Source organism: Actinomadura fulvescens (assembly GCF_039533225.1).
Lineage (GTDB): Bacteria > Actinomycetota > Actinomycetes > Streptosporangiales > Streptosporangiaceae > Spirillospora > Spirillospora fulvescens.
Genome location: NZ_BAAATD010000005.1, coordinates 160418 through 387136 on the forward strand (window position 1 = coordinate 160418; position 226719 = coordinate 387136).

217 protein-coding genes and 3 tRNA genes (2 of these 220 only partly in view) are annotated in these 226719 nt (G+C 70.4%); 91 read left to right on the forward strand and 129 right to left on the reverse strand.

Annotated features, from left to right (window positions below; genetic code table 11):
• Window positions 1-152 carry the 3' portion of a hypothetical protein gene (locus tag ABD333_RS19775; RefSeq protein WP_344542909.1) on the forward strand. It extends 40 nt beyond the left edge of the window, so only the last 152 of its 192 coding nucleotides appear in the window; the start codon falls outside the window, past its left edge; the stop codon is at window positions 150-152.
• A 106-nt stretch (window positions 153-258) separates the two neighbouring features.
• Window positions 259-1497, forward strand: a complete 1239-nt coding sequence (lhgO, locus tag ABD333_RS19780) for an L-2-hydroxyglutarate oxidase (RefSeq protein ID WP_344543737.1) — start codon at window positions 259-261, stop codon at window positions 1495-1497.
• A gap of 64 nt (window positions 1498-1561) precedes the next feature.
• Here lhgO and ABD333_RS19785 read toward each other — a convergent pair whose 3' ends face one another.
• Genes ABD333_RS19785 through ABD333_RS19800 form a run of 4 tightly spaced genes read right to left on the reverse strand, consistent with a single transcriptional unit; the run spans window position 1562 to window position 4207 of the window.
• Window positions 1562-2164, reverse strand: coding sequence for a class I SAM-dependent methyltransferase (locus ABD333_RS19785; RefSeq protein ID WP_344542911.1), 603 nt, complete (start codon window positions 2162-2164; stop codon window positions 1562-1564).
• Entirely contained in the window at window positions 2154-3089 is a 936-nt protein-coding gene (locus ABD333_RS19790; RefSeq protein WP_344542913.1) for an NAD(P)/FAD-dependent oxidoreductase, read from the reverse strand. The genes ABD333_RS19785 and ABD333_RS19790 overlap by 11 nt, the downstream gene beginning before the upstream one ends.
• Window positions 3090-3148: 59 nt before the next feature.
• Window positions 3149-3604 (reverse strand): hypothetical protein, encoded by a 456-nt coding sequence (locus tag ABD333_RS19795; protein ID WP_344542915.1) that lies wholly within the window; start codon window positions 3602-3604, stop codon window positions 3149-3151.
• Window positions 3605-3610: 6 nt separating this feature from the next.
• Window positions 3611-4207 carry a hypothetical protein gene (locus ABD333_RS19800; protein WP_344542917.1) on the reverse strand — a complete coding sequence of 199 codons (597 nt, stop codon included), beginning with the start codon at window positions 4205-4207 and terminating at the stop codon, window positions 3611-3613.
• Between the two features lie 64 nt (window positions 4208-4271).
• On the opposite strand from ABD333_RS19800, the gene ABD333_RS19805 reads away from it, so the two are divergent.
• Both ABD333_RS19805 and ABD333_RS19810 read left to right on the forward strand, forming a co-directional pair.
• A complete protein-coding gene (locus tag ABD333_RS19805) occupies window positions 4272-4838 on the forward strand; it encodes a dihydrofolate reductase family protein (RefSeq protein ID WP_344542919.1) in 567 nt (188 codons plus the stop codon).
• 413 nt (window positions 4839-5251) lie between these two features.
• Window positions 5252-6016, forward strand: coding sequence for a trypsin-like peptidase domain-containing protein (locus ABD333_RS19810; RefSeq protein WP_344542921.1), 765 nt, complete (start codon window positions 5252-5254; stop codon window positions 6014-6016).
• A 39-nt stretch (window positions 6017-6055) separates the two neighbouring features.
• Here the strand turns inward: ABD333_RS19810 and ABD333_RS19815 are convergent, their stop codons facing one another.
• From ABD333_RS19815 to ABD333_RS19845, 7 genes are all read right to left on the reverse strand, one after another.
• Window positions 6056-6343 (reverse strand): hypothetical protein, encoded by a 288-nt coding sequence (locus ABD333_RS19815; RefSeq protein ID WP_344542923.1) that lies wholly within the window; start codon window positions 6341-6343, stop codon window positions 6056-6058.
• Between the two features lie 105 nt (window positions 6344-6448).
• Window positions 6449-7363, reverse strand: coding sequence for an RpnC/YadD family protein (locus ABD333_RS19820; RefSeq protein ID WP_344542925.1), 915 nt, complete (start codon window positions 7361-7363; stop codon window positions 6449-6451).
• Between the two features lie 62 nt (window positions 7364-7425).
• On the reverse strand, window positions 7426-8880 hold the full coding sequence (locus ABD333_RS19825; protein ID WP_344542927.1) for a carboxylesterase/lipase family protein: 1455 nt from the start codon (window positions 8878-8880) through the stop codon (window positions 7426-7428).
• Between the two features lie 69 nt (window positions 8881-8949).
• A complete protein-coding gene (locus tag ABD333_RS19830; protein WP_344542929.1) occupies window positions 8950-10107 on the reverse strand; it encodes a N(5)-(carboxyethyl)ornithine synthase in 1158 nt (385 codons plus the stop codon).
• Complete coding sequence (locus ABD333_RS19835; protein WP_344542931.1) at window positions 10104-10520, reverse strand: STAS domain-containing protein; 417 nt, start codon at window positions 10518-10520, stop codon at window positions 10104-10106. The genes ABD333_RS19830 and ABD333_RS19835 overlap by 4 nt, the downstream gene beginning before the upstream one ends.
• A 277-nt stretch (window positions 10521-10797) precedes the next feature.
• Window positions 10798-10872: transfer RNA gene (locus ABD333_RS19840), tRNA-Met, on the reverse strand.
• A 72-nt stretch (window positions 10873-10944) separates the two neighbouring features.
• The gene (locus ABD333_RS19845) at window positions 10945-11538 is read right to left on the reverse strand and encodes a DUF2867 domain-containing protein (RefSeq protein WP_344542933.1); all 594 of its coding nucleotides are present in this window, start codon (window positions 11536-11538) and stop codon (window positions 10945-10947) included.
• Between the two features lie 93 nt (window positions 11539-11631).
• On the opposite strand from ABD333_RS19845, the gene ABD333_RS19850 reads away from it, so the two are divergent.
• Entirely contained in the window at window positions 11632-12108 is a 477-nt protein-coding gene (locus ABD333_RS19850) for a hypothetical protein (RefSeq protein ID WP_344542935.1), read from the forward strand.
• 6 nt (window positions 12109-12114) lie between these two features.
• On the opposite strand, the gene ABD333_RS19855 is transcribed toward ABD333_RS19850, so the two are convergent.
• Window positions 12115-12720 carry a TetR/AcrR family transcriptional regulator gene (locus tag ABD333_RS19855; RefSeq protein WP_344542937.1) on the reverse strand — a complete coding sequence of 202 codons (606 nt, stop codon included), beginning with the start codon at window positions 12718-12720 and terminating at the stop codon, window positions 12115-12117.
• Between the two features lie 89 nt (window positions 12721-12809).
• On the opposite strand from ABD333_RS19855, the gene ABD333_RS19860 reads away from it, so the two are divergent.
• Window positions 12810-13649: an oxygenase MpaB family protein gene (locus tag ABD333_RS19860; RefSeq protein WP_344542939.1), complete on the forward strand. Its 840-nt coding sequence runs from the start codon at window positions 12810-12812 to the stop codon at window positions 13647-13649.
• 26 nt (window positions 13650-13675) lie between these two features.
• On the opposite strand, the gene ABD333_RS19865 is transcribed toward ABD333_RS19860, so the two are convergent.
• The 4 genes from ABD333_RS19865 to ABD333_RS19880 all read right to left on the reverse strand — a co-directional run bounded on the left by ABD333_RS19865 (window position 13676) and on the right by ABD333_RS19880 (window position 20573).
• Window positions 13676-14473, reverse strand: coding sequence for an SDR family oxidoreductase (locus ABD333_RS19865; RefSeq protein WP_344542940.1), 798 nt, complete (start codon window positions 14471-14473; stop codon window positions 13676-13678).
• A complete protein-coding gene (locus tag ABD333_RS19870) occupies window positions 14470-15822 on the reverse strand; it encodes a cytochrome P450 (RefSeq protein ID WP_344542942.1) in 1353 nt (450 codons plus the stop codon). Before ABD333_RS19870 ends, ABD333_RS19865 begins: the two co-directional genes overlap by 4 nt.
• 92 nt (window positions 15823-15914) lie before the next feature.
• Window positions 15915-18881 (reverse strand): AMP-binding protein, encoded by a 2967-nt coding sequence (locus tag ABD333_RS19875; RefSeq protein WP_344542945.1) that lies wholly within the window; start codon window positions 18879-18881, stop codon window positions 15915-15917.
• A gap of 42 nt (window positions 18882-18923) precedes the next feature.
• Complete coding sequence (locus tag ABD333_RS19880; RefSeq protein WP_344542947.1) at window positions 18924-20573, reverse strand: AMP-binding protein; 1650 nt, start codon at window positions 20571-20573, stop codon at window positions 18924-18926.
• A 159-nt stretch (window positions 20574-20732) separates the two neighbouring features.
• On the opposite strand from ABD333_RS19880, the gene ABD333_RS19885 reads away from it, so the two are divergent.
• The gene (locus ABD333_RS19885) at window positions 20733-21680 is read left to right on the forward strand and encodes an alpha/beta hydrolase (protein WP_344542949.1); all 948 of its coding nucleotides are present in this window, start codon (window positions 20733-20735) and stop codon (window positions 21678-21680) included.
• Here the strand turns inward: ABD333_RS19885 and ABD333_RS19890 are convergent.
• From ABD333_RS19890 to ABD333_RS19900, 3 genes are all read right to left on the reverse strand, one after another.
• A complete protein-coding gene (locus ABD333_RS19890) occupies window positions 21658-22011 on the reverse strand; it encodes a DUF3054 domain-containing protein (protein WP_344542951.1) in 354 nt (117 codons plus the stop codon). The genes ABD333_RS19885 and ABD333_RS19890 overlap by 23 nt on opposite strands.
• Before the next feature lie 794 nt (window positions 22012-22805).
• Window positions 22806-22879, reverse strand: a tRNA-Met gene (locus ABD333_RS19895).
• Window positions 22857-23525: a TetR/AcrR family transcriptional regulator gene (locus ABD333_RS19900; RefSeq protein WP_344542953.1), complete on the reverse strand. Its 669-nt coding sequence runs from the start codon at window positions 23523-23525 to the stop codon at window positions 22857-22859. The genes ABD333_RS19895 and ABD333_RS19900 overlap by 23 nt, the downstream gene beginning before the upstream one ends.
• Window positions 23526-23567: 42 nt before the next feature.
• Between ABD333_RS19900 and ABD333_RS19905 the strand changes: the two genes are divergently transcribed.
• The gene (locus ABD333_RS19905) at window positions 23568-24755 is read left to right on the forward strand and encodes a cytochrome P450 (RefSeq protein ID WP_344542955.1); all 1188 of its coding nucleotides are present in this window, start codon (window positions 23568-23570) and stop codon (window positions 24753-24755) included.
• Here the strand turns inward: ABD333_RS19905 and mreB are convergent.
• Entirely contained in the window at window positions 24752-25801 is a 1050-nt protein-coding gene (mreB, locus tag ABD333_RS19910; protein WP_344542957.1) for a rod shape-determining protein, read from the reverse strand. The genes ABD333_RS19905 and mreB overlap by 4 nt on opposite strands.
• Window positions 25802-25873: 72 nt before the next feature.
• On the reverse strand, window positions 25874-27085 hold the full coding sequence (locus tag ABD333_RS19915) for an MFS transporter (protein WP_344542959.1): 1212 nt from the start codon (window positions 27083-27085) through the stop codon (window positions 25874-25876).
• A 61-nt stretch (window positions 27086-27146) separates the two neighbouring features.
• Here ABD333_RS19915 and ABD333_RS19920 point away from each other — a divergent pair, with 61 nt between their 5' ends.
• Window positions 27147-27785, forward strand: coding sequence for a GntR family transcriptional regulator (locus ABD333_RS19920; RefSeq protein WP_344542961.1), 639 nt, complete (start codon window positions 27147-27149; stop codon window positions 27783-27785).
• Window positions 27786-28091: 306 nt separating this feature from the next.
• On the opposite strand, the gene ABD333_RS19925 is transcribed toward ABD333_RS19920, so the two are convergent.
• The 4 genes from ABD333_RS19925 to ABD333_RS19940 all read right to left on the reverse strand — a co-directional run bounded on the left by ABD333_RS19925 (window position 28092) and on the right by ABD333_RS19940 (window position 30366).
• Window positions 28092-28165 (reverse strand) — tRNA-Met (locus tag ABD333_RS19925).
• A 46-nt stretch (window positions 28166-28211) separates the two neighbouring features.
• On the reverse strand, window positions 28212-29273 hold the full coding sequence (locus ABD333_RS19930) for a YlbL family protein (RefSeq protein ID WP_344542963.1): 1062 nt from the start codon (window positions 29271-29273) through the stop codon (window positions 28212-28214).
• 27 nt (window positions 29274-29300) lie between these two features.
• Window positions 29301-29744: a molybdenum cofactor biosynthesis protein MoaE gene (locus ABD333_RS19935; RefSeq protein ID WP_344542965.1), complete on the reverse strand. Its 444-nt coding sequence runs from the start codon at window positions 29742-29744 to the stop codon at window positions 29301-29303.
• A gap of 91 nt (window positions 29745-29835) precedes the next feature.
• Window positions 29836-30366: a PPA1309 family protein gene (locus ABD333_RS19940; RefSeq protein ID WP_344542967.1), complete on the reverse strand. Its 531-nt coding sequence runs from the start codon at window positions 30364-30366 to the stop codon at window positions 29836-29838.
• A gap of 117 nt (window positions 30367-30483) precedes the next feature.
• Here ABD333_RS19940 and ABD333_RS19945 point away from each other — a divergent pair, with 117 nt between their 5' ends.
• Window positions 30484-33411, forward strand: coding sequence for a UPF0182 family membrane protein (locus ABD333_RS19945; protein ID WP_344542969.1), 2928 nt, complete (start codon window positions 30484-30486; stop codon window positions 33409-33411).
• Window positions 33412-33493: 82 nt separating this feature from the next.
• Here the strand turns inward: ABD333_RS19945 and ABD333_RS19950 are convergent, their stop codons facing one another.
• Window positions 33494-34591 (reverse strand): NAD-dependent epimerase/dehydratase family protein, encoded by a 1098-nt coding sequence (locus ABD333_RS19950; RefSeq protein WP_344542971.1) that lies wholly within the window; start codon window positions 34589-34591, stop codon window positions 33494-33496.
• A gap of 86 nt (window positions 34592-34677) precedes the next feature.
• Between ABD333_RS19950 and ABD333_RS19955 the strand changes: the two genes are divergently transcribed.
• Together ABD333_RS19955 and ABD333_RS19960 are read left to right on the forward strand one after the other, a co-directional pair.
• Window positions 34678-36063, forward strand: coding sequence for a zinc-dependent metalloprotease (locus ABD333_RS19955; RefSeq protein WP_344542973.1), 1386 nt, complete (start codon window positions 34678-34680; stop codon window positions 36061-36063).
• Between the two features lie 169 nt (window positions 36064-36232).
• Complete coding sequence (locus tag ABD333_RS19960; protein WP_344542975.1) at window positions 36233-36763, forward strand: NUDIX hydrolase; 531 nt, start codon at window positions 36233-36235, stop codon at window positions 36761-36763.
• Window positions 36764-36792: 29 nt separating this feature from the next.
• On the opposite strand, the gene ABD333_RS19965 is transcribed toward ABD333_RS19960, so the two are convergent.
• Both ABD333_RS19965 and ABD333_RS19970 read right to left on the reverse strand, forming a co-directional pair.
• Window positions 36793-37413, reverse strand: coding sequence for a hypothetical protein (locus ABD333_RS19965; protein ID WP_344542977.1), 621 nt, complete (start codon window positions 37411-37413; stop codon window positions 36793-36795).
• Complete coding sequence (locus ABD333_RS19970) at window positions 37410-37913, reverse strand: M48 metallopeptidase family protein (RefSeq protein WP_344543739.1); 504 nt, start codon at window positions 37911-37913, stop codon at window positions 37410-37412. The genes ABD333_RS19965 and ABD333_RS19970 overlap by 4 nt, the downstream gene beginning before the upstream one ends.
• 380 nt (window positions 37914-38293) lie before the next feature.
• Between ABD333_RS19970 and ABD333_RS19975 the strand changes: the two genes are divergently transcribed.
• Entirely contained in the window at window positions 38294-38599 is a 306-nt protein-coding gene (locus tag ABD333_RS19975; protein ID WP_344542979.1) for a hypothetical protein, read from the forward strand.
• 76 nt (window positions 38600-38675) lie between these two features.
• On the opposite strand, the gene ABD333_RS19980 is transcribed toward ABD333_RS19975, so the two are convergent.
• The gene (locus tag ABD333_RS19980) at window positions 38676-39464 is read right to left on the reverse strand and encodes an enoyl-CoA hydratase/isomerase family protein (RefSeq protein WP_344542981.1); all 789 of its coding nucleotides are present in this window, start codon (window positions 39462-39464) and stop codon (window positions 38676-38678) included.
• Between the two features lie 143 nt (window positions 39465-39607).
• On the opposite strand from ABD333_RS19980, the gene ABD333_RS19985 reads away from it, so the two are divergent.
• On the forward strand, window positions 39608-40975 hold the full coding sequence (locus ABD333_RS19985; protein ID WP_344542983.1) for an ABC1 kinase family protein: 1368 nt from the start codon (window positions 39608-39610) through the stop codon (window positions 40973-40975).
• 453 nt (window positions 40976-41428) lie between these two features.
• On the opposite strand, the gene ABD333_RS19990 is transcribed toward ABD333_RS19985, so the two are convergent.
• The 3 genes from ABD333_RS19990 to ABD333_RS20000 all read right to left on the reverse strand — a co-directional run bounded on the left by ABD333_RS19990 (window position 41429) and on the right by ABD333_RS20000 (window position 42467).
• Entirely contained in the window at window positions 41429-41590 is a 162-nt protein-coding gene (locus tag ABD333_RS19990; protein WP_344542985.1) for a hypothetical protein, read from the reverse strand.
• A 97-nt stretch (window positions 41591-41687) separates the two neighbouring features.
• On the reverse strand, window positions 41688-41966 hold the full coding sequence (locus ABD333_RS19995; RefSeq protein WP_151566282.1) for a WhiB family transcriptional regulator: 279 nt from the start codon (window positions 41964-41966) through the stop codon (window positions 41688-41690).
• Between the two features lie 120 nt (window positions 41967-42086).
• Window positions 42087-42467 (reverse strand): hypothetical protein, encoded by a 381-nt coding sequence (locus tag ABD333_RS20000; RefSeq protein WP_344542987.1) that lies wholly within the window; start codon window positions 42465-42467, stop codon window positions 42087-42089.
• 285 nt (window positions 42468-42752) lie between these two features.
• Between ABD333_RS20000 and ABD333_RS20005 the strand changes: the two genes are divergently transcribed.
• Window positions 42753-43904, forward strand: coding sequence for a hypothetical protein (locus ABD333_RS20005; protein ID WP_344542989.1), 1152 nt, complete (start codon window positions 42753-42755; stop codon window positions 43902-43904).
• Here the strand turns inward: ABD333_RS20005 and ABD333_RS20010 are convergent.
• Window positions 43898-44506 carry an FMN reductase gene (locus ABD333_RS20010; RefSeq protein ID WP_344542991.1) on the reverse strand — a complete coding sequence of 203 codons (609 nt, stop codon included), beginning with the start codon at window positions 44504-44506 and terminating at the stop codon, window positions 43898-43900. The two genes, ABD333_RS20005 and ABD333_RS20010, sit on opposite strands and share 7 nt — an antisense overlap.
• Entirely contained in the window at window positions 44503-45603 is a 1101-nt protein-coding gene (locus ABD333_RS20015; RefSeq protein ID WP_344542993.1) for an LLM class flavin-dependent oxidoreductase, read from the reverse strand. Before ABD333_RS20015 ends, ABD333_RS20010 begins: the two co-directional genes overlap by 4 nt.
• Window positions 45604-45820: 217 nt before the next feature.
• Between ABD333_RS20015 and ABD333_RS20020 the strand changes: the two genes are divergently transcribed.
• From ABD333_RS20020 to ABD333_RS20035, 4 genes are all read left to right on the forward strand, one after another.
• Window positions 45821-46363, forward strand: coding sequence for a thioredoxin family protein (locus ABD333_RS20020; RefSeq protein WP_344542995.1), 543 nt, complete (start codon window positions 45821-45823; stop codon window positions 46361-46363).
• Window positions 46360-46818 carry a hypothetical protein gene (locus tag ABD333_RS20025; RefSeq protein WP_344542997.1) on the forward strand — a complete coding sequence of 153 codons (459 nt, stop codon included), beginning with the start codon at window positions 46360-46362 and terminating at the stop codon, window positions 46816-46818. The genes ABD333_RS20020 and ABD333_RS20025 overlap by 4 nt, the downstream gene beginning before the upstream one ends.
• Before the next feature lie 130 nt (window positions 46819-46948).
• Complete coding sequence (locus ABD333_RS20030; RefSeq protein WP_344542999.1) at window positions 46949-47302, forward strand: YciI family protein; 354 nt, start codon at window positions 46949-46951, stop codon at window positions 47300-47302.
• Window positions 47303-47342: 40 nt separating this feature from the next.
• Complete coding sequence (locus ABD333_RS20035) at window positions 47343-48569, forward strand: RNA polymerase sigma factor (protein WP_344543001.1); 1227 nt, start codon at window positions 47343-47345, stop codon at window positions 48567-48569.
• Here the strand turns inward: ABD333_RS20035 and ABD333_RS20040 are convergent.
• Window positions 48561-50306, reverse strand: coding sequence for a serine/threonine-protein kinase (locus ABD333_RS20040; RefSeq protein WP_344543003.1), 1746 nt, complete (start codon window positions 50304-50306; stop codon window positions 48561-48563). The genes ABD333_RS20035 and ABD333_RS20040 overlap by 9 nt on opposite strands.
• A gap of 186 nt (window positions 50307-50492) precedes the next feature.
• On the opposite strand from ABD333_RS20040, the gene ABD333_RS20045 reads away from it, so the two are divergent.
• Entirely contained in the window at window positions 50493-51059 is a 567-nt protein-coding gene (locus ABD333_RS20045) for a dihydrofolate reductase family protein (protein ID WP_344543005.1), read from the forward strand.
• 4 nt (window positions 51060-51063) lie between these two features.
• Here the strand turns inward: ABD333_RS20045 and ABD333_RS20050 are convergent, their stop codons facing one another.
• The 5 genes from ABD333_RS20050 to ABD333_RS20070 form a co-directional block, all read right to left on the reverse strand.
• Complete coding sequence (locus tag ABD333_RS20050; RefSeq protein ID WP_344543007.1) at window positions 51064-54258, reverse strand: AfsR/SARP family transcriptional regulator; 3195 nt, start codon at window positions 54256-54258, stop codon at window positions 51064-51066.
• Window positions 54259-54293: 35 nt separating this feature from the next.
• Window positions 54294-54674: a hypothetical protein gene (locus ABD333_RS20055; protein WP_344543009.1), complete on the reverse strand. Its 381-nt coding sequence runs from the start codon at window positions 54672-54674 to the stop codon at window positions 54294-54296.
• Between the two features lie 65 nt (window positions 54675-54739).
• On the reverse strand, window positions 54740-55570 hold the full coding sequence (locus ABD333_RS20060) for a dienelactone hydrolase family protein (RefSeq protein ID WP_344543741.1): 831 nt from the start codon (window positions 55568-55570) through the stop codon (window positions 54740-54742).
• Window positions 55571-55849: 279 nt separating this feature from the next.
• Window positions 55850-56719, reverse strand: coding sequence for an acyl-CoA thioesterase II (gene tesB, locus ABD333_RS20065; protein ID WP_344543011.1), 870 nt, complete (start codon window positions 56717-56719; stop codon window positions 55850-55852).
• Window positions 56720-56780: 61 nt separating this feature from the next.
• Window positions 56781-58853: an ATP-dependent DNA helicase UvrD2 gene (locus tag ABD333_RS20070; protein WP_344543013.1), complete on the reverse strand. Its 2073-nt coding sequence runs from the start codon at window positions 58851-58853 to the stop codon at window positions 56781-56783.
• A 138-nt stretch (window positions 58854-58991) separates the two neighbouring features.
• Here ABD333_RS20070 and ABD333_RS20075 point away from each other — a divergent pair, with 138 nt between their 5' ends.
• Window positions 58992-59279: a mycoredoxin gene (locus tag ABD333_RS20075; RefSeq protein WP_344543015.1), complete on the forward strand. Its 288-nt coding sequence runs from the start codon at window positions 58992-58994 to the stop codon at window positions 59277-59279.
• 84 nt (window positions 59280-59363) lie between these two features.
• Here ABD333_RS20075 and nudC read toward each other — a convergent pair whose 3' ends face one another.
• Both nudC and ABD333_RS20085 read right to left on the reverse strand, forming a co-directional pair.
• On the reverse strand, window positions 59364-60272 hold the full coding sequence (gene nudC, locus ABD333_RS20080; protein ID WP_344543017.1) for an NAD(+) diphosphatase: 909 nt from the start codon (window positions 60270-60272) through the stop codon (window positions 59364-59366).
• 25 nt (window positions 60273-60297) lie between these two features.
• Complete coding sequence (locus ABD333_RS20085) at window positions 60298-61686, reverse strand: dipeptidase (protein WP_344543019.1); 1389 nt, start codon at window positions 61684-61686, stop codon at window positions 60298-60300.
• A 75-nt stretch (window positions 61687-61761) separates the two neighbouring features.
• Here ABD333_RS20085 and ABD333_RS20090 point away from each other — a divergent pair, with 75 nt between their 5' ends.
• The gene (locus ABD333_RS20090) at window positions 61762-62064 is read left to right on the forward strand and encodes a DUF4031 domain-containing protein (protein ID WP_344543021.1); all 303 of its coding nucleotides are present in this window, start codon (window positions 61762-61764) and stop codon (window positions 62062-62064) included.
• On the opposite strand, the gene ABD333_RS20095 is transcribed toward ABD333_RS20090, so the two are convergent.
• A complete protein-coding gene (locus ABD333_RS20095) occupies window positions 62045-62653 on the reverse strand; it encodes an HD domain-containing protein (RefSeq protein ID WP_344543023.1) in 609 nt (202 codons plus the stop codon). The genes ABD333_RS20090 and ABD333_RS20095 overlap by 20 nt on opposite strands.
• A 137-nt stretch (window positions 62654-62790) precedes the next feature.
• Between ABD333_RS20095 and ABD333_RS20100 the strand changes: the two genes are divergently transcribed.
• The 4 genes from ABD333_RS20100 to ABD333_RS20115 all read left to right on the forward strand — a co-directional run bounded on the left by ABD333_RS20100 (window position 62791) and on the right by ABD333_RS20115 (window position 68880).
• The gene (locus ABD333_RS20100; RefSeq protein WP_344543025.1) at window positions 62791-63975 is read left to right on the forward strand and encodes an ATP-grasp domain-containing protein; all 1185 of its coding nucleotides are present in this window, start codon (window positions 62791-62793) and stop codon (window positions 63973-63975) included.
• Window positions 63972-65555: an IucA/IucC family protein gene (locus tag ABD333_RS20105; RefSeq protein WP_344543027.1), complete on the forward strand. Its 1584-nt coding sequence runs from the start codon at window positions 63972-63974 to the stop codon at window positions 65553-65555. Before ABD333_RS20100 ends, ABD333_RS20105 begins: the two co-directional genes overlap by 4 nt.
• Window positions 65546-67192, forward strand: coding sequence for an IucA/IucC family protein (locus ABD333_RS20110; protein WP_344543029.1), 1647 nt, complete (start codon window positions 65546-65548; stop codon window positions 67190-67192). Before ABD333_RS20105 ends, ABD333_RS20110 begins: the two co-directional genes overlap by 10 nt.
• 89 nt (window positions 67193-67281) lie before the next feature.
• The gene (locus ABD333_RS20115) at window positions 67282-68880 is read left to right on the forward strand and encodes an AMP-binding protein (protein WP_344543031.1); all 1599 of its coding nucleotides are present in this window, start codon (window positions 67282-67284) and stop codon (window positions 68878-68880) included.
• 28 nt (window positions 68881-68908) lie between these two features.
• On the opposite strand, the gene ABD333_RS20120 is transcribed toward ABD333_RS20115, so the two are convergent.
• The 11 genes from ABD333_RS20120 to ABD333_RS20170 form a co-directional block, all read right to left on the reverse strand.
• A complete protein-coding gene (locus tag ABD333_RS20120; RefSeq protein WP_344543033.1) occupies window positions 68909-69298 on the reverse strand; it encodes a hypothetical protein in 390 nt (129 codons plus the stop codon).
• Between the two features lie 54 nt (window positions 69299-69352).
• The gene (locus tag ABD333_RS20125; protein WP_344543035.1) at window positions 69353-70138 is read right to left on the reverse strand and encodes a class I SAM-dependent methyltransferase; all 786 of its coding nucleotides are present in this window, start codon (window positions 70136-70138) and stop codon (window positions 69353-69355) included.
• Window positions 70139-70227: 89 nt separating this feature from the next.
• Window positions 70228-73614, reverse strand: a complete 3387-nt coding sequence (locus ABD333_RS20130) for an ATP-dependent helicase (protein WP_344543037.1) — start codon at window positions 73612-73614, stop codon at window positions 70228-70230.
• The gene (locus ABD333_RS20135; protein ID WP_344543743.1) at window positions 73611-76742 is read right to left on the reverse strand and encodes an ATP-dependent helicase; all 3132 of its coding nucleotides are present in this window, start codon (window positions 76740-76742) and stop codon (window positions 73611-73613) included. The genes ABD333_RS20130 and ABD333_RS20135 overlap by 4 nt, the downstream gene beginning before the upstream one ends.
• Window positions 76743-76924: 182 nt before the next feature.
• Window positions 76925-77230, reverse strand: coding sequence for an MGMT family protein (locus ABD333_RS20140; protein ID WP_344543039.1), 306 nt, complete (start codon window positions 77228-77230; stop codon window positions 76925-76927).
• A complete protein-coding gene (locus ABD333_RS20145; RefSeq protein ID WP_344543041.1) occupies window positions 77214-78332 on the reverse strand; it encodes a S8 family peptidase in 1119 nt (372 codons plus the stop codon). Before ABD333_RS20145 ends, ABD333_RS20140 begins: the two co-directional genes overlap by 17 nt.
• A gap of 36 nt (window positions 78333-78368) precedes the next feature.
• Window positions 78369-79112 carry a hypothetical protein gene (locus ABD333_RS20150; RefSeq protein ID WP_344543043.1) on the reverse strand — a complete coding sequence of 248 codons (744 nt, stop codon included), beginning with the start codon at window positions 79110-79112 and terminating at the stop codon, window positions 78369-78371.
• 30 nt (window positions 79113-79142) lie between these two features.
• Window positions 79143-80336, reverse strand: a complete 1194-nt coding sequence (locus ABD333_RS20155; RefSeq protein ID WP_344543045.1) for a S8 family serine peptidase — start codon at window positions 80334-80336, stop codon at window positions 79143-79145.
• Complete coding sequence (locus tag ABD333_RS20160; protein ID WP_344543047.1) at window positions 80330-81103, reverse strand: hypothetical protein; 774 nt, start codon at window positions 81101-81103, stop codon at window positions 80330-80332. Before ABD333_RS20160 ends, ABD333_RS20155 begins: the two co-directional genes overlap by 7 nt.
• A gap of 26 nt (window positions 81104-81129) precedes the next feature.
• Window positions 81130-82455 carry a S8 family peptidase gene (locus ABD333_RS20165; RefSeq protein WP_344543049.1) on the reverse strand — a complete coding sequence of 442 codons (1326 nt, stop codon included), beginning with the start codon at window positions 82453-82455 and terminating at the stop codon, window positions 81130-81132.
• Window positions 82455-83282: a hypothetical protein gene (locus ABD333_RS20170; protein WP_344543051.1), complete on the reverse strand. Its 828-nt coding sequence runs from the start codon at window positions 83280-83282 to the stop codon at window positions 82455-82457. Before ABD333_RS20170 ends, ABD333_RS20165 begins: the two co-directional genes overlap by 1 nt.
• 207 nt (window positions 83283-83489) lie before the next feature.
• Here ABD333_RS20170 and moeZ point away from each other — a divergent pair, with 207 nt between their 5' ends.
• Window positions 83490-84671: an adenylyltransferase/sulfurtransferase MoeZ gene (moeZ, locus tag ABD333_RS20175; protein ID WP_344543053.1), complete on the forward strand. Its 1182-nt coding sequence runs from the start codon at window positions 83490-83492 to the stop codon at window positions 84669-84671.
• On the opposite strand, the gene ABD333_RS20180 is transcribed toward moeZ, so the two are convergent.
• Together ABD333_RS20180 and ABD333_RS20185 are read right to left on the reverse strand one after the other, a co-directional pair.
• Complete coding sequence (locus tag ABD333_RS20180; protein WP_344543055.1) at window positions 84637-85296, reverse strand: response regulator; 660 nt, start codon at window positions 85294-85296, stop codon at window positions 84637-84639. The two genes, moeZ and ABD333_RS20180, sit on opposite strands and share 35 nt — an antisense overlap.
• Complete coding sequence (locus ABD333_RS20185; protein ID WP_344543057.1) at window positions 85293-86636, reverse strand: sensor histidine kinase; 1344 nt, start codon at window positions 86634-86636, stop codon at window positions 85293-85295. The genes ABD333_RS20180 and ABD333_RS20185 overlap by 4 nt, the downstream gene beginning before the upstream one ends.
• Window positions 86637-86765: 129 nt before the next feature.
• Here ABD333_RS20185 and ABD333_RS20190 point away from each other — a divergent pair, with 129 nt between their 5' ends.
• Window positions 86766-87173, forward strand: a complete 408-nt coding sequence (locus ABD333_RS20190; protein WP_344543059.1) for a hypothetical protein — start codon at window positions 86766-86768, stop codon at window positions 87171-87173.
• A gap of 7 nt (window positions 87174-87180) precedes the next feature.
• On the opposite strand, the gene ABD333_RS20195 is transcribed toward ABD333_RS20190, so the two are convergent.
• Window positions 87181-87897 carry a TetR/AcrR family transcriptional regulator gene (locus ABD333_RS20195; protein WP_344543061.1) on the reverse strand — a complete coding sequence of 239 codons (717 nt, stop codon included), beginning with the start codon at window positions 87895-87897 and terminating at the stop codon, window positions 87181-87183.
• A 159-nt stretch (window positions 87898-88056) separates the two neighbouring features.
• Here ABD333_RS20195 and ABD333_RS20200 point away from each other — a divergent pair, with 159 nt between their 5' ends.
• The 7 genes from ABD333_RS20200 (at window position 88057) to ABD333_RS20230 (ending at window position 94739) form a co-directional block, all read left to right on the forward strand.
• The gene (locus ABD333_RS20200) at window positions 88057-90210 is read left to right on the forward strand and encodes an MMPL family transporter (protein ID WP_344543063.1); all 2154 of its coding nucleotides are present in this window, start codon (window positions 88057-88059) and stop codon (window positions 90208-90210) included.
• Between the two features lie 96 nt (window positions 90211-90306).
• Window positions 90307-91002 carry a nucleotidyltransferase domain-containing protein gene (locus tag ABD333_RS20205; protein ID WP_344543065.1) on the forward strand — a complete coding sequence of 232 codons (696 nt, stop codon included), beginning with the start codon at window positions 90307-90309 and terminating at the stop codon, window positions 91000-91002.
• A 265-nt stretch (window positions 91003-91267) separates the two neighbouring features.
• Window positions 91268-92146 (forward strand): helix-turn-helix domain-containing protein, encoded by an 879-nt coding sequence (locus ABD333_RS20210; protein WP_344543067.1) that lies wholly within the window; start codon window positions 91268-91270, stop codon window positions 92144-92146.
• A complete protein-coding gene (locus ABD333_RS20215; protein WP_344543068.1) occupies window positions 92143-92340 on the forward strand; it encodes a DUF397 domain-containing protein in 198 nt (65 codons plus the stop codon). The genes ABD333_RS20210 and ABD333_RS20215 overlap by 4 nt, the downstream gene beginning before the upstream one ends.
• Window positions 92341-92655: 315 nt before the next feature.
• Window positions 92656-93264: an ATP-binding protein gene (locus ABD333_RS20220; protein WP_344543070.1), complete on the forward strand. Its 609-nt coding sequence runs from the start codon at window positions 92656-92658 to the stop codon at window positions 93262-93264.
• 55 nt (window positions 93265-93319) lie between these two features.
• Window positions 93320-94099 carry an SGNH/GDSL hydrolase family protein gene (locus ABD333_RS20225; RefSeq protein WP_344543072.1) on the forward strand — a complete coding sequence of 260 codons (780 nt, stop codon included), beginning with the start codon at window positions 93320-93322 and terminating at the stop codon, window positions 94097-94099.
• A gap of 130 nt (window positions 94100-94229) precedes the next feature.
• A complete protein-coding gene (locus ABD333_RS20230; RefSeq protein ID WP_344543074.1) occupies window positions 94230-94739 on the forward strand; it encodes a superoxide dismutase family protein in 510 nt (169 codons plus the stop codon).
• A gap of 80 nt (window positions 94740-94819) precedes the next feature.
• Here the strand turns inward: ABD333_RS20230 and ku are convergent, their stop codons facing one another.
• Entirely contained in the window at window positions 94820-95749 is a 930-nt protein-coding gene (ku, locus tag ABD333_RS20235; RefSeq protein WP_344543076.1) for a non-homologous end joining protein Ku, read from the reverse strand.
• Window positions 95750-95863: 114 nt separating this feature from the next.
• Here ku and ligD (ABD333_RS20240) point away from each other — a divergent pair, with 114 nt between their 5' ends.
• The 7 genes from ligD (ABD333_RS20240) to ABD333_RS20270 all read left to right on the forward strand — a co-directional run bounded on the left by ligD (ABD333_RS20240) (window position 95864) and on the right by ABD333_RS20270 (window position 101105).
• A complete protein-coding gene (gene ligD / locus ABD333_RS20240) occupies window positions 95864-96838 on the forward strand; it encodes a non-homologous end-joining DNA ligase (protein WP_344543078.1) in 975 nt (324 codons plus the stop codon).
• On the forward strand, window positions 96828-97727 hold the full coding sequence (ligD, locus tag ABD333_RS20245; protein ID WP_344543080.1) for a non-homologous end-joining DNA ligase: 900 nt from the start codon (window positions 96828-96830) through the stop codon (window positions 97725-97727). Before ligD (ABD333_RS20240) ends, ligD (ABD333_RS20245) begins: the two co-directional genes overlap by 11 nt.
• Window positions 97728-97852: 125 nt before the next feature.
• Window positions 97853-99196: a dihydrolipoyl dehydrogenase family protein gene (locus ABD333_RS20250; protein ID WP_344543082.1), complete on the forward strand. Its 1344-nt coding sequence runs from the start codon at window positions 97853-97855 to the stop codon at window positions 99194-99196.
• A gap of 32 nt (window positions 99197-99228) precedes the next feature.
• On the forward strand, window positions 99229-99435 hold the full coding sequence (locus tag ABD333_RS20255) for a hypothetical protein (protein ID WP_344543084.1): 207 nt from the start codon (window positions 99229-99231) through the stop codon (window positions 99433-99435).
• 124 nt (window positions 99436-99559) lie between these two features.
• A complete protein-coding gene (locus tag ABD333_RS20260) occupies window positions 99560-100177 on the forward strand; it encodes a TetR/AcrR family transcriptional regulator (RefSeq protein ID WP_344543085.1) in 618 nt (205 codons plus the stop codon).
• Window positions 100178-100480: 303 nt separating this feature from the next.
• Window positions 100481-100717: a DUF3107 domain-containing protein gene (locus tag ABD333_RS20265; protein ID WP_344543087.1), complete on the forward strand. Its 237-nt coding sequence runs from the start codon at window positions 100481-100483 to the stop codon at window positions 100715-100717.
• A 103-nt stretch (window positions 100718-100820) separates the two neighbouring features.
• The gene (locus ABD333_RS20270; RefSeq protein WP_344543089.1) at window positions 100821-101105 is read left to right on the forward strand and encodes a GlsB/YeaQ/YmgE family stress response membrane protein; all 285 of its coding nucleotides are present in this window, start codon (window positions 100821-100823) and stop codon (window positions 101103-101105) included.
• Between the two features lie 52 nt (window positions 101106-101157).
• Here ABD333_RS20270 and ABD333_RS20275 read toward each other — a convergent pair whose 3' ends face one another.
• Both ABD333_RS20275 and ABD333_RS20280 read right to left on the reverse strand, forming a co-directional pair.
• Complete coding sequence (locus ABD333_RS20275; protein WP_344543091.1) at window positions 101158-102876, reverse strand: serine/threonine-protein kinase; 1719 nt, start codon at window positions 102874-102876, stop codon at window positions 101158-101160.
• Window positions 102873-103682: a hypothetical protein gene (locus ABD333_RS20280; protein ID WP_344543093.1), complete on the reverse strand. Its 810-nt coding sequence runs from the start codon at window positions 103680-103682 to the stop codon at window positions 102873-102875. Before ABD333_RS20280 ends, ABD333_RS20275 begins: the two co-directional genes overlap by 4 nt.
• A gap of 469 nt (window positions 103683-104151) precedes the next feature.
• Between ABD333_RS20280 and ABD333_RS20285 the strand changes: the two genes are divergently transcribed.
• Entirely contained in the window at window positions 104152-105693 is a 1542-nt protein-coding gene (locus tag ABD333_RS20285; RefSeq protein WP_344543095.1) for a DEAD/DEAH box helicase, read from the forward strand.
• 96 nt (window positions 105694-105789) lie between these two features.
• Here the strand turns inward: ABD333_RS20285 and ABD333_RS20290 are convergent, their stop codons facing one another.
• Together ABD333_RS20290 and ABD333_RS20295 are read right to left on the reverse strand one after the other, a co-directional pair.
• Complete coding sequence (locus tag ABD333_RS20290; RefSeq protein WP_344543097.1) at window positions 105790-106698, reverse strand: oxygenase MpaB family protein; 909 nt, start codon at window positions 106696-106698, stop codon at window positions 105790-105792.
• Between the two features lie 111 nt (window positions 106699-106809).
• The gene (locus tag ABD333_RS20295; protein ID WP_344543099.1) at window positions 106810-107691 is read right to left on the reverse strand and encodes an alpha/beta fold hydrolase; all 882 of its coding nucleotides are present in this window, start codon (window positions 107689-107691) and stop codon (window positions 106810-106812) included.
• Window positions 107692-107842: 151 nt separating this feature from the next.
• On the opposite strand from ABD333_RS20295, the gene ABD333_RS20300 reads away from it, so the two are divergent.
• Window positions 107843-108523 (forward strand): glycerophosphodiester phosphodiesterase, encoded by a 681-nt coding sequence (locus ABD333_RS20300; protein WP_344543101.1) that lies wholly within the window; start codon window positions 107843-107845, stop codon window positions 108521-108523.
• A gap of 30 nt (window positions 108524-108553) precedes the next feature.
• Here ABD333_RS20300 and ABD333_RS20305 read toward each other — a convergent pair whose 3' ends face one another.
• From ABD333_RS20305 to ABD333_RS20325, 5 genes are all read right to left on the reverse strand, one after another.
• Complete coding sequence (locus ABD333_RS20305; protein ID WP_344543103.1) at window positions 108554-110632, reverse strand: phosphocholine-specific phospholipase C; 2079 nt, start codon at window positions 110630-110632, stop codon at window positions 108554-108556.
• Window positions 110633-110729: 97 nt separating this feature from the next.
• The gene (locus ABD333_RS20310; RefSeq protein ID WP_344543104.1) at window positions 110730-111626 is read right to left on the reverse strand and encodes a RecB family exonuclease; all 897 of its coding nucleotides are present in this window, start codon (window positions 111624-111626) and stop codon (window positions 110730-110732) included.
• Window positions 111627-111691: 65 nt separating this feature from the next.
• A complete protein-coding gene (locus tag ABD333_RS20315; protein ID WP_344543106.1) occupies window positions 111692-112402 on the reverse strand; it encodes an MBL fold metallo-hydrolase in 711 nt (236 codons plus the stop codon).
• A 10-nt stretch (window positions 112403-112412) separates the two neighbouring features.
• Window positions 112413-113267 (reverse strand): PHP domain-containing protein, encoded by an 855-nt coding sequence (locus tag ABD333_RS20320; protein WP_344543107.1) that lies wholly within the window; start codon window positions 113265-113267, stop codon window positions 112413-112415.
• Between the two features lie 25 nt (window positions 113268-113292).
• Complete coding sequence (locus tag ABD333_RS20325; protein ID WP_344543108.1) at window positions 113293-113946, reverse strand: DUF6758 family protein; 654 nt, start codon at window positions 113944-113946, stop codon at window positions 113293-113295.
• Window positions 113947-114026: 80 nt separating this feature from the next.
• Here ABD333_RS20325 and ABD333_RS20330 point away from each other — a divergent pair, with 80 nt between their 5' ends.
• Entirely contained in the window at window positions 114027-114452 is a 426-nt protein-coding gene (locus ABD333_RS20330; RefSeq protein WP_344543110.1) for an NUDIX hydrolase, read from the forward strand.
• A 16-nt stretch (window positions 114453-114468) separates the two neighbouring features.
• Here the strand turns inward: ABD333_RS20330 and ABD333_RS20335 are convergent, their stop codons facing one another.
• Complete coding sequence (locus ABD333_RS20335; protein ID WP_344543112.1) at window positions 114469-115728, reverse strand: CPBP family glutamic-type intramembrane protease; 1260 nt, start codon at window positions 115726-115728, stop codon at window positions 114469-114471.
• Between the two features lie 73 nt (window positions 115729-115801).
• Window positions 115802-116740 carry an HpcH/HpaI aldolase/citrate lyase family protein gene (locus tag ABD333_RS20340; protein ID WP_344543114.1) on the reverse strand — a complete coding sequence of 313 codons (939 nt, stop codon included), beginning with the start codon at window positions 116738-116740 and terminating at the stop codon, window positions 115802-115804.
• A gap of 49 nt (window positions 116741-116789) precedes the next feature.
• Between ABD333_RS20340 and ABD333_RS20345 the strand changes: the two genes are divergently transcribed.
• Window positions 116790-117296 carry a hypothetical protein gene (locus ABD333_RS20345; protein ID WP_344543115.1) on the forward strand — a complete coding sequence of 169 codons (507 nt, stop codon included), beginning with the start codon at window positions 116790-116792 and terminating at the stop codon, window positions 117294-117296.
• 31 nt (window positions 117297-117327) lie between these two features.
• Here the strand turns inward: ABD333_RS20345 and ABD333_RS20350 are convergent, their stop codons facing one another.
• On the reverse strand, window positions 117328-118227 hold the full coding sequence (locus tag ABD333_RS20350) for an RNA polymerase sigma-70 factor (protein WP_344543117.1): 900 nt from the start codon (window positions 118225-118227) through the stop codon (window positions 117328-117330).
• Window positions 118228-118240: 13 nt separating this feature from the next.
• Entirely contained in the window at window positions 118241-118822 is a 582-nt protein-coding gene (locus ABD333_RS20355) for a carboxymuconolactone decarboxylase family protein (protein ID WP_344543118.1), read from the reverse strand.
• 161 nt (window positions 118823-118983) lie between these two features.
• Between ABD333_RS20355 and ABD333_RS20360 the strand changes: the two genes are divergently transcribed.
• Entirely contained in the window at window positions 118984-120402 is a 1419-nt protein-coding gene (locus ABD333_RS20360) for a magnesium transporter MgtE N-terminal domain-containing protein (protein WP_344543120.1), read from the forward strand.
• Window positions 120399-120887 (forward strand): DUF1003 domain-containing protein, encoded by a 489-nt coding sequence (locus ABD333_RS20365; RefSeq protein WP_344543122.1) that lies wholly within the window; start codon window positions 120399-120401, stop codon window positions 120885-120887. Before ABD333_RS20360 ends, ABD333_RS20365 begins: the two co-directional genes overlap by 4 nt.
• Here ABD333_RS20365 and ABD333_RS20370 read toward each other — a convergent pair.
• Window positions 120884-121357: a MarR family winged helix-turn-helix transcriptional regulator gene (locus tag ABD333_RS20370; RefSeq protein WP_344543123.1), complete on the reverse strand. Its 474-nt coding sequence runs from the start codon at window positions 121355-121357 to the stop codon at window positions 120884-120886. The two genes, ABD333_RS20365 and ABD333_RS20370, sit on opposite strands and share 4 nt — an antisense overlap.
• 136 nt (window positions 121358-121493) lie before the next feature.
• On the opposite strand from ABD333_RS20370, the gene ABD333_RS20375 reads away from it, so the two are divergent.
• The gene (locus ABD333_RS20375; RefSeq protein WP_344543125.1) at window positions 121494-122636 is read left to right on the forward strand and encodes an Mrp/NBP35 family ATP-binding protein; all 1143 of its coding nucleotides are present in this window, start codon (window positions 121494-121496) and stop codon (window positions 122634-122636) included.
• 163 nt (window positions 122637-122799) lie between these two features.
• Here ABD333_RS20375 and ABD333_RS20380 read toward each other — a convergent pair whose 3' ends face one another.
• The 6 genes from ABD333_RS20380 to sigE form a co-directional block, all read right to left on the reverse strand.
• On the reverse strand, window positions 122800-123003 hold the full coding sequence (locus ABD333_RS20380) for a hypothetical protein (protein WP_344543126.1): 204 nt from the start codon (window positions 123001-123003) through the stop codon (window positions 122800-122802).
• Window positions 123004-123042: 39 nt separating this feature from the next.
• A complete protein-coding gene (locus ABD333_RS20385) occupies window positions 123043-123393 on the reverse strand; it encodes a sec-independent translocase (protein ID WP_344543128.1) in 351 nt (116 codons plus the stop codon).
• A gap of 86 nt (window positions 123394-123479) precedes the next feature.
• A complete protein-coding gene (locus ABD333_RS20390) occupies window positions 123480-125189 on the reverse strand; it encodes a S1C family serine protease (protein WP_344543130.1) in 1710 nt (569 codons plus the stop codon).
• Between the two features lie 76 nt (window positions 125190-125265).
• Window positions 125266-126435: a sigma-E factor regulatory protein RseB domain-containing protein gene (locus ABD333_RS20395; protein ID WP_344543132.1), complete on the reverse strand. Its 1170-nt coding sequence runs from the start codon at window positions 126433-126435 to the stop codon at window positions 125266-125268.
• A complete protein-coding gene (locus ABD333_RS20400; protein WP_344543134.1) occupies window positions 126432-127184 on the reverse strand; it encodes an anti-sigma factor family protein in 753 nt (250 codons plus the stop codon). The genes ABD333_RS20395 and ABD333_RS20400 overlap by 4 nt, the downstream gene beginning before the upstream one ends.
• Window positions 127185-127260: 76 nt before the next feature.
• A complete protein-coding gene (gene sigE / locus ABD333_RS20405; protein WP_344543136.1) occupies window positions 127261-127893 on the reverse strand; it encodes an RNA polymerase sigma factor SigE in 633 nt (210 codons plus the stop codon).
• Window positions 127894-128104: 211 nt separating this feature from the next.
• Between sigE and ABD333_RS20410 the strand changes: the two genes are divergently transcribed.
• Together ABD333_RS20410 and ABD333_RS20415 are read left to right on the forward strand one after the other, a co-directional pair.
• Window positions 128105-128710, forward strand: coding sequence for an O-methyltransferase (locus ABD333_RS20410; RefSeq protein ID WP_344543137.1), 606 nt, complete (start codon window positions 128105-128107; stop codon window positions 128708-128710).
• Between the two features lie 16 nt (window positions 128711-128726).
• Window positions 128727-129437, forward strand: a complete 711-nt coding sequence (locus ABD333_RS20415) for a hypothetical protein (RefSeq protein WP_344543139.1) — start codon at window positions 128727-128729, stop codon at window positions 129435-129437.
• Window positions 129438-129498: 61 nt separating this feature from the next.
• Here ABD333_RS20415 and ABD333_RS20420 read toward each other — a convergent pair whose 3' ends face one another.
• From ABD333_RS20420 to ABD333_RS20430, 3 genes are all read right to left on the reverse strand, one after another.
• Window positions 129499-130008, reverse strand: a complete 510-nt coding sequence (locus ABD333_RS20420) for an anthrone oxygenase family protein (RefSeq protein ID WP_344543141.1) — start codon at window positions 130006-130008, stop codon at window positions 129499-129501.
• Between the two features lie 115 nt (window positions 130009-130123).
• Window positions 130124-131590: a leucyl aminopeptidase gene (locus ABD333_RS20425; protein ID WP_344543143.1), complete on the reverse strand. Its 1467-nt coding sequence runs from the start codon at window positions 131588-131590 to the stop codon at window positions 130124-130126.
• 96 nt (window positions 131591-131686) lie between these two features.
• Window positions 131687-131854 carry a DUF3117 domain-containing protein gene (locus ABD333_RS20430; protein WP_151568744.1) on the reverse strand — a complete coding sequence of 56 codons (168 nt, stop codon included), beginning with the start codon at window positions 131852-131854 and terminating at the stop codon, window positions 131687-131689.
• A gap of 156 nt (window positions 131855-132010) precedes the next feature.
• Between ABD333_RS20430 and ABD333_RS20435 the strand changes: the two genes are divergently transcribed.
• Window positions 132011-132808 carry a PaaX family transcriptional regulator gene (locus ABD333_RS20435; protein WP_344543147.1) on the forward strand — a complete coding sequence of 266 codons (798 nt, stop codon included), beginning with the start codon at window positions 132011-132013 and terminating at the stop codon, window positions 132806-132808.
• Entirely contained in the window at window positions 132801-133586 is a 786-nt protein-coding gene (locus ABD333_RS20440; protein WP_344543149.1) for an enoyl-CoA hydratase-related protein, read from the forward strand. The genes ABD333_RS20435 and ABD333_RS20440 overlap by 8 nt, the downstream gene beginning before the upstream one ends.
• A gap of 184 nt (window positions 133587-133770) precedes the next feature.
• Here the strand turns inward: ABD333_RS20440 and ABD333_RS20445 are convergent, their stop codons facing one another.
• The 9 genes from ABD333_RS20445 to ABD333_RS20485 form a co-directional block, all read right to left on the reverse strand.
• Window positions 133771-134448 (reverse strand): response regulator transcription factor, encoded by a 678-nt coding sequence (locus tag ABD333_RS20445; protein WP_344543151.1) that lies wholly within the window; start codon window positions 134446-134448, stop codon window positions 133771-133773.
• A complete protein-coding gene (locus ABD333_RS20450; protein WP_344543153.1) occupies window positions 134436-135674 on the reverse strand; it encodes a sensor histidine kinase in 1239 nt (412 codons plus the stop codon). The genes ABD333_RS20445 and ABD333_RS20450 overlap by 13 nt, the downstream gene beginning before the upstream one ends.
• On the reverse strand, window positions 135671-136789 hold the full coding sequence (locus ABD333_RS20455; RefSeq protein WP_344543155.1) for a glycosyltransferase family 4 protein: 1119 nt from the start codon (window positions 136787-136789) through the stop codon (window positions 135671-135673). The genes ABD333_RS20450 and ABD333_RS20455 overlap by 4 nt, the downstream gene beginning before the upstream one ends.
• Window positions 136774-137865 carry a glycosyltransferase 87 family protein gene (locus ABD333_RS20460; protein ID WP_344543157.1) on the reverse strand — a complete coding sequence of 364 codons (1092 nt, stop codon included), beginning with the start codon at window positions 137863-137865 and terminating at the stop codon, window positions 136774-136776. The genes ABD333_RS20455 and ABD333_RS20460 overlap by 16 nt, the downstream gene beginning before the upstream one ends.
• A 143-nt stretch (window positions 137866-138008) precedes the next feature.
• Window positions 138009-138584, reverse strand: coding sequence for a DNA-3-methyladenine glycosylase I (locus tag ABD333_RS20465; protein ID WP_344543159.1), 576 nt, complete (start codon window positions 138582-138584; stop codon window positions 138009-138011).
• A complete protein-coding gene (locus ABD333_RS20470) occupies window positions 138581-139015 on the reverse strand; it encodes an SRPBCC family protein (RefSeq protein ID WP_344543161.1) in 435 nt (144 codons plus the stop codon). The genes ABD333_RS20465 and ABD333_RS20470 overlap by 4 nt, the downstream gene beginning before the upstream one ends.
• Before the next feature lie 1419 nt (window positions 139016-140434).
• Window positions 140435-141730 carry an alkaline phosphatase PhoX gene (locus tag ABD333_RS20475; RefSeq protein WP_344543163.1) on the reverse strand — a complete coding sequence of 432 codons (1296 nt, stop codon included), beginning with the start codon at window positions 141728-141730 and terminating at the stop codon, window positions 140435-140437.
• 103 nt (window positions 141731-141833) lie between these two features.
• On the reverse strand, window positions 141834-142424 hold the full coding sequence (locus ABD333_RS20480; protein WP_344543165.1) for an LOG family protein: 591 nt from the start codon (window positions 142422-142424) through the stop codon (window positions 141834-141836).
• Window positions 142424-143230: an LOG family protein gene (locus tag ABD333_RS20485; protein WP_344543167.1), complete on the reverse strand. Its 807-nt coding sequence runs from the start codon at window positions 143228-143230 to the stop codon at window positions 142424-142426. Before ABD333_RS20485 ends, ABD333_RS20480 begins: the two co-directional genes overlap by 1 nt.
• Window positions 143231-143284: 54 nt before the next feature.
• Between ABD333_RS20485 and ABD333_RS20490 the strand changes: the two genes are divergently transcribed.
• Together ABD333_RS20490 and ABD333_RS20495 are read left to right on the forward strand one after the other, a co-directional pair.
• The gene (locus tag ABD333_RS20490; RefSeq protein ID WP_344543169.1) at window positions 143285-143908 is read left to right on the forward strand and encodes a hypothetical protein; all 624 of its coding nucleotides are present in this window, start codon (window positions 143285-143287) and stop codon (window positions 143906-143908) included.
• Window positions 143909-143911: 3 nt separating this feature from the next.
• Entirely contained in the window at window positions 143912-146080 is a 2169-nt protein-coding gene (locus ABD333_RS20495) for a bifunctional polysaccharide deacetylase/glycosyltransferase family 2 protein (protein WP_344543170.1), read from the forward strand.
• A 115-nt stretch (window positions 146081-146195) separates the two neighbouring features.
• Here ABD333_RS20495 and ABD333_RS20500 read toward each other — a convergent pair whose 3' ends face one another.
• Complete coding sequence (locus ABD333_RS20500; protein WP_344543172.1) at window positions 146196-147644, reverse strand: MFS transporter; 1449 nt, start codon at window positions 147642-147644, stop codon at window positions 146196-146198.
• Between the two features lie 100 nt (window positions 147645-147744).
• Here ABD333_RS20500 and ABD333_RS20505 point away from each other — a divergent pair, with 100 nt between their 5' ends.
• The gene (locus ABD333_RS20505) at window positions 147745-148434 is read left to right on the forward strand and encodes a TetR/AcrR family transcriptional regulator (RefSeq protein ID WP_344543174.1); all 690 of its coding nucleotides are present in this window, start codon (window positions 147745-147747) and stop codon (window positions 148432-148434) included.
• 46 nt (window positions 148435-148480) lie between these two features.
• On the opposite strand, the gene dapE is transcribed toward ABD333_RS20505, so the two are convergent.
• Together dapE and ABD333_RS20515 are read right to left on the reverse strand one after the other, a co-directional pair.
• Complete coding sequence (gene dapE, locus ABD333_RS20510) at window positions 148481-149539, reverse strand: succinyl-diaminopimelate desuccinylase (protein WP_344543176.1); 1059 nt, start codon at window positions 149537-149539, stop codon at window positions 148481-148483.
• A 25-nt stretch (window positions 149540-149564) separates the two neighbouring features.
• Entirely contained in the window at window positions 149565-150401 is an 837-nt protein-coding gene (locus ABD333_RS20515; protein ID WP_344543178.1) for a 2,3,4,5-tetrahydropyridine-2,6-dicarboxylate N-succinyltransferase, read from the reverse strand.
• Between the two features lie 44 nt (window positions 150402-150445).
• On the opposite strand from ABD333_RS20515, the gene ABD333_RS20520 reads away from it, so the two are divergent.
• Window positions 150446-151324 (forward strand): hypothetical protein, encoded by an 879-nt coding sequence (locus ABD333_RS20520; RefSeq protein WP_344543180.1) that lies wholly within the window; start codon window positions 150446-150448, stop codon window positions 151322-151324.
• A 40-nt stretch (window positions 151325-151364) separates the two neighbouring features.
• Here the strand turns inward: ABD333_RS20520 and ABD333_RS20525 are convergent, their stop codons facing one another.
• Entirely contained in the window at window positions 151365-152216 is an 852-nt protein-coding gene (locus tag ABD333_RS20525) for an SCO6745 family protein (protein ID WP_344543182.1), read from the reverse strand.
• Window positions 152217-152330: 114 nt separating this feature from the next.
• On the opposite strand from ABD333_RS20525, the gene ABD333_RS20530 reads away from it, so the two are divergent.
• Together ABD333_RS20530 and ABD333_RS20535 are read left to right on the forward strand one after the other, a co-directional pair.
• Complete coding sequence (locus ABD333_RS20530; protein ID WP_344543184.1) at window positions 152331-153122, forward strand: MerR family transcriptional regulator; 792 nt, start codon at window positions 152331-152333, stop codon at window positions 153120-153122.
• Entirely contained in the window at window positions 153119-153970 is an 852-nt protein-coding gene (locus ABD333_RS20535) for a hypothetical protein (RefSeq protein ID WP_344543186.1), read from the forward strand. Before ABD333_RS20530 ends, ABD333_RS20535 begins: the two co-directional genes overlap by 4 nt.
• Window positions 153971-153972: 2 nt before the next feature.
• Here the strand turns inward: ABD333_RS20535 and ABD333_RS20540 are convergent, their stop codons facing one another.
• The gene (locus ABD333_RS20540) at window positions 153973-154551 is read right to left on the reverse strand and encodes a DM13 domain-containing protein (RefSeq protein ID WP_344543188.1); all 579 of its coding nucleotides are present in this window, start codon (window positions 154549-154551) and stop codon (window positions 153973-153975) included.
• 164 nt (window positions 154552-154715) lie between these two features.
• Between ABD333_RS20540 and ABD333_RS20545 the strand changes: the two genes are divergently transcribed.
• Both ABD333_RS20545 and ABD333_RS20550 read left to right on the forward strand, forming a co-directional pair.
• Window positions 154716-155372, forward strand: a complete 657-nt coding sequence (locus ABD333_RS20545) for a TetR/AcrR family transcriptional regulator (protein ID WP_344543190.1) — start codon at window positions 154716-154718, stop codon at window positions 155370-155372.
• A 146-nt stretch (window positions 155373-155518) separates the two neighbouring features.
• Window positions 155519-155803: a DivIVA domain-containing protein gene (locus tag ABD333_RS20550; protein WP_410555920.1), complete on the forward strand. Its 285-nt coding sequence runs from the start codon at window positions 155519-155521 to the stop codon at window positions 155801-155803.
• Here the strand turns inward: ABD333_RS20550 and ABD333_RS20555 are convergent, their stop codons facing one another.
• The 4 genes from ABD333_RS20555 to ABD333_RS20570 all read right to left on the reverse strand — a co-directional run bounded on the left by ABD333_RS20555 (window position 155804) and on the right by ABD333_RS20570 (window position 161045).
• Window positions 155804-156901 carry a hypothetical protein gene (locus ABD333_RS20555; RefSeq protein WP_344543192.1) on the reverse strand — a complete coding sequence of 366 codons (1098 nt, stop codon included), beginning with the start codon at window positions 156899-156901 and terminating at the stop codon, window positions 155804-155806.
• Between the two features lie 138 nt (window positions 156902-157039).
• Complete coding sequence (locus tag ABD333_RS20560) at window positions 157040-157852, reverse strand: hypothetical protein (protein ID WP_344543194.1); 813 nt, start codon at window positions 157850-157852, stop codon at window positions 157040-157042.
• A 107-nt stretch (window positions 157853-157959) separates the two neighbouring features.
• Entirely contained in the window at window positions 157960-159234 is a 1275-nt protein-coding gene (locus ABD333_RS20565) for an alpha/beta hydrolase (protein WP_344543196.1), read from the reverse strand.
• 245 nt (window positions 159235-159479) lie between these two features.
• Window positions 159480-161045: an MFS transporter gene (locus tag ABD333_RS20570; protein ID WP_344543197.1), complete on the reverse strand. Its 1566-nt coding sequence runs from the start codon at window positions 161043-161045 to the stop codon at window positions 159480-159482.
• Between the two features lie 91 nt (window positions 161046-161136).
• On the opposite strand from ABD333_RS20570, the gene ABD333_RS20575 reads away from it, so the two are divergent.
• The gene (locus ABD333_RS20575; protein ID WP_344543199.1) at window positions 161137-163926 is read left to right on the forward strand and encodes an AfsR/SARP family transcriptional regulator; all 2790 of its coding nucleotides are present in this window, start codon (window positions 161137-161139) and stop codon (window positions 163924-163926) included.
• Between the two features lie 158 nt (window positions 163927-164084).
• Here the strand turns inward: ABD333_RS20575 and ABD333_RS20580 are convergent, their stop codons facing one another.
• Window positions 164085-164396 (reverse strand): UBP-type zinc finger domain-containing protein, encoded by a 312-nt coding sequence (locus ABD333_RS20580; protein ID WP_344543200.1) that lies wholly within the window; start codon window positions 164394-164396, stop codon window positions 164085-164087.
• 196 nt (window positions 164397-164592) lie between these two features.
• Here ABD333_RS20580 and ABD333_RS20585 point away from each other — a divergent pair, with 196 nt between their 5' ends.
• From ABD333_RS20585 to ABD333_RS20610, 6 genes are all read left to right on the forward strand, one after another.
• Window positions 164593-165510, forward strand: a complete 918-nt coding sequence (locus ABD333_RS20585) for a LysR family transcriptional regulator (RefSeq protein ID WP_344543202.1) — start codon at window positions 164593-164595, stop codon at window positions 165508-165510.
• Window positions 165511-165822: 312 nt separating this feature from the next.
• Entirely contained in the window at window positions 165823-166140 is a 318-nt protein-coding gene (locus ABD333_RS20590; protein WP_344543203.1) for a LapA family protein, read from the forward strand.
• An 85-nt stretch (window positions 166141-166225) separates the two neighbouring features.
• Complete coding sequence (locus ABD333_RS20595; protein ID WP_344543205.1) at window positions 166226-167194, forward strand: YihY/virulence factor BrkB family protein; 969 nt, start codon at window positions 166226-166228, stop codon at window positions 167192-167194.
• Between the two features lie 136 nt (window positions 167195-167330).
• Complete coding sequence (locus ABD333_RS20600) at window positions 167331-167906, forward strand: hypothetical protein (RefSeq protein WP_344543207.1); 576 nt, start codon at window positions 167331-167333, stop codon at window positions 167904-167906.
• A gap of 205 nt (window positions 167907-168111) precedes the next feature.
• Complete coding sequence (locus ABD333_RS20605) at window positions 168112-169101, forward strand: lysylphosphatidylglycerol synthase transmembrane domain-containing protein (RefSeq protein WP_344543208.1); 990 nt, start codon at window positions 168112-168114, stop codon at window positions 169099-169101.
• A complete protein-coding gene (locus tag ABD333_RS20610) occupies window positions 169091-169579 on the forward strand; it encodes a DUF6328 family protein (protein ID WP_344543210.1) in 489 nt (162 codons plus the stop codon). Before ABD333_RS20605 ends, ABD333_RS20610 begins: the two co-directional genes overlap by 11 nt.
• 27 nt (window positions 169580-169606) lie before the next feature.
• Here the strand turns inward: ABD333_RS20610 and ABD333_RS20615 are convergent, their stop codons facing one another.
• The 4 genes from ABD333_RS20615 to ABD333_RS20630 all read right to left on the reverse strand — a co-directional run bounded on the left by ABD333_RS20615 (window position 169607) and on the right by ABD333_RS20630 (window position 173052).
• A complete protein-coding gene (locus tag ABD333_RS20615; protein ID WP_344543212.1) occupies window positions 169607-170668 on the reverse strand; it encodes a fatty acid desaturase family protein in 1062 nt (353 codons plus the stop codon).
• Window positions 170669-171253: 585 nt separating this feature from the next.
• Window positions 171254-171559: a hypothetical protein gene (locus tag ABD333_RS20620; protein WP_344543213.1), complete on the reverse strand. Its 306-nt coding sequence runs from the start codon at window positions 171557-171559 to the stop codon at window positions 171254-171256.
• Entirely contained in the window at window positions 171556-171723 is a 168-nt protein-coding gene (locus ABD333_RS20625) for a hypothetical protein (protein ID WP_344543215.1), read from the reverse strand. Before ABD333_RS20625 ends, ABD333_RS20620 begins: the two co-directional genes overlap by 4 nt.
• A gap of 186 nt (window positions 171724-171909) precedes the next feature.
• Window positions 171910-173052: an acyl-CoA dehydrogenase family protein gene (locus tag ABD333_RS20630; protein WP_344543216.1), complete on the reverse strand. Its 1143-nt coding sequence runs from the start codon at window positions 173050-173052 to the stop codon at window positions 171910-171912.
• 74 nt (window positions 173053-173126) lie between these two features.
• Between ABD333_RS20630 and ABD333_RS20635 the strand changes: the two genes are divergently transcribed.
• Window positions 173127-173828 carry a MerR family transcriptional regulator gene (locus tag ABD333_RS20635; protein ID WP_344543217.1) on the forward strand — a complete coding sequence of 234 codons (702 nt, stop codon included), beginning with the start codon at window positions 173127-173129 and terminating at the stop codon, window positions 173826-173828.
• Window positions 173829-173842: 14 nt separating this feature from the next.
• A complete protein-coding gene (locus ABD333_RS20640; protein WP_344543218.1) occupies window positions 173843-174028 on the forward strand; it encodes a hypothetical protein in 186 nt (61 codons plus the stop codon).
• A gap of 11 nt (window positions 174029-174039) precedes the next feature.
• On the opposite strand, the gene ABD333_RS20645 is transcribed toward ABD333_RS20640, so the two are convergent.
• The 7 genes from ABD333_RS20645 to fdxA form a co-directional block, all read right to left on the reverse strand.
• On the reverse strand, window positions 174040-175596 hold the full coding sequence (locus tag ABD333_RS20645; RefSeq protein WP_344543220.1) for a polyamine aminopropyltransferase: 1557 nt from the start codon (window positions 175594-175596) through the stop codon (window positions 174040-174042).
• Window positions 175597-175672: 76 nt separating this feature from the next.
• Entirely contained in the window at window positions 175673-176098 is a 426-nt protein-coding gene (locus tag ABD333_RS20650) for a DUF350 domain-containing protein (protein WP_344543222.1), read from the reverse strand.
• A gap of 10 nt (window positions 176099-176108) precedes the next feature.
• Window positions 176109-176609 carry a DUF4247 domain-containing protein gene (locus tag ABD333_RS20655; protein ID WP_344543224.1) on the reverse strand — a complete coding sequence of 167 codons (501 nt, stop codon included), beginning with the start codon at window positions 176607-176609 and terminating at the stop codon, window positions 176109-176111.
• Window positions 176606-177097, reverse strand: coding sequence for a DUF2617 family protein (locus ABD333_RS20660; RefSeq protein WP_344543225.1), 492 nt, complete (start codon window positions 177095-177097; stop codon window positions 176606-176608). Before ABD333_RS20660 ends, ABD333_RS20655 begins: the two co-directional genes overlap by 4 nt.
• 4 nt (window positions 177098-177101) lie before the next feature.
• Window positions 177102-177725: a DUF4178 domain-containing protein gene (locus tag ABD333_RS20665; RefSeq protein WP_344543227.1), complete on the reverse strand. Its 624-nt coding sequence runs from the start codon at window positions 177723-177725 to the stop codon at window positions 177102-177104.
• A 125-nt stretch (window positions 177726-177850) separates the two neighbouring features.
• A complete protein-coding gene (gene dapC / locus ABD333_RS20670) occupies window positions 177851-178936 on the reverse strand; it encodes a succinyldiaminopimelate transaminase (RefSeq protein WP_344543229.1) in 1086 nt (361 codons plus the stop codon).
• A gap of 143 nt (window positions 178937-179079) precedes the next feature.
• A complete protein-coding gene (gene fdxA / locus ABD333_RS20675; protein WP_131759039.1) occupies window positions 179080-179406 on the reverse strand; it encodes a ferredoxin in 327 nt (108 codons plus the stop codon).
• Between the two features lie 113 nt (window positions 179407-179519).
• Between fdxA and ABD333_RS20680 the strand changes: the two genes are divergently transcribed.
• Window positions 179520-179780 (forward strand): putative acetyltransferase, encoded by a 261-nt coding sequence (locus ABD333_RS20680; RefSeq protein ID WP_344543231.1) that lies wholly within the window; start codon window positions 179520-179522, stop codon window positions 179778-179780.
• Window positions 179781-179840: 60 nt separating this feature from the next.
• Here ABD333_RS20680 and ABD333_RS20685 read toward each other — a convergent pair whose 3' ends face one another.
• A complete protein-coding gene (locus ABD333_RS20685) occupies window positions 179841-180389 on the reverse strand; it encodes a hypothetical protein (RefSeq protein WP_344543233.1) in 549 nt (182 codons plus the stop codon).
• A 122-nt stretch (window positions 180390-180511) separates the two neighbouring features.
• Here ABD333_RS20685 and ABD333_RS20690 point away from each other — a divergent pair, with 122 nt between their 5' ends.
• Window positions 180512-181156, forward strand: coding sequence for an ATP-binding cassette domain-containing protein (locus tag ABD333_RS20690; RefSeq protein ID WP_344543235.1), 645 nt, complete (start codon window positions 180512-180514; stop codon window positions 181154-181156).
• A complete protein-coding gene (locus ABD333_RS20695; RefSeq protein WP_344543237.1) occupies window positions 181156-183636 on the forward strand; it encodes a YhgE/Pip family protein in 2481 nt (826 codons plus the stop codon). The genes ABD333_RS20690 and ABD333_RS20695 overlap by 1 nt, the downstream gene beginning before the upstream one ends.
• Window positions 183637-183988: 352 nt before the next feature.
• On the opposite strand, the gene ABD333_RS20700 is transcribed toward ABD333_RS20695, so the two are convergent.
• The 3 genes from ABD333_RS20700 to ABD333_RS20710 all read right to left on the reverse strand — a co-directional run bounded on the left by ABD333_RS20700 (window position 183989) and on the right by ABD333_RS20710 (window position 186401).
• Entirely contained in the window at window positions 183989-184954 is a 966-nt protein-coding gene (locus ABD333_RS20700; RefSeq protein WP_344543239.1) for a polysaccharide deacetylase family protein, read from the reverse strand.
• Window positions 184955-185093: 139 nt separating this feature from the next.
• Window positions 185094-185966 (reverse strand): enoyl-CoA hydratase-related protein, encoded by an 873-nt coding sequence (locus ABD333_RS20705; RefSeq protein WP_344543241.1) that lies wholly within the window; start codon window positions 185964-185966, stop codon window positions 185094-185096.
• A gap of 96 nt (window positions 185967-186062) precedes the next feature.
• Entirely contained in the window at window positions 186063-186401 is a 339-nt protein-coding gene (locus ABD333_RS20710) for a hypothetical protein (protein WP_344543243.1), read from the reverse strand.
• A 141-nt stretch (window positions 186402-186542) separates the two neighbouring features.
• Between ABD333_RS20710 and ABD333_RS20715 the strand changes: the two genes are divergently transcribed.
• From ABD333_RS20715 to ABD333_RS20725, 3 genes are all read left to right on the forward strand, one after another.
• A complete protein-coding gene (locus ABD333_RS20715) occupies window positions 186543-187313 on the forward strand; it encodes a class I SAM-dependent methyltransferase (RefSeq protein ID WP_344543245.1) in 771 nt (256 codons plus the stop codon).
• 83 nt (window positions 187314-187396) lie between these two features.
• Window positions 187397-187963: a hypothetical protein gene (locus ABD333_RS20720; RefSeq protein WP_344543247.1), complete on the forward strand. Its 567-nt coding sequence runs from the start codon at window positions 187397-187399 to the stop codon at window positions 187961-187963.
• A 141-nt stretch (window positions 187964-188104) separates the two neighbouring features.
• Complete coding sequence (locus ABD333_RS20725; RefSeq protein WP_344543249.1) at window positions 188105-188632, forward strand: hypothetical protein; 528 nt, start codon at window positions 188105-188107, stop codon at window positions 188630-188632.
• Window positions 188633-188780: 148 nt separating this feature from the next.
• On the opposite strand, the gene ABD333_RS20730 is transcribed toward ABD333_RS20725, so the two are convergent.
• Window positions 188781-189260, reverse strand: a complete 480-nt coding sequence (locus tag ABD333_RS20730; RefSeq protein WP_344543251.1) for a hypothetical protein — start codon at window positions 189258-189260, stop codon at window positions 188781-188783.
• Window positions 189261-190097: 837 nt separating this feature from the next.
• On the opposite strand from ABD333_RS20730, the gene ABD333_RS20735 reads away from it, so the two are divergent.
• Window positions 190098-191162 (forward strand): trypsin-like serine peptidase, encoded by a 1065-nt coding sequence (locus ABD333_RS20735; protein ID WP_344543253.1) that lies wholly within the window; start codon window positions 190098-190100, stop codon window positions 191160-191162.
• 1063 nt (window positions 191163-192225) lie between these two features.
• Here ABD333_RS20735 and ABD333_RS20740 read toward each other — a convergent pair.
• The 3 genes from ABD333_RS20740 to ABD333_RS20750 form a co-directional block, all read right to left on the reverse strand.
• On the reverse strand, window positions 192226-201504 hold the full coding sequence (locus ABD333_RS20740; RefSeq protein WP_344543255.1) for a LamG-like jellyroll fold domain-containing protein: 9279 nt from the start codon (window positions 201502-201504) through the stop codon (window positions 192226-192228).
• Between the two features lie 140 nt (window positions 201505-201644).
• Window positions 201645-204056, reverse strand: a complete 2412-nt coding sequence (locus tag ABD333_RS20745; RefSeq protein WP_344543256.1) for a DUF8189 domain-containing protein — start codon at window positions 204054-204056, stop codon at window positions 201645-201647.
• A 272-nt stretch (window positions 204057-204328) separates the two neighbouring features.
• Entirely contained in the window at window positions 204329-204562 is a 234-nt protein-coding gene (locus ABD333_RS20750; RefSeq protein WP_344543257.1) for a hypothetical protein, read from the reverse strand.
• Between the two features lie 130 nt (window positions 204563-204692).
• Between ABD333_RS20750 and ABD333_RS20755 the strand changes: the two genes are divergently transcribed.
• The gene (locus ABD333_RS20755) at window positions 204693-206171 is read left to right on the forward strand and encodes an alpha/beta hydrolase (protein WP_344543745.1); all 1479 of its coding nucleotides are present in this window, start codon (window positions 204693-204695) and stop codon (window positions 206169-206171) included.
• Here ABD333_RS20755 and ABD333_RS20760 read toward each other — a convergent pair.
• The gene (locus tag ABD333_RS20760; protein WP_344543259.1) at window positions 206168-208807 is read right to left on the reverse strand and encodes a TNT domain-containing protein; all 2640 of its coding nucleotides are present in this window, start codon (window positions 208805-208807) and stop codon (window positions 206168-206170) included. The two genes, ABD333_RS20755 and ABD333_RS20760, sit on opposite strands and share 4 nt — an antisense overlap.
• Before the next feature lie 197 nt (window positions 208808-209004).
• On the opposite strand from ABD333_RS20760, the gene ABD333_RS20765 reads away from it, so the two are divergent.
• From ABD333_RS20765 to ABD333_RS20775, 3 genes are all read left to right on the forward strand, one after another.
• A complete protein-coding gene (locus tag ABD333_RS20765; protein ID WP_344543261.1) occupies window positions 209005-209556 on the forward strand; it encodes a hypothetical protein in 552 nt (183 codons plus the stop codon).
• 86 nt (window positions 209557-209642) lie between these two features.
• Window positions 209643-210821: an alpha/beta hydrolase family protein gene (locus ABD333_RS20770; RefSeq protein WP_344543262.1), complete on the forward strand. Its 1179-nt coding sequence runs from the start codon at window positions 209643-209645 to the stop codon at window positions 210819-210821.
• On the forward strand, window positions 210822-211355 hold the full coding sequence (locus tag ABD333_RS20775) for a GNAT family N-acetyltransferase (RefSeq protein ID WP_344543264.1): 534 nt from the start codon (window positions 210822-210824) through the stop codon (window positions 211353-211355). It abuts the gene before it with no gap.
• An 83-nt stretch (window positions 211356-211438) separates the two neighbouring features.
• Here the strand turns inward: ABD333_RS20775 and ABD333_RS20780 are convergent, their stop codons facing one another.
• The 5 genes from ABD333_RS20780 to ABD333_RS20800 form a co-directional block, all read right to left on the reverse strand.
• Window positions 211439-212329 carry an LLM class flavin-dependent oxidoreductase gene (locus tag ABD333_RS20780; protein WP_344543265.1) on the reverse strand — a complete coding sequence of 297 codons (891 nt, stop codon included), beginning with the start codon at window positions 212327-212329 and terminating at the stop codon, window positions 211439-211441.
• On the reverse strand, window positions 212326-213285 hold the full coding sequence (locus ABD333_RS20785) for a zinc-binding dehydrogenase (protein WP_344543266.1): 960 nt from the start codon (window positions 213283-213285) through the stop codon (window positions 212326-212328). The genes ABD333_RS20780 and ABD333_RS20785 overlap by 4 nt, the downstream gene beginning before the upstream one ends.
• A gap of 81 nt (window positions 213286-213366) precedes the next feature.
• Window positions 213367-213813, reverse strand: coding sequence for a cupin domain-containing protein (locus ABD333_RS20790; protein WP_344543268.1), 447 nt, complete (start codon window positions 213811-213813; stop codon window positions 213367-213369).
• Window positions 213814-213837: 24 nt separating this feature from the next.
• Entirely contained in the window at window positions 213838-214617 is a 780-nt protein-coding gene (locus ABD333_RS20795; RefSeq protein ID WP_344543270.1) for an ABC transporter permease, read from the reverse strand.
• Window positions 214614-215588 (reverse strand): ATP-binding cassette domain-containing protein, encoded by a 975-nt coding sequence (locus ABD333_RS20800; protein ID WP_344543271.1) that lies wholly within the window; start codon window positions 215586-215588, stop codon window positions 214614-214616. Before ABD333_RS20800 ends, ABD333_RS20795 begins: the two co-directional genes overlap by 4 nt.
• A gap of 161 nt (window positions 215589-215749) precedes the next feature.
• Between ABD333_RS20800 and ABD333_RS20805 the strand changes: the two genes are divergently transcribed.
• The 5 genes from ABD333_RS20805 to ABD333_RS20825 all read left to right on the forward strand — a co-directional run bounded on the left by ABD333_RS20805 (window position 215750) and on the right by ABD333_RS20825 (window position 218972).
• Entirely contained in the window at window positions 215750-216034 is a 285-nt protein-coding gene (locus ABD333_RS20805) for a hypothetical protein (RefSeq protein WP_344543273.1), read from the forward strand.
• A 123-nt stretch (window positions 216035-216157) separates the two neighbouring features.
• Entirely contained in the window at window positions 216158-216784 is a 627-nt protein-coding gene (locus ABD333_RS20810; RefSeq protein ID WP_344543275.1) for a LysE family transporter, read from the forward strand.
• Window positions 216785-216882: 98 nt separating this feature from the next.
• Window positions 216883-217485: a hypothetical protein gene (locus ABD333_RS20815; RefSeq protein WP_344543277.1), complete on the forward strand. Its 603-nt coding sequence runs from the start codon at window positions 216883-216885 to the stop codon at window positions 217483-217485.
• Complete coding sequence (locus tag ABD333_RS20820) at window positions 217479-218204, forward strand: hypothetical protein (protein WP_344543279.1); 726 nt, start codon at window positions 217479-217481, stop codon at window positions 218202-218204. Before ABD333_RS20815 ends, ABD333_RS20820 begins: the two co-directional genes overlap by 7 nt.
• Before the next feature lie 72 nt (window positions 218205-218276).
• Entirely contained in the window at window positions 218277-218972 is a 696-nt protein-coding gene (locus tag ABD333_RS20825) for a hypothetical protein (RefSeq protein WP_344543281.1), read from the forward strand.
• A gap of 83 nt (window positions 218973-219055) precedes the next feature.
• On the opposite strand, the gene ABD333_RS20830 is transcribed toward ABD333_RS20825, so the two are convergent.
• Complete coding sequence (locus ABD333_RS20830) at window positions 219056-220336, reverse strand: sensor histidine kinase (protein ID WP_344543283.1); 1281 nt, start codon at window positions 220334-220336, stop codon at window positions 219056-219058.
• A gap of 80 nt (window positions 220337-220416) precedes the next feature.
• Here ABD333_RS20830 and ABD333_RS20835 point away from each other — a divergent pair, with 80 nt between their 5' ends.
• A complete protein-coding gene (locus tag ABD333_RS20835) occupies window positions 220417-220839 on the forward strand; it encodes a hypothetical protein (RefSeq protein WP_344543285.1) in 423 nt (140 codons plus the stop codon).
• Between the two features lie 49 nt (window positions 220840-220888).
• On the opposite strand, the gene ABD333_RS20840 is transcribed toward ABD333_RS20835, so the two are convergent.
• From ABD333_RS20840 to ABD333_RS20850, 3 genes are all read right to left on the reverse strand, one after another.
• On the reverse strand, window positions 220889-221014 hold the full coding sequence (locus ABD333_RS20840; protein WP_344543287.1) for a hypothetical protein: 126 nt from the start codon (window positions 221012-221014) through the stop codon (window positions 220889-220891).
• A gap of 27 nt (window positions 221015-221041) precedes the next feature.
• The gene (locus ABD333_RS20845; RefSeq protein ID WP_344543289.1) at window positions 221042-221287 is read right to left on the reverse strand and encodes a hypothetical protein; all 246 of its coding nucleotides are present in this window, start codon (window positions 221285-221287) and stop codon (window positions 221042-221044) included.
• 176 nt (window positions 221288-221463) lie between these two features.
• On the reverse strand, window positions 221464-221814 hold the full coding sequence (locus tag ABD333_RS20850; RefSeq protein WP_344543291.1) for an MmcQ/YjbR family DNA-binding protein: 351 nt from the start codon (window positions 221812-221814) through the stop codon (window positions 221464-221466).
• A 75-nt stretch (window positions 221815-221889) separates the two neighbouring features.
• On the opposite strand from ABD333_RS20850, the gene ABD333_RS20855 reads away from it, so the two are divergent.
• The 4 genes in view from ABD333_RS20855 to ABD333_RS20870 are tightly spaced (at most 7 nt apart) and all read left to right on the forward strand, a layout consistent with a single transcriptional unit that may run on beyond the window.
• Complete coding sequence (locus ABD333_RS20855; RefSeq protein ID WP_344543293.1) at window positions 221890-222381, forward strand: CU044_2847 family protein; 492 nt, start codon at window positions 221890-221892, stop codon at window positions 222379-222381.
• 7 nt (window positions 222382-222388) lie between these two features.
• Entirely contained in the window at window positions 222389-224077 is a 1689-nt protein-coding gene (locus ABD333_RS20860) for a VMAP-C domain-containing protein (RefSeq protein ID WP_344543294.1), read from the forward strand.
• 1 nt (window position 224078) lies between these two features.
• Window positions 224079-225092: an AAA family ATPase gene (locus ABD333_RS20865; RefSeq protein ID WP_344543296.1), complete on the forward strand. Its 1014-nt coding sequence runs from the start codon at window positions 224079-224081 to the stop codon at window positions 225090-225092.
• A protein-coding gene (locus tag ABD333_RS20870) for an SAV_2336 N-terminal domain-related protein (protein WP_344543298.1) crosses the window boundary here: on the forward strand, window positions 225082-226719 show its beginning. Its footprint extends 2787 nt past the window's final position; the window shows 1638 of its 4425 coding nt (coding positions 1-1638); the start codon lies at window positions 225082-225084; its stop codon lies beyond the right edge, outside the window. The genes ABD333_RS20865 and ABD333_RS20870 overlap by 11 nt, the downstream gene beginning before the upstream one ends.

Below are 226719 nucleotides of genomic sequence, written 5' to 3' on the forward strand. Positions count from 1 at the left end.
TTGGCTTCCTGACCCTGTTCATCTTTCCGTGGTGGCTCAGCGCATTGATCATCCTCGGCGTGGTCGGCGCGCCGCTGGTCGGCTACCTCATGCTCGACCCCTCCCAGCGCAAGCGGGTGCGCTCCCAGGGCCGCAAGCGCCTCGGCAGCTGATCCCGCGGCGGGCCGCCGGGCGCGGATGCGCGAGCACGACCGCCCGGGGCGGATGCGCGAGCACGACTGCCGGGCGCGGGTGTGCGACCACGACCGCCCGGGGCGGATGCGCGAGCACGACCGCCGGGCGCGGGTGTGCGAGCATCGGCTCGTGACTCGGATCGGCGTGGTGGGCGCGGGCGTTCTCGGCCTCGCGGTGGCCAGGCGGCTCGCCGAGCTGCGCCCGGACGCCGCGGTCACGGTCCTCGACAAGGAGGACCGGATCGCCGCCCACCAGACCGGCCACAACAGCGGCGTCGCGCATGCCGGGCTCTACTACGCCCCCGGATCGCTCAAGGCCACCCTGTGCCGGCGCGGCATCGGACTCCTCAAGGACTACTGCGCCGATCGCGGCCTGCCCTACGACGAGTGCGGCAAGGTCGTGATCGCGCGTTCCGCCGGCGAGCTCGGCGCCCTCGCCGACATCGAACGGCGCGCGACCGCGAACGGCGTGCCCGGCCTGCGCCGCCTGTCCGCCGCCGGGCTCCGCGAGCTCGAACCGCACGCGACCGGCGTCGCGGCCCTGAACTCCCCCACCACCGCGATCGTCGACTTCCCGGCCGTGGCCCGCGCGTACGCCGACGACGTGGCCAAGGCGGGCGGAGAGGTCCGGCTCGGCTTCGAGGTCGTACGGATGCGGCGCGCGGGCGCCCGGGTCGTGGTCTCCTCGCCGGACGAGGAGCTGACGTTCGATCGTCTGGTCGTGTGCGCCGGGCTGCACTCCGACCGGGTGGCGCGACTGGCGGGAGACGCGCCCGAGCCCGCGATCGTGCCGTTCCGAGGCGAGTACTACCGCCTCGTTCCGGCCCGCACGGAGCTCGTACGCGGGCTCATCTATCCGGTGCCCGATCCGCGCTATCCGTTCCTCGGCGTGCACTTCACGCGGCGCGTGGACGGCGGCGTCGATGTCGGCCCTAACGCCGTGCTGGCGTTGGCCCGCGAGGGTTACCGCCGCCGTGACGTCCGTCCGGCCGAGCTGTGGGAGACGCTGCGCTGGCCCGGTTTCCGGCGGCTGGCCAGGCGCCACTGGCGGACCGGCCTAAAGGAGATGTACGGCTCGGTGGTCAAGCGCGCGTTCCTCGCCGAGGCGCGGGCCTTCGTACCGGAACTGACCGCCGCCGACATGGTGCCCGCGCCCGCCGGAGTGCGGGCGCAGGCGGTGGACGCGGACGGCTCGCTGGTGGACGACTTCCGCATCGGCTCGATCGGCCCCGTCACCACCGTCCGCAACGCCCCGTCGCCCGCGGCCACCTCGTCCCTCGCGATCGCCGAATACGTGGCCGACCGGGTTCTCGGCCAGCCATAGGATCACGCCGGTCTCGGTCAGCGCCGCCGCATGCTTCGCTAGTGCGCAGGTATCCGGGCCTCCCTCAGGAACGGCGGCGGGCGTTGAGGACGGTGTCCTGTACCGCGATCTCCTGGCCGTCCGGGTACTTCTGGGTACGGAGCCGGGCCTCGGCGGTGACGATCTCCCATTCGTCCCCGGGAAGCAGCTCCACGACCTCCTCGGCGGTGAAGAACAGCTCAGGCATTTGCGGAGCGTGAGGGCGGGTCTCCATGTCGGACGGGTGGTGCGAGACGATCAGCAGGGTGCCGCCCGGCGCCACCATCCCGGCCAGCCGGGTGAAGAGCGCCTCCCGCTGGCTGCCCCCCGGATGCGCGTAGTGCGACGTGACCAGGTCAAACCGCCTGCCCGGCTCCCAGGTGCCCGCGTCGCCCTGCACCCACTCGACGCTCTTGGTCGGGTCGTGCGTGGCGCCGCGTTCGAGCGCGGTCCTGGAATAGTCGACCGCCGTGACCCGCCAGCCACGTTCGGCTAGCCATACGGCGTCCGCGCCCTCACCGCAACCGGCGTCGAGCGCGGTGCCCGGAGGCAGATCGGCGACCTCGGCGACCAGCTGGACGTTGGGCTGCCCGCTCCACACGTGCTCGTAAGAGCTGTAGCGCTCCTCCCAGTACTTCTCATCGAACATTCTGGACGTCCTCCTCGACGAGCTCGTTGTTGATCATCGCTGCGGCGTTCAGCCCGGCGGCGGCGGACGAGATGACCTGGGCCTTGAGGTCGGTGACGTTACCTGCTACGTAGACGCCCGGCACCGACGTGGCGCCGCTCGCGTCGGCCGGGATGTGGCTGCCGAAGACATGGCCGCCCATCTCCAGCTCGACCGCCTTCAGCCCGAGCGACTCGAACACGTCCGCCCGCGCCGTGAAACGCGGTGAGACCACGACGGCCTGGCGCGCGACGACCTCGCCCGAACGCAGCCGGACACCGGTGATCCGATCGTCACGGACCTCGATCTCGGCGACCTCGCCGTCAACGAACGTGATCCCGCGCTTGCCCAACTGCTCGCGTTCGCCCTCATCCGGAACGGGCCCGGTGTGGACGAAATAGGTCACATCGGCGCTCAACTGACTGAAGAGCTTGGCCTGGTGCAACCCGAACGGGTTGGTGCCGAGGACGCCGATCGCCTGGTCGCGTACCTCCCAGCCGTGGCAGTAGGGGCAGTGCAGAACGTCGCGCCCGAACCGTTCCTTGACGCCCGGAACGTCGGGCAGCTCGTCCACCAGCCCAGTAGTGATCAGCAACTTCCGCCCGTGCACGGCGCTGCCGTCGGCCAGCTCGACCTGGAAACCGTCCGTCTTCCGAGCCGAGGTCACGGTCCCGGGGACGATCTCGCCGCCGTACGACTCGACCTCGCCTCGCCCGATGGCCAGCAGCTCGCCAGGAGGAGTGCCCTCACGTCCCAGATAGTTGTGAATATGTCCGGCCGGGGCGTTGCGCGGCTCGCCCGCGTCGATCACCAGGACCGAACGCCGGAAGCGTGCCAGAGCCAGGGCTCCGCTGAGCCCGGCCGCACCGCCGCCGACCACGATGACGTCGTACTTCTTGTCAGCCATGCCCACACTGTGGCCGACCCGTACCGAAACCGACAAACCTTGTTGCCAAACTGGCAACCTCAGAAGATTCCGACCTCGGCGATCAGCTTCCGCGCGGCCTTCACGATCTGATCGGCGCCGGCGAGCGCCTTCTCGATCTCGGCCTCGTCCGCGCCGTCCCCGGGGAACGCCGGATACTCAAGCTCGTTGCGGCGGATGCGCAGTCCCCTGAACGGCCTGAACACCTCGCCGAACTGGGCGCGCAACGCCTCGTCCACGACCAGATGCCCGCCCTTGGTCGTCGGCCGGAGCCCCTGGTGGGCGAGCAACGCGGTGCCGGCGAGCCGCGCCGCGTCATAGGCCAGCACGTACGCACTATCCCGATCGGTATCAGCGAGCACAACAGCCGAGGCATGAGTGCGCTGTGCCTTGGCCAGCCAGGGTTCGCCGTCGGCGGCCGGACCCTGCACCTTCTGGAGTTCCCCGGTGGCGATCATCCGTTCGATGACGGCCTCGCCTCGTGCCCATCGCGCCATGACACCTCACCCGTCCGCCGGAAGGTCACCGTACGCGACCACGAACGGCGACGCCTTGACCTGCTGGACGAGCGGATCAGAATCGGTCAGCCACCGCCCGGCGGGCCGCACGACCGGATTGACCGGCAACCCCAACCGATCCTGAGCCGCCTCCGCCGCCTCGTAGACGCCATCACGATCGACGTCGTCCCCCAGCACGAGCACGTCCACGTCGTTCGGCGCCGGCCCCGCCTCACCCCCATAACGCCGCGCCCACGACCCGAAGATCAACACCGCCCGCACTCCCGCCACTCCCCCGAACGCGTCCCCCACAGCCACCTGAGGCCCGAACGTCAACGTGAGGAGCAGGGCAAGAGCATCAGCGACCCGGTGCCCGGTATTGGCCCGCAACAGCCGCGAACGCCCCACCTGCCGCGCGGTGATCAGCTCCGCGTCCAGCAGCCGTCCCACCTCGCCGTGCAGCGTGGACATCGACACCCCCAGCCGCCTGGAGAGCTCGGCCAGCGTGAAGTCCTGCTCCGGATGGAAGAACAGCACGGTCAGCAGATCAGCCTGATGCCGCGACCGGAAGATCGGCAACAGCGGCGGCGCATCACTTCGCATAACCCGAATATATCTCCGACCTAACCGAAGATGAGTCCAGCCGCCCCCGCAGGTCTACCTCCCTATGAGAGACCTGATCGTCACCGAGAACATCACCCTCGACGGAGTCATCGACGCGACCGAAGGATGGTTCAACGTCGCCAACGATCCCGATATCGACCAGACCGACCTCATCGAGACACTCCGCGAACACACCGAAGCGGCCGACGGCCTGCTCCTGGGCCGCGTGACGTTCGAGCAGATGCGAGGCTATTGGCCGCACCAGTCCGACGACCCGTCCGGCGTCAGCGACTACCTCAACAGAGTGTCCAAGTACGTGGTCTCCAGCACGATGCAAGACCCCGCCTGGGAAAACACCACCATCCTGAACGGCCCTCTCAACGACGAGATCCAGGCCCTCAAGTCCCAGCCGGGCAAGGACATCGTCACAACCGGCAGCATCAAACTCGTCCACGCGCTCATCAACGCCGACCTGGTAGACGAGTACCGCCTCTTCGTCTACCCAACGGTCCTTGGCCAAGGCGAACGCCTCTTCCCCAACGCAACCCGAATCCCAAAGCTGCACCTAGCAGAAACCCGCCCCTTCCGCTCAGGCATAACCCTCCTGCGCTACCGCCCCAAAACTCCCTAACCCGCAACAAGCTCGACCAGCGCCTTCCAACTGAGGCAGACCCTTCGCGCCATGCCCCTCACGCAGGCCACCCACACGCAAGCCGGAGGCCGCGAGCGCCAGTACACGTGTACTCAGAGCCAGCGGAGATCAAAGTCGTCGCGTACCGAAGGCCCGGAACATCGATGACCGCGACCGCGGCTACTACCTGACCGGCCACGGAACGGCCGCGATCGAGGTGTGGGACGAACCGGTCGTCATGAAGCGCGTCGATACGACGGGCGTCTACATCCTCGATCAGGTGGCCCTCGACTGGCAGGTGGCCCGCGTCAGTGCGCGTCGAAGTGTCGGCCGATCGCTGAGCCCTGGACATGTCGCGACAGCCGTCGTTTACTGACAGACGTCACTGTTTGTTTGAGACGGGAGCGGTTCTCATGTCACGAACAATGCGCGGCCGGGCGGCGAAGGCTCTCGCCGTCCTCTCCCTTGCGACCGGCATCTCGGCTGTCACCTCCCCAGCGGCGAACGCCGCCGTCACGCTCGGCGGCGGCAGCGGCATCGCCTTCGACGCGGGCGCTCCCGGGGAGCCGACGGCGACCACCACCGGCGGCTGCACGCTGACCGCCGTGGGACACGACCGGTCCGGCAACCTGGTCGGACTGACCAACGCCCACTGCTTCATCACCAGCGACGGCACGAAGCTCGTCGGCGAGGACGTCTACCGCGACAAGAGCCCGTCGGGAACGAGCACGAACTGGGCCTCCAAGGTGGAGGCCGACCTGGAGGCCGGGGTCATCGGCAAGGTGACCTACGTGAGCACGCCCAACAACCTCCTGTCCGGAGGCCCTCCCGGCCTGGACTTCGCAGTGATCAAGCTTGACCCGGCCAAGGTCGACCCGACTCCCACGGTCGGCGGAGTCACGCTCACCTCGATCGGGCCTCCCCCGGCCAACGGCACCATCATGTGCAAGGAAGGCCACACGACCGGCCTGACCTGCGGCATGAAGGTGGGCACCAGCGGCAAGTGGTTCACCCACACCATCTGGACGTGGGCGGGCGACTCAGGCTCACCCGTGGCGGTCGGCCAGACCCTCGTCGGCAACGCCTGGGGCGCACAGCACGGCTCGCCCATCCTGAGCATCCTCGACGAGATGAAGGCCAACGGCGGCGTAGGCGCCGGCTTCCGCCTGGCGACCTGATGTGCCTGGGCCCGGCGGCGTGTGCTGCCGGGCCCAACATCACTCGGCGAAGAGCTCCTCGATGCGGCCAATCTCGAGGACCCGGTCCAGCCACCGTTCAAGCTGGTCGATGTCCAGACAAGCCCGGATGCGCGCCTCAGACTCAGCATCCACCGCGATCCCGCACTTCGCGAGCATGCGCAGAAGCGACGTCGCCAAGCCCTCCGCCTTGCCCTCCGCTTTGCCCTTCGCTTTGCCCTTCGCTTTGCCCTTCGCTTTGCCCTTTCGCTTGCCCTCTTCGTAAAGGCTGCGGAAGAGGTCACTGGCGTATTCGTACTGGGTACTCATGAGCGCTCCTTCAGGAACTGGCCCCGAGGTTCCACCAGCGTGGACATCCGAAGATCGAGGTGATGCGCGTCGAAGGCGACGGCAACCGCCGACCCCCGGCCCCGATCACTCGGCGAAGAGCTCCTCGATGCGGGTGACGTCGAGGACCCGGTCCAGCCACCGTTCAAGCTGGTCGGTGTCCAGGCAAGCCCGGATGCGCGCCTCGGACTCAGCGTCGACCGCGATCCCGCGCTTCGCGAGCATGCGCAGAAGCGACGTCGCCAAGCCCTCCGCTTTGCCCTCCGCCTTGCCCTCCGCCTTGCCCTCCGCCTTGCCCCTCGCTTCGCCCTTTCGCTCGCCCTCTTCGTGGAGGCCGCGGAAGAGGTCGCTGGTGTATTCGTACTGTGTACTCATGAGCAGCTCCTTCAGGAAGTGGCCCCTGGGTTCCACCAGCGTGGACATCAGAAGGTCGAGGTAGTGCTTCTTCTTGTCGTCGTCCGCGGCGGCGAGCGCCTCGGCCACCACCTCAAGGATAACTTCCCCGTCCGCGCCGTCGCCGTGCATGAGCCCTGACATGACCGCCAGCTCCACGTCGGCGGCCGCGTCCTCCAGGCTCGTGACCTTCTTGAGGGACACGGGGCTGATGACCAGTGGTTTGAGGATCAGTCCCGGATGGCCCAGGTCGATCGGCGCCGCGCAGGCGGAGACTTCCGTGGCGTCTGGGCAGACGACGAGAAGCACCGACGGGCAGTCGTTGTAGTAACGAGCGGAGGCCAGGTACATCGGCCAGCTCCGGTGCTTGCCCTTCTCGAAGCGCATCTGGACTTCGTAGACCACCGCCAGCCTGGCGGTGCCCGATCCGTCGCGGAAGACGATCGTCTTGTCCTTGGCGAGCGGCCTGACTTCGGTGGCGTCTTCCGAGGTGAGTTGCGCCTGACAGTTCTCGGGCACGGCAACGCCCATTTGGGCGCAGAGGTGTCGAGCCAGATCGGGATTCTCTCTAATGAGGATTAACGGGGCCTCATGCTTTTTTGACGGCATGACGGCAAAGTTATGGGACGCCGGACACGCTTCGTGTCCGAACGACTACATGTCACGGTTTGTCACGGCGTCCAGGTCAGGCGGTCTTCGGCTCGGGGGTCGGGGACGACCTCGTTCTTGATGCCGTCGAAGACCTTGACCGAACGGGTGGACGGGTCGAAGCGCGGCCAGCCCGGGTCGCCGTGGACCGCGAAGTCGACCCAGGCCTTGTGCATGACGTCGGCCAGGGCCTGGGGCGGGTTCTCGCCCGCCATGCCGAGGGCGTCGGGCGAGCGCAGGTTGTCGAAGACGAAGCCGAGTTCGAGGGCGTGGCAGGCGCCCAGGTCCAGGTTGGGCGAGCACCAGGCGAACTCGTACATCCAGGTCGGCGTGTGGGTCTCGGCCACGCGGTTGGCGGGCAGGCGGAAGAAGCTGTCGGTGATCAGCAGGGCCAGTACCTCACCGGCCGACAGGTCGGCGTGACGGTCACGGTAGGCGGCGGTGACGGAAGGGGCGATGCCGAAGCCGGTGGCGACGAAGTTGACCAGGTCGGGCGTGAGGACGTCGGCGAGGCCGTTCGGCATCAGGAAGAGGCGGAACTCCTCGGCCGTGTAGCCGATGAGCAGGTCCACGCCGCGGCCCGCGCCGTCGGCGATCGCGTCCTCGGCGCGCCGGACGTAGAGGTCGTCGTCCAGCACCGGCATGAGCGACATGGCGGCCGCCGCGGTCGTCCGGCCCCAGCGGCCGGGGTCGGGCAGTGCGGCGACCTCGGCGGCGACCGCGGCCTGCACCGGGATGATCGTGGCCGGGTCGAGCGCGGCGAAGCCCTCGGCGGTGGGTTCGACACCGAGCCGGACGGCCATCTCCTTGGTGACCAGCAGCGCGTCGTCGGGCGACTGGGCGATGCTGCCGGCACCGGACTGCGCGATCGCCCGGTGGAAGAGACCCAGGTCGAGCGAGAGCAGCGTGGTGACGCTCATCGCGCCGGCCGACTCGCCGAACACCGTGACCTGGTCCGGGTCGCCACCGAAGGCCGTGATGTTGTCACGGACCCATTCGAGTGCCGCGATCTGGTCGCGCAGCCCGCGGTTGAGCGGCGCGCCCGGCAGGTTGGCGAAGCCCTCGACGCCCAGCCGGTAGTTGATCGTCACGCACACCACGCCGTCGCGCGCGAACGTCCGGCCGTTGTAGATGTCCACCGCGCCCGAGCCGTTGCGGAACGCTCCGCCGTGGATCCACACCATGACAGGCAGCCCGGAGCCACCGGGAGTCCACACGTTCAGGTTGAGGCAGTCGTCACCCGGCACCACAGGGTCGGGCAGGAGCGTGTCGTACGGCTTCGGATAGCGCGGCTTGGGCACGGTCGGCCCGTACTGCGTGGTGTCGCGCACGCCCTCCCAGGCCTCGGGTGGCCGGGGTGCCTGGAAACGGTGGGGGCCGAACGGCGGTGCGGCGTAGGGAATGCCCAGATAGGCCGCGACGCCGTCCTCGATCTTGCCGCGCACCTTGCCGTACGTCGTCCGAACAACCGTCTCCATGCGCCCCACCCGTTCTAGAACGAAGTTCAAACGAGCGTACGCGAGCGGCCGTCCTCCACGAAACCGGCGTCAGGCGGTGCGCCGCTCCCCGTGCGGGTAACTCGCCTCGCGTCCCTGGAAGGACAGGATCGCCGGATTCCGTACGACTCCCCCGCGGATGTCGATGGCGCGCCGGATCGTCTGATCGGCGTCCCAGGCCGCCGGGCCGGCGAGCACCGTCCGCAGATGCGGGAGCAGTGCCTGGCTGATCTCCCAGGTGGCCGAGTCCCACAGGTACGACGGGCTGTGGTCGACGCCGTAGTAGCGGACGTTGTCGCCCACCGTGAACATCGGCTCGATGAACGTGGTCGGCCGGGCCCATTCGAACCCCATCCCGGCGTCGCAGGACACATCGACGATGAGCGTGCCCGGCGCGAACGTCTTCAGCTCGTCCGCCGCGGCGAACATCAGCGGGGCGTCGGTGTTCTGCAGCACGCAGTTGACGATGATGTCGTGCCCGGCGAGGAAGGCGGCCATCGGCACCGGCGTCCCGTCGACGAGGGCACGGGTGCGGGACGGCCGGTCGGCGTCATGGTCGAAGTGGACGATGCTCGACGAGTGGATCGGCGAGGCCACCGCGGTGACCCCGCGGTGGGTGAGGACATGCACGTCGTGGACGCCGTGCGCGTTGAGGGCGGTCACCGCGCCGCGCGCGGTCGCTCCGAAGCTGATGACGGCCGCCCGCAACCGGCGGCCGTAGTCGCCGGTCACTCCCGTGAGCGCAAGGGCGTGCAGGACCGAGGAGTAGCCCGCCAGTTCGTTGTTCTTGTGGAAGACGTGCAGGTTGAATCCACCGTCGGGGGACCAGTGGTTCATCGCCTCGAACGCGATGAGCGTCAGCCTGCGGTCGATGGCCAGCTGCGTGACCTCCCGGTCCTGGACGCAGTGCGGCCAGCCCCAGAGGATCTGCTCTTCGCGCAGCTCCGCCAGGTCCTGCGCCAGGGGCTTGGGATTGAGGATGACGTCGCATTCCGCGATGACCCGGTCGCGCGGAAGCATCCCGGCGACCAGGGGGGCCAGTTGCTCGTCCGACATCCCGAAGTCGTCGCCGTACCCGCGTTCGAGGAAGATCTTCGAACGCAGCACGGGCTCGATCCGCGCCAGGTGAAGCGGGTGGATCGGCAGCCGTCGCTCGTTCTCCTTGCGCGACCGGGCCATCACACCGAGGCTGAGCTTCGGTGTGATCAACGGAGGACCGACGCCTTGGCGCAGGACGGCCTGACGGCGGCGTGCCGGGTGAGCGGCCATGCGAGCGCGTCGGCCACGGTCGCGCGGACGGTGAAGTCGCGCTCCAACCCGGTGGCGTGCAGCAGCTTGGTCAGCTGGGGGCAGGGCGCCGCCACCACGAGGGCGACACCGAGCACGGAGGCACGGCGGCGCACGGAGGTCAGCACGGTCAGTCCGGTCGCGTCGCAGAACGACACGGCCGCGAGGTCGAGGATCAGCAGGCGCGTGTCGGTCCGGGGCACGGCCGAGAGCCGTTCCCGCAGGGACGGCGCGGTGGCGAGGTCGAGCTCGCCGCGCAACCGGGCGACGGTGTACGCGGGTCTGCGGAGCACGGACAGGGTTTCCACCTTACGGGTGGCATGGCTGGGCGTCACGGGGAATCTCCATCGCCGACCTGCGGGAACACGCAGGTCTGAATCAGGGGGAATGCGATCGGCCGGTGGGCTTTCGTACCGGCGGGCGGGTGCCGCCGGGAAGCCGCTGCGGCTTGCGTCGAGGCGAATCGCCCCGAGAAGTAGGCCCTACGACCGGCTAGACGAGAGTCTACGCGCTCTACTCCCCTAATAACAGAAAATCCTCAACATTTCTTCCCCGGACGCTAACAATACTTCGTGCCCGGGCCCCTTGAACGCGACCCGGGCTTCGATTCAGTGGCGGGGACAGGATTTGAACCTGCATAACCCGGCTTATGAGACCGGTGGGCTTCCGAATTGCCTCCACCCCGCGTCGACACCTCAACGATAGGAAACACCACCGACATCAGGCAATCGATTTACCCGCCCGCCCGAGCGGGCTCGATCATCCGGCCGCCGGAGCGGACTGCCGCCAGCCTCGCTCGATCAGTCTCAGCAGCACCGGGAACACGAGCAGACGCCGGAACGGCATGATCGCCGCCAGGTACGCGGCGCCGAACCGCCCGTTGCCCTTCACCAGGACCGTCAGCTGCCCCCGGTAGCCGCCCGACCCGTCCGGGACCCAGCCGACGTGCATGATCGTGTGCACGGTCCGGTTGGCCATCTCCGCCGCCCACTCGTCGTGGAGCTGGTAGAGCGAGGTGAACGGGACGCCCTCGAACTCCGGACCCCGAGGCGCGGCGACCAGATCGTCCGGCATGCGCGTCATGAGCGACGGCACCCGCCGGCCGATGCCGTCCTTCTCGCGGTCCCAGCCCAACAGCGCGCCGAGCTTCCACCGGACGTTCCAGACCACGCGCACGGGAAGCGGCGCACCGGCGGGGAAGTCGGCAGAGATCAGGCTCGACACCATCCGCGGTAGGTCGTCCGGGCCGCCGCCCGGCGTCCGCACCGCCCACACGTCTTCGGTCTGGAAGTCGGCGGCGATCTCGTGGACGCGCCATGGCCGCGTCCTGTGCTCGGTCTTCGACAGCCTCACGCTCGTACCTCCGGCTCGCTCGACCTACGTACATGCATGTACGTATGTTACGTTGCCGATCGGTGGCATCTACCGGAGAGAAGAACAGGTGAAATGAAGATCACAACGACCGAGACGACCGTCGTCCAGCAGCACGAGCTCCCCGCGGCGATCCGCGCGACGAGCCCGATCACCGACTACGCCGACGCCTTCACGCTGGTCGCGAGCGACGCCGGGTGCTGGACGCCGGAACAGTGGGCCCGCGCGCTGTTCGAGGACGTCGCCGCCCTCATGGGCCAGTTCGTCTGGCGGGTGCTGCTCGGCCTGCGCCTGAGGTGGCGCCGTTCGGTGACGTCCGTGGCCGGGTGGAGGATCGCCGAACGCGGCGACGGCTGGATCAGGCTGGAGGCCCGCGGCTGGATGCTCACCGGCCACCTGGTCGTCCACATCGAGACCGACCGGGTGACGCTGGCGACGTTCATCCGCTATGACCGCCGTATCGCCGCCCGCGTCTGGACGACGCTGTCACGCGTCCACCGCGACGAGGCTTCCGGCCTGCTTCGCGACGCCCTCAAGACACTTCGCGCCTGAAGGGCCTCAGTGCGGGTGGAGCATGCGGGTCAGGTGGTCGCGGGCGAAGGCGCGGATGGCGGACTCGTCGTCCAGGGCCAGGCCGCCGCCGGGGACGAGCAGCAGGGAGACCGCGACGCGCAGGAGCACCTCGGCGACCGTCGTGAAGTCCTGAGGGTCGTCCGGCCGGGCGCGGCGCAGGCGGTCGGCGAGGATGTCGCGGGCGGCGACCATGACGGCGCCACCGTTCATGCTGAGCTGCGGCAGGAACGCCTCGGGCTCGCTCTGCAGGACCCGCGTCATGAGCGGGTGGGTGCGCGCGCCCTGGAGGCCGGCGACGAAGCCCTCGACCACGGCGTCCTCGGGGGTGGGCAGGTCTTCGGTCGCGGCGGCGATGGCGGTGAGGAAGCGGCGCACCTCGCGCAGGATCACGGCCTGGAGGAGCTGCTCCTTGTTGGTGAACCGGCGGTAGATCGTCGTGCGGGCGACTCCGGCGCGCTTGGCGACGTCCTCGACGCTGACGCGGCGCAGCCCGTACGTCTCGAACTCCGCCAAGGCGGCATCGAGGATCCGGGTGTCCAGATCGTCGGTGTCGGGGGCGGCGGCGAGCAGCCCGGTCAGCGAGGCTTCCATGGTCATAACCCTATTGCCTACTGTATCGCGAGACGAGACACAGCTACAATATTCGTAGTTCTGTCTCCCTGCTTCTCCTGGCGGTGCGCATGACCAAGGACCCCGAGTCGCTCGGCCCGGACTCATTGACCTGGCGGCACTTCGGCGACACGCGGATGTTGCTGGTCGGACCACGTGCGGCCGTCCTGCAGAACATGCTTCCCGCCCTCGGTCAGGGAGTTCTGGACCACTCGGTCTTCTTCTCCGAGACGTTCGCCCGTCTCAAGCGTTCGGCCGGGCCGATCCTCAACACGGTGTACGGCGGCTCGCGGTCGGCGGAGACCGGACGGCAGGTCCGCGATTACCACCGCGAGATCAAGGGCACGATGCCGGACGGCTCCCGCTATCACGCGCTCGATCCGGAGACCTACTTCTGGGCGCACGCGACCTTCCTCGAGACCATGCTGTACGGGACCGAGACGTTCATCCGGCCTCTCAGCGAGGCCGAGAAGCGCCGGATCTACGAGGAGTCCAAGACCTGGTTCCGCCTGTACGGGGTGAGCGACCGGAGCATGCCCGAAGACTGGGAGGCCTTCCAGGCGTACTGGAAGCACATGCTCGAAGAGGTCATCGTCCCGCACAAGACCGCCCGCTACGGCGTCGGCTACGCCACCAAGGGCCTGCCCGCCCCGCCCAAGGTCCCGGCCAAGCTGTGGCGTACGGTCTCGCCGCCGCTCAACTCCGTGGCCCGCTTCATCACGGTGGGCGGCATGCATCCCCGCATGCGCGAGCTCCTCAACCTGCCGTGGAGCGCCGCCGACGAACGCCGCTATCAGCGCTTCGCAGCCGGAGTACGACGGCTCAACCGCGCCTGGCCACTGCTGCCAGAGGCCGTCCGCTACCTCCCGCAGGCGAGAGCAGCCTTCCGCCGCAACGGCCGCCCCCGCTAGGGGACGGCCGTCTTCGCTGGGGTGGGTCAGGTGCGGATGCGGGCGTCGTAGGACTTGCGTGCGTCCGTGTCGTACTCCAGGAAGATTTTGTCGAGGCCGTAGCGGCGCGCGATGGCCTGCTTGAGGCGGTCCGGGAAGAGACCGCCCAAGCGGATCTGGGCGGCGAGCTTCGCCGGGACGGTGACCTGCGCGCGGGGCCTGCCGACGAGCGCGACGACGGCCGCCGCGATGTCCTCGGGCTCGGCGTTCTTCTGGCCCTTGGGGCTGCGGGTGCCCGCGATCAGGTCGGTGTTGGTGAACGTGGGCAGCACCGCCGAGACGTGGACGCCGCGCTCCTGTACCTCCAGCCGCGTGGCCTCGGTGAACGCGATGACGGCGGCCTTGCTCGCGTTGTAGAGGGCCAGTCCGGGCGTCGGCAGCACGCCCGCGATCGAGGCGATGTTGATGACGTGGCCGTGTCCGCGCGGGAGCATGCGGTCAAGGGCGAGCTTGGTGCCGAGCATGACGCCGTGCACGTTGATGTCCATGCACCGGCGCGCGTCGGCGTCGCTCTCGGCCGTGACCGGGCCGATCGGCATGATGCCCGCGTTGTTGACGAGCACGTCGAGCCCGCCTGTCTCGGCCTTGCCTAGGAACGCCTCGAACGACTCGCGCGAGGTGACGTCGACCGTGAACGCCTGGACGCCGAGCCGGTCGCCGGCCTCCTTGGCGGCCTCCTCGTCGATGTCACCGATCACGACCGTGGCGCCCTTGGCCTTCAGCGCGCGGGCGGTGGCGAAGCCGATGCCGCGCGCCGCGCCGGTGATGGCGATGACCTTGCTCATGAAATCAACTCCAGTTTGACGGGCAGCCCGTCCTTGGGCGACGGCAGTGAGGTCGTGTCGAGCGGCCACTCGTACCGCGCGGGCACACGCCACCGGTACCGCTGGACGAACTGGTGCAGGATGCTCTTGACCTGCATCCCGGCGAAGTGCATGCCGATGCACTTGTGCGCGCCGCCGCCGAACGGCGCCCACGCGTACTTGTGGACCTTGTCCTCGCGGCGGTCGTCGGCGAAGCGTTCGGGGTCGAACCGTTCGGGGTCCGGCCACCACTGGCGCATGTGGTGGTTGGTCAGCGCCGGAACGACGACGGTCGTCCCGGCGGGGATGTGGTAGCCGAGGATCGAGGTGTCCTTGACGACCCGCCGCGGCAGCGCGGGCACGGGGGCCAGCAGCCGCGTCGCCTCCTTCATCACCAGGTCGATCGACTTGAGTTCGGCGAGGTCGTCGAACTCCAGCACCGGCTTTCCGAGGGCCGACGACTCCTCCCGCACCCGTTCCTGCCACTCGGGGTACTTGGCGAGGTAGTACGCCATCGTCGTGAGCGTGATCGTGGTGGTGTCGTGCGCCGCCATCAACGCGAAGATCATGTGGTTGACGACGTCGTCGTCGGTGAAGCGATGGCCGTCGTCGGTCTCCGCCTGGCACAACGCGGCGAACAGGTCGTCGCCGCCGTCGCGCCGCTTGGCGGGCAGGTGCGCACGGAAGAAGGCCTCCAGTTCCTTGCGCGCCCTGAGGCCCTTGTGCCAGCGCAGCCCGGGCACCGGGAAGCGCACGTAGGCGGTGCCGGCGCGGACGGCGTCGATGAACGCGCCGTTGACCCGGTCGGCCTCGGCACGTTCCAGTTCCACGCCCATGAAGACGTCCGTCGCCAGGTCGAGCGTGAGCTGCTTGAGGTGGTCGTACACCTTGAACCCGCCGCCCGGCCGCCAGGCGTCGAGGCCCTTGCCGATCCCGGGCGCCATGGCCTCCATGTAGGAGCGCAGCCGCGCCTGGGTGAACGCCTGCTGCATGATGCGCCGGTGGTGCAGGTGCTCCTCGAAGTCCAGCAGCATGATGCCGCGGTTGAAGAACGGCCCGATGAAGTAGCTCCAGGCGGGTCCGTTCGAGAACGCCTTGTCCCGGTTGACCAGCACCACTTCGGCGGCCTCGGGTCCCTGAACGGTGACGATCCGCTGGCCGAGCAGCCAGCCCCAGGAGACCGGGCCGAACTGTGCGTACCGCTTCCGGGCGACCCCGAACGGGTTGCGCATGACCTGGACCGTGTTGCCGATGTACGGGAGGCCGGGTGCTCCGACCACCGGCTTGAGGTCACTGCCTCGGGGTGGTGCTGCGAGGATGCTCGTGCCCATGGGCCCTCCGGGCGCCCGGCCGCGCCGGACGTGCAACAGATGTGCGGAATATGTAGCTTTGTTGTAACGCACACGACGACCGGATGTCCAGATCAGCGGACCTTGGCGGCGGACTGGTTGCGGATGATGCGGCGGCGCGCGGTGTCGGTGAGGAGCCGGTACGCGCCGGAACGGTCGCGGTAGTACGTACGCCCGTCGGCGGGCACCGGAACGCCCTCGTCGCGCAGTGGCGCCGTGCGCAGACGGCGTCCGGCGGTGACCGGGATGTCGTCCACGACCCGGACGACCGCGGGACGCAGCTCCGGCTCCACCCGCAGCAGCGCCTCCGACAGGTCGACCGGCCTGATCTCGCCGTCGCCGCGCAGGGTGACGGCGGCCGCGGCCATCTCGGTGTCGCCGAACGGGATGCCGTAGACGGCGACCGCGTCGATGTAGGGCAGATCGCCGAGGGCGTCGCGGATGGGGCCCGGCGGCACGATGCCCTCGGCCGTGCGGATCAGCTCGGCGTCCCGGCCGACCAGCCAGAAGTCCCCGTCGGCGTCGCGCCGGAACAGGTCGCCGGTGATCGTCCAGGCGTCCTCGGGCCGGAACACCCCGCGCACCACCCGGGCGGTCGTGGCGACCCGTCCCGGCTTGACCCGCGCGACCAGCATGCCGATCTCGTTCGGCTCGCATTCCTGGGCGAAGCCGTCCGGTCCCTCGATGAGGCGCCCGTTCTCCAGCTCGTAGCGCGCGAGCCGTACCTCGGCGCTGCCGGGCAGCGGGCGGCCCAGCGAGCCGGGCTTCTTGCCGCTCAGGTTGACCAGGATCGCCTCGACCTCGGTGGTGGCGTAGAACTCCAGCACGCGCGCGGGCGCGAACCGGTCCTCGACCCGCCGCCACAGCCCGCGCGGCATGCCGGAGCCGATGAACAACCGCACCGGATGGTGCCGTTCGCCCGGATGCGGCGGCGCGTTCACCAGGTCGCGCAGCAGCGACCAGGTGTACGAGGCGACGGTGACGCCGTAACGCCGCGCCTCGTCCCAGAACGTCTCCGGGTCGTACGCGCTGGCCAGCGCCAGGCGGGCGCCGCCCGCGACGGCTCCGCCGAGGCTCATCATCAGCGCGGACGGATGATGCAGCGGCGTGATGCTGAAGACCGTGTCGGCCGGGGAGAGCGCGGCCGACGAGGCGGTGCCGAACGCCGACAACGCCCAGCGCCGGTTGGTGATGCGGCTCGCCCGCAGGTGTTCGCCGTCTCCGGTGAAGATCACGAACGCGGTGTCGCCCGCGCGACCGGGGTTGGGCCGGTACCAGCCGGGCAGCGGGACCTCGTCCGGGTCGATGCGTTCCATGTCCGTGAGCGGCAGCCCGAGGTCGCGCTCCCCTCCCCCGCCGCCGAGCAGGTAGCACGGCACGTCGCCGGAGAGCTCGCAGGCGCGCGAGGCGTTCTGCGGGTCGGCCACGATCCGGGTGACACGGCCGAGATGGATCTCACGCGCCAGGTCGCCGTCGGGCCGGTGCAGCACCGCGACCGCGCCGAGGCGGCTCAGCGCGGCGACGAGCGCCAGCGCGCTCGGCCTCGTCTCCATGTAGACGCCCACCGCGTCGCCCTGCCGGACGCCGATGCTGATGAGCCCGCGCACGACGGCGTCGATGCGCTTCTTGGCCGCGCCCTGGGTGTGCGCCCGCCCCTGGTAGAGGAAGAAGACGTCGTCCGGCGCCCGCCGTGCGTGCTCGTCGAGGAGCAGCCCGAGCGACATGCGGGTGTCGGACTGGATGCGTTCGAGACGGGCGAGGCGCGGCAGGTTCTGCGCGGCCTCACCGGCGAGCTGGCGTCCGCCGCGTACGGCACGGGAGACCGTCACCGCGGCCGAACGCACGGCACTCGCGCCGACACCGGTCGCGAGCTGCACGCCGTAGCCGACCGTCCCGCCGGGCGGGCTCGCGGTCGACGCACCCTCCTCGCCCTCGACCGGCACGACGATCTCGGGCAGGTCGGCCTGCCCGGCGCGCCACTTCGCCCAGCCGGCGACGGCGGGCCACGTCTGCGCCATCGCGAGCGTGCCCACCACCAGGCCGAAGTGCCCGGCGCGCAGGGACGCCTCGTACACCCTGGCCCGTGGCGCCGCCCGGCGGATGCCGCGCACCATCGGCGGCGGCGCGATCTCGTCGACCTCGCCGACGAACGTCAGCACCGGGCACGAGATGTCGGCCAGCGTCACGAGGCGGTCGCCGATGACGAAGCCGCCGGTGAGCATCCGGTTGTGCTGGATGAACTGCCGCAGGAACTCCGCCAGCGCGGGTCCCGGCCAGGCCACCCAGCCCTCACGTTCGAGGAAGCGCCGCTGGCGCTCGCGCGGCGCGAGCCGTTCCCGGTCGTGCAGCTGCCGGATGAAGTCGATGCGGCTGCGCACCGACTTGACCGGGCTGAGCAGCTGGAACCCGGTGCGCGTCACCCATCCCGGCACCGCGACGCTGCCGAGCAGCCGGTCGGGGATGCGCCCCGCGCCCTCGGCGGCGACCCAGCTCGGCAGCCCGAACGGCAGCCCGACGCTGATGTCGGCGGGGCTGCCGAACGTGATCAGTGACGCGATGCCCTCGCTGCGGCGGTACGCGGCGGCCTGGTAGACGAACATGCCGCCCTGCGAGTAACCGGCGAGGTGCACGTCCTGGCCGGTGGCGTCCCGGATGCGGTCGATCGCGTCGCTCACCGCCAGCACGTGGTCGGTGACGGTGCGCTCCAGCCCGCCCGGCTCGCGTTCGGGCGCGCCGAAGTCGATCACCCATGGATCGACGCCGAGCTCGCTCAGCACACCCACCGCGCTCACCCGCGAGGAGATGTCGTACACCTCGGCGGTGATCATCAGCGGCGGTACGAGCAGCACCACGGGCCCCGCGCCCTCCGGGAAGTAGTGCCGCAGCCGGTAGATCCGTTGCTCCGTCACCACTTCGAACGGCGAGGCGTCGGCGTCCGTATCGAGGTCGAGCCCGCCGAACCGCGCCACCTCCAGCGCGTTCTGGGCGGTGGAACCCAGGCGCGAGCCCAGGCGGAGGAGCGCTTTGGCAACAGGGGGCATCGTGCCATGTTGTCCGTTGCGGACAGGTTTAGCAATAAGTGATCAGACGACCCGCGCGCCGGGCATCTTCCCAGCCTGGAGCCGTTCCCACATGAACCTGCGGCGCGGCTTCCCGCTGGAGGTGCGCTGGATCAGGCCGGTGCCGACCACGACCGTGACCTCGACGCCGTCGTCGCCCAGCCGCCGGCGCAACATCTCGCGCACGCCCGGCGCCCACGAGTCGTCGGTCGTCTCGGCGAACAGCGCGAGCCCCTTCTGGCCGGCCCCCGGGACGGCGGTGACCACGATGCGGCCCTTGCCCAGCCGCGTCACCTCGGCGATCTTGGCTTCGAGGTCCTCCACGTACACCGAACGGCCGCGCACCTTGATGCTGTCGCCCATCCGGCCGAGCACGAAGAGCTGGCCCTCGTGGAAGAACCCGGCGTCGCCGGTGAAGACCTTGCCGTCGGCGAAGCGGGTCGACTTGCCCTCGGCCCCGGCGTAGTAGCCCGGACACGCCGACTCGCCGCCCACGACGATCTCGCCCAGGCACCCTTCGGGCAGCTCCCGCCCATCGTCATCGACGATCGTCACAGGCACGTCCTCCTGAGGCGTGCCGCACCCGACCACCCAGCCGGTCTTCGCGCCCACCGACTGCGGCCCCAGCTCGTGCTGCTCCAGAATCCGCACCGGCTGCCCGAACGCGAGCGACTCGTTGTCGGGACGTACCGCCAGCGGATCGCGCTCCGCCTCGTCCAGCGTGACCAGCAAGGTGGTCTCGGCCATGCCGAACGCGGGCTTGAACGCCGTGCGCGAGAACCCGAACGGCTCCAGCAGCTCGGCGAAGACCTCCAGCGAATGCGGGTCGATCGGCTCGGCCCCGATGATCGCGGTCTTCCAGCCCGAGAGGTCCACGCCCTCCAGCTGCTCGGGCTTCACGCGCCGCGCCACGTAGGCGTAGGCGAACGGCGGTGCCGCGGTGTGCCGGGCCTCAGCGAAACAGCGAATCCACCGGGCAGGGTCGCGAATGAAATGGTCAGGCCGCATCAGCTTCAGCTGAGCCTGCCGCGCGATCGGCGTGAGGAAACATCCGATGAGACCCATGTCGTGGTACAGCGGCAACCACGAGGCGACGGTGTCCTGCTCGGCGAACCCGGCGCTGCGCGCGATGAGCTCCGCGTTCGCCTCCAGGTTGTCCCAGGTGACCATGACGCCCCTCGGCGCGCCGCTGGAACCCGAGGTGAACTGCAGCAACGCCAGCTCGCCCACCGGCTGCACGTCGGCCTCGGCCTCGGCCTGCCGGGGCTCCCACGGCTCTCCCGGCACCCCGGCCTGCTCCATGGCACGGGCCGCGAGCGGCGCCAGATCACCCGAGGCGACCGTCAGCACCGGCCGGGCCTGGCGCAGGATGGCCGCCACGTGCGCCACGTAGTCGTCGCCGTCCTGGAACAGCGGCGGTGTGACCAAACACACGGTCGCGCCCGCCGCCCAGACGCCGTAGTACGTCTCGATGCACGTGAAGTCGGTCGGCAGGATCATGCACACCACGTCGCCGGGCCGGACGCCCGCCTCCATGAGCGCGGCACCCGTACGCCGCGCGGCCGCCGCCAGCTCGCCGTAGTCGCGGAACTCCCAGCCTCCGTCGTCGCCGGCCAGTTGGACGCCTCGTCGGGGGTTCGGCTTGTCCAGCCAGTCGCGCAACGCAGATGTCATGCGGGGGTCCCTTCACGTGTGACTCGCGGGTAACTTCACCAGGAGGCCCGCTTCGGCGTCAACTGGAAAGGGCTTGTCAGGACGGTGACAAGCCCGTCGCGCAAATTCTGCACACCAAGCGATATTCTGACCATTCGCCCCATTGTTACCGTCACCCCCATGGTGATCCGGCGAGCCGCCGCGCTGACGATCGGCGTCCTCCTCGGCGCCGCCCTCCTCGTTCAACCGGCCCAGGCGACGGTCAGCGAGAAGCGGGTGAGCGCCCGGATGCTGGAGCTCACCGTGAAGTCCAAGGCCATGCGCAAGACCCTCAAGGTCCGCCTGCTCGTTCCCAAGGGCTGGTCGCGCAAGGCCAAGCGCACCTGGCCGATCGTGTGGGCGCTGCACGGCGGCAACGACCGCTACACCGCCTGGTCCAAGAAGACCGACATCGCCGCCCTGGCCGCCCGCCGCCAGGTCCTCGTCGTCATGCCCGAAGGCGGCTACGCGGGCGGCTACACCAACTGGTGGAACTACGGCTTCGGCGGCGGCCCGGCCTGGGAGACGTTCCACCTCACCGAGCTGCGTTCAATCCTGGAGAAGCGCTACCGAGCGGGCTCGAAGCGCGCGGTGCTGGGCCAATCCTCGGGCGGCTACGGCGCGTTGATCTACGCGGCCCGCCACCCCGGCATGTTCCGCTTCGCCGCCTCGTACAGCGGCTACGGCTCCACCTTGACGAACGGGGCGCCCGACGTCCTGATGACGGGCCTGTCCGGCCTCGGCCCGTTCACCGACAAGTACGCGATGTGGGGCCACCCGATCCTCCAGCGCCACATCTGGGCGGCCCACGACCCGGTATCGAAGGCCGCCGGCCTACGCGGCACGAAACTCTTCGTCTCCGTGGCCCGCCATGGCGTCAAGGGCCCGCTCGACCCCCCGACCGCCCAAGCCGCCGACCCGGCCGAGGCGTTCTGCTGGTACACCATCCAGCCGTTCCTCAAGCGCCTGAAGCAGCTGAAAATCCCGGTGACAACGCACCTCTACGCCAAGGGCACCCACACCTGGCCCTACTGGAAATACGAACTACACCGCTCCTGGCCCCTCATCATGAAATCCCTAGGCGCCTAGCCACCACCCGCCAGCCGAGCAGCACCGCCCCGGTGAAAAGCGTCGCAACAACCACAAACGCGAAGGCCGTGCCCTGCCCGGAGACCGCCCGGAGCACCATCCCCACACCAACGGTCGCCGCCCACACCCCCACCCCGACCGGCACGACCCCAAACGGCGCACGCCAGGCACGCGTAAGCCCCCACCCCAAGGCGAGCCCCACCAGGAACGGCCAAGCCGTCCCCACAAACCCACCCAAGCTCGCACCCTCATCATGATTGGCCCGCCCAATCACAACAAAAACCATCACGCAACAAACATCCAAACCCGCAGCCCCAACAACCCTCCGCATCCCACCAGGCTATCGACCCACAAAGAAGCCAACCCCGAACCCCGTGAACTGGGACAAGGACGAAGCCCCAGAGGCGCCGCAAGCAGAACCCGCAAGAGACGAGGCCCCATGGGGTGCCGGGCGAGATTCCCCTACGAAGGGCGAACCCAAGGGCCTGCCGAGGGCGGAGCCGCCGCAAGGACGGGAACCACGGGGGCGCTCGGGACGGAGCCCCCACGATGGCGGACCCCAGGGGGCGGGAGCCCAGGCGAAGAGCGAAACCCCAGCAATGACGGACTCCACGAAGCTGCCGGAGGCGTAGCCCGCTGGGAAGGGCGGAGCCCCTGCGAAGGGCGAGCCCTACGGGGTTCCGGGAGCGGAGCCCCACCAGGTGGCGGACCCCGAGAGAGGGCGAAGCCCTACGGGGGTGCCGGGGGCGAAGCCCCTGCAAAAGGGGCGGAGCCCCGAGAGAGGGCGAAGCCCCGAGAGAGGGCGAAGCCCGATGGGGGTGCTGGGGGCGGAGCCCCTGCAAAAGGGGCGGAGCCCCGGCGAGGGGCGAAGCCCGAGCAAGGGGCAAGCCCCGGCGAGGGGCGAAGTCCCGAGAGAGGGCGAAGCCCTACGGGGGTGCCGGGGGCGAAGCCCCTGCAAGGGGGCGAAGCCCCTACGAAGGGCGGAGCCCGAGCGGGGGCGGAGCCCCGAGGGGGTGCGGGGGCGGAGCCCCTGCATCGGGGGTTCCAGGGGGTCGTCCCCCTGGGGGAAATGGCGAAGGGGTTGGCGGCTCACGCTTTTTGTGAGCACACCAACCCCAAACCCAGTAGCGGGGGCAGGATTTGAACCTGCGACCTCTGGGTTATGAGCCCAGCGAGCTACCGAACTGCTCCACCCCGCGGCGGTGAGTTAACTCTATAGCGTCTGGAGGGTGAACGCGAACTGATTGCGGGGGCGCGTAGGGCGGCGGTGAGCATCTCGATGAGTTCGGCCACGAACGTGTCGTGGTCGAGGAGGGAGTCGTATCGGCTGGTGCGGTCGGCGAGGGCCGCGGTGAGGAAGGCGATGACGACGGCGATGCGTTCGAGGGCGACTGGTTCGGGGAGGTGGGTGCGGCAGGCGTCTTCGAGCAGGTGGAGTTGTTTCGCGATCGCCGTGTCCTGGATCAGCGCGGGCGGGGTGTGGGTGCGTACGCCGGAGTGCCGGGCGACTTGGACGACGATCCGCAGGAAGTCGCGTCCTTCTTCGGTTTTGAGTTCGTCGGCTACGGGTTCGACGATGGCGGCGACGACGGCTCGCAGGTCGGTGGGGTCGAGGGTGGCGAGTGCCGTGGTCCGGGCGGGTTCCATGCGGTCGACGCCCGCGCGGAGGATCGCTTCGAGGAGGCCGCGGCGGGAGCCGAAGTGGTAGGTGATGGCCGAGTCGTTGCTCTGCCCGGCGAGCGCCACGATGTCGCGGGTGCGGGCGGCGTCGATGCCTTCGCGGGCGAAGAGGCGGGCTCCGGCCCGCATCAGCGATTCCTTGGTCGCCCTTGCGTCTCTCGGCACCCGATGATACTAACAGGGGGCGTTAATAACGGGAGGCGTTAGATGTACGACCCGTTCGACCCGAGCTTCCAGGCCGACCCGTACCCCGCCTACCGGTGGCTCCGTGACGACGAACCCGTGCACCGGCACGACGAACCGCCCTTCTGGGCGCTGTCGAGGTTCGCCGACGTCTGGGCGGCGGTGCGTGATCCCGAGACGTTCTCCTCAGCGCAGGGCCTGACGTTCTACCCGGACGAGATCGGCACGCTGGGGCTCGTCCCGACGATGGTGATGCTCGACCCGCCCCGGCACACCAAGCTGCGGCGACTCATCGGCCACGGCTTCACACCGCGCCGCGTCGCCGCCCTCGAAGGCCTGCTGCGCGAGTTCGTCCGGGACCGGCTCGACGAGATGGAACGCAGGTCGGCCGACGGCGAGCCGGTCGATCTCCACCGCGACTTCTCCTCGCCGCTCCCCACGTTCGCCCTCGCCCACCTCCTCGGCGTGCCGGCGGCCGACCGCGCCCGCTTCGACCCGTGGGTGTCCGCGCTGACGACGTCGCAGGACGAGGGGGTCCTGAAAGGCGGCGCCGTCGAGGCCGTGGCCGAGATGTTCGCCTACTTCACCGACGTGGTGGCGGCCCGGCGCGCCGATCCCACGGACGATCTCATCAGCGCGCTCACCATGGCCGAGCTCGACGGCGAACGCCTCACCGACTGGGACATCCTCGGCTTCTGCTTCGTCATGGTCGCCGGGGGCAACGACACCACGGGCAACCTCATCTCGCACGCTGTCGCGCTTCTTGATGGTCACCACGCCCAGCGCGAGCGGCTCGTCGCCGACCCGGGCCTCGTCCCGAACGCGCTGCTGGAGTTCCTGCGTCTCGAAGGCTCGGTCCAGGCGTTGGGCCGTACGACCACCAGGCCCGTCACCCTGCACGGCGTCGAGATCCCGGCGGGCGAGAAGGTGATGATGCTGTACGGGGCGGCCAACCGGGACGAGCGCGAGTTCGGCCCCACGGCCGGCACCCTCGACATCACGCGCGAGATCCCGCGTCATCTGGGGTTCGCGACCGGCGTGCACTTCTGCATCGGATCTCACCTGGCCAAACTGCAGGCCCGCATCGCCCTCGAAGAGCTCTACGCGCGCCATCCGCACGCGGGAGTCGACCTCGGCAACGCGAAGCGGATCTCCTCGCCGTTCACCCGTGGCTGGGTCACGCTGCCCGCCACCGGCATCCGGTCACGCTAGCCGCCACCGGCATCCAGCCGGCGGACGCAGGAACCCGTCTCCGGATCCTGCCCGTCGAAGACCAGCGCCGCCCTAGCCCGGCGCCGCGTCCCCTTGGGCGCCTCCAGCCCGCCCAGGTGCCGGGCGGTCCCGATCACCACGGCGGAGCGCGGGTCGTCGGCCGTCTGCACCGGGAGCCGGGTCTCCTCGCGCATGACATCGGCCAGTCCGTGCAGCAACGCGCCGCCCCCGGTGAGCGCGATCCCCCGGTCCATCAGGTCGCCGGACAGCTCCGGCGGGCAGTGCTCCAGAACGTTTCGCACCGTGGCCACGATCGCCGTGATCGGCTCGGCCGCGGCCCGCGCGACCTCCTCGGCGTCCAGCGCGACGGCGCCGGGAAGCCCGCTGGCCTTCCACCGGCCGGTGAGCGCGACACCGCCCGACGCGTCGGTCGTGTGCTGCTCGTCGGTCTGCTCGCCGATGAGCATCGCGTACTCCGACCGCACGTACGAGGCGATCGCGCGGTCGACGTCGTTCCCGCCCACGCGCGCGGTGTGGGCCAGGACGACGCCGCCCACGGAAAGGATCGCGACGTCCGTCGTGCCGGCCCCGATGTCGACCGTGAGGACCGCCCTGGCGTCCCCGATGGTCAGCCCGCAGCCGAGCGCCGCCGCGACGGGCACCTCGACGAGATGCACCGAACGCGCGCCGGCCCGGTAGGTCACGTCCATGACCGCCCGACGTTCCACGTCCGTCGCGCCGCTCGGCACCGCGACGGCCAGGCGTGGCGGCGCGACCCGGCCCCATCGGTTCGCCCGCGCTATGAAGTGCCGCAGCATGCTCTCGGCGAGGCCGAAGTCCGCGATCGCCCCGTTCCGCAGCGGATGCTCGACCGCGACCGCGGCGCAACCGGCCATCCGCCGCGCCTCGGTACCGGCGGCGACCACCCTGCCCGACTCCACGGCGACCACGGAGGGCTCGTCGATGACCAGCCCCTTGCCCAGCACGAAGAGGCGGGCGTTCGCCGTGCCCAGGTCAATCGCGATGTTCCTGCTGAGCATCCCCATGCATCAGGCCCTTGCCGATCCGACGTTGTACGCGACATACCCGCTGGGTCGATCTTTCAGGTCCGTGGCTTGTCAAGACGACACCAAAGATCGCCGTCCCCCGTTCACCCCGATCACCACTGCCGCCGCCAGGACGACCAGCACGGGCAGGAACGCGAGCCGGAACGTTCCAGTCAGGTCGAGCACCAGCCCGACCACCACCTGGGCGAAGACCGCGCACGCGAACCCGGCGGTGTTGACCACGCCCGCCGCCGTGCCCGACCGGTGCGCCGGGTTGGCCGTACGGGCCAGATCGAACACCAGCGGCCCGCCACCTCCGCCGCCGCCCACCAGGAGCAGCACCACGACGACGAGAGGCAGCGGCATCGGCTGCGGCACCGCGACCAGAGCCAGCCATGCCACCAGGGACAGGCCGAGCCAGGTGCCGATCACCGCCTCCCGCCGCGCCGCGTTCCCCGCGATGACGCGTCCGCCCGCGAAGCTCACCACGGCCATCGCCAGCGGGCAGAGCATCAGCAGGCCGCCCGCCTCGCCCGCCGACAGGCCCTGCCGCGTCAGCCACGGACCACCCCACAACGCACTGAAGGCAACGAACTGCCCCATCAGCACGAAGTGCCCCCAGAAGGCCCGCCGCGTACCCGCCAGCGCCCACGCCCGCCGCACCGCCAGCCCAACGGGCTCGACCGGGGCGACTGCGCCTCGTACCGTCGCTTCGCCGTCGCGTGCCGCCGGCTGGCCGTCACGTACGCCGAACGCGGTCACCACCGCGATCACCACCGTGAGACCCGCAGCCCCCGCGAACGTCCCCGTCCATCCCCACGAATGCAGCATCGCGGTCAGCGGCAGGGCCGAGACGACCTGGCCCAACGCCCCCATCAACCCCGTCAGCCCTGCGACCAGCGCATACTGCCGCGGAAACCACCGGGCCGCCAGCTGCAGCGTGGACACGAACATGAACGCGTCACCGAAGCCGGTCAGCGCACGGGCGGCCAGCCCCTCCCACAAGGACCCGCTCATCGACAGCAACAGCGCGCCACCCGCCAGCGCCAGCGCCGCCATGGTGAGAACGCGGCGCGGCCCCCAGCGGTCGGCGACCAGGCCCGCCGGGATCTGCAACGCCAGATAGACACCGAGTTGCAGGCCCGTGAAGAGCCCGAGGGCGCCGGGCCCCACGTGGAACCGTTCCGCGGCCTGGTCCGCCGCCACACTCAGGCTCGTGCGATGGAAGAGCGCCACCAGGTAACAGAGCGCGCCCAGTCCCCAGTAGAGCCAAGCCCGCCGCATGACACTCCCGAGATAGATGCGAGATAGATGCAAGGAAGGATACGTACGGCAGTATGAGTCCATGACCCCGGCTGCCGCGGACCGCGCCTACGAACACGTCAGGGAACGCCTGCTGAGCGGCGACTACCTCGGCGGCGAGCTCCTGACCGAGGGCGAGATCGCCACCGCGCTCGACCTTTCCCGGACGCCGGTGCGCGAGGCGTTCCTCCGCCTCCAGGCCGAGGGTTTCCTGCGCCTTTATCCCAAACGGGGAGCGCTGGTCGTACCCGTACGCCCAGGCGAAGCCCGTCACGTCATGGAGGCCCGGCTCCTCCTGGAACGCCACGCCCTGGACACTGTCGCCGCCGAAGGCCCCGAAGCTCTCCGCCGCCTAGGCGAAGCCCTCGCTTCCGAGCCCGCCGCAGGCGACACGATTCCGCCCGATCTGCACACGGCCGACCGGGCGTTCCACGTTCATCTCGTCAAGGCCGCAGGCAATCCCGTTCTGGCCGACATGTACGAAAGCCTGCGCGACCGCCAACTCCGCATAGCCGCGGTAGCCACCGGCACGAAAGAACGAGCCGAACACGTCACGGCCCAACACCGAGCAATAGCCGCCGCCTTGGCCAAAGCCGACGCCGCCACAGCGCGAAGCCTCCTCCACACCCACATCAATCAGACTTTGAGAGCCCTGACCGACCGAACAGACCTGACCCCTTAGAACACTCGGACGCGGACGCGCGCATTCAAGCCGGCGAAATCACTGGAGTAGCAGGGACGCCCCCATAAATGCGACGCGCGCTAGCCACAGCCCAACGCGCAAACGGCGCCCCGTACAGGCCCGCGGCCTGTTCTAGGCCCTCTGCGGAACGGCTTCTTCTAAGGAAGAGCGAGTGGCCAATGGCTCACGTTCCCTAGGAGCAGACCCCAACCCACACACGGGGGTTCCAGGGGGTCGCCCCCTGGGAGAAATGGCGAAGGGGTTGGCGGCTCACGCTTTCCGTGAGCACACCAACCCCAAACCCAGTAGCGGGGGCAGGATTTGAACCTACGACCTCTGGGTTATGAGCCCAGCGAGCTACCGAACTGCTCCACCCCGCGGCGATGTCTTAACTCTATGGCATGCGGGGTGCGGGACCAAATCGGTTCAGCCGGCGGGGCAGGCGGGCAGGTCGTTCTTGCCCGCGTTGAGGGACTCCAGGGACTTGATCGCGCCGTCCAGCGTGTCGGCTCGGACGAGGCGGAGGCCGTCGGGACGGGCGTCCACGGCGTCGGCGCAGTTGTCCTTGGGCGTGAGGAAGACCGTGGCGCCGGCCTGGCGGGCGGCGATCATCTTCTGCTGGATGCCGCCGATCGGGCCGACCTTGCCCTCGGGGGTGATGGTGCCGGTGCCGGCGATGAACTTGCCGCCGGTGAGCGAGCCCGGTGTGAGCTTGTCGACGATGGCGAGCGAGAACATCAGGCCGGCGCTGGGGCCGCCGATGTCGCCGACGCTGATGTCGACCTTGAACGGGAACTTGTACTGGTCGCTCAGTTCGATGCCGACCACCGCGCGCTCGGCGCCGCCGGGGGGGCGCACGGCGACGGTCGTGAGGGTGATCTTCTGCTCGGCGCCGCCGCGCTTGAAGGTGATGGTCACCGGGTCGCCGATCTTGCGCTTGGCCATCAGCTCACTGACCTGCGCGACGCTGGTGACCTTGGCGCCGTCCACGGCGATGATCTCGTCAGCGGGCTTGATCTTGCCGTCGGCGGGCTTGCCCTTCTGCACGGCGTCGACCAGAACCTGGGTGGAGATCGGGACCTTGAGCTGGGTGAGCGCGGCGGCCTCGGCGTTCTGCTGCGAGTCGCGCATCTGGCGGGTGTTCTCGGCGTCGACCTGCTCCTGCGTCTCCTTCTTGGGGAAGATCGTCTCCTCGGGGACGATCGCCACGTCGTCGTCGATCCAGCCGCGCAGCGCGGTGAAGAGGTCGATGCGGGCGCCGGGGCCGCCCCGGTAGGTGACCGTCGTGAAGTTCAGGTTGCCGGAGACCGGATAGACCTCACGACCGTCGATCTTGACCAACGGCTGGCCCTTGTCGTTCTGGCCCAGGGTGTTGCTCGTCGGGCCGGGCATCAGCGCGACGTAGGGCACCGGCATGAACGAGCCCACGAGGGCGAAGACGAGTACGAGCACGCTCGTGAGCGTGAGCGTGGCGGCGCGGCGAGACATGTCGGAAACTCTATGCGCAGCCGGGCCCTAGCAGGCTCCGACCCACTCGTCGCCGCCGTCCTCGAACAGCTGGTGCTTCCAGATGGGCACCTGGGCCTTCAGATCGTCGATCAGCCGGCGGCAGGCCTCGAACGCCTCGCCGCGGTGCGGGCAGGACGCCGCGACCACCACGGCGAGATCGCCTATCTCCAGGTCACCGACCCGGTGCACGGCCGCGATGGCCTTGACCGGATAGTCCGAGACGACCTTCTCCATGACGGCGCGCAGCTCGCGTTCGACGGTCGGGTGGGCGCTGTAGGACAGCCGGCGGACCGCCCGGGCATGGTCGGAGTCACGAACGGTGCCGACGAAGACGGTGGTGCCGCCCGCGCCGGGATCGCCGACCGCGTTGAAGACCTCGTCGACCGACAGGGGCGTCTCGCGAACGCCGATCAGCCGGATGACGTCCTCGGAAGCTATGACCTCGCTCACGTCACGCAGATTACCCCGCGGGCGAGCCGCCCCACCCACCAGCCACCCCGCTCACCAGCCTCATTTGGCCGGGCGGGGCCATTTCATACGATTAGGGGCGTTCGTCTGGTTCGTCTGGTTCGAACGTGGCGACGAGGGCCTCGGCGAGGGCGGGCACCAGGTCGGGGCCGACGAGGACCTCGTCGTCGGCGTCGTGACGGCGCAGCCGCAGGGCCGAATGGCGGGTGCCGTCGCGGAGCACGCCGACGACCATGCGGACGTCCTCGCGCTTGGGGTGCCCGGCGGCCCAGGCCGCGGCCTCCTTCTCGTCCTCGGGGATCTCTTCCTCGGCATCGGGCGGCAGGACGACCCGTTCGATCACCAGGGCGCAGCCCGCGACCGCCTCGGGCCAGGCGATCGTCGCGAGCGCCTCCTCCACGGCGTCGCCTTCGGGCAGCGCGGGCTGTTCCAGGGCGGCCAGCGTGTCCGCGTCCTCGGGCAGGTTGAGGTCGGCGGCCAGCTCGGGCTCGGCGCGCCGTAGTTCCGCGCTCTCCACCAGCGCGTACAGCTTCGGTGCGGTGTCCCATCCTTCCTGGGCGGAGTGGCGTTCGAGGTCCAGCACGACTTCTTCCAGAAGACTCACGTGGTCATCTTCCCCCCAATCCCTCGAAGGAAATGCTGGAACCCCCCGCCAAGTCGGTAAGTTGCATAGACAGCACCGGCTGTCCGCCGGTGAGCATGACCTGGAACGGAGAAGGCATTGACCTTCCGGACTCCCGGATTCGGGCGACGGCTCGGTACCGGCCGGACGCGGCTGGTGGTGCCGGTGCTGGTCGCGCTGGCAGTACTGCTTGTCGCGTTCATGGTGTTCACGTCCATCTGGACGAATTTGCTCTGGTATCGCTCGGTCGGCTTCTCGTCGGTCTACACGACGCAGTTGTGGGCCAGAGTGTTGCTCTTCTTCGGCGCGGGGCTGCTGATGGCGGTCGTCGTGGGCGCCAACATGGTGATCGCCTACAAGCTGCGCCCGGCCTACCGCCCCTTGTCGGTGGAGCAACAGGGCCTGGAGCGCTACCGCGCCGTCGTCGATCCGCATCGCAAGCTGATCGCGGGCGGGCTCCTCGGCCTGCTGGGCCTCCTGACGGGTTCGTCGGTGGCGGGCCAGTGGCCGGTGTTCCTGGCGTTCCTCAACAGGACGTCCTTCGGGATCGAAGACCCGCAGTTCCACAAGGACATCTCGTTCTACGTCTTCACCTACCCGTTCGTACGGCTGGTGCTGGGCGTGGTCTTCGCGACGGTCATCCTGTCGATCCTGGCTTCGGTGGCCGTGCACTACCTGTACGGCGGGCTGCGGTTGCAGGGCCCTGGTGACAAGGCCAGCGGTCCCGCGCGTGCCCACCTGTCGGTGCTGGTCGGGCTGTTCGTGCTGCTGAAGGCGTTCGCCTACTGGTTCGACCGGTACGGGCTGGCGCATTCCGAACGCGGCGTGGTGACCGGCGCGTCGTACACGGACGTCAACGCGCTGCTCCCGGCCAAGACGATCCTGGCCCTCATAGCCCTGATCTGTGCCGCGCTGTTCTTCGTCAACATCACGCGGCGCGGCATGATGCTGCCCGGCGTCGGCTTCACCCTGCTGGTGGTGTCGGCGATCCTGGTCGGCGGCGTCTACCCGCTGCTGATCCAGCAGTTCCAGGTCAAGCCGGACGAACTGGCCAAGGAACGCCAATTCATCGCGCGCAACATCGCCGCCACCCGCACCGCGTACGGGGTCGACGGGGTCAAACCGGAGGCGTACGGCGCCACCCCGACGACCGACTCCAAGAAGCTGACCGGCGAGTCGGGGCGGCTGCAGAGCGACGGCGTGCGCCTGCTCGACCCGAACGTGGTCGGCGAGACGTTCCAGCGGCTCCAGCAGGGCCGTAACTTCTACAAGTTCCCCGACCCGCTCGACGTCGACCGCTACAAGGTCGACAACAAGACGATCGACACGATCGTGGCGCTCCGCGAGGTCTCCGGGGCACCGGCCGGGCAGCAGAGCTGGGTGAAGGACCGGATGGTCTACACCCACGGGTACGGCTTCGTGTCGGCGTACGGCGACCGCATCGCGGCCGGCGGCAACCCGGACTTCGTCACCAAGGACATGCCGGTGTCCCCCGCCTCCAAGATCAAGATCGACAAGCCGCAGATCTACTTCGGCGAACGGTCTCCCGGCTACTCGATCGTCGGCGGCCAGGGCCAGCAGGAGCTCGACTTTCCCGACGACAAGAGCCAGGGCGGCCAGGCGTACACCCAGTACGAGGGCTCGCGCGGCGTGCCGATCGACTCGTTCTTCAACAAGCTGCTGTTCGCCACCAAGTTCCAGGAGAAGAATCTCCTGCTGTCCGGCGCGATCAAGCCCGGCGCGAAGATCCTTTACAACCGCAACCCGCGCGAGATGGTGCGGCGGGCGGCGCCGTGGCTGACGCTGGACGGCGACCCCTATCCGGCCGTCGTGAACGGCCGGGTCCTGTGGATCCTCGACGGCTACACCACGTCCAACGGCTACCCGTACGCCGAGCAGACGAGCCTCGGCGACGCCACCCGCGACACCGTCACCGACACGCGGTCGGCCGTCGCGAAGCAGGCGAACGACCGGATCAACTACATGCGCAACTCCGTCAAGGCGACCGTGGACGCCTACGACGGCACGATCCACCTCTACCAGTGGGACGAGAAGGACCCGGTCGTCCAGACCTGGATGAAGGTCTTCAAGGGCACGGTGGAGCCCAAGAGCGCGATCGACAAGGTGCCGGGGCTCAAGGACCACTTCCGCTACCCGCAGGACCTCTTCAAGGTGCAGCGCCGCATCCTGGCCAAGTACCACGTGACCGAGCCCGGGCCGTTCTTCAACGGCGAAGGCTTCTGGTCGGTGCCGGAGGACCCGGGCGCCAAGGGCAAGACGCAACCGCCGTACTACCAGACCCTGCGGATGCCCGGAGACAGCACTCCGCAGTTCTCGCTGACCTCGGTCTTCACGCCCCGCGGCCGAGGCAACCTGGCCGCGTTCATGGCGGTCGACACCAGCGTCGATCCCGCCCGTATCCGCGTCCTGGAGCTGCCCCGCAACTCGCTCGTCGACGGGCCGGAGCTCGTCCAGGGCTCGTTCGGCAGCGATCCGACCGTGCAGGCCCAGCTCCTACCGCTGAAACAGGCCGGTACCGCACTGGTCTACGGCAACCTGCTCACGCTGCCGTTCGCGGACGGGATCCTCTACATCGAACCGGTGTACGCAAAGGTCTCGGGTGGCACAGGCCAACAGCCTTACCCGATCCTGCGCAAGGTCATGGTGCGCTACGGCGAAAAGTCGGCCGCGGGAGACACCCTCGCCGACGCCCTCAAGGGGGTGTTCGGCGGCACGGGTGCCGTCACGCCGCCGACCTCGCCCACCCAGCCGGGCAAACCACAGACCGGTGGCCAGCTCAGCGCCGCCGCCCAGAAGGCGATCACGGACCTGCAGAACGCGGTCAACGCGTTCGAGGAGGCCCAGCGCAAGAACGACTACGCCGCCATGGGCGAGGCCTGGAAGCAGATCAAGGCAGCCCGCGACGCTCTGGCCGCAGCCCAGTCAGCCGCCGCCAAACCGCCCGCCACCTCACCGTCCCCAACCCCGACAGGTTCCCCCTCAACGTCCCCGAGCCCAAACAGCTAACGCCGACAGAACCCACCGTGTGGCCGGGCCGGCCTTCCCCGCCCGGCCACACACCGCACGTCCACGCACAGCGGCAGGTGGGTCAGCGGCGGCGTTTGCGGGCTCGGCGGATGGCGGCGGCGGCGCCGATGGCGGCTACCGTGGCGCCTGCCGCGGTGGCCATGGTGGCTTCCTTTCCGCCGACACGGCGGCCTACGACGGCGTGTCGGCCGGCGCCTTCGTCCATGAGCACGCGGAGCGCGGTGGCGTTGTCGTACGCGGGTTTCCAGCCGGCTGCGCGCAGGCGGGCGCCGTCGACCACCCACGGGTAGGTCACGTAGTGCAGGTCGGTGGCGGGCGCCGGGGTCATGCCGAGGCGGTGCAGGCGCTGAGCCATGCCGAACGTGACGGCGGCGGGAAGTTCGAAGCTTCGTTTGCCGGTGATCTCCGAAACCTCGTCCGAACCGAGCCAGCCCTCGCAGGCGACCGTCACGGGGCCGGTGACGCCGGAGACGACGACGACCTCAAGGGCAGCCGCCAGGTCCTCGACGTGGCAGAACTGCCAGGCGGGCGTGCTGCCCTTGACCGACAGCAGCCGCGGCGCCTCGAAATGGCGGGTCATCACGGTGTCGATGTCCGGGCCGACGAGGGCGGCGGGCCGTACGACCGTGAGCTCCAGGCCGGGATGGGCGAGCGGTGCGCCGGCGGCGAGATCCTCGATCTCCAGGAAGTCGCCCGCGATGCCGGTGTCGGCCTCGGCGAGGAGCGGCGCGTCCTCGTTCAGGGGCACGTCGTTGTCCGGGGCCGCGCCGTACACCATCGCGCTCGTCACCAGGATCACCCGGCGCACCCGGGCGGCGGCCGCGGCCGTCACGACGGTCTGCGCGCCGCGGACGTTGTGGGTACGGCGTTCGCGGGGATCGAGGTCCGGGGACTGCTCCAGGTCGGCGTGCACGATCACGTCCACGTCCGACAGCCGGTTCGACAGCAGTGGGTCGCGAATGTCCACGACACGCCAGGTGACGCCCGGCACATCGCCGCGCTGGCCGTCGATGGCGACGACCTTGCGGACTCCTTCGTCGGGTCGTGCGGCACGCTCGGCGAGCCGCGCGGCCAGCAGCCGCCCCGGCCCGGAGGCCGCGCCGGTGACGGCGACGACCGGGCCCTTGCTACGCCGAGGGCGAACCTTGCCCGTTGCCACGGAGGTGCCCCCTTCCTTGTGTACGCGAGTTCGCCAGGACCGGCTAACGTGGCCGGTATGAGCCCATCATGCCCAGGGGCGAACGTATGAGTGACACTCCGTTCGGCTTCAACCGTCCAGGGGACGGTGACGACGACACGCCGCAGGACCCGTTCAAGGCCATGGGCGGCGACATGCAGCAGTTCGCCGCCATGTTGCACCGGTTCGCCGACATGATCGGCAGCCAGGGCGCTCCCGGCGCCGACGCCGGGCCGCTGAACTGGGATCTGGCCAAGAACATCGCCCGGCACGCCGTGGTCGAGCAGGGCGACCCGTCGATCGTGGACGCCGAGCGGCGCCAGGTCGAGGAGTCGCTGCGGCTGGCCGACCTGTGGCTGGACGAGGGCACGACGCTGCCCGCCGGCATCCAGAAGCCGCAGGCCTGGAGCCGGTCGGAGTGGATCGAGCAGACGCTGCCGGTCTGGGCGAAGGTGTGCGACCCGATCGCGACCCGCATGGTCGAGTCCATGGGCGGCGCGCTCGGCGGTGTCGGCGACATCCCCGCCGAGATGCAGGCGATGGCCGGGCCGCTGATCGGCATGGTCAAGCAGATGGCCGGGGCGATGGTGGGCGGCCAGGCCGGGCAGGCGCTCGGCGCGCTGGCCCGCGAGGTCGTCGGCTCGACCGACGTCGGCCTGCCCCTCGGCCCCGACGGGGTGGGTGCGCTGCTGCCCGCGGGCGTGGCGGCGTTCGGCCAGGGCCTGGAGGTCTCCGACGACGAGGTCCGGCTCTACCTGGCCCTGCGCGAGGCCGCGCACCAGCGCCTGTTCGCGCACGTGCCGTGGCTGCGGGCGCACATCCTGAACGCGGTCGAAGACTACGCGCGCGGCATCACCGTCGACCTGTCCGGCATCGAGCAGGCGGTCCAGGGCCTGGACCTCTCCAACCCGGAGGCGATCCAGGAGGCCCTCGGCGGCGAGATCAACCTGCAGCCCGAGGAGACCCCGCAGCAGAAGGCCGCGCTGGCCCGTCTGGAGACCACGCTCGCCCTCGTCGAGGGCTGGGTCGACACCGTGGTCAACGAGGTCGCCGCCGGACGCCTGCCGGACGCGATCAAGCTGGCCGAGGCCGTCCGGCGCCGCCGCGCCACCGGCGGCCCCGCCGAACGCACGTTCGCCACGCTGGTCGGCTTGGAGCTCCGCCCGCGCCGCCTCCGCGAAGCCGCCACCCTGTGGCGCACCCTCACGGAGGTACGCGGCGCGCAGGGCCGCGACGCCGTCTGGGAACACCCTGACCTCCTGCCGACGGCCGAGGACCTGGACGACCCCGAGGGCTTCGCTCGCGGCAAGCCCGAGCTGGAGGGCCTGTCCGATCTCGACATCTCGGCCCTGACGGACGGGGACCACCCGGACGACAAGGGCGACCCGGACGACAAGGGCGGATCTGACGGCCAGGGCGGTTCCGGCGGCGACGACCCCAAAGCCGGCTCGTGAGGTACCGGTCCCGCTCGCACGTGAACGGCTGCCTGCTCGACCCGGGGACCTCCTCCGCGGTGATCAGGCGCCGGACCGCGCGTGCCTCGCTCTGCTGGCAACGTCCGACCGACCACGAGCGCCGGCGCCGTCATCCGGCCAACTCGCTCTACCCGCGCATAGGCCGGACGTGACGCTGCACGCCGATGCCCTGCACGTCCTCACCTCGTGGCAGGCGCCCGATCCTCAGCAGGATCGGCTACGCCACGACTTCCTGCGCCACCTGGACGAGTACGCCGACGGCACGTGGCGCGAGTGCGTTCCCGGGCACATCACCGCCAGCACGCTGGTCCTGGACGCCACCGGCGTCCAGGTCCTGCTGACCCTGCACAGCAAGATCAAGGTCTGGCTGCAACTGGGCGGCCACTGCGAGCCCGACGACGTCACGCTCGCCGAGGCGGCCCTTCGGGAGGCCACCGAGGAGTCGGGCATTCCCGGCCTGGTGCTGCGCCCGGAGCCCGTTCAGCTCGACCGCCATGCCGTGCGCTGCCACCCGGAGGGTTCCTGGCACCTGGACGTCCAGTACGTCGCGTACGCCCCGGAGAACGCCCGACACGCGATCAGCGACGAGTCCGACGACCTCCGCTGGTTTCCCGCCGAGCGCCTCCCCGACCTCACCGACGACGCCGTCCGCCGCCTCGTGAGCCGCGCGGTCGCCTAGGGCAGGGGATGGCCCTCCAGAGCGGTCGCCTAGGACAGGGGATGGCCCTCCAGAAGGGCACGGGTGGTCTCCCAGCCTTCGAGGCCCGGGTCCAGGAGGCGGAGATCTTCGGGCGTGCGCAGCCGGTGCCAGGAGGGGCCCTGGGGCACCTGACCGTGGCCCGGCGCCGCGGCCCTGAGCCGGGCGAGCGCGTCCGGGACGTCGAGATCGGTGTCCTTGAGAACGGTGGCCAGCCAGTCCGGAAGCGGAAGCCGGGCCGCGAGCGCCACCAGACCGCCGCCTTCCGACTGGCAGGCGGCCGAGGGGGCACTGCCGAGAGCACGGAAGAGCTTGCCGAGCAGAAGCGGTGGAAGATCGGGCGCGTCCGCCGGCAGGAGCGCGGCCTCCTCGGCCCCGGCCGTGTGGAGTGCGGCGAAGGCGCCGGACAGGGTGTCCTCTCGTACGATCAAGGTGCCCGGCCAGGTGACCGCCTCGGCGTCGGGCTGGTCCGGGGGGCTCAGCACCAGGGCGGGCTTGACCAGCTCCAGCCCCGCGACGACCTCGTAGGTGTCCTCCAGCAAGGCCAGCCGGAAATCCTCCGCGTCGATCCCCGGCGGGCTAGGACGGTGCGACGTGGGAACGGACAGGACCGCGGCGTAGCGAACGGTCACCCGGCGACCCCGTGGGTGAGATCGCCCGGCAGGTCGTCCTCGTCGGCCAGCGGGAGATGCTCGGCGGCGGCGACGCCCTCCAGGTAGCCGCGCGCCCGCTCGGTCTTGGGGTAGTTGCCCACCAGTGCCCAGAAGTCCGCCCCGTGACCGGGGATCAGCAGGTGGGCGAGCTCGTGGACCAGCACGTAGTCGACGACCCACGAGGGCATCCCGCGCAGCCGCGTGGACAGCCGGATCGTCGCGTCGTCCGGCGTACACGATCCCCAGCGGGTGCGCTGGTTGCCGACCCAGCGGACGCTGGCGGGCTCGGCGCGGCCGCCCAGGTAGCGCCGGGACAGCTCGGCCGCCCGGGCTTCAAGATCGGCATCGCTGGGACGCCGGCGGCGTTCCCGCTCGGCCAGGCGTTCGAGGATGGTAGTGATCCACTGCTCCTCCTCGGCCTTGCTCAGCCGGGAGGGAAGCATCACGACGACCTTGTCCCCGTCGCGGTAGGCGGACACCGTCCGCCGACGTCGGTTGCTACGGCGGACCTCAACGTTGGGGGGCACCCCAGAACCGTACCCAAAATTTTGACTCCTCCACAGGGGGTGCTTGGCATAATCCCAGGTCAAGCCAGGTCTTTTTAACCATCCCCAGAGACTTTCCACAGTCTCTCCCCGGGCTGTCCACAGCGGGGCGCGCGGTGGTCCCCACGATGTCCACACCCTGTCCACAGGGCCCCGTTGACGCCCCTCCGGGCCCCTCCTACTGTCGGGGTCCAAGACGGCTCCGGCCGCCGGGAGACCGCTTCGAAAGGGGAAGGGAAGCGGACCCCCGGCGACCGGGGCTTTCCTGTGTTCTGGCTGGGTAGGTACTGATCCAGTCGAATACGGGGGGCATCGTGAACAAGAACGCTCGACAGGACGGCGCCAAACGCTCCGCCACGGCGAGCCTCGGCAGCGGCCTGGCCGGCATGGTGGCCGGACGGGCGTTGCGGCCGGTCGCACGCAAGATCGCGCGCCGCTTCGGCATCCCGACGGCGACGGCCGTCCGCATGATCGAAGTCGCCGTCCCCGTCGCCGCCACCGTGGTGGCGGGCCGATGGGCCAAACACAAGGAGCGCAAAAAGGCCCCCATGGGCCACGAGCCACCAGGCGCGATAGCCCTCCCCGAGACCACCCCCGAGCCAGTGGCCAGACACCCCTGACCCAGCCGCTTCATCACCGTCGCCAAAGCAAGGACTCCCCATCCGCCAGCAAAGGCAAGTGGGAGGTGGGGTGGGGTTATTCGCCGGTGAAGGTGGGGCGGCGTCTTTCTCGTTGGGCGTTGATGCCTTCGAGCATGTCGCGGGAGCTCATGGTGACCGGCTGGGCCAGGGACTCCCAGCGGAGGGCGGATTCCAGATCGGGGTGGCCGCCGTTCGAGAGGGCGACCTTGGTGAGGCGGGTCGCGATGGGGGCTTGGGCGGCGATGCGTTCGGCGATCGAGAGGGCCTCGGCGAGGACGGACTCGCGGGGCACGGCGCGGTTGACCAGGCCGTACGACTCGGCCTCGGTGCCGGTGACGGCGCGGCCGGTGAAGAGGAGTTCGCGGGCGAGCGGGAGGCCCGCGACCTCGGGCAGCAGCCAGGTCGTCGCCATGCCCGGGTGGAGGCCGAGCGCGGTGAACGGGACGAGGAGCTTGGCGTCGGCCGCGGCGTAGCGGAGATCACAGGCCAGGGCGAGGGCGAATCCGGCGCCGACGGCGTGGCCGTTGATCGCGGCGATCGTCGGGACCTCCAGGTCCCGGATGGCCAGCCAGGTCCGGTAGAACTCCAGCATCCGGTCGCGGAGGGGCGGGACGGCGACGGCGTTGGTGTCGGCGAGCCACGACAGGTCGCCTCCCGAGCTGAACGCGCTGCCGGCGCCGGTGAGGACGACGCAGCGGAGCCGTCGGTCGGCGCGCAGATCCGCGATCGTCTCCTTCCACGCCGCCGTCATCTCGTCGGACATCGCGTTCCGCCGGTCGGGGTCGTTCAGCGTGAGAACGGCGACTCCGCCCGGGCGGTTTTCCAGCAGCAGCACATCGGACATGGGCCGCACCGTATCGAAGGAGGGTGAGAAAGCGCACACTTACAGTATTTGCGCTGGTGGAAGCGTTGTGGCCGAACTCACCCGCACAAGTGTTTGCATGGCTCGCTAGCGAGAAAGCCGAACGATCACCGACAATGAGTCTCGTGAGCGATCTTCCCCGCCGCGCGGTGACGCGGTCCGCAAAGCTGGCGTCCCTCCCGCTCGGTTTCGCCGGGCGCACCGCCCTCGGGGTCGGGAAGCGCACGCTGGGCAAGCCCGCCGAGGCCGTCGCCATGGAGATCCAGCAGCGCACCGCGGAGCAGCTCTTCAAGGTGCTCGGGGAGCTCAAGGGCGGGGCGATGAAGCTCGGCCAGATGCTGTCGATCTTCGAGGCCGCGCTGCCGCCGGAGATCGCCGGACCCTACCGCGCCACCCTCACCAGGCTGCAGGAGGCCGCGCCGCCGCTGCCCGCCGCCGCCGTGCACAAGGTGCTCGCGGAGGGGCTCGGCGAGCACTGGCGGGACGAGTTCGAGTCGTTCGACGACAAGCCGTCCGCCGCCGCCTCGATCGGCCAGGTCCACAAGGCCGTCTGGAAGGACGGCCGAACGGTCGCGGTCAAGGTCCAGTACCCGGGTGCGGGCAAGGCGCTGATCGGCGACTTCAACCAGCTCGCGCGGCTGGGCAAGCTCTTCGGGGTCCTGATGCCCGGGCTCGACGTCAAGTCGATGCTCGCCGAGCTCAAGGAACGCGTCATCGAGGAGCTCGACTACACGATCGAGGCCGACTCGCAGAGCCGGATGCGCGCGGGGTTCCCGGCCGGCGACCCGGACTTCTACATCCCCGAGGTCGTCGCCCAGGCCGGGAACGTCCTGGTCACGGAGTGGATCGACGGCACCCCGCTGTCGAAGATCATCTCGTCCGGATCGGAGGAGGAGCGCAACCACGCCGCGCTGCTCTACTGCCGGTTCCTGCTGTCGGGTCCCAAGCGCGCGGGCATGCTGCACGGCGACCCGCACCCGGGCAACTTCCGCGTCCTGGCCGACGGCCGCCTGGGCGTGCTCGACTTCGGCGCCGTCGACCGGATTCCCGAGGACTTCCAGTACCGGATGGGCCGTCTGCTGCGTATCGGCACGCTGGAGGACATCGACCAGGTCGAGCAGGCGCTGCGGGACGAGGAGTTCATCCGCGACGGGGTGAACGTCGACACCGAGTCGCTCCAGGCGTTCCTGGCGCCGATCACCGAGCCGTTCGTCAACGAGACGTTCAAGTTCAACCGCGAGTGGCTGCGCGACATGGCCGCCAAGGTCACCGACCTGCGTCCGACGAACGTGGTCCGGCAGCTCAACCTGCCGCCGGAGTACGTGATCGTCCATCGGGTGCTCTCGGCCGGCACCGGCGTTCTCTGCCAGCTCGAATGCGAGATCCCGGCACGCGCCGAGTCCCTCAAGTGGGTGCCCGGCTTCGCCGACGACGATGACGACACCGACCTCGACACCGACCTCGACGCCGCCGGCGCCGAACTCGCGGGCTGAGGCTCCGCCCCGACGTTCAGCGGGCCCCGTCGCACTGATGAGGTGCGACGGGGCCCGCTCTCGTGCGCGCCGAGGAGAGGTGGCGTAAAACCTCAGGCGCGCAGGCCGCCGACCGGGAGGCCGCCGCCCGCCAAACCATCCAAGAAGGGCGGACGGTGGTCTGCGACCGGCCGGCCAGGATCTCTGCCCGTGGGGTGACAAGATCCTTCCAATGAAGTCCGCAAGGACGGGCACGGACGGTATCCGTGCATCCGTGCCCGTGGCCCGGCCTGTGCCGGGTGCCGCGTCGCCGGTCCGGTGTCGGCGGGCTGTCCGACCTCGGTTGGGACCGGCTTAACGGGCGGGCCGGCCGACTGGGTCAGGCCGGGCGACCGGGCGGTCCGGTACCGAGGAGGGGCGGCTGATCACCGTCCGGCCGGGTCCCCGCGTCCGGCCGGGACGGCGATCAGGCGATCAGCGCACCAGGAGGATGCGCCGTACCCGGGCCGCACGGGCCTGGGCGTCCCGGCGGGCTCGCCGGAGGGCGCGGACGCGCGCGGCCATCTGGAGCTGCGCGGCCTCCTGGTCCAGGTCCCGTATTCGGGCCCGGGACAGGTCTTGGCTGAGCAAGATCATTTCTTTCTCCCTGGAGATCCGGGGGTGCGGTCCCTGTACGGGGACCGCACTCCCCGGGTTCATTCGGTCGAGTGTCGACGTGGTGGTCATGCGGTCCTCACACGGCCACTTCGTCCGGGCGCGGGTGCTTGCGCGGACGGCCACGGGGCCGCTTGCGCGCGACGATCACACCGCGGACGAACAGCTCGCCACCCCAGACGCCCCAGGGCTCGGCGCGCTCGAGAGCGCCGGCGAGGCAGGCCTTGCGGAGCGGGCACTCCAGGCACATGGCCTTGGCCAGCTCGACGTCGGCGGGAGCCTCGGCGAAGAAGAGCTCAGGGTCGGTCCGGCACGGAAGGGTGAGGTCCTCCTCGCTCACGGCGAGAACCCCCTGCATCTCAGTCACCCTTGTTCCTCTCGTTGGGTCTCAACGTCGTGTCGTGGGCTGTCTGGGCAAATAAGAAGGGCCGCGGATCCGTTTTCTGGATCCGCGGCCCTGGGGGCTTGCCGTGTCTTGTTAGACCGGTCGCCTCCAGGGGAACGGACCCAGCACGCCACCCTTGACGGTGGCGCCCACGTGGGCCGTGGCCGGAGCGTTGGGGCTGACGTCTTCACCAAGGTGATCGAAGACAGTCGTCCCCTGCTCGTCCTGGACTCGCTGCTTGCACAGGTCTCCCATGCGAATGACGGAGTCATCGCCGGAGACCCGCTGCGCCTGCGCGAAGCGCACGTCGCGCAGCTGCGCGAACTCCACGCCGCCAGGCCTCGCCATGACGCCACCGAGCGTGGCGCTCAGTGACGGCAGGCCGGACACGGCGGCATACGCCGACCAGGGAGTTGAGGAGTTCAGGCAGGCGTCAGCCCAGGACATCCGCGATTTGATCAACGTGTTGGTCACCGGACCGCACACCACCTTCCTGGCTCCTCAGGGGCCGGACACCTTGGATTCACGATCCATCGGCATCGGCCGTTGATTGCTCGCGTCGAGCGTACGGGGACTGACGCAAATCAATCAAGATATTTTTGACCTGCGGTTTTGTGGGTGACTTCACCCCGTTCACAGGAAACCGATCTTGCTTCGCCGGCGTCGAACCTCTGCTGAGGTGTCTGCCGCCGGGCTACCCGGAACGCCCCGCGCCTTCCATAATCCCTCACAGGGTCCGGTCGATCAAAGGACTGAGGCATGGAAGACGACATGGCGGTCCTGTCCTACGCGGTGCTCGGCGCCCGGCTTCACGCGCTGTTAAGGCTGGCCATCGACGCGTTCGACTCCTACCTCTACCTCGCGCCGGCGCTGGAGGAGGACGTGCCGGGGCCACTCCTGGCCAGGGCCCTCCAGGTCGCCCGCGAACGCGCCGAACGCCGGGACCGCCGCCTGGCCCGCTTCGAGGATCTCGCTCGCGCCCTCGCGCTCACCCCGGTGCCCGACCGGATCCGCACGCTCGACACCGCGCTGATCAGCGCGCTCGACACCGTCCACGCCACCGACATTCCCCTGGTCGAGGCGCCCGAGGCGCCCGAGGCGTTCACGGCGCGGCCACGGCGGCCGGCCATGCGACGACGGAAGATCATCGATGTTCCGTCTCCGGGCGTTCCCACCACCGTCGAGGACGAGTACGAGCGCATGCTGTCGCTCTCGCAACAGATCTACCGGCTCGCCGAGGAGAGCTACGAGAAGATCGACTTCGCGCAGGTGAACGCGCTGGGGCGTGAGGCTTCACGCGAGCTTGACCGCGCCCTGGACGTACTCGACGACCTGCCGGTGCTCGAAACACCGCTCGCCGAGGCCCGCGAGCGCGCCGCACTGGTCGAGAGCGAGCTCGCCGCCCTTCGCGAGCTGGCCGCCGGGCTCGCCGATGCCGTCGCGCACGTACGCGTGGCCGACCAGATGCTCGTACGCGGCGATGACGTGTACGACGTCGTCTTCGGCACGGCACTGGAGAACGCCCTCGCCGCCGCACTGGAGGCACTCCGCATCGGAGATCCTGAGGGGTCTCGCGACTGGGACGCGTTCGCCGCCGCGTTCCATCGTTCGCTCGGCGAGGCCGCTGACGCCGCACCGTCCGCCGGCGCCCCCGTCGACCTCGTGGACGTGCCCGGCACGATTCACGCGCTCGCGCCATCGATGGAACGTCGCGTTCAGCCGTGGTTTCTCAAGGTCGGCGACCGGCTGGCGAACGCCCTCGTCCGAAACGACGAAAGCGCGGCCACGATCACGCTGGCCGCGCTCTGCCTCGCCGTCGAGGCCGCTCCCCACTCCCCCGAAGCCGCCGCGAAGCTACGCGGCCTCGCGCCCGGCCGGCCCGTCGCCGGCCGGGCCAAGGGCGGTCACTGACCGGCCAGCAGGCGCTCGAACGGGATCGGGTCGTCGTACGGGTCCGGCTCGGCTCCCGCGCCGGAGGGGCGTCCGGCGATCAGTCCGGCGAGCTCGGCGCCGGCCCGGTCCACGCGTTCGACCAGGCCACCGGCCGCCTCCCCGGCCGCGCCCCAGTCGGCGGTGGCCGCGAAGACCGCGGTGGGCGCCACGATCGACCGCAGGTAGGCGAACATCGGCCGCACCGCGAACTCCAGCGCGAGCGAGTGCCGCGCCGTTCCGCCCGTCGCGCCGATCAGAACCGGCTTGGCCTCCAGCGCCCCCGGCTCCAGAACGTCGAAGAACGTCTTGAACAGCCCGCTGTAGGAGGCGTTGAAGACCGGCGTCACCGCGATCAGCCCGTCGGCGCCGGTGACGCGTTCGACCGCCTCGCGCAGCCCGCCCGCCGGGAACCCGGTGAGCAGGTTGTTGGCGAGGTCGTGCGCGTGGTCGCGCAGCGCGACGTGCACGACCTCGGTGTCCGCGCCGAGGGACCGTACGGCCGACGCCGCCAGCCGGTCGGCCAGCAGGCGTGTGGACGACGGTTCCCGCAGGCCCGCCGAGACGACGGCCAGGGTGGTCATCGGGTCGCCTCCGTCTTCTTGGCGTCGTTCGCGGCGACCAGTTCCAGGTGGGTGGGGGCGGTGGCGGGCACGTGGGCGGGCCGCAGGGACTCGAACTCCTTGCGCAGCACCGGCACGACCTCCTCGCCGAGCAGGTCGAGCTGCTCCAGGACGGTCTTGAGCGGCAGACCGGCGTGGTCAACCAGGAACAGCTGCCGCTGGTAGTCGCCGAAGTGGTCGCGGAACCGCAGGGTCCGTTCGATGACCTCCTCGGGGCTCCCGACGGTCAGCGGCGTCTCGCGCGTGAACTCCTCCAGCGACGGGCCGTGCCCGTACACCGGGGCGTTGTCGAAGTACGGGCGGAACTCCCTGACCGCGTCCTGGGAGTTCTTGCGCATGAAGACGTGGCCGCCGAGCCCGACGATCGCCTGGTCGCCCGAGCCGTGGCCGTAGTGCTCGTACCGCCGCCGGTACAGCTCGATCAGCCGCTGGAAGTGCTCCTTCGGCCAGAAGATGTTGTTGGCGAAGAACCCGTCACCGTAGTACGCGGCCTGCTCGGCGATCTCCGGGCTCCGGATCGAGCCGTGCCAGACGAACGGGGGCGCGCCGTCCAAAGGCCGCGGCGTCGAGGTGAAACCCTGCAGCGGCGTACGGAACTTGCCCTCCCAGTCGACGACGTCCTCACGCCACAACCGGTGCAGCAGGTGGTAGTTCTCGATGGCGAGCGGGATGCCCTGGCGGATGTCCTGCCCGAACCAGGGATAGACCGGGCCGGTGTTGCCGCGGCCCATCATCAGGTCCACGCGCCCGTCCGCGAGGTGCTGCAACATGGCGAAGTCCTCGGCGATCTTCACCGGGTCGTTCGTCGTGATCAACGTGGTCGACGTCGACAGGATCAGCCGTTCGGTCCGCGCCGCGACGTAGCCCAGCATCGTGGTCGGCGACGAGGGCACGAACGGCGGGTTGTGGTGCTCTCCGGTCGCGAACACGTCCAGGCCGACCTCCTCGGCCTTGGTGGCGATCGCCACCATCGCCTTGATCCGCTCGGCCTCCGTCGGCGTCCGCCCCGTGGTCGGGTCGGTCGTCACGTCGCCCACGGAGAAGATCCCGAACTGCATCGCGGCCTCCCACCTAGTAGAAAGTTCAACTACCCCGTCGAACCCCAGCGTACACCGGTCTATTCCTGGACCTCGTCGGCGGGTCGGCCGACATCACCACCGCAGGCAACGATGATCGCTCCATGACAACGACGGGTGGCCGGATCAGGACTTGATCAGTTCAATGCGACCAACGATCGCTACCCTTACTCCCCACTGATCACTGGGAGAGTCCGCCATGCCCGCCGTCAAGGTGTCTCTGGCCGCGGTGGCGGCGCTGTTCGCCGCGACCGCCACCTCCTGCGGGCTGGGCGGCGGTCCCGAACCCGTCGAGATCGTCGGCCCGGCCCCTACGGCACCGCCGTTCTCCGCGTCCCCCAAGGCGCTACCACGCGCGTACGACCCGAAGGCCAACGCCGCGAGCCAGATCACGGAGGCACTCGCCAGGGCCAAGGCGGACGGCCGCCCCGTCATGCTCGACTTCGGCGCCCGATGGTGCGCCGAATGCGCGACCCTCCAGCACATCTTCCGTCTCCAGGACGTACGGCCCTCCCTCGACCGCTACCACCGCGTCACCATCGACGTCGGCCGCATCGACCGGCACCTCGGGCTGGCGAGGAAGTACGGACTCGACCTCAAGCGGACCGGGATCCCCGCCCTGGTCGTCCTCTCGCCCCAGGGTGACGTGCGGACCGCGGGCAACGAGGAGTTGTATCCCGCTGCCGGCAACGACGAGTTGCTTCCAGAGACCGTCACCGCCTTCCTCAGGCGCTGGCAGTGAGGTGGCTCACTCTCCTCTCCGTCGCACTCCTCCTCGCCGGATGCGGACGCGGCGAGGACCCGGTGACCGCCCGCTTCACGGCGGGAGACGTGAACGTGACCATCGCGGTGACGGCGGACCTGGTGAAGGTCACGTTCAAGCCGATCCGGCCGGGCTTTCACCTCTACAGCCTTGACCTGCCGCCCAACGACATCGGCATCCCCACGCGGGTGACCGTGCGCGCGGGCCTGAAAGCCACCGGCCGTCCCACGGCGAACGAGAAGGAACAGCAGCTGAACCTGCCCCTCCTGGGACAGCGACTGCCCGTCTACCCCGACAAGCCGGTCACGATTTCCCTCCCGGTCCGCCGCACGGCCCGGACAGCCGAGATCGTCGTCTCCTACGGAGCCTGCAGCCGCACCGTCTGCCTCCAACCGGTGATCGACCGCGTGACCCCCCTGACCCTTCCGTTGTGACCACTTGCGCGACCGCGACGGGGCGGGAGCCGGTTCGAGATCTTCTTCGGAAGGGTGTCGATCCTGGTGTCGTTCGTTCGACGCAAGGATGAGAGGCGGGGAGAGGCCCCGCTCTACCGAGGGAGTCAGCATGCCGCGATTCATGACGGTGATCCGTATGGACGAGAACGTCGAGTACGAGAACCCGGGGCCGGAGTTCGACGAGCGGATGGGCGCGCTGTTCGAGGAGATCACCAAGGCCGGGGTCATGCTCGACACCGCCGGGCTCGCCAAGTCCGGGGAGGGCACGCGGGTCACCTGGTCCGGCGGGAAGGTCGGCTACACCGACGGACCCTTCACCGAGAGCAAGGAGGTCATCGGCGGATACTCGATCATCCAGGCCAAGGACAAGGCCGAGGCCCTGGAGTGGACCAAGCGGTTCCTGGAGATCCACCCGCCGCACTGGGAGATCACCGCGGAGGTCAGGGAGATCACCGAGGTCTGATCCTTGCCCGGTCCGTACATGGCTGCTCTGATGGGTGGTCGTGACGGCGAGCGAAACGATTGAGGCGGTCTTCCGCATCGAGTCCGCACGGATCATCGCCGGGGTCACCCGCATCGTGCGGGACGTGGGCATCGCCGAGGAACTCGCGCAGGACGCGCTGGTCGCCGCGCTGGAGCAGTGGCCGGAGTCGGGCGTCCCGGACAAGCCGGGCGCCTGGCTCATGGCCACGGCCAAACACCGCGCGATCGACCTCGTCCGGCGCAAGGAGACGTACGCGCGCAAGCTGGCGGAGGTCGGCCGGACGCTGGAGGACACGCCGCCGCCCGAGCCGGTGGACGCCGACGACATCGACGACGACCTGCTGCGGCTGATCTTCACCGCCTGCCACCCGGTGCTCTCCACCGAGGGCCGGATCGCGCTGACGCTGCGGCTCCTGGGCGGCCTCACCACAGAGGAGATCGCGCGCGCGTTCCTGACCTCGGAGCCGACGGTCGCGCAGCGCATCGTCCGCGCCAAGCGCGCCCTCGCCAAGGCGGGCGTCCCGTTCGAGGTGCCCTACGGCGACGACCGTTCGGCCCGCCTCTCCTCCGTACTCGAAGTGATCTATCTCGTCTTCAACGAGGGCTACTCCGCGACCGCCGGCGACGACCTCGTGCGTCCCGCGCTGTGCGAGGACGCGCTGCGGCTGGCCCGCGTGCTCGCGGGCCTGATGCCCAAGGAGCCCGAGGTGCACGGGCTGGTGGCGCTGCTGGAGATCCAGGCCTCCCGCATCGCAGCCCGGACGGGACCAGGCGGCGAACCGGTGCTCCTCGCCGACCAGAACCGCGCCAAATGGAACCGTCTCCTCATCCGCCGCGGCATCGAGGCGCTGCACCGGGCGGGCACCGGCCCGTACTCGGTCCAGGCCGCGATCGCCGCGTGCCATGCCCAGGCGGTCCGCTACGAGGACACGGACTGGACGACGATCGCCGCGCTCTACGCCCGCCTCGTGGCGCTGACCCCGTCCCCGGTGGTCGAGCTCAACCGCGCGGTGGCCGTCTCGATGGCGGAGGGCCCCGCCGCCGCCCTGGAGATCGTGGACGCCGTGGCGGACGCCCCGGCCATGAAGAACTACCACCTTCTGCCGAGCGTGCGCGGAGATCTGCTCGAACGCCTCGGCCGCCTGGACGAGGCCGCCGCCGAGTACGCGAGGGCGGCCTCCCTCACCCGCAACGAACGCGAGAAGGAACTGCTCCTGAGGCGCGCCGCGCGGTCGGGCTCACGATGACAGGCAGGTCCAGCTGCCGCCGACGCTGTTGTAGGACTGGAGCACCGCCTTCGGGTACGCGGGGAACCTCCACCGGCAGACGCTGTTCATGTTGATCGGCACGAACTTGTTGCCCGCCGTGACACAGAACGGCCCGTTGACCAACGTGGCCGACCTCGCGTAACCGTGCGCCCTGCAGTAGGGGTCGAGCACGGAGTAGGGCATGGACCCGATCGGCTTGCCCGGCGCGGTGGCCTTCTTGCTCGGCTTGGGCGTGGGCCTGCTCGGCTGCTTACTGCGTCCGCCGCCGTCCGAAGAACGCTCCGGCGACGGGGAAGCACTAGGCCCGGAGCTGCGTTCCGCCGCACCAGGTCTGGAAGCCGAGCTCCCTGGCGCAGGCGTCTCCCCCTTCGCTTCGGGCTGCATCGGCACGGGGGCGGACGGCCCGTTCTGCATCGCGCGCTCCGTTCCGGCGACGTCCCGGTCATCCTCCGGTGAGGTCAACCAGTCGGACGCGGTCACCCCCGCCAGAAGCACCGCCGCAGCCGCGACGGCTGAGACCACCACAGGCCTCCGCCAGCGCCGCCCCCGCCCGGACCCACTCTGCGTCTCAAGGCCCGACGACAATCCCGCGGCCTGCGTCGCCAACAGCCCCGACGCTTCCGACGACCCGGCGTCGCGTTTGGAGTGCGGCGGCGGTCCCGGCGGCGGCACCGGCGATGGCGAGCCGGACGCCGTACCCGACGGCGCAGACTCGACCGACCCCAGCGACGGCAGCGCCGGTGGCGAGCCGAGCGTTGTATCAGGCTCGGCCGGCTTCGGTGGTGGGCCTGGTGGCGGGACTGGTGGTGGCGAGCCGGATGGCGTGTTCGGTGGCTCGGATTCGGTTGGGAGTGCGGGCGCGTTCGGCTTGGCCGGTGGAGGGGTCAGGGCCGTTTCGAGGGTGATGGGTGGTTGTTCCAGGAGGGTCGCGGCCACGTCTTCGGCGGTGGGGCGGTCGGCCGGGTCCTTGGCCAGGCACTGGTGGACGAGATCGCGCAGTTGTCCGGTGAGGGGGCCCAGGTCCGGCTCGTCGTGCAGGATCGCCTGCATGATGGCGGGGATGGAATCGCCGGTGAAGGCCTTCGCCCCTCCGGCGGCGTACACCATGGTCACGCCCCAGGCGAACATGTCGGCGGGCGGGCCCGTGGAGGCGTTGGAGATCTGTTCGGGCGCCATGTAGGCGGGGCTGCCGACGACCTGGCTGGTGGTAGAGAGGCTGGACGTCAGGGCCCGGGCGATCCCGAAGTCGATCACTACTGGGCCGTCGGGGCCGAGGAGCACGTTGGCGGGCTTGAAGTCGCGGTGGACGATGCCCGCCCGGTGGATGGCGGCCAGCGCGGTCGCCGTGCTGATCGCCAGGCGGTCCAGCGCCGCGCCGGTGCGCGGGCCGTCCGCCGCGACCGCGTTGTGCAGCGAGGGGCCGTCCACGAACTCGCTGACGATGTAGGGCCGGTGGCCGAGGACGCCGCTGCCCAGCACCTGGACGGTGCAGAAGCGCGCCACCCGCTTGGCGGCCTCGACCTCGCCGAGGAACCGGGTGCGCGCCCGTTCGTCGAGCGCCAGATGCGAGTGCAGCACCTTGATCGCCACCCGCTCGCCGTCCGGCCCGGTGCCCGCGTAGACCGTGCCCTGGCCGCCGACCCCGAGGCGTCCGACGACCGTGTAGGGGCCTGCCGTGCGCGGATCGTCCGAAAGCAAAGCCGCCCAACGGGGCACCGGTCCTCCTCAAACAAACAAGATCGTTCGGATCGTAGCAATCCGGGCGAGGAGAGGAGGGGTTCCGTCCGAGCTGAAGATCGGCGGTAGGGCGGCCTAAAGGTAACCGTAAGGGTGTCCCGGCAGTCTTCTGGTCATCGAAGGGCGGCGCGAAGCCGCCGGTTGAAGAGCAGAAGGAGCAGCACGATGCGCAAGCTGATCGAGTCGACGTTCGTGTCCCTGGACGGCATCATCGACGACACCCGGCCGTCCACCGCCTCGCGGGCGGAGCCCCAGCACTGGGGGCAGCCGTACTGGGACGAGGACCACGCGGGTTACGCCGCCAAGTTGTCGGCCTCGGCGGACGCCATGCTGCTGGGCCGGGTGACCTACGAGGGCTTCGCCGAGGCGTGGTCGGCGCAGAAGGGCGAGGCCGCCGACCACATGAACTCCATGCCGAAGTACGTGGCGTCGCGGACCCTGACCGAGACCACGTGGAATGCCACCCTCATCAAGGGCGACGTGGCCGAGGAGGTCGCCAAGCTCAAGGAGCAGCCGGGCGAGAACATCATCAAGTGGGGCACCGGCGAACTCGACCGCACCCTCGTCGAGCACGGCCTGGTCGACGAGTTCCACTTCTGGTACTTCCCGGTCATCGTCGGCGCGGGCAAGCACCTCTTCGAGGGCGCCGGGTTCGACACCACGCACCTGAAGCTGGCCGAGGTGAACCAGTTCGGCTCCGGGATCGCCGTCCACGTCTACGTCCCGAAGTAAACGCTCAGGCCCGGTCCTCGTCCAGCAGGGACCGGGCCTCTTCGGGCGTGAGCTTCCCGCCGTACCCGAAGTGGTCGGCGAAGTCGGGTTCGGCGGCCTGGACCGCCGCGGTGATCCGTTCCAGCTCACGGCGGTCCGAGACCGACAGCGGCTCCGCGAGCGGGCCACAGGCGGTCTCCGCCGCGCCGAGCAGGCGAGCCGCCGTTGCCGCGCGTCCCCGCATCGGCAGTGCGGCGGCCATGCCGATGAGCGCCCAGGCCATGCCGCGCGGCGACCGCTGCTCGCGGTTGACCTCGAACGCCTCTTGTTGCCAGGCCAGCGCCTCGTCCGGACGGCCCTGCCGCGCGGCCAGCAGCCCGAGCTCCGACAGGACCATCGAGAGGTACGGCGGGCTGCTGTCGCCGGTCTGCTGGGAACGCGCGGTCGACAACAACCAGTGCAGGTGTTCGCCGGCGCCCGCCAGGTCACCGTCCCGGTGGCAGGCGAAGGCGAGGCTGATGGTCGCGAACACCTCCACGGCCCGTTCGCCTACTTCCGCGGCCAGCCGCCGCGCCTGCGCCGCCCGCTCCCGGGCACGCGGGTGTTCGCCGGTCTGCACCGAGATCCAGGCCAGCCAGGCCAACCGGCCCGCGACGGCCGACCACAATCCCAGCTCTTCGGCGATCCGCAGGCCCTCCCGGCTCAGCCGGGCCGCCTCCTCGGTGTCACCGGTGAGGTCGGCGAGGCCGATGAGCCAGTCGGTGGCCTGGAGGACGCCCCAGTCGTCGCCCAGCTCGCCGAACAACTCGGCGCCGCGACGGGCGTCGTGCTCCAGCGCGGCCGTGTCACCGCGCATGTGCCCGAGCATGGCGCGCGTGCTGAGGACCGCGGCCTCACCCCAGCGGTCACCGATCCGCCGGAACGTTCCGAGGGCTTCCTCCAGCAGTTCCGCGGTGGCGGCCTGGACGCCGTAATCGATGATCGATGTGGCCAGGAAGTACTCGGCCCGGGCACGCTCGGCGGGGTCGGCCGTGCCCTCGTAGCCGCCGAGCACCTCGGCCGCGCGTTCCGGCCCGGCCAGGCCCTGCCGGATCGCCAGGCCCGCGTGCCATGCCTCGGCCCTGCTCCGAAGCTCGGTGGGCACCGGACCCGGCACCGCCAGCGCCTCGGCCAGGGCGTGCCGCGCCTCGGCGAGACGGCCGCGCAGCACGCGATACCAGACGAGGGCGCAGGCCAGCCGCAGCGCGGACACGGCATCGCCCGCGCGCCGGAAGGTGTCGAGCGCGGCCCGCAGGTTGGCGGCCTCGGCGTCCAGCCGGTGCAGCCAGTCCCGCTGGCCGGCACCGCGCAACCGCGGGTCGGCGTCCTCGGCCAGAGCCAGGTAGTGGCCGGCATGGCGCCTGCGGAGCTCCGCCTCCTCCCCCGCCTCGCGCAGCCGGTCCAGGCAGTACGCGGAGACCGACTCCAGCAGCCGGAACCGCGCGTCCCCGCGTACCGGCCGCGCGTCCGCGCGTACCACCAACGACCGGTCGACCAGGCCTGCCAGCACGTCGAGGACGTCGTCGCCCGCGCACACCGCCTCCGCCGCAGCGAGCGTGCACCCGCCCGAGTGCACGGCCAGCCGCCGCAGCACCGCGCGCTCGCGCGCGGTCAGCAGCCGCCAGCTCCAGTCGATCACCGCGGCCAGCGTGCGCTGCCGGGCGGGCGCGTCGCGCGGCCCGGTGCCGAGCAGGCCGAAGCGGTCCTGCGGCACCCGCAGCCGTGCCGCCAGCTCGGGGACGCCCAGCGCGGGCACGCGGGTGGCGGCCAGTTCCAAGGCCAGCGGAATGCCGTCGAGCCGCCGGCACACCTCGGCGACCTCCACCACCGTCCCCGGCTCGGCCTCCAGCCCGGCCCGGTCAAGGAACAGCCGTACCGCGGCGGACCTCGCCAGCCGGTCCGGGTCGTCGGTCTGGGGAACGTCCAGCGGCGGCACGTCCCAGCGGGCCTCGCCCCGCAGCCGCAACGGCTCGCGCGAGGTGGCCAGCACCCGCAGCCCGGGCGCGGCGCTCAACAGGTCACCCACCAGCCCGGCCACCGGCTCGGCCACGTGCTCGCAGTTGTCCATCACCAGCAGCGTCCGCCGCTCCGCCAGCGCCGCCGCCAGCCGTTCACCCGCCCGGTCCGGCCCGTCGGGGACGCCCAGCACCGACAACACGAGATCGGCCGGGTCGCCCGTCCCGTCCCACGTGGTGAGATCGACGAGCCACACGCCGTCGGGGCAGGTCTCGGAGCGGGCGACGGCGAGCGCGAGCGTCGTCTTGCCCACGCCTCCCGGCCCGGTCAGCGTCACCAGCCGCCCGGCCTGCAGCAGTTCGCGGACGCGCTCGACGGCGTGGTCGCGTCCGATCATCTGGCTCACCGGTGCCGGGAGGCGGGCGGCGGGCCTCGGCACGGACACGGGCGCCATCGACGGCACCCCCACTGGCGCGGCCTCGGCAGGATCACCGGCCAGGATGGCCTGATGCAACGCGGTCAGCCCGGGTCCCGGATCAAGGCCCAGTTCCTCGGCCAGCCGGTGCCGCAACTCCTGGAAAGTGTCGAGCGCCTCCCCCGTACGTCCCGCCCGATGAAGTGCCCGCATGTATGCCGCGCGCAGCCGTTCACGATAGGGGTGGCGGCTCACCTGCTCGCCGAGCCGTCCCACCAGCTCGTGGTGTTCGCCCAGCTCCAGCCGCGCCTCCGCGTGCGCCTCGACGACCGCCAGCCGCTGCTCCTCCCACCGCGCCGCCGACGAACGCGCGAACTCTTCATCCGCGAAATCGGCCAAGGCGGGCCCGCGCCACAGTCCGAGCGCCTCGGCCAGCAACCCGGCCCGGGTCCGCGCGTCCTTCGCCGCCCGCGCCTGCTCGGCCAGACTCGCGAACCGCTCGGTGTCCACCGCGCCGGGCTCGCTCCGCAGCGCATAGCCGGGGGGCCGCGACGCCACCAGGTCGCGCCCGCCCGTCTCGGCGGCCTCCAGCGCCCGCCGCAGTTGCGACACCCGCACATAGAGCGCGCCCGTCGGGTCGGCGGGCGCGGCCTCGCCCCACAGGTCCTCGACGAGCCGGTCACCCGACACCGCACGCCCCTCGTGTACGAGGAGGTCGGCAAGCAACGCCCGGACCTTTCGCCCGGGGATCGTGACCGGCTCGCCCTGGTCTGTCCAGACGGCCAGCGGCCCCAGCAGTCCGAATCGCATGGCCCCAGGTTACGGATCAAGCAGCGGTACAAAGGTCACAAGTCACCGAAGGCCTGCTCCCACCACTCGCGTGGCCCCGTCAGTCCCAGATCCTCGAAGACCTCCCGCGCCTCGGCCCGCAGCTCCCGTGGCAAACGACCGCGTCCGCCGCGAGCTGCCGCAACACCCGCCCGGAGAAGTACCTCCAGGTCGCTCGACGGGCGACACCGGGAGATGACGTGCAGGCAGTCCCGGTAGGCCTGTGCGAGCACGTCGGCTTCGGCCTTGTCACACGTGAAGTAGCTCTCCCTTCGCAGGTCATCGGCTTCCATATGACGCCAGCCGCCATAGATCCGTCTCTCCGGCGTCAGGTAGTTGTGCGTCCACAGGGGATCCAGGGGCGGAGTAGGACGAGCCTCAGAAATCGGCAGTTCCACGCGATCACCGTGGCGGTCAGGAGAACGCCTGAGGGACGCCGGCCTGGCCGGCGCCCCTCGGCGGGTCAGCCGACGGGACAGGTGCCCCGGTACTGGCTGATCGTGGTGTCCGGCGCCGGCGTGGGGCAGAGGAACTGGGCGTAGCGCGTGTCGTCATCGACGAACCGCTTGAGCCAGGAGGTCACGTACTTGTTCAGCGTCGGGCTCTGAACGATGGGCGTGGCGTGACTGCCGTTCCTGAACTCCAGGTAGGCCTTCTCCGGTGCCGCATTGATGCTGGTGTAGGACGGAATGGACATCGAGCCGACCGGGGCGACGGTGTCCGACTCCCCTCCGACGATCATCGTGGGCACCCGCACGCCCTGCCAGGTGTTGTCGAGCTCCCAGGGCGCCAGCGGGATGGCCGCCTTGAGCGAGGGCCGGTTCTGGGCCGCCCACAGTGATCCGCCGCCGCCCATGGAGTGCCCCATGACCGCGAGCCGGCCGCTGTCGACCCGGTCCCGCACCGGGCTCTGGGTGCCGAGGTAGTCGAGCGCGGCGAGCAGCTGCTGCGAACGGGAGGTCGGGAAGTTGAGGGGGTTGAGGGTGTCCAGCGTGAACACCACGAACCCCTTCGAGGCGAGCATGGGACCGAACCACTGGATGGCGCTCTGCGGCGAGCTGAAGCCCGGGATGACCGCCACGGCGCCGAACCTGCCCTCCGCCGTGGTGGTCGGATAGTAGATCGTGCCGCGATTGAAGCCCCGGCCGCTGCCTGCGGCCACGCTGACCTGCGCGAACTCATAGGTGCCCCGGGACGCCGAAACACTCGCCTCCGTCGGGTCGGGCCCATGCGGATCGGCCTGGGCGGGACCGGCCGGAACGGTGAGACCGATCGTCGCGGTCAAACCGGCCACCAACAACCCCAGCCGTTTCCTCGGCGCTGTCTTCACAGGGGGGTTCCTCTCGTAGGGGGATTCGAGAGGAAAGGGTGCTGCCGCGCACCTTGTCCGCGCTGTACGCCAACGCAGCAATTTCAGGGAGTGCCTTGCGCCTGCCTGACAGATTTGCCCCAGGCGCACAAAGAACGCCGCCAGGCCCATCCCCAACAAACAAACCCAGACAGGCGCCAGTCACAGCACCCCAGGGAAAACGGCACTTTCACGCCGCCGGGGCGGCCCCAAGAGGACTGCTGGTCAGGCGTCGGGGTCGGTTACTCGGACTAGGCCTTCTTGCATTACTGAGACGACCAGGTCGCCTTCGCGGGTGTAGACCTGGCCTCTGGCCAGGCCTCGGGCTCCGCCCGCGAAGGGGGTGTCCTGGTAGTAGAGGAGCCAGTCGTCGGCTCGGAAGGGCTTGTGGAACCACATCGCGTGGTCGAGGCTCGCGCCCATGGTTCGTTTGTCGCCCCAGGCCAGGCCGTGGTTGAGGAGCACGGTGTCCAGGAGGGTCATGTCCGAGGCGTACGTCATGAGGCAGACGTGCAGGAGAGGGTCGTCGGGGAGCTCGCCGTCGACCTTGAGCCAGACCTTGGACTCGGGGGTGGCGAGGGCGGGGTCCTTGGCGGCCTCCCAGGTGAGCGGGGTCGCGTGCCGGACGTCGAACGGGCGGCGGGTCACGAACTCGGTGGCGAAGCGTTCGCCGAACAGGGGCGTGAGGCGGTCGAGCGCGGGCGCGAGGCTTTCGGGGTCGGGCGCGTCCGGCATGGGGGCCTGGTGGGTGGGGCCCTCCTCGACGATCTGGAACGAGGCCGAGAGGCTGAAGATCGCCTTGCCGTGCTGGACGGCCAGGACGCGGCGGGTCGTGAACGAGCGGCCGTCGCGGACCCGGTCGACGGTGTAGACGATCGGCACGGAGGGGTCGCCGGGCCGGATGAAGTAGGCGTGGAGGGAGTGCACCGGGCGGCCGGGGGGCACGGTGCGGCCGGCGGCGACGAGCGCCTGGCCCGCCACCTGGCCGCCGAACACGCGCTGCTGGCGGTCCTCGGGGCTGCGCCCGCGGAAGATGTCGTTCTCGATCTGTTCGAGATCGAGGATGTCCAGCAGTGCCTTCAGCGATTCCTTCACGTCGGCCAGTGTTGCAAATCGGAGGGTGTGGCGAGGCTCTCACCCCCTGGTATGCGGTTTGTCAGCCGCGGCAGAGCGCCAGGATGGCCTCGCCGTATCTGTCGAGCTTGACCTTGCCGACGCCGGGGATCTGGGCCAGGTCTTCGATGGACTCGGGGCTGCGTTCGGCGATGGCCTGGAGGGTGGCGTCGGTGAAGACGACGTAGGAGGGGATCTTCTGGGTGGCGGAGACCTCGGTGCGCCAGTCTTTGAGGGCGAGGAGCAGGCCCTCGTTGAACTCGGCGGGGCAGTCTTCGCAGCGGCCGAGCTTGCGTTCGATCGCGGCGGTGAGGGGGCGGCCGCAGACGCGACAGGGCTGCGGGCCCTTGCTTGCCCGTTTGGTGCGTTCGACGCGGGCCGGGGTGGGGGTGGCGGTCTTGGGGGTGAGGCCGTCGAGGAAGCGGGACGGGCGGCGGCTGCGGCGGCCTCCCGGAGAGCGGGACAGCGCCCAGGAGAGGGAGAGGTGCTCGCGTGCCCGGGTGACACCGACGTAGAGGAGGCGGCGCTCCTCTTCTATCTGCTCGGGCGTCTCGGCGTAGATGATCGGGAGGGTGCCGTCGACCAGGCCGACCAGGAAGACCGCGTCCCATTCGAGGCCCTTGGCGGCGTGGAGGGACGCCAGGGTGACGCCTTCGAGGGTGGGGGCGTGCTGGAGGGCGGCGCGTTCTTCGAGCTCGGTGACGAAGTCGGTGAGGCCTGCCCGGGGGTTGTCGGCGGCCATGTCTTCGGCCAGCTGGGCGAGCGCGGCCAGAGACTCCCATTTTTCGCGGGCGGCGCCGGTGCCCTCGGGGGCCTGCTCGGTGAAGCCCGCGCCCGCGAGGACGTGCCGCACCGTCTGTATCAACCCGAGGCCGTCGGTCTCGGCGTCGCCACCGGCGCGGGCGGCGCCGCGCAGCCGGACGACGGCCTCCCGGACGGCGGGCCGGTCGAAGAACCGCTCGGCGCCGCGCAGCACGTAGGGCACGCCGGCGGCGGCGAGGGCGGACTCGTAGGTCTCGGACTGCGCGTTGATCCGGTAGAGCACGGCGATCTCGCTCGCCGGCACGCCCTCGTCGATGAGCTTGCGGGCCTGGCGGGCCACGTCGTCGGCCTCGGCCACCTCGTCGTCGTACTCGCCGAAGAGCGGCTCGGGCCCCGCCGGACGCTGGGCCACCAGCTCCAGCTTGTGGCGGCGCACGGTCTCACTGCGGGACTGGCCGATCACCCCGTTGGCGAGCTGGACGACCTGTGGCGTCGAACGGTAGTCGCGGACCAGCTTGACCACGGTGGCGTCCGGGTGCTCGCGGGTGAAGCCGAGCAGGTGGTCGGGGCTGGCCCCGGTGAACGAGTAGATCGTCTGGTTGGGGTCGCCCACCACGCACAGGTCGTCGCGGTCGCCCAGCCAGGCGTCGAGCAGGAGCTTTTGGAGGGGGTTGACGTCTTGGAACTCGTCGACCACGAAGTAGCGGTATTGCTCGCGGACCTGGTTGGCCACGTCGCGGTTGTCGGTGAGGACGGCGACCGTCAGCTCCAGCATCCCCTCGAAGTCGAGGAGGTTGCGCTCACGGCGGAGCTGCTCGTACATCGCGTAGACCCGGGCCACGTCGACCACGTCGGCGGGGGTCTTGCGCGCCGACCGCTGGACCGCGGCCGCGTAGTCCTCGGGGCGGGTCTGGGTGACCTTGGCCCACTCGATCTCGGACGCGATGTCGCGCAGCTCGCTGCGGCCGAAGGACAGCCGGCAGGCCCGCGCCGCGTCCGCGACCACGGGGATCTTGGACTCGATGATCTTGGGCGGGTCGCCGCCGATGACCCGCGGCCAGAAGTACGACAGCTGCCGCAGCGCCGCCGCGTGGAACGTGCGGGCCTGCACGCCGGGCGCGCCGAGCCGGCGCAGCCGGCCGCGCAGCTCTCCGGCGGCGCGGGTGGTGAACGTCACGGCGAGCACCCGCTGCGGCGCGACGACACCGGTCAGTGTCGCGTACGCGATGCGGTGGGTGATCGCGCGGGTCTTGCCGGTGCCGGCGCCCGCGAGCACGCAGACCGGCCCCTGGACGGCCTCGGCGACCGCCCGCTGCTCCGGATCGAGCCCCTCAAGAACCCCCTGAGCCTCCATGGCCCCATCCTTGCAGCCGCGGGCGACGGAATCGGCCTCCCGGGGCAACTGTGGATAACCTCGGAATGCGAGGCGGCGGCCCGGTGTTGTGCTGAACGGCCGCAGCAACAAGAACTTTGACAGGGAGACGACGCACCGATGGCGACGCCGACCACCGAACAGGCCAAGGGCCCGATCGGCCAGCTCACCATGTACACGACGACCTGGTGCGGCTTTTGCCGCCGCCTCAAGAGCCAGCTCGCCCGTGACGGCATCCACATGGCGGAGGTCGACATCGAGCGCGACCCGGCCGCCGCGGAGTTCGTGATGAGCGTGAACGGCGGCAACCAGACCGTCCCCACCGTCACCTTGGTCGACCCGGCCGGCGAGAGGCACGTCCTCACCAACCCGAGCGCCAAGACCGTCAAGCGCCTGCTCGGCGTCTGAAGACACGACGAGGCCCGCACGCACGACGAGGCCCGAGCGCACGGTGAGACCCCCGCTTCGGCGGGGGTCTTCGTGTGTCCGGGGTCAGAACGGCGGCATGTTCGGCAGCTCGCCTCCGTACCACCGCATGATGAGCTGCGCCGCGATCGACAACGGCCCGGGCGCCACGATCTGGCCCGCCTCGATGGCCGTGCGCAGCTCGTCGCGGGTGTACCAGGCGGCGTCCAGGATCTCCTCCGGGTCCGGCCGCAGTTCCAGATCGCCGTCCGCCCGCGCGAAGAAGCCGATCATGAGGCTCTGCGGCAGCGGCCACGGCTGGCTGCCCAGGTAGCGGACGTCGCGTACGGCCAGGCCGACCTCCTCGCGCACCTCGCGCGCGACCGCCTGCTCCAGCGACTCCCCCGGCTCCACGAAGCCCGCCAGGATCGAACGCCGGTCCTGCGGCCACTGCGGCCCGCGGGCCAGCAGGACGCGTTCGTCGTCGTCCTGGACCAGCATGATCACGGCCGGGTCGACGCGCGGGAACTGCTCGGACCCGTCGGCCGGGCAGACCCGTACGTGCCCGGCCGCCGCGAGCTCCGACGGCCCTCCGCAGCGGGGGCAGAAGCGGTTGGTGGCGTGCCAGTGCTCCAGCGCGACCGCGTGCGTCAGCAGTCCCGAGTCCAGGTCGTCCAGCAACGCGCCGACCTGCCGGATCCCGGCCTTCTCGGCGCCCTCGATCACCGGGAGCGGCCCGGCGACGGCGAAGTAGGCGACCCCGTCCTCGTCCACGCCCAGCAGATAACGATCGCCGTCCGGCGCGTCGGCGGGGGCGAGCAGCGGCAGCGCGGGGCCGCTCTCCAGGCGGACCAGCGCCCGCCCCTTCTCGATCACCAGTACCCGGGTGCGCGGATCGGCCCAGGCGGATTCGACCCACGCGTCGTCCTTGCGGCGTTCGGCGACCCGGTCGAGGGTGCCGCGCGCCAGGGCCAGCCACTGCAGCGTCTCGGTCAAGGGGCTCCTCCCGGCGGCCGGACGCTCACGCCCGGCGCAGGGTGGTCGCGAGCTCTTCCCACAGGTAGGCGGCCGCTTCGGCGCCCTTGAGCAGCAGCGGCATCTCGACCTTCTCGTTCGGCGCGTGGATCTGGTCGTCGTCCAGCCCGACGGCGAGGAAGACGAGCGGTGCCTCCAGGATGTCGGCGAGGTCGGCCTCCGGGCCGCTGCCGCCCTCCCGGGTGAACATGATCTCCTTGCCGAACGCCCTGGCCATCGCGCGTCGCGCCGCCCGCACGGCCGCCGAGTCGATCGGCGAGAAGCACGGCCGCACGCCGGCCGAGGGGATGTGCACCTCGCTCCGGACGCCCGCCGGCGTGTGCTCGGCCACGAAGGCCTTGAACGCCTCCTGCACGGCGCGCGGCTCCTGCCCGGCCACCAGCCGGAACGAGACCTTCGCGTGCGCCTCGCGCGGAACGATCGTCTTGCCGCCCGGCCCGGTGTGACCGCCCCACATGCCGTTGATCTCAGCGGTCGGGCGCGCCCAGACGCGCTCCAGCGTGGTGTAGCCCTTCTCCCCGTACGCGGCGCCGCTGTTGCCCGCCATCTTCAGCCACGCCGCCTCGTCGAACGGCAGCCGCGCGAAGAGCTCCCGCTCCTCGTCCGTCAGCGGCACGACCCCGTCGTAGAAGCCGGGCAGCGCGACCCGTCCGTCCTCGTCGTGCAGGGCGGCCAGCAGCGAGGCCATCGCGTGCAGCGGGTTGGGGACGGCGCCGCCGAACGACCCGGAGTGCAGGTCGATGTCCGGCCCGTACAGAGACACCTCCGCCTCGGTCAGGCCGCGCATCCCCGTGCACATGGACGGGACGTCGGCGCTCCACATCGTCGTGTCGCTGATGACCACGACGTCGCACGCCAGCCGGTCGCGGCGTTCCCGGAGCAGCTCGGGGAAGTGCACCGAGCCCGACTCCTCCTCGCCCTCGACCAGCAGCTTGATCGTGACGGGCGGCTCGGTGGCGCCGGACGCGGCGAGCCCGGCCCGGACGCCCAGCGTGTGGAAGAAGACCTGGCCCTTGTCGTCGGACGCGCCGCGCCCGTACAGCCGGTCGCCCTTCTCCACCGGGTCGAACGGATCGCTGTCCCATTCGTCGAGCGGCTCGACGGGCTGGACGTCGTGGTGCCCGTAGACGACGACCACGGGCGCGTCCGGGTCGGCGGCGGGCCATTCGGCGAAGACCGCGGGCAGTCCCGCCGTCTCCCACACCTCGACCGTCGGGAAGCCCTGCTCGCGCAGATATCCGGCCAGCCAGTCCGCCGACCGCCGCACGTCCGACTGGTGCGCCGGGTCTCCCGAGATCGAAGGAATCGCCAGCCATTCCTTGAGATCGGCGAAGAACCGTTCCCGGTTACCCTCGATATACGACGCTACGTCCACGTTTGCTGTGCTCCCTTGCACATCGTTTCCCATGGCACTGTAAGGGATCGGCACACCGCCCCTGGGAGTCGCCCTGTGATCCTCATCGACCCGCCGCTGTGGCCCGCGCGCGGACGCGTGTGGTCGCACATGGTCAGTGACGTGTCGTACGAGGAACTGCACGCGTTCGCCCGAGGTCTGGGGCTGCCGCCGCGCGCGTTCGAGCGCGACCATTACGACGTGCCTTCCCATCTGTACGAAGAGGCCATCGATCTGGGTGCTCAGCCGGTCGGTTGCCAGGAGCTCGTCGCCCGGTTGATCCGGGCGGGCCTACGCCACCGCAAGTTCACCGGCCCGGTGAGTCCGACACAAGCGGCTGTCAGGCCCTCAGGAGCATGAGCTCGGTCTCGATGTTGTGCCGCGCCGCCGCCTCGAAGCGCTCGCGGGCCGGAACGGTGTGGAAGAGCGAGGGAAGCTCCAGCAGCCCTGCCAGCACTTCGGCCCGGCCGGCCTTGAAGAACTCGTCCGGCACGAAGGCGTACTCCTCGCGGACGGCGGCGGCGTACGCGGCGTACCGCTCGGGGCCGGAACCGAGGATCGCCAGGTCGGCGTCGCACAGCACCTGCCCGTTGCGGTCATCGTCCTCGGGCGCGTGGGTCTCGGTCAGGACGACCAGACGGGAGACCTCGGCGACGCGCTCCGGGGAGAGATCGGTGTCGGCGAGCATGCGCTCGGCCAGACGGGCGCTGCGTTCCTCGTTGTCGGCGCGCTCCGGGTCGTACACCGCGTCGTGGAACCATGCCGCGAGCCGTACGGCGTCGGCGTCGGCCGCGTGGCCGGCCAGCTCGTCCACCAGGTCCAGGACGGCGGTCAGATGCTCGCGGGTGTGGTAGCGGCGGTGGTCCTCGCCGTAACGGGCGGCCAGATCCTCGCCGATGTGCCGCGTCTGCGGTCCGGCGAGCCCCACCCAGCGCTCGACAACATCCATGCATCCATCCTGGCGGAACGCAGGACGTGGGAGGACACGCGGTGGCATCGTTCTTCCGCCCGCCGAGCGCTCCGCGCCGCTATGGTTGCTTGAGTTAGGCAAGCCTTACCTTACCTACCTACTGCCGAAGGAGATGGGTGGCCGTGGCCGCCTCGCTCTACCTCGTCGCCGGCAAGGTCACCGACTCGGTGACGTACGGGTTCCTTCCCGCCGCCGCACGACTGGGCCTCGACGTCGTGCTCCTCACCGACCGGCCCGCCGACCACGCCAAGGTGTTCCCCGGACGGATCATCACGTGCGACGTCACCGACTTCAGAGAGATCGTCGCACACGTCGCGCACGCCGCCGCGCACGACGGCGCCGGGCCGGACGCGATCCTCACCAACAGCGACTGGCTCCAGGCCCCGGTCGCGCTCGCGGCCGCCTACTTCGGCCTGCCCGGCAAGGACTGGCGCGCCGCGACCCGGACGAAGAACAAGGCCCTGATGCGGAGCCACCTCAGCGAGCTCGACCCGGTCTTCTCCGCGGACGCCGACCTTGTCGCCGACCGGCCCGGCGGCGCGCCGTTCCCGCTCGTCCTCAAGCCGCGTGAGGGCGTGGCCAGCGAGGACGTCTTCCTGGTGCACGACGCCGCCGAGCTGGCCGCCAGGCGCGCGGAGATCCGCGAACGCCGCGACGACCCGCTGGTCGTCGAGGAGTACCTGCCGGGCCGGCTCCACACGCTGGAGACGCTCGGCGACGCCGACGGCGAGACGCGGGTGCTGGGGTCGTTCCACACACGGCTCTCCGCGCCGCCCCACTTCGTCGAGGAACGCCTCGAATGGGCGCCGCCGCCACCCGAGACCGCGCAGGTCATCGAGCAGCTCCGCGCACTCGGCGTCGGCTTCGGCGCCTGCCACACCGAGTTCGTCGTCCATGCGGGCCGGGCACGGCTGATCGAGGTCAACTACCGGGTCATCGGTGACCACTGCGACTTCCTGATGGCCGACCTGCTGGGGATTCCGCTCTTCGAGCACATCCTCCGCGTCCATCTGGGCGAGCCGCTCCCCGCGCAGGCCGAGTCCCCCCGCCGGCATGCCGTGGCCGAGGTGGTGCTGGCCGAACGTGCCGGAACGCTCGTCGCGGCGCCCGCGGCCAAGGAACTCGTCGAGGGCCTCGTACGCGTCGCCTACCGGCCGCAGCGCTCCCGGGGCGACACCATCGAGATCACCAACACCAACCGGGACTATCTCGGCACCATCCGGGCCATCGGCCCGGCCCGCGACGAGGTGGAGGCGGCCATCGCGCGCTTCCGGGCCGCACACGACTGGACGATCGCGTGAACGAAGGGCCGCTGGCCGCGCGGGTGCTGGACACGCTCCTGCGCGAGGACTACGCCGGGATGCGCCGGTTCGTCGACTCCGACCACCGCCTCCTCGACCTGCCGGGCGACGCGCGCAGCGTACGGCTGCGCCAGGGCGGCTTCCTGACCGACCTGGTGGTCGACCCGGCACAGAACCTGCGGCTCGACGACGTGCTCTCGGTGGTCCGGCGGATCGCCGATCCGCGCGACGACGTGACGGCGTTCGAACGCGAGTGCCGGGAGGCCGCGCTCACCCTGCGCCTGCACGCGGACGCCCACCGCGAGGTCCTCGACCGCCTCGGCCAGGCGCCCGAGGACGTCCGGCACGGCCCCGGCACGTTCTACGAGACGCTCGCCGCCTACACCGACCATCCCGTCTACCCCACCGGCCGGTGCCGGACCGGGCTGAGCACCGCCGACCTGCGCCGCTACGCACCCGAGTTCGGGCCGTCGTTCGAACTGCGCTGGGCCGCCGTCCCGCGCGGACGGGTCACCTCGGCAGGTGTACGGCCCGAATGGTGGCCTCAGCCCGCCGAGGCGGGGCTCGACGACGGCCTGGCCGCGACTCACGACCTCTTCCCGGTGCATCCCCTCACGGCGCCCGCTCTACGGAGCGACCCGGAGATCCTGCTGAGCCCCGAGCGGCATCTCCGCGTTCGCCCGACGCTCTCCATGCGCACCCTTGCGGTCACGTCGCTCACCCACCTCAAGGTGCCGCTGACGACGAGCACGCTCGGCCTGCGCAACCGGCGCACGATCGTGCCAGGCACGCTCTCCGACGGCGCCCGCGTCGAACGCATCCTGCACCAGGTGCTGGAACGCGAGCCCGGCCTGCCGATCCTCCTCGCCGACGAGCAGACCTACGGGCACGCGGGGTCACCGTTCCTCGGCCATCTCGTACGGCGGTTCCCCGCCGAGACGGCGCGCGCGCACGTCATCCCTGTGGCGGCGCTGCTCGCCGAAGACCCGGACGGCGGCTACGTGATCGAACGGTGGGACGTCGCGGCCACCTTCGGCGCCTACCTGGACGCCCTGCTGGCTTGGAACGTCGCCCTCTTCCGCTACGGCATCGCGCTCGAAGCCCACCAGCAGAACGTGTCCATCGTCCTCAGCCGGCGCGAACCGCTGAAGCTGCTGCTCAAGGACAACGACGGCGCGCTGATCGATCCGGCCCGGCTCGCCGCCGGCCTTGATACAGCCGACGCGCTCTGCGACTTCAACGACCGGCGGATGACGACGGACGACCGGGAGGCGCTCGCCCGCGTCTTCGTCACCATCACGCTGCACCTGTGCGCCGCGGCCCCCGCCTTCGGGCTGGCCGAACGCGGCCTGCTCCCGCTGCGTACCGGCCTGGCGATGGTCCGCGACCGGCTCGACGCGCTGCTCGGCCCCGGCGACGCGTTCCTGCGGGCGCGCACGCTGGACGCCGACCGGCTGCCGACCAAGGCCATGGTCACCGCCGGGACGCTCGTGGACAAGGCCCGCACCGGCGCGGCCGACATCAACAAGCACTACGGCCCGCTCGGGCCCAACTACCTGAGGGACGACCCTTGCTCCTGACAGGACGACCGCTCGCGGCCGGCGACGCGTCGGCGACCGCCCTCCTCAACTGCCTGATCCGTGAGGTCTGCGCCCCCGAGCACCAGGTATGGGCGGACGGCGCGCACCTGCTGGTCCGGCTGCCGCGGGTCGGCGTGATGTTGCGCGCGGGCCTCGGCCGTCCGCCGTCCGGGCCCACGTTCCGGATCGCGCCGCCGTACGAGGAGCGGCGCGGGAACGCGTGGATCCCGGCGGCCTGGGACCGGCTGGCCGACCTGATCGCGGGCGAGCTGGAGCTGGCGACGGGACGCGCCAACCCCGAGTTCCTTGGCCAGGTCACCGATGGGCACACCGCCCTGGAGGCGATCCTCGCCGCCCGTAGCGAGACCCCCGGCGCCGTAGACCGCTATGTGGAGTCCGAACAGTCTCTCGTCACCGGCCACCGGTTCCACCCCTCACCCAAGGCCCGTCAGGGAGCCCCCACCGACTGGCTTCAGTACGCGCCGGAAACGCGGGCGCGGTTCCAGTCGCGCTGGCTGGCGGTACGCGAGGAGGTCCTGGCCGAGGAGGGCGACCCGGCCGCGTTCGCGCGCCTGGAGTCGTTCGGCCCCTCGGTACCGGACGGCTTCCGGCTGCTGCCCGTTCATCCCTGGGAGTTGCGTCTCCTCGCCGAGCGGCCCGTACTGCGCAACGCGTTCACCCGCGACCTAGTACGCGACCTCGGCACGGTCTCCGAGGCGGATGGCGGCGGCGCGGGCAGTGGTGTGGTGGCCGTTCCTACGTCATCCGTCCGCACCGCCTACTTTCCCGCCGCCGACACGTTCTGCAAGTTCAGCCTCGACATCCGCATCACCAACTGTGTGCGCAAGAACGCCTGGTACGAGCTGTCGGGGGCCGTCGTCCTCGACCGTCTGGTCCGCCGGGTCTTCGACGGCATCGACGCCACTTTCCTGGCCGAGCCCGCGTACCGCAGTGTGGCGCTAGCCGACCTGCGGCTGTACGAGGGGCTCGGCGTCATCCTTCGCCAAGGCGTGCGCGGTCTTCCCGGCACTCCGCTCCTCGCCGCGGCCTTGGCCGACCCGTACGGTCCGCTCCTGGCGAGCCTGCCCGCGCTGGCCACCCCGGACGGCGCCATGGCCTGGTGGAAGGCGTATGTCCGCCAGGTCGCACCACCCGTTCTGCACGCCTACCTGGAGCACGGGATCGTCCTCGAACCGCATCTCCAGAACGTGCTCGTCTGCGTCGACGACGACGGTATGCCGATCCACGCCGCGTTCCGCGACCTCGAAGGCACCAAGCTGGTCGGCGGCCGCTGGGACCACCTCACCGGCGTGCCGCCGCGCGTGCGCGAGGCGATGACCTACGACGCCGACCGTGCCTGGAACCGGATCGTCTACTGCCTCCTGGTCAACCATCTGACCGAGACCGCCGCCGCGGTGGCGGACCTGCATCCGGCGCTCGACGCGAAGCTCTGGCCCGCCGCCCGGCGCTACTTCGCCGGATACGAACGCCACCCGGAGGTCAGGGCGCTCCTGGCCGGGGTGCCGCTTCCCGCGAAGGCCAACCTGCGTGCGCGCTGGGCCCGTACCGCCGACCGTGCCGCGACCTACGTCCCGGTGCCCAACCCGCTCGCCCCGCCCGCGCCGCAACTCAACTGACACTCTTGCCAATAACGGATTGATCCCCTCATATCTAACTAAAGAACGGGTAGGTCGCTGACTCGCCGCGAACGAGACGGGAGACGACGGTGCTGGAACGGGTACGGACGTGGGCGGGTCTGGGCGCGCGGGCGACCCGGGCGATCAGGGACGGCGGGATGCTGCGGCCGATCCGGCCCGACCGGGCGGCGCGGCTGCCCTTCCAGTACTTCCGCTTCGGCCCGGTGCCCGCCACCGTCGGCGCGATGTCGGCCCTCCGCTACCCCGACCGCACGGCGCTGATCGACGAACGCGGCTCGCTCACCTACGCCGAGCTCGAACGCCAGGTCGCCGCGTTCGCCACCGCCCTGCGCGCAGGCCTCGCCGAGGACGAGCGGGTCGGCGTGCTGTGCCGCAACCATCGCGGCTTCCTGACGGCCGTGCTCGCCGCGTTCCGGCTCGGCGGCGACGTGGTGCTGCTCAACACCGACTTCTCGGCGCCCCAACTCGGCGAGGTCGCGGGCCGCGAGGGCCTCGGCCTGCTGATCCACGACCAGGAGTTCGACCAGCTGGTAGACGACTCGTCGTTCGCGGGGCAGCGCGTGCACGCCTGGGTCGACGACGAACGCTCGGCCAAGCACGACTCGATCGACGGCCTGGTCGCGGTGACCGAGGTGAAGCCGCTGCGGCCCGGTTCGCCCAGCAAGGTCATCGTGATGACGTCCGGGACGACCGGCACGCCCAAGGGCGCCCGGCACGACGTCTCCCTCGGCTCGCTGGCCCCGGTGGCGCTGAGCCATCTGATGCGCATCCCGCTGCGTTCGGGCGCGCCCCTCGTCATCGCGCCGCCGCTCTTCCACGTGCTCGGCTTCGCCTACACGTCGGTCGGTCTCGGCATGGGCATGCCGCTGGTGCTCCACCGCCGGTTCGACGCCGCGCAGATCCTGCGGTCGATCGAAGAGCACGAGGCGGAGGCGCTGGTGGCCGTGCCGGTCATGCTCCAGCGCATCCTGGAGGTCCCGGACATGCCTCGGCCGCCCTCGCTCAACGTCGTGATCTGCGGCGGGTCGGCCCTGCACCCGCACGTCTCGGAGGCGTTCATGGACGCGTTCGGCGACGTGCTGATCAACCTGTACGGGGCGACGGAGACGGGCTGGGCGACGATCGCGACGCCCGAGGACCTGCGGGCGGCCCCGGGCACCGTCGGCCGGCCGTCGTTCCGGCTCACCATCAAGATCCTCGACGAGGACGGCGCCGAACTGCCGCCCGGCGAGGTCGGCGAGATCTACACCGGTGGCGGGCTGCGCTTCAGCGGTTACACCGGAGGCGGCGGCAAGGACGTCCGCGACGGCCTCATCGGCACCGGCGACCTCGGGCACTTCGACGAGGAGGGCCGGCTGTTCATCGACGGCCGCTCCGACGACATGATCGTTTCTGGGGGCGAGAACGTGTTCCCCGGCGAGGTGGAGGACCTGCTCGGCCGCCATCCGGACGTCGCCGAGGTGACGGTCACCGGCACGGAGGACGAGAAGTTCGGCCAGCGCCTGGTCGCCCACGTGGTGCGGGCCGACGGCGCCGAGCTGACCGAGGACGACGTCAAGGCGTACGTGAAGCGGCACCTGGCCCGCTACAAGGTCCCGCGCGACGTGCACTTCGTCGACGAACTCCCCCGAACCAGCACCGGCAAGGTCAGAGCGAAAGCGCTGTAATTTTCTCTCGCCGCCTCGGGACTGCCCGTCAGGCGGCGCCGGCGCGTTGGCGTTTGGCGGCCATGCAGATGCGGGCGAGGTCGTTGAGGGCGTCGGCGCGGCGCTCGTCGAGCGAACGCCCGTCGTCGCCCGCCGCCTCGGCGAGCGTGTCGATCACCAGGGAGAACACCGGCCACTCGGCCGGGCCGATGGCGCCCTGGAAGTCGACCTCGCCGTCAGCGAGGTCGTCGAGGTCGAGGTTGCGGGCGAACGTCGCGAGAGCCGCCTCGGCCGCCACGACGCCGATGCGCATGGCGAGGGCGGCGGGCTCACGGTCGGCCGGGCGCCTGCTCGGTGGCGGAGCCGCCTCCTCTGCGCCGCGGGGGGCGTGGGGGGTCGTCCCCCCTCGGGGGGAACGAAGAGCCGCGGTAGAACCCATGTTCGAGATGGTAGCGAAGTGACGCGTCTCCGGTCGAACGTTTGAGCGAAAAAGTCAGGGGGCTATCGCGCAGAAGAACGCGTTCGAGTGGGTGAAGTGCAGCCCGCCCTCCACCTCGCTCGGCCGCATGCCGGTCGCCGGGCCGGCGCCCGCCAGCTCGTCGGCCAGCTCCTTGCGGATCTGCGCGGCCGCCTCGTCCGGCGTGTGCGACTGCTCCAGCCACGGCTCCAGCGGGCGTACGAGGTCGAACCGGTCGGTGCGCTTGACCTCCGCGCCCGCCGCGGCCAGCATTTCGGCGATCTGGCCGGCAGGCAGGATCGTGCGGTGCGAGGGGTCGCGCAGCCGCTCGAACCGGTCCACGTCGGCGTCGCCGATGGCCTCGTCCCGGACGAGATCGGCGACGACCACGGCCGCTCCCGGACGGCTGACCCGCACCATCTCGCGCAGCACGGCCGCCGGGTCGGCGACGTGGTGCAGCGCGAAGCGGCAGACGACGAGCGTGAACGAACGGTCGAGATAGGGCAGCCCGGCGGCGTCTCCGCGCGTGAACGTCACGTTGGTCAGGGTGTCGGCGTCCGCCTCGCGCTTGCCCTGCTCCAGCATGGCGGGGGTGAGGTCGAGGGCGGTGACGTGCCGCACGCGCCGCGCGATCGCCCGCGAGACCAGCCCGGTCCCCGCCGCGACCTCCAGCGCGACGTCCTCCAGGTCGAGCTCGGGCTCCATGAACTGCGCGAGCCTGGCCAGGTTGACGGTGAACTCCATGTTCAGGCGGGGATCTCCGAACGCGGGCGCCTGCTTGGAGAACTCACGTACGACCTTCTCGTCATGGCTCACCGTCACGCCGCCTCCTTTGTGGGGTTTCCCGGATACTCCCCGAAATCACGCAACGTGAACAGATGTGAGTGGTTCACATCACGGCAACGATCGGCTCAGACGGCCGGGATCCGGTCGAGCAGCGCGGCGAGCCCGGCCTCGTCGAGCAGGTCGGCGGGCCGCACGGTGACGTTCGCGCTCACGTAGTGGAACGCCGCGCTGACCTGCTCCACCGGCACGCCCGCCAGTTCGGCCCAGGCCAGCCGGTAGGCGGCGAGCTGCACCGACGCGAACCGCGCGTCGTCGCCCGCGGGCGGGCGGCCGGTCTTCCAGTCGACGACCTCGTAGCCGTCCGCGGTGCGGAAGACCGCGTCCATGCGGCCGCGGACGAGCCGGTCCGCGATGATCGTCTCGAACGGCACCTCGATGTCGAGCGGCTCCCGGCCCGCCCACTCCGACTCCTCGAAGCGTTCCTGCAGGTGGGCCAGCTGCGCGTCGTCGGCCGCGCCCTCGTCGGCCGCGCCGGGCAGTTCGTCGGCGTCCAGGAGGCGCTGCTGCCCCCAGCGGCCCTCCAGCCAGGTGTGGAAGGCCGTGCCGCGGCGCGCGTACGGGGCGGGCGGACGCGGCATCGGGCGGCGGATCTGGCGGGCCAGCGCGGCCGGGTCGCGGGCGAGCGACACCAGCGACGACACCGACAGGTGGGCGGGCAGTTCCACCTGGAGGCCGTCGCCGCCACGGCCGCGGTCGCGTTCGGCCAGCAGCAGTTCGACGTCGCGCGCCCAGGCGGTCATGCGGGCCCGGTCAGCGTCCTCCAGGCCGGCGTTCCCGGCCCAGTGCAGGTCGCGGCCGGTCATCGCGTCCTCGACCATCCGGGCGCCCTCGACGATCGCCTCGTAGCGTTCGCGCTCGGAGATGTCGGCACGGCCCCGTTCGCCGGGACCGGCGGGCCAGCGCGCCTCCTCGGCCTCGGCTAGCAGCGGGTTGGGCGTGCCCTCCTCCGGCGGCTCCGCCCAGAGCACGACCTGCCCGGCGGTACCGGACATGCACGTCTCCCGTACCTCCTCCAGGAACGGGGACGGCCCGAGTGGACGGCCCGACGACCCCCACCAGTAGCCGGTGGCGATGAGCAGGCTCGACGCGCGGGTGACGGCGACGTACGCCAGCCGCCGTTCCTCGCGCAGGTCCCGTTCGGCGCAGGCCTGGTCGAACGCGGCCAGGTCGTCCTTCTCCAACCCGAGCAGGGCGGGCAGGTCGGCGCGGTCGCCGCGCAGCATGAACGGCAGGACGCGCGGGTTGGCGGTCCAGCGGGTGGCGTTCTGCGGCGGCGACGGGAAGATCGAGCCCTTGGCGGGGCCGCCGTTCTTCTGCGGGGTGTAGGACAGCCCGGGCACGATGACGACCGGCCATTCGAGGCCCTTGGACGCGTGGACGGTGAGCAGCTTGACGCTGTTGGTCTCGCCGACCCGCCCGGCCTCCAGCCCGAACTCCTCGGTCTCGGCGGCCTTGAGGTAGGCCAGGAACGCGCCCAGCGTCGGGTCTTCGGCGTCCCCGGCGAACGTCGCGGCGGCGTCGATGAACGCGTCGAGGTCGGCCCGCGCGGTGACCGGGTCCAGCCCCGACCGGGCCGCGACCTCGATGTCGAGGCCGAGCGTCCGTTCCACCTCGCTCACCAGGTCGGGCAGCGGCAGGCCGACCTGGGAACGGAGCCCGCGCAGCTCGTCCCGGAGCCGCCGCAGCCGTCCGTACCCCTCGGGCGAGTACGCGTCGGGCGGGCCGAGGTCGTCGAGGGCGTCGACCAGGCTGCCGGTCTCCTGGTTGAGCTCGCTCACGAGCTGCCGCAACGGATCGTCCGCCGCCGACTCCCCCGACTCTCCTGAGGTCGCTTCCTCAGGCGCGGGCTCGTCCGCCGGAGGTTGCCCGGAACGTTCGGGCGGCGTGACGTCCCGGGACGCCTCCTGGGCCAATGACCGCGCGCGGCGCCCCAGCGCGACCAGGTCACGCGGGCCGAGCCGCCAGCGCGGGCCGGTCAGCAGGCGGGCCAGCGACGCGCCGGACGTCGGGTCGTGCATGGCGCGCAGCGTGGCGACGACGTCCTGTACCTCCGGAACGGTGAGCAGCCCGCCGAGCCCCACCACCTCGACCGGGATGCCGCGGCTCTCCAGCGCGCGCCGGATCAGCGGGAACTGCGACCGTTTGCGTGCCAGCACCGCGACATCGGAGTACTGCAGCGGCTCGTCCTGCGGCGCGCCGTCCGGGGAGATCTCCGGGTCGGCCGCCATCAGCCCGGCGATCCGGGCGGCGATGCGTTCGGCCTCGTCCTCGACCGTCTCGAAGAGCGCGCACTCGACACGGCCGCGCCCCTCCCGTCCGGCGCCGGGCACGAGCCTCGGCACGGCCGCCGTCTCGGCCCGCAGCTCGTCCTGGATGCGGGCGGCGGCGTCCAGGATCTGCTCGCCGTTGCGGAAGCTCCGGCTCAGCTGGACGACCGGCGCCGGGGTGGGCTGCCGTCCCGCGATCGGAGCCTGCAACGGAAAGTCGTAGGCGAAGCGCAGCAGGTTGCCCGCGCTCGCCCCGCGCCACCCGTAGATCGACTGGCACGGGTCGCCGACCGCCGTGACCGGATGCCCGCCCGCGAAGAGCGACTTGAGCAGGACGAGCTGGGCCTGGCTGGTGTCCTGGTACTCGTCCAGCAGCACCACCGAGAAGCGCGACCGTTCGATCATCCCGACCTCGGGATGCTTGTAGGCGATGCGCGCGGCCAGCGACATCTGGTCGCCGTGGTCGACCACCTCCCGGTCGGCCTTGGCCTTGGCGTACGCCTCGATGAGCGGCATGAGCTGCTCGCGTACGGCGTGCTTGGCGAGGATGTCGCGCTGCGGTTTGAGGGGCTTCTTCAGGCTCGCGAAGCGTTCGTCCAGCCACGCCCCGACCTTGCGCACGTCATAGCCGGTGCGCAGGTGCTCGGCCAGGTCTCCGGACAGCTCCATGACGGCCTTGGTGACCGTGTCCGGCTGCCAGTCGATCTTGTCCATCGGGCCGCCGTACGAGTCGACGACACGCGAGCAGATCTGCCACGCGACCGCCGGGGAGATGAGCCGCATCGTCGGCTCCAGCGCCTCGCGCAGCGCGTGGTCGCCGAAGAGCCGGGCGGCGTAGGAGTGGTACGTCGACACCATCGGCTCGCCGTCGAAGAGCTGCTCGCCGCCGAGCCGCGCCAGCTCGTCGCCGGGCAGCATCTCCTTGAGCTTGTCGAGCCGCTTGCGCACCCGGATACCGAGCTCGGCGGCGGCCTTACGGGTGAACGTCAGGCCGAGCACGCGTTCGGGCCGCACGAACCCGTTGGCGACCAGCCAGACCACGCGTGCGGCCATGGTCTCGCTCTTGCCCGATCCCGCGCCCGCGATGACCGCCATCGGCGCCAGCGGAGCCTCGATCACGCGAGCCTGTTCCTCGGTCGGTTCGGGGATCTCCAGCAGCCGCGCCAGCTCGGCCGGAGTGATCATGGACCGACCTGCCCCCCTTCCTCATGCACCGGGCAGCAGGACCGTACCGGGCAGGTACGGCACTTGTCGTTCGCGCGGGCCTGGAACACATCGCTCGCCATGCCGGTCGCGACGATCTCGACCAGCTTCTTCGGCCACTCGGGATCGGCGTCCTCGCCCGGCGGCGGCTGCTCCTGCTCGCGCGCCCGGGCGGCGAACGCGGCCTTGCCGACCTGGACCAGCTTGGCGCCGCCCGGCTCGATCAGGCCGTGCCGCTCGAACGCGCCGAGCATCACCGCGTACTGGTAGACGCCGAGCTGCGGGTGCCGGGCCAGGTCGTCCTTGGGCACGGCGGTGGACGAGGTCTTGATGTCGATGATGACCGCGCGCCCGTCGGCGTCGCGCTCGGCCCGGTCGATCCGGCCCTTGATGACGACCCGGCCGAGATCGACCTTGAACGACTCCTCCAGCGCGACGATCTCGTTGGGGTTGTCGCGGTGCCAGGTCAGGAACTTGTCGACCATCGCGGACGCCTGCTCGCGCTGCTTGTCGGAGTACCAGGCGCTGCGGAACTCCAGGTCGTTCCAGATCTCGTCGAGCCGCCGCGCGACGTCCACCTCGGTGACGCCGTCGTCGGCGCCGGCCATCTCGGCCACCGCGTGGATGACCTTGCCCATCGTGCTGTACTCGTTCGGCCCGCCGTCCTGCGCGCCGACCGCCGAGGCCAGCAGCCAGCGCAGCCCGCACGTGGTGAACGCCTCGACCTGCGACGGGGAGATCGTGATCTGCTCGTCGTCGGTGAACGCCGGGCCGGGATCGGACAGCGCCGTGATCGCGTACCAGTTCTCCGGCCTGGCGCCGCGCACACCCGCGCGCGCGAGCCGGGCCAGGTGGCCCGCGGCGGCGCGGCGCAGCGGCCCGGGCCTGGACGGGTCGGCCACCACCGAACGCAGGTCGGCGACCAGCGCGGACATCGACAGCCAGCGGGTCTTCTCGTCGAGCTGCGACTCCTCGATCGCGCCGGGAAGCAGCTCGTTCAGGAACCGCGACGGCCGTTCCTCGCTGTCGTCGCCGCCGACCGCCGTCACGACCAGGCGTTTGCGCGCGCGCGTGGCCGCGACGTAGAACAGCCGCCGTTCCTCGTCCATCATCTTGGCGGCCATGGAGGCCCCGGCGGCGGCGCTCGCCACGCCGTCGGCGCCCGCGCCCTCGGGCTCGCTCCCGGCGGCGTGCTCGATGAGCTCCTCGATGCCGAGCAGCGACCCGCGCAGCCGCAGGTCGGGCCAGACGCCCTCCTGCACGCCCGCGACGATGACCACGTCCCATTCCAGGCCCTTGGACCGGTGGGCGGTCAGGATGCGGACGGCCTCGCCCTGCGGAGCCTGCTCGGCGAGCGTGTCACCGGCGATCTCCTGGGCGGCGATGTTGTCGACGAACAGCTCCGGCCCCGCCTGCGGCAGCCGGTCGACGAAGCGCGCGGCGTGGTCGAACAGCGCCACCACCGCGTCCAGGTCGCGGTCGGCCGCCGCGCCCCGGGTGCCGCCCTTGACGCTCTGCTCCAGCAGCACGTCGGCCTGGCCGCTCTCGCGCCACACCTCCCAGAGCACGTCCTCGGCCGTGCCGCCCCGGTCGGTGACGTCCCGCGCGATCTTGATCAGGCGGGCGACGCGTTCGGCGGGCGCGCGCACCTTCTCGTGCACGAGGGTCAGCTCACGCGGGTCGTGCACCGCCGCGATCATCAGCTCGTTCAGCGGGCGGTCGCCGCCGGAGAGGTCCTCCAGGTCGCGCAGGGCGCGCTTGAGCCGCCGCAGGCCGAGCGCGTCGGCGCCGCCGAGCGGCCCGGTGAGCAGGTCCTCGGCGACGACCTCGTCGAGGAAGCCCTTCTTCAGCGCGGCGCGCAGCAGCACCAGGATCGGCCGGACGGCGGGCTCGGCGATCAGCGGCACCTCGTCGCCCGCCACCACGACGGGCACCCCGGCCTGCGCGAGAGCACGCCGCAGCGCCGGGACCTGCCGGATCGCGCTGCGGACCAGGACCGCCATCCGCGACCACGGCACACCGTCGAGCAGGTGGGCGCGGCGCAGTTCGTCGGCGACCAGGGCCGACTCCTGCGACTCGCTGTCGGCGATGACGGCGTGGACCTCGCCCTCCTCCACGTCCTCCGGGTGGCGGAGGGCGCGGTGCTCGGCCGACAGCGGCCCGGCGGGCAGGCGGCGGGCGATGCGGCGCGAGGCGGCGAGGATCTCCGGACCCATCCGGCGGCAGGTGCGCAGCGCGACCACCGGTGCCGGATCGCCGTCCAGCGTCCGGAACCGGTCGGGGAACCGCAGGATCCCGCGTACGTCGGCCCCCCGGAACCCGTAGATCGACTGGTCGGGGTCACCGACCACGACGAGGTCGCGGCCTTCCCCCGCCAGCCGCTGGAGCAACTCCTCCTGGGCGGGGTCGGTGTCCTGGTACTCGTCCACGAACACGGCGTCGTAGGCGCTGCTCTCGCGAATCCGCACCTCGTCGTCGGCGAGCAGCGACGCCGCTATCTGGATCAGCTCGGCGTAGTCGTACGTAGGCACCGGGTCGATCGCGAACCGCTCGATATAGCGGTCCATGAAGCGCCCGATGGCCGTCCAGTCGTCACGCCCCCGCGTTCGGCCCAGCGCGACGAGGTCCTCGGCGGCGAACCCCCGTTCGGACGCGCGCAGACAGAAATCGCGAAGCTCCTCGGCGAAGCCGCGGGTGCCGAGCGTCTCGTGCAACCGGTGGGGCCAGCCGGGAGCGCCGTCGGCACGTTCGCCCTCCAGCAGGCGCCGCACCTCCAGCAACTGCTCGGGACCCGACAGCAGTCTCGGCGGCGGCTCCTCGTTCAGCACCGCGTCCCTGCGCAGCAGCGCGTAGGCGTAGCTGTGGAAGGTCAGCGCCAGCGGCGTCCGCGTCGTCCGGCGCAGCCGCCCGGTGATCCGCTCACGCAGCTCCCCGGCGGCCTTGCGGCTGAACGTGAGCACCAGCACCCGCTCGGGATCGACGCCGCGATTCTCGATCCGATCGACCACGGCCTCGACGATCGTGGTGGTCTTGCCGGTGCCGGGACCGGCCAGGACCAGCATCGGCCCGCCCGCGTGCTCCACCACGCGCCGCTGCTGCTCGTCGAGCACGGGCGCGACCGCGCGCGCCGGACCGGTGCGGCGGACGAGGCGGTACGAGGCTGGGGAAGCTGGTGGCACAACATTTCATTGGAGCAGATCCACGGGCCGGATCTGACCACATCGGCCGCATGTCGCGGATGTGACGTTCGATACGGCGTTCGATAGAAGCGTCTGACGAGCAAAGAGAGCACTCAGTTCCCGTCCCAGCGGGCCTGACGCATGTCCACGCGACGCCCGTCCGGCCGGACGGGCGTCCCCTCCACGCGATACTCCTCGAACGCCCGCACCTCGTGCCCCTGCGCGGGCCGCCCGTCGGCCCGGACGACACGCCACCAGGGCACGCCGCCACCGTAGAGCGACATGACCCGTCCCACCTGGCGCGGCCCGCCGACCCCGACCAGCTCGGCGATGTCCCCGTACGACATGACCTGCCCGGCCGGAATCCGCTCGACCGCGTCCAGCACCATCTCCGCATATTCGTCAGGCTCGGGTCGCATCCCCAGATTCTCGCCGCAGCAAGACCCGGATCGCCACTCCGGCCAACACCAGCCCCGCCAGCACCAGCCCGCCGAATCCACCCAGCCAGGCCAGGTTGTAAGGCACGGCCCTGACCTTCCCAGGCCTGTCCCCTCCGAAGTACGCCCCATCGGCCACCGCCGGCTCACCGGCGATCTTGACGGGCTCCTTCGAGATCCGCCGCGCCTCCTTGAGCGCCCCCGCCGGATTCACGATCCCGAACCCCAGCTCAGCGTCATACCGCCCCTTCCCCTTGGGATGCCGCGCCGACATGGCCAGCGCCTCACCCACCTGCGCGGGAGTGAGCTTCGGATACTCGGCTTTGACCAGGGCGGCGGCAGCGGTCACCCAGGCCAGCGGAGGACCGCCTCCCCAGAAGAGCCACGGCTTGTTGCCGGGTGCGAGCGCCGGATGCTTGGTCCCCGGTGCGGACACCGTGATGCTGCTGCTGGCAGCGGTGTACTCCTTGTATCGCCGGACCTTTTCATCGAGTACCCCGACACCGATGACGCCCGGCGCGTTCCCGGGATACCGCTCCTCGGCGGCATCGTCAGAGGTGGACGCGACCACGACCGCGTTCTTGCTGTGCGCATACGCGACGGCGGCACGGACCCGGCCACGCGGATCAGAGGAATACGGCCACACAGCGATCACATCGGCGTCCTCGTCGACGGCATAGCGGATGCCCTTCGCGAGGACGTCCCAGTCGGCCTTCCGCTCCCAGGACTCGTATCCAGGATCGCCCGATTCGGCGTTGACCCGTACGGGCAGGAGCTTCGCCCTCGGAGCCAGCCCGATACCGGACGTGAGGTCGGCCCCGTCCCCTGCGATCCAGCCCGCGATGAGCGTGCTGTAGTAGCGCTGGGGCCGCGGCGTACCGACGAAGTCCTTCTCTTTCTCCAGCGCGCCACGCAGCGTCCGGACATCGCGTGCGACACCACTGCCGAGCAGCGCCACCTTGACACCCTCGCCCCGGGTGATCCTGTGGGCGTCCCGGTAGTCGCGGCCGAGCCGCCTGCCCCACTCGTACGATTCCGGGTTCGCGTGTGCGGGCGTGGTCACCGGCGGCATGGCGAGGGCCACGAGGGCTCCGGCGAGCACCCATGGCGGTACGGCGGGTCAGCATTGGACCTCCTGGCGCCTGCAGGGAGCCTCCGTGTCACCGAAGTTGCGCATCACCCTGCCCAGCGCCGTGTCGGCGAACTGGAACGTCTCGGCCATGTGCGCCGACTTCACCCGGTCGCGCGCGACCAGCCAGCCGCTCGACCTGAAGAACAGATACGGGGTGTCATTGCCCGTTTCATGGAACTGCCGGCGGTTGCCGTCACCGAAACCTGCCGCGACGGTTCCCCGTACCGGCAGCGTCCGCACTCCGGCCTTCTCGTCCTCGGCGCCGATCGCGGTGTCGGCCCGGGTCGCCGCGTCGGTGCCGGGCATCACCGCGATCCCCAGCGTGGTGGCCATGGTGCCGCTGGCGTCCACGTAGGTGGCCCTGAGCGCGGTGCGGCAACCGTGCTTGACGAGAATGTCAGCGATCTTGCGGTCGAACGCCTCCGCGCAGCCGGCCGGAGGCGCGACGGCCGCACGGCGGATCGCCTGGAGCGGGTCGACCGTGGTCACCGCCGAGTAATTCACCACGCTCACAGTGACGTCGAGCGTCGGCGGGAAGATGGCGGCGACCTTGAGGTTCTGCCAGCGGGTGGCGATCTCCTTGGCGCCCGCCTGCTTGATCTCTTTGCTGGTCGGCTCGCGCTTGAGGTCGGCGACGATCGCGATCGTGCCGCCGGTGGCGGCGGCGACGCCGAGCAGCGCCAGGACGAGGGCCGGGAGTCGGCGGCGTCGGGTTCTGGGTGTTTCGGACACGGGGTCCGATTTAATTGACGGTTCGTCTCATTATGATCGCGGGTCGGCGTCGCTTTGGGGGCGGCGAAGGGCTATGACCAGCGCGAAGACCAGGAGGGCCAGGGCGAGGACGATGCTGACGGCGGACGTGACGACCAGGCGGCCGTCGCGGTGGACCACGCGGATCGGTCCCGTGTCACCGTCGCCGAAGCGCTGGGCGGCGGGCAGGCCGAGGCCGACGCGGCGGGCGGCGGCCAGGCGGTCGGACTCGGTGACGGCGGCGTGCGCGTCGATGGCGCCGAACCCGACGCCGAGGTCGTAGCCGCCGGACGGGCGGTGCCGGGTGCCCGTCACGATCGCCTGGGTGACCAGGGCGGGTGCCAGGCCCGGGTGGCGGGAGCGGATCAGCGCGGCGACGCCGGAGACGAACGCGGTGGCGGGACTGGTGCCGTCGCCGATCCAGTACTGGTCGCCCGGTCCGGCGCCGATGATGCGCACGCCGGGGGCGGAGACGACGACCGAGGAGTTGCGGTTGGAGAAGCCCGCGTGCGCGCCGTTCTCGTCGACGGCGGCGACGGAGATGACGCCCGGGAACGAGGCGGGATAGGAGAACGGGGCGTGGCCGGAGCGGCGGGCCTTCTCGGTGGCGCCCGCGTTGCCCGCGGCGGCCACGACGACCACGTTCCTGCTGAGCGCGTAGGCGACGGCCTCACGTTCGGCCTTGGTGGCGGAGGAACGGCCGAGCGAGAGGTTCACCACGTCGGCGCCGTTGTCGACGGCGTAGCGGATGCCGCGCGCGATCGTGTCCTCGTAGCGCTCGTCGTTGATGAACGAGGCGAACCCGGGCTCGTCGTTCTCCACGATCACGCGGAGAGCCAGCAGGCGGGCCTGGGGCGCGACGCCCAGCATGCCGTCCGCGGCTCCCGGGCCGTGACCGTGGCCCGCGATGATCGACGCCATGTTGGTGCCATGGAGGCGTTTGGGTTCGACGCCGGGCGGGTTGGCGCCCTCGGTGTAGTCGGGCCCGACGGTGACCGAGCCGGTCAGGTCGGACTGGGCCGGGTCCACGCCCGAGTCGAGGACGGCGACCGTGGCCCCGGAGCCCTTGGAGAGCTCCCAGGCTCGGGGGACGTTCATCGCCTCCATCACCGGCGCCGTCTGGTCACGGATCTCGTCGGACCGGGCGGGGGCTCCGGGGAGGGCGACGAGGGCCGCCACGGCGGTGGCCACGAGATACCTCAGCATGCGAAGGCCTGGGAGTCGCAGTCGACCGGGGCCGGGGCGGCGAGCGGGTTCAGGACCGCGACGGCGAGTTGCGGGGCCAGGGCGAACAGGTCGTCCTGGCGCTTGGCGCCGCGTATGACAGGCCTGCCGTCCACGTAGCCGACGGTGGCCGCGACCACGTACGGGCCGCGCTGCCGTACGGCGGCGGTCTGCCGGGCGGCGTCGCCGAAGCGTGCGACGACCGAACCCGGGAACGGCAACGCGCGCAGGCCAGGTCGCGGCGCGCGCGCCGGGAAGGCGGTGGCGGCCGTACGGGCCGTCTTGTCGTCCGGGAAGACGGCGACGCCGACCGTGACGGCAAGTCCCTGCGGCTCGTCGAGATAGACGGCGCGCAGCACGGCCCGGCACCCGTGCTTCTTGAGCGGCGCGTCGAGCTGCTGGTCCACAGCGGTCTCGCAGCGGGTGTCCGGGGAGATCCCGACGCGGTGGGCGGTCTCGTCGCCGCCGACGTCCAAGGTGTAACCGAGCTCCTCGGGAAAGATCCGGCCCGACGGCCACGTCACGTAGCGGCGGGAGACCTCCTCGTCGGCGGCGGTGCGGAGCTCGGCGGGCGTCGGCTCCCGGGTGAGCTCACCGGCCAGCCGCACGGCCATCGGGACGAGGACCGCGAGGCCGCACACGGCGACCAGCGCGGCGACCGCCGACCGGATCGGCAGGCGTGCCATGCCACCGGACCCAGGCTCCTCCGGTTCCGGTTCGAGGTCCGGGGGTGAGATCTCCGCGCGCACGGAGCGGAGCGTAGCTGAGAAACCCCTCAGTAAGAATGGCCCTGGCCACCGGGACCATAAGGATGTCGGGGCGGGACGATCTCGTGCGGCGCCGGCGTCGCCGCCAGGACCGGCGCGGGCGGGCGCGGGTTGCGGCGGGCCAGCGCCACCGCGATGACCACGGCCGCCGCCGCGCCCCCCGTACCGAGGACGATGATCCCGATGATGACCGGGCGGAGCCAGGCCGGACGCTCGATGATCGCCACCGGCCCCGGGGGCGGTCCTTCCGCGAACCGCCGGCCGGCCGCCTTGCCCGCCTGGCCGGCGCGCGGCGCGGCGAGGGCGGCGGCGGCGGCCAGCGCGCGGGCCGCGTTCACCTCGCCGAAGCCCAGCTCCGGGTTGTACTTGCCGGACGGACCGTTCCTGGCGCTGACGACCAGCGCCTGGGAGACCAGCGCGGGCGGCAGGTCGGGATGCTTCGCCCGGATCAGCGCCGCGATGCCGGACACGATCGCGCTGGCCTGGCTCGTCCCGCCGCCCATGCCGTACTCACCGCCGGGCGCGGCGTAGACGATCTCGTCTCCGGGCGCGCCGACGACGACCGAGTAGTTGCGGTTGGAGAACCTGGCGCGCTCGTGCCCGGGCGTGGTGGCGGCCACCGCGATCACGCCGGGATAGGAGGCCGGGTAGGAGTACGGCGCGAAGCCGTCCTTGTCGAGCCTGCGCTTGCGGTCGCCGTCGTTGCCGGCCGCCGCGATCACCACGACGCCCTTCTTGATGGCGTAGCCGATGGCCTCGCGTTCGTTGCGTTCCTCGTTGTACTGGCCGAGGGACAGGTTGATGACGTCGGCGCCATGGTCGGCCGCGTACCGGATGCCCTCGGCGACACCGTCGCCCTCGCCGTCGGACTTGTAGCGCCGGTAACTGGCGTCCTCCGGCTCGGCGATGGCGCGGATCGCCAGCACGCGGGCCTTCGGCGCGATCCCGATGACTCCGGAGTCGCCGCCCGGACCGTGACCGTGCCCGGCGATGAGCGCGGCCATCGCGGTGCCGTGCTCGCGCTTGGGCCGCGTGCCGCGGTCGACGTCGGCCAGCATGTTGGGGCCCGTGGTGACCGAGCCCTTCAGGTCGGGCTGGTTCGCGTCGGTCCCGGAGTCCACGACCGCCACGGTCACGCCTTCGCCGCGGGTCTGCTTCCACGCGGCGGGCACGGAGAGCGTCTCCAGGACGGGGAGCTGCGCCTCGCGGACCGCGTCCGCCCGCGCGGGAGCGGGCGCGAGCAGGGGCGCGGCGCCGATCGTCAGCGCGAGCAGCGCCGCCGCGGCCCGCCGGGACGGCGTCACCGCGGCCCGCCGGGCGCCCATCGACCCCATCAGCACCTCCACTCGCCGCCGGAGCAGTCCGGCAGCGCCTGCTGGGACAGCGCCCTGGCGACCTGGCGCCCGAGCTGCGGAGCAGACTCGAACGGCAGGCCGGGCCGCACTTTGCTGATCGCGGACGCGGGACGTCCGTCGGACTGGCCCGACGTGGTCAGCACCACGTACGGGCCGCCGCGGTCGGAGGTCCGGTCCTGCCTGGCGGCGTCGTTGAACCGGGCGCCCGCCGTGCCGGGGAACGCGGCGGCGCGCAGCGCGGGCCGCACCCCCAGCGAGCGTTTGGCGTCGACCGGCGTCGACGCCGGGATCTCCTTGTAAGCGCGGTCGGCCGCCCACGGGTCGGCGAAGACCACCACGCCCACCGTGATGACGACGCCCTGCATCTGGTCGGCGTACGTGGCGCGCAGGACGGCGCGGCAGCCGTGCTTGCGCAGGATCGCGCCGAGCTCGGCGTCCACGGCGGGTTCGCAGTCGGTGCCGGGGACGATGCCGAGGCGCCCCGCGAACTCGCTGTGACCGCCGTGGGTGGTGGCGTACGAGAGCCGCTCCGGGAAGATCCGCCCGGCGGGCCAGGCCTGCCAGCGCCGGGCCACCTCGGCGGCGGCGGCACGTTTGAGCTCGGCGTTCGTGGGCTCGCGGTTGAGGTTGACCCAGGCGCCGGTGAGGGCCGCCGCGGTCACCACGAGGTAGACGCAGCCCAGCACGATGGCGACGACCATCCACTGCCGGGCGCGCAGGCCGAGCACGACGCCGGGACGGCGCGCCGGATTCACCGGTGGGCCCGGCTGGACCGGCGGCTGGTGGGAGGGGGGCAGGAACGCCACAACCGACAAGGTTATCGGTGGATCGCTACATTCCGCCCGTCACCGGACAGGAACGACGAACCCCCTGGCTCCGGGCCGCCGGGAGACGCGGCCTGACGTTCGGGAATGCGGCGCGGCATGGCAAGGTTGTGGGCTGGAGGACGACGTTGTCCCGCCCCGTACCCTCAGAGCCCGTAAGAGCACAGCGTCAGCACAGGAGCACTCACCGTGTCGTTGCCACCTCTGGTCGAGCCCGCAGCGGAGCTCACCCGTGACGAGGTCAATCGTTACTCGCGACACCTGATCATCCCCGACGTCGGGATGGCCGGGCAGAAGCGCCTCAAGAACGCCAAGGTCCTGTGCGTCGGCGCGGGCGGCCTGGGCTCCCCCGCCCTCATGTACCTCGCCGCCGCGGGCGTGGGCACCCTCGGCGTCATCGACTTCGACGTGGTCGACGAGTCCAACCTGCAGCGGCAGATCATCCACCGGCAGTCGACGCTCGGCAAGCCCAAGGCCGAGTCCGCCGCCGAGACGGTGCGCGAGATCAACCCGTTGATCGACGTCCGGGTGCACAACACCTCGCTCGACCGCGACAACGTGATGGAGATCTTCTCCCAGTACGACCTGATCGTCGACGGCACCGACAACTTCGCCACCCGCTACATGGTCAACGACGCGGCGGTGCTGCTCGGCAAGCCGTACGTGTGGGGCTCGATCTACCGCTTCGACGGCCAAGCGTCGGTGTTCTGGGCCGAGCACGGGCCGTGCTACCGCTGCCTCTACCCCGAGCCCCCGCCGCCCGGCATGGTGCCGTCCTGCGCGGAGGGCGGCGTGCTCGGCGTGCTGTGCGCCTCCATCGGCTCCATCCAGGTGAACGAGGCCATCAAGCTGATCGCGGGCATCGGCGAGCCGCTGGTCGGGCGTCTGACGATCTACGACGCCCTGGAGATGAGCTACCGCAACGTCAAGGTCCGCAAGGACCCCGAGTGCCCGCTCTGCGGCAAGAACCCGACGCAGACCGAGCTCCTGGAGGACTACGAGGCGTTCTGCGGCGCGGTCTCCGACGAGGCCGCCGAGGCCGCCAAGGGCTCCACCATCTCGGTGCACGACCTGAAGGCCATGCAGGACCGCGGCGACGACATCTTCCTGGTGGACGTGCGCGAGCCCAACGAGTACGAGATCGTCTCGATCCCGGGCGCGACGCTGATCCCCAAGGGCGAGTTCCTCAACGGCTCCGCGCTGGAGAGGCTCCCCCAGGAGAAGAAGATCGTCCTGCACTGCAAGTCCGGCGTGCGTTCCGCCGAGGCGCTCGCGGTCGTCAAGAGCGCGGGCTTCGCCGACGCCGTGCACGTCGGCGGCGGCGTGGTCGCCTGGGTCAACCAGATCGACCCGAGCCTCCCGCAGTACTGACCAGCACCGCCAGCCTGATGCGGTTCGGGCATCCCGTCTTCCGCATCAGGCTGGCGACGTGCGTCTTCACCGTCGTGACACCGACGTGCAGGCGTTCGGCGATCTCCCCGTTCGACAGCCCCTCGCCAACGAGCCGGAGCACCTCTTCCTCCCGCGCCGTGAGCCCCTCCAGCCGCGGCGCCGCCCGCGGCGCTTCCACCGCCCGCGCCCGCACGGCCTGATCCACGAGCCGTGCCAGCACCCGCGGGCTGTACGGGGACTCTCCCGCCGCCGCCATGCGGACGGCACGCAACAGCTCCGGCGGCGGCGCGTCCTTGACCATGAAGCCGAACGCCCCGGCCGCCAGCGCCGGATAGAGATGGTCGTCGTCGTCGAACGTCGTCAGAACGACCACCCGAGCCGCCGGACGCGCACCAACGATGCGCCGCGTGGCCGTAATGCCGTCCACGCCCGGCATGCGCAGATCCATCAAAATGACGTCGGGGCTGAGCTCCTCGGCCAGCCGTACCGCGTCCCGCCCGTTCCCCGCCTCCCCCACGACCTCCACGTCAGGCGCCGACTCGCACAACATCCGCAGCCCCATCCGAACGAGCTGCTGGTCGTCAACCACCAAAACCCGATTCACGCAGCCCCCTCGCCTAGCGGCTCGGGAGCCGCGTGTGCGGAAGCCTCCAGGCCCGCGTGTGTGGACGCCTCGGGGTCCGCGTGTGCGGAAGCCTCCAGGCCCGCGTGTGTGAACGGCTCGGGAGCCGCGTGTGCGGAAGCCTCCAGGCCCGCGTGTGTGGACGCCTCGGGAGCCGCGTGTGCGGAAGCCTCCAGGCCCGCGTGTGTGAACGCCTCGGGAGCCGCGTGTGTGGACGGCTCGGTGACTGGGAGTTCGGCGTGGAGGTGCCAGCCTTGGCCGTCGGTGCGCGGGCCTGCGATCAGGTGGCCGCCTAGCAGTTCCACTCGTTCGGTCATGCCGATCAGGCCGTGGCCCGGTGCGGCCTCCGGTCGTGTCCGGCCGTCGTCGACGATCTCCAGTCGGACGGAGGCGTCCGTGACGTGCACCGAGAAGCGTGCGCCCGTGCCCGGTCCCGCGTGCTTGGCCACGTTCGCCAGGCCCTCCTGGGCGAGTCGCAGGATGGTGAGGCGGCGGACGGCGTCGAGCTCGGCCACCGCCGGGTCGATCTCGTCGGTGAGTCTTAGTCCGGCTTGAACGCCGCGTTCGACCACGCCGCGCAAGGCCTCGGGCAGGGCCGACCGTTCGACGAGCGACACGCCGGGATCGACGAGGGCGGGGTCGCGCAGCACGGCGACCAGGTCGCGCAGGTCGGCGAGGGCGGCCGTGCCGGAGTCGTGCAGGTCGCCGAGGACCTCGGCGACGCGCGGGTCCCCGCCCGGCAGCACGTGCCGGGCGACGCCGGCCCTGAGCACCATCGACGAGATGTGGTGCGCCACGAGGTCGTGCAGCTCGCGGGCGATCGCGGCGCGTTCGGCCGCCCGCACCCGTTCCCGCTCGCGCAGGGCCTTCTCCCGGACGAGCCGCACGTACGCGCCGAGCAGCAGCGGGAACCCGGCCAGGATCGCGAGGCGGTAGAGGGTCTGCGCCCAGGTCGCGCCGTCCAGGGCGTGCACGAGCAGGAGCCCGACGGTCACCGCGGAGCCGACGAGCACGCCGCGTGCGGACGAGCGCAGCGCCAGTTCGAACAGGGCGACGGCGATCATTGCCTTGAGCGTGATGCTGACGTCCGCGTCCATCCGGTCACCGGCGAGTACCAGCACGGGCAGGACGACGGTCGCCGCGACCGGGGCCACGCATCCGGCCAGGCAGACCGCGAGCCCGGTGAGAGCCAGCGCCCAGCCGGTGGCGTCCTCGGGCCGGTGAAGCAACCGCAGGTCGCCGAGAGCGATCGCGGCCAGGACGATGAAGCGGACCGGTGCGGAACCACTGTCGAAGACCCGCTCCATCCACCGCGCCACCACGTCTCGATCGTAGGGCGGCGTCCTGCCCGCCGTCTCCTCCGGTCGGAGGAGGCGGCTCCTCCGAGTGGCCGCGAAAAAGGGCTTCCCGCAGGAGCCGCCGGGCCCCGAGCGAGGCGCAGGGTGTCGGCCATGGAAGCACTGCGCATCGCACTCCTCGTCTGCCATCTCGCCGTCCTGGCGATCCTGCTGGGCGCGTTCGTCGCACGTCTCGTGACCGCCCGCGCGGCCACCGGCGTCATGGCCGGGGCAGCCGGCGGGCTCCTGGGCACGGGCATCCTGCTGATCGCCGTCCGCGCGGCGGACGACCTCGGCACCAACGGGCCGAAGGTCGGCGTCAAGCTGGCCGTGGCGGTGGCGGTCTTCGGCTGTGCGCTCGCCGCGTACCGCCGCGCGGGCGGACTGGTGCCGGCCTCCCAGCGGAACGCGGCGCAGCGCATCGCCGTGCGGGAGAGCGCGGCGGCCACGGGCACCGGGCTCGTCTACACGACCGGGGTGCTCGCCATCGTGAACGCCGCGGTCGCCGTGGCCTGGAACTGACGTGCGGTCAGCGGGGCGGGGAGTACTCCAGGCCGAGCCCCTGGCCGATCTCGATCATGGTGAGCTCGAAGATCGGCTCGGGATCGTCCAGCGCGAAGTCGAGGTGGCCGAAGACCTCCAGGCTGACGCCGCCTTGGAGCCGGACCCAGCACTGCAGGAACTGCTGGATGACTCCGAGCGGCAGGTCGACGGCGAGCGCCTCGTCCCGGTAGCGCCGCAACTGCTCGCGCAGTCCTGGATCGATCTCCTCGTCGGGCGGGACCGGGAACCTGCGCTTGTGCCACAGCTCCAGGAACAGCGCGAGGAACGTCCGGCCGAACCGCCGCGCGCACTCCTCGGCGAAGTCCGCCTGCTCCTTGTGGCCGAAGCCGGGCAGCGGCGCCCCGAACAGCAGCGCGTACTCGCGCCGGTGCCCCAGTGACCAGCGCCGGAAGCAGCGGGAGGCCGCCAGGAACTTCCCGCTCAGGTCGCCGTCCGGGACGGTCTTGATGTCCCTGTGCAGCTCCTCGGTGAGCTCGGTGAAGATGTCGCCCACCAGGTGCCGGAGCAGCTCGCCGTGACTGTCGAAGTAGCGGTAGAGCGCCGGCGCCGTCATACCCATGTCACGGGCGATCGCGCGCAGCGTGACGGCCTCGGGGCCCTGGTCGACCAGGATCCGCCGGGCCGTCTCGGAGATCTCCCGCATGGTCGCCGCGCGCAGCCGGTCGCGCCGTGACTCCACCACCGTGCGAGCTCCTTTCCTCACCCGACGCGTGTCTCCGCATGATTCCCGAAAAACACCCTTGACGGTAGTGAACGCTGCATGCAAGGTTAACAGCGTTAGCAGTTAACAACCTTCACTTCCGTTATTGCAAGTAACACGTCTGTCACAGGGGAGCACACGATGTTCGAAAGCTGGGGCCGCCTCGTCCACCGGCGGCGGCGGCCGATCCTGGGCCTCTCCCTCATCGCCGTCGTCTTCATGGCCGTCTGGGGCACGGGCGTCTTCGGCGCGCTCACGTCGGCGGGCGGCTTCGACACGCCGGGCAGCGAGAGCGCGCGTGCCGCGGAGACCGCCGAACGCGCCCTCGGCAGGGACGGCGCCGACGTCGTCGTCCTCTACACGAGCGCCGACGGCAAGACCGTCGACGATCCCGCGTACCGGCGCTCGGTCGACCAGGCGCTCGCCGCGATCCCGGCGGGGAAGACCGCGGGCGCCACCACGTACTGGACGGCCAAGTCGCCGCAGCTGGTCAGCAAGGACCGCACCGCCACGTACGCGGTGCTGCGTCTGGCGGGGGCCGACCAGGAGACACGGGAGAAGAACTACGAGGCCATCTCCGGAGATCTCACCAAGGTGTCCGGCGGATTCACCGCCAAGATCGGCGGTCAGCAGGGCACCGAGACCGCGATCAACGACCGTGTCTCGTCCGACATCGCCCGCGCCGAGGCCATGGCGACGCCCATCCTGCTCGTCCTGCTCGTGATCATCTTCGGCAGCCTGGTCGCGGCGAGCCTGCCGATGCTCATCGGCGCGGTGGCCGTCCTGGGGTCGTTCACCGCGCTGCACGGGCTCACCTACGTCACCGACGTGTCGATCTTCGCGATCAACATCACCACGTTCCTCGGGCTCGGCCTGGCGATCGACTACGGCCTCTTCGTCGTCGGGCGTTTCCGCGAGGAACTCGAACGCACCTCCTCGGTCGAGGACGCGATCGCCACCACCATGGCCACCGCCGGCCGGACGGTCGCGGTCTCCGGCGTCACCGTCGCGGTGTCGCTCGCCGGGCTGCTGCTCTTCGACCAGAACTTCCTGGTCTCCATGGGATACGGCGGGATCGCCACCGTTCTCGTCTGCATGCTCGCCGCCCTGACCGTGCTGCCCGCCCTGCTCGCCGCGCTCGGCCCGCGCGTCAACGCCGGGACCGTCCGCCGCCGCCGCAAGACCGGGACGAACGACCGGTGGCTGCGGCTCGGCCACAGCGTGATGCGCCGCCCGGTGATCTACGCCGTGGCCGCCACCGCGGTGATCCTGGCCCTCGGCGCACCGTTCCTCGGCATCAACTGGGGCGGTGCGGACGCCAAGGTGCTGCCCACCGGGTCGGACCCACGCGTCGTCGCCGAGGCACTCGAACGTGACTTCCCGCGCAACGCCACCAGCCCGATCGAGGCCGTCGTCACCCGCACCGGCGACCAGGCCGCCGTGAAGGCCTACACCGACCGGCTCTCCGCCGTGGACGGCGTCACCGGCGCGACCGTGACGGGCTCGCAGAACGGCACGACCCGCATCGCCCTTCTCTACCAGCCCGACCCGTCCTCGGCCGAGGCGCGCGCCCTGGTCGAGAAGGTCCGCGACGTACCCCCGCCGCCAGGTGGCCACGTCGATGTCGGCGGTGTCTCGGCCGACCTGGTCGACCAGCTCGACAGCATCGGCGGCAAGCTCCCCTGGCTGGCCGTCACCGTCGGGACCGCGACGTTCATCCTGCTCTTCCTGGCCTTCGGCTCGATCGTCCTGCCGATCAAGGCCATCCTGATGAACCTGCTGTCGCTGTCGGCGGCGTTCGGCGCGATGGTGTGGATCTTCCAGGACGGCAACCTGTCCGGCCTGCTCGACTTCACCGCGACCGGCGCGATCGCCCCCGCGATGCCGATCCTCATGCTCGCGATGCTCTTCGGCCTGTCGATGGACTACGAGGTCTTCCTGCTCTCCCGCATCCGCGAGCAGTACGACCTGACGGGCGACAACACCCGGTCGGTCGCGATCGGGCTCCAGCGCACCGGCGGCATCATCACCAGCGCCGCGCTCCTGTTCATCGTCGTGATCGGGGCGTTCTCGACCTCGGGCATCACGTTCATCAAGATGGTGGGCGTCATCATGGCGATCGGGTTCCTCGTGGACGCGACCATCGTCCGCGCGCTGCTGGTGCCCGCCACGATGCGCCTGCTGGGCCGCGCCAACTGGTGGGCACCGCCCGGCCTCGCCCGCTTCTACGCCCGCTACGGCATCAGCGAGTCCGAGGCGCCTCCCGCCAAGGCCCTCGAACCGGCGGGCACCTGAGAACGGTGTGGGGCGAGCGGCGAATCCCTCGCCCCACACCCCGGAGTCCGGTAAATGAGGTCGCGGCCGGTTCGGCGGGTGTGCCACGTTTGACCCATGAACGTGCTGCTCTCCGGCATCGTCGGATCGACCGCCTACGGGCTGGCGACGCCCGAGTCCGACGTGGACAGGCTCGGCGTCTACGCCGCTCCCACCGAGCAGTTCCACGGGCTGCACCTGCCCATCGGCAAGAAGGCCAGCAAGGTCAGCACCAATCCGGACGTCACGTTCCACGAGGCGGGCAAGTGGGCGGGACTGGCGCTCGGCTGCAACCCGACGGCGACGGAGCTGGCCTGGCTGCCGGACGACCTCTACGAGACGCGGACGGCGCTCGGCGACGACCTGATCGCGATTCGCGGCGCCTTCCTGTCCGCCGGGCGTGTCCGCGACGCCTACCTGGGGTACGCGGTGGCGCAGTTCAAGCGGCTCGAAAGCCGCGGCGACGGCTCGTTCTCCGCCGACACGCGCAAGCGGACCGCCAAGCACGCGCGTCACCTCTACCGGCTGGTCAGCCAGGGTGAGCTGCTCTACGCGACCGGGCACCTGCAGATCCGGCTGGACGACCCGGAGAAGTTCCGTTCGTTCGGCGAGCGGGTGGCGGCGGGCGGCATCGAGGAGGCGCGCGCGATGCTCGCCGCCGCCGAGGAACGCATCGGGCGGATCCGGACACCGCTGCCCGAACGGCCCGACGAGGAGACGGTCGAGCGCTGGCTGCACGCCGTCCGCGCCGCGCACTACTCCGCGCCCGCCTGAGCGGCGCCCGCGCCGACGGAGCAGCGCCCGCGCCCGCCTGAGCAACGATCACCTCGCCGGACCGGGCCGCCGTCGATAATCACGTCGTGGAACCCCTGCGGCCACACCATCATCGTTCGACCTGGCACCTGGCACACGAAACAATCGGGTCCTGACGTACGGAATCTGTCAGGTTCCGGTTACGGAGTGCGGTCGCACGGCGTACGCTCGCAAACGCACGCAGGTCTTGCACGGTTCAGACTCGACCCTGGTTCGGGAGACCGGCATGATTAGCCCCTACGTACGTCGCCGCCGGCTGGCCACCGAGCTTCGCGCGCTGCGCGAGGACGCCGGGCTCACCCACGAGCAGCTCGCCCGGAAGATCGGCGAGGCCCGGACCAAACTCAGCCGGCTCGAGAACGGCCATATCGCGCCCGACCAGAACGACATCATCAAGCTCCTGGACGTCCTGCGGGTGGACGGCGACCGGTGGACGAAGATCGTCACCATCGCGCAGGAGGCCGCGGCCAAGGGCTGGTGGGAGTCCGACATCAAGGCGATGGGCGAGCGGCAGGCCCTGTACGCCAACCTTGAGGCGGGCGCCGTCACCATCCGCGAATACCAGCAGACCTACCTGCCGGGCCTGCTCCAGATCCCGGAGTTCACCAGGGCCGCCGCCGAGGCGCTCAACGCGCTGCGGCCCGGCCGGGCGGACGTCCAGGGCGTCATCAAGGGCAGGGCCGGACGGCAGCGCATGCTGCGCCGGCCCGGGGGGCCGACCTACCAAGTGATCATCGACGAGCTGGCGGTGCGCCGCCCCGCCGCCCCGCCCGCCGTCGCCCGCGCCCAGTTCGAGCATCTCGTACGGCACACGGCCGAGTCGCCGCGCCTCTCGCTGCGCGTGCTTCCGGTGAACGCCCTGATCGCCGGCTACTCGCTGCCCGGCTCGGCCTTCTCCGCCTACACCTACGCCGACCCCGGCGATCCGACGGTGGTCGCGATCGAGACGGTCGACGCCGACCTCGTGCTCACCGAGCCCGAGCAGGTGGCGCCGTACGACGAGCTCTACCAGCGGCTGCACGACGCGGCCCTGAGCGAGGACGAGAGCCTCGCACTACTCACCCAGGCGGCAAAGGAGCTGCCCGACCACACGGAGGAACAATGATCTCCGATCGTTTCAGCGTCTGGCGCACCGCCGGCCACAGCGGCGGCGGCAACTGCGTGGAGGTGGCCGGCGACTCCGAACTCGTCGCCGTCCGCGACTCCAAGGACCGGGTCGGGCCGCGGCTGGAGTTCACCGCGTCCGAGTGGACGGTCTTCGTGACGCGTGCCAAGCGGGGCGCCTTCGACCCCCGCTGACGCCGGACGCACCGACCCGGGAAAGGGCCGGAACGGCACTGGACCTCGCGGCATCCGGAGGGCCGGGACCCTGTACAGGGGTTCCGGCCCTCCGGCATGTCGGCGGTACGCGAGAGTGAGCATCAAGTTACGGAAAGTCCTTGTGATCTAGCCCACAGGGGGAGAAACTTGGCGCAGCCGCGACGAATGCACAGTCGCGATTTCTGAACTGACGTCGATCCGGCTCGGTATGCACCACCCCTTTTTCAGACCCCGCGGCGGCGCGGTGCGGAGGACCCGCGCCGTCGCGGCTTGAGCACGACCGAGGAGCGGCTCATGTCCGAGCATCAGGTGACCCTGCACGACCTGACCGGCAGATTCCCGCGCTGGCTGATCTGGCACGGCCGGTCCACGGGCCTCTGGTCGGCGCTGCCGCCCCGCGAACTGCCGAGGTCGCGGCTCCTGCAGTCCGCGTCCCTGGACGGCCTCGCCGCCCTCATGGCCCACGCGCTGGGACGGCCGCTGCCGGCCACGTCCAGCGCCCCGAGGGCGTCCTGGTCGCTGGACGAGCACTCCTTGCCGGTCCGGGCGGCCCGCCACGCCGTGGCCGACGCCCTGACCGCGTGGCGCCTGCAGCCGTGGCGCGACGACGCCGTCACCGTGACGTCCGAGCTGGTCACGAACGCGTTCAGCCATGGCCGCCCGCCCGTCTCCCTCACCCTCGCCGTCATGGGCGGCACCCCGCCCGAGCTCATGGTCGAAGTGAGCGACGGCTCTCCGGGCCTCCTGACCCCGCGCACGCCGGATGAGAACGGAGGTTTCGGCCTGTCCGTCGTCAACTGCTATGCCAGGCTCACCGTCACCCCCCACGGCCATGGCAAGGCCGTCCGCGCCGTACTCGACTGGCCGCGGCCTGTCCCCCCGGACGGTGCCCCGCTCGATTGATCACCCGTGGTGCCCCTCACGCCAAGGCGTTCACGCAGCTCAATAACATGTGGGCATGGCTTGGAAGCGATATGTGGCGATTGGTGACTCGTTCACTGAGGGGCTCGGCGACCCGTACCCCGACGGAGGCTGGCGAGGGTGGGCGGACCGGGTGGCCGAAGGGCTGGCCGCCGCGAGCGACGGCGTCGCCTACGCCAACCTCGCGATCCGCGGCCGCCTGCTCGACTCCATCGTGACGGAGCAGCTGCCCGCCGCACTGGAGCTGGAGCCCGACCTCGTCTCGATGTCGGGCGGCGGCAACGACATGCTCCGGCCCGGCGCCGACACCGAGGCGCTCGTCGACAAGCTCGACGACGCCGTGGGGACAATCCGCGCGACCGGCGCGGACGTCGTGCTCTTCACCGCCGTCGACCCCGTCGGCTCGCCGGTGATCCGGCTCACCCGCGGCCGGGTCGAGGCGTTCAGCGACCACATCCGGCTCCTGGGCGCCAAGCACGGCGCGTACGTCGTGGACCAGTGGCAGATGGACGTGCTCCGCGACTGGCGCATGTGGAACGTCGATCGGCTGCACATGTCGCCGGAAGGGCACCGCCGCGTGGCGCTGGCCACCCTCGAAACGCTCGGTGTGCCCGCGGCCGACTGGCGCGACCCGGTCCTCGACCCGCTGCCGGAGCTCGGCCGCGGCGCGCGGATGCTGTGGAACGCCCGGTGGACGCGCGGCTACCTGGCCCCCTGGATCGCCCGCCGGCTGCGCGGCCGGTCGTCCGGCGACCTGGTCACCGCGAAGCGGCCGACGCTCGAACCGGTCATCGTCCGTCCGAATGAATCATCGTGATGAACACCACACCAAGCCTGGCGTGGCCGACTGACTAACCGCGCCCCGAAGGGCAGGATCGTCGTGTCCGCGAGTCGTGCAGGTGAAGCGACGAACAGCTCGACCGACGAAAAGGGATGTCATGTCATTGGTGCGGCGCACAGCGATCACGGTGACGGCGGCGGGGGCCGCTCTGGGACTCGCCGCGACCCCCGCCCTGGCCTGCCCGAAGCCCATCAAGGTCAAGGGCCCGACGTACGCCTACGACAAGGCCTTCGCCAAGGCGAAGACCCGGATCGTGGTCACCGGCAAGAAGAAGAGGACCACCGTGCGGCTGGCCGTGTCCGGGCTTCCGGCGTCGGCGGTGGGCAAGACGCTCGGCGCCCACGTCCACAAGAACGCCTGCGGCCCCAAGCCCGCCGACGCGGGCCCGCACTACCAGAACCCGAAGGCCCGCCCCGGGACTCCGCTGCACGCCAAGGAGATCTGGCTGGAGCTCAAGGTCCGCAAGGGCGGGTACGCGGTCGCCAAGACCCATGCGCGGTGGGCGATCGCCAAGGGCGACGCGGGGTCGGTCGTCGTGCACGCCAAGCCGACCGACCACAACACCGGTGACGCCGGGGCCCGCCTGCTCTGCACCACCGTGCCGTTCGGACGCTGAGCGGCGCCTCGGCCGTCACGCGAGGGCCGCGCGAGGGCCGCGCCTTCCGGGGCGCGGCCCCGAGGCCCGGAGGCCGGCAATCACGCTGACTTGCGGCTGCGCGGCTTGGCCGCGGGCTTCTTCTCCGTGCTCTTGGCCGCCCTGCCGCCCGACTTGGCGGTGGACTTGCGCGCGGCGGGCTTCTTCGCGGCGCCGTCCTTCGCCCCGCCGCCCTTCTGGCCGCCGTCCTTCTCGCCGCGGCTCTTCTTCGCCGCCTCGACACTGGCGCGCAGTGCGCTGAGCAGGTCGGCGGCGGGCTCCTCGCCCTCCTCGGGCTCGGGCCGGGTGACCTCGCGGCCCTCGATCTTTGCCTCGATCACGGCCTGCAGGGCCTCCCGGTAGGCGTCCTTGTACTCCGACGGGTCGAAGTCGCCCTCCATCGTCTCGATCAGCGAGGTCGCCATCGAGAGCTCCTGCTTGCGGACCTCGATGTCCTCCTCCAGGAACGGGAAGGCGGGCTCGCGGATCTCGTCCGGCCACAGCATGGTCTCCAGGACGAAGACGCCCTCACGGACCCGCAGCGTCGCCAGCGACTCGCGCTGGCGCAGCGCGACCTTGACGATCGCGACCTGGCCGGACTCTTCGAGCGCGTCGCGGAGCAGCACGTACGGCTTGGCGCCGGTGCCGTCGGGCTCCAGGTAGTACGACTTGGCGAAGTAGATCGCGTCGACCTGGTCGGTCTCGACGAACTGCAGCACGTCGATGCGGCGGCTCGTGGACAGCGGCAGGTCGGCGAAGTCCTCGTCGGTGAGCACCACGATCTCGCCGCTGGGCAGCTCGTAGCCCTTGGCGATGTCGGCGTACGGCACCTCTTCGCCGTCCACGGTGCAGACACGCTTGTACTTGATGCGGCCGCCGTCCTTGCGGTGCACCTGGTGGAACGAGACGTCCCGTTGCTCGGTCGCCGAATACACCTTGACCGGGATCGTGACCAGGCCGAAGGAGATCGCGCCCTTCCAGATACTGCGCATGATCTCTCCCTACCCCGAGGCGTCTTCCCCCTAGCATCGTCATATCGTTCGATTTCCGCCAGATCGCCATCTAGATCCTTTTTCTTGTGACCAGGCGAAGGGTAAAGAGCGGTTATGACCATGCCGTGGCCGGTGCAGCCGATGATGGCCGACACCGGGGAGCTGCCTGAGGACGCCGAACGCTGGGGCCTGGAGCTCAAGTGGGACGGCATCCGAGTCATCACCTACGTCTCCGCCGAGGGCGTCCGGGCCAGCGGGCGCCGCACCACCGAACTCGCGGGCCGCTACCCCGAGCTGTCCGGGCTGGCCGACCTCCTCCCCCATCACGACGTGATCCTGGACGGCGAGGTGGTGGCGTTCCAGGACGGGCGGCCCAGCTTCGAACGCCTCCAGCGCCGGATGCACGTCCCCCGTCCCGACCAGCGCCTCATCCGTGAGGTACCGGTCAGATACGTGGTGTTCGACCTGCTCTTCCTGGACGGGCACCTGCTCTACGACCTCCCGTACGCCGACCGGCGGTCGCTGCTGGCCGAGCTCGACCTCGCGGCGACGGGCCCGGTCGAGGCGCCGCCCTACCTGCACGGCTCCGATGCCGAGCAGGTCGCCGAGCTGCTGGAGTTCACCCAGGAGCAGCGGCTCGAAGGGCTCGTGGCCAAGCGTCTGGACTCCCCGTACCGGCCCGGCCGCCGCGTGGACGAGTGGCGCAAGGTCAAGAACTTCCTCAGCAGCGAGGTCGTCGTCTGCGGCTGGAAGCCCGGCAAGGGCCGCCGGGAGGGCGGCGTGGGGTCCCTCCTGCTCGGCGTGTACGACGAGAAGGGCCGGCTGTGCTTCGTCGGGCACGTCGGCACGGGCTTCACCGACCGGGCGCTGGACGAGCTCTACCAGCGGCTGTGGCCGATCCGGCGCCCGACGAGCCCGTTCGACGAGCCCGTTCCCCGCGAGTTCGCGCGCGACGCCCAATGGGTTGAGCCGCGGCTGGTCGGGGAGGTCGCCTTCGCAGTGCAGACCAAGGACGGGCGGTTGCGTTTCCCTTCATGGCGCGGCCTCCGTACGGACAAGGAACCGCACGAGGTGACACGTGACCTCTAAGAAGGTGAGCGTCGAGGTGGACGGGCGGCAGGTGACGCTGTCCAACCTCGGCAAGAACCTCTATCCGGACTTCACCAAGGGCGAAGTGATCGACTACTACGTCAAGATCGCCCCGGTGGTGCTGCCGCATCTGAAGGACCGCCCGGCGACCCGGATCCGCTATCCGGACGGGGTGGACGGCGGCTCGTTCTTCGAGAAGAACGCGCCCTCCCACACGCCCGACTGGATCCGTACGCAGACGCTGCCGACGCCGGGCAGCTCCAAGGGGCGCACGGAGCTCGACTTCATCGTCATCGACGACCTGCCGACGCTCGTGTGGTGCGCCAACATGGCCGCGCTGGAGCTGCACATACCGCAGTGGAAGGTCGGCCCGCGCGGGCGCGTGCACGATCCGGACCTGATGGTCTTCGACCTCGACCCCGGCGCGCCCGCGACGATCATGGACGCGTGCCGGGTCGCGCATCTGCTGCGCGACCTGCTGGCCGACGACGGGCTGGAGTCGTACCCGAAGACGAGCGGCAAGAAGGGCCTGCACCTGTACGTGCCGATCAAGGAGAACGACCGTACCTCCGAGTACGCCAAGGAGTGCGCGGAACGCCTGGCCTCGTCCCATGGAGACCTGGTTGTCAGCCGGATGGAGAAGAAGCTCCGCAAGGGAAAGGTCTTCGTCGACTGGAGCCAGAACAACCCGGCCAAGACCACGGTCGCGCCGTACTCCCTGCGCGCGGCCCAGTCCCCGTCGGTCTCCACACCCCTCACCTGGGACGAGCTGGAGGAGTGCGGTTCGTCCTCGGACCTGACGTTCTCGCCAGACGAAGTCCTCGAACGGGTAGAGGAACACGGAGACCTGCTAACCCCCATCTTGGACAACCCGCAGCGGCTTCCCTGACCGCAGGGCCGATTAATGGCCTGCGCTGTGCCTGCGTGCTTTATGTGTTCGAATCGCCACTCTCCGGCACCGAATTCCGTCACCATAGGGGCGGGGACACGGGCTGCGCGGAGGGGGAAGATCAGTTGTCGCAGAACCATCACTACGACGTCGTGGTGCTGGGCGGGGGGACCGCGGGCGAGCTCGTCGCCGCAGGCCTCGCCCAGGCCGGGCGTGACGTGGCACTCGTGGAAAACCGCCTGGTCGGCGGCGAGGCCCGGTACTTCGCCGACCTGCCGTCCAAATCCTTGCTGCTGTCGGCCCGGCGGGGCGAGACCTGGGAGCTGGCCACCGCCCGCCGCGACGAGCTCACCGCCCATCTGGACGACGACGACGCGGGCGCGGCGCTGGCCGAGGCGGGCGTGACCGTGCTGCGCGGCTGGGGCAGGATCGTCCGGCCCGGCGTGGTCGAGGTGGACGGCACCGAGCATGACCACACCGACCTGGTCCTGTGCACCGGCAGCGAGCCGGTGATCCCGGCGATCGACGGCCTGGCCGACGTGCCGACGTGGACCAGCGACGAGGCGCTGTCGGTGCCCGACCTGCCCCGGCGGCTGGTGATCCTGGGCGGCGGGCCGGTCGGCTGCGAGCTGGCCCAGGTGTACGCCTCGTTCGGCTCGCACGTGGCGCTCATCGAGTCCGCCGGGCGGCTGCTGACCGCCGAGGCCCCGTTCGCCGGGGAGGTGCTGGCCGACGCGCTCCGGCGGATGGGCGTCGACCTGCGGCTCGGCGCCGAGCTGGCCCGGGTCGAACGCACCGAGCTGGCCCTGCGCCTGTGGTTGTCGGACGGCGGCACCCTCGAAGCCGACCGCATCCTCATCGCCGCCGGGCGGCGGCCCCGGACCGCGGAGCTGGGCCTCGCCGAGATCGGGATCACGGTGCCTCCCGGCCACGGCGTGCCGGTCGACGAGACCTGCCAGGTGAACGTCGAGCCGGACGCCGGGCCGATGCCGGGCGGGGTCTGGGCGGCCGGAGACGTCACCGGCGTCGCCCGGACGACCCACGCGGCCCGCTACCAGGCCCGGGTGGTGATCTCCAACGTCCTGGGCAAACGCTGGGAGGCCGACCACCGGGCCGTTCCGCGGGTCGTCTACACCATGCCCACCGTCTACTCGGTCGGGATCTCCCCCGGCCAGGCCGAGGAACTCGGCATCGATCTGCTCACCGCGGGGTACGATCTCGCCGCGACGGCCCGAGCGGCGGTCGAGGCGGACGAACGAGGCCGCGTGGAGCTGTACGCCGACCGTTCCCGCGGGCTGCTGATCGGGGCCGCCGCGGTCGGCCTCTACGCTGAGGAGTGGATGAGCGAGATCGCGCTGGCCATCCGGGCGGAGACCCCGCTGAGCGTGCTCACCGACGTGGTGCACGCGTTCCCGACCTACGGCGAGTCCATCGAGTCACCACTGCGGGAACTGGCCGAGCGCCTCTAGGAGACCGCGGGGTCTCGGAGGAGGGACGCACGATGAGCGAGACGAGTGGCCCGGAACAGGAACTGCCGCCCGAGGCCCCCGAGGCGGACGTCGCCGAACAGCTGGAGCCCGCCGAGGACGTCGAGGACGACGACGAGGGCCAGGACTGGCCGGCGGAGGTCCCCTTCGACGCGGACGAGGCCGACGCGGTCGAGAACGCGCGCGTCGTCCGGACCGACGAGGACGACGATTATCGCTGAACGCGCAATATCCTCCTGGGCGTTGTTAGTGACCCGCGAGGTTACTGGCGCGTAGGATGATGGGATTGACTCCCTGCGGCGGGCGACCCCCTTCCGCCGCAATGATCGGTGATCGGAGAGTGTGGTGACCGCGACCCCGGACGCCCGCCCCCGTGGCACGAGGTTGCCGCGACTGGCGCGGCGCAGGCAGCTGCTCGGCGCGGCCCAAGAGGTGTTCGTCGCCCAGGGCTATCACGCCGCGGCGATGGACGAGATCGCCGAGCGGGCAGGCGTCAGCAAGCCCGTGCTCTACCAGCACTTTCCCGGCAAGCTTGAGCTCTATCTGGCGCTGCTGGACGAACACGCCGAGGCCCTGGTCAAGACGGTCCGCGACGCGCTGGAGTCCACCACGGACAACAAGCTGCGCGTGCAGGCCGCCATCCAGGCGTTCTACGACTTCGTGGCCGGCGAGGGCGAGGCCTACCGCCTGGTCTTCGAGTCCGACCTGCGCAACGTGGCCCCGGTACGGGCCCGCGTCGAGCGCGCCAACCAGCAGTGCGCCGAGATGGTGGCCCAGGTGATCCAGGAGGACACCAACGCCCCCAGCGACGAGGCCTACCTGCTCGGCATGGGCCTGGTCGGCATGGCGGAGGTCAGCGCGCGCTACTGGCTCGGCCAGCACCGCGCCATCCCCAAGGAAACCGCCGAAAAGATCATCGCCCGCCTAGCCTGGCGAGGCATCTCAGGATTCCCTCGTATTTGATTTCTTTTACGGCCTCGGAGGCTCGCCTGGCGGCTCCCCCCGAACCGCGCTGTGTTTATGGCTTTCGCGGCCTCGACGACCTCGCCTGACGGCTCGGCCGCCGAACCGCAAAAGCGGCGAGCGCGACATCGCTTCGCGATCTCTCGTGGAGCTTCGCCTTCGGCTCGCCCCACGACCCGTTAGCGCGCTCGCGTGCGGGCTGGGGGTGGCAGGGTTCGCTTGCGGCTGAGAGGTCGGGCGGTGGATCTGATGATCTCCGTGCGACCATCGGAGGAGCAGCCGACTGAAGCAGGGGAGAAACGCGTGCAGGTTCGCATCGGCGTCCAGTTCGTGCCCAAGGAGCTCGTGGTCGAGACCTCGCAGAGCGCCGACGAGGTGCAGCAGGCTCTGGCCGAGGCCCTGGAGTCCGAGCGCGGGGTCTTCGTGCTCAAGGACCAGCGCAACGGCCGGGTCGTGATCCCGGCCGACCGGGTGGGCTATCTGGAGATCACCGAGGAGGAGGGGCGGACCGTCGGGTTCGGCGGAACGCAGTACACCTGACCTGCGGTTTGTTTGAACCGTGCAGGGCGGGCATATCGATCGCCGTCCAACGGGACGCGGACCACCAGTGCCGCTCCCCCCGAAACTGGAATGGTGATCGACAATGCTCACGACGATCCTCTGGTTCATCGTCGTCGGTGCCATCATCGGAGCCGTCGCCCGGCTTCTCGTCCCCGGTAAGAATCCCATCGGCTTCCTCCTGACGATCCTCGTCGGGGTCGCCGGTGCGATCCTCGGCGGCGTGGTGGCCGACGCTCTGGGCGCGGGCACCCTTGTCGCGCTCGTCTTCGCTCTGATCATCGCCGCCGCCGGTGTGTTCGCGCTCACCGCGATGCAGACGCGTGGCGGTGGCCGGAGCCGTTGGGGCGCCCGGCGACGCAGTTACTGACCCCTGGCACCTCTGGACCGAAGGCCCCCGCCCCCTGCGGCGGGGGCCTTCTTCATGCGCCGACGTGCCGGAGGATCTCGGGGCGCAGTACGTTCCGCAGCTCGGTGTAGGGCAGCTTGGCGAACGGCGCCGACCGGTTGCAGGCCATGCTGTAGCCGAGCATGAACATCGGGGCGCCGATCTCGGCTTGCCGCCGGGTCAGCAGGAGCGAGAAGACGCCGTCCCCGGTGAGCCTCTCGGGCGAGATCATCCACCTCGACTCGGGGGCGCCGTTCTCTCCCTCGCACCCCTGGGTGTTGGCGAGGCCGTTGCGCATGAGGCGGCGGATCAGCGCCTTGGTACCCGCGAGGCTCATCACCTCCGGCCGGAACAGGTCACGGCCTTTCAGTTCGCGGCCGGTGGCGAGGTCGACGGTGGTCACGATGGGATAGCCGGAGTTGCGCTGGGTGTCGGCGAAGTTGTAGCGGACCGACATGAGCCGCGGGCCTGAGAGCCCGGTCTCGTACGTGGCGGACGGGCGCTGACTGCCGTCCGTGCCGCCGAACGCGCGGATGTCGCTGTGCGCGGACGTCATCCACTGGTCCACGGGGGCGCGCAGCAGCCTGTTGATCCTCGTCCGCAACGCTTCGTCCCTGACCCCGCCGACCTGCGGAAACCGCAGCGTATAGGTGATCGACGGGGAGGTCAGCGTGCGCGTCTCGCTGACCGGACGGAATGTCAGCGGGGTGGTCGTGGCGCTGGGCGGCCCGTCGTTGGCGACGTAAACGCCGGCGCCGCCCGCCGCGACGGCCGACGCGGTGATCACGGCGACCGCGACCTTGGCGCCGGTGGTGGCCAGCAGGCCCGCCCCCGCGGCGCCGCCTGCCGCTCCCCCGGCCGCCGCTCCCCCAGCCACGGCGGCGCCGGAGCCGAGCATGGCCGCGCCCAGCGGCAGGAGCGACGCCAGCGCGACGGCGGCCACCGCGAGCGCCCGCACTCCCCGGGCCTCCCAGCCGGAGCCGTACGCGGCGTTCGCGGCCGTCTCCAGCTCGTTCAGGAACGCCGCGGCGCCCGGAGGACGCTCGTCCGGGGCCTTGGCCATGCCGTGGACCAGCAGCTCGCGGAGCCCTTCCGGCACGTCCTCCACGGGAATCGGCGCCTCCCGGTGCTGGGCGGCGATCCCGTCCCCGAGATAGGGGCGGCGGCCCGTGACGCACTCGAAGAACACGCAGGTCGCGGCGTACACGTCGGTGGCCGGGGTCGCGGGCTCGCCCTGCCACTGCTCCGGCGCCATGTAGGCGGGGGTGCCGCCGGCCGCGCCGTCGCCCGCCGCCGCCGCGATCCCGAAGTCGATGAGCTTGCTGAGACCGTCCGGCTGGACCACGACGTTCGCGGGCTTGTAGTCGCGATGGACCACCCCGACGCCGTGGGCCGCCGCCAGACCCAGCAGCGAGCCCTTGAGGACGGTCAGCGCCGCCTCGGGTTCCAGGGCCCCGTGCTCCCTGAGGATCTCCCGGAGCGAGACCCCGTTCACCGCCTCCATCACGAGCGCGGCGCCGGAGTCGTTCATGACGAAGCGGTAGAGCCGGACCACGTGCGGATCGGTGACCCGGCCGAGCATCACGGCCTCGCCGCGCAGCCGTTCGAGCTCGCGCCGGTCGCCGGCGCGCCGGTCGAGGTATTTGATCGCGACCGGCGTGCCCGCGGTGTCGTGCCGGGCGAGCACCACCCGGCCCTGGCCGCCCCGGCCCAGCTCACGGAGCTCGGTGAAGCCCTCGACCCGCCAGGTCACCTGGCGGTCGCGCCGGCCAGCAGCCGCGGGTAGAGGTCCTTGGCGATCATGTTCTTCACCTTCTCGTAGGGTGCGGTGAACGTGAAGTTGTTGCAGCTGGTGCCCGTGGTCGACCAGATCAGCTCCAGTCCCTGCTCGGTGAACAGGAGCCCGGCGGGGGCGGGTGACTCGATGGGGTCGCCGTCTCGTTTGCCGGGGAAGAAGTCCTTCTTCTGGAGGTCGTCGAGCTCGCAGTCCTTCCAGTCGTCCTTGGGACCGGAGAGCGCGCCCCAGAGCTTCTTCAGACCGTCCTTGCCCAGGGTCTTGGAGTCGAAGACGTCGTCGGCCGTGAGCACCTTGCCCGCCTTGACGTCCACGGTGACGGGCACGTTCGGCAGACCGCCCTCGCCCTCGAAGCAGGGGATCATCTGGATGGCGTTGGCGGCCGAGACGATCTCGCCCTTCCGCAGGCCCAGCCGGACCTTGGTCTGGATGACGCTCGACCGGCCCTTGCACTCGGTGCGCTGCTCGGGGAGCAGGGTGGCGGAGGCCCACTTGAGCGACCAGTCGAGCGGGCCGCGCAGCGCGTCATTGATCGTTTTGGCGGCCGCCGGGTCGGGCAGCCCGGCGATCTTGACGTACTCCGCCTCCTTGAACGTCACGAGCTTGTCCGGGTGGGCGGAGTTGTCGGTCAGCACGATCGTGCCCTTCGCCGGCTCCCCGTCCTCGCCGCCCCCGCCGCCGTCCGACGACGAGCAGCCGGCGGCCCCGGCCATCGTGAGGGCCGCGGCGGCCATGGCCGTGACGCCCTTCAGACCCGCGCGCATCGTACCTCCGCCCTGGGATTCCCATCCCGCACAATTCCGGCAACCAGGATGGCAGGATCTCTGGCCGCATGCGGACGATCAGAGCGGGTCGTTCGCCCGCCGGAACGGGCACCTCGCGGCACGCATGGAATAGATCCGACATGGGAACCGTTGAGACCAGTGATCGGCTATTGGTGTATGCAATCAAGGGCCGGTACACTGCGTCGCGGAGTGTGACCGCACGCAGCCACGCAATGTGACTGCTTTCAACCCCTGACTGCGGTCGCCGAAGAATCGATTGACGGCTGGTCCCTCCCGCGCGAGCGCGCGGCCACGAGAAGCGACCGGCGGGTCCGCCCCAGCGGATGGGGCCCTGCCGGTACAGACCGTGTCCCTGAGCGGCCCGATCCACCGGAGACCGGCGAACGACCGGATACCGGGCGGAGGCGGGCCGGGAGCAGCGCCGCACCGGGAGCGAGGATCCCGCACTATGGAGGCTGAAGCCCTGACTACCTTTCGTGAACTCGGGGTCGTACCCGAGATAGCCGATGCCCTCGAGACCGAGGGCATCGTGGAAGCGTTCCCCATCCAAGAGCTCGCCCTGCCGATCGCGCTGGGCGGCCAAGACATCATCGGACAGGCCCGTACGGGCACCGGCAAGACCCTCGCCTTCGGCGTCGCGCTGCTGCAGCGGATCACGCACGGCGGCAAGAGGCCCCAGGCCCTGGTGGTCGCGCCCACCCGTGAACTGGCCCTGCAGGTCACCGACGACCTCCTGGTCGCCGGCGGCAAGCTCGGCACCCGCGTGCTGTCGGTCTACGGCGGCCGCGCGTACGAGCCCCAGATCGACGCGCTCCGCGAGGGCGTCGACGTCGTCGTCGGGACGCCCGGCCGGCTGCTCGACCTGGTCAAGCAGAAGCACCTCAACCTCTCCGAGGTGGGCGTGCTGGTGCTGGACGAGGCCGACCGCATGCTCGACCTGGGCTTCCTGCCCGACATCGAGCGCATCGTCGAGCGCATTCCGGCGCAGCGGCAGACCATGATGTTCTCGGCGACCATGCCGGGCGAGATCGTGGCCCTGTCCCGCAAGTACCTGACCCGGCCGACCAACGTCCGCGCCGAGTCGCACGCCGAGTCCGAGGCGACCCCGCAGGTCGCGCAGCACGTCTTCCAGGCCCACCAGATGGACAAGCCGGAGATGGTGGCGCGTCTGCTCCAGGCCGAGGGCCGTGGGCTGACCATGGTCTTCTGCCAGACCAAGCGGGCCTGTGACCGTGTCGCCGCCGATCTGGCCCAGCGTGGCTTCGACGCGGCGGCCGTGCACGGCGACCTCGGCCAGGGCCAGCGCGAGCGGGCGCTCCGCGCGTTCCGCAACGGCAAGATCGACGTGCTGGTGGCCACCGACGTGGCGGCCCGCGGGCTCGATGTCGACGACGTCACGCACGTGATCAACTTCGAGTGCCCCGACAGCGCCGACACCTACGTGCACCGCATCGGCCGCACCGGCCGCGCGGGCAAGGAGGGCGTCGCGGTCACGCTGATCGACTGGGGCGACCTGACCCGGTGGAAGCTGATCAACAGCACCCTCGACCTGCCGTTCCCCGCGCCGGAGGAGACCTACTCCACCTCGGAGCACTTCTTCGCGGCGCTGGGCATCCCGGCCGGCACCAAGGGCAGGCTGCCCAAGGAGCAGCGCGGCGAGCGCGCCGGTCTGGCGGCCGAGGAGCTGGAGGACATCGGCGAGACGGGCAAGACCCGTTCCCGCGAGCACGGTCGTGACCGTGACCGCGGTGACGACGGCGAGCGGACCCGCCGTCCGCGGCGCAGCCGTTCCCGCACCCGTACGCGCGGGGGCCAGCCCGTCGACGGCACGGCCGACGACGGCGCCAAGCAGGCCAAGCAGAGCGACACCGCCCAGGAGGTCGTGGCCGCCGCGGACGGCGACAAGCCCGCCCGCACCCGGTCACGCTCCCGCCGCCGCACCCGCAGCGGCAAGCCGGCGGCCGAGGCCACGGAGGCCCAGTCGGCCTGACCCGCCTGGCCTGACTCCCAGGACAGCTGCAAGATCACGACCCTCGAAGCCGTGATCTTGCAGTTGTTTCGTTTTTACGGAGGGTTCCGCGAGGCCTCAGGCGGCGACGAGACGGCGCTGGTCGGGCCAGCGGCGAGGGTCACGGAGCCCGTAGAGGCCCTTGCCCAGGTCGTAGCCTTCGGCGGCCAGACGCTGCCGTGCACGCTCCAGCATGTCGCGGGTGGGCTTCATGAAGGCGTAGTCGTGCAGGCGCTCTGGAACGGTGTTCAGCGCCGTACGGAACGACTTGAGCGCGGCGGTCACGGCGGGCTGCGGGATTTCCGACAGCGAACCGTACATCTGGCGCGCCCAGTCCGGCAGCGAGTAGTAGCAGAGCGCGCCGAACGGGAAGTAGCCGGGCTTGCCCGGCGCCAGGAACCTCAGGTTCTCCGGCAGGGTGGGCCACATCAGGAACTTCACCGTGGCCGCGGCCTCCTCCGTGACGCGCAGCCGCGGGCGCATGGAGGCGAAGTAGTCCTCCATCTCCGCCACGCTCCCCGGCACGTCCTCGGCGTGCAGGCCCACGTACGTGGCGGTGTGGCGCTGCTCGTCCAGGTAACGGTCGGCCATCGCGTCGGTCAGCGGCAGGCCGGACCTGCGGGCGACCTCCAGGTAGGAGTAGACCTCGGCGCAGTGCACCCAGAGCAGCAGCTCGGGCTGGTCGAGGCGTTCCTTCTTGCCGGTGTCGTGGTTGAGGATGCGCAGGCTCCGGTGGATGCCGCGGACCTTGGCGGCCAGCTCCTCGATCTCCTCGTGGCTGCCGAACGTGGCCATGCCCACGAAGTCGGCGGTGCGCTGCAGGCGCCCGAACGGGTCCTCCTGGAAGTTGGAGTTCTGCCAGACGCCCCACATCGCCATCGGGTGCAGGGCCTGGAGCATCAGGCCGCGGACTCCGCCGATCCACATGGACCGGTCGATGTGGACGCGCCAGGTGACGCTCTCGGGTGGCGCAACGGTCGCCGACATTCTCCACCTCGCAGTGTGAGACAAACTTCAGTAAGTGTGTCATTACATTGCGAGCCGCGCAGCCCCGGCCGTACGTGACCACGATCACGTACGGCCGGACCTGGCGTCTGATCAGAAGATGTGGCGGTCGGCCTGGTTCCAGAAGGCGGTGAGGGCGCTCGCGGTGGTCTCGGGCGCCTCCACCGCGGGCGAATGGGCCGCACTGGGAATCACGACCCTGGCGGCGCCGAGCCGTTCGGCCATGGTGGCCTGCACGCGGGGATCCCAGACGTCGTCGTCCTCCCCGTACAGCACCAGGATCGGCACGTCCGCGTCCTCGGCGGCCTTGGCCAGCTCGTCGACGCGGTCGGGAGCGGAGAGCAGCTCTCCCGCCATGCAGACCAGTCCGTGCGGGCAACTGCCCAGCGCGCGGGCCTTCAGGAAGGTGACGATCTCCTCGGGGACGCTGCGGGCCACCATGTCAGGGGCCAGGTGAACCTCCCAGATCCGGGCCATGCCCAGCTCGGGAATGGCCTCTCGCAGCGCCTTGGCGTTGGCGGCGGCCCGGCCGGTGAGGGCCCCGGGTCCCGAGCTCATCAGCGTGTACGAGACGGGACGGAGGAGCCCCGAGATCACCGGCTCGCGGGTGACCAGGCCGCCGAACGAATGGCCGACGACGTGCACGGGCTCGGGACCGAGGGCCTCGGCCAGCGCGGCGATGTCCTCGCCCAGCGCCGCCCGCGTGTAGGCGGCGGGGTCGTCCGGCGAACCCTTGCTCTCGTACTGCCCGCGCATGTCGACGGCCACGACGCGGCGGCCCGCACGCGCGAGCGTCTCCAGCACCGCGATGAAGTCCTCTTTGCTGCCCGTGAAGCCCGGGACGAGCAAGGCGGGACACCGTTCGACCACGCCGGAGCCGGGCAACGCCTCAAGCGCGGCGAACGCGCCGCGCGAGGTCTCGACGAAGGTCCGGCGCACGCCGGCGGGCAGCTTGAGGAACCGGGGGGTGCTCATCGTCACCCGGCCCCCTCGCTGGTCGCTGCCGGGGAATCGGACGAGATCAGGAACCGGGGCTTGCTCACAGGGGGCCAGCGTACTAAATATGCAGGCACGGACACCGGTAAAGATTCTTTGGTGGTAGCGTCGCGATCATGGTGAGGGCCTGATGGTGACGGCGATCTCCGCGCACCGCCGGGACGAGGCCGGGCGTGCCGGCCTCCACGAGGCGGTGGCGTCCGGCGCCGAGTACGTCGAGATCGACGTCCGCCGTACCGGTGACGGCGAGCTGGTCGTCCACCACGATCCCGACGTGGGCGGGCAGCGGCTGAGCCGCCTCCCGTACGAACGGCTCGCCGGCCTCGCCGGACGGCCGGTGCCGCGGGTGTCCGAGGCCCTGGAGATCATCGCGGCGGGCGGCGCCAAGGCGCATCTCGACCTCAAGGAACGCGGCTGCGAGGCCGAGATGGTCGACCTCGCGCTGGCGGCGTTCGGCCCGGACGACTTCGTCGTCACCACGAGGGACGCGGACTCGATCAGCATGATCAAGAAGGCGCGTCCCGAGGTCACCACCGCCCTGTCGATCGGGCGCGGCTGGTGGGAGTACGGCGTGGTGCGCGATCTCGCACCGGCCCGCCGGATCAGGCAGAGCGGCGCCGACATGGTCGCCCTCAACTTCCGGCTGGCCAGGATCGGGGTGCTGGCCCAGTGCGCCCGCGCCGGATTCCCCGCCATGGTCTGGACGGTGAACGCCGAGCCGCTGATGCGCCGCTTCCTGGGCGACGCGAGGGTGGCCGTGCTGATCACCGACCACCCCCGGCAGGCCCTGGCGCTCAGAGCCAGGGCCTGACCAGAGATCGCCCGGCCCGGAACGCGGCGGTCAGCCCGAGACGCTGGGACGCCCGTTCTCGACATGGCCCATCAGGCGGCGCCGGAACGCGGGCTCGCCGGAGGCCGTGATCTCGACGTCGTACCAGCCGTGATCGGTGTTCCAGTGCACCTTGCGCCGCCTGCCGGGCCTGACCTTCACGCGGCGGTCGCCCTCGGCGTAGGCGAGGGTCGTGAGGGTGAACGTGACCTCCTCGTCGCCCGTGTTCTCCAGGATGATCCACAGGTCGCGACCGCCGTTCGCCTGCGGCGCGGACGCGACCTCGGCGCCGCCGCCCGGACGCACGTCCCCGGCGAACTCGCGGCGGAAGCCGTTCGGGCCGGTGAGAACGAGGTCGTAGGAGCCGCTCACCTTGATCTCCTCCTCGACCTTGCGCGCGACGTCGAAGTGCCGCGGCTTGGGCAGCTCGCCCGCGTACGGGTAGAGCGCGAAGTGCACGCTGTCCGAGCCGGTGTTGGTCAGCGACAGCCGCAGTGCCCCCTTGACGACGCGGAGGGCGGCCTCCGGCTGGTAAGGCAGCGGGCGCGCGGGCCGGGTGCCCGGCTCGGGCGGCGGCATCTTCTGGTCGGCGGGTGGTACGGGCTTCCAGCGTCCGGTGAACGCGGGCACCGCGCCGGGTCGCTGGACCGAAGGCCGCCGGCCCGCCCGCGAGAAGTCGAACGCCGACGTGAGGTCACCCGCCACCGTACGCCGCCAGTCACTCATGTCGGGCGCCTTGACCCCGAGCCACCGCTCCATGAACTGGGTTATCGACGAATGGTCGAAGACCTGGGAGCACACGTAGCCGCCGACCGTCCACGGCGACACGATCGTCATCGGGACGCGGAAGCCGAGGCCGATCGGATTCCCGTTGTAGTACTCGTCGGTCACGCTCTCCGGCGGCACCGGCGGCGGCACGTGATCGAAGAGCCCGTCGTACTCGTCATAGGTGATGAACAGCGCGGTCGTCGCCCACGTCTCGGGGTCGGAGGCGATCGCGTCGAGGATGTCGTAGGTGATCCGGGCACTCTGGATCGGCGACGACGCGCTCGGGTGCTCGGAGTCGGCCGCCGACGGCACCAGATACGACACCGCGGGCAGCGTCCCCGCCTTGATGTCGGCACGGAGGTCCGCGGCCAGCCCACCGGACGGAACGCGGCGCAGCCCGCGCTCGTACAGGCTGCGCTCAGCCGCCGTCAGCTTGGCGACACCCTCGTCCAGCCGCGCCTGCAGCTGCTTGCGCTTGGTCTCGTCCGCCCGCCGGAACGCGGAGTAGAAGCTGTCCATGCTCTTGAAATCGCCCTGCAGCGCCTTGCGGGCGATCTGCTTGAACGTGGCGAAGAACTCCAGGTTGTTGTCCTGGTAGTTGTCCCACTCCTGGTAGACCTTCCAGGAAACCCCGGCCTTCTCCAGTTCCTGCGCGTACGTGGACCAGGTGTAGCCCGCGTGGGAGTCCTCGCTGTACGCGGCGTTGTCGATCGCGCGCTTGGTGCTGCTGCCCGGCTCGTAACCGGTGTGGCCCGAGACGAAGTAGTTGCGGTTCGGGCTGGTCGAGGTAGGCACCGAGCAGTGATAGGCGTCGCAGATGGTGAACAGGTCGGCCAGCTCGTACTGGAGCGGGATGTCGCGGCGCTCCAGGTAGGCCATGGTCGCCGGGGTCTTGGCCGGGATCCAGCCGCTGTTCCAGCCGTTCGCCCGTGCCGCGTGCCCGTCGGACCAGCCGTGCGGCAGCGAGCCCAGCCACTGCAGGTCCTTCTTGGCCAGCTCGGCGGCGGCGCGCAGGGGGAACGGCAGCACGGAGCCGGTGCCGTGCGGCTGCTCGAAGACCGATTTCCCGTTCGGCAGCGTGATCGCGTTGCGGTCGCCGAAGCCCCGGACGCCGCGCAGGGCGCCGTAGTAGTGGTCGAACGACCGGTTCTCCTGCATCAGCAGGACGACATGCTTGATCGCCTTGAGCCCGCCGGGACGGACGGGTCTTGCCAGCGCCTCGTGCACCGAGGGCGGCAACATCGTTGCGATGGCGGCGCCGCCGGCGACACCGGCGCTGGAGGCGAGGAACGTACGGCGTGAGGGACCTTGACCTGTGCTCATGCCGAGAACAGTCGACCGGGCCGGTTAAGGGACGACGGCGATCATCCGTCCCTCCGGTAACGAACGTGAAAGCGATTCACTCTCGCCGGGTGGGAGCTCAGGTGGTCTCGACCGGGAGGGCGGCCCACGACTCCTTGCGCGGGGCCGCCTTCTGGCCCTCCGGGCAGTGGCGGGCGTAGTCGCACCAGCCACACAGATTGCCCGGCCTGGGTGGGAAGACCTCGTCGTACGGAGCGTGGTCGACGGGTACGCCGTCGCCGGGGCGAGGCCGTGGAACCTGGCTGAGGCGGGTCTTATATGCCTCGTCCGCAGCGGCCGCCTCGGCGGCGATCTGCTCGGCACGGCGGATGTGGCGCTGGAGCGACTCCTCGGTGTGCTCCCAGACGACGACGTCGCCGGTGGGCAGGTGATGCAGCTCCACCCGATGGCAGGGACGGCGCAGGACACGGGACGCCGCCACGGCGTAGATCGCCAGAGCGAGGGAGCCGCGGGCGTCGTCGGAGGTCAGGATGTGGCGGCCCGTCTTGTAGTCGACCACCACGAGTTCGGAGCCCCGGACGTCGAGCCGGTCGATGCGGCCCGACACCGCGATCCGGTCCGTCCGGGTGGCGACCGTGCGTTCGACGCCGATCGGCTCGTCGGCGGGGTCGAGGCCCGCGGCGTACCGTTCGGCCATCTCGCGGGCACGCTCCCGCCACTCGGCCGCCTGGGCGGGGTCGCGGAACCCGTCAGTGAGCCAGCCCCGGACAAGGAGCGTCCCTGCCATCTCCGGGGTCCGCTCGCCCTCCGGGAGACGCCACCAGGCCGCCAGGGCGTTGTGCACGCTGGCGCCCACGCTGTTGTGGGCCCACGGCGGGCCCTTGGGCGGCGCGGGACGGTCCAGATAGGTCATCCGGTAGCGCCGGGGGCAGTCGAGCCAGGTGTTCAGCCGCGAGGGCGTGCAGGTGTAGAGCCGTCGCGGCATGCCTTCGAAGCCGAGTTGCTCGGCGGTCACGTCGGTCCCCGAACGTCGGTGTACGTCTGGAGGGCCCGGTCCTGGAGGGTCCGGTCCTGGAGGGCTCAGTCCGCGTCGCGTTCGGTGGCGAGCGCGCCCCAGCTCTCCCAGCGGGCGTCCTCGTCTCCGACCGTGGTCTCCTCGCCCTGTGCCGGCAGGACGCGCAGGTCCTTGGGCAGCGGGGTGAGCATGGCGCCGATCGAGTTGAGCTGCTTGCGCAGGTCCTCGTAGGCGCCGCCGATCGAACCGGGACGGCCGCGGTGCAGGGTGTCGCCGGAGAACAGCACGCCCAGCTGCTCGCTGATGACGCAGACACTGCCCGGGGTGTTGCCCGGGGTGTGCATGATCTCCAGCTGGGCACCGCCGATCTCGAAGATGCCGCCGTCCTCCAGCCAGATGTCCGGTTCGAGGGACCGCAGTGCCTTGGCGTCCTCCTCGTCCTCCTCGTCCTTGGCGAGGCGGCCGAAGTAGTCACGCCAGAGCAGGCGATCGGCGCGGTGCAGCGCGACCGGCGCCCAGAACTCCTCGTCCTCCTCGCCCGCGGCGGCCGTTTCGAGCGCCGCCATCAGGTGGTGCTCGTTGCCGTCGGTGCAGATGACGGCCATGACCTCGCGGTCGCCGACCTCCTTGAGGATGGCCTCGGAGTCGAAGCCCGGGTCGATCACGATGACCCCGTCGTCGTCGCCGACGATGTAGGTGTTGTTCTCGACGTCGTACTCGGTGTCGTCCAGGGTCGTCTTCCCCGACGTCACCACGGTCTCGATGCGCGCGTCCACGTTCCGCACCCTACCGCGAGCGCGGGTCGGCGGGGAGCCGCTCGGAGATCATCGTCCGATAGGCGGCGGGAACGGTCGTCTCCCGGCCGAGCCGGTCGCCGGTCAGCGCGCCGTGGTCGTCGCTGCCCCCGGTCACCACGAGGCCGAGGTCTCCGGCCAGGTCACGCAGCCGCGCGCGGTCGGCGGGCGCGTGGTCGGGATGGTCGGCCTCGACGCCTCCGAGCCCCGCGGCGGCAAGCTCCTCGATCACTTCGCCGCCGAAGACATATCCGCGTTTGCGCGCCCTCGGATGGGCCAGCACGCTGACGCCGCCCGCCCCGTTCAGCAGCCGGACGGCGCGGACGGGATCCAGCGCGTACCTGTCCACATGGGCACGGCCGCCGGGGGCGATCCAGTCCGGGGTGAACGCGTCGTCGATCGCCCGGACGGCGCCCGCGGCGACCATCGCGCCGGCGATGTGGGGCCTGCCGACGGACTCGCCTCCGGCCAGTGCCCTGACCTGGTCCCAGGTGACGTCGACGCCCAGCTCACGCAGCCGTTTCACCATCCGCCGGGCGCGGATCACACGGTCGTCGCGGATGCGGGCCAGCTCGGCGGCCAGTTCCGGTTGCTCAGGGTCGAAGAGGTAACCCAGGAGATGGAGGCTGTCACCGTTCTTCTTGCAGGAAAGCTCTATCCCGGGTACGAACTCCGGCCCACCGGGAAGGGCCGCCGCGGTCTCGGCCGCCTCGCGCCATCCCGCCACCGTGTCGTGGTCGGTGAGCGCCACGACGTCAAGGCCCGCCTGCCGTGCGCGCCGCATGACCTCGGCGGGGGAACGGGTGCCGTCGGAGACGTCGCTGTGACAGTGCAGGTCGATCCGCATGCCGTCGTTCCTACCCGGTGCGAGATCAGTCGTCCAGGTGTGGGCTGTAGGCCCCGAACGGCAGGTCGAGGTTCATCCCCGGCTCCCGCAGATCGAGCAGGTGCGGACGCTCCAGCATGAGCACGCCGGCGTCCGCGGGCCACAGCACCGCCCACAGCCAGTTGGCCAGCGCCTCACCGACGTACACCGCCCGATCGGGCTCGCTCGACGGCACCGACCACATCGGCACGGAATGGCCGCAGGTCGCGGTAGGCCCGCTCACCTCCAGCTTGGCGTGCGGCGGTCCCTCGTCGAAGCCCGAGCCCGGATCCGGGCCGTTCATCAACCCGGCGTAGTAGGCGCCGAGCCCGATGCCCGGCTCCTCGGCGACCAGGATCATGTCGGCCGGGCCGGACAGCAGCCCCGGGCCGGACAGCGCGACCGCGGCGGCGCGTACCCCGGACCGCTCGTCGCCCACGGTCACGAAGCCGGTGACGAGCCAGCCCAGGGGCAGCGGCCAAGGCGTCCAGACCGGGACCCTGGTGTCGCGGAGTACGGCGGCGAGCCCTTCCTGGCCTGGCCTCTTGGCCGGCTGGCGGGGCAGGACGACACCGTGCACGCCGCAACTCCAGTCACTCGACCAGAGACTCGGCGCGCGCAGTCGTCCGCCACAGCGCGGGCAGGTGGGCTCCGCCCTCATGAGTACCAAGCGTGCGTGGCAGAATTCGCCACGTCAAGTTCTTGCTGGTAGATAGGGTAAAGAGGGGACAAAATCAGCGTATGCGGGTGCGTTGCGTAGGTGGGATCGTCCACGACGGGACCGGCCGCCTGCTGCTCGTGCGCCGTGGCACCCCGCCGGGCGAGGGGCTCTGGACGGTGCCCGGGGGACGTGTCGAGCCGGGCGAGTCCGACGCCGCCGCGGTCGCCCGCGAGCTCAGGGAGGAGACGGGCCTGGAGGTGTCCGTCGGACCGCTGGTCGGCACCGTGGACAGGCCCGGACCGGGCGGCGTCACGTACGAGATCCACGACTATGCCGCGACACCGGCCGGGACGTCGGCCGGTGCGGCGGCCGGTGCGGCGGCCGGTGCGGCGCTCCGCGCGGGTGACGACGCGGCCGACGCGCGCTGGGTCACGCCCGCCGAACTGCACTCGCTCCCGACCGTCCCCGGGCTCCTCGACGCCCTCAGGGGCTGGGGCGTCATCTAGCGCCCGTAGGTGTCGGTCAGCGTCCTACCGCTTCGGGAGTGAGCGCCGGGGTGTCCTCGGCCGGGCTCGCGGTGACGGTCCGCACCTTGAACCGGCGGAGCATCCAGACGATGACCGCGGCGTAGAGCAGCATCGGCGCCACATCGGCCACGACGTACTGCCACGGCACCGAGCCCTGCTCGATGTCGAGCTTGCCGATGGCGGCCGGCAGCAGGAACGCGATCAGGTTGTTGAAGACGTGGACGGCGATCGACGCCTCCAGGCCGCCGGTGCGCACGACCAGCCAGCCCGCGATCACACCGAACAGGAAGACGTCCAGGACTCCCCAGCTGGTGTAGCCGTGCCCCGACGTGAACAGCGCCGCGCCGATCACGATGCCCGGCCACGGCGTGCGGAACACCGTGCTGAACGCGCGGCCGACCTTGCCGGTGCGGGTCTCCAGCGTCCAGGAGCCGATGGCCTGGAGCAGCCAGCCGCGGAAGACGTACTCCTCGGCCGCCGCCTGGAACGGCACCAGCAGGATGATGATCACGGCCGGCAGCAGGAAGTCCTCCCAGCCGACCCACGTCTCCGGCTCCTTGGCGGGGTTCGGGTCCGTCACGACGAGGGACGCCGCCCACGAGAAGGCGAACGAGACGAAGGTGAAGAGGACGGCCACGCCGCAACATCCCAGCAGCCACTTCCAGCGCAGCCTGCCCGCGACGGACGAGACGGTCCCGGGACGGCGGCGCTGCACCCAGAAGGCGGCCAGCGGCACCAGCGGCAGCAGGATGGCGAGCGGGCCGAGCTGGAACGCCAGGTCGGCCGTGTCGTCGCCGAAGAACCCGTCGCCCTCGGGCTCGTACACCCCGCCGTTGACCACCGAGTAGACGATCACCCCGATGATCATCAGTCCGAGCATCGCCGCCACGGCGCCGACCACGATCAGCAGCGAGCCGACCAGAGGCCGCCACCAGCGGTGCCTCTCGTTCCGGGCGAGCTGGTGGTATTTCACCCCGGCGGGCGCGGGGACGGCCCATGGCTGCTTGACCTGCGGGCCGTACCCCGGAGGGACAGGCCCGCCATACGGCGCTGCGTACGGCTGGGCTTGGTCGTACGGCATCGCGTACGGCTGAGCGTGATCGTGGGGTATCGCGTAGGGCTGGGCCTGGTCGTACGGCGTCGCGTAGGGCTGGGCTTGGTCGTGCGGCGTCGCGTAGGGCTGGGCCTGGTCGTACGAGCTGGACGCCCCAGGGTCCGGCGGCGCCCAGCCGTTGACGTCCGCCGGGTCTGACACGCGCGACCTCCTCGTAGAACCCCTCCAGCACCTGCAAAGAATCGTACGTGGCAAAAGGCCCGAACCGGACTAACTAGGCCGGTGGCTCGAAGGTCTTCGTGCGTTCCAGCCCGGCCGCGCGGCCCTTGGCGGCGATGACCAGGGCCATCTTCCGGGACGCCTCGTCGATCATCTCGTCGCCGAGCATGGCGGCGCCGCGGCGCTCGACGGTCGTGGCGTACTCGTACGCGTCCAGGATGAGCTCGGCGTGGTCGTAGTCGTCCTGCGCCGGGGAGAAGACCTCGTTGCCCGCCTCGACCTGCGACGGGTGCAGCACCCACTTGCCGTCGAAGCCCAGGGCCGCCGAACGCCGCGCCACGCGGCGGAACGCCTCCACGTCGCGCACGTTGAAGTACGGCCCGTCGATCGCCTGCAGATCGTGGGCGCGGGCGGCCATCAGAATCCGCATGAGGATGTAGTGGTAGGCGTCACCCTCGGTGTAGCCGGGCGGCTGCTCGCCCACGACCAGGGTCTTCATGTTGATCGAGGCCATGAAGTCGCCCGGGCCGAAGACGAGCGTCTCCAGCCGCGGCGAGGAGGCCGCGATGGCGTCGATGTTGACCATCCCCCGCGCGTCCTCGATCTGGGCCTCGATGCCGATGCGGCCGACCTCGTGGCCCATCGCCCGTTCGATCTGCGTGAGCAGCCGGTCGAGCCACCGCACGTGGGAGGCGTCCTGCACCTTCGGCAGCATCAGGCAGTCGAGGTTGGCTCCCGCGCCCTCCACGACCTCGATCACGTCCCGGTACGTCCACGCGGTCTCCAGGTCGTTGACCCGGACGACGCGGACCTTGCCCGTCCAGTCGCCCTCGTTGAGGGCCGCGACCACGTTCTTGCGGGCCTCCTCCTTCGCGGCGGGCGCGACCGCGTCCTCCAGGTCGAGGAAGAACTCGTCGGCCGCCAGCCCCTGCGCCTTCTCGATGAAGCGCGGGTTGCTGCCCGGGACTGCCAGCGTGGTGCGTCGCGATCGCATGGCCGGATGCTATCCAGCGCGCCACCCGCCGTTGTGAGACGCTGGCGCCATGGGTGATGCGCTGGTTGAGGAGGCGGCCAAGAAGTCGGGCTTGCTGTGGCTCGCGTTGCCGGGGCTCGCGCAGCCGCGCGCCGCCTGGCACGTGTGGCACGAGGGCGCGGCGTACGTGCTGACCGGCGGCGAGGGCGAGCAGCCGCTGCCCGGGCTGCCGGAGGCCGACCGGATCCACGTGACCCTGCGCAGCAAGGACAAGGGCGGCAGGCTCGTCGCGTTCGTCGCGGCGTGCGAGCCGGTGGAGCCCGGTTCCGAACTGTGGGACAACGTCGCGCCGCTGATGGCCAAGGAACGGCTGAACGCGCCGAGCCACGAGGGCCAGCTCGAACGGTGGGCGACCGAGTCGTACATCATCAGGCTCACGCCGACGGACGAGATCACCGAGGCGCCCGGCGGCTACTCCGGCGACTACGCCGACGTGCGGCCCGTTCCGACCCCGGCGACGACCGCCGGACCGCCGCCCAGGATGTTCGGCGGCAAGAAGCGCAAGGTCGACCGCTGACACCGCGCGCTCGCCGGAGGGCGAGGACGCGCTAGAGGGGCAGCCGGTGGCCCTCGGTGATCGCCTTGAGCTTGTCGGGGTTGGCCACCAGATGGATGGCTCCGACCCTGCCGTGGTCGTCGATGTCCACCGAGAGCGTGGTGATCGGTCCCGCGGGCCCGTCGATGATCAAGGCGGGCTCCCCGTTCAGCCGGACGGTCCGCATGCGCATGTCCCTGACCTCGACGCCCGCGTAGGACTGGCGGCTGACCGCGGCGAGCCAGCGCGCGACCTTGTCCGCCCCGTGGATCGTCCGCAGGGCGGCCCTGACCTTGCCGCCGCCGTCGGTCCACAGCGCGACGTCGGGCGCGAGGATCTCCATGAGCCGGTTGATGTCGCCGCCCATGGTGGCCTCCAGGAACCGTTCGGTCGCCTTGAGCCGCTCCCGGGGATCGGCCTCGAACCGCGGCCGCCGTGCCTCGACGTGCTTGCGGGCGCGCGTGCTGAGCTGCCGGACGGAGGCCTCCGACCGGCCCAGCGCCTCGGCGATCTCCGCGAACGGGAAGCCGAAGACCTCCTTGAGCACGAACGCGGCCCGTTCGAGCGGGCTCAGGGTCTCCAGCACGACCAGCATCGCCATCGACACCGACTCGGCCAGCTCCACGTCCTCGGCGACGTCCGGCGAGGTCAGCATCGGCTCGGGCAGCCACGGCCCGACGTAGGTCTCGCGCTGCGCCTGGGCCGACCGCAGCCGGTCCAGCGCGACGTTGGTCGTGATCCGGACGAGGTAGGCCCTGGGGTCGGCCACGCCCGAACGGTCGGCGCCGGACCATCTGAGCCAGGAGTCCTGGACCGTGTCCTCGGCGTCCGCGGCCGTGCCGAGCATCCGGTAGGCGACGGCGAACAGCAGATTCCGGTACTCCTGGAACACCTCGTTCGCGTCATCGCCCACGTTCAGAACTCTCTCATGCGTCATGCCGGGACGCGGCGGCACCCGGGTCCGAAGGGATCTCGCACCGGTCCTTGAAGCCCTGGCCCGTCAGGCCCGCCGCCGCGTTGAACCGCGACCGCAGGTTCTCCAGCGCCACGATCATCGTCAGCTCCACCAGCTGCTTCTCGGTCAGGTACCGGCGCAGCGCCTCGGTCAGCTCGTCGGTCACCTCGGGCGGGTCCGCGGTCATGGCCTCCGCGTACTCCAGGACCAGGCGCTCGTCGTCGGCGAACAGGTCGCTGTCGCGCCAGTGCGGCACCGCCTCGATCTTCTCCAGCGGCATCCCGTGCATGTTCGACTCCCAGGTGGCGTAGTCCACGCACCACGAGCAGCCGATGCGGACCGAGGCCGCCATGCAGGCCAGGTCCTTGAGCCGGTGCGGCAGCGCCTTCCAGCGCAGCACCTGCGCCTCGAACGTCACGTACGCCGTCGACACCCCGAGGTGGTGGCCCATCGCGCGACCGGGGTCGAGCTCCTTGCCGAACTTCCTGCGGGTGAACCACGCGGCGAGACGGTAGGCGGGCGTCCTCGGCGGATCCAGCGAGATGCGGGCCATGGGCGGCCTTCCCTTCGGCTACGGCCCGGCGCGGGCCGGCTCTCTTCAGGTCGCCCCCTAGGACGGGGTGGCGCGGCCGGATGTGACATCCCGGCGAACGGCTGGTCAATGGCGGTCCGGCACCCCGGATCAACTTCATGATCGCGGGTAGTGTCCTCCCCATGAGCGGATCCCCGACCCGGGTGTTCATCGCCCGCCTCGCCGGAATCGCCGTGTTCGACCCCGCGGGCGACCAGGTCGGCCGTGTCCGTGACGTGGTGGTCTCGCTCCGGCTCGGCGCCCGGCCGCCGCGCGTGCTGGGCCTGGTGGTGGAGGTGCAGCCGCGGCGGCCGGTGTTCCTGCCGATCACCCGTGTCACGGTCATCGAGTCCGACGCGATCGTCTTCGACGGGCGGCTGAACGTGCGCCGCTTCCAGCAGCGCGAGTCCGAGACGCTTGTCATCGCCGAGATGCTGGACCGGACCGTGCGGTTGCGCGAGCAGCCGGCCGGGGTCACACGCGGATCGCCCCCTCGCGCCGCGCGGGGGTCCGCGAGCCGTCCGCCATCAGAGCCGGAGGCGGGAGAGCGCGTGTCGGTGGTGGACGTGGCCATGGAGCCGACCCGGACCCGTGACTGGCTGATCGGCAAGGTCGCGGTGCGCCGCAGCGGCGGCCGCGGGCTGCGCCGCAGGCAGGGCGAGGTCTTCATCGTCGACTGGGACGCCGTGACCGGCTTCGCCGCCGTCGAGCACGGCCAGGGCGCGGCCGGCGTGATCGCCGCCCTCGACAAGATGAAGCCCGCGGACCTGGCCAACTTCGTGCACGACCTGCCGGAGAAACGCCGTACGGAGATCGCGCTGGCGCTGGACGACGAGCGGCTGGCCGACGTGCTGGAGGAACTGCCCGGCGACGACCAGATCGAGATCCTCGGCAAGCTGGAGGTCGAGCGGGCCGCCGACGTGCTGGAGGCCATGGGGCCCGACGACGCCGCCGACCTGCTCGGCGAGCTGCCCACCGACCAGCGCGAGCAGTTGCTGACCCGGATGGAGCCGCGGGACGCGGCACCGGTCCGGCGGCTGCTGACCTACCAGGACGACACCGCGGGCGGCCTGATGACCACCGACCCGGTCATCGTGTCGCCGGACGCGAGCGTGGCCGAGGCGCTCGCCCAGATCCGCAACCCCGACCTCAACCCGGCGCTGGCCGCGCAGGTGTACGTGTGCCGACCGCCCACCGAGACTCCGACCGGCCGCTACCTCGGCACCGTGCACTTCCAGCGGCTGCTGCGCGAGCCACCGTCGTCCCTGGTCAGCGGCATCGTCGACACCGAGCTCGATCCGCTGCGCCCGACCATCTCGCTGGAGGGCGTCGCGACGTTCCTCGCCACCTACAACCTGGTGGCGGGCGCCGTGGTGGACGAGAACGGGCATCTCCTCGGCGCCGTCACCATCGACGACGTGCTCGACCACCTGCTGCCCGAGGACTGGCGCGAGACAGTGATGGACGCCACGGCCGAGGAGACCGCCGATCCGGAGGAGGAGGCGGTCCGCAGCGGCGAGTTCCCGGTCATCCGCGATGGGGGCGGGGAGGGTGCCTCATGAGCCCGTCCCGTCTCGACCAGCCGCGCGAGATCCGCCGCGCTGTCCTGCCCCGCCCGCACTACGACCCCGAGTCGTTCGGCCGGCTGTCGGAACGCATCGCGCGCTTCCTCGGCACCGCCCGGTTCCTGGTCTACATGACCGTCTTCGTGGCGGTCTGGATCCTGTGGAACCTGCTGGTCCCGGCGCCGCTGAAGTTCGACCCGTACCCGTTCATCTTCCTGACGCTGATGCTGTCGCTGCAGGCGTCGTACGCGGCGCCGCTGATCCTGCTCGCTCAGAACCGGCAGGACGACCGCGACCGCGTGCAGTACGAGCAGGACCGGGCCCGCGGCGAACGCAACATCGCCGACACCGAGTACCTCACCCGCGAGGTCGCCGCGCTGCGGCTGGCGCTGAACGAGGTCGCCACGCGCGACTTCCTGCGTTCGGAACTGCAGGCCATGCTCAAGGAGCTTGAAGCCGGCCGCCAGAAGGACATCCGCTAGAGGAGCGACGCCACCGGGACCGGCTCGTCGGCGAGCTTGTCGAGGATCTGGGCGAACTGGCGCAGATCCTCCTCGTCGAGCCGGCTCAGCACATAGTCGCGTACACCGCGCTGGTAGGTCGGGGTGGCGGCCGCCAGGCGGGCGCGGCCGGCCGGGGTCAGCACGGCGAAGAGGCCGCGCGCGTCGCTGCTGCACGTCTCGCGGCAGACCAGGCCCTCCCGCTGGAGCCGGTCGACGAGGCGGGTGAGGCCACTGCGCGACAGCAGCACCCGGTCGGCGAGGTCGTTCATGCGCAGCCGGCCCTCCGGGGCCTCACCCAGGTGCATCAGCACGTCGTACGAGGCGAGCGCGAGATCGTGGTCGGCCAGCAGATCGGCCTGGAGACGGCGGGAGATCTGGACCTGGGCGCGGAGCAGGGTGCGCCACACGATCAACTCGGCGGCCGAGATGGTGCTGGACGACGTTGTCACGTCCCGATGGTACGGCTCCGCGCCATCCCGCGCGATGCCGTCCCGGACCGTGTCGCGGCCCCCGCTCATGATCACCCCCGGGGGGTTTCCGACCCCGGATTAACCAACATCCGCGCGGACTTCATACCATGGAGGCATGGCCTCCCAGTTGACGACCGAGCAGGTGACCGCGGCGCTCGCCACCGTGAACGATCCTGAGATCCGCAAGCCCATCACCGAGCTCGACATGGTCAAGAGCGTCGACATCGCACCGGACGGCTCCGTGCGCGTCGCCATCTTCCTGACCGTGGCCGGCTGTCCCATGAAGGACACGCTGACCAGCAACATCACCGAGGCCGTCGCCAAGCTGGACGGCGTCACGTCGGTGCAGGTGGAGCTGGACGTGATGAGCGAGGAGCAGCGCAAGGCGCTGCGCGAGAAACTCCGCCCCGGCGACGCCGGCAAGGAGATCCCGTTCGCCAAACCGGGCAGCCTCACCAAGGTCTACGCCGTCGCCAGCGGCAAGGGCGGCGTCGGCAAGTCCTCCGTCACCGTCAACCTGGCCGCCGCGCTGGCCGCCCAGGGCCGCAAGGTGGGCGTGGTCGACGCCGACATCTACGGCCACTCCGTGCCGCGAATGCTGGGCGTCCAGCACCCGCCGACCAAGGTCGAGGACATGATCATGCCGCCGTCGGCGCATGACGTGAAGGTGATCTCGGTCGGCATGTTCACCGCCGGCAACCAGCCGGTCGTCTGGCGCGGCCCGATGCTGCACCGCGCGCTGCAGCAGTTCCTCGCCGACGTCTACTGGGGCGACCTCGACGTCCTGCTCATGGACCTCCCGCCCGGCACCGGCGACATCGCGATCTCCGTCGCCCAATTGCTGCCGTCCGCCGAGATCCTGGTCGTCACGACCCCGCAGCAGGCCGCCGCCGAGGTCGCCGAACGCGCCGGCGCCATCGCCGCCCAGACGCACCAGCAGGTCGTCGGCGTGATCGAGAACATGTCGTACCTCACCTGCGCCCACTGCGGCGAACGTCAGGAGATCTTCGGCTCGGGCGGCGGCCAGACCGTCGCCGACGCGCTCACCCAGACCCTGGGCACCCGCGTCCCCCTCCTGGGCCAGATCCCGATCGACCCCCGGCTGCGCGAGGGCAGCGACAACGGCGAGCCTCTCGTCCTCGCCGACCCCGACTCCGGCGCCGGCAAGGAGCTCCGCACCATCGCCGACAAGATCGGCGGCCGCTCCCGAGGCCTCTCCGGCATGTCCCTGGGAATCACTCCCCGTAATAAGCTTTAGCGGCTGTATTTATTGGCTTTCGCGGCCATGGGTTTTCGCCTAGCGGCTCAGACCCAAACCGCCAAAGCGGCGAGCGCGACATCGCTTCGCGATCTTCGCGGGGAGCGTCGCCTTCGGCTCGCTCCCCGCTCAGGTAGCGCGCTCGCGTGACGGTTGAGGCGGGTCACTCGGTGTCGAGGACCTCGTCGATCTCGTCTTCCGTCGCCCGGGGCAGGCCGAGGTGCTGCATGATCTTGGCTAGGTTGAGCCGTGTCGCGGCGCTCTCCCGCCGGAGGCTGTGAAGCTGGCCGCTGAAGTGGTCCTCGATGTCGGTGACCCTTGCTTCGAGCGCGGTCACTCGGAGTTCAAGGCTCTGCGTCGATGCCACTCTTCATACCTCTGATTGCGACGGAAGCTCTTTCTCAGGCTAGGTCGCTTCGGAGTCGAAGGGTGGGCGTTCGCCGTATTCGAGGCCGCCCGGGGTCGGCGCGTAGGGGTCGTCGTCGAAGACCTTGCCGTTGGCGTGGCCCGGCTCGTCGTCGAGGTCTTCGAGCAGGTGCTTGCGGACGAAGGTCTTGGGGTTGAGGTCGGCGATGTCGAAGTCCTTGAACTCCGGGCCGAGCCCGTCCTGGAGATCGGCCTTGGCGCTGTTGGCCATCTGCCGCAGCTGCCGCAGTGCCCGGCCGGCCTGGCCCGCGACCTGGGGCAGCTTGTCACCGAAGATGACCAGGGCGAGCACGACGAGCACGGCCATCTCGCCCAGTCCGACGTCGAACAACCCGTCCTCCACAAGCCAGGGGACCCGGGCCCTGTGGCCCGGATCCCCCCAGCGTATCTCCAGCCCGGATGAACCGGATCTGAACGTCAGGCCGCGGCGAGGGTGACCTCGACCGTGGACTCCTTGCCGCCACGCAGGTACGTGACCTTGATCTTGTCCCCGGGGGCCTTGCTGCGGATCTGCGCGGCCAGGTCGGAGGTGTCCTCGATCGGCTGATCGTTGATCTTGGTGATCACGTCGCCGGGCTTGAGACCGGCGCGCTCGGCCGGGCCGCCCTTGACGATCGGGACGATCCCGTTCGACTCGGTTTCGCTGATCTTGACGCCGGGGCCCGGGTAGCGCTGGTCCATGCCGATGCCCAGCTGGGTGCGCTTGGCCGTGCCGGTCCGGATGATCTCTTCGGCGACCCGCTTGCCGTGGTTGATCGGGATGGCGAAGCCGAGGCCGATGCTGCCGCTCTCCTGCCCGCCGTTCAGGGTGGCGATGGCGGTGTTGATCCCGATGACGCGGCCCCGGAGGTCGACCAGCGGCCCGCCGGAGTTGCCCGGGTTGATCGCCGCGTCGGTCTGGATCGCGTTGAGGACCTGGCCGTCGCCGGCGCCGCTGCCGCCGCCCTCGCCGCGGGTGGGCACCGCGCGGTTGAGCGAGCTCACGATCCCGGTGGTGACCGAGCTCTGCAGGCCCAGCGGCGAGCCGATGGCGATCACCGGGTCGCCGACCGCGAGGGCGTCGGAGTCGCCGATGGCCAGCGCGGGCAGCGAGTGCGCGCCCTCGGGCTTGAGCACCGCGATGTCCGAGAGCGGGTCGCGGCCCTTGATCGTGGCGGGCAGCTGCTTCTTGTCGTTGAAGACGACCTTGATGCCGCCCCCGCCGCCCGCGGAGACCACGTGGTTGTTGGTGACGATGTAGCCGCCGTTGACGATGAAGCCGGTGCCCGCGCCGCCCTGGCCGCCGGCGCCCTCCACCCGGATCATCACCACGCTGGGCAGCACCTTCTGGGCGATCCCGGCGATCGAGTCGGGCGGGCGGTTCTTGACGGCCGGGCCTGTGCCCGAGCCGCTGCCGCCGCCGAGGCTGACGCTGCCGCCGTCGCTGTCATCGGCCGCCATGACGCCGATCCCGGCGCCGACGCCCCCGGCCACCAGAGCGACGATGAGGCCGATGATGGCCAGGACTCCGATGCTGGGGCCGCCGCGCACGGGCGCGGGCGGCGGCGGCACGGGAGCCCAGTTGGGTCCGCCGGGAGGTGCCCCGAAGCCGCCCATCGGCCGTGGACCGCCCGGAGGCGGCGGGCCGATCGGCCGGGCGCCCGGAGGCGGCGGCACAGGGCCGGCGCCCGCGCCAGGGGGCGGAGGCTGGTGGCTCGACTGAGGGGGCCAGCCGTACGGGGTGCCCTGGTCGGCGGCGCCGCCCGTACGCGGGTCGTGGTTGTGCGGTACGAAGCCGGGACGGTGCCTGGACGGGTCCACGCCCTCGGGCAGCGGTGTCTCGACCGCCGTCGGCCGGGTGTCCCGTGGGGCTTCGTCCTTGGCGAACGCGTCGGGCGGCGCGAAACCGCCGCCGGAGGGCGGCACGGCACCGTGCTCGGCCGTCCAGCTCGGCTCCGCGTCCGGCTCGGGGGCCCGGTCGCCGATCGGCTCGGCCGGGTCGTCGGCCTGGGGACCGTCCGCCGCCTGCTGGAGGTCGTCCGCCTGGTCCTGCGGGCCGGTGGACTCCGCCGGCTCAGCCCCGTTGCCGGCGACGACCCGATCGTCTCGCGGCGACGCCTTGACCGGCTCGCGGCTATCTTCCGTCATCCCCATATCTCCTACGGAGTGGTTCTCGTCATCCGGGCTCATCGTGCCCAGCGCGGCATGTGGTGAGCATAAGACCTCAGCCGAAAGGGTTGGCCCACGCGCCCAGCCTGCGCAGGCCACGGCCCAGCCGCCCCCAGAACCGCGTCCCGCCGTCCGGGAAAGCCTTGATCACCGAGTCGGCGGTGCCCGCGGGCGCGTCGGTGAGGACGGTATAGACGTACCCCTCCTCGGCCCAGACCGCCCATCGCTGCAACGAGTCGCGCCGGAAGACCGTTCGCCCGTCGCTGCGCGTCCGCTGCCACCCGGCGAAGCTCCGCTCGTCCAGCCCGCCCTGCTGGACGAACACCGACACGGCCGCCAGGCCGTCGGAGTAGCTGAGGTGAACGGTGGAGTCGCCGGGCTTGGGGGCCGACCGGCGGACGTCGTGGAGGGCGAGCCGGTCCGGCAGCTCCTGCGGCACCCGCCAGCCGCGGTCGCGCAGCGCGCTGACCTCGCCCGCTGTCACCCCCTGCCACGGCAAGGCAGCGGCTGCGGCGGGCAGCTCCGGCGTGCTCTCGCCGAGCGAGCGGCCGCCGTACATCTGGACCCGTTCGGCGGCGCCCGGCGAGCTGATCCGCACCTCGCGGAAGCCGGTGACCGTGACCGCCTGTCCCGTGTCGTCGATCAGTTCGCGGTGCAGCATCAGGCCGGTCTCGGTGTCGAGCCAGAACCGCCCCGCGGCGGTGCCGTCCGGGCGGCGCGCCTCGATCACCCGCGCCCGGCGGCCGCAGACGTCGGCGTCGGCGGCGCGCACGACGGAGTAGTTGCGGGTCAGCAGCGCCAGCATCTCCATCGTGAAGCCGGTGAGCGCGCCCCTGATCGCGGACGCGTCGGGATGGAAGGTGCGGCCGGCGGCCGTGAACGTGGCCGAGCCGGGCGTGACCGTCCGGGGCATGGGCGGCGTCGTGCCGCGCGGCGCCGTCCCGGGGGCGAAGTAGGTGCCCTCGCCGGGCGTGTGCGCCACCTTGACCAGAGAGGTCTTGGCCCCCTCGGCGCCCCAGGTGGTGAGGAACTGCATGCCCTCGTACGGGACCTGCCGGGCCGCCTCGGCGGCCGTTCGCAGCAGCCGCAGCGCCTCGGGGTCGCTGCGTACGCGCCGCGCGGCGAAGGCGTCGCCGGCCAGGGCGGCGGCCAGCGCCAGCGCGCCGGCGAGCCCGAAGGCCAGCAGGCCGCCCCGCCGTCCGCCATGCCGGGCGCCGGAGGTCACGGCTCCGGGGAGAGCCGGGCGGGGGTGTCCTCGTTCACCGGATCGGTGAGGGGAACGTCCCCGGACGTCAGCGCGTGCTCGACCGCGAACCGGTCGAACGCGGGAGTCACGGTGGGCGCTTCGCGCTCGCCACCGGCGATGTAGGAGGCGGTGCCCAGACCGAGGAAGAGTGTGGCGGCACCGACGGCGAGGTAGCGGCGGCGCGGCGCCCGGTGGGCCAGCACGGCCCCGGCGCCCATGCTCATGCCCATGCCGCGTCCGGAACCGCGGCCCGCGGCGGCGCGGCCCACGGGACGGTTGTCGCGCGGCCTGGAGGCGAGTGGTGATCTGTCGCGCGGCGCTCCGTTGCGCAGCAGCGGCGGGCGGACCGGCGACGGCCGCCCGATCGGCGGGACGATGCCCTCACGCGGCACGCCCTCACGTGGCGCGCCCTGGCGCGGCACGCCGTCTCCCGGCGCACCTCCGCCCGGGGCGCCCGTTCCGGCACCCGGCCCGGTGCCCGGCCCCATCCCGGCGCCCGCTCCCATCGCGCGCAGCCGGGACAGCAGATCACCGGACGGGAGATCGTCGCCCCCGTCGATCAGCGGAAGGTCGGCGAGACCGCGCAACCGGCCCTTGAGGCGGCGCAGCGCGTCCGCCTCGACCCGGCACCGCTCACAACGCGCGAGATGGGTGAGCGCGCGGTCGCGCTCCTCATGGCCCAGCTCACCGTCGACAAGAGCGGTCAGACGCTCCCCCAGACAACTCACGCGGCTCCCTCGTCGTTCCGATCAGTCACGCGACCATGCTGGCCGTCAGGCACAATCGTCGCGCATCCGGCGCGGGCTAGACGCCCTCCGGCTGCAGTCTGCGGTGAGGCGCGCGGTGTGCGAGCGCGGCCCGCAGCTGCGCCCTCCCCCGGTGGATACGGCTCCGCACGGTCCCCAGTTTGACGCCCAGCGTCGCCGAGATCTCCTCGTACGACAGTCCCTCGATGTCGCACAACACCACGGCCGCCCGGTATTCGGGGGCGAGGGCGTCGAGCGCGGCCTGGACGTCGGCGTCGAAATTGCGGTCGTCGAACACCTGCGCGGGCGTGGGTTCACGTCCCTGCAGCCGCTCGGCGGCGTCGTCTCCCAGTCCCTCGAAGCGAATGCGCTGGCGGCGGCGAGCCATGTCGAGGAAAAGGTTGGTGGTGATGCGGTGCAACCAGCCTTCGAACGTGCCCGGCGTGTAATTGGACAGCGAACGGAACACCCGGACGAAGACCTCCTGAGTGAGGTCCTCGGCGTCGTGCTGGTTGCCCGTCAGCCGGTAGGCGAGCCGGTAGACGCGCCCGGAGTGCTCGCGGACGACCTCGTCCCACGACGGGGGCGCCCACTCCGCGTCCGGAGCGTTCTCCCTGGCTGCTGCGTTACCGAGCCCCTGCCTGGGGCCGACCCCCACAGCGCCCTTGAATGTAAGTGCTGCGACTCCCATGGTCCCGGGTTGTTCCTCTCTGTGCCTCACGCTGTCGCAATGGAACGACACGGTCACGCCTGGGCTGGGGCGGTTGTGGACCGGCTGTTCAGTTAGAACGCCACGAAACGCGAGTTGGTTCCCGGTCAGCGATATGGTCTTTCCAGCATGAGCCAGGCGGGGGTCCCGCGAGGAGGCAGCCATCGACGCCATTCAGGCCACCCTGGCCTACGTGGAGGAATTCCTTCCCGAAGACGAGCCGATAACCAGCGCCCGCCGTCTCGGCGAGGACTTCGGCGCGGTGCCGATCGGTCCCGCCGGGGGCGCGGCGCTGCGCTTTCTCGCGGCCATGATCGACGCGCGGACGGTCGTCGAGATCGGCTCCGGCTGCGGTGTCTCCGGGATCTGGCTGCTCCGCGGCATGCGCAAGGACGGCGTGCTGACCAGCGTCGACGTCGAGCACGAGAACCAGCGGCTGGCCAAGCAGGCGTACGCGGACGCCGGTTTCGCCGCCTCCCGGACCCGGATGATCGTGGGCCGGGCATTGGAAGTGCTCCCGCGCCTCACCGACGGCGCGTACGACATGGTCTTCTGTGACGCGGCCAAGCAGGAGTACCCCGAATACCTGACCGCGGCGCTCCGGCTCCTGCGGCCCGGCGGCGTGGTGGCGTTCGACAACGCGCTCTGGCACCACCGGGTGGCCGACCCCGACCGCCGCGACCCGGAGACGCTGGCCATCCGCGAGGTCAACCGGATGGTCCGCGAGGACGAGCGCCTCGTGCCGCTGCTGCTGCCGGTGGGCGACGGCCTGCTGTGCGCCGTCAAGCGCGACGACTGAACGGGCCATGGCGCGCATGGACGAGGGCACGGACGAGCGTATGGACGAGCATCCCGAGGAGCGCGCCGACGAAGGCACGGACGAGCGGCCCGACGAGCTCATTGACGAGCCCTCCGACGAGCGTCCCGGCGGGCAGGCCCTGCCGGCGTTCTCGGTGCGTGCCCGCCTGACCTGGCGTGGTGTGGTGCAGATCACGGCCTGCCTGATCCTGGTGATCGCCTCGGTGGCGTTCGTCGCGAGCGGCCTGATGCGCGGGATGAGCGCCGGCAGCGTGCTCTTCGTCGTGCTGGGCGTGGCGGGCCTGCTGCTGTTCGGCGCCGGGCTGTCCGCGTCCACCGGCACCCTGTTCAGCCGCCGTCCGGTACTGGAACTGGACGCCACGGGAGTGCGCCGCCCGGCTCGCTGGCCACTGCCGCGCCGCGCCGACAGGGTGCTGCCCTGGCCGGAGATCCACGCCATGTGCGCCGTCCGCCGTGGCCTGGCGGGCGCCAAACGAGGCGAGCAGGACTATCTGGTCTTCCTGCCGTCCGCCGAACTGCTCGAAACGGCCCGTACGGCCGAACGGGCCCAACTGGTCGCGCTGACGCTGCCGGACGTGCCGGCGACCGCGGCCGCCGCCCGGTGGTGCTTCGCGGTCGACGCGAGCTGGACCGCCTCGCTCAGGGAGGTCGTCGCCGAGGTGCGCCGCCGCCACGAGATCCCGGTCGTCGACCGCCGCAAGCGGTGACCCGAGCGGTGGCTCAGGTCACCGCGGAAGGGCGACGGCGACTCCTCGGGTTTCAGGAGACTCAGCCTTTGCCCGTGACACGGCCGTGCAGGACCAGCGCCCAGGCCAGGCAGCCGAGCGCGGCGGTGGAGGTCACGGCGCGGACGATGTTCCACGCGACCCAGCGGGACTCGAACTCCGCCCGGACGGCGGCCAGGTCCACGATCTTGGCGGGGTCGCCCGCGGCGTCGAGCTTGTCGTTCATCGGCACGTTGATCGCGCTGGTGATGATGAACATGACCAGGTAGAGCACGAGCCCGGCGATGATCCACGGCAGCGCCGCACGGCCGTCGCCCTTCCAGTGCAACGCCGCCGCCAGCCCCGCGAACGCCAGCGCGCCCAAGAAGCTGATCATGAACCAGCCGTTGATGATCGCCACGTTGATCCGCTGCATCGAGTCGATGAACGCACGGTCGTCGACCTTGGCCAGTCCCGGCATGATCGCGTAGGCGAACGCGGCGAAGAGTCCCGCCATGAGCCCCGTCGTGATCACCGCGGCGACGAGCGAACCGGTCTGCAGCACCTTCAACATCAGCGTCTTCCTCCCAGAGATCCGACGGTCGCTCCGTCGTGTCTCCAGCCAACAGCCAGGCGCGACGCGGTGACATGTCCCAGAGGCGGGACCGCATACGCGGACGTCCAGCCCGTCAGGAGGAGGCGGGGGCCAGCCAGTTCAGCAGGAGCCGCGCACCGAAGCCGGTGGCGCCCTTGGTGATCTCGGCGTCGTCGGCCGTGGCGCGGCCCGGCCCCGCGATGTCCAGATGCGCCCAGACGCGGTCGCCGACGAACTCGCGCAGGAAGAGCGCCGCCATGATCGAACCGCCGCCGAAGCCGCGCCGTTCGATGTTGGCCACGTCGGCGACGTCGGACTTGATGCCCTCGCGGTAGTCCTCGACCAGCGGCAGCCGCCACAACGCCTCGCCCGCCCCGATACCCGCCGTCTCCAGCGCGGCGGCGAGCGCGTCGTCGTTGGCGAAGAGCGCGCCCGTCCGCAGCCCGAGCGCGACCTTGGCCGCCCCGGTGAGCGTCGCCACGTCGACGACCAGGTCCGGGTCGAGTTCGGCGTCGGCGTAGGCCAGGGCGTCGGCGAGGACCAGGCGGCCCTCGGCGTCGGTGTTGAGCACCTCGGACGTCGTGCCGCCGAAATGGGTGATCACGTCGCCGGGGCGCATGGCCGAGCCGGAGGGCATGTTCTCCGCGGCGGCGATCAGCCCGGTGACCCTGCTGCGCACGCCGAGCGCGCGCAGGGCGCCCATGACCGCGATGACCACGCCGCCGCCGGCCATGTCGGTCTTCATCGTCTTCATGTTGTCGTTGGGCTTGAGCGAGAGCCCGCCGCTGTCGAACGTGATGCCCTTGCCCACCAGCACGACGTGCCGGTCGGCGCCCTCGGGGCGGTAGGAGAGCTCGATCAGGCGCGGCGGGCGGGGCGATCCCGCACCGACCGCGATCAGCCCGCCGAAGCCGCCCTCGGCGAGCTCCTTCTCGCCGCGGACCCGTACGGCGAGCCCGGCCGCGGCGGCGATCTCCCCGGCGCGGTCGGCGAGCCAGGAGGGGCCCTTCTCGCTCGCCGGAGTGTTGGCCAGGTCGCGGGCCAGCGCCGCCGCCCCGGCCACCGCCGTGCCGCGCTCGACGGCCGCCGCGTCCGCGTCCGGTCCCGCCTCGGTCAGGATCGCGAGCGTGCCCAGCGGCGCCTTCTTCGGCGGCCTGCCGACGGTGAAGGTGTACGAGGCGAGCAGGGCGCCCTCGACGAAGGCCGCGAGATCACCCGAGGGGACTCCAGCGGCCATCGTCCGGCGGCCCCGGCCGCGGCGTGCGAGCGCGGCCCCCGCCTTGCGCAGGTCTCCGGCGGCGGCCTCGCCCACCCCGTACAGCAGCAGCTCCAGCACCCGGCCGCCCACCCGCACCGGGGTGGACACGATCTCGCCGGGCTCGCCCTTGGCCCCGTGCAGCGTCAGCAGCTCGTCCAGCGTGAACGTGAGGAACGACGCGATCTCGGCGTCCGGCGCGGCCGGCCCGGAGCGCACGGGGACGGCCACCACCTCGGCCCCAAGACGCTCAGCCGCGGCGGACAGTGTGCCGCCGACGCTGCTGACCTCGGTCGCGATGGGCATGACGCGGACTCCCTGCTGGTGGTTCGGCTGCTGGCGAACACGGCGAGAGTCCCGGCGTCACCGCCGGGACCTTCACCGCAACTCGGGGCTGAGGCGCTAGCCGACGACTTCCTTGAGAGCGTCGCCGAGCTCCTTGGCCTCGTCTGCGGAGAGCTCCACGACAAGGCGTCCGCCGCCTTCCAGCGGGACCCGCATGACGATTCCGCGCCCCTCCTTGGTCACTTCGAGCGGACCGTCTCCTGTCCGCGGCTTCATCGCCGCCATGCGTGCATCCCCTTCCTGCCTAGGGCCGCGTGGGGCCTCCGGGCACCGTTGGCCGCGTGGCCGCCTGTCGCATCCGCGTCATCAGTAGTGGTCCATTATCTCGTCTTCCGGGCGCGAAGTGGTAACGATCAGCCTCCAGATCGAGAGACTGCTCTCATGAATGCTCGTTCGGCGCTGTTCGACCTTTACGGCGACCACCTCCGGGAGCGGGGCGGCAAGGCCCCGATCGCCGCGCTGGTCCGGCTGCTGGCGGCCCTGGAGATCGCCGCCCCGGCGGTGCGCACCGCCGTGTCCCGCATGGTCCGCCAGGAGTGGCTGGAGCCGGTCCGGCTGCCCCCCGGACCGGGCTACGCGCTGACCCCCCGCGCGGTGCGGCGGCTCGACGAGGCCGCGCACCGGATCTACCGCGATCTCGGTCCGTGGGACGGCCGCTGGCATCTGCTGGTGATCGAACGCGTGCGGGAACGGGCGCGCCGCGACCGGCTCGCGGCGGGGCTCGGCTACCTCGGCTACGCGCGGCTGGACGAGACCACCTGGATCAGCCCGCGCGCGTCGAGCGAACTCGACCCGCTGCTGAACGCCGAGGCCGTACGAGCCGAACGGTTCCTTTCCGCCTACGAGGGCGACGTGCACAACCTGGTGGCGCGGGCCTGGGACCTGGAGGGCCTGGCCCGCGCGTACGAACGGTGGCTCGCCGACGCCCAGACGCTCCTGGCCGGCGACCGGACGTTCTCCGACGAGCAGGCCTTCGCGTTCCGGAGCCGGCTGGTCCACGAGTGGCGCAAGTTCCTCTTCCGGGACCCGGGGCTGCCGCCCGACGTCCTGCCCGAGGGCTGGCCCGGCGTCCGCGCGGCGCGGTTCTTCGACGCCGAGGCCGCGCGCCTCTTGCCCGCAGCCTCCCGATTCGTCGAAGGTTGCCTGCAGGACGACACAGAGGAGGACGACGATGTCTGAGACCGTGCTGTACGACCTCACCGAGAGTGTGGCGACAATCACACTCAACCGGCCGGAGGCGATGAACTCGCTGACGGACGAGGCGAAGTCGGCACTGCTCGCCGCCCTCGAACGCGCCGCCGCCGACGCGGCCGTCCGCGCGGTGATCCTCACGGGCGCCGGCCGTGCCTTCTGCGCCGGCCAGGACCTGCGCGAGCACGGCGACAACCTCGCCGCGGGCAAGGGGCTGAACGACACCGTGCGCCGCCACTACAACCCGATCGTGAAGGCCATCGCGGAGATGCCCAAGCCCGTCGTGGCCGCCGTCAACGGCGTGGCGGCCGGAGCGGGCGCCTCCCTGGCCCTGGCCTGCGACCTGGTGGTGAGCTCCGACAAGGCCTCGTTCACCACCGCGTTCACCGCGATCGGCCTGGCACCCGACAGCGGCATGTCCTGGACCCTGCAGCGCCGCGTGGGCTGGACGAAAGCCGCCGAGCTGCTCCTCCTGGGTGACCGGGTGAAGGCCGCCGAGGCCCTGGAACTCGGCCTCGTCAACCAGGTCGTCCCCGCCGACGAACTAGCACCGGCCGCCGTCGAGCTCGCACGCCGTCTCGCCGCAGGCCCGACCGTCTCCTACGGCGCCGTCAAGAAGGCCCTGCACCACGCGTCCACCAGCGACCTGCCCTCCGCCCTGGAGAAAGAGGCGGAGCTACAGGACCTGTGCGAAAAGACCAAAGACCACCACGCCGCCACCGAAGCGTTCCTGGCCAAACAACAACCAACCTTCGAAGGCAACTAACCCCACCCGGCAGCCAGATGGTTGGTAGGAGCGCCGCTCTTGGCGGCCGTGGGCGTGGTTTGCGGTGGTTGGGTCACGCCGCCCATCAGCCTCAACCGTCACGCGAGCGCGCGGCGCTGAGCGGGAAGCGAGCCGAAGGCGAAGCTTCACGCGAAGATCGCGAAGCGATGTCGCGCTCGCCGCTTTAGCGGTTTGGGTCTGAGCCGCCAGGCGAAGACCCAAGGCCGCGAAAGTAAACCAACACAGCGCGGACGCGGCGGTGGTCGTCGGGGGCGGGGGGCAGGTCGAGCTTGGCCAGGATCGAGCCCACGTGCTTGATGACGGCCGCCTCGGAGACGACGAGGCGGCGGGCGATCGCGCCGTTCGACAGGCCCTCGGCCATCAGCCCGAGCACTTCGCGTTCGCGTTCGGTGAGGCGGTCGAGCGGGGAGTGCTCGCGCCGCCGGGTGAGGAGGCGCCGGACGACCTCGGGGTCGATGACCGTGCCTCCGGCGGCGACGCGGTCGAGCGCGTCGACGAACTCGGCCACCTCGCCGACGCGGTCCTTGAGCAGGTAGCCCACGCCGCCGCCGGTCTGGAGGAGCTCGGAGGCGTACGACTGCTCCACGTACTGCGACAGGACGAGGATCGGCAGCTCCGGTCGCTCGGCGCGCAGCGCGAGCGCGGCGCGGAGGCCCTCGTCGCGGAACCCGGGGGGCATGCGCACGTCGGTGACCACCACGTCGGGCAGGTGCGCCGCCACCGCCGCCGCCAGCCCGGGCGCGTCGTCCACCGCCGCGACGACCTCGTGCCCGAACTTGACGAGGATCTGGCTCAGGCCCTCGCGGAGCAGCACCGAGTCCTCGGCGATCACAATTCGCATGGAATCTCCACCCGCAGGATCGTAGGCCCGCCCACGGGGCTGGAGAGCCGCAGCGTGCCGTCGTATACGGCGACCCGGTCGGCCAGCCCCTGGAGTCCGCTGCCCTCTCCGGGGCGGGCGCCGCCCTTCCCGTCGTCGCGTACCTCCACCACCAGGAGCCGGTCCCGGTGGGTGATCGTGACCTGGGCGTGTTCCGCGTCGCTGTGCTTGACCACGTTGGCGAGGGCCTCGGCGATCACGAAGTAGGCGGCGGATTCCACGCCGTCGTCGGGTCGTCCGGCCAGGTCGACGGTCACGTCCACGGGCACCGGCGCGCCTTCGGCGAGCGACTCCACGGCCGCGCCGAGGCCCCGGTCGGTGAGCACCGACGGATGGATGCCCCGCACCAGGTCGCGCAGCTCCGCCAGCGCGGCCCGCGCGTCCTGCTGAGCCTTGTCGAGGAGCGGCGAGGGCATCTCCAGCCGGGCCAGGCCGAGCGTCATGATCAGCCCGGTGAGGCGCTGCTGCGCGCCGTCGTGCAGATCCCGCTCGATCCGGCGCCGCTCGGCCTCGAACGCGTCCGCCATCCGGGCACGCGAGGCCCGTACCGCGACCAGTTCGTCCTCGACCGGACGGACGAGCAGCAGGCGGGCCAGCGCCGCCCTGGCCCCGGCGAGAACGGCCATCACGTACAAACCGACCACGAACAGCGCCACCCCGGCGGCGACCGTGACCCACGCCTCCTCGGGCCGGTCGACGGTCCCGTACGGCCCGTACTGCAGCTGATCGCCATGGCCCACCAGATAGGCCGACCCGACCTGCACCGTCGAGCCCACGACGACCACGAACGGCACCACCACGTCCACGACGGCGAGCAGCGCGAACAACAGCGCGAAGCCGAACTCCCGCCACGTGGCGGCCTCCCGCAGCCGGAGCCGCAGCCACGGCCGCCAGCCCGGCGCGGCGGGCTCCCGGTGCGGGGACGGCGCGGGCCTGCGGTCCAGCCAGCGCAGCCTGCGCCGTTCGACGGCCGCCAGCCCGACCGCCGTCAGCGGTACGAACAGCAACAGCCCGACGCCGACCACCACCGGCGTCAGCAGCACGCCGCCGGCGGCGACGACCAGCACCACCGCCAGCCACCCGACCGCGACCGGCGGCCCGGTCACCACGTAGGCGAACGACCGCCACGGCCACGACGACGACAGGAACCGCAGCGGGTTCCCTGCCATGGCGCGCCAAACGGTCATGCTCCGACCGTAGGCGACGCACCGGCCAGCAGGTTGCGCAGCCGTTCGTACGAGAGGTCCCAGCTCCAAGCCGCCTCGGCCCAGGCCCTTCCCCGTACACCCATCGCGCCGTCCTCGCCGGTGAGCATCCCGACCAGCCGGGCGGCGATCTCGGTGACCGACCGGCCGTCCACCACATGGCCGGTCTCGCCGTCCAGCACCGCCTCCGGCGCGCCGCCCGAAGCGCCCGCGAGCACCGGCAGCCCGGCCGCCGCCGCCTCCAGGAAGACGATGCCGAGGCCCTCGGTCTCCAGGCCGAGCCGCCGGTCACGGCACGGCATCGCGAAGACGTCGGCGGCCGCGTAGTAGGGCGGGAGTTCGGCGTGCGGCATTCCGCCCGCGAACACGACCGCGCCTTCGTCGGCGGCCAGGCCCCGCAGCCAGAAGTCCTGTGGCCCGGATCCGACGATCAGGAGGGTCGCGTCCGGCACGACCCGGCGGACGCGCGGCATCGCCCGGATCAGCTGATCTTGCCCCTTGCGCGGGACGAGCCGCGACACGCTGAGGATCACGGGACGATCGCCCAGCCCGTGGCGCTCGCGCACCTCCGCCCCGTCCACGGCCGGGTGGAAGCACGAGCAGTCCACACCCGGGACCAGGCGGGCGGTCCGGGCTCGCGGGCCGAGGGCGGGCGCGATGCGCGCCCGCGTGTACTCGGTGAGGTAGGTGACGGTGCCCACTCGATCCCCGATCCGGCGTAGGACGCGCCGGGCTCCCGGCACGCTCGCCCACCACACCTCGTGCCCGTGCGTGGTCGCGACCGAGGGCAACCCGTCCAGCTTCCCGGCGAGGAGACCGAGCGGCGCCGCGGCCCCGAACCACACGCTGTCGCAGCCGTACGCGGCGGCCAGACCGCGTGCGGTGCGCGCGACGCCACGGGTCGGGAGCAACGTCCGGGAACGGTCGCGGAACACCGGGAACGGAAGGCCCCGGTCGAACGCCTCGGCCCCGCGTTCGGCCGACGTGTAGACGACCACCTCACCGGCGGGGAACCGGCGGGCCAGCTCGTACACGAACGTCTCGATGCCGCCGCGCCGGGGCGGGAAGTCGTTGGTGATGATCAGGCAGCGAGGCACAGTTCCGGCTCCTTCCGGCGCTCGGTGAGGCGGGCCCAGCACACGAGCACCGCCGGGTAGACGAGGTAGCCCCAGCGGGTCGCGGGCATGAGGGCGGTCGCCAGCAGCAGTCCGGCGGCGAGACGCAACGCGGCGGCCCTGACGTCGCCGGGCGGCCGGACGACCAGCGAGACGCCCATGCCGAGCGCCGCCACCCCGAGGGCCGCCACCGCAGCCGCGTGCCCGTACGCACCGCTTGCGGCAAGCAGATGACCGGGCAGCGGGCTGTCCGCGGGCGACTCCACTCCGGCCAAGCCGAGGGGGAACGCGACGACGTTCTCGAACATCCCGGACGGGTCGACGAGCGCCGGCAACCCGACCCCAACGGTGATGAGGCCTGCGACGACCGCCCCGTACCGCCGCGCCGCGCCCCCGCGGGTCGCGATGAGGGCCAGGCAGACGAGCGCGGCAGGCCAGGCGGTGGCCTTGAGCGTCGCGGCGAACCCCATCGCGAGGCCCGCGAGCGCCGGGCGGTCCCGTGCCGCGAGCGTGAAGCCCGCGCAGACCAGGCCGATCACCGGCAGGTCATCGCCGCCGACCACCAGCGGCAGCGCCACCAGCGGCGATGCCGCGAGGAGCCTGCCGTTCCGCCGTCCCAGCAGCATGAGGAACACGCCGCCGAACACCAGCCGGGCGTCGATGCCCGCCAGCGCCGACGGCAGCCCGAGCAGCGCCATGCCGGGGAGGTAGGGGTTGTACGACTCGTACGTGCCGCCCGCCAGCTCGCCGGGGCTCAGATAGGGCGTTCCGTACGCGAGCAGATGTGCCCCGGAGCGCTGGACGACCGCCACCTCCGGCTGGCCTTGCCCGGAAAGTACGAGGACGGCGAGGGGCAGCACGACGGCACCGCCGAGCGCCAGCCAGGCCGCCGTCCGCGTTCGCCAGAACACCGCCGCGAGACCGTACGCAACGGCCGCGAACAGGCCCCACACCCGGTGGGGGCCGAGATGGGTGACCGCCGCCGTCACGGCTGCGAAGATCGCGAAGCCCGCGTAGAGGAGAGGCTCCGCGCGGGGCGGGAGGGTCTGCGTGGTCATGCCCACCAGGCAACCGCCCGGGCGCGCCTAGATCATTAGACCTGTCCGCCGACCCGAGGTAGAGCAGGCTCTACCCCCGGACTCCACCCCGCTGGAAAAACACCTGGTCAGCGACGGTGACACCCCCGACCGTTCGACACTCCCTACCGGTACGCGCCGCGCCGATGGCACTCCACCAGATGGTCGTCGACCAGCCCGCAGGCCTGCATGAGCGCGTACGCGGTCGTCGGGCCCACGAAGCGGAAACCGTTCTTCTTCAGCTCCTTGGCCAGCGCTCTCGACCCCGCCGTGGACGCGGGGACGTCGGCCGTGGACCTGGGCGCCGGAGCGTCCGGGTCGGCATACCGCCAGGCGGTCGCCGCCAGGCCGCCGGGCAGGTCGAGCGCGGCCCGCGCGTTCGCGATCGCCGCCTCGATCTTGGCCCGGTTGCGGACGATCGCCGTGTCCGTCAGCAGGCGCTCCACATCATCGGCCCCGTACGCCGCGACCGCAGCCATGTCGAAGCCGGAGAACGCGGCACGGAACCCCTCACGCTTGCGCAGGATCGTCAGCCACGAAAGCCCGGACTGGAACGCCTCCAGGCAGAGCCGCTCGTACAACCCCTGGTCATCGGTGACCGGCCGTCCCCACTCCTCGTCGTGGTACGCGACGTAGTCGGGCGCCGACAGCCCCCACGGGCAGCGCGCGAGCCCGTCGTCACCCCGGATCGCGGTGCTCATCCGTCCGCCTCCGACAAGGCGGCGAGCCTGCGCAGCCCGAGCCGCATGAACAACCGCGTCACCGGCCCGGCGACCAGCCACCCGACCCGCCCGAGCACCCCGAACGGAAGGTCGACGCGCTCGACCCAGAGCACCCGGCTCCCCACGCCGACCTGTGTCACCTCGAACCAGGCGTCGCCCCGCACAACCTTCCCGGTGTGCCGGACCACCACCCGCCGCCCCGGCAACCACTCGGTGATGACCATGGTGTCGAGGAACCCGACAGGCCCGACACCCGTCCACGCCTCCAACTCCGCGCCGACCTCATGCCCGCCCTCGGCCCGCGTGAACGGCATCCACTCCGCATGCCGAGGCCAGTCGGTGAGCACCCCGAACACCCTGTCGGCAGGCACGGGCGCGTACGCCTCGGCGTGAATAGCGACCCGGCTCATGAGCGCTCGTCTCCCCGCACGACCCCAGCCCCGTTGGCCCCGTAATCGTCGAACAACGCAGCCTCGAAGCGTTCATCCTCCTCGAACGAAGGATCTTTACCAGACGGCCCCTCCCCCGGATAAGCCGCCTCAGCCTTAGCCCAAACCGAAGCCGACCGCTCCCCCGCATCCGACTCACCATCCGCGGACGTCCCAGCGTCAGCCGAGGACTCACCGCTCGCGGACGACCCCGCCTCACCGGAGGGCTCAGCGGACGCGGACGGCTCGGCGTCAGCGGCAGGCTCGCCATGCGCGGGCTTGGCGGACGCGGGCTTGGCGGACGCGGCCAAGCCCGCGTCTGCGGCAGGCTCAGCATGTGCGAACGGTCCGGTGTGTGCGGACGGCCCGGCATCAGCGGCGGGCTCGCTGTATGCGGAGGGCCCAGCGTCTGCGTCTACGGACAGCTCGGCGTCTGCGGACGGCCCCGAGTCGGCAACGGGCCTGGGTGCAGCGGGCTCGCCGTATGCGGACGGCCCAGCGTCTGCGGGCGACTCGGCGTCTGCGGGCGGACCCGAGTCGGGGGCAGGCCTGGCGTACGCGGAGAGTCCCGCGTCTGCGGCAGGCTCAGCATGGCCGAACGGTCCGGTGTGTGCGGACGGCCTGTCGTCTGCGGAGGGCTCGCTGTACGTAGCGGGCTCGACGTAGGCGGATGGCCCGGCGTTAGCAGGCGGCCCCGCCTCAGCGGACGGCTCGGCGTCAGCAGCGGGCTCGGCTGGCGCGGCGGGCTTGGCGTACGCGGGCGGCTCCGCGTCTGCGGAGGGCCCCGAGTCGCCAGCGGGTCCGGCATGTGCAGCAGGCTCGGCGTAGGCGGACGGCCCAGCATCTGCGGGCGGACCCGAGTCGGCGGCGGCGGGCCCGGCATGTGCAGCGGCGTCGCGGTACGCGGACGTTCCGGCGTCAGAGGCAGGCTCAGCATGGGCGGACGGGCCGGCGTCTGCGGAGGGCTCGGGGTGCGTGGTGGCTAGGCGGTGGTGGAGGTCGGCTAGTTGTTGTTCTAGGGCGGCTGCGCGGGTTTCGCGTTCGGCTAGGGCGTAGGAGAGACGGCGTAGGGCTTCGTCGGTGGCTCCTACCTGGTAGCCCCATAGGCCGCGCGGGAGGCGGAGGAGAGCCACGTCGGTGCCGGTGAGGGGGCGTCCGAGGAACGGGAGCGGGGGGTGGTCGGGATGGGTCACGGCCAGCTCTCCGCCTCTGCCCATGGCGAGCACCACGACGGCGCCCAGCACGGCCAGGCCGGCCAGGACGAGGACCACAACCACGATCATGCTCCGATCTGTCTACGCCTTCGCATGACGATCGTGCCATGTCCGGCGCGGTGAAGGCGCATGACCACGGAGTATCGAGCGCGGCGGCCCCCCGCGGGCGCGGGGGGCCGACCGGGCGTCAGCGGTGCCAGGGGCCCGTGATGGCGAAGGTCACACCGGGGCTCTGGCGGTTGGCGTAGAGGGTGCGGCCGTCCGGGGAGAAGGTGACTCCGGCGAACTCGCTGGTGTTGAGGGCGTTGCGGCCGAACGCGAAGGTCTCGCCCTTGCGGGTGGTGCCGATCAGGAACTGCTCGCCGCCGCCGTCTTCGGCCAGGATCACGCCGCCGCCGTACGGGGAGACAGTGATGTTGTCCGGGCCGTCGAACTTGCCGCCTGCCTTGAAGACCAGTTCGAGTTCGATGGTGTTGGCCCGCGGGTCGTACTTCCAGACCTGGCCCGCGTGGTCGGCGGCGGCGCCGTCGGACTTGCGGGAGTAGCTGGCCACGAAGTAGGCCTTGCCGCGGCCCCACCAGGCGCCTTCGAGCTTCTGGCTGCGGGTGATGGTCTCGAACTGCTTGCGGGTGGACGTCGCGGCGGCCGAGGGGTCGGGCACCTTGACCCAGCGGACGTGGAACTTGGCGCCGGGTTCCTGGACGGCGGAGAGGTCGGGCAGGTCCCGTACGTTCATCGCCTCCAGGCGGCCACCCGCCAGGTAGGAGTGGTACTCGCCGCGGTGGGACCGGGGCCGGAACCGGTAGAACAGGCCGAACGGCTTGCTGGCATCCTCAGTCAGGTAGGCCGTGTGGGTGTACGGGTCGATGGCGACGGCCTCGTGGGCGAAGCGGCCCATGCCGGTGATCGGGACGGGCTTGGTGCGCCGGCCGCGCGGGTCGACCTCGAACACCCAGCCGTGCGACTTGGTCTGCGCGGCGAAGCCCTCGGTCTCCTCGCAGGTCAGCCAGGTCCCCCACGGGGTGCGGCCGCCGGCGCAGTTGGTGGCGGTGCCCGCGAGGCTGATCCGCTGGTCGACCAGGTCGCCGTGCCGGTCGACCTCCAGGGTGGTGGTGCCGCCGAACGCGGCCGGGTCGTACACCAGCTCGGCGGGCGCGACCGGCTTGACGCCGCTGCCGGTCTGCTCGTGGTTGCGGACGAGGCGGAGCGTGTCGTGGCGGCGGCCGGGGTAGGTGGCCATGCCGTCGTGCTTGCCGGGCACCTTCACGCCGTCGGCGATCAGGTCGCCTTCGGCGGACAGCGTCTTGTACGAGAAGCCCTTCGGCAGGTCCAGCACGCCCTTGGGGTCGGGGATCAGCGGGCCGTAACCGTAGGCCTCGGCGCCCGCGGACGTCTGGAAGACCGAGTCGAGGCTGCCGGCCAGCGCGATCGACAGCGCGCCTGCCGCGCCGCCCTTCACGACCCCGCGACGGGACACGGACATGGGGACTCCTTCACGTTTGAGGGGATCGTCCCGGAGCCTGGCCGTGTGCCTTGAACGCGTGGTGAACGGCTGGGGGTCTGATCACAAACCCCCAGCGCACAGCTCAGATCTCGGCCTCCGCGTAGTCCTCTGCGGTGGGCTCGATGCGGGGCTGGGAGCGTTCCAGCAGGTCGAACGCCTCGTCCACGGAGCCCGTCCAGCCGATGGCGTCGAAGACCTTCGCGCGGGCGAAGCCCTGGTCCACCAGGCCCGTCATGAGCTCGCGGAGCGGGTCGTACACGCCGTACGGGTCGAGGATCACCACGGGCTTGGTGTGCATGCCGAGGACGCGGGCGGTCCAGATCTCGAACAGCTCCTCCAGCGTGCCGATCCCGCCGGGGAGCACGAGGAACGCGTCGCTGCGCCGGTCCATCTCGCCCTTGCGGGCGCGCATGTCGGGGGTGACGACCAGTTCGTCGTTGTCCTCGTCGGAGATCTCGACGCTGACCAGGCCCTCGGGGATCACTCCGATGGTGCGGGCGCCGCCGGCGCGGGCGGCGCGGGCGACGGCGCCCATGCACGAGACCTGGGCGCCGCCGCTGACCAAGGCGTGGCCGCGGCCCGCCAGCTCGGCGCCGACGCGGGTGGCCAGGTCGAGGTACTTCGGGTCGATCTTGCTGCTGGACGCGCAGAACACGCAGACCGCGAGTGCCATCAGGTGCCGTTCCGCCCCTCGACGGCCGCCTCCTGGACGGCCTTCTCCTCCTCGCGCCGCCGCGCCTCCTCCTCGTGCGCCGCGACGATGATCTGTACGGCCTCGTCGGGGTCGTCGGTCACGTGGAACAGTTCGAGGTCGGCGGGTGAGATCTTGCCCGAGGACAGCAGCGAGGTCTTGACCCACTCGACCAGTCCGCCCCAGAACGCGGTGCCGACCAGCACGATCGGGAAGCGGGTGACCTTCTTGGTCTGGACGAGCGTGATCGCCTCGAACAGCTCGTCCAGGGTGCCGAAACCGCCGGGGAGCACGACGAAGGCCTGGGAGTACTTCACGAACATCGTCTTGCGGACGAAGAAGTAGCGGAACTCCAGCGAGATGTCGCAGTAGGGGTTGATGCCCTGCTCGAACGGCAGCTCGATGCCGAGCCCGACCGACAGCCCGCCGTTCTCGTCGGCGCCCTTGTTGCCCGCCTCCATGATCCCCGGACCGCCGCCGGTGATCACCGCGTAGCCCTCGTCCACCAGCCGCGCGCCGATCCGTTCGGCGAGCTTGTACTCCTCGGAGTCGGGCTTGGTCCGGGCACTGCCGAAGATGCTGACCGCCTTGGGCAGCTCGGCCAGCAGCCCGAAGCCCTCCACGAACTCCGCCTGGATGCGCAGGACCCGCCAGGGGTCGGCGTGGAGCCAGTCGGCGGGCCCGTGGTCGTCGAGCAGCCGCTGGTCGGTGGTGGTCTGCGGCACGGCCTTTCCCCGCAGCATCGCGGGCCCCTGCCGTCGGCTCAGGGGATTCAACTCGGATGTCATGACCTCACCGTAGCCGGGTGTGACGCGGGAGGCGGGCGCGGCGCTGATGATTGCGTGAGCTTCGAACTGCACGCCGGGAACGACGACGTGACCAGCCGGGTCGAGAGGTCGGCGTCGGCCTCCACCGTGCCCGTGCCCACGGTCACCATCGCGCCGCCTACCGCCGAACCGCCCGCCGCGGCACCGGTCTTCGTCGACGGCAGCGGGCGCCGCGTCCGGACCGTCCGCGTCGTCGGCGCCGTCACCGGCGCCGCCTTGGTCGCCTACCTCGCCGTGGTGGGCCTGAACCTGTCCAAGGGGGCCGAGGTGCCCTTCACCCCCTGGCCCGCCGCGAAGACGCCGGCGAGCGCGAGCGAACGCGAACGGGACCGCGAGCCGGCGACCGGCGGCCTGTCGCCCCGGCCGGCCGGCTCGAAGCCGGTGAACGGCGGCTCGCGGGACGAGGCGCCGCGCGGCGGCGTGCCGTCGAACGGGCCGCACGGCAACCCGTCCGCGGCTCCGCAGCCGCCCGCCGGTTCGGGTACGCCGGCGCCCTCGAACGTCCCGAGCGCCGTGCCCACTCCGGCACCCACGCCGCCCACCGCCACGCCGGCCCCGAGCCCGTCGTCGACCCGGCCCGGCAAATCGCACGCCTCGCCACCCGCGCACGGCAAGAAGAAAAAAGAACAGAGCGGCTGACCGGTGCCGAACCGCGAACCGAAGGGTCATTGGATCCTGCTGATGCTCGCCGGGGTGGCGCTCGCCGTCGCCCTGCTGGTGAACGGGTTCGCCAGTGGCCAGATGGGCGAGGGCACGGGCGGCCCGGACGGGAACGCCGGTGAGCCGCCGGTTGAGGCCACCCGCGCCGGTTCGGTGCTCAACCTGGCGGACGGCAGGCTTCGCAGCGCCCGTCCCCTTCCCGGCAGGATCGCCCTGACGTTCGACGACGGCCCGGATCCGGAGTGGACGCCGAAGCTGCTGGACGTCCTGCGCAAGCACGACGCCCGCGCCACGTTCTTCTCCGTCGGCGCCAACCTCGCCAAGAACCCGGGCCTGGCCCGGCGCATGATCCGCGAGGGCCACGAGATCGGCTCCCACACGTACACGCACATCGACATGGGCTCCGCCCCGGCCTGGCGTACGAGGCTGGAGCTGGACCTCACCCAGCGCGCCCTGGCCGGGGCCACCGGCCGCGGTACCAACCTCGTCCGGCAGCCGTACTCCTCCACGCCTTCCGGGCTGACCGGCCCGCAGTGGCGGGCCGTGCGCGCCGCCGCCGAGCAGGGCTACCTGACCGTGCTCACCGACCGGGACACCGAGGACTGGGCGCGGCCCGGCATCGACAAGATCGTCGAACGCGCCGCCGGTGCTCCGGGCGCCGAAGCCGGGGCCCAAACCGGGCGCCGGGCCGGGGCGATCGTGATGTTGCACGACTCGGGCGGTGACCGCGCCCAGACCGTCCAGGGCGTCGAAGCGATCCTGACGAGGCTGGCGGGCAAGGGCTACCGGTTCACCACCGTCTCCGACGCGATCGGGCTGCCGCCGGGCAACACCCCCGCCGCCACCGGCGACAAGGTGATCGGCAAGGCGCTGGTCTGGGGTCAGCTGGGCTCGTCCTGGATCGTCGGCGGGCTGGCGCTGCTGTTCAGCGTGGCGGCCGTGCTGACCGCGCTGCGGCTGGCCACGCTGCTGAGCTTCGCCAGGCTGCACGCGAGGCGTGTCCGGCGGCTCCGCCGGCACCGCGCGAGCCGCGACCGGCCCGCGTTCACCCCGCCCGTGTCGGTGATCGTGCCCGCCTACAACGAGGAGGCGGGCATCGAGGCGACGGTCCGTTCGCTCCTCGACAGCGACTACCCGGCGCCGATCGAGGTGATCGTGGTGGACGACGGCTCCACCGACCGCACCGCCGAGATCGCCGATTCACTGTCGTACCTCCCCGGCGTCCGCCTGATCAGCAAACGCAACGGCGGCAAGCCGAGCGCGCTCAACGCGGGCATCGCCGTCGCCCGGGCCGACATCGTGGTGCTCGTGGACGGCGACACGGTCTTCCAGCGCGACACCATCGGCAACCTCGTCGCCCCCATGGCGAATCCCCAGGTCGGCGCGGTGAGCGGCAACACGAAGGTCGCCAACCGGGGCGGAATCATCGGGCGCTGGCAGCACATCGAGTACGTGATCGGGTTCAATCTCGACCGGCGGATGTTCGACGTCCTGCAGTGCATGCCCACGATCCCGGGCGCGATCGGCGCGTTCCGGCGCGAGGCGCTGGCCTCGGCCGGCGGCGTCTCCGACGACACCCTCGCCGAGGACACCGATCTCACGATGGCCATCTGCCGCGGCGGCTGGCGGGTCGTGTACGAGGAGTCCGCGCTGGCGTGGACGGAGGCGCCCGCCTCGATCCGCCAGCTCTGGCGCCAGCGCTATCGCTGGTGCTACGGAACGCTGCAGGCGATGTGGAAGCACCGCGGCTCGCTCTTCCAGGGCGGCCGGTCGGGGCGTTTCGGCCGCCGCTGCCTGCCGTACCTGGCCGTCTTCCAGGTGGCGCTGCCGCTCTTCGCCCCGGCCGTGGACGTCTTCACCCTCTACGGCCTCTACTTCCTGGACCCGGTCGAGCTGGCGCTGTCATGGGTGTTCTTCACGCTGCTCCAGGCTCTGGCCGGGGCGTACGCGCTGCGCCTGGACGGCGAGCCGCTCCGCACGCTCTGGGTGCTCCCGCTGCAGCAGATCGTCTACCGGCAGCTCATGTACCTGGTGGTCATCCAGTCGCTGGTCACCGCGCTCGCGGGCGTACGGCTCCGCTGGCACACCATTCGCCGGACGGGGACGTTCGCCACGTCCCCGACCGCCGAAACGGCTCCGCAGGTCCGCTGACCGGCGGGCGCCCCCGCCGCATCGGGAGGGAGGCGGCGGGTTCGCCCCCGGTCAGCGGACCTCACCTCAAGGCGCGGCCTCGCCTCAAGGCGCTATCTCAAGGCGCGACCTCGCCTCAAGGCGCGAGGACGCGCTCGGGCTCCGGCGTGATGGGTTCACGGCTCCGGCGCGGGATGAGGACCAGAGCGAGGACGGCGCCCAGCACGGCGAGCCCGGCGCTGGTCAGCATCCCGGCCTGGAAACCCTCGTTGAGCGCCACCGACGGAACACGTTCGCCAGAGGTGAAGGCGTCCTTGGTGACGGCGGTGGACACCGCCACCGCGACGGCCAGCCCGAGCGCGCCGCCGACCTGCTGGGTGGTGTTGATCAGTCCCGAGGCCAGGCCCGACTCGGCGGGCGACGCCCCCGCCGTCGCGGCGATCGTCGTGGCGACGAACGTGACACCGCCGCCGACGCCCATCACCAGCGCCGGACCGAACACGTCGACCAGGTAATCGCCGCCCGGGGCGGGCATCTGGGCGAACCACACGAGCCCGGCGGCCACGACCAGCAGGCCCCCCGCCAGCGGGACACGAAACCCGAACCGGGTGACCAGCTGCGAGCCGACCCCGGCCCCCACGCCCATGGCGAGCGCGACCGGGAGCTGCCCGAGCCCGGCCTTGACGGGCCCGTACCCCAGCACCTGCTGCAGGTAGAGCGTCATCACGAAGAACATCGGGAAGATCGCCATGGTCATCGCCACGGCGACGAGGTTGGCGCCGCGCAGGTCCCGGCGCCGGAAGATCCGCAGCGGGACGAGCGGATGCGCCACCCGCGCCTCGGCCACGAAGAACACGGCGATCAGCGCCAGCGCCACCCCGCCCAGCCCGTACGTCTGAGCCGACGACCATCCGGCGTCGTTCGCGTCCACCAGCGTGTAGACCAGCAACGCGAGCCCGCCCGTGATCGAGGCGGCGCCGATGAGGTCGAAGCCGCGCACGGCGTGGTCACGGGCCTCCGGCAGCAACAGCGGGGCGAGGCCGATGGCGACGACGCCGATCGGGACGTTCACGTAGAGGACGGACGCCCAGCCGAACCAGTCGGTGAGGAGCCCGCCGAGGATCGTCCCGGCCGCGCCCCCGGCACCGGCGACGGCGCCGAACAGCCCGAGCGCCCGGTTGCGTTCGGGACCGGGCTCGAACAGCGTCATGATCAGCGACAGCGCGGCCGGGGCGACCAGGGCGGCCCCGAGGCCCTGGACGGCGCGCGCCGCGACCAGCGCCGCCGAGGTCGGCGCGAGGCCGCCGGCGAGCGAGGCGGCCGTGAAGAGGGCCAGGCCCGTCACGAACATCCGGCGGCGTCCGGCGAGGTCGGCGATCCGGCCGCCGAACAGCAGGAACCCGCCGAACGTGAGGGTGTAGGCGTTGGCGACCCAGGACAGGTCGGCCTGGTCGAAGTGCAGGTCCCTTCCGATGGCAGGGAGCGCGACGTTCACGATCGAGGCGTCGAGGATGAGCACGAACTGGACGGTGACGAGCAGGGCGAGCGCGAGCCCACGATGCCCGCCGCGAGCGTCCGGCGGCATGGAGTGCTCCTAACTGGAAGTCGAATTCCGGTTCCGGTTTAACGCGGCGGACGATACGGAATCTGGATTCCGATTGTCAACTCGTGATTGACTGGGGCCGATGACCGAACGGCAAACATCGAGCGTCAAGCCGAGCGGCCCCACGGGCCGCTCAACGCGCACGCCAGCGGGCAGGTCGACGCGCACGTCAGCGGGCAAGTCGGCGGCCAAGTCGGCGGGCGGCCCCGCCGGCGCTCCGGCCGACCGCCCGCTGCGCGCCGATGCCCGCCGCAACCGGCGGCGCGTCCTGGACGCAGCGCGGGACGTCTTCCTGGAGCACGGCACCGAAGCGCAGATGGAGGACATCGCCAGACGTGCCGGTGTCGGCGTCGGCACGATCTACCGGCACTTCCCCACCAAACAGGCTCTGGTGAACGAGCTGACCGAGCAGTGGATGGCCGAGGGCGCCGTCAACGCCGCGGACGCGCTCGCGCTGCCGGACGCCTGGGAGGCGCTGACCGTGTTCGTCCGGCAGAGCACCGAGATCATGGTGCGCGACCGCGGGCTGCGCGAGGTCTATGGCGACATCGGCAAGCTGCTCGACAACGGCGCGGGCACCGAGCACCAGCAGCTCCGCGCCAACGTGACCAAACTGCTCGACCGTGCGCACGAGGCGGGCGTGCTCCGCGCGGACGTCGGATACCCGCAGTTCCAAGCGCTGATGTGCGGCCTGGCCATGGCGACGACCCGGGCAGCGCCGGGCGAGCACCACGTCTACGCGGACGTCGTCCTCAACGGCCTCAAGACCTGAAGAGCACAGGGCCGAGGGGCCGCGCTCGGGTCTGGCGGTCAGGCGGTCAGGCGGTCAGCCAGGCGCGCATGCGACGTTCGCAGTCAGCGATCAACGGGATCTCGACGAACTCGTCCTTCGTGTGGGCCAGCGTGGGCTCGCCCGGCCCGTAGTTGACCGCGGGCACGCCGAGTTCGGAGAAGCGGGCCACGTCCGTCCAGCCCAGCTTGGCGCGGACCTCCGCCCCGGTCGCCGCCACGAACGCGGCGGCCGCCGGGTGCGTCAGCCCCGGCCGGGCGGCGGGCGACCCGTCGGTGACCGTGACGTCGAAGCCCGCGAACAACGTCCGCAGGTAGGCCTCGGCCTCGTCAAGCGTCTTGTCAGGCGCGAACCGGTAGTTGACGGTGACCACGCACTCGTCCGGGATCACGTTGCCCGCGACGCCGCCCCGGACGAAGACGGCGTTCAGCCCCTCGCGGTATTCCAGCCCGTCCACCACGGGCCGCGTCGGCTCGTACGAGCGCAGGACGTCCAGGATCTCGGCGGCCTTGTGGATGGCGTTCGAGCCCATCCAGGCCCGCGCGCTGTGCGCCCGCTCGCCCCGCGCGGCCACCTCCACGCGGATCGTGCCCTGGCAGCCGCCCTCGATCAGCGCCGCGGTCGGCTCCATCAGCACCGCGAAGTCGCCGGCGAGCAGCTCGGGACGGCTCGCGGCCAGGCGCCGCAGCCCGTTGCGCTCGGCCTCGATCTCCTCGCACTCGTAGAAGAGGTAGGTGACGTCGCGGGTCGGCTCGGTGACGGTGGCGGCCAGCTTCAGCGCCACCGCCACGCCGCTCTTCATGTCGGTCGTCCCGCACCCGTACAGCCGGTCGCCCTCCACCCGGGAGGGCAGGTTGCCGTTCAGCGGCACGGTGTCGAGGTGCCCGGCGAGCACGACGCGCTCGGCCCGGCCCAGACCCGTACGGGCGATCACGTTCTCGCCCACCCGCTCGACGGTGAGATGCGGCAGCGCGCGCAGCGCCGCCTCCACCGCGTCGGCGAGCTCCTTCTCGTTCCCGCTCACCGACTCGATGTCGACGATCGCCGCCGTCAGGTCCGCCACGTCCGCGGAGAGGTCGAGCCGCATGACCGGCAACCCTACCGGCGCGCGGTCAGGTGTTGATGCCGTGGTCGCGGAGGATGTCGTTCAGCTCGGCCTTGTCGTGCCGCCGGCCCTCTTCCAGGCGCTTGAGGATCAGCACGGCGGGCATGCCGAACGTGCCGCCCTTGAACTCCTTCAGCCGGGTGCCGCCGACCGCCACGCACCAGTCGGGGATGCGGCCGCGGCTGATCTCCTCGCCGGTCTCGACGTCGATCACCGGCATCGAGGCCGACAGGTTGGTGCCGGAGCCGACGACCGCGCCCCGGCCGACCCGCGCCCCCTCGACGATCATCGACCGGCTGCCGATCATCGCCTCGTCCTCGACGATGACCGGGACGGCGTTCGGGGGCTCCAGCACGCCGCCGATGCCGACGCCGCCCGACAGGTGCACGTTCTTGCCGATCTGCGCGCACGAGCCGACCGTGGCCCACGTGTCGACCATCGTGCCGCCGTCGACGTACGCGCCGATGTTGGTGAACGACGGCATCAGCACCACGCCGGGCGCCAGGTAGGAACCCCAGCGGGCGATGGCGCCGGGGACCACGCGCACGCCCTCCAGCCGGCTCTTGAGCGGGATGCGGTCGTGGTACGCGAAGTCGCCGACCTGCGAACGCACCATGCCGAGCACCTTGAAGCTCATCAGGATCGCGCGCTTGGCGCGTTCGTCGACGACGACCTGGTCGGACGAGGTGTCGATGACGGCGACGCGGGCCTCGCCGGCGTCGATCTGGTCGACGGCCGCGACGATCGCCGCGCGGGCCTCGGTGTCGTCCGGGGTGAGCTCGGCGCGCCGCTCCCACAGCTCGTCGATGACGGCGGAGATCGGGCTGGTGAACGATTCGGTCATGGCCCATGAGCTTACTGGGGCACAACTCCCGGTACCGTCGTCGCGTGGCTGCATGGGATCAACGACGGGTGCGGGTGACCGGAATCACCCTCGCAGTCCTGCTCGTCCTCGGTGTCGCCGGGTACGCGCTGTTCGCACGCGTCCGGCCCTATCTGCACGGGTCCAACTGCGAGGTGCGCACGGCGGCGGGCAAGATGCCGCTCGACCTCGAACAGGGCGCGAACGCGGCGACGATCGCCGCGGTGGCCTACCGCAAGAAGCTGCCCGAACGGGCGGCGGTGATCGCCTACGCGACCGCGATCCAGGAGTCGCACATCCGCAACCTGCCGGGCGGCGACCGCGACTCGGTCGGCATGTTCCAGCAGCGCCCGTCGCAAGGCTGGGGCACCCCGGCGCAGTTGCGCGACCCCGTGACGTCCACGAGCAAGTTCTTCGACGCGCTGGTCAAGGTGAAGGACTACCTGGACCGCGATCTGCACGACGCCGCGCAGCGGGTGCAGCGCAGCGCGGACGGCAGCGCCTACGCCCCGCACGAGCCTGAGGGCAAGCTGCTGGCGCAGGCGTTCACCGGCCGGGCGCCCGCCTCGGTGCGGTGCTGGTTCTCGCCGGACAAGAAGACCGCGCCGCGGCGGGCGGAGGCGATCCGGGAGCTGCGCCGCTCGTTCGGCAGCCGCCTCCAGGTCGAGAACCCGACGTCCACCGTGAGCGCCACCGAGACCGCCAAGCCCCCCGCCGACTTCGACGCGGTCCGGGTGGGCGGGGCGCGGACGGGCTGGGCGGTCGCCTCGTGGGCGATGACCCACGCGCAGGTCTACGGCCTCACCGAGGTCAGGCACGGCGGCAAGGGCTGGACGGCCGACGACGGCCACGACGGCTGGACCGACGACGGCGGCGCGCCCACCGACCGCGTGATCATCAAATAGCGGAAGCGTCGTTCCGCCTCGGCGTTCAATTGTCAGCCTGTTAGCCGCCGAGGTTGAGAAGGCCGGCGGCGACCACGCCGCGGCCGAACGGGCGGGCGAGCTCGGCCAGCCGTTCGCAGCCGTCCTCGCCGAGCGCGGTGTAGGCGGGAAGGGCCAGGGCGTCGGTGCGGTCCTCGATGTGCTGGCGGAGCGCCTTGCCCTCGGCGCTCAGCGTCTCGCCGTCGAGCAGGCCGCGCTCGCGCAGCCGTTCCTCGGTGGCGTCCCACTCCTCCTCCGGCCAGGCCCGGCTGACCTTGAGGAACGCGGCGGGGACGTCGCCGCTGGCGCCGTGCAGGACGAGGGCTTCCAGTCCGCTCACGCCCTCGCCGGTCAGCGCCGCGACGTGCCCGTCGCCGCGGAACTCGCGAAGCAGGGTCTGCGCGTGCCACAGCTGGTCGATCGGCTCGTCCGGCCAGGGCAGCGTGGCGTGGGCGGCGAACAGCGGGCGGCCGTGCAGGTTCTGCGCGGCGGCTTCAGCGGCGCGCCGGGCGAGGCCGAGGGTCTCGTCCAGCCCGGGCAGCTCGTGGATGCCGGCGCGGCGCAGCGCCTCGCCGGCGGCCAGCCGCCGGGCGTCGAGGATCTGCTCGGGCGTCACCACGTCCCACGCGGCGGGCAGCGCCTCGCGCACGAGGGCGGGGTTGAAGTTGTAGAACGTGGCGATGACCAGCTCGGCCGAGGCGCGCCCGAAGACCGCGCCGCGCGAGGCGAAGTAGCCCGCCATGCCGTGGAGGCCGAGCTCGGCGTAGCGCCGGCCGCCCTCGGGGACGAAGTAGATCATGCTGTGCACGGGCTCCAGCCGCCGCCATGCCTGCCGAGCCGCCTGCCACCCCGCCTGCCGCGCTGTCGCCCGCATCCTGCCGCCCCTCATGAGATACCGACCGGTCGGTACCCGAATCTAATTCTAGTAACGTGCCCCGTCAACGGGTCGCCTTGACCTTGACGCGACGTCAACGTCTGTAATGAGGGCATGAAGATCGGCGAGCTCGCCGCGCTGGTCGGGGTGTCCACCCGGACCGTCCGGCACTACCACCACCTGGGCCTGCTGCCCGAGCCCCCGCGGCTGTCCAACGGCTACCGCGAGTACCGCCTGCGGGACGCGGTGATCCTCGCCCGTGTGCGGCGGCTGGCCGAACTGGGCCTGGCGCTCGACGAGATCCGCGACGTGCTGGCCGACGACCAGGGCAAGGAGCTGCGCGAGGTCCTCCTGGAGCTCGACGCCGACCTGGCCGCTCAGCAGGAGGCCATCCGGCTGCGGCGCGAACGGCTCGCCACGCTCCTGACCGAGGACGACCTGCATCCCGACTCGGCGGTGTCGCCCACGATGGCGTCGGTGCTGCGCGGCCTGCCCGCCGGGGGCTCGAAGTTCGCCGAATTCGACCGGGAGATGCTCGCGCTCGTCGACACGACCGCCGGGCCGGGCGACCGCGAGGCGTTCGCGGAACTGCTGCGGCCGCTCACCACTCCCGAGGCCCTGGCCCGCGGCGAGGCCATCTACGCGCGTCTGGACGAGCTGGCCGAGGCCGCCCCGGACGACCCGCGCGTCACCGAGCTGGCCGCCGAGATCGCCGACCACCTCCCCGAGGAGATGAAGACGATGATGCTCGCCAGCGTCGGCGACCACCCCGCGGAGGCCACCGAGAACGGCCGGTGGCTCGCGGAGATGTCACTCTCCCTGGCCCCGGCACAGGCCGAGGTCTTCCACGTGCTCATGACCATGCTCCGCGCCAAGCCGGCCGACCACGCCAAGGAGGACGAGTGAGGACGCTCAGGGTCGCCCGTGCCGTCATGTTCGCCGTGATCCCCGTCGAAGCGGTGCTCGCGGTCCTGCTCGTGTCCGGCGTCCCCCTCCCCCACCCGGTGATCCTCGCGGCCGAGGCGCTCGTCACCGCCGTACTCGTCCTGGAGGGCGCGGTCGCGTTCCGGCTGTACCGAGCCGCGCGCCGGACGGGCTCAGGCCGCCGCGACGCCCTCCGCCGCGTCAGGGACGACCTGGTGCCCGCGAAGGTACGGCGGATCATGGGCTTCGACGCGAAAGGAACGGTCAGCCTCGCCCTGTGGCTCGGACGGCGCCGCCACGGGGTCCCGCCCGGGGCCACTGCCGTCTCCTACTCCGGCGCCCAGACGTCCACGATGATGATGTTCCTGTTCGCGATGGTCGTCGAGCTGGTCGGCGCGGAGATCCTGCTCCGGGAGTTCGGCGCCCCGCCGATGGTGCGCAACGTCGTCCTCGTCGTCGACGCCTACTCGATCCTGGCGGTGCTCGCCGTCATCGCCGCCTGCGTCACCAGGCCCCACGTCATCACGGACGACGAGGTGCGGATCCGCTACGGGGCGTTCTTCGACCTGCGCGTTCCCCGCCGTCAGATCGCGGCGGTACGGCACGTCCGCAGCTACAACGAGGAACGCCTGATCTCCGTCGAGGACGACCGGCTCGGCATCTCCGTGGCCTCGCAGACCAATCTGGTCCTGGAGCTGACCGAGCCGGTCACCGCCATCCGCCCGCTCGGCGCGCCCGTCACGGTACGGACGATCCGGATCTTCGCCGACACCCCCGCCGTCGCCCTGGACGCGCTCGCCCCGCACCTCACCTCCGCGGTCAAAGCCTGACGTCAGGTCCCGATCGGGGCGGCGGCGAAGACGGAGTCGAACCGCTTGCACCAGATGACCACGCTCTTGTACTGGCTGAGGTCCACCCCCGCCGCGATGGAGTAGTTCGAGCTGCCCTTGTTGCCCTTGAGCGCGCCCAGGCTCCGGTAGTCCGGGCTCAGGTTCTGCTGGGTGTCGTGCCCGCCTTTGGAGAGCACCACCTTGAGGTCAGGACCGTTGGAGGTGTCGAGGTCCTCAAGCCGGAGCGCGTACGACCCGTCGGCGTTCCTGTAGACCTTGACCTTGCCGGTCGTCGTCCCGTGCGAGACCGACCGCCAACTGGAGGTGCTGAAGACCTCCCGCGTCGTCACCGCCGCACCCTGGGCCGCACCTGCCGAGCCCGCCGCGCCCGTGCCGTCCGTGCCGCCCGTGCCGGCCTGTGGCGCGGCAGCGGGCGGCGCGGACTCGTCGACGGTCTGGTCGACCCACAGCTTCCACGGCTGGAACGCGGCGAGGGCGAGTGCGGCCACCAGCCCCACGGCGAGGACGCTCACGGCGGAGATCAGCTTGTGCCCGAGGACGAGGCTCTTCACGTTCTTCATGTCACCTACAACGCCGCGTCCGGCCACCAGGAACGCGATTTTGTCTTACGTACCGCTTACGTGCCGTGCTCACCTCAAGGGAACCGGTCCGCCGGTCGTTGCGATTGCGTCATGTAACGGCCTCCTGACGACCTGGGGACGGTGGCCTGAACTATGGTGATCGGATGTCGGACTCGTCGCCGCGTCGGCTGCCCAGAGGGCGGTACGCGCTGTCTCGCGAAGAGGTCGAGCGCATCCAGCGCACGCGGCTGTGCACCGCGATGGCGGAGGCGATGACCGAGAAGGGCTACGTGGGCACCTCCGTCGAGGACGTGCTCAAACGGGCCGTGGTGTCCCGGCAGAGCTTCTACCAGCTGTTCGACTCCAAGCTCGACTGCTTCATGGCCGCCTTCGCCGGGGCCGGCGAACTGCTGCTCCAGCGGGTGCTGGAGTCGGTCGGCGTGGACGAGGCCACTGGAGGGCCCCGGCTGGAAGGCAGCCCGCTGGAACGGTTCGAGCGGGCGATTACGGCGTACCTGGACGTGCTGGCGGCCGAGCTGCCGTTCGCCCGGCTGTTCCTTGTCGAGGTGTACGCGGCCGGTCCCGAGGCCATCAGGCGGCGCGGCGAGATGCAGTCGACGCTCACCGACGCGCTCGCCGATCTGATGGAGGTGACCGACGACGCCGGGCGCTTCGCCTGCCAGGTGATCATCGCGTCGGTCAGCGCCATGGTGACCCCGCTGGTGGCCGACGGCGACGTGGACGGGCTGCGGGCCGTCGGCCCGCCGATGATCGATCATGTCCGGCGGCTGTGGGACTCCGGCACGTTCGGCACGCCCTGAAAGACAGAGCCGTCTCCTTGCAAATCAGGGAACGCGCTCCCTCGGCTACTCACCCGGCGATAGGACGCCGCGCCGGCATCGGCACGGACGCAACACCTCTCGGAGAACGCCCGACAGCGCCTCGCGGGGCGTGTTAGGAGGGGCGCATGAGCGAGGACAGAAACCCGTGGTACGCGATCAGCAGACTGACCGAGCCCTTCAGGCCGCCGCGCCCGGACCTCCGCCCGGACCTCGGCGAGCGGCTCACCCCCGAGGCGGTGCACGACCAGCGGTTCACCACCACCCGGCTGCTGCCGGGCTACGCGATGGAGGAGGTCGACGCCTTCCTCGACCAGGTGAGACAGGAGATGGCGCGGCTGATCCAGGAACGCGACGAGGCCCGTTCCCTGGCCGCCGAACGCCCTGACCGGCAACCGGCCGAGCCGGGCTGACTAACGCAGCCGCCAGACCGGACGCCGCACCCCGAGCTGGACCGGATCCGCCGTCGCGGGCGGGTGGACGTCGGTCCCGGGAGATGGATCGGGCACGTCCACGGGCTGCGGGACGGGCGCGGCGAGCTCCGTGGCCAGTACGGGCCGAGCGGGTCGCGGCGCAGGACGCGGTGCCGGACCGGACTCGACGGTGGCCGTCGTCGGCGCGGGCTCGGACTCGTGGCGCGGGATCAGCAGCACCGACCAGGCGGCCAGAATCAGCCCGACCCCCGACAGGAGGAACGCGCCCGGCGTCTTCGGCCACGGCTGGCCGTACACCAGGATGCCGGTGAGCCAGAGCGACGCCTTGGAGCCGACGGCCAGCACGATGATCACAACCGAGAGACGGCAGCGCTGCAGCCCGATCTGCGCCAGCCCGGCGCCCAGCAGCCCGGCGACGACCACGATGTACGGGTGCGGCGAGGCCAGCACCGGTTCGAGCCGCCAGGGATGCTCGTTCACGATCCGGGCGATGCTCGCGCCGGAGCTCTCGGCGAGCCCGACGACCACACCGGCCCCCAGACCGAACGCCACGCCGGTCACCCGCTTGGCGTGCCGCCCGTCCACCGGCTTGTCGCGCACGGTGAACAGCCAGAGCGGGATCAGCAACGACGGCACCACGACGAGGGACAGTTTCCAGAGCGGCACCGAGGCGTCCCACGGCCCGGCCTCGGTCGGGCTGTCGCCGGTCAGCAACCCGCCCGCGGCGGCGAACGCCAGCAGGGCCATGAGCAGGACCGTCAGCGCCCGCCGCTCGCCGCTCGTCACCCGTTCGCCGAAGTTGCTCACCGAGACCAGTAGCAGAACGGCCATCACCGGCCCGTACATCGGCACGACCACGCTTACCGGGAGCCGGGTCATGACGAGGCTCTGCGAGACCAGGCCGATGATGAGAGTCGTCAGTCCCCAGAGCCAGACGGGGTTGAGCGCGAGGTGCCGCGTCGTGTGCAGGGGCCGGGCGCCGGTCAGCCGCGGCATTCGGCTCGCGGTCGTCTTGAAGAGTGCGAACCCGGCGACATAGGCCACCGGTGCCGCACTGGCTAGAACAACCGCCCCCATGGCTGCTCCTCGGGAGGAGGCTCGAATCGAGCCAGGTGTGCTGTTGACACACGGTCCCATAACGGATCCGATAGCGAAACAGCCGAAACGTAAAGAAATTCATCCCCGTTTATCGAAAAATGAGCAGAAAGTTATTGTTCAGGCGGTCAGCAGGGAGTAGACGAGCGCGGCGGCGATGGCCACGCCGTAGGCGCCGCTCGCCAGCCGCACGGCCCGGACGCGGCGCGCCTCGTTCCAGCCGATGAACGCGAGGAGCCGGGCGAGCGCGGGCAGGACCAGCACGCCGTGCAGGCTCACCCCGTGCGCGAGCTTGAGGAAGCCGGTGACGGCGTAGGCCGTCTCCTGGGTGCCGGTGTTGGCCTCGATCACGCCCCGGGCGATCATGGCGGCCCCGGTGCCCAGCCCGATCATCAGGGTCACGAACCCGGCGCGCAACGCCAGCCGCAGGTCGGCGGGCACGTCGGCGGCCGGAGCGGGCAGGTCGGTGGCCGGGACGGGCCGGCCTGTGGCCAGGTCGGCGGGCAGGCCGATGGGCCGGAAGGCGGCCACGGCCATGATGCCGAGGACGACGATGAGCACGCCGCCGCCCGCCGCGAGCACGGTCGAGACCGCCGAGTCGAACGCCGTCTCCCGGTTGAGGTGCGAGGGCACGCCGCGCCAGGCCTGCAGCGTGATGCCGCCGACCTCGACGAGGCAGTCGGCCGCGAAGACGCCCAGCAGCGTGTCGCGGAGCCGTTCGCCGAGCGGCAGGTACGAGGCGACCCACGTGACGGCGATGAGCGTCAGCCCGAACGACAGCCCGAACGTTGCCGGCTTCCGCCAGGAGACCGGCCCCTCCCAAGGGCCTCCGTCCACCACGAACACCGCCAGGTGAAAGACCCCCGCCACCATGAGCGCGGCGCCGAGGACGTAACAGACCCGCTCCACCCGTCGCTGTGCCGTAGCCAGCATCCCGAACCCCCATCCGCTTGTGGACGGGGTCCATCGTGGAGCCGGCATGACGCGCGCCGCGTCGTCCACCGGGAGGCTTCGCGCCTACTCCGATCCGCGTATGCCGGTCAGGACTTGGTCGCGCCGATGGCGGCGGTGATGGCGGGCCAGCTCCTGATCAGCTCACGCTTCCAGTACGTCCACTTGTGCGTACCGGGGCCGTAGAGGTTGGCCGTGATCGAGACTCCGGCGGATCTGGCGGCGCGGACGAAGTTCTCGGTCATCCTTCCGGCGAGTTGCTCGCCGAACCGGCCCGCGTGCGTGGGCTTCATGTTGGGGTCGTCGTACGGGCCGACGCGGCCGTCGCCCGACGAGACGTAGACGCCGATGCCCTTGAGCCGGGACGCCATCACAGTCGCGTCGTGCGCCCTCCAGTTGGCACGGGCGGTCACCGGGTCGCCCCAGATGTCGTCACCGGCCGTCTGGTTCATGTACATCAGGATGGTCGGCATGCCGGGCGCGGTGATGTTGAGCGCGCCGCTGTAGGACGCCGCGAACTTGAACATGCCCGGATGGCGCTCGGCATAGGTGATGGCGCCCTGCCCACCGGACGACAGGCCGATCGCGGCCCGCGACGAACCGGCGTGGAAGTTGCGCTCCATCAGAGGGATGACCTCGTTGATGTGGAAGGTCTCCCACTGCGGGATGCCGCCCCGGCCGTCGTTCCACCAGTTGGTGTACGAGCCGTTCCAGCCGCCCTCGGGCATGACGATCATCACGTCGTGGCCCGCGGCGACCTGCCGGATGTTGGAGTCGTTGGTCCACGAGGTGTAGCGGTTGTTGCCACCGTGGTAGGCGTAGACCACGGGCCAGGTACGGGTCGCCTTGGACTTCCACGACTTGGGGAACAGGACCCGCGTCTTCACCTCGGTGCCGAGCGCCGGGGTGGCGATGGTGACGTCGTAGAGGTTCGTGCCGACCTTGGTCAGCTTGGTGATCTTCGCCCCGTCGTCGGCGGGCTTGAAGCCGGGCAGGCCCTTGGACTTCGGCATCCGCGGCTTCGTACCGCGCTTGCCGCGCAGGTCCGGGTCGTTCGGCGCCGGCTTCTCCTTGCCCGTGCTGAACGGGTTGCTCGCCGGCGGCCTCTGGGTGGGCGAGGTGGACGGCGGAGGCGACCCCATCGACTCGGGACCCGGCATGAAGTCGCCGGGGATCGACGAGGGACCCGGCGTGCCGGCGGCCGACCGGGGACGCTCCTCGGTCCTGCCCACCCCGGTCTGCGCGAGCACGATCATGCTCCCGGGCAACGTCACGGCGATCGCGACACCCGAGGCGATCGCGATCTTCTTCTCGGTCGAGAGCATCCTGCCGCCCAGGACCGGCCACTCGATGCGCTTCTTCACGGCTCCCCGCCCCGCCGCTCCCACTTGGAACGAAACTTGTGCAGGGAGTTAGTGTTCCATCCACCACATACGCACGCAACGACAACAAACGTGACATCAGATCACGATTGTCACTCGATTGCCCCGGGACGCGCCCTCGGTGCCGGTCTATCTGGTCTGGGCCTCCAACAATCGACATCCGGCCCTGCGCTCCTTCATCGAACTGGTGTTGGACGTGGTGGCGGAGGCCCGCCGATAGCCGTCGTTCAGATCTCCGACCCGGCGTGCTGCACCGGGACGGCCTCGCTGTCCTCCGGCTCGTCGTCGCCGATGGTGCCGATGTGCCGCAGCGCCACGACGGACAGGAACGAGAGGGTCAGGATGCCGATCGCGGCGACCAGCGTCGCGACGTTCAGTCCGGAGGTGGCCGCTTCCTTGGCCTGGTCGAGCAGGCCGGGAGGCAGCCGGTTCGCCACCGAGGACGCGCCCGCGAGGCTGTCGCCCGCCGCTTCGGCCACACCGTCCGGCGTTCCGGCGGGGATCTCGTCGTCGATGTCGCCGCGGTAGACCGCGGTGGCCAGGCTGCCCAGGATCGCGACGCCCAGGGCGAGCCCCAGTTCCTGAACGGTCTCCGACATCGCCGCGGCCGAACCGGCCTTCTCCGGCGGCGCGGCTCCGACCACCAGGTCCGTGCCCAGCGCCGCGATCGCCCCGAGCCCGAGGTAGACCAGGCCGAAGCCGATGACGACCAGGACGATGCCGCCCGTGGCGTTCACCAGGGTGAGCAGCACGTACCCGACCGTGGACAGCGCCAGCGTGACACCCACCACGATCCCCGGGCGAACGCGGCGCGCGACCAGCGGTGACCCGATCGCGGCCACGAACATCATCAGCGCGGGCGGCCCCATCCACACGCCCGCCTCGACCGGTGACAGCTCCTCCACGAGCTGGAGCTGCTGCGTGACCAGCAGCATGACGCCGCCGACGCCGACCAGCCCGACGAGCAGGATGCTCAGCGCGGCGCTGAACGTGCGATCGGCGAACAGCCGTACGTCCAGCAACGGGCTCGTCAGGTTGCCCTGGCGCCGGACGAACAGCACCGCGAACGCCAGGCCGACCACCGTGGCGAGGATCGTCGGGCCGTCGATGCCGTCCTTGGCGAACCGCTTCACCGCGTAGATCACCGGCAGGATCGCGATCAGCGACAGCGCGACGCTGAGGAAGTCGAACCGGCCGCTCTGCGGCGCGCGATATTCGGGGATCAGCACCGGCGCGGCCACCAGCAGGACGATCGCGACCGGGACCGCGAGCAGGAACGCCGAGCCCCACCAGAATTCCGCCAGCATCGCACCGCCGACCAGCGGTCCGATGGCCATGCCGAGCGCGAAGCTCGTCGCCCAGACCCCGATCGCCAGCGAGCGCTGGCGCGCGTCGGCGAACATGTTGCTGATCAGGGCCAGCGTGGAGGGCATCAGCGTGGCACCGGCGATCCCGAGCGCCGCGCGCGCTCCGATGAGCAGTTCGGCGCTGGTGGAGTAGGCGGCCACCACCGACACGGCGCCGAAGGCGGCGGCCCCGATCATCAGCAGCTTGCGGCGGCCGATGCGGTCGCCCAGCGTGCCCATGGTGATCAGGAAACCGGCGATCAGGAAGCCGTAGGCATCCATGATCCACAGCGCTTCGGTGCCGGTCGGGCGCAGGTCTTCGGCCAGCGAGGGAAGGGCGAGGTACAGCACGGTGACGTCGAGGCCGAGCAGCACGGTCGGCAACGACAGGACGGCGAGCCCGCCCCACTCCCGGGGACCGGCTCTGCGTGCGGTCGTGGTGCTCATAGGACTCCCTGCGTCGTCGAGGACCTGCGGGCTCACTCTGCCTACCGGCACGCACGATTTCCTGATGATTGGCTGGCGATAGACTCGGCACATGCGCTACGGGGTACTCGGCCCGCTGGCCGTCTGGGACGCCGAGGGGCGGCCGGTCAAGGTACCCGAAGCGAAGGTCCGCGCCCTGCTGGCCGATCTGCTGATCCACGGGGGCGGTCCCGTACCGGCCGACCGGCTGATCGAGGACCTCTGGGCGGGCAGTCCCCCAGGCGGGTCGGTCAACACGCTGCAGACCAAGATCTCCCAGCTGCGCCGCGTCCTGGGCCGCGACCAGGTGGTGCGCGAGCCGGCGGGCTACCGGCTGCGGCTGGCCGGCGACGCGGTCGACGCGCTGCGGTTCCAGAAACTGGCCGAGCGCGCCCGCGCCCACGACGAACCCGCGGTGAAAGGCGACCTGTTCGCCGACGCGCTCGCGTTGTGGCGAGGCCCGGCCTACGCCGACGTCGCCGAGTCCCTGTTCGCCCGCAGTGAGATCACCCGCCTGGAGGAGCTGCGGCTCTCGGTCCTCGAAGACCAGGCCGAGGTACGGCTGACGCTGGGCGACTACACGATGCTGGCCACGGAGCTAGGCGAACTCGTGGCTCAACACCCGCTCCGCGAACGGCTGCGCATGGTCCATATGCGCGCGCTCTATCAGGCCGGTCGGCAGAGCGAGGCGTTGCAGAGCTTCCAAGAGCTGCGGCGGCAACTGGCGGACGAACTAGGGGTGTCGCCCGGGCCGTTGGTCTCCGCCCTGCACGAGGCGATCCTCCGCCAGGAGCCGCATCTGGCACCGCCCACCGGACGATTGCCGTGCCGCACCAACCTGCCCACACCGCTGACCCCGTTGATCGGGAGGCAGGAGGCGGTCGACCAGGTGCGGGCGCGGCTGAACTCCGATTCCAGCACCCGGCTGGTCACGCTCACCGGTCTCGGCGGAGTCGGGAAGACACGGCTGGCGATAGCCGCGGCGCGCGACATGGCCGAACGGTTCGCCGACGGGGTGTGGCTGGTGGAGCTGGCCGGCCTGAGCGCCGCCTCGACTCCGGACGACATCGCCGAACGGGTCATCACGACGCTGGGACTGTGCGACACCGCGGCGACAGAGCCGACCATGGACGACCTGGTCAACTGGCTCGGCCAAGCGGTGGCCGAGAAGCGCCTGCTGCTCCTCCTGGACAACTGCGAGCATGTGGTCGAGGCGGTCGCCGCGCTGGCCGGAACGGTCCTGGCGACCGTACCCGGCGGACACCTGCTCGTCACCAGCCAGGAAGCCCTCGACATCCCGGGCGAAGTGGTGTTCCCGGTGCCGCCACTGGCGTTGCCGGAGGACACCGATCTGATCGCCCAGTCCAGCGCCGTCGAGCTGTTCGTGGAGCGGGCGGCGGCAGCCGTACCCGGCTTCACCCTCAACACGGGCAACGCGGCGGCCGTCTCCGCGATCTGCCGCCGGCTGGACGGCATCCCGCTGGCACTCGAACTCGTGGCCTCCCGGCTCCGGACGTTGAGCCCCGAGCAGCTCGCCGCCTGCCTGGACCACCGGTTCACCCTGCCCGACGTCCGGGCGCGCGGGCTGCCCGCCCGGCAGCAGACGCTGAGGAGCATGCTCGACTGGAGCTGGGAACTGCTGACCACGGACGAACAAACCGTCCTCCGCCGGTTGGCCGTCCATGCCGACGGCTGCACGCTCTCGTCCGCCGAAACCGTCTGCGCTGGCCCGGACCTGCCTCCCGAGCGGGTGCCCGACCTGCTGGCCCGGCTGGTGGACCGATCGCTGGTGGTACGTGAGGCAGAACGGTTCCGCCTGCTCGAATCAGTGGCCGCCTACAGCGCCGAACGGCTCGCAGAGACCGGTGAGGAATCCGCCGTACGTCTGGCGTTCGTCCGCTGCTACACCGAACTGACCGAACACGCCAACGACCGCCTGCGCGGCCCAGACCAGCGACGCTGGCTGGAGCAACTGGACGCCGAAACGGTCAACCTCCGCCGAGCCCTCGGCCTAGCTGACGCCGAGCACGCGCTGCGCCTGGTGAACGCGCTGACCTGGTACTGGTTCCTGCGCGGCCGGCTCACCGAGGCCCGCAGGTCGATCCAGGCAGCGCTGAACACCAACGGCCAGGCCACCCCTGCCGCCCGCCTGGAGGCGCAGGCCTGGCTGGCCGGAATAGAACTGCGCACAACCGGAACCCTCCACGAAGACCCGACGGTTGGCCTCGACAACCCGGTCCTACGAGCCCGACTGCAGTGGTTCATAGGCAGCGGCCAAGGCCTTGAGGGCCGTCGCCTAGTAGAGAAAAGCCTCACCGGCGCCCGCGCCGCCCACGACCGCTGGGGCGAGGCCGCAGCCCTCGTCGAACACGCCAGCTACACCTCGGACCGACGCGACGCAGAGTTGGGCGCCGCGCTGTTCCAGGAACTCGGCGACCGCTGGGGCCAGCTCCGCGCCACCAGAGCCCTCGCCCTAGTGGCCGAACTCGACGGCGACCACCCCCGCGCCGAGCGACTCCACCGCGAAGGCCTACTCGCGGCCGAAGAGCTCGGTCTGTGGACCGAGGTCGTCGAAGCCCTGACCTGGCTCGGCCAGACGGCCCTGTCCAGCGGTCACCCCGAGCGCGCGACGGAACTCTACGAGCGAGCCCTGTCCATCTCGGCCGAACGTGCCTACACCCGCGGCGAGATCCGCGCCGAGATCGGCCTAGGCCGAGCAGCCCGCCTCCGCGACGACCAGGAAACCGCCAAACACCACCTAAACCGAGCCCTAGCCAAAAGCCGCTCCTCAACCCAAACCGCAGAAGCCCAAGCAGAACTAAACCTCATCCCCCAACTCCACCAAAGCCCCCGCTCAGCCTGAATACCGGCGCCCCAGCCCCGGCACAGAGCGGCCACTTCGCGCGAACTCCTCGATGCCAGAACTGAGCGTTGCCGGTAGGCAATCAGAGCGGCGCGGCCGGTCGGAAACCATCATCGCCGACCATGCCTATCGCCCGAGCCGATTATCTGATGGCGAGGTCAGACGCGACGGTTATGGACGTAGCACCACCGCCACGCCGATCCCGGCTTCCGCCCCCGTGCCAGCGGGTGGTCGGTTTCCTCGTAGTGAGCCCTGGCGTGCCGGCCGGGCGAATCGTCGGAGCAGGCGACCCAGCCACAGCTCAGGCAGGTCAGCAGCGCCGTCCAGCCGCCCGCTCCTGCCAGGCATGCCCGGCAGGAGTCGCCCTTGGGAGCGACCGGCTCCAGACCGTCGAGATGCTCACAGGGTGGGGCGGAGCCGTTCGGGCTGTATCTTCCAGCGTCCATGACGCTGATTTCCTCGGAGCCCATCGAGCCCCCTTCATCGTGATCGAAACGCCGGACGAGTCCGGCCGATCACTTTCAGCCAACACGATGCCGCTCGCGGGGGAAACAACCAACCTGAGCGAAGGCCATCAGTCCAGCCGATCGGCCGCTTCCGGAAACCGGGAAGGGACGTCGCGCACGTATGCTACGTCCATAACAGCGGCATCGGGAGGTGGCGAGCATGGAGCTCCGCCAGCTTCGCTATTTCGTGACCCTGGCCGAGGAACTGCATTTCGGGCATGCCTCCGCCCGAGAGCACATCGTCCAGTCCGCGTTGAGCCAGCAGATCCAAAGGCTGGAGCGGGAACTGGATGTGCGCCTCGTCGACCGGAGCACCCACCACGTCGCGCTGACCGCCGCCGGTGCTCTGTTCCTTGTCGAGGCCCGGCAGATCCTCGCCCACGTCGAACGGGCCGCGACCATCGCCCGCAACGCGTCCAGCGCCTCACCGACACTGCGGGTCGGCACCGTCGACGCCAGCTACGACTCGATGCCGCAGATCCTCCACGAAGTCCACGCCCGCTACCCCGACCTGGTGATCCACCAAGTCGAAGCCGGCGTCCCCGATCAGTACCAGCAACTGATCGACGGCCGCCTCGACGTCGGTATCGGGCGGGCCGCCCTCGCCCCGCCCCAGGTCGCCTCACACCTGCTCCGCCACGACCCGCTCGGCGTCCTGGTCCCCCGAGGACACCGGTTCGCCGCGATGTCGGCCGTCCCGGTCGCCACCCTCGCGCAGGAGCCGCTGCTGCTCGCCGAAGAGATGAAGGCGCCGGAGTTCAACCAGTTCACCATCGAACTGTGCCGGACCGCCGGGTTCACCCCCACCGTCTACGAGGGGACCGTCGAAAGCATCCGTGCCGCCGCCGACCTCGTCGCCCAAGGACGCTGCCTGTACTGCGTTCCCTCGTCCTGCATCTCCGCTCTCCCAGGCACCATCTGGCGTCCCCTCACAGACCCGACCGCCAGCTACCCGTGGTCGGTGCTCTGGCGCGCTGGAGACGAGTCCCCGCACGTAAAAGCGATCGTCACCTGCGCACAGGCCATGTCGCACCGGCTCGGCTGGCTCACCACCGCCGCCGCCGCCGCCGAACGATGACCCACCGTCACGACAGCACCATGGCAACGACACCGAAGGCGGCGAGCACGCAGCGGCCGCGATCCTCGGTATCGATGTCGCAGCGGCCGGGGGCTTGCGTGGCGATCGGTTGCCGTGATGGGCCGTTGTCGGATCGAGCGTTTCCCCGAAGGCGGCAAGGGGTTTGACTGTGAGTGAACGAGCGTGATGGGCCGACGGCGGTACACGCCCGGCTCGGCGTGAACGAAGTGGAAAGACATGAACTCAAACCAAGAAGACCGGACGGTTCGACCGCCGGGCGCGGATGGCCCCACCCGACCCGACACACCCGCGGTGGTCGGCGGTCGGCGGTCGTGGCCGCCCGTACGGCGGTCCCGGATCGGCGGCTGGTGGGTGGCCCTGCTCGCCGCCGCGTTCGTGCTCCTGCTACTCATGATCTTCGTGTTGCAGAACGGGGACGACGTCCAGGTCTCCTTCCTCGGCTCGAACGCCGACCTGCCGCTGGGCATCGCACTGCTGCTCGCCGCGATCGCCGGGGTGCTGATCGTCGCGATCCCCGGGACCGGACGGATCCTCCAGCTCCGGCACCTCGCCCGGCAACGGGCCGCCCGGCAGGCACGACCCCGGCCGCCCGGCAGCGTCCAGAGCTAGCCTGTGTGTCAAAGTGGGCGTCGCGTGGCGGGCGGCTGATTTTGAGACACGCCCTGGCGGAAGACTCTCAGGCGAAGGGGCCGGGATGGGTGTGGTCGGCGCGATGGACCGGTTCCAGCAGCGGCATCGATGGGCCGGCCAGCCGATCGCGGTGATCTACAAGTTCGGCGACGACCAGGCCGGCTACCTCACCGCGTTGATCACCTACTACGGGTTCGTTTCGCTGTTCCCGTTGTTGCTGCTGCTGGTCACCGTCCTCGGCTTCGCCCTGCAGAACGATCCCGAACTGCAGCAGCGGGTACTGGATTCGGCACTGGCCCAGTTCCCCGTGATCGGCGACCAGATCGGCGCCAACATCCACTCCCTGCACGGCAGCGTGCCCGGCCTGATCTTCGGCATCGCCGGCAGCCTCTACGGCGGGCTGGGCGTGGTCCAGGCCACGCAGAACGCGCTGAACAAGATGTGGGGAGTGCCGCGCAACGCCCGTCCCAACCCGATCGCGGCACGCCTGCGCAGCCTGCTGCTCCTCGCGGTCGGCGGCACCGCGATCCTGGCGACCACAGCGTTGTCAGCGGTGACCGCGACCGCGGGCCCCTACGGCAGCGGCGTCCGGATCGCGGCGATCGCCGTCGCGATCGCCATCAACATCGTCCTGTTCACCGCCGCCTACCGGATACTGACCGCCCATCCCCTCACCACCGCCCAGGTCCGTGGTGCCGCGATCGCCGCCGCGCTGATCTGGCAGACGCTGCAGTGGGCAGGCGCGTTCCTGCTCGCCCACGCCCTGCAAGGCGCCACCGCCACCTACGGGCTCTTCGGGATCGTGCTCGGCCTGCTCGCCTGGATCTATCTGGGCGCCCTCACCTTCGTCGCCTGCGCCGAAGCCCACATCGTCCACACCCGGCGTCTGTGGCCGCGCAGTCTGCTCACCCCCTTCACCGACAGCGTCCACCTCACCCCTGCCGACCAGGCCGCCTACACCTCGTACGCCGAGACCGAACGCCACAAGGGCTTCGAGAACATCGACGTCGACTTCAACCCTCCCGACGACTGACCGGTCGGTCCCTTGCGTCAGGTGATCGGTTCCGCAGATGGGCCTTGCGTGGATTCCCGGTTTCCCCGATCTGTCCGGTGACCTTGACTGAGAGGTGGCCGGTCCACCTCGGCCCCGCACCCGCAGGAGTGATTCCATGAGTGTGTTCACCGATGAGGACGTCCACTTGTGCATGCCTGCTCCGCAACCGCGGATGGTGCGCGCTGCCAGGGACTATCTGACACCTCGATTCGCCAGCGGCGTCGACGCGGTGTTGTGGGAGATCATCGAGCATCCGCTACCGGATCTGGACGCCATCGACGCGGTCAACACCGCGTCGGCCCGCACGCAGTCAGGCGCCGGTGATCCGCCCGAGCCGATGGCGGTGGCCGCCGCCCTGGTGGTCCTGGGCGCGGCCCGCCTGGACCTGGACCAGACCGAGGCGCGACTGCTGAATACCGCGCAGGCCTCCGGCATGGACTGGCAGCAGATCGTCGCCATCCTCGGCCTGACCGCCGACCAAGCCGAGGAACGCTACCGGCAGCTCAAACCACGCTTGGACGAACCGGCCGCCGACACCCCGCCACCACACATCTCCGGCCGCCCGAGCCACCGGCCCAGGGCAGCCGTACGTCAGCACTCACTCCCGCAAACGTCCACCTGCCGACGCCCTTCGGCCGGCCGGCCCGCGACATGGGACGACCTTGAGGACGAGCCGTGGGAGCCATGGTGACCGCGTCCGCTCCCCGCACCGCGGCCGGTTCACCTCACGTCCTGCGCCCTCCACGGCACCGTTCCACACCGTTCGTCCGCGTCTGAACGGTGTCCTTGGCGCCAGGAATCCTCGCCGTCCCCCGGACGAATCCACGAGCGGACGCCGGCCGATCCCGCCGGGGCCAGGGCGGGGCCGCAAGCGTCTGTGGTCGCTGTTGTCGATCGTGGTCATTGTCGCGGTCTTCGGCTTCCTGATGCCGCGACTCGCCTCCTACCAGGGCATCTGGGCGGACCTGAGGGCCATGCCCTGGCCGCGCACCATCCTGGTGGCCTGTGTCGGAGCGGCCAACCTGGCCGCCTCCTGGGTCATGATCGTGACCATCCTGCCGTCGCTGCGATTGCGTCAGGCGGCGATGCTCAACCTCGGCCCCACCGCGGCGGCCAACACCCTTCCCGCCGGGGAAGCCGTCGCCTTGGGCGTCAGCTGGGCGATGCTGTCCAGCTGGGGTATCAGCACCAGGCAGTACGTGCTCTACACGCTGCTGTCCGGAACCCTCAACAACTGCGCCAAACTCCTCCTGCCGATCGTGGCGCTGGTCATCCTCACCCTGGTCGGCGAATCCAACACCGGCCTCACCGCCGCCGCCGTCACCGGCCTGGCCCTGCTGTGCCTCGGTGCGACCGCACTCTTCATCGTCCTGCATACCGACACCAGCCGCGCCCTGCATCATCTGCAGCGACTGCTGACCATCGTGCTCCGCCGGATGCACCGGCCCGCTCCTCGGCAACTGGCCCCTGCACTCACCGACTTCCACCAGCGAGCCCGCGCGCTGCTGGCCGAACGTGGCGTACGGATCGTGCTCGCCACCGTCACAGCCCACCTGTCCATGGCGCTGGTCCTGCTCACCTGCCTGTACGCGAGCGGCGTCACCCAGGCCCAGGTACCCTGGCCGACGGCTCTGGCAGCCTTCGCTTTCGCCCGGTTGCTGTCAGCCCTGCCGATCACCCCCGGCGGCGTGGGCGTCATCGAGCTCAGCCTCACCGGCTACCTGGCCATCGGCCTGGACGGCCCCACCATCACCAAGGTCACCGCCGCCGTACTGCTGTTCCGGGCCATCACCTACCTGCTGCCGATCCCGCTCGGCGCCGCCGCCTACCTCACCTGGCGCAGCAGCCAGATCCGCACCACCAAGGAGCTCAGTGATGAGCGTTGACCAAGATCCCGCACGCACCGCCTCGCCCGCCGAGACCCCGGGCGAGCGCGCCGACCGCAACTTCGTCGAACTCCTGCAGGGCTTCCGGGTCGCCGTCACCGGCGTCCAGGTGCTGTTCGCCTTCCTGCTCACCGTCCCGTTCTCGCCCGGATTCGCCAAGGTCGCCGCAGCCGACCGCACCCTGTTCTACGTCGCGCTGACCTCTGCCGCGGTCGCCTCGATGTTCTTCATCGCCCCCGTCGCCCAGCACCGCATCCTGTTCCGCCAGGGACTCAAGGAACCGCTCGTCCAGCGGGCGAACCTGTACGGCATGATCGGCACCCTCGCGCTGGCCGTCTCGATGAACGCCGCCACCCTCATGGTCATCGACTACCTGTTCGCCGGACCACTGCCTCTCATCACCGCCGCCGCCACCACTGGCCTCGCCACCTGGCTGTGGTTCCTCGAACCCATCATCCTGCGCGCCCGGAACACCTGACCGTCAGCGCGAGCCGCCCGCGATCGGTCAGTACTCGAGTTCGGGGCGCAGGGGTCCGCCGACGCGGTGGAGATGCCGGAGCACCTCGGCGTAGGAGTTGAGAACGCCGGTCTCACAGTATTCGATGCCGTGCAGCGAACAATGGGCGCGGATGAGCACTTGGGCATGGCGCAGATTGGGCCGCGGCATCGACGGGAACAGATGGTGCTCGATCTGATAATTGAGCCCACCGAAGACGCACGCGGCAAGGCGCCCGCCGCGAACGTTACGGGCGGTCAGCACCTGCCTGCGCAGATAGTCGATCTCATCTTCCTCGGTGAAGATGGGCATTCCCTTGTGGTTGGGAGCGAACGAACACCCCATGTACAGCCCGAACAGCCCTTGCTGAACGACCGCGAAACACACCGCCTGAACGGGGGACAGCACCCACAGCAGGGCGCCGGCATAAGCGACGAGATGAGCGGCCAGCAGGCCCGCCTCCGCCACCCTGGCCGCGGGGTTGCCGCCAGTCCGGCCGAAGAGCGATCGCACGCTGGCCACATGGAGGTTGACGGCCTCCAAGAGCAACATCGGGAAGAAGAACCAGGCCTGGTGGCGTGCCACCCAGGCGGCGGGCCCGCGACGGGCGCCGGCCTGAGACGGTGTGAAGGCGAGCGCGCCATCGGCGATGTCGGGATCGCGGTCTACCTGGTTGGGGTGGGCGTGGTGGCGGTTGTGCTTGGAGACCCACCAGCCATACGCGAGTCCCACCAGCAGATTGCCGTGCAAACGGCCCAGCAAGACGTTGGCACGCTTCGATCTGGAGATCTGCTGATGCCCGGCGTCATGGCCCAGGAACGCGGTCTGCGTGAACATCACCGCCAGGAACACCGCGACCAGCAGCTGCCACCACGACCGCCCGATCAGCGCGAACGCGGCCCATCCTGCGGCCAGCAGAAGCAGATTCACCCCGATCTTGAACGAGTAGTAACCGGGGCGCCGATCCAGGAGCCCGGCCTGCTTCACCCTGCGTGACAGCACCGCGTAATCGCTGCCACGGCCAGAAGATCTGGCCTGCCCGGCGCCCGCCCTCGGGTGCCGGGCGGTCATGCGTCCTGTCTCGGTTGCAGCGCTGCTCAATGTTCCGACCTCCGCGTGGTCCGAGGGGCCGCGACCATGGCGGCCGACCACTTCCCAGCCAAGCCCCTTCATGAACCCGCGGAAACCGGCAACATGAGCAAGTCCCATCACCGGACCCGATAACGCGGTTCCCCGACACAACCCGAAAGGACGACCCTGGCCATCCGGTTCCCCGCGATCACACCCTATTTACTGGGCTGCGGCGTCTCACAGGAGATCTTCGGATCCACTCCGACGTAGTTGAGCGGACCAGCGACAATGGTGACCGCAATCGTGGCCAGGTTCGAGCAGTCCGCGTCCGAGTCACTGAAATAGTGACGCTGCCCCGCCGCTATCGCGCCAATAACCAACCACACCACAAGCACTATCGAGCCGATACGCACTGCTACCTCCGCTGGCACACCACTGTGCGTCATACATGGCGATCGCACCGTTGGCGACAATCCACAAGCCAGTAAATGCCGTCCGCAGACAAATGGACATGAGCAGTACGAGCAAACTCCATCACAAGGGCTGATAACGACCGCCGCTCTCGGTGATTCAATGAGCCCGCCGTCACAGTGCCGAGATCAGTCCGAGCAGGATTCGCAGATCCGGTGCCGGACTGTGGTCCCGCGGTTCGGCGGCTGGCTCTGGCTCGGCTCGTACGGCGGTGGCTGGTTCGGTCATGACATCCGCGAACAGCGCACCGAGCAGGTCGGTCGCACTCGCCGGCCTGCGGGAACGCAGCCACGCCTCGAGGTCGGTATCGGCCTCGGACAACAGGGTCCGCAGCGCGGCGAACACGCGCAGATCGTTGCCATGTACGGGCAGGCAGGCTCCTCCGCACTCCTTCAACTCCGCGAGCTTGGCACGGGTCACCTCCCCATCCGGCCAGCCGTGTGCTCCAGGCGCCCAGCGGCGCCCTTGCGCCAGCGCCTGGCCTCGACCACCGCCACCGGAAGGTCGCCCACGTACTCCAGGACGTAGCCCGACCGCAGGGGTTTGTCCCGGCGAAAGGCGGGTGGTGGCGCGGATACGCCCATCGTCGAGCTGCCATTGCCCCCTATGCGATCACCCGGCCCGCCCGGAGGTCTCCTCAAGCGCGGGCAGCGCCAACCTTTGGCAGTTCTCATCTCATCGAGATCAAATAGCGAAATGTGTAGATGTAGCGAGGGTAAAGTGGCAACGCCTACACACACGGTACGAGCCGGATAAAGGTGCGGGTCGGGTTAGATGCCGAGGCCGCGGCCGATGATTTCTTTCATGATTTCGGTGGTGCCGCCGAAGATGGTCTGGATGCGGACGTCCTGGTAGGCCTTGGCGATCGGGTACTCGTTCATGTAGCCGTAGCCGCCGTGGAGTTGGACGCAGCGGTCCACGACCGTCTTGAGCATCTCGGTGGTCCAGTACTTGGCCATCGAGGCCTCTTCGGCGCCGAGCTCGCCCTTGACCTCTTTGGCGATGCACTGGTCGACGAAGGCGCGGCTGACGGTGATCTCGGTCTTCATTTCGGCGAGGGTGAAGCGGTTGTGCTGGAACTTGCCGATCGGGCGGCCGAACGCCTCGCGGGTCTTGCAGTATTCGAGGGTCGTCTCGAAGGCCTGCTCGGCGCCGGAGACGGCGGAGACCGCGATGCACAGGCGTTCGCGGGCGAGGTTCTGCATCAGGTAGATGAAGCCCATGCCCTCCTCGCCGAGGAGGTTGCGCGCGGGGACGCGGACGTTGTCGAAGAAGAGCTCGGCGGTGTCCTGGGCGTGCATGCCGACCTTGTCGAGGTTGCGGCCGCGCTCGAAGCCCTCCATGCCGCGTTCGACCATGAGGAGGCTGACGCCGTGGGCGCCGGCGGAGGCGTCGGTCTTGGCGGCCACGATCACCAGGTCGGACAGGATGCCGTTGGTGATGAACGTCTTGGAGCCGTTCAGGACGTAGTCGTCCCCCTCCTTGACCGCCGTGGTCTTCATGCCCTGCAGGTCGGACCCCGCGGCGGGCTCGGTCATCGCGATGGCGGTGATCAGCTCGCCGGAGCAGTAGCCGGGCAGCCAGCGGGCCTTCTGCTCGTCGTTGAGGAGCTGGACGAGGTAGCCGCCCACGACGTCGTTGTGCACGGCGAAGCCGGGGCCGCTGGCCATGGCGCGGGCCAGTTCCTCGTTGAAGATCGTGTAGTAGCGGTAGTCGTCGTTACCGCCGCCCCCGTACTCCTCGGGCATCTCGATGCCCAGCAGGCCCTGGCGTCCGGCCGCGAGCCACACGTCCCTGGAGACGATCTCGTCCTTCTCCCACTGCGCGTGGTACGGCTCGATCTCCTTCGCGATGAAGGACCGCACCATGTCGCGGAAGGCCTCGTGCTCCTCGGTAAAGATCTCGCGCGCCATGTCGCTCCCTGGTAAGTAACCCCTGATACAGAGATAATGTAACACTGGCACTGTCACATAAGGGAGGGGGTGCGATGGAGCTCACCGTCGACGAACTGGCCGCCCGCGCCGGGGTCAGCGTCCGCACCGTCCGCTTCTATGCCGGCCGGGGCCTGCTCCCGCCTCCTCGGCTGCGCGGCCGGACCGGTCTTTACGGTGCCGATCACCTGGCACGGCTGGAGCTCGTCCGCGAGCTCCAGTCCCTCGGGCTCACGCTCGCGGCGATCGAGAAGCACCTCGAAAAGATCCCCCTGGACGCCCCGCCGGAAGACCTGGCCCTCCAGCGGGCTCTCCTTTCCCCGTGGGCACCGGAGCGGCCGGAGGAGCTCGACCGTCACGAACTCGACCGCCGTGCGGGTCGCCACCTGGACGACGATGCCCTCAAACGCCTGGAGGCGCTCGGCGTCATCGAACCCACGGCCGACGGCGTACGCGTGGTCAGTCCCGCGCTCCTCGGCATCAGCGCCGAGCTGGCCGAGCTGCCCATGCCGCTCGACACCCTCATCGCCTCGCACGAGGCCGTCGACCGCTACACCACCGCGCTGGCCGCCGAGCTGCAGAGCGTCTTCCAGGACACCGTGGTCCGCCCGTACCGCGAACGCGGCCGTCCCCCCGACGAACGCGAGCAGCTCCTCGAACTGGCCACCAAGCTCAAACCCCTGATGATCCAGTCACTGGTCACCTCGTTCCAGCGCGCCGTCGACAAGGCCATCCGCCGCACCGTCCCCCACGATTGATCTAGCATCCCATCATGGAACGGCACGTTCGCCTTGGTCAGCTCCTCTACATGCTCGGCTACCAGGCTCTGCGATTTGTGACCTTCCAGTCACGCCGCGACAGAGCCGGCCAGGAAGAGGAAAGGCCGCTGCCTCCGCCGGGCATGTCGCCGCCCTGGGGCGGGCCTCCCCCACAGGCCGAGGCCAGACGGCTCTGGTGACGAGTACGGTCTTACGAGTTGCGCCACTCGCCGCCTTCGTAGTCGACCAGGCGAGGGTGGATCAGGGTGTTGACGTCCACGTCGCGGTGGCGGAGGTCCTTACCGAAGACCGTGGCGGCGCGGAGCACGTCGGCGTCGAGAAAGCGTAGGTCGGGGGTGTCGGCGGCGAGCTTGAGCTCGGGTTCGGCTCCCGCCTGGGCCATCACGTAGCCCCAGTCGCCAAAGCTCGGCACGTCCACGTGGTAGGGGTTCGTGGCGAAGCCGGCCTCGCGGATGGTCTTCTCGATGCACCAGAACGACTTGGGCGCGAAGTACGGCGAACCTGACTGGACCACCATGCGGCCGTGGGGAGCGAGGATGCGCTTGACCAGGCCGTAGAACTCGACGGAGTAGAGCTTCGCGGTGGCGACGTCGTCGGGGTCGGGCATGTCGACGATGATCGAGTCGTAGCGTTCGGTCCGGCCGCGGAGCCAGGAGAACGCGTCGGCGGTGACGGTGCGGACCCTCGGGTCGTCGAAGGCCCGCTGGTTGAGATCGGCGATCTCCCGGTGGGTGCGGGCCAGGCGGATCATCTCCGGGTCCAGCTCCACCAGGGTCGCGCTGCGGACGTCCTTGTAGCGCAGCACCTCGCGCAGGGCCAGGCCGTCGCCGCCGCCCAGGATGAGCACCTTGCCGCGGGCGGCGGAGAGGGCCGGGTGAACGAGGCTCTCGTGGTAGCGGTATTCGTCCACGGACGAGAACTGCAGGTCGCCGTTCAGGAAGAGACGCAGGTCGGGCCTTCCCGAGAGTCCGAGTCTGCGGGTGAGGACGATCTCCTGGTAGGGCGTCCGTTTGGAGAGGGTGATCGGGTCGCGGTAGAGCGCCTGGCGGGCGGAGACCTCGAAGCCGTCGGCCAGCACGTAGGTGCCGCCGAGGACCAGCAGGACGGCGGCCATGCCCGTCCACAGGCCGGTACGGGCGGCGCGGCCGACCTGGCGGCGGAAGAGCCACAGGACGACGGCCATGCCCGCGACCGCGTTCACCACGCCGACCAGGAGCGCGCCCTTGATGTGCCCGAACGCGGGGAGGAGGACGAACGGGAAGGCCAGGCCGCCGATCAGCGCGCCCACGTAGTCGGCGGCGAACAGGTCGGCCACCGCGCTGCCCGCGTCCTGCCGCCGGATGCGCTGGAGGAGCGTCATCAGGAGCGGGATCTCCGCGCCGATCAGAGCGCCGACGAGGAACGCGACCACGACGAGCGCGGGGACGTAGAGGTTGAGCCAGGCGAACGCCGCGTACAGCGCGAGAACCGAGAGGCCGCCCAGCAGAGCCAGCGCCGCCTCCACGATGGCGAACGCGGCGACGGGCCGGCTCTGCAGCGGCTTGGCGGCCAGCGAGCCGACGCCCATCGCGAAGACCATGACCGACAGCACGATCGACGCCTGCGTGACCGAGTTGCCGACCAGGTAGCTGCCGAGCGCCACCAGCGCCAGCTCGTACACCAGGCCGCAGGCGGCGCACGCGAAGACCGCCGCCAGGACCAGTGCCCTGGCGGCGCGCGCGGGCACCCGCAGTGTGGTCTCGTGCATCAAGGACCTCCCCCCGGCGCGGTCTCGCGGGCGTCAAAGACCTTCCCCCGGCGCGGTCCCGCGCGGTCCCCGGAGTTCAGGAAACGGCGCCCGCGACGATCGCGGCCACCGCGACGTCGGCGGCGGCGACGACCCATCCGGCCGGGTGGATCGCCGTGCCCTCGACCAGGGTCGCGCCCAGCTTGCCGGGCGTGCTCAGGTCGAGCAGGTAGAACGCGATGACCATCAGCACGATGCCGAGCAGCCCGAAGACCGTCGTGTCGATCAGACCCTGCCCGAGGTCGTCGTCGCTCGTCACGATCGCGGTGGTGACGATCGCGCCGACACCGAGCAGCTTGGCCGACAGCAGCAGCGCCGCGCCGCGGTTGCCCTCGTTCCAGATCTGGTGGCCGAGCCTGCCCGGCGTGGTCACCTCCACGACCAAGTAGCCCAGGGCCATCAGGGCGATGCCGAGCGCGCCGTACGCCAGCGTGGCCCCGGCCTCCTCCAGGACGTCGTTCATCCGAAGCTCCTCACTTGCCTGATCCGGGTCCGCCGCCGCGGAAGGATGCGGTGCCGTTGCGGTTCCAGCCCCTGGTGCCGGGGCTCGTCCAGTGGGTGCCGACGTACGAGTGGTAGCGCCGGTAGCCCGCGTCGGCGCCGTCGATCGTGATCCGGGTGCCCGCGCCGTCGGGCAGGACGCCGACGACCGTCTTGGGATACTGCAGGAAGATGCCGCCCTGCGGCGCCTCGGCGCTCACGGGAAGGCCGCGGCCGCCCGCGGAGCTCAGCGGGGCGGCGGACGCCGCCAGCGCGATCGAGTCCACCCGGTCGATCGGCTTGAACTTCTTGGCGATCTCGGACGCGACCTTCTGCGGGCTGCTTGACGAACGGTAGGTGTCGAGGCTCACCCGGCTGTACTTCTTGGCGATCCAGCCGGCCGGGTCACCGTCGCCCTTGACGAGGACGGCGATCAGGACGACCGCTCCGATCACCGCGGCGACCACGCCGCCGATCAGCCATTTACGGTTCACGATTCGCTCACCAGCCGGCTTCGGGTCATGACGATCTCCCGGGTCTGCGGATAGGCGTGCCAGGTGCGCCAGCCCAGCCCGTGCTGTTCGAGGGCGAGCGCGGTCACGGCGTAGGGGGAGCCGGGGAAGGTTCCGGTCAGGGCGTCGTCCCGCTCGGCGAGGCGCGCGCACAGGTCGTCGACGGCGGCGCCGAACGCCGCGTCGGCGTCGTGGGTGACGGTGGACGAGGCGAAGTCGTACGACCAGCCGGGCAGCGCCTCGTTCACCCGGCCCGGCAGCGGCCCCGGACGGCCCGGCAGGCACGCGACCGTCTCGCTCACCGGCCCGGCGAGCACCTGGTGGGACGCGCCGAGCAGGCGCAGCTCCACCGTGAGCCCGGCGCGTTCGGCCGTCAGCACGGCGAGGGCGTCGATCGCGGCGAGGCCGAGCGCGAACGACAGCTCGTCGGCGCGGGTGTCGGTGTACGCGGTACGGAGGGTCGCGAGCAAGGGATCAGCTGCCCGGATAGATGGTCAGGGTGCCGGTGGGCACACGTTCGCCGGTGCCGAGCTCCCACGGGCCGTCGCCGTAGCGCTCGAACGACAGGTAGCGCCCGCCGGGGCCTTCGTAGTCGACGTACTCGACCCGGCCGCTCTCACCCACGCCGGTGGTGCCCTCGCTGCCGTAGTCGGCGGTGCCGTGCTCGTCGCGCCGGTATTCGACGCCGTCCAGGACCAGGGTCTTGCGGTCGGGCGTCAGCTCACCGATCTCGTGTCCGGTCCACCACACGACCTCCAGGTCGGGGTCCTCCTCCACGGAGATCCAGACCTTCTGGTCGGCGGTGTCGGCGTCGAGGAGGTGTTCGCTCCAGGTGAAGCCGCCCTCGCGCAGGCGCAGCGAGCCGCGCACGAAGTAGCGCGCGCCGAGGTACTCGATCATGTCCCCGGCCTTGATCGTGCGCGGGTCGCCGCCGACCTCGTCCTCGGCGGCGAACGGATCGCGCGGCACGGCGGGCTCGGCGGCCCGCCCCGCGGCGCCGCCGGTGGCGCCTGCACGCCGGCGCAGCAGGACAACGATGATCACGACCAGCGCGACCAGAATGAGGGCCAGCAGGGCCGGCACGACCGCTCCGCTCACGCGACCTCCGTCATCGCTTCCAAAACGCCATGGACCAGCGGATCTTACCGACATCCCGCGCTTATGGACATGCCGATGTCCAACTGTGCGTCGCGGCCGGATCCGGCAGAGTGATCAACAAGCGGTCAGAGGCGGGCGGCGGCCTCGGCCACGCGCTCGTCGGTGGCGGTGAACGCGATGCGGACGTGCCGCGCTCCACCGGCTCCGTAGAACTCGCCGGGGCCGACGAGAATGCCGCGTTCGGCCAGGTAGGAGACGGTGTCCCAGCAGGCCTCGCCACGCGTGGCCCACAGGTAGAGCGAGGCCTCCGAATGGTCGATGCGGAAGCCGTGCCCCTCGAACGCCGCGCGCAGCACGGCACGGCGCCGGGCGTAGCGTTCGCGCTGCTCGTCCACGTGCGCGTCGTCGTCGAACGCGGCGATCATCGCGGCCTGGATCGGCGCGGGGACGATCATCCCGGCGTGCTTGCGCACCTCCAGCAGCCGCTTGACCAGCGCCGCGTCGCCCGCGACGAACCCCGCGCGGTAGCCGGCCATGTTGGAGCGCTTGGAGAGCGAGTTGAGGGCCAGCAGGCCCTGGTGCGAGCCCTCGCAGACGTCGGGGTGCAGGATCGAGACCGGCGGGTGGTCGGGCTCCCAGCCGAATTCCAGATAACACTCGTCGCTCACGACGATCGAGCCGCGCTCGCGCGCCCAGGCGACCACCTTGCGCAGGTGCTCGACGGGCAGGACCTTGCCGGTCGGGTTGGAGGGCGAGTTCACCCAGACGATCGTGGGCGCGGCCGGGCCGAGCGACAGCAGGCCGTCGGTGGCGACCGGCTCGGCCCCGGCCAGCCGGGCGCCGACGTCGTAGGTCGGGTACGCCAGCTCGGGAAAGACCACCTGGTCGCCCGCACCCGCGCCGAGCAGGGTCGGGAGCCACGCCACCAGCTCCTTGGTGCCGATCACGGGCAGCACCGCCGCCGGGTCGGCGCCGGTCACGCCGACGCGGCGGCGCAGCCAGCCCGCGATCGACTCGCGCAGCTCGGGGCGGCCGTAGGTCATGGGGTAGCCGGGCGCGTTCGCGGCGGCGGCCAGGGCCGCGCGGATCGGCTCGGGAGTCGGGTCGACCGGGGTGCCGACCGACAGGTCGACGACGCCGTCCGAATGGCGGCCGGCCAGCTCCTTGTACGGCTCCAGCCGATCCCACGGGAAGTCCGGCAGCGTGAACAAACCCACTCCTCCTCACACGGGCCCCGACGACTCAAGGCCGTGACCCCATCATCCACGAGGTCACGGCCTTGAGGTTACGCAACTGCTCCTCGGTCCCGAGCCGGTGGGACGTCGGTCAAACCCGGTCAGCCCCGGCGAGGGGCTCAGTCGTCCTGGGACTGCGGGGGCAGTGCCGCGACGATCGGGTGGTCCTTGTCGATCTTGCCGACCTTCGAGGCGCCGCCCGGGGAGCCCAGGTCGTCGAAGAACTCCACGTTGACCTTGTAGAAGTCCTTCCACTGCTCGGGGACGTCGTCCTCGTAGTAGATCGCCTCAACCGGGCAGACCGGCTCGCACGCACCGCAGTCGACGCACTCATCCGGGTGGATGTAGAGCTGACGCTTACCCTCGTAGATGCAGTCGACCGGGCACTCTTCGATGCAGGCCTTGTCGAGCAGATCCACACAGGGCTGCGCAATGACGTAGGTCACGTTCGTGACTCCTCTCGGGTTTCCCGGCCCCGCCGTTGGCCACGGCTCACCGCAAGCTCGCTGTGAATAGTATTGCCATCACGGCTCAGTCGATTCGACATGGGGGTCCTCACATGTCTGGCCGTTTCGCCGCCCGGCTGGTCGTCTCGATCTCAGTAGCAGACGTCGGTCAGCGGGTCTCGCTGCGACGCCGCCTGCCTACGGGAGAGTACAGCGACGTGGTGGGCGTCCTCGAATCCTGGTCCGGCGGTACGCTCCTGGTCCGCCGCCGTACCGGCGAGCTCGTCGAAGTGCCCGAAGAGATCGTCGTAGCGGGCAAGGTCGTACCCCCCGCCCCACCACCCCGCCGCCCCCGAGGCCCAGCCGCCAGCTAAGCAAGGCCACCAGCTAAGCCCGTCCATCAACCGAGCCCGGACGTCCGGTGAGTGCGGACGTTAGGTGAGTAGGGCCACGATTACGGCGCCTACGAAGGCCAGGGCCAGTGTGGTCTGCACCAGGTAGGCCACCACGATGCGGCCGAGCGCCGGGGTGTGCACCGGCACCGGGGCGCGGCCGCCACCGGGCATGCGCGTGAGCTCGTCCAGCCGTTCGCCGAAGCCCGGGCTGTGCATGACCAGGCCCGAACGCGGCGCGGCAAGGCTGATCCGCGCGCCGTCGCGTTCCTCCGCCTGGACGAGCCGGCCGAAGAGCGTCGGCACCACGACGAGCCGGACGACCCCTTCCCAGGCGACCTCGGCCTGCCGCCCGGCGAGGCGGTTGGTCAGGCCGTCGGGCCATGCCTCGGTGACGCCTCGGCGCAGGATCACCAGGTTGCGGGCCGCTACGGCCGTGGCGGCGAACCCGCTGAACAACGCGGTGGCCGAGGGCTCCACGACGCCGGCGAGCAGCAGTGCGGGCCCCGCCGCCAGCGCTGGGAACACGATGACCGGGCTGCGCCACCGCGGTCGCAGGCGCAGCACGGGTTCCGCGGAGGTACGGCCCATTCCCACCCCGATGATCGATTTGAGGCAATCCCAGGCAAAGGCTTGGCGATGACTGGGACGCCGCCGCTCGCCCCATGTTTCGCCACCCGTACCGCGCTTCACAAGGGTCCTGGGGGGTCGATATGGAACCAGCCGAAGCCGCGGTGGAGGCGGAGAACCTCGGCGTGCGCACGCACCGCGGATGGATCTATTCGGACGTCACGTTGCTGGCCTGTCCCGGCGACGTCGTCGCGGTGGCGGGCCCGGGCGGCAGCGGCCGTACGTCGCTGCTGCTCACCGTCGCGGGCCGGATGCGGCCATCCGCGGGGTCGCTGCGCGTCTGCGGCCTGCCGCTCCCCCGTTCGGCGGCCAAGGTACGCGCGAAGGCGGCGGTGGCGCGGCTCACCGGCGCCGCCGAGCTGGAACCCGAGCTGCGCGTACGCGACCACGTCCGGGAACGGCGGCTCACGAGCGGCGGCCCCGGGTCGTCCGACGCGTTCGGGCAAGCCTGCGAGGCCATCCGCGCCGACCTGCCAGCCAAGGAGCTCGTCGGTGACCTCCACCCCGCCGACGCCACCCGCCTCGCGCTCGCCCTGGCCCTCATGGAGCGGCCCGAGGTGCTGGTGCTGGACGACCTCGACGACGGGGCCGACGGCGCCGACCAGCAGGAGCTGTGGAAGGCCGTCCGCCGCGCGGCCGACACCGGGGTGACCGTCCTCGCGACCACCACGGAACCCTCCCCGGCCGAGGGCCTCGCGGACGTCCACGTGTCCCTCGGGGGGAACTGATGCGCGCTCTCCGGCTCGCCGCGTATGAGCTGCTTCGCTTCCGGACGCCCATCCAGCGGGCGGGGCTGGCGTTCCTGCTGGTCGTGCCGCTGCTGTACGGCGGGATCTACCTGTGGTCCAACTGGGATCCGTACGGCAGGCTCGACCGCGTCCCGGTGGCCGTGGTGAACGATGACCGGCCCGTACGGGTCGAGGGCCGCACGGTGGACGCCGGTGGTGATCTCGTCGCGCAGCTCAGGAAGGAACCGCTGCTCGGCTGGCACTTCACCGGCGGGCGGGAGGCGGCCGACGGGCTCAAGGAGGGCCGCTACTACGCGGTGATCACGGTGCCGGGCGACTTCAGCGCCAAGCTCGCCAGCGGCGCGACCGGCACTCCGCGGCAGGCCGCGATGGAGATCCGCCTGGACGACGCCAACAACTTCCTCGTCGGGATCATGGCCAAGACCGTGCAGTCGGAACTGGAACGCCAGGTCGCGGCCGCCGCCGTGGCCGTGTACTTCCAGACGGCGTTCGCCAAGCTGGGCCAGTTGCACGACGGTCTGGACAAGGCGGCCGGAGGTGCGAGGGAGCTCGACGACGGTCTCGGCCAGGCCAAGGACGGCAGTGGCCAGCTCGTACAAGGTCTCGGTGCAGCGCAGGAGGGTACCGCCGCCCTGGCATCCGGTATCGCCACGGCCAAGGACGGCACTGGCGAGCTCGTCGCAGGGCTAGGCAGCGCCAAAACCGGCAGCTCGGCGCTCGCCGAAGGCCTGGGCAAGGCCAAGACCGGCACCGACGAACTCGTCGCAGGGCTCGGCAAGCTCAAGGCCGGCACCGCCGAGCTTTCGCCCGGCGCGGCCCAGCTGTCCCAGGGCGTCCACCGGCTGACCACGGAGGCCGTGCCGGTCGCGGAAGGCTTGTCGGCAGCGCTGCCCCGGCTGGCGAACGCCGCGGTCGCCCTCTCCGGCAACGCCGCCGACCTGACGGGGATCGCCGCCTCCCTCTCGGCCCGGATCGCGGCGATCACCACGTCCATCGACGCCTGGCTGCACTCGATCGTCCGGAAGTATCCCCTGATCGGGCGGAGCCCGCAGTTCGCCGAGCTGCGGAAGTCGATCACGAGGCTCGACGGCACGATCGCGCGCAGGCTGAAGGCGCTGGCCGCGGCGTTCCCAGTGATCAGGTGGGAGCCCGGCCACACCGCGGTGGTCAAGGGCGCCGAACGCGCGGACGCGACCCTCGTGAGCCGGTTGCACCGGCTTGAGGACAAACATCCGCGGCTCAAGCGCGATCCCGTCTGGACGGCCATCCTCAAGCTCGCCGACGACATCGCCGCACGTGCCCAGAAGATCGCCAGGAAGGCGGCGCGGATCAACGCGGTCACCCGGACGGTCGCCGGTGAGGCCCGCACGTTCAGGAAGAAGGTCCCGGCCCTGCGGCACGAACTCGGCAAAGCGGTCGCCGGGCTGAAGGCGCTCGACCGGGGCGGTGCCAAGGTCGCCGCCGGAGCCCGTGCCGTCGACCAGGGCGCCGGGGCCGCGCTGGCCGGGGCGACCGCGCTCGACAAGGGCGCCGCCGCGGCGGCCACCGGCATGAACGAACTCGACGACGGCATCGGCGCGGCGCTGACGGGAGCGACCGCGCTGGACCAGGGCGAGGCCGAGCTGCTCGACGGCGCGAACGAGCTGAACCAGGGCAGCGGCGAGCTCCTCTCCGGGGCCCGCGCTCTCGACGAGGGCAACACACGGCTCAAGTCCGGGGCGCACGAGCTCGCCTCCGGCCTCGAATCCGCCGAAGGGCAGGTCCCCGTCATCGACCCGGACGACCAGGAGCCGTTCGCCAGGACTCTGGCGCAGCCGGTGGACGTCACGACGACCAACGCCCATCCCGCCGGGAAGTACGGTCGCGGCCTAGCGCCGTTCTTCATCGCGATCGCGCTGTGGGTCTTCGGGATCGTCGCGTTCCTGCTGCTGCGCCCGGTGTCCGGCCGCATTCTGGCGAGCCGCGTCAGCGCGGCCACGGTCGCCTTCGCCGCCTGGCTGCCCGTGGTGTTCATGGGGCTGCTCGCGGCGCTCGTGCTCTTCGCCGTGCTCACGTTCGGACTCGGTCTGAGACCGGTGAACGCGGGCGCGACCGTGGGCCTGATGGCGCTCGGCGTAGCGTGCTTCAGCGCGATCGTGCACGTGCTACGCCTGGCGTTCGGCGCGGTAGGGGACGCATTGGCGCTCGCCCTGCTGATCCTGCAGTTGGTGTCATGCGGTGGTCTCTATCCGGTGGAAACCCTGCCCCAGCCGTTCCGCGCCATCCACGACGTCATCCCGATGACCTATCTCGTGGCTCCGTTGCGCGCGACGATATCCGGTGGCCAGCCGTCCCACGTATGGCGCGACGCGGGCATCCTGGCAGCCTACCTGGCAGTCGCGCTGGTCCTACTGGTCGTCGTCATCCGAGCACAGCGCCGCTGGACGATGGCGAGGCTCAAACCCGAACTGGAACTATGACGGGCCTTAGCCGAGAACGGGCTCAGCCAGCAACGGCCTGAGCCAGGCCAGGCTTAGCGGACGACAGGCTCTAGCCGGAACGGCTCGGCCAACAACGGGCTTGGCCAGGAACTGGCTGAGCCGGGAACTGGCTGAGCCGGGAACTGGCTGAGCCGGATCAGGCTTAGCTGGCAACGGGCTCGGCCAGCAACGGGGCTGAGCCAGCAACGGACCTGAGCCGGAAACGGGCTGAGCCGAAATGACCCGGTCAGCATCGGGCTTGGCCGGGAACGGCCCGATCAGCAACGGGCTTAGCCAGCACCGGCTCAGCCAGGAACGGGCTGAGCGGACGACGGGCTTGGCCGGGACGGGCTCAGCCGGGGACGGGTGGGGTGGGGCCCGGTATCCATGACGGTGGGAGGGATGGCGTGCCGCTGGGCGTGCCGCTCGGGACGCCACTGGGCACGCCGCTTGGGGCATGGCTCGGTACGCCGCTCTGCGGGCCGCTTGGAGCGCCGCTGGACGGGCCGCTGGGGGTGCCGCTGGGTGTGAGCGGTCTGCTGGGCTTCGGCTTGGGTTTGGGTCGTTCGGCCTGAAGGTACTGGTGGCCGGGCCGGAGCTTCTGCCCTCGGAAGAGCTGGGACACCGTCACGAACGTGAATCCGCGGCGTTTGAGGTTCGACAACACTTGCGGAATCGCGTCCACGGTCTCTTTGTGGATGTCGTGATAGAGCACGATGCCGCCGGACCTGGGCTCGCGCGTTCCGATGCGGACGTTCGTACTGACGCTGTGGTGCTGCCAGTCCAGCGAGTCGACGCTCCACATGATCTGGGGCATCGCCACGGCACGGCCCACGCGTTCGTCGGTCGAACCGTACGGCGGCCGGAACATCGTTGGCCTGACTCCGGACGCCGCTTGGATGGCCTTGTTGGTGCGCTCGACCTCCCAACGCACGGCGCTCGACGACAGCCCCGTCAGGTCGGGATGTGACCAGCTGTGGTTGGCGACCTCATGACCCTCCTGGACCATGCGCTTCAGCAACGCTTCGTTCCCCTGGATGTTTTGGCCCAGCATGAAGAACGTGGCGTCCGCCCCGGCGTTCTTGAGGTCGTCCAGGAGCTGCGGGGTGTGTTCGCCGGGTCCGTCGTCGAACGTCAACGCCACGCACTTGGCCTTCACGCAGTCGACCGCGGGTGACGGCGACGGCGATGGCGCCACCGACTTGATCGCCGCCTGCTGCCGGGCCTTCTGCGCTTCCCGGCCGTGGCTCTGCGGACACGCGGACGCGCCCAGCATCACCCCGATCGCGACAAGAACAACGGAATAACTGCTTCGCACCACGTACCCCCGAACGTGTTTCCCCGTGGGGCTGAATACCCTCCGTCGCTTCTCGTCACACACATCCGCAAAAGGCGTTCCGCACCCGCAGGGGCGAAACGACCCAGGGCCGGGCGCGAAGCCGCCCGACCCTGTTCGTTCAGCGCAGCGGCCAGTCGGGCACCTCTGGCGGAAGGTCGGTGCTGACCCTCATCGGGAACTTCGCTGGGCGCTTCTCCAGGAACGACGTCACGCCCTCGTTCGCGTCAGGGGCGCCGCCTAGCGCTGCCATAAGACGGGAGTCGGCGGCGTGGGCGTCCCACGGCGACGAGGCCGACAATCCCGACCACATGAGGCGCCGGATAGTCGCCACTGACACGGCCGAGGTGTTGTCTGCGATTTCCCGGGCGAGTTCGTAGGCCGCCGGGAGCAGTTCGTCCGGCGCGTACAGCCGCGACACGAGGCCACCGTTCAGTGCCTCCCGGGCGTCGAACACGCGCCCCGTCGCGGCCCACTCCATCGCCTGCGCGATGCCGACCAGGCGCGGCAGGAACCAGCTGGACGCCGCCTCGGTGACGATGCCGCGCCGCGCGAAGACGAAGCCGAACTTGGCCTTCTCACTCGCCAGCCGGACGTCCATGGGCAGCGTCATCGTGACGCCCACGCCGACCGCCGCGCCGTTGAACGCGCCGATGACCGGCTTGAGGCAGCGCGCGATCCGCAGCGCGACCGTGCCGCCGCCGTCGCGGGGCGTACCGTCCTCCAGGACGTCGTCCTCCCCGGCGAACATGTCCTGCGACTTGTCCTTGTTGAACGTGTCCCCACCGCCCCCGAGATCGGCGCCGGCGCAGAACGCCTTACCCTCCCCGGTGACGACCACGACCCGCACGTCGTCGTCCGCGTCGATCCGGTCGAACGCGTCGAGCATCTCCGCGCGCATCACGTAGGTGTAGGCGTTCATCCGGTGTGGCCGGTTCAGGGTGATCGTGGCGATCCCGTCCTGAACCCCGTACTCGATCTCGGTGTACGACACCCTGCGACCCCTCTCGCGCCAACGTTTAGAACGGCATTCTAGGAAAGGCCGTACACCGCTCTCCCGGCGGGTCGGCGGGGCGGACGCGGTGCCAGGTCAGGACGTGGCGGCGGGGAACAGCCGTCCCAGGACCTCACGGCGCCAGTCGTCCAGGGAGCCCTCGAAACCGTGCGGCGGCAACGGGATCAGCTCGCCGTTCTCGACCTTCAGCTGGATCGCGACTCCCGGCGCCAGCTCCACCTGCTCGGGCACGTCCTTGCCACGGGCGGCCAGCCGCTGCGCCAGGGCGCCGATCACCTGGGCCCAGCCCTGGCCGAGATAGGGCGGCAGCGCCACGACACGGATCTCCGGCAGACCGCCCGCCGCCAGACCGTGCGTACGCAGCATCAGCCCGTCGTCACGCTCAATGCCCGCTACCCGTACCTCTTCGCCCATATCGGTGACACTACGCCGGGCCGTGTTTCGGCTCGTCCTCGGGTTGACCTGCGTGATCCACATCACCGGTGAACGGCCTGGATCGGCAAGGCCGGGCGGTCCCGACGCTTTGTCGGATAAATTACGACAGTGAATTGGGCCGTGACGACGTACGACTCCGCGTTCGGGTACGTGTCCGCGCACGGCGCCCCGCTGGTCGACCTGCTCGATCCCCAGCCAGGGGAACGGGTCATCGACCTCGGCTGCGGCACCGGCACGTTCACCGCGGAGATCGCCGAGCGAGGTGCCGAGGTGCTCGGCATCGACGGCTCCCTCGACATGGTGAACCAGGCCACCGCGCTCCACCCGGGCCTGTCGTTCGCCGTCGGTGACGCCCACGGCTTCACCACGAGCGAGGCGTTCGACGCGGTGGCCTCCAACGCCGCGCTGCACTGGATGACGCGTGACCCCGACGCGGTGATCGCCAGCGTGCACGCCGCCCTCCGCCCCGGCGGCCGCTTCGTCGCCGAGATGGGCGGCGCCGGCAACTGCGCCGAGCTGATCGCCGCGATGCAGACCGCCTGGCGGGTCTTCGGCCTAGGCGAGCCCGAACTACCCTGGTACTTCCCGAGCCCCGCCGAGTACACGGCACGTCTCGAAGAGGGGGGATTCACCGTCCGTCTCCTCGAATACGCCGACCGCCCGACCCGCATGACGGAAGGGCCGAACGGCGCGGCCGACTGGGTGCGCGCGTACGCCGCGAACGCCTTGGCCGACGTGCCGCCCGAGCTCGTCGAGCCCCTCCTAGGCCGCATCAACGACCTCGCCGCCCCGGCACTGCGCCGCGAGTCCGGCTGGGTGGCCGACTACGTTCGCCTACGCTTCGCAGCCGTCCGCAAGCCGGATGGCAAGAACCCCCTAGACGTCTTGTGAGGCTGTACAACGCCCGCACGGGCCAGGTCGAAGACCTCCCCCGCGCCCTACGCATCCACATCTCATCCGGCACAAACCGGACCTTGGTGGTCACGGACCTGCTCCGCCGGGTGGCCCAACGCACGGGCCACCGCCCCGTAACCGTCACCCGCTCCGCCGCTCTCCCGGTCACCGATCTCGACCCGCCGGACGTCAACGTCCCCGACTTCGAGATCGCCGACCCGCCCGCTGACGCGATCCAGATCTCGTCAAGCCCCGGCGCCCACCTCGTCGTCGACGAGGGGCCCCACGAGTGGATCAACGACGTTCTGAACGATCCCCTGGCCGCCCGCCTGGCCTGGCTGCGCCTCCACCACCGCGCCAAGGACACGATCGAAGCACCGGACGTCTTCAGGGCCGAGGGCGAGCTCGGCACCTGGCGCGCCCTGGTCGCCGAATGGGCGACCACTTCCGGCCGCCCGATCAACCGGGCATACGTCTCCGAAGCCGAAGCCGCCCTCTCGGACGACCTGGACAGCCCCACCGCCCTCGCCGTCCTCGACCGCCTGATCGCCGACCCGGACCTCGAACCCGGCGCCAAACTGGAAACGGTCATTCACCTCGACCTGCTCCTGGCACTCGACCTGGTACGCGACATAGGCCGCGCCTGACACTCAATCGCGTCTGACGGATACCGCAGGTAAAACCCACGCGAAGCCATGGCGAACAAGCAGATCCGGACGTATCCCTGACCGCCCTTCCGCCTCCCTCACCGATCGCTAGCGTGCTGCCGGGCTATCGAGGAGGGGTGAATGAAGAGTGCACCGCTACTCCCGTTCATGCTGCTCCTAACGGCGTGCAGCGCGCCCGCAGGAGCGACCGGCGCGTTCCAGCCAAACGGCACCTACGCAACCCGCCCCACCCCCAGCCCACCGGAGAGCCGCGCCGCCCTAGAACGCGCCGCCCTCACGTCCTACCGCCACTTCCATAAGGCGTTCGAGCGCGCCCTGGAGACCAACGACCCGACAGGCCTCGCCGCCGTCACCACCGGCCCACAGGCCCGCCACCTCCACAAGGTGATCCGGGCCAACCGCCGCGCCGGGATAATCCAGCGCAGCCACGCGGTCCCTCACCCCCGCCTAATGGCCCTCAAGCCGCCTATAGCCCAGATAGTCGACTGCGTCACGACGTCCGGCCTCTGGACGTACCGAGCCCGCTCAGGCACCCGCGTAGGCAACCCGCCCAAGCCGCAGCGCACCCTCATCTACGCAACCCTCCACCAAACCGGAACCACCTGGAAAGTAACCAAGATCACCCACCCCCGGGCCCCCAAGTGCTAACCCCCGCCCCGCGACCCCCGTTGGAAGCAAAGCCACAGGCACTCCGGCCCCTGTCACCGACCACAACCCGCACCCCGCCACCGCACCAGTCGCCGCCAAGAGCCCTCCGAACGCGGAGAAAGGCACCCCCTAAGCCCCCAGCTCCGCCTCACGACACCGCCAGCCCACCATCGCCCCAGACCGCCGGGTCGCGATCCGCATGGCTCACCGAACGCACGAACGCCGCCCAACCCCCCAAACATCCGCAGCCAGCGGTCATCCCCCCGATAAACGCCATCCAGCGCCCCAAGCCCGCCGCCACACAGCGCACCACGCCCGCCGCCCTCGCCGTACGGCGCACCACGTTCACCGCCCTCGCCGTACGGCGCACCACGCCCGCCGTCATCGCCACACGGCCCTCCACGCCCGCCGTACGGCGCACCACGCCCGCCGCACGGCGCTCCAAGCTCGCCGCCCCCACCGCACGGCGCACCACGCCCGCCGCCCCCACCGCACGGCGCACCACGCCCGCCGTATGGCGCCCCAAGCCCGCCGTCCTCGCCGTACGGCGCGCCACGTTCACCGCCCTCGTCGTATGGCGCTCCACGCTCACCTTCGCCGTGCGGTGGGCCGTCCTTCTCGTCGCCATCGTCGCAACGACGCTCGGCGTGGCCGCGCCAGTCGCCGCAGATGCCAATTGTGGCCGTCCGGGTGGCGGAGGGTGGCTCTGTTCCATCGCCGCTGGCAACAACCACACGTCGCCTCACGGCGGAGGCGGGGGCGGTAGCCCCAGCAGCGGAGGTCCCTCGATTGAGGTGCAGCCGATGTGCGCGCCCACGGGCGGTGCCGACCACTGCATAACGCTCCCTGAGACTCCACGTGCGAGCACGGCGGACGTCGCGCAGATGGCCATGGACGCCATTGCCCTGCCCGCTCCCAGGCCCCACACGAGCCCTAGAGGCCGTACGTGGGTCGCCCTCCGTACGTTCCTCTGGATTGACCGGAACGCTTGGCGGCCTCGCCACGCGAGCGTGGCGGTAGACGGACAGACTGTCAGCATCACCGGACGACCGACTCACGTCGTCTGGGACATGGGCGAGGCGACACTCACCTGCCAGGGCCCCGGTGTCCCCCACCGAGACGTGTGCTCCTACAGCTACCGCCGAGCGGCGTCTCACCAGGTCAGTGTCACCGTCTACTACTCAGTCACGTGGACTTGCGCGGGTGCCTGTGACACGCCGGGTGGGACGTTCGGCCCGCTTCCGGCTACCACGGCCCTCCGTCTGGTGATCGGTGAGATCCAGACCTCGACACGCTGATCGACCGGATCTGGCCGGAACCACTCCCGTATTTTCGGACAAACAGCCCCATCCGCCACCAGCGAGACATGCACCACTAAATAAGGTTCTTGACTCGTACCCCCCGATACCGTTAGCTCTTTCGCTCGGAACCTCCCTCAAACAAGCTCCTTACGGAAGGCAGCAGGTTGCGTCTTTCATCCCCTCGAATTCTCATCGCCGGCGCCTCGGTGGTCGCCTTGGCGGCCGCCGGTGGCGTGGCCGTCGCCTCCACCGGCGACGCCCCGGCCAAGCAGGCGACCAAGGTGGCCGCCAAGGCCGACCCCAACCTCCAACTCGTCACCTACACGCCGAAGGAGTCCGAGAAGGCCGTCAAGGCCTACTGGACCGCGGCCCGGGTCAAGTCGGCCAAGCCGGTCAAGACCATCAGCATCGACGCCGCGCCGGTCGCCGAGTCTCAGGCATCCGCGCTGAGCGCCGGCCCGTCCATCGAAGGCGCCCCGACCGAGCCTGAGGTCAAGGGCAAGGCCGGTAACGCCTCCGCGCAGGGTCTGGCCTCCACCCAGGCCGTCGTCGAGAACCGCGTCTGGCGCAAGCACGGCACCGCGCCGGCCCGTACGCTCGGCAAGCTCTACTTCGACGTGCCGGGCGGCCGCGGCAGCTGTAGCGCCACCGTCATCACGGCCAAGAACAAGCGGACCCTCTGGACCGCGGGCCACTGCGTCCACGGTGGCAAGGGCAGGGGCTTCTTCAGGAACTTCGCCTTCTTCCCGGACTTCCCGGCCAAGAGGACCGCCTGGGCCGTCAACCGCATCGTGACGCTCCAGGGCTGGAGCAAGCGCTCCGACCCGCGCTACGACATCGCCGCGCTCGTCATGAAGCGCAAGATCCAGTCCTCCACCGGTAGCCAGGGCTACAGCTTCGGCTACAAGAAGCGCAGCTACTTCATGTGGAGCTTCGGCTACCCGGCCAACCGCATCCCGGGCTTCAAGCGCTACGCGAACCCCAACCTGCTCCGCTACTGCAACGGTAAGACCTTCGGGGTCAACTACGGCGGTGGCCACGTCGCTCTCGGCATGAACTGCACCATGGGCCAGGGCTCCAGTGGCGGCCCCTGGATCTACGGTCTCAACCGCAAGGGCTACGGCCGCATCGCAGCCATCAACAGCATGCACGCGAACCGCACGAAGGCCATGTACTCCCCGTACCACGGCTCCGCCGCGGTCGCGGTCTACAAGGCAGCCTCCAGGTAAGTCCTAGCACCACCAAAGAACGCCCCCGCCAATTCCGGCGGGGGCGTTCCCCTTTCTACGACACCGCACAGAAACTCAGGGCGGGTTGAGTGAGCCTTTTCACCGGGTCCGCTTCCACTCACTCTGGTAGTTGAGACCACATATTCGAAAGTATGACATCGCCGCCATCAACAGCATGCACAGCCTACGTACCAATGACATGTACTCGCCCTACCACGGCGCTGCCGCGGCGGCCGTGTACAAGAAGGCCGTCTCCTTCAAGTAACCCCAGCACCACAAAGAACGCCCCGCCGAACCGCCGGGAGGGGTTCTGCCATGCACGCGGCCCGATGCCTGACGCCGCACCTGGCCATAACCAGACCGGTGCGGCTGAGCCACTCCCACCGCGGTCGAGTAGGTCGATGCTGGAGCGTGCCCCGGCGAATCTCGTAGCAGCTGCATAGCCTCAGCGCTCTCCCAGAAGGTGGACGCGTCCAAGCCGGGCTGGAAGACGAGGAAACCTGGATACTCGGATGGCACCGGAAGAGCTTTTGTACGACTCCGGAGAAGAGAGCCCACTCCGCTTGACCCGCGCCCAGTCTATTTGTGGCGGAGGCCCAACCGGTGCACCTTTCAGACGCCCGAGGTCAACAAATGTCTGCCATACAGAAGCGTTCTGCCTTCCGATTGAGAGGAATTGGTCGAAATAGAGCACAGGAAAGCTGTCCGGTTCTCCTCCTCGAAGCCCTCAGTCGAATATCATAGGGCCACAGATTTGCCATCTTTCAATAGATCTCGGCTAGAGGTATGGCAAAGACAAAACAGCTGTCCTACCGCAACGATGTCACCCAATGAAAAGCTGAATCACTGATAGCACAAGGACAAACAACCCCACCCCAACGAAGATCGCCCCGTGCACCCGAATGAACTTCGCAGGATCCACTCCGCCATCACTCTGGTTTCGGCCAAACCGTGGCTGCCCTGCAGCCCACCGCTCAGCACTGCCTTTGATATTGAACAGGAAAGGCGCTCCAATGGCGAAGAGGACGAGCCCTACAAGGAATGTCATGCCCAGCAACCCGACCTATTTGTTGTCTAGCGGATTTTGCAGGTTCCATGGATCTCTTATATCCCACATCTTTCCAGAATGCATCGAGCCTCCGAACCAGCCCCACCCCGCACCACCAGAGGCTCCGACCCAGCCCTTGCGAGAGCCGTCCGCACTCTCCGGCGTTCCCATGATGCACCCACCATACTGGGCGAAGCCACACGCCTGTCCATAGAACGGCCCCTGGTCGTCAGGCCTTCGCGACGTCCATTGGCCAGATATGCTGGCCCCAAAATTCGGCCTGAAGTTCTTGAAACTCAGCCCTGCACCACCATAACTCAACCAGAACTGGCCGTCCTGGAAAGTGATTCCCACACACACGATAAAGCAGGAGGTCGCGGAGGCCCCGAGGTGACCGATCCCATAATCGACCACGTCTGAGACAGCCTTTCCGAGCCGTCGCCCTAGTTCACACATCGGCATCTGCGGCGAGTTGAAGCATCCACCCGCGTCCATATTCGGAGGGCTGAACTCTGGAAACTGAAGCTTGGGCTTGCCGATGCCTTCGCCCGGCTGAGAGGGGGTGTTGGGGGAGTCGTTGCTGCCAGCTGAGAGGCATTTCATGGTGGAGCAGTCATTGACGGCGCCTGGGATGACCTCGGGCGCAGAGCGGGCAACTCTTGAGACAGGTTGGGTCACCGGGCCGTTGGCTTCTACCGCTTTACGGCGAATGTCTCGCTGCTGAGCCGAAGTGTCCTTGACGACGTTCTTGGTGCCGCCGGTGACTGGCGCCGGCTTGCGGGGACCGTCGGGGAATCGCTGCCTCGAGTCAGGGTAGTAAGGCTTCTTCGGTGGTCGCGGGACCGGGTTCTTCTGCGCTTTGCGTTCCTGTCGCTTCTTCGCAGCTTCGGTCTTTCTACGCTTCCTCTCCCTTTCGCGGCGTTCTTGCTCTTCGGGAGATATTCCTCCTCCACCACCGCCACCACCAGAGCCGCCGTTCGAGCCGCCGCCTCCGCTGCCACCGGGCCGGCGGAGATCGTCAGGTGAGCCTCCACGGCAGGGGCGTCCCATGACGGTGGCAGTGCCAGGGTACGACACCGGCATGAAGCATGGTGGTTCGTAGCCACATGGGTGAAAACCCCGGTCCTGGTCCCAGCAGAATTGGTTCCAGCAGTCGCCGACAAAGCCAACCGCGCCAGATCCGCCGCCACCCGGACATGACGCATGCCCGGAGGGGTCGACTCGATCGAGAGGGCTGGCGTTGGCGTAGGTGTAGCGGTTGGCGTTGATGGAGTTCGGTGTTGGGCTGAGATCCCAGTCGTCGCGGCTGTTGAACGTGCCGGTCGTTGGGGTGTACCAGCGTGCCCCCATGTTGACTTGACTGGTGGTGGGGTCTGTCCAGTCGCCTTGGTAGCCGATGCTGGATCTGTTGCCACTGGTCGCGGTGGGCTGGCCGAAGGGGTCGTAGGCGGTGGAATCAGTGAGGGAGTTGAGCGGTCCGTCGGGGGCGAATCCGCCGACGATGTCGCCGTGCGCGTTCGAGACCGTGAGTCGCTTGGTTGTGCCTTGTGCGGTCCCTAGGAGGGCGTGGGAAGGGCCGCGGCTGAAGCTGGTGGTGCCATCGGCTACGGGTTCGTCGTCGAGGCCGTTGTAGCTGAAGGTGGCGCCGTTGCGGCTCGCGAGGCGGTCCAGGCCGTCGTAGGTGTAGTCGATATTGCCGGCTCTGGTCTGGCGGTCGAAGGCGTCGAAATCGAAGGTCTCGGTAGTACCGGCGTTCGTGGTAGTCGCCAGCGTGCCACGCGGAGTGTAGGTGTAGGTGCTGTTGCCGTCAGTGAGGCGTCGGTTACGTTCGTCGAAGGTCGCTGTGGTGTCGCCCGGCTTGGTTCGGTTACCTGAGTCGTCCCATTCGTAGTTGGTCGTCGAGCCGTTGTACTTCCACGATGTCAGGCGGCCGGCGTGGTCGTAGTCGTAGGTGTTGTCGCCGGAACCTGCCTGACCCGTTGTGGTCTTGCTCGTGGTGTGGTCGTTGTCGTCGTAGCCATAGGTCGTGGACGCGACGACTGTGTCGGTGCCGTTCTTGAGAGTGTCAGTGCGGGCGCGGCCCAGATCGTCGAAGTCGACGGTGCGGACGCGCCCCGCGCCGTAGTCGATCTTGTTGGCTTGTCCGGCGGGGTTGTATCCCAAGGTCTGCGTGGTGTTCGTTATCCCGTCGCGAACAGTGCTCAGTCGGCCGTTGCTGTAGCCGAACGTCGATGTGCCGGCGGCGTCCGAGCGGGTGATCGGCTGGCCGTCAGTGTTGTAGTTCCAGCCTGCTTGACCTGAGGGACCCTCGGCCGACAGCAGCTGTCCTCGGTCGTTGTAGCTGTAGACGTTGGTGTCCGAGCCCGCGTTGACCTTGATGAGTCGTCCGGCCGCGTCGTATCCGAGCACGCGTTCGGCGGTCTGAGCACCGGTGCCCGTTTCGCGCGAAAGCCGATCGTTGGCGTCGAACGTGCGCTCACGGGTGACACCGCCTGGGGCGATGGTCTTTACCGCATTGCCGGCCTCGTCGTATGAGGTGGTCCAGGTGCGGTCGGCCGCGTTGGGATGAGCAGTGGTGGCAGGCTCGATGATCGATTCGCGCAGGCCGAGACTGTTGATCGTGTAGACCGTGGAATGGCGGCGACCGTCGGTGAATCGCGTGCGGTTGCCCGCGGCGTCATAACCGTACGTGGTCGTGGTGGACGCGCTCGCGCTGACAGGCTCCGTTTGCTTGGTGAGCTGGTCGAGTGCGTCATATTCGAATGTGGTCTTGCGTGTGAGCGCGTCTGTGGAGTCCTTGACGTTCCCAGCCAGGTCGTAGCTGAGCGTCCGCTTGCGTAGTTGGGTACCGTCCGGCTTGAGGTCCGCCTCGGTAACCAGTTGCCCGAGCGCGTTGAAGGCGAGCTTGTTGGTCCGCCCCAGCCCGTCGCTCGCGCGAACCCTTCGACCCTGGTCGTCGTAGCCGAAGTGAGTAGTCACATTGGCGGGATCGACGGTCTTGGTCAGGGCTCCCGCGGTGTCGTAGGTGTTGGTCGTGGTCGCGCCGCTCGGCGCGGTGGTGGTGAGCAGGTTGCCGACGTCGTCGTAGCCGTACCGGGTCGTGAGCGCGACAGCCGCCGGGCGACGTTCGATCTGGGTGCCGGTGATCGGACGGCCCAGTTTGTCGTAGGTCGCTTCGCTGCGGGCGCCGTTAGGGTCGACGACCGAGAGCAGTTCGCCCGTCCTGGTGTAGTCGTACTGCCACTGGACGCGATCATCGTTGGTCTTGTTGGGCGCGTCGACGACCTGGACACGTCCGAGCCGGTCGTAGCTGTACCGGGTCTCGTTCTGCCGCGGGTCCACGACCTTCGAGGTGCGGCCGAGCGGGTCGTAGTGCGTGACCGTGGTGGGTGTGAGCGGGGTGGTCGTCCCTGGTGGAGTGTAGGCCGGGCTGATCTCCTTGACCGGCTGACCGAGACGGTCGTACTCCGTGCGGCTGATGTTGCCCAGAGGATCCTTGATCTCTGTGGCCTCGTCGAAGGCGTTGTAGCCGGTCAGGGTCACCGGGCGGGTAGTCGCCGGTTGACCGCCGTTGCTTTCGGCCGAGACGGGAGGTGCGGTCACCCTGGTTTGGCGGCCGATCTCGTCGTTGACGTAGTTGGTGGTGAAAGCGGCCTTGTCAGCGCCGGTGACGTTGCCACGCGGGTCGGTCATTGAAATGCGCAGGTCCCGCTGGTCATAGGTGTAGCTGGTGACCCTCGGGGTGGTGCCGTCGGTACTGGTCTGTGTGGTGAGGCGACCGGGCAGGTCGTAGCCGAGGTCGACGGTCTCGGGTGTGGATGAGGTCGGCCAGCTCACGTTGGACGGGTTTCCGGTCCTGGAGACGCGGGTGACCTTGCCCCCGAGGTCGTACCTGAACGTGGTGCGACGGTTCAGGCCAGTCGGATCGAGGGCCGTGGACTCAAGGCGGCCTACCTTGTCGTAGGTGTTATCCACGACGGTCTTGCCGTTGTTCGTGACCTGCTTGGTGGGATTTCCCGCGGCGTCGTACTCGACCTTGGAGAGGACGATGTTTCGCTTGGTGCCATCCGGATTGTCGAAATCCACCAGCGTCGCGCTCTTGGGCAGATCGTCCGGATAGTAGTCGTACTTGATCTGCCGGCCCATCGCGTCGGTGTCACTGTCGAGGCGGCCAGCGTAGTCGTAGGTGTACGAGCGAACGACCAGGCTATCGCCTGTGCTCGGCTCCCCTTCAGCGTCTCCGTCGAAGTCCCTGAGCCGCACCTGGGCGAGCATGTTGCGGGCCGTGTAGGCGTACTCGTATCTGTTGTCGTCCGCATCGACCATGGTCACGACGTTGCCGTAACGGTCCCGGTCATAGACGGTCTCGTGTCCGTAGGCGTCGATGACCCGTTCAAGCCGATTGTGATCGTCGTAGTCGTAGGTCGTGGTCCGCGGCTCTCCGCCGGCGACCGTGTCGCTGAGCTGGGTCTTGGTGACGTTGCCGTCCACGTCGTAGGTGTGATCGGTGCGTTGCTGCTGCTTGGCACCGGTCACGGCATTGGTGGTGGCGGGTGCGGTCTCGCTGGTGAGGTTGGACCAGTCGTCGTATCCGTAGCTCGTCACCACACCGGCCGGAACGCTGTCGGATATCTCGGTCCTGGTCTTGACTCGGCCTATCGCGTCATAGGTGTACGTGGTGGTGAGGCCGGACTGTTCCTTGACTTGCGCCACATCGCCGGCGCTGTTGTACCAGTACCTGGTGACGGCCCCCCGCGGGTCCGTGACGGTGCGGACGAGATGGGACGGCATGGTGCCACCCCCGATCGCGACCTCCGCGCCGTCTGTGTAGGTGTAGTTGGTCTGCCCACCGCCCTCTGGGTTCACCTGCGACAACAAATTGCCCGCCGATGTGTACGAGTACGTGGTCCTGTATCTGTTGTCGGTCACGCTGGACGAGCGGGCGTCACGGAACTCGATCGGCCGATCGTTGCGAGGGTCGCTCGGGTTCGTCACCGTGGGATAGGTGTGGTGTTCGGTGTTGCACACGCCTGTGGCGCGACAGGTGGTCCGGGACGTGATGTTGCCGCGCGAGTCGTAGCCCAGGAGGACCTTGTCCCCGTTCTCGTTTTCGATCTCCTTGAGAAAGCCCCGATCGTCGTAGACGAAGTTGCGGATGCCGACGTGATCGATGAAGTCGGGATCGTCACCGGGATTGCCCGGCAGAACGGTGCAAAGATCCGGGTCCTCGGGGTCAGGTGTCTGGCAGGTGTCCGTCGGGTCAGGAGTCGGCGTCTCTCGATCTTCAGACCGCATGCCGGTGCCCAGCGGAATGCCCACGCGGATCATTTGCCCCGTCAGCCCGTCTTGCTCATAGAGGTACGTGCGGTTGCCGGGGTCGCGGACCTCGATCGCACGACGGAGGTCGAACCTGCCTTCGCCGTCCTTGCCTCCGTACACCTGCGGAGGCCGGATCTTCCACGTGCCGCCGTTGTTGTCGGTGTACTCCGACACCCGGTCCCAGACGGTGTCGTACTCGACCTCTGCGGCGATCTTGCCGCTCGGGAGCGTCACCTTCGTCATCTGGTCAGTTGCCTGCGTCGCCTCTCGGTAGTGGGCGCTGACCTGGTCGGGTCCCAGTGGATGCTGATAGACCGCGACCTCGTCGATGGCGCCCCTGTAGAAGCGCCGGGAGCTGGTTCCCCAACCGGTCCATGATCCCGGGGTGCTGGCGTAGGCCGCCCCGATCTGATTGTGCGTCAGAGTGTGATGATTCGGGGTCTGTCCTGTGAGCGTGCCGACCGGTTGGCCGTCCAGGTAGAGAGTCTGGGTCGAGCCCATCGCGGAAAGGACCGCGTGGTGCCAGGTGCCATCGTTCACTCTGGTGGCCGAGGTGATCGGTGCGATCGCTCCCCCGCTCCAGAATTGACCGCGCAGCTTCCCGTCGGTGCCCGTGTACAGGACTGGGACACCGACTGTGGACGTCCCGTCCAGCGGCTTGTCCTGGTAACCCATGAGAGGACCGCCTGGGCCGGTGGGGTCGTTCTTGAACCACAGTTCCACGGCGATGTCACGGCTCTTCTTGACGGTTCCGGCCGGCAACGCGACCTGTGAAGAGGTGCCGTCGAACGTCGCGGCAGTGTCGGCGGACCCCGCCAGCGCGCCCGGCGCCTGGAGCGTCACGTTCTTGTAGGTACCGGCGTCGGCACCGAGATTGACTGAGATCTGGCTGCCGGCGCTCTCGGCCTCGTCCTCGTTCAGCCGCCAGTAGGACTCGGGCCTGGTGTCGAGAACGGTGCTCCGATAGTGCGAACCCGAACCGTACTCGTAGACGGTGCAGCGATTGCCCGGCGCGCACACTTTGGCCAGCCGGTTCCCCTCGTACGTGTACGACCAGGTCAGGGCCTTGCCGTCGACCGGGTTCGTGGCGACGGTGGCCACTCTCGTACCGGACCAGGTGAACGTGAGTGAACGTCCACCCGCTGCGGTCGCCTTCGACAGGTTGCCGTTGAGGTCATAGGTGAGTGTGATCGTGTGGCCGCCCGCGTCCGATATCTTGATCAGCCGCTTGTTGGAGAACTCAAAGATGTTCCCGTCCTTGTCGACGAGCTTTCCCTGGCCCCCGTCGAGCGTCAGTGTCGCCTGCCGGCCTTGCGGGGGCGAGTAGGTGCCGTCCGGATTCCGGCCGTACCGCACCTGCTGGCCATCCGGATAGCCGACCACGACATTGCCGGATCCGTCATTGTCCTCGATCAGCCGCATGTCGAACTGCGTCGACCAGCCCGCTCCGAAAGGCGAATCCCGACGTGGGTCCAGGCTGTTGTAGGTGCGCTCCAACGCGAGCGATGGGCCCACAGTTGCCACCGACGCATCCGCCGCCGAGACGGTGAAATTGCCGACCACCGGGTCGAACGCACGGTCCTGCGCCTCACTGAGCCGGGATGTGATCTCCGGTTGCGGCACCGAGGTCTGGAACATCACGAACGGCGACCAGGTCGTGGTCCCGGCGTCCTTGACCCCCACCTGCCATTGATAAGTCCTGCTCCACGACAACTTCCCGGCCGGCACGGCCCAGGCATGCGTGGACACGTCGCCGGAACTGATGCAGTTGGCCGGAGGTCCGGACCCGGTCTTCTCACAGACCTTGAACTCGTACTTCAGTTGCTGTCCGGGCGGCGCGTCGATGTCCACCGCCTTGGCCCAAAGCTGCGGGCTCAGTGTCGGCGTCTGGTAGCCGTCCAGCGGGTAGAGCTCCTGGACGACCGGGGCCAGGTTGATGACCCTCAAGATCAGCCGGATCGGCGGGACGTACGCGTCCGTGAAGACCTTGCCTCCGGTGCGCACCATGGTGAAGTCGAGTGAATACGTTCCCACCGGCAATGGTTTGATTTCGGCGTCGAGATTCACCCTCTGCCCATAGGCCACGTTGGTGGTAAGGTTCGCCGACCGCTGCTGGACGACCAGCTTGCCCTTGCTGTTGTAGGCGCGGTACGCCAGATAGTAGGTGCCCGGCGTCCAATTCTCGGCGCCCATGTTGGTCACGCTGATCTTGATCTTTCCCGCCTGGTTCTGCATGACGGGCGGAGTGGGCACCGGCTTGGTGATCGCGTACTTGGCGTTGTACGGGGTGTGCGTCACGAACAGCGTGGGCGGATTCGCCGTGTCATGCCCGGTGAACTTCTTGTAGCCCGAGTCGTCGGAGCTCGCGTCCCGCACCGACAGACCGAGGTTGTTGTTCTGGGGGTTGTCGACCCACCGCTGAACCAGATCACGTCCGCCCTTGCCGAGATTGAACAGTTGGCCCTTCTTCGGCGGACACTTCGATGTCGTCGACCCGGCCGGCCAGATATGGCCCTGCGAGAACGACGCCCGTGCAATTGCACGTCCAACGCTTGGCCCTGGGTACTTCAGCCCCGTTCGGCCGACCCATTGCTCCGTCACCGGGTGCACCGTCACCGGACGGGCTTTGCACGTCACCGCGTAGTAGTTGAGCATCCAGAGAGACGCACCGTAAATCCTGTGGTGCTTCAGCTTTTCGACGAGTTGAGGGAACGACAGGTACGCCGCCGATCGGGAACCGACCGTCAGCACCTTTCCGCCGTCGGTTGATCCGCTGTCGTCGACGGAGATGCTCGCTCCCGCGACTCCGGTCTCGACCGGTGAGTCGACCATCACCGGGAACGTCCGGGCAGGGTCGGAGAGCCACTTCGGATCCACGCTCACCTGCAACGCGGGTGCTCCGCCAACGGACACGATGCTGTATGAGACCTTGTGCGATACCGCCGGCGCGGTGGCCGAATCGGTCATATTGCCAGCGGGCATCCTGGCCTGAACCTGACCGAGCGAGTCGGTGAACACGACCTGGTCACCGACGACCTTGGCCGTCAGCCCCTTCAGGGCGAGGGGAAACGTGAAGGTGGTCGGTGCCTTGGGCGAGCGTAGAACGATCGTCTCTTTGACTCCGCCTGAGCCGATGTCCAGCTTCAGGTCCGTATCCGACCACACGCGCGGGTAGGTGACGCCCCGCTCGGCCGGCTCGCCGACCGCCGTAGACCCTCCGTGCACCTCGTATGCGACCTCGTATCCACCGTTCAACCCGACCCTGGCCAGCGGTCCGGACCCGACGCGAGGTGCGAGCCGGACGTCCACCGAATCAGCCGAGTTACGCCAGCCCTGCGCCGGTACATTGCCGCGCCCGGCCTGCTGCTCGCCCACAGGAACGATGCGCGTGTCGATCGGCGCCCAGCTTCCGTCCGAACGCCTGTAGTTGATCGGGCGTGGGGACAACTCCGTCGACTGCGTACCGTCCGCATTGGAGAACGTTCGTGAGTACGCGTCACGCGCCTGCGCCAGCTCGCGGCTCGTCGCAGCGTCGAAGCCCTTCACCTTGGGGTCGCCGACTGAGGGCGCCTTCCCCACCTGAGCCTTGTTCTGTGCAGCCTGCGCACTCTTCTGCAGCGCCCGCTCGACCCGCGTGAGCGGATATCTCGACCGCAGAGTCCTCGGCTGAGAACGGTTCCGGCGGCCTCCGACAGCCACGTCACCGTACTCCGCATCGGCGGAACCCCATCTTTGATCGGGGCCATGGACGGGACCGGGATGCATCCGCGTATACCAAGCCGACATCGGCCCTGCGGCCCCGCCGTCGGCAGACCCCAGCAACACCAAAGTCATGATCACGGCAAGCGCCCGAACAAGGGCGGACGCGCGTGATCCCCCTCGGCGGCTGCCGAACAGCCCGACACCGAACGGATGGCGGCGCTGGTCATTCGAATGGTCGCCGAGGGCCAGAGTTCGCCGGTTGAACCGAAGCATGTGCTCTCCAGGACGGCAAGCGCTGCGGGGCGGGGAGACGGAGTCCGAATCCGGGTACAGCGCGCTTGGCCATGCGGGCGACGCGTCAGGCCGCCCGCATGGCGTTCGCGCTGCTACTGATCAGCGCGGCGACGGCGGCGTCATCGCCGTCCAGCCGAACGCTTGGGCGTTACTCCGGAACGACTGGTCAGGGCGTCCTCGTCCACGCGCAATGGCCGCACCTCGTTGGCGGCATTGCGGACGACATACACCCAGTCCAGGCCATTCGTGCCGTCGAACGTGAGCACCGTGGGATCGGTCGCGGCGTCGTCGCCTCCCCCGGCGTGCGCCAGGTTCCAGGTGCCCCACTGGTCTGAACCGAGGGTCACCTCACTGGCGACGACGATCTTCTTGTCGGCATTCCTGGCCAGGACGCGAAGCTTTCCACTCCGCGGATCCACCAGTGCTGCCGGCGAGCCCAGTGAGGCGAAGTCACCGGTGCCGACCTGCGACCACCCCTGCGGGAAGTTGCCGTTGGCATCCTGGCGCTTGGTGACGATGCGTCCATCGGGCTGCCGCACGAAGATCTGCGCGATACCACCGGGGAGCGTCACCGCCGACAACTCGCCGGAGAAACCCGGCTCGCTGATGCTCGTGCAGTCGGACAGCACACCGTTGGCATATACCGCCGTCCGCCATACGCCCTGGGTGTCCAGAACGAACACCCTCAGACCACTGCGAGCCTGCACCGCCACCGGCGTCGTCTTCGTCGAGAGACCAGACAAGCCCAGGTAGAAGTACTCCCGATAGGGATCGTTGGCGCCGAACTGCGGCATGGCCCAAAGACCGCCGCCTCCGTAGCCATCGATCGCGAAAGCCACCAACGAGTCATCGTGCCGCGCGAGAGTCGCTCTTGTCAGGACACCGCCGGTGTTGACCCATGGGAGCCAAGGGGCGAGATTCTTGTTCTCCTGAGTCCTGTACCAGAGGCTTCCTGAGGTGTTGTTCGCCAGGACCTGCAGCCGGCCGTCCTCCTGCTCAGCCAGCGCCGGTTGGCCGGTGAACGCCTGGTCGGTACCAGAGAGTGGGGACCAATGAATGGTCGCGAAGCTGCCCGGATCTGGCTGGAATCCATGCCTCAGGTAGCCGCGGTTGTCGGTGAAGGCATAGGAGATCGGCCCCTTCGAAGCTCCGGCCACCGGGGACTGTTGCACCGCGGTCACCCGCGAGTCCTGCTCGACCTCGAGGTCGGCGGCCGCGGTGGTCCGCATCTGTTTCGCAGACGCCGACGCGACACACCCTCGCACCGGATCCTTGTAGTAGGCGTACACGTCCACCGCCATGAAGACCTGCTCTGCGGTGTCGTTGTAGATGGCGAGCTTTCCATCGGCGCCCAGCTTGGCTGAGACCGATGAATTATTTGCCACACCGTAACCGGGCCATGTGGCTACAGCGTGTGTCAGCGCGTAAGGCGTACCGGAGGGATAGACGCGCATCGCGCCCCGACCTCTGGCTTCGATGAGTTCGTTTGTAGAGCCGACATGAATATTGACAAAGACACCGGAAACACCGTTCGCCGGGATCCCGCTCTTACCGAGTGGCGCAAGAATGTAGGTGCCCTTTGCGGCAACAGTGGCTCCCGCAACCAATCGAGCCGGATAGACAGGGTGAATAGTCGCACCAGTTACAGCGGCTTGCGGCGAAGCGAAATATCCATAGACGTCGACGTCGAGTCCAATGGCGGCGGTGCCGACATTCTTGAACCTCACACGGCCACTATCACCGATCTTTGCGAATACGTGGTTCTCGAGATAGTCGGCAGTCCCGTAGTCGAGGTTCGTATCGGCCGGTTCGACAGCGCCGGTGCCGTACACTTTTACCTTGCCGGCGGCCGTACCTTTGGTCGCGATAGTAATGGCGGCGTGCGACGCCCCTGAAGCAGGAACCCCTCCTCTACCCCCCAGAGCCAGATCGTAGGTTCCGTTGGCCGGGATCGAGATCCTTTCGATTCGCGTCGGCTTGAGCGGCATGAAGGTGGATCCCGGCGACGCGCCCGCAGACGCGAGAGTGTAGCCGTGGACGTCGATATAGAAGGTGACAGTGTCAGACGACGGCACCCCCACGCGCCCCCGAGCAGTGATCTTCACGTAGCCCGAAGGGCCCGGCTTAACGATCAACAACTCGTGGCGATACGTTTCAACACTGTAAGTCGCCTGCGACTTCGGTTCACTTCCGTCCGCAGGGTAGATGCTGTATTCCCCACGACCGTTCGGATCTCTTACAGCGACGTTGAGTGCCACCGACTCGATTCCGGAGGCCGGAAGCCCGCCCACGCCAGCGACCTTCACTGACGCCGTTTCGCCGGAACTAAGTTTCAGGTCAGTGATGATCCGGGCCCGATGTGCATAGAACTGGCCCGCCTTTGCTGGGGTGCTGAATGCATTCAGGCGCGCCTGACCAGAATGACTCTGCGCCACAGCGGGCGAACCTCCGACGCCGACAAGGGTCATTGCGCCCACGAACATCGCCAGAAGAACGGATAGATGCGCCCTGAGCGACGGGCTCCGACTCACGAAGACCTCCCTGCCATCCGTCCACGCATGCGACGTTCACATGTGATCTTGGATGAACCAGTTAACAATCAGTCAGGGTGATCACTGACACAAGAGTCTTGGCCGGATTCGGACAGGGATTGCCAAAGCCGCCTTTGCGGTATAGGGCTCACTTACGTACAAACCTGGCGACGATTAGACTGTCCGGCCCTAACTCCGCGTTAACCAGAGAGAAACAAAAAGTGAGCGCTACGGAAGACGGCTACCGTAAGCGCTCACTTTTTCGCGGAGGGTCAGGGGAGGTGGGGTGGGGGTGTGGGCATGTCGACGGGGTCGGTCTGGTCGCGGCGCTCTTGGGTCCAGTACTTCGCCGGGTCCTGGGCGGGGCCGGCGGAGTCGTGGACTACCGGCTTGGCAGGGTTGTCGGATTCGGGCTCGGCGGAGCCCATGGTCGCGAAGCCCACGATGGCGGCCGCGGCGGCGGCGGTGGCGAGTCCTGCCAGGACGACGATGCGCCGTCGAGTCATGCGCTTGCCTCCAAAGTCGAAGTTGTCCGAAACAGCCTAGAGGGATTGACTCAATCGTGATCTGGCATCACGAAGATCTTCCCAGCCCCGTTCGCATCCCGAGCACAGGGAGTCTGTCTTCGTGACCCGCATGGGCCGTACGGCCGGAGTCCTGATCGCGTGCGTCGCCGTCGTCGTGTCGGGGTCCGCCCCGGTACACGCGGCGCCCAAGAAGATCAGCTGGAAGAGGTGCGCCGACGACCGGACGGCGCAGTGCGGCCATGTCAGCGTTCCGATCGACTGGGCCAAGCCCAAGCGGGGGCGCATCAAGATCGCTGTGGCGCGGGTGAAGGCCAAGAATCCGAAGAAGCGGCTGGGTGTGCTCTTCGTGAATCCGGGCGGGCCGGGCGGCTCGGGGATCGACTTCGCCCTGGACCGGGCCGGGCTGTCCAAGCAGGTGCGAGAACGCTATGACATCGTCGGCTTCGATCCGCGGGGTGTCGGCGCCAGTCGCGCTGTCAAGTGCGGGAACGTCGGGAAGATGCCGCGGCGGTATCCGCGTAACCAGAGCGACTTCGCGAAGCTGAAAGCGTTCCAGGGCAAGCTTTATAGGGCTTGCCGGAAGAAGACCGGGCTGCTCTATGACTTCTTGGGGGCGGGGAACGTCGCCCGGGACATGGATGCCATTCGGGCCGCGCTTGGTGCGCAGAAGGTCTCGTTCTATGGGCGCTCGTACGGAACGTGGCTCGGCCAGCGCTATGCGGAGATCTTCCCCAAGCGGGTGAGGCGCATGACGCTCGACGGGACCATGGACCATCGGGTGAGGGGCGCGCTCAACTTCTCGATGGATGAGGCCAGGGGGCTTGAGGCCGCGTACCTGCAGTTCGCCAGGTGGTGCCCGACGTCCAAGCATTGTGGATTGAGGGGGAAGGATCCCGTCAAGGTGCTCGATGCCTTGATGTTGCGGGCCGAGAAAGGTCGCCTGCATGAAATCGGCGACCCGAAGGTGCGGTTGTCGGTGCCGGAGCTGGCGCAGATGGTCCGCAACTCGATGTACGAGCCGATCGCGTGGGCGCAGCTGAGCGAGGAGCTGAAGGAGCTCAGCAGGCAGAAGGGCCGGGTCGTCAAGGCGGCGGGCGCGAACAAGGACCCGGACGGGGCGTTCGCGGGGATCCTCTGCGCCGACTGGTCGTTCCCCATTAGGAACTACAAGGAGCTCGCCGACGTACGGGCCAAGACGCGCCGGGCCGCGCCGCACGTACGGCTCAATCCGCTGGGATGGGAGGCCGTCACCGCGTGCATCGGCCGGCCGCGTCCCGCTCGGGACCCGCAACGGCCGTACCGGATCAAGGGTGTGCCGCCCATCCTGGTGGCGGGTGCTCTGGGCGATCCGGCGACCGTGTATCCGTGGGCGGTCGGCGCCCAGCAGGGCATCCCCGGGACCGCGCTGCTCACGTACGAGGGCGCAGGGCACGGCACGTACGGGCTGAGCGGATGTGTACGCAAGGCCGTCGACGCGTACCTGCTGAACGGGAAGACGCCCGCGCCGGGCGCGCGCTGCCCAGCGCGGTTGCCCGACTTCAGCCAGACGAGCGCAGCGAGAAGGGACGATTCCGTTCGGCGCTTCTAGCGGTCTTCGTAAAGCGTGCCGTCGGCCAGGAGATCGGCTATGGAACGTGGGAAGACGTAGGACGTCCCGCCGCCGGGCTGGTCGAACCACGGCACCGCTATGCCGGTCAACACTCGGCACGGCCGCTGCAGACGGTAGGCGTGGTAGGGGTGGTGCGCCCACTCTGGCGGTAGCGAACGTTCGGCGAACGGCGTCCGGAGCGCGTACGTGACGTTCCCTATCGGCGCGCCATAGCGGTCCACGACCGTGCCTACCGGAAGCTCGATCTCCTGCCTGTCCCGAAAGAGGCTCAGTGGCGGCTCGCCTGGGAGCGGACTGATGGACGGCTGCTCGATGGACGGCAGGAGCAGCGAACCGAGGAGGTAGGCGGCGGCCTTGTCTGCGGCGTCGAAGTCCGCTGCCTGCCTACGTTCTCCGTTCTGTAGGGCGAACACCGACCAGTGGTCCTGCTCGTACACCATGCACCACGCGCCCTCGGTCGCCTCTTGCAGCTTGTAGGCGGTCGGCGGCACAGCCAGCCCGTTGAGTCGCTGTTCCAGGCGGCGGAGCACCTCGGCCGGGCTGGCCGGTCGTGCGGGCGCCTGCGGCTGAACGTGAGGTACGGGCGCCGGACCCTGCGGAGGTGGCGGAGGCAGGGATGGCATGACCGGCTCAGCCGACGGTTCGAAGATCGTCGCGGCAGGCGGCGGAGGTGGTTGCTGAACGGATTGCGCCACAGGTTCGAAGACCGTCGCCGCGGAGTGGGACTGCGCTGCGGCAACGGGCGGAGGCCCGGCGGGCGGCGGAGGTGGCTGCTGGACCGACTGCGCCACCTCGGCGGGCTCAAAGACCGTCGCCGCGAGATGAGACTGCGCAGCGCCTGGACTCGGCGGCGCGGCAGGAGGCGGCGGAGGCATGGAGGCCTCCCCTGCGAGCGGCTGTGGCGCGGCGCCGAGCGGCGAAGCAGCGGCGGGAAACGCAGGCGCAGCCTGTGGCGCGGCTGCAACGGGCGGCTCGGGTACGGCAGGCGGTGCGGGTGCGGCAGGCGGTGCGGGTGCGGCAGGCGGTGCAGGTGCAACCGGCGGTGCGGATGCGATGGACGGCGCAGGCGCTGGCGCAGCAGGCGGTGTCAGCTCGGCAGGCGGCGCAGGCGCAGCAGACGGCGCTAGTTCGGTATGCGACGCAGGTGCAACCGGCGGTGCGGGTGAGACGGGCCACGGTGCGCCAGGAGGTGGTGGTGCAGGTGCGGCATGCGGTGCTGCTGCGGATGCAGCAGGCGGCGCGGGTGCAAAGGGCGGCTCAGGTGCAACGGGCGGCTCAGGTGCGGCAGGCGGCGGGGGTGCAAAAGGTGGCGCCGGTGCAGCCGGCGGCGGTGGTGTGGCATGCGGTGCTGGCGCAGTAGGAGGCTCCGGTGCGGGGGGTGGTTGAGGGGGATGGGGCTTTGTGATTAGGGCGCTGGCGGCGTTTAGGGTTTCGTCGGTTACTGCGGGGAGTTGGTAGTTCGTGGCGCGGATGTGGGCTACCAGGTCGGGCTCGGGTGGGATGTTGTGTTCGCGCAGGTAGTACGCCGTGCCGCCGGACCATACCCAGGTGCCGTCGGTGTGGAAGGTGAGCGGCACCTTCTCGCCTCGGGAAGGGTCGACCATGTCCTTGCCGTACGAACGGGCGGCCAAGACGATCGGGGCCTTCCGCAGGTATTCGACGAGCTGGTCGATCTCGTCTGGCGGGACGGGGGGCCTTGAGACCGACGGCGGGTCCAGGTCGTCGAAGAGCTTCGCCTGGCGCAGGCCCTGGTTCAGGCGGCGGGTCATCCACTCAGGGACGTCGTCGCGGGGGAAGCGTTCGAGTTCCCGCCGCACGTCGTCCGCGGTCGGCTCGGGGCGGAAGGCAGGCTCCTCGTCCCACATGTACTTGGCCTGGCAGGAGATCTGCTTGTCAAAGGTCACCTGGAAGTCCACCCGTGACCACGTCCGGCCCTGGCCGTACATGCCGGCGCGCAGGCGGTCGAAAAGCATCCCGGCCGAGGCGGGCGGGGGTGGGTACGCCATCGTGCCGTCGGCCTTGTGCACCATCATCGGCGGGAACTGAACGTTGTCCCCCACCGCCTGGTAGTACCCGGAGATCGTCCGCCACAGCGGCGGGGCGTGGCCGGCGAGGACGAGGGAGATCTCGTTGGAGAGCAGTTCCATCTGCTCGATGGGGTTGAGCGGCTCCACGTCCGCGGGCGGGTGGCCCGGCTCGCGGCCTTCCAGCCGTGCGCGCAGCCAGCCAGGGGTGTACTCGGCGTCGCGCGGCAGGACGATCTGGTCGCGGCGCCAGGCGTCCTGCGGGATCGGCGGGTCCCACTCCGGGTCGTGGTCGAAGTTGTAGAGCCGCTGCGGCTCGGAGCCGGGCTCGATCAGGAAGAGCACCGAGAACCACGTGCCCCGTTCGGGCACGTAGTGGGCGCGGCGCAGCTCGCCTAGGAGTTCGGTGAGCTCGGCCGGCGCGGATTCTGACCGGCTCTCCTCCTGGAGAACGGTCAGCGCGACGTCGTTCACCGCGACGGTGGCGAGGCAGCGCAGGTCGACGCGCCGCCAGCCGGGAGGCGCCGACCGCGTCGCGAGCCGGATGATCTGATCTTCAAGCGCCGCGATGCGCTCGTTCCGCCCCGACACAAGGTCCCCCTCGGCTTCCGATTCGTCGCGTTCGGCAGGGTATCGGCATCCGCCACCCTCCAGCAGGACGATCCGGCCTCCCCCGATCGGGGGAACATGATCACCCTGCGGCGGGAGCCCCTCCCGGTGGTCGCCGCGAGACCGTGAGGACGTCCGGGCCACCTCGTCCGGATCCGTCACAGAAAGGGAGACCCCAGATGGCTCGTCTCGCACGTACCGCCGTGGTCGGGCTCGCCGTGCTACTCGCCGTGGGCACGTTCGCCGCAGGCCCCGCCATCGCCGAGACGCCGGCCGCGAAGCCTCAGAGACCGGGCTCGTTCGTCGTCGGCTCGGCAGGCGGCAAGCTCGCGTGGGAGGCGTACAAGGACCATCCGGTGCGCTTCTCGGTGGACGCCAGGACGCCGCCGGACGGCGATCCGTCCAAGGCGAAGGGCCGGTTCCGCGTGACGCACAGGACCGCCACGGGCGGCCCGTTCGCCGACTTCACGGCAGAGATCGACTGTCTCGTCGTCGGCGGCAAGGTCGCCGTCGTCACCGGCGTGATCAAGTCGGGCGGCATCCCCGCCATGCCCGACCTGAAGGTCATCGGCAAGCGGGTCGGCTTCACCGTCAGCGACGAAGGCCGCCGCGACCGCATCGGCTGGAGCTGGTCGGTCGCCGGATTCGAGAGCGTGCCCAAGTGCATGAGCACCGCGCCGTTCTTCCAGACGACCACGGGCGACTACCGCGTCGGCGGCAAGAGCCTCTGATGGACTCCGGCGGCCGTCGCCTTCCCGCCCGATACGGCGGCCGCCGGTTACCTGGCATACGGCGCCCTCGAATAACGTGATGCGTCGTGTCCAGAGATGCCGCCGCGCCCGCATCGGCGCCCGCCACCGAGCCTTCCGCCGCACCCCCCAGGCGACGGCGGCGGCTGATCATCTCCGTGCTGCTCGTGCTCGTGCTCGTGCTGGGCGCGGCGACGGCGGGGATCGGCTGGTACTTCTCCGGTGTGGCCACCGAGGTGAGCCACGAGGACGAGTACCCGCTGACCGTCCTCGACACGGCACCGGGATCGGTGACCCTGCCCAAGGACAAGGCGACGACGCTGCCCGGGACCTGGGCGCTCGCCTGGAAGGGCGGCCGGGCCATGCTCGGCCCGGTGGTGAGCACCACCCCCGACGCGGTCGTACGGAAGGTCACCACGGTCTCCCAAGGAACGCTGGCCAAGGGCACCAAGGTCTACCTGGACCACTGGGTCTATGGCGGCGACCCCAGAGCCTCCCTGGGCCTGGATTTCCAGAACGTCGCCTATCCGTCGAAGCTCGGTCCGATGCCCGCGTGGCTGGTACCCGGCAAGAGCTACAACTCCACCTGGGTGATCGGCGTCCACGGCCGTAACGCCGACAAGCTGGAGACCATGCGGGCCATCCCGGCCGTACACCGCCTCGGCCTGCCCATGCTCTCCATCGCGTACCGCAACGACGTCGGCGCGCCCGCCTCACCCGACGGCCGTAACCACCTGGGCGCCACCGAATGGAACGAGGTGGCCTCCGCCATCGCCTACGCACGCGGACGCGGCGCGACCGGCGTCGTGCTGTACGGCTGGTCGATGGGCGGTGCCATGGCCATGACCGCCCTCCGCAGGGCCGCCGATCCCGCGTTCATCCGCGGCGTCGCCCTGGACTCGCCGGTCATGGACTGGAGCGCCACGCTCGACAAGCAGGGCGCCGAGCGCGACCTGCCGGGCATCGTGACCGGCGCCGCCAAGCTGATCCTCCAGCGCCGTGTCGGCATCGACCTCGACGACTTCGACCAGCGCCGGTACGCGCCGCACCTCAGGACCCCGACGCTGCTCTTCACCACGAACGACGACGCGACGGTCGACAACGGCCCCTCCGTGACGTTCGCCAAGACCGCGCCGCCCGGAATGGTCACCCACATCGCGACCCCCGGCGACCACACCGACGCCTGGAACGTGGACCCTCCGGCATACGAACGGGCCCTCACCGGTTTCCTGGCTAAAGTCCGGTAGATGGAGCCGCTCACCACCTCTCGGCTGGTGCTGGAGCCCTGGCGGGAACGTTACGCCGCCGACCTCGTGCGGATGTCGTCCGACGAGAAGGTCATGCGCCACATCGGGCAGGGCGTCTGGACTCCCGAATACGCCGCCCAGCGGCACGCCGCCGCGCTCCACCACTGGGCCCAGCACGGCTTCGGCTGGCGCGCCATCCTCGACCGCGCCGACCGTACGTTCCTCGGCCTCGCCGCCCTCAGCTGGATCCGCGACCCGATCCCGGGCATCGGCCTGCCCGCCGTGGAGATCGGCTGGTGGACCGAGCCGCACGCCTGGGGCCGCGGCGTCGCCACCGAGGCCGCCGCGGCCCTGGTGGACGAGGTGTTCGACCGGATCGGGGCCGACCTGATCGTGGCCCGCTGCACGCCCGGCAACGTCGCGTCCCAGCGCATCATGGGCAAGCTGGCCATGACCCGGCACCCGCACGACACCCTCAGCGCCTACGGCGATCTGGTCCACGTCTACACCCTCACCCGCCCATCCCCCAGCTGAACGAGCCGCTCTCGCCGTTCGGCTGGTTCCCCGATGGAAGCGGCGTCTACGGCATCGGGGCCAGGGGCTTGTACGGGCTCACGCTACGGCGACCGTAGGGCGCTGGCGGCCTCGGCTAGGAGTTCGGTTTGGCGGAGGCGGTCGCTGGGGAACGGCATGCCGATGATGCGATGGGCGCCTGCGGCGGCTAGTTCGGCGAAGTGTTCGGCCGCTTGGGCGGGGGCGCCGGTGACTAGGGTCGCGCGGGCGTCCTCTTCGCTCATACCGTAGCCGGTGAGTCTTCGGACCTGCGCGTCGATCTCCGCGCCGGTCACGTCGCCCAGGCCGATGCTGACCGCGACGGTGATGCTCGGCACCGGACGGTCGTGCTCGGCGGCGAGCTCGGCCAGCCGCCCGGACAGCTCCGCGATCTGGCCGGGCGTGGAGAACGCGGGATAGCACCCGTCGCCGTGGCGGGCGAGGCGCCTCAGCATCGCCGGACCGCTGCCCGCGATCAGAACGGGCGGCATGGTGGCGCCCGGCGTGAGGGCGATCTCCACGCCGTCGATCTCGGTCGGCCTGCCCTCGACCAGGCCGGGCAGCAGTTCGAGCGCCGCGTCCGTACGGCGGCCGCGTTCGGCGAACGGGACGCCGACCGCGCGCCAGGCCACGTCGCCGTGCGGTTCGCCGCCCGTGCCGACGCCGAGCAGCACCCGGTCGCCGGACAGATGCTGCAGGCTCGCCACCTGCTTGGCGGCCCACGCCACCGGGCGCAGTGCCAGCACCATGACGCCGAAGCCGACCTTGACGCGCTCGGTGACCGCGGCGGCCGTCGCGAGCACGAGCGTGCTGTCGAGGAACGGCTTCACGGGGCGCAGGTGGTCGCCGACCCAGATCGATTCGAGCCCGGCCGCCTCGGCGAGCCTGGCGTGCTCGGCGACGCCGGCCTTCTCGTCGACGCCGAACGAGGGCAGGTTGACCCCGATGTGGATCACTGGTTCACCTCGAGCAGCGTCTTGCCGACCGTGGCGCGCGACTCGATGGCCGCGTGCGCGTCGGCGGCGCGGTCGAGCGGGAAACGCTGGCCGATCACCGGCCGGAGCCGTCCCGCCGCGCCCTCCGCGAGCGCCTTCACGGCGTGCTCGCGCAGCAGTTCGGGGGTGAACGCCGGTTCCACGATCGTCACTCCGCGCGCTTTGGCCGTCTCCGGGTCGATCCCGGCCCACTCGCCGCTGGCCAGGCCGAAGTTGACGATCCGTCCGCCGTCGCCGAGCAGCTCGAACGCGGCGCGCCCGATGTCGCCGCCCACCGCGTCCATGACGATGTCGACGCCGCCGGTGGCCTCCCGTACCCGTTCGGTCCAGCCGGGCTCGGTGTAGTCGACGACGACGTCCGCGCCGAGCTCGGCGGCGAGCGCCGTCTTGCGTTCACCGCCCGCCGCCGCGACGACGGTGAGCCCGGCCGCCTTGGCCAGCTGGACGAGCAGCGTGCCCACACCGCCCGCCGCCGCCTCCACCAGAATCCGTTCCCCCGCCTCCGGGGTGGCCGCCGTGAGCATCATGCGGGCCGTCCGGCCGTCGGCGAGGAGCGCGACCGCGTCGTCCAGGGCGAGGCCGTCCGGCACCTCGATCAGCGACGCGGCGTCCACCGCGGTCTTCTCGGCGTAGCCGCCCTCGCCGCGCAGACTGCTGATCACGCGTTTGCCGACCAGCGCCGGATCGACGCCCTCACCGACCCCGGCGACCACTCCGCCCACGCCGTTGCCCGGGATCATCGGCGGCTTGGCCTTGAACGGCCCCGGCAACCCCCGGCGGAACTGCGTCTCGACAAAGGTGATGTTGGCGTACGCCACGTTCACCAGGACCTGCCCGGGGCCCGCGACCGGGTCGGGCGCGTCTCCCGCGACCAGCACCTCGGGTCCGCCGAACTCGGTCAACCACACAGCCCGCATGTCACCGCTCCTCAATCCGCGTCGCGCTTACGTGATCAAGGTTGCAACCTCAAGGCATCTTGAGGTCAAGCGACGGAGCGGTCAGAGGGTCACCGTGTCGTACGCGGCGCGCAGGGCCGCCAGGCGCTCGGCGTCGAGCTCCTCGCCGCGTTCCAGCGCCTGGTGGATCTCGCGGAAGTAGTTCTCGTAGCCCGACGGAGTGAGCAGGAAGAGGCAGCGGGCCCAGTCGCCCGAGGCGTTCCGGAAGCCGTGCGGCGCTCCCTTGGGCACCGAGACCGCCCCGCCCGCGCCGACCGCCACCGGGCCGTCGGCCAGGTCGAAGGTGACCTCACCGTCCAGGACCTGGAAGTGCTCCTCATGGCCGTGATGGATGTGCGGGGACGCGCCTACCGCGCCGGGCGGGAACGTGTACTCGACGACGGCCAGCGCGCCGCCGGTCTGCTCACCGGACAGCCTGACGATGTACTCCCCCGCCGGAGCCCGCAGGCGTTCGGCCCCATCGGGGGTGGTCAGCGCGATATCAGTCATGCCGGGCAGTCTTCCATTCCCGGCTCAGGTGATGTCGCGGCGGATGGTGGTCGCGGTGGCGATGGCGGCGAACGCGAAACCGTACCCCAGCAGGACGAGCACGCCTCCCCAGGCGGGCAGCGTGGGCAGGTCGCCCGGCCCGCCGAAGCCGCCCGTCGTGTGGGTGATCGCCCGTACCGCCCCGGCCGGCAGCCACTTCCCGACGTCCGGCACCGCGAACGTGAGGATGGCCTCGACCAGCTGCACCCACGCGACCGCCACGATGATCGCCGCGATCTGGTTGCGGATCAGCGCGCCCAGCCCGAGGCCGACGAGCGCGTACAGCCCCATGGCCAGCACCGTGCCGCCGAGAATGGTCGGCACGTCGTGGGCGAGCAGCGACGTGGAGCCGCCCTTGATCGCCAGCGCGGGCCACGCGACCGCGACCGTGACGAGCACGGTCGCGAGGCCGAACACCAGGCCGAAGAGGAAGTACGACACGAGCTTGGCGGCGAGCACCCGGCCGCGGCGCGGGGTCGCCAGGAACGCCTGCGTGATCGTCTGGTGACGGTATTCGCCGGTGATCCCCATAACGCCGAGGATCATCATGAACAGCACGCCGGAGCTGGCGTTCGCATAGAACGCCCGCACGGTGTCGGGGTCGGTGACCGGCGGGATGCCCGACTCCCCGTCGAAGTCGGTCCCCGCCAGCGCGATCAGGAAGACCAGCCCCAGCAGCGCGAAGCCGACGCTGAGCACCAGCATGCCGATCCACATCCGGGTCGACCGGATCTTCAGCAGTTCCGCCCTGACCAGCTGGATCATCGCGTGCTCCCCGGCTCGTCGGCGGCCACGGACGCGTCGGCGGCCACGACCGCGGCCTTCGGAACGTCCTCCGGTGGAGCGCTCAACTCGGCCATGGTGAGCTCCAAGAAGATCTTCTCCAGTCCGGACCGTTCCTCGGTGAGTTCGGTGAGGACCGTCCCGGTCTCCAGCGCCGCGCGGCCGACGACGGCGGCGTCCAGGCCGGTGACGTAGAGCCGGTCGTTCTCCCGGCGTACCGTCCCGCCCGCGCTCTCCAGCGCGGCCGCCAGCCCGCCGTCGCCCTCGGCCGGCGGCTCAACGGCGACCCGGAGTTCGTTCCTGTCGCCGACCAACTCGGCCAGCGGCGCGTCACGCACGACCTTCCCGCGCGTCACGATGACGACATGGTCGGCGATCTGCTCCACCTCCGACAGCACATGGCTCGACACCAGGATCGTGCAGCCGACGTCGGCCAGATGGCGCAGCATCGCCCGCAGCCAGTGGATGCCCGCGGGGTCCAGGCCGTTCGCGGGCTCGTCGAGGATGAGCACGGGCGGCTCGCCGAGCACGGCGGTGGCGAGGGTGAGGCGCTGGCGCATGCCGAGCGAGAACCCGCCGACCCGGCGGTCCGCGGCCTCGGTGAGCCCGGTGAGTTCGAGGACGGCGTCGACCCGTTCCGTCGGCAACCCGGCGGCCAGGCACGACACGCGCAGGTGGTCGCGTGCGCTGCGACCCGGATGGAACCCCGTCGCCTCCAGCGCCGCGCCGACCTCCTTGGCGGGACGGTCCAGCTCGGCGAACGAACGCCCGTTGATCAGCGCCTTGCCCGCGGACGGCCGGACCAGCCCGAGAAGCATGCGCAGCGTGGTCGTCTTTCCCGCGCCGTTGGGGCCGAGGAACCCGGTGACCGAGCCCGCCCGCGCGGTGAACGTCATCCCGTCCACCGCCCGTACGGGGCCGAAGTTCTTGAAAAGACCCTCAACTGTGATCACAGGGAAGCATCTTGGCATTCCCGGCGCCCGCGTTCAGGCCGATCGGCGGTTTCGCATGCCCGGACGCGGCTATTGCCAATCGTGGCCCGGCGCAGCACGATACTGACCGTGCTCCTTGGTCGATGTGCCCCGACGTGATGGCAGGCCCGCATCCGGCTCCAGTGACCGACGCCCAGCGAGCGGCCCTGGCCGACGAACTGGAGATGCGCGGCTCACCGCTGTGCGACTGCGCCGGCCCGCCCCCGGTCAGCGCCCTGACCGGCGGTACCGTCGCGCACCGCTGCGAGTGCGCGGCCGTACGAGCGTCCGCCCTGGTACGCCGCGCCGCCAGCCGTACCCGCCACGCCGCCGAATGCGGCTGCGGACTGGCCGACGACCTCGCGGGCCGGTTCTGGGACGAAGCCGGCCTCCGTGGTCGTCCCAGCCCGGGCACTGGCGCCTGTTGACACAAAAACCGGTTGCCGCCGCCCAACAACGAACCGCACAATCACACCCATGACCACGATCTTCGCCCTGCCGCCGACCGCCACCGACCTTCCGGTGCGCGCGCAGCAGCAGCCCTGCGGACCATGGAGGCCGACGCTCTCCCGATCGTGACCGCGGCCCTGGTCGCAGGGCTCCTCGCCGGCTACGGCATCGCCATGCCCGTGGGAGCCGTCGCGACGTACCTGGTCGCCCTCACCGCCCGTACGACCCTGAAGGTCGGCGTCTTCGCCGCCCTGGGCGTCGCCACCGCCGACGGCGCCTACGCCCTCGCCGCCGCCCTCGGCGGTTCGGCGCTCACTCCCCTCCTGCAACCGATCACCGAGCCCCTCCGCTGGTGCTCGGCGGCCGTCCTCGTGGCCCTCGCCGCACGCGGCGCGCTCAACGCCCTCACCAAGCCCGCCGACATCGAGGAGACACCGCCCAGCCCCTCCCGGGCCTACCTCACCCTGCTCGGCATCACGATGCTGAACCCCACCACCGTGATCTACTTCGCCGCCCTGGTCCTGGGCGGCAGCGTGACCACCGGCCTCCCCGAACAGACCATCTTCGTCACCGCCGCCTTCGCGGCCTCCGCCAGCTGGCAACTCCTGCTCGCCGCCGGCGGCGCGCTCCTGGGTCGCACCCTCACCGGCCGCCGCGGTCAGCTGATCACCACCCTGGCGTCCAGCACGCTGATCACGGCCCTGGCCCTCCACCTCGTTCTGCCCTGACCAAGCTTTCCGCAACGAATCTCTTTTCTGGCCACATTGACCTCTGTAAGCTTCCAGCCGTACTCGCCCCGTTCTCGGCTGGTAGATCAGGTATAGCGATGCGCGCCCGGTTGGTACGTCCTCACCCCGCCCCCGGGCCTCGCCGCGCGCTGACAGGAGCCGCCACGGCCCTCCTGACCCTCACCGCCCTCGGCTGCGGCGACACCGGCTCCCCCAGCGGCGACTTCAACCCCGGCGGCACCCCCTCCAACGCCCGCCCCGCCACCGACCCCACCCCCCAGTCCGCCCCACCCCCCACCCAGTCCGCCCAAGAGATCAACAAAACCGTCCTCCAGCGCTACCTCGAATACCAACGCGTCTACAAGCGGGTGTACCGAGTGAACGATCCGGCACCTCTCAGCGCCATCGTGACGGAACCGCTGCTGAGCTCGATCACCAAGGACGTTCAGGCGATGGCCGCCAAGAACGAGGTCTGGCGCTTCACCAACATCTTCAACCCGCGGGTCCAGAGCCGCTCTCCGGACGGCGCCTCCGTGAACGTCATCGACTGCGTGCGCACGCTCACCGCCTACCGTTACTCGACCAAGACCGGGCAACGGCTGGGCGGCGGCACAGGCGACGCGGTCGCCTACCTGACCACACTGAAGTACGACGCCGGTACCTGGAAGGTCGCCGACTCTAAGCGGGGCAATTCATGCTGATAAGGCGCTGTACATCCTTCGTGTCCATCGTGGCCCTCGGAGCGGCGACCGCCGTTGTGCTTCCGCCGGCGGCCTTGGCAGACCCGTGCCAGAGCGGCAAGGCCAAAGTGCGATGCGGCGCCCACAACAACCGCCCGGGTAGCCCGGGCGGCGGTGGTGGCGGAGGCGGTGGCGGAGACGGTTCGACCGGCCCCGGAAAGGCGGACGACTGTCCGGAAGGCGGCATCTGCGCACCGCCGGGCGACCCTGGGGAACAGCCCATCCCGACCGCCGCGGTCGCCGAAATGGCCTTTGACGAGATCCGGTTCCCGCCTCCAGTGATCCACACTTCCCCCGAGAACAAGACGTTCGTGGGCGTACGCACGGGGCTGTGGATCGACCCCGCCGGCTTCCGCAGGCTGGAGGCCAAGGCCGAGGCGGGCCCTCAGGTCGTCACGGCCGTCGCCATTCCGCAGAACGTCACGTGGAACCTGGTGGAGGGGTCCGTAGTCTGCGACGGTCCAGGCAGTACCAGCGGCACCCAGTGCGGCTACGAGTACAAGCGCTCCTCCCATGGCCAGCCCGGTAACAGATACCGGATCAGCGCCACGATCACCTGGAATGTCACGTGGACCTGTGAGGGCCCCTGTCAGCCCCAGAGCGACACGCTGGACCCGATGGAGATGACGTCCACCTTCGATCTGGCTGTAGGAGAGATCCAGACCGGTTCGCGGCCCTGACGCGTGACAACACCTGGAGGGCGGCCCGTGGGCCCGAGAAAACTGCTGGACCTCACTACGATTCTCGCCATCGTGGGCCTGGTCCTGGCGGGATGCGGCGGCGACGACAAGAAATCCGGTCCCAAGAAGAGCTCCACGCCCCCTTCTCCCTCTCCCAGTGCTCAGCCGTCCTACGATGCGGCGAAGGTGCGGGAGGCGCTCCTTAAACCGGGCGAGATCGGTAAGGGACTCCGTGAGGTTCAGGTCTCCCTCCTACCTCTCCAGGACAAGCAGATCCCCATTTGCTCGTTGGGTGGGGCGAAGGTCGACGGTGAACCGCGAATCACGATCCGGCAGTTCACGGATCGCAAGAGCTCGACATCCCGGACCAACTACAGCCAGCTCGTGGCGCACTACGACGACTCCGCAGCGGCCTCCCAAGCCTTCGCGAAGGTGAAGACGAAGGCCACCGCGTGCCCGGCGAAGAAGCGCGTGAACGCGAAGAGGATTCCGGGCAAGAGGGTCGTGCTGTTCTCCCACGACGACACGTGGAAGACCTCCGGGGACAGCGTGGAGGGGTGGACGCATCTTCGCGGCTTCGAGCGCCAGCTGTACTCCGCCTCGCAGACGACGGAGAACGTTCTCTTCTTCGTGTACGACTACGCGGTACGCGGCAACGTCCTGGTCACGACGGTCTACTGGGAACGCACCAAGCCCTCCAAGTCCGGTGAACCGGTCGCCGCACGGGCAATGGAGATCCTGACCAAGCAGCTGAGGAAGATCGGCTGATCCGGGCGTCCCGTCCGCGCGTACCAGAGCACCTGGGAGCGTGGGCGAAGTGAGTGCTTCCGATGGTCAGGAATTTCTGGGGGCTAGGGCGGGCCTAGTTCGGCGCGGACTAGGGCGCCGCCGGAGGGGGCTGAGCCCAGGGTCAGGCGGCCGCCTGAGAATTCGGTTACGCGGCGCACGATGTCCAGACCCAGGCCTGAGGAGCCTCCGCCGCTGCGGCCTCGGCGTACGCGGGTGTCGGCGAAGCCCGGGCCGTCGTCGGTGACCTCCAGGATCGCGCCGCCGCCCGGGCGGGGGGCGAGCGTGACCGAGAAGTTCGTGCCGTCGGGCGTGTGGCTGAAGATGTTGGAGATGAGGACGTCGAAGGCGTCGGAGAGGTCGGCGCCGGCGGCGGCCACGGGGAGGGGGTCGGTGGCGATCTCGCCGCTGATCGCGCGGCCCTGTTCGGCGGCGAGGACCGTCCAGAACTCCATGCGTTCGGCGACGATCACGGCGGCGTCGCACCGTCCGGGGCCGGAGTCGCCGCCGCGGACCGTCTTGATGGCGTCGGTGACCGTGCTCTCCACCTGGTCGATGGTGTGGTTGAGCTTGGCGCGTTCTCCGGGGTCTTCGAGGAGGTCCGCTTCGAGGCGGAGGGCGGTGAGGGGTGTGCGCAGCCGGTGGGAGAGGTCGGCGACGCGCTCGCGTTCGCCCTTGACCAGCTCGGAGATCCGGCGTGCCAGGTAGTTGAGCGCGGCGGCCACCTCGACGAGTTCGGCCGCGCCCCCGCCGCGCGCGCGGGCGGCCAGGTCGCCGCGGCCCAGGCGCCGGGATACTTCCGCGAGTTCGCGCATCGGCCGCGTCAGCCGGGTGCCCAGGAGGAACGTGACGAGGACGCCGATCAGGAGGAGGAGCAGGCCGAGGAGCGCGAGCATGGCCAGCGCCTCGGTCACGCCCTCGTACATCGCGGCGTCGCTCACGAAGGCGCGGACGACGATCGGGCCCTCGTGGCGGCCGATGGCCGACAGCAGCACTTCCCGGCCGCCCGGTGCCGCGGCGACGAGGCTGTAGCCGCGCTGGGCGAGCCGTACGGCGTCGGAACGCGCGGCGGAGTCACCGAGCACCCGGCCGTCGGGCAGGAACACCGAGAACGTGTCGGTGTCCCCGGCCGCGAGGCTCTGCAGGGAGAGTTCGAGCGTCTCGGGCTCCTCGCGCATGAGGAGCGGGACGAGCCCCTCGGCCTCGACCGCCGCCTGGGTGACCCTGTCGTCGGCGGAGATCGACCGTACCGTCGCCACGAGCGGCAGGAAGAACGCGACAAGGATCAGCAGGATCGTCGCGACGACCAGGAACGTCAGCTGCCGTCGGATGGTCGTGAGCGTCACGGCTCGTACCCTAGCTGACCTGCTTTTTTATCACTCCGGCTTGACCTGGGATCGACCTTCGGGGTGCCACGCTGGCTCCCGTGACCGCACGTACCGCCACGCTGGCCGGCATCTGGCTGGCCATCGCCGTACTCATGGTCGCGGTGGGGCTGGCCGCCGTACGGATCACCGGCTGGGTGGTGGCGGGCAGCGTCGTCCAGCCGATGCCGCACCGGGAGATCCGCGAACGGCTCGCCACGGAGCCGGCGATCACTCCTGAGCCGGGGGACGCCGTCACGGGGGCGCTGCGGGTGTTCACGAGCCCGGGCGGGCGGGTCCTCGCCCGGTGCGTCGGCAAGGACAGGGCGGCCCTGACCGGCTGGAGCCCGGCCATCGGCTACCACGGGCGGCTCGTGGAGGGCGGTCCCGCTCCGGAGGTGGTGGTCGTCTTCAGGCGCGCGAGCGGTGTTGAGGTCAGGGCCGCGGTGCGGTGCGCCGGCGGCTTTCCGCGCCTGATCAACTGAGACACGAGAGGCCGTACCGGATCGGTGCGGCCTCAGGCTGCGGGGCTTTTCACGGCACGCGGCGCACGGTCTTGACCTGGCGCGGGCGCCGGCGGCGTTCGGGGAGGCCGGGGTCGGTGGCGAGCAGTCGCCGGAGCGACCGGGGGACGACTTCGTCCGCGAAGCGCGAGCTCATGGGGTGTCTCCGTCTCAGGGGCCGTGGTCACGCGGCGACCGCGAGGCCGAAGTAGGCGCGCTCGACCGCGTCGAGTGCCCAGCGCATGCGGGCGGCGTAGGCCTCGGGGTGGTCGCCGGCCTCCTGCGCGACGCGGGCGAGGCAGGTGGCGCAGTCGTCGCCGCACTCGGCGAGCCGTGTGTCGACCGCGGCGCGGATCTGTGCGGAGGAGGGGGCGGCGGATGCCTGGAGCGAGGAGGTGAAGAGGATCTGGGCCAGTTCGGAGACGCTCATCGTGGGCCTTCTTCCCTGTTCGGCGCTACCCTGATTCTATCAGAACGGAATGATTTGTTCCATTGCTGAGTTGCTCGGTTTTGGCTGGTCGAGAGCGTTCCGCCGTGCCCTCACAGAGGTAGACCTGGCCGCCGCCGAGGACTCATCGTCCGCGGCGCCTCGTTCTCAAAAAAACTTCAGCGGGGCGGGCTCCCGAGGCGGGCGGCGGCGACCTTCTTGGGCACGACCATGCACCAGGCGTCGATGACCAGCTCGCGCATCTCGGCCTCGCCGAGCTCGGCCGTCCAGGCGTTCACCCAGTTGAAGCGCTGGTCGGACAGCCGCGGCAGGTGGAACGTGCCGGGCTCCGACGCGATGAGCGCGTCGCGTTCCTCCTTCGGGAACGCGAAGCCCATGACCGTCTCGTCGGCGGAGAACGCGACGTAGACGATCTGCCCGACCCGGAACTTCACGCGGTCCCCGATGAGGTGTTCCGACGTACGCGGCAACGTCAGCGCCAGGCGCCGCACGTCCTCGACTGTGACCATCCACCATTATCGGCATCCAGTCGGCACCCAATTGGCGATCTTGTTAGATTGCTGGACAAATGAACAGTGCCGGACATGCGCCGGGGAACGGGGTGCGCGTTGGACGAGCTCGTGCGGTGGCAGACCGACCAGGGACCGGTGCTCGTCGAGGTCGACGCCCGCGAACCGGGGTTCCAGTCGGTGTCGCGCCCTGACCACGGGTTCGCGTTCGACGCCGCCCAGCGGCTGGAATCGGCCCTCGGCCACGTGCGCGGCGCCGCCGAGTCGGCGCTGCGCGCCCTCCGCGACGGCAGGCTCGACCCCGACATGATCGAGCTGGAGTTCGGGGTGAAGCTGAACGCCTCGGCGGGCGCGGTCATCGCCAAGACGGCCGGCGAGGCGCACCTCAAGGTGAAGCTCACCTGGGGCGGGCCCGCGGGTCCCGCGAACGCCGAGCCGGACCAGGGCAACGACGGCGCCGGCGCTTCCGGCGGCGACGCCGGTTCCGCCGGTTCCGGCGCTTCCGGCGGTTCCGGCAACGACGGCGACAGCGGCTCCGGCCGTTCGCCGAACGAGGAGGAAGGCTGACCGCGCCGTGCACGACTGGCAGTGGCGGGCCTGGGTGGGCGAGGCCTCCGGAGAGCCCCGGGCGTCGGCGTTCCTGGTCACCCCCACCAAGCTGCTGACGTGCGCCCACGCGGTCAGCGGCCGGAACGGTACGTGGGTCGGCTTCCCGGGGCTGACCGGCCCGCTCCCGGCGAAGGTCGTGTCGTGCGGTGACTGGCAGCGGCCGGGCGACGACGGGGACGTCGCGGTGCTCGAACTGAGCGACCCGGTCCCGTATCCGCCCGCCAGGCTCGCCGCGCCCGACATCCTCGACCGGCCGTCGCCGCCTGGTCCGCCCGCGCCCGGCGCGCACCGTGTGCTCGGAACGTACGGCTTTCCCAATCCACGCGAGCGGTTCGAGCGGCACATCACGGTCACCACCGGCCCCTCGATGATGCAGCGGCGGGAGTGGTGGCAGGTCAAGGCCGAGCCCGGCGATCAGATCCTGGAGGGCTACAGCGGCGCCGCGGTGTACGACCCGCACACCCGCGAGGTCGTCGGGATGGTCACCGATTCCGATCTGCGCGGCACGGACGGCCAGGTGGGGCGGATGCTGCCGCTCGCCGCCATCCGCCGCTACTGGGAGGAGCTCGACGACCACCTCCCTCTCACCTGGCTCACCCGGCCCGCGCGTCACTCGCTGCGGCGCCTGCTGACCGGCGCCGTCACCGCCGCTCCCCTGGAGGAGCTCGTCACCGAGGCCGTCGGGCCCATCCCGGGGTGGCGCGGGTTCCGATCGGTGTGGGACGCGGTCCGGAGCGTGGCCGAGGGCTGGCCTGACGACCCGGAACGGCTCACGCGCTGGATCGCCGTCCTGCGGCGCCACCTGCCCGACCGAGACCTGGCCGCCTGGACCCGGACGCACCTCCCGGACGCCCGCGCCGCCACCGGCACCGCGGCGGACGGCACGGCCTCGGTGATCGTCCGGCTGGAACGGGTGACGCATGACAACGCCTACGACGTGACCGTGCACACCTGGATCGACGGCGCGGAGGGCGCCCGGCAGGAGACCGTCCGCGTCCCCGAACGCGCCGTCCGGCAGACGGTGGAGACCGGCCTGGCCAGGGCCCGCGGCGCGATGGTGGGCCGGCACGACTGGATGATCGAGTTCGCGGTGCCGGAGTCGTGGCTCGGCAAGCCCTTCGAGGAGTGGTACGTCGAACGCGAGCACCGGCTTCCCATGATCATGTATCCGGTGGTCGTGCGGGACGTCGAGCGCCTGCGCCCCGACTCGATCCGCCGCGACCAGGCCCACCGCCGCTGGCGCGTGCTGCGCGAGCGCGGCCGAAGCGAACCCGAACGCGTCGACTGCGGCAGGCCGCGCGCCAAGAGCGCGTTCCAGAACTGGCTGATGGCCAACTCCGACGTCTGCGTCCTGGTGTACGGGGCGCGGCCGGTGAAGGGCTGGGTGACCGCCGCGCTCAACACCGGCATCCCCGTCATGGCCTGGCCCCGTTCCCGCTGCGCCGCCCCCGGCTGCACGGGCCGGCACCAGCTCGACGAGCTGGCCGACGCGCTCGCCGGCCGCCATCCCGACCTGCTTCCCGCCCTGGTGATGGAGCTGCGCAAGCAGGCCCTCGTCGCCCCGGCCGACGAGCCCCACTGCGGCCGCGAGCTCACCCTGCTCTGGGACGACCCGTCCCGGCTCCCCGATCCACCCCTCGCTATGGAGGTATGAGGTGCCCGACTGGCTGCTGTACCGCGGGACCCGCGCGCCGCACGACGGCATCGAGCGCCTCCCGCCGCCCCCGCCGTGGCGCTCGTTCGACGGCGGGCCGACGCTCGACATCCCGCCCGCCGGTCCCGCCGGCCGTCACCAGGCGACCACGTACCGTCCGTCGGACGACGCCGTGCAGCAGGTGAACGCGGCGCTCTACCTGCGCCGTCCTCTCCTCGTGACCGGCCCGCCCGGCACGGGCAAGTCGACCCTCGCGTACGCGGTGGCGCACGAGCTCGGGCTCGGCTCGGTCCTGCACTGGCCCATCACCAGCCGTGTCACCCTCCGCGACGGCCTCTACCAGTACGACCCCCTCACACGCCTGTACGCGGCAGGCCGCGAAGGCACCGCCGACCGCCGCGAAGGCTCCGCCAACGGCCGTGAGGAGGCGCCGTCCGACGACATCGGCCGCTACATCCGCCTCGGTCCCCTCGGCACCGCGCTCCTCCCGTACGCGCGGCCGCGGGTCCTGCTCATCGACGAGATCGACAAGAGCGACATCGACCTGCCCAACGACCTGCTCACCATCTTCGAGAAGGGCGAGTACGAGATCCCCGAGCTCGCCCGCCGCGCCGAGCCCACCGCCGAGGTGATGACCGCCGACGGCTCGGCCGCCGAGCGGGTCACGGTGACCGGCGGTACCGTCCGGTGCGGCGCGTTCCCGCTCGTCGTGATGACCAGCAACGGTGAACGCGAGTTCCCGCCCGCGTTCCTGCGCCGGTGCATCACGGTCAGGCTCAGCCAGCCCGCCGACCGGGCCGAGCTCGCCGCCATCGTCCGCGAGCACCTGGGCGACCTGGCCGACCGCAGCGACGACCTCATCGGCCAGTTCTTCGAACGCGCCAAGGAGGGCACGCTCGCCACCGACCAGCTGCTGAACGCCGTCTACCTGTGCCGCTACGCCGACGCGGCCGACCGCCGCGACCTCGCCGACCGCATCACGCCGTATCTGGCCAGCGGCCCCGATGACGATTGACAGGCTCCACCAGGCGCTGGACTCGCTGGGCCCGGACACGGACGCGCGTGAGCTCAGCGAGATCCTCTGGCTCGCCTGTCACGCCACCCCGCCCCAAGGCCCCGAAGGCGTCCCCGGCCCGCCTCTCACGCCCGGCACCGCACACGACGGCCTGCCGCCTCACGAAAGCGACCACGAAGGCGCGGCGGCTCCCCACCCTCCACCCCCGCGGCCCGGTCAACCGGCCGCGCTCCACCCGCGCCCGTCCGCGCCCGAGAGCGGCGGCGACGCCACCGAGATCCTCGTTCCGACCGCGCCGATGCTGGCCGATCCCCTGGCGGTCCAGCGGGCGCTCCGTCCACTCAAACGCCGCGTCGCCTCTCCCCTGCGCACCGAGCTGGACGAGGGCGCGACCGCCGCCCGCATCGCCGACACCGGTCTCTGGGTGCCCGTGCTCACCCCGGCGCCCGAACGCTGGCTCTCCCTCATCCTGGTCGTGGACACCGGGCCCGCCATGCGGCTCTGGCGTCCGCTCGCGCGCGAGCTCACCGAGACGATCGTCCGTCAGGGCGCCTTCCGCGACGTCCACGTGACCTACCTGAACGAGTCGGGCCGCGTCTCGTCCTCCCCCACCGCGCCCGCGCGTTCTCCCACCACGCTCATCGACCCCGCCGGACGCCACGCTGCCCTGGTGCTCAGCGACTGCTCCGGGCGGCACTGGTGGGACGGCCGTGCCCCGCGCGCCGTCCGCGCCTGGGCGCAGACCGGCCCGACCGCGATCCTGCAACCGCTCCCCGAACGTCTGTGGCGGCGCACCGCCGCTCCCACGACACCCGGCCTCGCCTCGCTTCCGCGCCCAGGCGCGCCCAACACCGAGCTGAGCTTCATGCCGTACGACGGCGAGGCACCCGGCGGGCCGCCGATTCCCGTCCTGGAGATCGCGCCCCGCTGGCTCTCCGGCTGGGCGAGCCTGGTCGCGGGCGCGGGTCCGCAGCCGACCGCCGTCGCCGCGCCCACCGCGACCACCTCCGCACCCGTTCATCGCGAACGCGAGCTGCCTCCCGAGGAACGTGTCCGCCGCTTCCTGGTGACCGCGTCGCCCGAAGCCGCCGAACTGGCCGCCCACGTCGCGGTCTCCGTCCCGTCCCTTCCGGTGATGCGCCTCATCCAGCACCGCGTCCTCGGCGAGTCCGGTCCCGGGCAGCTGGCCGAGGTGCTCCTGAGCGGCCTCCTGCGTCCGGTCGGCCCGTCCCAGTACGAGTTCGTACGGGGAGCCCGCGAGGCCTTGCTCGCCGGTCTCCCGCGCCCTGAGGCCTGGCACACCCGTCGCGTGCTCGAACACGTCTCCGCCGAGATCGAGCGCCGCGCCGGGTCGGCCGCCGAGACGTTCCGCGCCCTGCTCCCCTCACCCGAAGGCGACCAGGCCCTCCCGGACCGCCCCTTCGCCCTCCTCAGCCCTGAAGCACGAGCCTTCCTCGACCGTTCGACCCGGCCCACCTCCCCGCCCCCTGAGCCGGTCGAGCCAGTCGAGCCTCAGGAGAAACCGGCGGGAGGGCGGATCGGGCGTCTCCTCGCAAGGTTCCTCGCAGGCCCCACTCCGGAAGCCGCCCCGCCGGACTTGCTGGAGTTGCTCGGAGGTTCGGTATCG

What these genes read in the sequence shown, in the direction of transcription:
- lhgO (WP_344543737.1), top strand. Translation starts at nt 259, where the DNA reads ATGCGCGAGCACGACCGCCGGGCGCGGGTGTGCGAGCATCGGCTCGTG.
- ABD333_RS19785 (WP_344542911.1), bottom strand. Translation starts at nt 2,164, where the DNA reads ATGTTCGATGAGAAGTACTGGGAGGAGCGCTACAGCTCTTACGAGCAC.
- ABD333_RS19790 (WP_344542913.1), bottom strand. Translation starts at nt 3,089, where the DNA reads ATGGCTGACAAGAAGTACGACGTCATCGTGGTCGGCGGCGGTGCGGCC.
- ABD333_RS19795 (WP_344542915.1), bottom strand. Translation starts at nt 3,604, where the DNA reads ATGGCGCGATGGGCACGAGGCGAGGCCGTCATCGAACGGATGATCGCC.
- ABD333_RS19800 (WP_344542917.1), bottom strand. Translation starts at nt 4,207, where the DNA reads ATGCGAAGTGATGCGCCGCCGCTGTTGCCGATCTTCCGGTCGCGGCAT.
- ABD333_RS19805 (WP_344542919.1), top strand. Translation starts at nt 4,272, where the DNA reads ATGAGAGACCTGATCGTCACCGAGAACATCACCCTCGACGGAGTCATC.
- ABD333_RS19810 (WP_344542921.1), top strand. Translation starts at nt 5,252, where the DNA reads ATGTCACGAACAATGCGCGGCCGGGCGGCGAAGGCTCTCGCCGTCCTC.
- ABD333_RS19815 (WP_344542923.1), bottom strand. Translation starts at nt 6,343, where the DNA reads ATGAGTACCCAGTACGAATACGCCAGTGACCTCTTCCGCAGCCTTTAC.
- ABD333_RS19820 (WP_344542925.1), bottom strand. Translation starts at nt 7,363, where the DNA reads ATGCCGTCAAAAAAGCATGAGGCCCCGTTAATCCTCATTAGAGAGAAT.
- ABD333_RS19825 (WP_344542927.1), bottom strand. Translation starts at nt 8,880, where the DNA reads ATGGAGACGGTTGTTCGGACGACGTACGGCAAGGTGCGCGGCAAGATC.
- ABD333_RS19850 (WP_344542935.1), top strand. Translation starts at nt 11,632, where the DNA reads ATGAAGATCACAACGACCGAGACGACCGTCGTCCAGCAGCACGAGCTC.
- ABD333_RS19855 (WP_344542937.1), bottom strand. Translation starts at nt 12,720, where the DNA reads ATGGAAGCCTCGCTGACCGGGCTGCTCGCCGCCGCCCCCGACACCGAC.
- ABD333_RS19860 (WP_344542939.1), top strand. Translation starts at nt 12,810, where the DNA reads ATGACCAAGGACCCCGAGTCGCTCGGCCCGGACTCATTGACCTGGCGG.
- ABD333_RS19865 (WP_344542940.1), bottom strand. Translation starts at nt 14,473, where the DNA reads ATGAGCAAGGTCATCGCCATCACCGGCGCGGCGCGCGGCATCGGCTTC.
- ABD333_RS19870 (WP_344542942.1), bottom strand. Translation starts at nt 15,822, where the DNA reads ATGGGCACGAGCATCCTCGCAGCACCACCCCGAGGCAGTGACCTCAAG.
- ABD333_RS19875 (WP_344542945.1), bottom strand. Translation starts at nt 18,881, where the DNA reads ATGCCCCCTGTTGCCAAAGCGCTCCTCCGCCTGGGCTCGCGCCTGGGT.
- ABD333_RS19880 (WP_344542947.1), bottom strand. Translation starts at nt 20,573, where the DNA reads ATGACATCTGCGTTGCGCGACTGGCTGGACAAGCCGAACCCCCGACGA.
- ABD333_RS19885 (WP_344542949.1), top strand. Translation starts at nt 20,733, where the DNA reads ATGGTGATCCGGCGAGCCGCCGCGCTGACGATCGGCGTCCTCCTCGGC.
- ABD333_RS19890 (WP_344542951.1), bottom strand. Translation starts at nt 22,011, where the DNA reads ATGCGGAGGGTTGTTGGGGCTGCGGGTTTGGATGTTTGTTGCGTGATG.
- ABD333_RS19905 (WP_344542955.1), top strand. Translation starts at nt 23,568, where the DNA reads ATGTACGACCCGTTCGACCCGAGCTTCCAGGCCGACCCGTACCCCGCC.
- mreB (WP_344542957.1), bottom strand. Translation starts at nt 25,801, where the DNA reads ATGGGGATGCTCAGCAGGAACATCGCGATTGACCTGGGCACGGCGAAC.
- ABD333_RS19915 (WP_344542959.1), bottom strand. Translation starts at nt 27,085, where the DNA reads ATGCGGCGGGCTTGGCTCTACTGGGGACTGGGCGCGCTCTGTTACCTG.
- ABD333_RS19920 (WP_344542961.1), top strand. Translation starts at nt 27,147, where the DNA reads ATGACCCCGGCTGCCGCGGACCGCGCCTACGAACACGTCAGGGAACGC.
- ABD333_RS19930 (WP_344542963.1), bottom strand. Translation starts at nt 29,273, where the DNA reads ATGTCTCGCCGCGCCGCCACGCTCACGCTCACGAGCGTGCTCGTACTC.
- ABD333_RS19955 (WP_344542973.1), top strand. Translation starts at nt 34,678, where the DNA reads ATGAGTGACACTCCGTTCGGCTTCAACCGTCCAGGGGACGGTGACGAC.
- ABD333_RS19980 (WP_344542981.1), bottom strand. Translation starts at nt 39,464, where the DNA reads ATGTCCGATGTGCTGCTGCTGGAAAACCGCCCGGGCGGAGTCGCCGTT.
- ABD333_RS19990 (WP_344542985.1), bottom strand. Translation starts at nt 41,590, where the DNA reads ATGATCTTGCTCAGCCAAGACCTGTCCCGGGCCCGAATACGGGACCTG.
- ABD333_RS19995 (WP_151566282.1), bottom strand. Translation starts at nt 41,966, where the DNA reads ATGCAGGGGGTTCTCGCCGTGAGCGAGGAGGACCTCACCCTTCCGTGC.
- ABD333_RS20005 (WP_344542989.1), top strand. Translation starts at nt 42,753, where the DNA reads ATGGAAGACGACATGGCGGTCCTGTCCTACGCGGTGCTCGGCGCCCGG.
- ABD333_RS20010 (WP_344542991.1), bottom strand. Translation starts at nt 44,506, where the DNA reads ATGACCACCCTGGCCGTCGTCTCGGCGGGCCTGCGGGAACCGTCGTCC.
- ABD333_RS20015 (WP_344542993.1), bottom strand. Translation starts at nt 45,603, where the DNA reads ATGCAGTTCGGGATCTTCTCCGTGGGCGACGTGACGACCGACCCGACC.
- ABD333_RS20020 (WP_344542995.1), top strand. Translation starts at nt 45,821, where the DNA reads ATGCCCGCCGTCAAGGTGTCTCTGGCCGCGGTGGCGGCGCTGTTCGCC.
- ABD333_RS20030 (WP_344542999.1), top strand. Translation starts at nt 46,949, where the DNA reads ATGCCGCGATTCATGACGGTGATCCGTATGGACGAGAACGTCGAGTAC.
- ABD333_RS20045 (WP_344543005.1), top strand. Translation starts at nt 50,493, where the DNA reads ATGCGCAAGCTGATCGAGTCGACGTTCGTGTCCCTGGACGGCATCATC.
- ABD333_RS20050 (WP_344543007.1), bottom strand. Translation starts at nt 54,258, where the DNA reads ATGCGATTCGGACTGCTGGGGCCGCTGGCCGTCTGGACAGACCAGGGC.
- ABD333_RS20070 (WP_344543013.1), bottom strand. Translation starts at nt 58,853, where the DNA reads ATGGAGGCTCAGGGGGTTCTTGAGGGGCTCGATCCGGAGCAGCGGGCG.
- ABD333_RS20075 (WP_344543015.1), top strand. Translation starts at nt 58,992, where the DNA reads ATGGCGACGCCGACCACCGAACAGGCCAAGGGCCCGATCGGCCAGCTC.
- ABD333_RS20095 (WP_344543023.1), bottom strand. Translation starts at nt 62,653, where the DNA reads ATGGATGTTGTCGAGCGCTGGGTGGGGCTCGCCGGACCGCAGACGCGG.
- ABD333_RS20120 (WP_344543033.1), bottom strand. Translation starts at nt 69,298, where the DNA reads ATGGGTTCTACCGCGGCTCTTCGTTCCCCCCGAGGGGGGACGACCCCC.
- ABD333_RS20130 (WP_344543037.1), bottom strand. Translation starts at nt 73,614, where the DNA reads ATGATCACTCCGGCCGAGCTGGCGCGGCTGCTGGAGATCCCCGAACCG.
- ABD333_RS20140 (WP_344543039.1), bottom strand. Translation starts at nt 77,230, where the DNA reads ATGCGACCCGAGCCTGACGAATATGCGGAGATGGTGCTGGACGCGGTC.
- ABD333_RS20155 (WP_344543045.1), bottom strand. Translation starts at nt 80,336, where the DNA reads ATGCTGAGGTATCTCGTGGCCACCGCCGTGGCGGCCCTCGTCGCCCTC.
- ABD333_RS20165 (WP_344543049.1), bottom strand. Translation starts at nt 82,455, where the DNA reads ATGGGGTCGATGGGCGCCCGGCGGGCCGCGGTGACGCCGTCCCGGCGG.
- ABD333_RS20190 (WP_344543059.1), top strand. Translation starts at nt 86,766, where the DNA reads ATGGAAGCACTGCGCATCGCACTCCTCGTCTGCCATCTCGCCGTCCTG.
- ABD333_RS20200 (WP_344543063.1), top strand. Translation starts at nt 88,057, where the DNA reads ATGTTCGAAAGCTGGGGCCGCCTCGTCCACCGGCGGCGGCGGCCGATC.
- ABD333_RS20205 (WP_344543065.1), top strand. Translation starts at nt 90,307, where the DNA reads ATGAACGTGCTGCTCTCCGGCATCGTCGGATCGACCGCCTACGGGCTG.
- ABD333_RS20210 (WP_344543067.1), top strand. Translation starts at nt 91,268, where the DNA reads ATGATTAGCCCCTACGTACGTCGCCGCCGGCTGGCCACCGAGCTTCGC.
- ABD333_RS20215 (WP_344543068.1), top strand. Translation starts at nt 92,143, where the DNA reads ATGATCTCCGATCGTTTCAGCGTCTGGCGCACCGCCGGCCACAGCGGC.
- ABD333_RS20220 (WP_344543070.1), top strand. Translation starts at nt 92,656, where the DNA reads ATGTCCGAGCATCAGGTGACCCTGCACGACCTGACCGGCAGATTCCCG.
- ABD333_RS20225 (WP_344543072.1), top strand. Translation starts at nt 93,320, where the DNA reads ATGGCTTGGAAGCGATATGTGGCGATTGGTGACTCGTTCACTGAGGGG.
- ku (WP_344543076.1), bottom strand. Translation starts at nt 95,749, where the DNA reads ATGCGCAGTATCTGGAAGGGCGCGATCTCCTTCGGCCTGGTCACGATC.
- ligD (WP_344543078.1), top strand. Translation starts at nt 95,864, where the DNA reads ATGACCATGCCGTGGCCGGTGCAGCCGATGATGGCCGACACCGGGGAG.
- ABD333_RS20255 (WP_344543084.1), top strand. Translation starts at nt 99,229, where the DNA reads ATGAGCGAGACGAGTGGCCCGGAACAGGAACTGCCGCCCGAGGCCCCC.
- ABD333_RS20270 (WP_344543089.1), top strand. Translation starts at nt 100,821, where the DNA reads ATGCTCACGACGATCCTCTGGTTCATCGTCGTCGGTGCCATCATCGGA.
- ABD333_RS20280 (WP_344543093.1), bottom strand. Translation starts at nt 103,682, where the DNA reads ATGCGCGCGGGTCTGAAGGGCGTCACGGCCATGGCCGCCGCGGCCCTC.
- ABD333_RS20285 (WP_344543095.1), top strand. Translation starts at nt 104,152, where the DNA reads ATGGAGGCTGAAGCCCTGACTACCTTTCGTGAACTCGGGGTCGTACCC.
- ABD333_RS20290 (WP_344543097.1), bottom strand. Translation starts at nt 106,698, where the DNA reads ATGTCGGCGACCGTTGCGCCACCCGAGAGCGTCACCTGGCGCGTCCAC.
- ABD333_RS20295 (WP_344543099.1), bottom strand. Translation starts at nt 107,691, where the DNA reads ATGAGCACCCCCCGGTTCCTCAAGCTGCCCGCCGGCGTGCGCCGGACC.
- ABD333_RS20300 (WP_344543101.1), top strand. Translation starts at nt 107,843, where the DNA reads ATGGTGACGGCGATCTCCGCGCACCGCCGGGACGAGGCCGGGCGTGCC.
- ABD333_RS20305 (WP_344543103.1), bottom strand. Translation starts at nt 110,632, where the DNA reads ATGAGCACAGGTCAAGGTCCCTCACGCCGTACGTTCCTCGCCTCCAGC.
- ABD333_RS20320 (WP_344543107.1), bottom strand. Translation starts at nt 113,267, where the DNA reads ATGCGGATCGACCTGCACTGTCACAGCGACGTCTCCGACGGCACCCGT.
- ABD333_RS20325 (WP_344543108.1), bottom strand. Translation starts at nt 113,946, where the DNA reads ATGAGGGCGGAGCCCACCTGCCCGCGCTGTGGCGGACGACTGCGCGCG.
- ABD333_RS20330 (WP_344543110.1), top strand. Translation starts at nt 114,027, where the DNA reads ATGCGGGTGCGTTGCGTAGGTGGGATCGTCCACGACGGGACCGGCCGC.
- ABD333_RS20340 (WP_344543114.1), bottom strand. Translation starts at nt 116,740, where the DNA reads ATGCGATCGCGACGCACCACGCTGGCAGTCCCGGGCAGCAACCCGCGC.
- ABD333_RS20345 (WP_344543115.1), top strand. Translation starts at nt 116,790, where the DNA reads ATGGGTGATGCGCTGGTTGAGGAGGCGGCCAAGAAGTCGGGCTTGCTG.
- ABD333_RS20355 (WP_344543118.1), bottom strand. Translation starts at nt 118,822, where the DNA reads ATGGCCCGCATCTCGCTGGATCCGCCGAGGACGCCCGCCTACCGTCTC.
- ABD333_RS20360 (WP_344543120.1), top strand. Translation starts at nt 118,984, where the DNA reads ATGAGCGGATCCCCGACCCGGGTGTTCATCGCCCGCCTCGCCGGAATC.
- ABD333_RS20365 (WP_344543122.1), top strand. Translation starts at nt 120,399, where the DNA reads ATGAGCCCGTCCCGTCTCGACCAGCCGCGCGAGATCCGCCGCGCTGTC.
- ABD333_RS20375 (WP_344543125.1), top strand. Translation starts at nt 121,494, where the DNA reads ATGGCCTCCCAGTTGACGACCGAGCAGGTGACCGCGGCGCTCGCCACC.
- ABD333_RS20390 (WP_344543130.1), bottom strand. Translation starts at nt 125,189, where the DNA reads ATGACGGAAGATAGCCGCGAGCCGGTCAAGGCGTCGCCGCGAGACGAT.
- sigE (WP_344543136.1), bottom strand. Translation starts at nt 127,893, where the DNA reads ATGGGAGTCGCAGCACTTACATTCAAGGGCGCTGTGGGGGTCGGCCCC.
- ABD333_RS20415 (WP_344543139.1), top strand. Translation starts at nt 128,727, where the DNA reads ATGGACGAGGGCACGGACGAGCGTATGGACGAGCATCCCGAGGAGCGC.
- ABD333_RS20420 (WP_344543141.1), bottom strand. Translation starts at nt 130,008, where the DNA reads ATGTTGAAGGTGCTGCAGACCGGTTCGCTCGTCGCCGCGGTGATCACG.
- ABD333_RS20425 (WP_344543143.1), bottom strand. Translation starts at nt 131,590, where the DNA reads ATGCCCATCGCGACCGAGGTCAGCAGCGTCGGCGGCACACTGTCCGCC.
- ABD333_RS20430 (WP_151568744.1), bottom strand. Translation starts at nt 131,854, where the DNA reads ATGGCGGCGATGAAGCCGCGGACAGGAGACGGTCCGCTCGAAGTGACC.
- ABD333_RS20435 (WP_344543147.1), top strand. Translation starts at nt 132,011, where the DNA reads ATGAATGCTCGTTCGGCGCTGTTCGACCTTTACGGCGACCACCTCCGG.
- ABD333_RS20440 (WP_344543149.1), top strand. Translation starts at nt 132,801, where the DNA reads ATGTCTGAGACCGTGCTGTACGACCTCACCGAGAGTGTGGCGACAATC.
- ABD333_RS20445 (WP_344543151.1), bottom strand. Translation starts at nt 134,448, where the DNA reads ATGCGAATTGTGATCGCCGAGGACTCGGTGCTGCTCCGCGAGGGCCTG.
- ABD333_RS20450 (WP_344543153.1), bottom strand. Translation starts at nt 135,674, where the DNA reads ATGACCGTTTGGCGCGCCATGGCAGGGAACCCGCTGCGGTTCCTGTCG.
- ABD333_RS20460 (WP_344543157.1), bottom strand. Translation starts at nt 137,865, where the DNA reads ATGACCACGCAGACCCTCCCGCCCCGCGCGGAGCCTCTCCTCTACGCG.
- ABD333_RS20465 (WP_344543159.1), bottom strand. Translation starts at nt 138,584, where the DNA reads ATGAGCACCGCGATCCGGGGTGACGACGGGCTCGCGCGCTGCCCGTGG.
- ABD333_RS20470 (WP_344543161.1), bottom strand. Translation starts at nt 139,015, where the DNA reads ATGAGCCGGGTCGCTATTCACGCCGAGGCGTACGCGCCCGTGCCTGCC.
- ABD333_RS20475 (WP_344543163.1), bottom strand. Translation starts at nt 141,730, where the DNA reads ATGTCCGTGTCCCGTCGCGGGGTCGTGAAGGGCGGCGCGGCAGGCGCG.
- ABD333_RS20480 (WP_344543165.1), bottom strand. Translation starts at nt 142,424, where the DNA reads ATGGCACTCGCGGTCTGCGTGTTCTGCGCGTCCAGCAGCAAGATCGAC.
- ABD333_RS20485 (WP_344543167.1), bottom strand. Translation starts at nt 143,230, where the DNA reads ATGACATCCGAGTTGAATCCCCTGAGCCGACGGCAGGGGCCCGCGATG.
- ABD333_RS20500 (WP_344543172.1), bottom strand. Translation starts at nt 147,644, where the DNA reads ATGCCGCCGGACGCTCGCGGCGGGCATCGTGGGCTCGCGCTCGCCCTG.
- ABD333_RS20505 (WP_344543174.1), top strand. Translation starts at nt 147,745, where the DNA reads ATGACCGAACGGCAAACATCGAGCGTCAAGCCGAGCGGCCCCACGGGC.
- dapE (WP_344543176.1), bottom strand. Translation starts at nt 149,539, where the DNA reads ATGCGGCTCGACCTCTCCGCGGACGTGGCGGACCTGACGGCGGCGATC.
- ABD333_RS20515 (WP_344543178.1), bottom strand. Translation starts at nt 150,401, where the DNA reads ATGACCGAATCGTTCACCAGCCCGATCTCCGCCGTCATCGACGAGCTG.
- ABD333_RS20525 (WP_344543182.1), bottom strand. Translation starts at nt 152,216, where the DNA reads ATGCGGGCGACAGCGCGGCAGGCGGGGTGGCAGGCGGCTCGGCAGGCA.
- ABD333_RS20530 (WP_344543184.1), top strand. Translation starts at nt 152,331, where the DNA reads ATGAAGATCGGCGAGCTCGCCGCGCTGGTCGGGGTGTCCACCCGGACC.
- ABD333_RS20540 (WP_344543188.1), bottom strand. Translation starts at nt 154,551, where the DNA reads ATGAAGAACGTGAAGAGCCTCGTCCTCGGGCACAAGCTGATCTCCGCC.
- ABD333_RS20545 (WP_344543190.1), top strand. Translation starts at nt 154,716, where the DNA reads ATGTCGGACTCGTCGCCGCGTCGGCTGCCCAGAGGGCGGTACGCGCTG.
- ABD333_RS20550 (WP_410555920.1), top strand. Translation starts at nt 155,519, where the DNA reads ATGAGCGAGGACAGAAACCCGTGGTACGCGATCAGCAGACTGACCGAG.
- ABD333_RS20555 (WP_344543192.1), bottom strand. Translation starts at nt 156,901, where the DNA reads ATGGGGGCGGTTGTTCTAGCCAGTGCGGCACCGGTGGCCTATGTCGCC.
- ABD333_RS20560 (WP_344543194.1), bottom strand. Translation starts at nt 157,852, where the DNA reads ATGCTGGCTACGGCACAGCGACGGGTGGAGCGGGTCTGTTACGTCCTC.
- ABD333_RS20570 (WP_344543197.1), bottom strand. Translation starts at nt 161,045, where the DNA reads ATGAGCACCACGACCGCACGCAGAGCCGGTCCCCGGGAGTGGGGCGGG.
- ABD333_RS20575 (WP_344543199.1), top strand. Translation starts at nt 161,137, where the DNA reads ATGCGCTACGGGGTACTCGGCCCGCTGGCCGTCTGGGACGCCGAGGGG.
- ABD333_RS20580 (WP_344543200.1), bottom strand. Translation starts at nt 164,396, where the DNA reads ATGGGCTCCGAGGAAATCAGCGTCATGGACGCTGGAAGATACAGCCCG.
- ABD333_RS20585 (WP_344543202.1), top strand. Translation starts at nt 164,593, where the DNA reads ATGGAGCTCCGCCAGCTTCGCTATTTCGTGACCCTGGCCGAGGAACTG.
- ABD333_RS20595 (WP_344543205.1), top strand. Translation starts at nt 166,226, where the DNA reads ATGGGTGTGGTCGGCGCGATGGACCGGTTCCAGCAGCGGCATCGATGG.
- ABD333_RS20600 (WP_344543207.1), top strand. Translation starts at nt 167,331, where the DNA reads ATGAGTGTGTTCACCGATGAGGACGTCCACTTGTGCATGCCTGCTCCG.
- ABD333_RS20610 (WP_344543210.1), top strand. Translation starts at nt 169,091, where the DNA reads ATGAGCGTTGACCAAGATCCCGCACGCACCGCCTCGCCCGCCGAGACC.
- ABD333_RS20615 (WP_344543212.1), bottom strand. Translation starts at nt 170,668, where the DNA reads ATGACCGCCCGGCACCCGAGGGCGGGCGCCGGGCAGGCCAGATCTTCT.
- ABD333_RS20625 (WP_344543215.1), bottom strand. Translation starts at nt 171,723, where the DNA reads ATGGGCGTATCCGCGCCACCACCCGCCTTTCGCCGGGACAAACCCCTG.
- ABD333_RS20630 (WP_344543216.1), bottom strand. Translation starts at nt 173,052, where the DNA reads ATGGCGCGCGAGATCTTTACCGAGGAGCACGAGGCCTTCCGCGACATG.
- ABD333_RS20635 (WP_344543217.1), top strand. Translation starts at nt 173,127, where the DNA reads ATGGAGCTCACCGTCGACGAACTGGCCGCCCGCGCCGGGGTCAGCGTC.
- ABD333_RS20640 (WP_344543218.1), top strand. Translation starts at nt 173,843, where the DNA reads ATGGAACGGCACGTTCGCCTTGGTCAGCTCCTCTACATGCTCGGCTAC.
- ABD333_RS20645 (WP_344543220.1), bottom strand. Translation starts at nt 175,596, where the DNA reads ATGCACGAGACCACACTGCGGGTGCCCGCGCGCGCCGCCAGGGCACTG.
- ABD333_RS20650 (WP_344543222.1), bottom strand. Translation starts at nt 176,098, where the DNA reads ATGAACGACGTCCTGGAGGAGGCCGGGGCCACGCTGGCGTACGGCGCG.
- ABD333_RS20680 (WP_344543231.1), top strand. Translation starts at nt 179,520, where the DNA reads ATGTCTGGCCGTTTCGCCGCCCGGCTGGTCGTCTCGATCTCAGTAGCA.
- ABD333_RS20685 (WP_344543233.1), bottom strand. Translation starts at nt 180,389, where the DNA reads ATGGGCCGTACCTCCGCGGAACCCGTGCTGCGCCTGCGACCGCGGTGG.
- ABD333_RS20690 (WP_344543235.1), top strand. Translation starts at nt 180,512, where the DNA reads ATGGAACCAGCCGAAGCCGCGGTGGAGGCGGAGAACCTCGGCGTGCGC.
- ABD333_RS20695 (WP_344543237.1), top strand. Translation starts at nt 181,156, where the DNA reads ATGCGCGCTCTCCGGCTCGCCGCGTATGAGCTGCTTCGCTTCCGGACG.
- ABD333_RS20710 (WP_344543243.1), bottom strand. Translation starts at nt 186,401, where the DNA reads ATGGGCGAAGAGGTACGGGTAGCGGGCATTGAGCGTGACGACGGGCTG.
- ABD333_RS20725 (WP_344543249.1), top strand. Translation starts at nt 188,105, where the DNA reads ATGAAGAGTGCACCGCTACTCCCGTTCATGCTGCTCCTAACGGCGTGC.
- ABD333_RS20730 (WP_344543251.1), bottom strand. Translation starts at nt 189,260, where the DNA reads ATGGCGACGAGAAGGACGGCCCACCGCACGGCGAAGGTGAGCGTGGAG.
- ABD333_RS20740 (WP_344543255.1), bottom strand. Translation starts at nt 201,504, where the DNA reads ATGCTTCGGTTCAACCGGCGAACTCTGGCCCTCGGCGACCATTCGAAT.
- ABD333_RS20750 (WP_344543257.1), bottom strand. Translation starts at nt 204,562, where the DNA reads ATGACTCGACGGCGCATCGTCGTCCTGGCAGGACTCGCCACCGCCGCC.
- ABD333_RS20755 (WP_344543745.1), top strand. Translation starts at nt 204,693, where the DNA reads ATGGGCCGTACGGCCGGAGTCCTGATCGCGTGCGTCGCCGTCGTCGTG.
- ABD333_RS20765 (WP_344543261.1), top strand. Translation starts at nt 209,005, where the DNA reads ATGGCTCGTCTCGCACGTACCGCCGTGGTCGGGCTCGCCGTGCTACTC.
- ABD333_RS20775 (WP_344543264.1), top strand. Translation starts at nt 210,822, where the DNA reads ATGGAGCCGCTCACCACCTCTCGGCTGGTGCTGGAGCCCTGGCGGGAA.
- ABD333_RS20785 (WP_344543266.1), bottom strand. Translation starts at nt 213,285, where the DNA reads ATGCGGGCTGTGTGGTTGACCGAGTTCGGCGGACCCGAGGTGCTGGTC.
- ABD333_RS20790 (WP_344543268.1), bottom strand. Translation starts at nt 213,813, where the DNA reads ATGACTGATATCGCGCTGACCACCCCCGATGGGGCCGAACGCCTGCGG.
- ABD333_RS20795 (WP_344543270.1), bottom strand. Translation starts at nt 214,617, where the DNA reads ATGATCCAGCTGGTCAGGGCGGAACTGCTGAAGATCCGGTCGACCCGG.
- ABD333_RS20810 (WP_344543275.1), top strand. Translation starts at nt 216,158, where the DNA reads ATGGAGGCCGACGCTCTCCCGATCGTGACCGCGGCCCTGGTCGCAGGG.
- ABD333_RS20815 (WP_344543277.1), top strand. Translation starts at nt 216,883, where the DNA reads ATGCGCGCCCGGTTGGTACGTCCTCACCCCGCCCCCGGGCCTCGCCGC.
- ABD333_RS20820 (WP_344543279.1), top strand. Translation starts at nt 217,479, where the DNA reads ATGCTGATAAGGCGCTGTACATCCTTCGTGTCCATCGTGGCCCTCGGA.
- ABD333_RS20840 (WP_344543287.1), bottom strand. Translation starts at nt 221,014, where the DNA reads ATGAGCTCGCGCTTCGCGGACGAAGTCGTCCCCCGGTCGCTCCGGCGA.
- ABD333_RS20845 (WP_344543289.1), bottom strand. Translation starts at nt 221,287, where the DNA reads ATGAGCGTCTCCGAACTGGCCCAGATCCTCTTCACCTCCTCGCTCCAG.
- ABD333_RS20850 (WP_344543291.1), bottom strand. Translation starts at nt 221,814, where the DNA reads ATGGTCACAGTCGAGGACGTGCGGCGCCTGGCGCTGACGTTGCCGCGT.
- ABD333_RS20855 (WP_344543293.1), top strand. Translation starts at nt 221,890, where the DNA reads ATGCGCCGGGGAACGGGGTGCGCGTTGGACGAGCTCGTGCGGTGGCAG.